This window comes from Aeromonas sp. FDAARGOS 1405 (genome assembly GCF_019048265.1).
In the GTDB taxonomy this organism is placed as follows: domain Bacteria; phylum Pseudomonadota; class Gammaproteobacteria; order Enterobacterales; family Aeromonadaceae; genus Aeromonas; species Aeromonas veronii_A.
Window position 1 is genome coordinate 115343 of sequence record NZ_CP077311.1, and the last position, 230686, is coordinate 346028.

207 protein-coding genes, 15 tRNA genes, 4 riboswitches and 1 other annotated feature (2 of these 227 cut by a window edge) are annotated in these 230686 nt (G+C 58.9%); of the genes, 95 read left to right on the forward strand and 127 right to left on the reverse strand.

What is annotated here, in order from left to right; genetic code table 11:
• From I6L35_RS00505 to I6L35_RS00545, 9 genes are all read right to left on the reverse strand, one after another.
• Window positions 1-209 carry the start of a flagellar hook-length control protein FliK gene (locus I6L35_RS00505; protein ID WP_216979263.1) on the reverse strand. 1729 nt of this gene lie to the left of the window's left edge, so only the first 209 of its 1938 coding nucleotides appear in the window; it begins with the start codon at window positions 207-209; its stop codon lies off the left edge, out of view.
• A gap of 66 nt (window positions 210-275) precedes the next feature.
• A complete protein-coding gene (gene fliJ / locus I6L35_RS00510) occupies window positions 276-716 on the reverse strand; it encodes a flagellar export protein FliJ (RefSeq protein ID WP_216979264.1) in 441 nt (146 codons plus the stop codon).
• 27 nt (window positions 717-743) lie between these two features.
• Window positions 744-2075: a flagellar protein export ATPase FliI gene (gene fliI, locus I6L35_RS00515; protein WP_005343955.1), complete on the reverse strand. Its 1332-nt coding sequence runs from the start codon at window positions 2073-2075 to the stop codon at window positions 744-746.
• A gap of 52 nt (window positions 2076-2127) precedes the next feature.
• Window positions 2128-2946 carry a flagellar assembly protein FliH gene (fliH, locus tag I6L35_RS00520; protein WP_005343954.1) on the reverse strand — a complete coding sequence of 273 codons (819 nt, stop codon included), beginning with the start codon at window positions 2944-2946 and terminating at the stop codon, window positions 2128-2130.
• Window positions 2947-3015: 69 nt separating this feature from the next.
• Window positions 3016-4077, reverse strand: coding sequence for a flagellar motor switch protein FliG (gene fliG / locus I6L35_RS00525; protein ID WP_005343953.1), 1062 nt, complete (start codon window positions 4075-4077; stop codon window positions 3016-3018).
• Entirely contained in the window at window positions 4070-5776 is a 1707-nt protein-coding gene (fliF, locus tag I6L35_RS00530; protein WP_216979265.1) for a flagellar basal-body MS-ring/collar protein FliF, read from the reverse strand. Before fliF ends, fliG begins: the two co-directional genes overlap by 8 nt.
• Before the next feature lie 45 nt (window positions 5777-5821).
• Window positions 5822-6139, reverse strand: coding sequence for a flagellar hook-basal body complex protein FliE (fliE, locus tag I6L35_RS00535; RefSeq protein ID WP_042011636.1), 318 nt, complete (start codon window positions 6137-6139; stop codon window positions 5822-5824).
• A gap of 237 nt (window positions 6140-6376) precedes the next feature.
• Window positions 6377-9481 carry an efflux RND transporter permease subunit gene (locus I6L35_RS00540; protein ID WP_216979266.1) on the reverse strand — a complete coding sequence of 1035 codons (3105 nt, stop codon included), beginning with the start codon at window positions 9479-9481 and terminating at the stop codon, window positions 6377-6379.
• Entirely contained in the window at window positions 9481-10530 is a 1050-nt protein-coding gene (locus I6L35_RS00545) for an efflux RND transporter periplasmic adaptor subunit (RefSeq protein ID WP_005343947.1), read from the reverse strand. The genes I6L35_RS00540 and I6L35_RS00545 overlap by 1 nt, the downstream gene beginning before the upstream one ends.
• A gap of 198 nt (window positions 10531-10728) precedes the next feature.
• Here I6L35_RS00545 and I6L35_RS00550 point away from each other — a divergent pair, with 198 nt between their 5' ends.
• On the forward strand, window positions 10729-12282 hold the full coding sequence (locus I6L35_RS00550) for a diguanylate cyclase (RefSeq protein ID WP_005343946.1): 1554 nt from the start codon (window positions 10729-10731) through the stop codon (window positions 12280-12282).
• A gap of 34 nt (window positions 12283-12316) precedes the next feature.
• On the forward strand, window positions 12317-13186 hold the full coding sequence (locus I6L35_RS00555) for a patatin-like phospholipase family protein (RefSeq protein WP_216979267.1): 870 nt from the start codon (window positions 12317-12319) through the stop codon (window positions 13184-13186).
• 69 nt (window positions 13187-13255) lie between these two features.
• Here I6L35_RS00555 and I6L35_RS00560 read toward each other — a convergent pair whose 3' ends face one another.
• The gene (locus I6L35_RS00560; RefSeq protein ID WP_216979268.1) at window positions 13256-14617 is read right to left on the reverse strand and encodes a sodium-dependent transporter; all 1362 of its coding nucleotides are present in this window, start codon (window positions 14615-14617) and stop codon (window positions 13256-13258) included.
• 200 nt (window positions 14618-14817) lie between these two features.
• A complete protein-coding gene (locus I6L35_RS00565; protein WP_005343938.1) occupies window positions 14818-15084 on the reverse strand; it encodes a DNA-binding transcriptional regulator in 267 nt (88 codons plus the stop codon).
• Between the two features lie 258 nt (window positions 15085-15342).
• Here I6L35_RS00565 and I6L35_RS00570 point away from each other — a divergent pair, with 258 nt between their 5' ends.
• From I6L35_RS00570 to I6L35_RS00585, 4 genes are all read left to right on the forward strand, one after another.
• Entirely contained in the window at window positions 15343-15939 is a 597-nt protein-coding gene (locus I6L35_RS00570) for a hypothetical protein (RefSeq protein ID WP_216979269.1), read from the forward strand.
• A 308-nt stretch (window positions 15940-16247) separates the two neighbouring features.
• Window positions 16248-17267, forward strand: coding sequence for a porin OmpA (ompA, locus tag I6L35_RS00575; protein ID WP_041234103.1), 1020 nt, complete (start codon window positions 16248-16250; stop codon window positions 17265-17267).
• A gap of 307 nt (window positions 17268-17574) precedes the next feature.
• The gene (gene ompA / locus I6L35_RS00580; RefSeq protein WP_216979270.1) at window positions 17575-18573 is read left to right on the forward strand and encodes a porin OmpA; all 999 of its coding nucleotides are present in this window, start codon (window positions 17575-17577) and stop codon (window positions 18571-18573) included.
• A gap of 228 nt (window positions 18574-18801) precedes the next feature.
• Window positions 18802-19839, forward strand: a complete 1038-nt coding sequence (locus I6L35_RS00585) for an OmpA family protein (RefSeq protein WP_216979271.1) — start codon at window positions 18802-18804, stop codon at window positions 19837-19839.
• A 92-nt stretch (window positions 19840-19931) separates the two neighbouring features.
• Here I6L35_RS00585 and I6L35_RS00590 read toward each other — a convergent pair whose 3' ends face one another.
• On the reverse strand, window positions 19932-21626 hold the full coding sequence (locus I6L35_RS00590; RefSeq protein ID WP_216951826.1) for an NAD-dependent malic enzyme: 1695 nt from the start codon (window positions 21624-21626) through the stop codon (window positions 19932-19934).
• Window positions 21627-21695: 69 nt separating this feature from the next.
• Window positions 21696-22553, reverse strand: coding sequence for an AraC family transcriptional regulator (locus I6L35_RS00595; RefSeq protein WP_216979272.1), 858 nt, complete (start codon window positions 22551-22553; stop codon window positions 21696-21698).
• Between the two features lie 120 nt (window positions 22554-22673).
• Here I6L35_RS00595 and I6L35_RS00600 point away from each other — a divergent pair, with 120 nt between their 5' ends.
• Both I6L35_RS00600 and I6L35_RS00605 read left to right on the forward strand, forming a co-directional pair.
• Entirely contained in the window at window positions 22674-24053 is a 1380-nt protein-coding gene (locus I6L35_RS00600; RefSeq protein ID WP_216979273.1) for an MATE family efflux transporter, read from the forward strand.
• Between the two features lie 123 nt (window positions 24054-24176).
• On the forward strand, window positions 24177-24425 hold the full coding sequence (locus I6L35_RS00605; protein ID WP_005338382.1) for a YciN family protein: 249 nt from the start codon (window positions 24177-24179) through the stop codon (window positions 24423-24425).
• 33 nt (window positions 24426-24458) lie between these two features.
• Here the strand turns inward: I6L35_RS00605 and I6L35_RS00610 are convergent, their stop codons facing one another.
• Window positions 24459-25580, reverse strand: a complete 1122-nt coding sequence (locus I6L35_RS00610) for a GGDEF domain-containing protein (RefSeq protein ID WP_204481219.1) — start codon at window positions 25578-25580, stop codon at window positions 24459-24461.
• A 246-nt stretch (window positions 25581-25826) separates the two neighbouring features.
• Between I6L35_RS00610 and I6L35_RS00615 the strand changes: the two genes are divergently transcribed.
• Window positions 25827-27224: a nucleobase:cation symporter-2 family protein gene (locus I6L35_RS00615; RefSeq protein ID WP_216979274.1), complete on the forward strand. Its 1398-nt coding sequence runs from the start codon at window positions 25827-25829 to the stop codon at window positions 27222-27224.
• Window positions 27225-27323: 99 nt separating this feature from the next.
• Complete coding sequence (locus I6L35_RS00620; protein WP_216979275.1) at window positions 27324-28040, forward strand: protein ligase; 717 nt, start codon at window positions 27324-27326, stop codon at window positions 28038-28040.
• A gap of 116 nt (window positions 28041-28156) precedes the next feature.
• On the opposite strand, the gene I6L35_RS00625 is transcribed toward I6L35_RS00620, so the two are convergent.
• Entirely contained in the window at window positions 28157-29533 is a 1377-nt protein-coding gene (locus I6L35_RS00625; protein ID WP_216979276.1) for a sodium:alanine symporter family protein, read from the reverse strand.
• Between the two features lie 107 nt (window positions 29534-29640).
• A riboswitch (glycine riboswitch) is annotated at window positions 29641-29756 on the reverse strand.
• Window positions 29757-30263: 507 nt separating this feature from the next.
• Here I6L35_RS00625 and I6L35_RS00630 point away from each other — a divergent pair.
• Window positions 30264-31430: a type III PLP-dependent enzyme gene (locus I6L35_RS00630; RefSeq protein WP_118854176.1), complete on the forward strand. Its 1167-nt coding sequence runs from the start codon at window positions 30264-30266 to the stop codon at window positions 31428-31430.
• An 88-nt stretch (window positions 31431-31518) separates the two neighbouring features.
• Here the strand turns inward: I6L35_RS00630 and I6L35_RS00635 are convergent, their stop codons facing one another.
• Window positions 31519-32487: a calcium/sodium antiporter gene (locus tag I6L35_RS00635; protein WP_005343920.1), complete on the reverse strand. Its 969-nt coding sequence runs from the start codon at window positions 32485-32487 to the stop codon at window positions 31519-31521.
• Between the two features lie 126 nt (window positions 32488-32613).
• Entirely contained in the window at window positions 32614-33087 is a 474-nt protein-coding gene (locus I6L35_RS00640) for a peroxiredoxin (protein ID WP_113738927.1), read from the reverse strand.
• Window positions 33088-33242: 155 nt separating this feature from the next.
• Between I6L35_RS00640 and I6L35_RS00645 the strand changes: the two genes are divergently transcribed.
• On the forward strand, window positions 33243-34169 hold the full coding sequence (locus I6L35_RS00645; RefSeq protein ID WP_216979277.1) for a phenylacetate--CoA ligase family protein: 927 nt from the start codon (window positions 33243-33245) through the stop codon (window positions 34167-34169).
• An 83-nt stretch (window positions 34170-34252) separates the two neighbouring features.
• On the opposite strand, the gene yfcD is transcribed toward I6L35_RS00645, so the two are convergent.
• Window positions 34253-34735: an NUDIX hydrolase YfcD gene (yfcD, locus tag I6L35_RS00650; RefSeq protein WP_216979278.1), complete on the reverse strand. Its 483-nt coding sequence runs from the start codon at window positions 34733-34735 to the stop codon at window positions 34253-34255.
• Window positions 34736-34938: 203 nt separating this feature from the next.
• Here yfcD and I6L35_RS00655 point away from each other — a divergent pair, with 203 nt between their 5' ends.
• On the forward strand, window positions 34939-35157 hold the full coding sequence (locus I6L35_RS00655) for a DUF1107 family protein (RefSeq protein WP_108542470.1): 219 nt from the start codon (window positions 34939-34941) through the stop codon (window positions 35155-35157).
• A 52-nt stretch (window positions 35158-35209) separates the two neighbouring features.
• Here the strand turns inward: I6L35_RS00655 and I6L35_RS00660 are convergent, their stop codons facing one another.
• The 11 genes from I6L35_RS00660 to I6L35_RS00710 form a co-directional block, all read right to left on the reverse strand.
• Window positions 35210-35524: a DUF2845 domain-containing protein gene (locus I6L35_RS00660; protein WP_069526295.1), complete on the reverse strand. Its 315-nt coding sequence runs from the start codon at window positions 35522-35524 to the stop codon at window positions 35210-35212.
• Window positions 35525-35712: 188 nt separating this feature from the next.
• Window positions 35713-36324 (reverse strand): FKBP-type peptidyl-prolyl cis-trans isomerase, encoded by a 612-nt coding sequence (locus tag I6L35_RS00665; protein WP_005338405.1) that lies wholly within the window; start codon window positions 36322-36324, stop codon window positions 35713-35715.
• 150 nt (window positions 36325-36474) lie between these two features.
• Window positions 36475-37200 carry a copper homeostasis protein CutC gene (locus I6L35_RS00670; protein ID WP_216979279.1) on the reverse strand — a complete coding sequence of 242 codons (726 nt, stop codon included), beginning with the start codon at window positions 37198-37200 and terminating at the stop codon, window positions 36475-36477.
• 41 nt (window positions 37201-37241) lie between these two features.
• Window positions 37242-38144 (reverse strand): ROK family protein, encoded by a 903-nt coding sequence (locus I6L35_RS00675; RefSeq protein ID WP_216979280.1) that lies wholly within the window; start codon window positions 38142-38144, stop codon window positions 37242-37244.
• Between the two features lie 108 nt (window positions 38145-38252).
• Window positions 38253-38759, reverse strand: a complete 507-nt coding sequence (locus I6L35_RS00680; protein WP_103251509.1) for a GNAT family N-acetyltransferase — start codon at window positions 38757-38759, stop codon at window positions 38253-38255.
• On the reverse strand, window positions 38747-39553 hold the full coding sequence (locus tag I6L35_RS00685) for a M48 family metallopeptidase (protein ID WP_005338409.1): 807 nt from the start codon (window positions 39551-39553) through the stop codon (window positions 38747-38749). The genes I6L35_RS00680 and I6L35_RS00685 overlap by 13 nt, the downstream gene beginning before the upstream one ends.
• A 181-nt stretch (window positions 39554-39734) precedes the next feature.
• The gene (locus I6L35_RS00690) at window positions 39735-40709 is read right to left on the reverse strand and encodes a PstS family phosphate ABC transporter substrate-binding protein (RefSeq protein WP_005338411.1); all 975 of its coding nucleotides are present in this window, start codon (window positions 40707-40709) and stop codon (window positions 39735-39737) included.
• A gap of 178 nt (window positions 40710-40887) precedes the next feature.
• Window positions 40888-42183: a phosphate regulon sensor histidine kinase PhoR gene (phoR, locus tag I6L35_RS00695; protein WP_216979281.1), complete on the reverse strand. Its 1296-nt coding sequence runs from the start codon at window positions 42181-42183 to the stop codon at window positions 40888-40890.
• A gap of 9 nt (window positions 42184-42192) precedes the next feature.
• Window positions 42193-42882 (reverse strand): phosphate regulon transcriptional regulator PhoB, encoded by a 690-nt coding sequence (phoB, locus tag I6L35_RS00700; protein ID WP_005338414.1) that lies wholly within the window; start codon window positions 42880-42882, stop codon window positions 42193-42195.
• Window positions 42883-42983: 101 nt separating this feature from the next.
• Entirely contained in the window at window positions 42984-43394 is a 411-nt protein-coding gene (locus tag I6L35_RS00705; RefSeq protein ID WP_058056713.1) for a VOC family protein, read from the reverse strand.
• Window positions 43395-43522: 128 nt separating this feature from the next.
• A complete protein-coding gene (locus tag I6L35_RS00710; RefSeq protein WP_216979282.1) occupies window positions 43523-45202 on the reverse strand; it encodes a sigma-54-dependent Fis family transcriptional regulator in 1680 nt (559 codons plus the stop codon).
• Between the two features lie 236 nt (window positions 45203-45438).
• Here I6L35_RS00710 and I6L35_RS00715 point away from each other — a divergent pair, with 236 nt between their 5' ends.
• Window positions 45439-46956, forward strand: a complete 1518-nt coding sequence (locus I6L35_RS00715) for an aldehyde dehydrogenase family protein (RefSeq protein WP_216979283.1) — start codon at window positions 45439-45441, stop codon at window positions 46954-46956.
• An 80-nt stretch (window positions 46957-47036) separates the two neighbouring features.
• Here I6L35_RS00715 and I6L35_RS00720 read toward each other — a convergent pair whose 3' ends face one another.
• Window positions 47037-47822, reverse strand: a complete 786-nt coding sequence (locus tag I6L35_RS00720; protein WP_216979284.1) for a helix-turn-helix domain-containing protein — start codon at window positions 47820-47822, stop codon at window positions 47037-47039.
• 233 nt (window positions 47823-48055) lie between these two features.
• Between I6L35_RS00720 and I6L35_RS00725 the strand changes: the two genes are divergently transcribed.
• Window positions 48056-48955: a DMT family transporter gene (locus tag I6L35_RS00725; protein WP_216979285.1), complete on the forward strand. Its 900-nt coding sequence runs from the start codon at window positions 48056-48058 to the stop codon at window positions 48953-48955.
• A gap of 76 nt (window positions 48956-49031) precedes the next feature.
• Here the strand turns inward: I6L35_RS00725 and I6L35_RS00730 are convergent, their stop codons facing one another.
• From I6L35_RS00730 to I6L35_RS00745, 4 genes are read right to left on the reverse strand one after another with little or no spacing between them, the layout of a single operon-like run.
• The gene (locus I6L35_RS00730; RefSeq protein WP_075115718.1) at window positions 49032-49727 is read right to left on the reverse strand and encodes a response regulator; all 696 of its coding nucleotides are present in this window, start codon (window positions 49725-49727) and stop codon (window positions 49032-49034) included.
• A 3-nt stretch (window positions 49728-49730) separates the two neighbouring features.
• On the reverse strand, window positions 49731-51299 hold the full coding sequence (locus tag I6L35_RS00735) for a sensor histidine kinase (protein ID WP_204481211.1): 1569 nt from the start codon (window positions 51297-51299) through the stop codon (window positions 49731-49733).
• Window positions 51300-51316: 17 nt separating this feature from the next.
• Window positions 51317-52867, reverse strand: coding sequence for an NAD-dependent malic enzyme (locus I6L35_RS00740; RefSeq protein ID WP_216979286.1), 1551 nt, complete (start codon window positions 52865-52867; stop codon window positions 51317-51319).
• 23 nt (window positions 52868-52890) lie between these two features.
• Entirely contained in the window at window positions 52891-54207 is a 1317-nt protein-coding gene (locus I6L35_RS00745) for a 2-hydroxycarboxylate transporter family protein (protein WP_194496511.1), read from the reverse strand.
• Window positions 54208-55194: 987 nt separating this feature from the next.
• Between I6L35_RS00745 and I6L35_RS00750 the strand changes: the two genes are divergently transcribed.
• From I6L35_RS00750 to I6L35_RS00770, 5 genes are all read left to right on the forward strand, one after another.
• Window positions 55195-55707: a MarR family transcriptional regulator gene (locus I6L35_RS00750; protein ID WP_216979287.1), complete on the forward strand. Its 513-nt coding sequence runs from the start codon at window positions 55195-55197 to the stop codon at window positions 55705-55707.
• 1 nt (window position 55708) lies between these two features.
• Window positions 55709-56764, forward strand: coding sequence for an HlyD family secretion protein (locus I6L35_RS00755; RefSeq protein WP_216979288.1), 1056 nt, complete (start codon window positions 55709-55711; stop codon window positions 56762-56764).
• Complete coding sequence (locus I6L35_RS00760; protein ID WP_216979289.1) at window positions 56754-57851, forward strand: DUF2955 domain-containing protein; 1098 nt, start codon at window positions 56754-56756, stop codon at window positions 57849-57851. Before I6L35_RS00755 ends, I6L35_RS00760 begins: the two co-directional genes overlap by 11 nt.
• Window positions 57852-58009: 158 nt before the next feature.
• Complete coding sequence (locus I6L35_RS00765; protein WP_216979290.1) at window positions 58010-58774, forward strand: ABC transporter substrate-binding protein; 765 nt, start codon at window positions 58010-58012, stop codon at window positions 58772-58774.
• A 146-nt stretch (window positions 58775-58920) separates the two neighbouring features.
• A complete protein-coding gene (locus tag I6L35_RS00770) occupies window positions 58921-59277 on the forward strand; it encodes an MliC family protein (protein WP_201972991.1) in 357 nt (118 codons plus the stop codon).
• Between the two features lie 56 nt (window positions 59278-59333).
• On the opposite strand, the gene I6L35_RS00775 is transcribed toward I6L35_RS00770, so the two are convergent.
• From I6L35_RS00775 to nrdD, 4 genes are all read right to left on the reverse strand, one after another.
• Window positions 59334-59726, reverse strand: a complete 393-nt coding sequence (locus I6L35_RS00775; RefSeq protein WP_005358848.1) for a TonB family protein — start codon at window positions 59724-59726, stop codon at window positions 59334-59336.
• 169 nt (window positions 59727-59895) lie between these two features.
• On the reverse strand, window positions 59896-60066 hold the full coding sequence (locus I6L35_RS00780) for a YqaE/Pmp3 family membrane protein (protein ID WP_005338440.1): 171 nt from the start codon (window positions 60064-60066) through the stop codon (window positions 59896-59898).
• A 64-nt stretch (window positions 60067-60130) separates the two neighbouring features.
• On the reverse strand, window positions 60131-60640 hold the full coding sequence (gene nrdG / locus I6L35_RS00785; RefSeq protein WP_216979291.1) for an anaerobic ribonucleoside-triphosphate reductase-activating protein: 510 nt from the start codon (window positions 60638-60640) through the stop codon (window positions 60131-60133).
• 100 nt (window positions 60641-60740) lie between these two features.
• Window positions 60741-62858 (reverse strand): anaerobic ribonucleoside-triphosphate reductase, encoded by a 2118-nt coding sequence (gene nrdD, locus I6L35_RS00790; RefSeq protein ID WP_005343867.1) that lies wholly within the window; start codon window positions 62856-62858, stop codon window positions 60741-60743.
• A 445-nt stretch (window positions 62859-63303) separates the two neighbouring features.
• Here nrdD and I6L35_RS00795 point away from each other — a divergent pair, with 445 nt between their 5' ends.
• A complete protein-coding gene (locus I6L35_RS00795) occupies window positions 63304-64278 on the forward strand; it encodes an ABC transporter substrate-binding protein (protein WP_216951845.1) in 975 nt (324 codons plus the stop codon).
• 73 nt (window positions 64279-64351) lie between these two features.
• Here I6L35_RS00795 and I6L35_RS00800 read toward each other — a convergent pair whose 3' ends face one another.
• From I6L35_RS00800 to I6L35_RS00810, 3 genes are all read right to left on the reverse strand, one after another.
• A complete protein-coding gene (locus I6L35_RS00800; protein ID WP_216951846.1) occupies window positions 64352-64903 on the reverse strand; it encodes a hemerythrin domain-containing protein in 552 nt (183 codons plus the stop codon).
• Between the two features lie 72 nt (window positions 64904-64975).
• Window positions 64976-65653: a uracil-DNA glycosylase gene (gene ung, locus I6L35_RS00805; protein WP_216979292.1), complete on the reverse strand. Its 678-nt coding sequence runs from the start codon at window positions 65651-65653 to the stop codon at window positions 64976-64978.
• Between the two features lie 69 nt (window positions 65654-65722).
• Window positions 65723-66400, reverse strand: a complete 678-nt coding sequence (locus I6L35_RS00810; protein WP_236344800.1) for an ABC transporter substrate-binding protein — start codon at window positions 66398-66400, stop codon at window positions 65723-65725.
• Window positions 66401-66829: 429 nt separating this feature from the next.
• Between I6L35_RS00810 and grcA the strand changes: the two genes are divergently transcribed.
• Window positions 66830-67210: an autonomous glycyl radical cofactor GrcA gene (gene grcA / locus I6L35_RS00815; protein ID WP_005343856.1), complete on the forward strand. Its 381-nt coding sequence runs from the start codon at window positions 66830-66832 to the stop codon at window positions 67208-67210.
• A gap of 147 nt (window positions 67211-67357) precedes the next feature.
• Here the strand turns inward: grcA and kdsA are convergent, their stop codons facing one another.
• The 6 genes from kdsA to hemA form a co-directional block, all read right to left on the reverse strand.
• Complete coding sequence (gene kdsA / locus I6L35_RS00820; RefSeq protein ID WP_005334937.1) at window positions 67358-68212, reverse strand: 3-deoxy-8-phosphooctulonate synthase; 855 nt, start codon at window positions 68210-68212, stop codon at window positions 67358-67360.
• A 354-nt stretch (window positions 68213-68566) separates the two neighbouring features.
• Window positions 68567-69367, reverse strand: coding sequence for a SirB1 family protein (locus I6L35_RS00825; protein WP_216979294.1), 801 nt, complete (start codon window positions 69365-69367; stop codon window positions 68567-68569).
• Between the two features lie 12 nt (window positions 69368-69379).
• Complete coding sequence (locus I6L35_RS00830) at window positions 69380-69709, reverse strand: SirB2 family protein (protein ID WP_254204562.1); 330 nt, start codon at window positions 69707-69709, stop codon at window positions 69380-69382.
• A 117-nt stretch (window positions 69710-69826) separates the two neighbouring features.
• Window positions 69827-70678 carry a peptide chain release factor N(5)-glutamine methyltransferase gene (gene prmC, locus I6L35_RS00835; protein WP_216979296.1) on the reverse strand — a complete coding sequence of 284 codons (852 nt, stop codon included), beginning with the start codon at window positions 70676-70678 and terminating at the stop codon, window positions 69827-69829.
• A gap of 61 nt (window positions 70679-70739) precedes the next feature.
• Window positions 70740-71828: a peptide chain release factor 1 gene (gene prfA / locus I6L35_RS00840; RefSeq protein WP_216979297.1), complete on the reverse strand. Its 1089-nt coding sequence runs from the start codon at window positions 71826-71828 to the stop codon at window positions 70740-70742.
• A gap of 55 nt (window positions 71829-71883) precedes the next feature.
• A complete protein-coding gene (gene hemA, locus I6L35_RS00845) occupies window positions 71884-73140 on the reverse strand; it encodes a glutamyl-tRNA reductase (protein WP_216979298.1) in 1257 nt (418 codons plus the stop codon).
• Between the two features lie 126 nt (window positions 73141-73266).
• On the opposite strand from hemA, the gene lolB reads away from it, so the two are divergent.
• From lolB to I6L35_RS00920, 15 genes are all read left to right on the forward strand, one after another.
• Window positions 73267-73845, forward strand: a complete 579-nt coding sequence (lolB, locus tag I6L35_RS00850) for a lipoprotein insertase outer membrane protein LolB (RefSeq protein ID WP_216979299.1) — start codon at window positions 73267-73269, stop codon at window positions 73843-73845.
• Window positions 73845-74693 (forward strand): 4-(cytidine 5'-diphospho)-2-C-methyl-D-erythritol kinase, encoded by an 849-nt coding sequence (gene ispE / locus I6L35_RS00855; protein WP_216979300.1) that lies wholly within the window; start codon window positions 73845-73847, stop codon window positions 74691-74693. The genes lolB and ispE overlap by 1 nt, the downstream gene beginning before the upstream one ends.
• A 1-nt stretch (window position 74694) precedes the next feature.
• Window positions 74695-74769, forward strand: a tRNA-Gln gene (locus tag I6L35_RS00860).
• Between the two features lie 195 nt (window positions 74770-74964).
• On the forward strand, window positions 74965-75912 hold the full coding sequence (locus I6L35_RS00865; protein ID WP_005343846.1) for a ribose-phosphate pyrophosphokinase: 948 nt from the start codon (window positions 74965-74967) through the stop codon (window positions 75910-75912).
• Between the two features lie 116 nt (window positions 75913-76028).
• Window positions 76029-78017, forward strand: a complete 1989-nt coding sequence (locus I6L35_RS00870; RefSeq protein WP_216979301.1) for a bifunctional UDP-sugar hydrolase/5'-nucleotidase — start codon at window positions 76029-76031, stop codon at window positions 78015-78017.
• Window positions 78018-78235: 218 nt separating this feature from the next.
• A complete protein-coding gene (gene pth / locus I6L35_RS00875; protein ID WP_058059203.1) occupies window positions 78236-78832 on the forward strand; it encodes an aminoacyl-tRNA hydrolase in 597 nt (198 codons plus the stop codon).
• A 116-nt stretch (window positions 78833-78948) separates the two neighbouring features.
• Window positions 78949-80040 carry a redox-regulated ATPase YchF gene (ychF, locus tag I6L35_RS00880; RefSeq protein ID WP_005343844.1) on the forward strand — a complete coding sequence of 364 codons (1092 nt, stop codon included), beginning with the start codon at window positions 78949-78951 and terminating at the stop codon, window positions 80038-80040.
• A gap of 234 nt (window positions 80041-80274) precedes the next feature.
• Window positions 80275-80351 (forward strand) — tRNA-Met (locus I6L35_RS00885).
• Between the two features lie 8 nt (window positions 80352-80359).
• Window positions 80360-80434, forward strand: a tRNA-Gln gene (locus I6L35_RS00890).
• A 46-nt stretch (window positions 80435-80480) separates the two neighbouring features.
• Window positions 80481-80555: transfer RNA gene (locus I6L35_RS00895), tRNA-Gln, on the forward strand.
• Between the two features lie 46 nt (window positions 80556-80601).
• Window positions 80602-80676, forward strand: a tRNA-Gln gene (locus tag I6L35_RS00900).
• A gap of 36 nt (window positions 80677-80712) precedes the next feature.
• A tRNA-Met gene (locus tag I6L35_RS00905) sits at window positions 80713-80789 on the forward strand.
• A gap of 10 nt (window positions 80790-80799) precedes the next feature.
• A tRNA-Gln gene (locus tag I6L35_RS00910) sits at window positions 80800-80874 on the forward strand.
• A 36-nt stretch (window positions 80875-80910) separates the two neighbouring features.
• A tRNA-Met gene (locus I6L35_RS00915) sits at window positions 80911-80987 on the forward strand.
• Window positions 80988-80994: 7 nt separating this feature from the next.
• Window positions 80995-81078 (forward strand) — tRNA-Leu (locus I6L35_RS00920).
• Between the two features lie 218 nt (window positions 81079-81296).
• On the opposite strand, the gene I6L35_RS00925 is transcribed toward I6L35_RS00920, so the two are convergent.
• The gene (locus I6L35_RS00925; protein WP_216979302.1) at window positions 81297-83129 is read right to left on the reverse strand and encodes an SLC13 family permease; all 1833 of its coding nucleotides are present in this window, start codon (window positions 83127-83129) and stop codon (window positions 81297-81299) included.
• Between the two features lie 263 nt (window positions 83130-83392).
• Between I6L35_RS00925 and pnuC the strand changes: the two genes are divergently transcribed.
• The 6 genes from pnuC to I6L35_RS00955 all read left to right on the forward strand — a co-directional run bounded on the left by pnuC (window position 83393) and on the right by I6L35_RS00955 (window position 88260).
• Window positions 83393-84109, forward strand: a complete 717-nt coding sequence (gene pnuC, locus I6L35_RS00930) for a nicotinamide riboside transporter PnuC (protein ID WP_111900740.1) — start codon at window positions 83393-83395, stop codon at window positions 84107-84109.
• A gap of 3 nt (window positions 84110-84112) precedes the next feature.
• A complete protein-coding gene (locus tag I6L35_RS00935) occupies window positions 84113-84838 on the forward strand; it encodes a nucleoside phosphorylase (protein ID WP_216979303.1) in 726 nt (241 codons plus the stop codon).
• Window positions 84839-84943: 105 nt separating this feature from the next.
• The gene (locus tag I6L35_RS00940; RefSeq protein WP_216979304.1) at window positions 84944-85615 is read left to right on the forward strand and encodes a Crp/Fnr family transcriptional regulator; all 672 of its coding nucleotides are present in this window, start codon (window positions 84944-84946) and stop codon (window positions 85613-85615) included.
• Window positions 85616-85657: 42 nt separating this feature from the next.
• Window positions 85658-85981 (forward strand): N(4)-acetylcytidine aminohydrolase, encoded by a 324-nt coding sequence (gene yqfB, locus I6L35_RS00945; RefSeq protein WP_216979305.1) that lies wholly within the window; start codon window positions 85658-85660, stop codon window positions 85979-85981.
• A gap of 67 nt (window positions 85982-86048) precedes the next feature.
• A complete protein-coding gene (locus I6L35_RS00950; protein ID WP_005353951.1) occupies window positions 86049-86429 on the forward strand; it encodes a DUF1622 domain-containing protein in 381 nt (126 codons plus the stop codon).
• Window positions 86430-86628: 199 nt separating this feature from the next.
• Window positions 86629-88260, forward strand: coding sequence for an alpha-glucosidase (locus I6L35_RS00955; protein ID WP_216979306.1), 1632 nt, complete (start codon window positions 86629-86631; stop codon window positions 88258-88260).
• Here the strand turns inward: I6L35_RS00955 and I6L35_RS00960 are convergent, their stop codons facing one another.
• On the reverse strand, window positions 88261-89637 hold the full coding sequence (locus I6L35_RS00960) for an MDR family MFS transporter (protein WP_216979307.1): 1377 nt from the start codon (window positions 89635-89637) through the stop codon (window positions 88261-88263).
• A 172-nt stretch (window positions 89638-89809) separates the two neighbouring features.
• Between I6L35_RS00960 and I6L35_RS00965 the strand changes: the two genes are divergently transcribed.
• Window positions 89810-90412 carry an HAD family phosphatase gene (locus I6L35_RS00965; protein ID WP_216979308.1) on the forward strand — a complete coding sequence of 201 codons (603 nt, stop codon included), beginning with the start codon at window positions 89810-89812 and terminating at the stop codon, window positions 90410-90412.
• A gap of 59 nt (window positions 90413-90471) precedes the next feature.
• Here I6L35_RS00965 and I6L35_RS00970 read toward each other — a convergent pair whose 3' ends face one another.
• The gene (locus tag I6L35_RS00970; protein ID WP_005343832.1) at window positions 90472-90747 is read right to left on the reverse strand and encodes a hypothetical protein; all 276 of its coding nucleotides are present in this window, start codon (window positions 90745-90747) and stop codon (window positions 90472-90474) included.
• Window positions 90748-91687: 940 nt separating this feature from the next.
• Between I6L35_RS00970 and I6L35_RS00975 the strand changes: the two genes are divergently transcribed.
• Window positions 91688-92953, forward strand: coding sequence for a RidA family protein (locus I6L35_RS00975; protein ID WP_216979309.1), 1266 nt, complete (start codon window positions 91688-91690; stop codon window positions 92951-92953).
• A 72-nt stretch (window positions 92954-93025) separates the two neighbouring features.
• Here the strand turns inward: I6L35_RS00975 and I6L35_RS00980 are convergent, their stop codons facing one another.
• The 3 genes from I6L35_RS00980 to I6L35_RS00990 all read right to left on the reverse strand — a co-directional run bounded on the left by I6L35_RS00980 (window position 93026) and on the right by I6L35_RS00990 (window position 95626).
• Entirely contained in the window at window positions 93026-93748 is a 723-nt protein-coding gene (locus I6L35_RS00980; RefSeq protein WP_216979310.1) for a PA1136 family autoinducer-binding transcriptional regulator, read from the reverse strand.
• The gene (gene hchA, locus I6L35_RS00985) at window positions 93745-94608 is read right to left on the reverse strand and encodes a glyoxalase III HchA (protein ID WP_041208110.1); all 864 of its coding nucleotides are present in this window, start codon (window positions 94606-94608) and stop codon (window positions 93745-93747) included. The genes I6L35_RS00980 and hchA overlap by 4 nt, the downstream gene beginning before the upstream one ends.
• Window positions 94609-94753: 145 nt before the next feature.
• Complete coding sequence (locus tag I6L35_RS00990) at window positions 94754-95626, reverse strand: LysR family transcriptional regulator (protein ID WP_216979311.1); 873 nt, start codon at window positions 95624-95626, stop codon at window positions 94754-94756.
• Window positions 95627-95760: 134 nt separating this feature from the next.
• Here I6L35_RS00990 and I6L35_RS00995 point away from each other — a divergent pair, with 134 nt between their 5' ends.
• Window positions 95761-96789 (forward strand): NAD(P)H-quinone oxidoreductase, encoded by a 1029-nt coding sequence (locus I6L35_RS00995; protein WP_216979312.1) that lies wholly within the window; start codon window positions 95761-95763, stop codon window positions 96787-96789.
• Between the two features lie 280 nt (window positions 96790-97069).
• Here the strand turns inward: I6L35_RS00995 and I6L35_RS01000 are convergent, their stop codons facing one another.
• Both I6L35_RS01000 and tkt read right to left on the reverse strand, forming a co-directional pair.
• The gene (locus I6L35_RS01000; protein WP_041201823.1) at window positions 97070-97741 is read right to left on the reverse strand and encodes a site-specific DNA-methyltransferase; all 672 of its coding nucleotides are present in this window, start codon (window positions 97739-97741) and stop codon (window positions 97070-97072) included.
• A 536-nt stretch (window positions 97742-98277) separates the two neighbouring features.
• The gene (gene tkt / locus I6L35_RS01005; protein WP_216979313.1) at window positions 98278-100269 is read right to left on the reverse strand and encodes a transketolase; all 1992 of its coding nucleotides are present in this window, start codon (window positions 100267-100269) and stop codon (window positions 98278-98280) included.
• 349 nt (window positions 100270-100618) lie between these two features.
• On the opposite strand from tkt, the gene metK reads away from it, so the two are divergent.
• From metK to ruvX, 7 genes are all read left to right on the forward strand, one after another.
• Entirely contained in the window at window positions 100619-101770 is a 1152-nt protein-coding gene (gene metK / locus I6L35_RS01010) for a methionine adenosyltransferase (protein ID WP_005338519.1), read from the forward strand.
• Between the two features lie 68 nt (window positions 101771-101838).
• The gene (locus I6L35_RS01015) at window positions 101839-102366 is read left to right on the forward strand and encodes a SprT family zinc-dependent metalloprotease (protein WP_164537513.1); all 528 of its coding nucleotides are present in this window, start codon (window positions 101839-101841) and stop codon (window positions 102364-102366) included.
• 74 nt (window positions 102367-102440) lie between these two features.
• The gene (locus I6L35_RS01020) at window positions 102441-103145 is read left to right on the forward strand and encodes an endonuclease (RefSeq protein WP_164537514.1); all 705 of its coding nucleotides are present in this window, start codon (window positions 102441-102443) and stop codon (window positions 103143-103145) included.
• Window positions 103146-103264: 119 nt separating this feature from the next.
• On the forward strand, window positions 103265-103996 hold the full coding sequence (gene rsmE, locus I6L35_RS01025) for a 16S rRNA (uracil(1498)-N(3))-methyltransferase (RefSeq protein WP_005343824.1): 732 nt from the start codon (window positions 103265-103267) through the stop codon (window positions 103994-103996).
• Window positions 103997-104110: 114 nt separating this feature from the next.
• Window positions 104111-105061, forward strand: coding sequence for a glutathione synthase (gshB, locus tag I6L35_RS01030; RefSeq protein WP_040066605.1), 951 nt, complete (start codon window positions 104111-104113; stop codon window positions 105059-105061).
• A gap of 202 nt (window positions 105062-105263) precedes the next feature.
• Window positions 105264-105818: a YqgE/AlgH family protein gene (locus tag I6L35_RS01035; protein ID WP_005349793.1), complete on the forward strand. Its 555-nt coding sequence runs from the start codon at window positions 105264-105266 to the stop codon at window positions 105816-105818.
• Window positions 105819-105861: 43 nt separating this feature from the next.
• Window positions 105862-106284 carry a Holliday junction resolvase RuvX gene (gene ruvX, locus I6L35_RS01040; RefSeq protein WP_005343821.1) on the forward strand — a complete coding sequence of 141 codons (423 nt, stop codon included), beginning with the start codon at window positions 105862-105864 and terminating at the stop codon, window positions 106282-106284.
• 60 nt (window positions 106285-106344) lie between these two features.
• Here the strand turns inward: ruvX and dtpB are convergent, their stop codons facing one another.
• From dtpB to I6L35_RS01055, 3 genes are all read right to left on the reverse strand, one after another.
• Window positions 106345-107850, reverse strand: a complete 1506-nt coding sequence (gene dtpB, locus I6L35_RS01045; RefSeq protein WP_216979314.1) for a dipeptide/tripeptide permease DtpB — start codon at window positions 107848-107850, stop codon at window positions 106345-106347.
• Window positions 107851-108559: 709 nt separating this feature from the next.
• Window positions 108560-109522 carry an HTH-type transcriptional regulator YidZ gene (gene yidZ, locus I6L35_RS01050; protein WP_216979315.1) on the reverse strand — a complete coding sequence of 321 codons (963 nt, stop codon included), beginning with the start codon at window positions 109520-109522 and terminating at the stop codon, window positions 108560-108562.
• 18 nt (window positions 109523-109540) lie between these two features.
• Window positions 109541-110713, reverse strand: a complete 1173-nt coding sequence (locus I6L35_RS01055) for an MFS transporter (RefSeq protein WP_216979316.1) — start codon at window positions 110711-110713, stop codon at window positions 109541-109543.
• Window positions 110714-111034: 321 nt separating this feature from the next.
• Between I6L35_RS01055 and I6L35_RS01060 the strand changes: the two genes are divergently transcribed.
• From I6L35_RS01060 to I6L35_RS01070, 3 genes are read left to right on the forward strand one after another with little or no spacing between them, the layout of a single operon-like run.
• Window positions 111035-111964, forward strand: a complete 930-nt coding sequence (locus tag I6L35_RS01060) for a MoxR family ATPase (protein WP_216979317.1) — start codon at window positions 111035-111037, stop codon at window positions 111962-111964.
• Window positions 111964-112959: a DUF58 domain-containing protein gene (locus I6L35_RS01065; protein WP_216979318.1), complete on the forward strand. Its 996-nt coding sequence runs from the start codon at window positions 111964-111966 to the stop codon at window positions 112957-112959. Before I6L35_RS01060 ends, I6L35_RS01065 begins: the two co-directional genes overlap by 1 nt.
• Window positions 112946-114961: a DUF3488 and transglutaminase-like domain-containing protein gene (locus tag I6L35_RS01070; RefSeq protein WP_216979319.1), complete on the forward strand. Its 2016-nt coding sequence runs from the start codon at window positions 112946-112948 to the stop codon at window positions 114959-114961. The genes I6L35_RS01065 and I6L35_RS01070 overlap by 14 nt, the downstream gene beginning before the upstream one ends.
• Before the next feature lie 60 nt (window positions 114962-115021).
• Here I6L35_RS01070 and I6L35_RS01075 read toward each other — a convergent pair whose 3' ends face one another.
• Window positions 115022-116452, reverse strand: coding sequence for a sodium:alanine symporter family protein (locus I6L35_RS01075; RefSeq protein WP_041234090.1), 1431 nt, complete (start codon window positions 116450-116452; stop codon window positions 115022-115024).
• Between the two features lie 701 nt (window positions 116453-117153).
• On the opposite strand from I6L35_RS01075, the gene tal reads away from it, so the two are divergent.
• Both tal and I6L35_RS01085 read left to right on the forward strand, forming a co-directional pair.
• Entirely contained in the window at window positions 117154-118104 is a 951-nt protein-coding gene (gene tal / locus I6L35_RS01080; protein WP_005343804.1) for a transaldolase, read from the forward strand.
• A gap of 159 nt (window positions 118105-118263) precedes the next feature.
• On the forward strand, window positions 118264-118446 hold the full coding sequence (locus I6L35_RS01085) for a DUF3545 family protein (RefSeq protein ID WP_005338547.1): 183 nt from the start codon (window positions 118264-118266) through the stop codon (window positions 118444-118446).
• A gap of 286 nt (window positions 118447-118732) precedes the next feature.
• Here I6L35_RS01085 and accA read toward each other — a convergent pair whose 3' ends face one another.
• The 17 genes from accA to rpsB form a co-directional block, all read right to left on the reverse strand.
• Window positions 118733-119683, reverse strand: a complete 951-nt coding sequence (accA, locus tag I6L35_RS01090; protein WP_005343800.1) for an acetyl-CoA carboxylase carboxyl transferase subunit alpha — start codon at window positions 119681-119683, stop codon at window positions 118733-118735.
• A gap of 15 nt (window positions 119684-119698) precedes the next feature.
• Window positions 119699-123178: a DNA polymerase III subunit alpha gene (gene dnaE, locus I6L35_RS01095; protein ID WP_216979320.1), complete on the reverse strand. Its 3480-nt coding sequence runs from the start codon at window positions 123176-123178 to the stop codon at window positions 119699-119701.
• Between the two features lie 38 nt (window positions 123179-123216).
• Window positions 123217-123807 carry a ribonuclease HII gene (rnhB, locus tag I6L35_RS01100; RefSeq protein ID WP_216979321.1) on the reverse strand — a complete coding sequence of 197 codons (591 nt, stop codon included), beginning with the start codon at window positions 123805-123807 and terminating at the stop codon, window positions 123217-123219.
• A 119-nt stretch (window positions 123808-123926) separates the two neighbouring features.
• On the reverse strand, window positions 123927-125066 hold the full coding sequence (gene lpxB, locus I6L35_RS01105) for a lipid-A-disaccharide synthase (protein WP_216979322.1): 1140 nt from the start codon (window positions 125064-125066) through the stop codon (window positions 123927-123929).
• The gene (gene lpxA / locus I6L35_RS01110; RefSeq protein WP_216979323.1) at window positions 125059-125850 is read right to left on the reverse strand and encodes an acyl-ACP--UDP-N-acetylglucosamine O-acyltransferase; all 792 of its coding nucleotides are present in this window, start codon (window positions 125848-125850) and stop codon (window positions 125059-125061) included. The genes lpxB and lpxA overlap by 8 nt, the downstream gene beginning before the upstream one ends.
• A 5-nt stretch (window positions 125851-125855) precedes the next feature.
• On the reverse strand, window positions 125856-126278 hold the full coding sequence (gene fabZ, locus I6L35_RS01115) for a 3-hydroxyacyl-ACP dehydratase FabZ (RefSeq protein ID WP_013724020.1): 423 nt from the start codon (window positions 126276-126278) through the stop codon (window positions 125856-125858).
• Between the two features lie 63 nt (window positions 126279-126341).
• Window positions 126342-127361 (reverse strand): UDP-3-O-(3-hydroxymyristoyl)glucosamine N-acyltransferase, encoded by a 1020-nt coding sequence (lpxD, locus tag I6L35_RS01120; RefSeq protein ID WP_005343790.1) that lies wholly within the window; start codon window positions 127359-127361, stop codon window positions 126342-126344.
• A gap of 3 nt (window positions 127362-127364) precedes the next feature.
• Entirely contained in the window at window positions 127365-127877 is a 513-nt protein-coding gene (locus I6L35_RS01125; protein ID WP_005338563.1) for an OmpH family outer membrane protein, read from the reverse strand.
• 148 nt (window positions 127878-128025) lie between these two features.
• Window positions 128026-130557 (reverse strand): outer membrane protein assembly factor BamA, encoded by a 2532-nt coding sequence (gene bamA, locus I6L35_RS01130; RefSeq protein ID WP_216979324.1) that lies wholly within the window; start codon window positions 130555-130557, stop codon window positions 128026-128028.
• Window positions 130558-130591: 34 nt separating this feature from the next.
• Window positions 130592-131944 (reverse strand): sigma E protease regulator RseP, encoded by a 1353-nt coding sequence (rseP, locus tag I6L35_RS01135; RefSeq protein ID WP_005343787.1) that lies wholly within the window; start codon window positions 131942-131944, stop codon window positions 130592-130594.
• Entirely contained in the window at window positions 131944-133137 is a 1194-nt protein-coding gene (gene ispC / locus I6L35_RS01140; RefSeq protein WP_005343786.1) for a 1-deoxy-D-xylulose-5-phosphate reductoisomerase, read from the reverse strand. The genes rseP and ispC overlap by 1 nt, the downstream gene beginning before the upstream one ends.
• Complete coding sequence (locus I6L35_RS01145) at window positions 133137-133964, reverse strand: phosphatidate cytidylyltransferase (RefSeq protein ID WP_005343785.1); 828 nt, start codon at window positions 133962-133964, stop codon at window positions 133137-133139. Before I6L35_RS01145 ends, ispC begins: the two co-directional genes overlap by 1 nt.
• A 57-nt stretch (window positions 133965-134021) precedes the next feature.
• Complete coding sequence (gene uppS, locus I6L35_RS01150; protein ID WP_005343784.1) at window positions 134022-134798, reverse strand: polyprenyl diphosphate synthase; 777 nt, start codon at window positions 134796-134798, stop codon at window positions 134022-134024.
• Between the two features lie 72 nt (window positions 134799-134870).
• Complete coding sequence (gene frr, locus I6L35_RS01155) at window positions 134871-135428, reverse strand: ribosome recycling factor (RefSeq protein ID WP_005343783.1); 558 nt, start codon at window positions 135426-135428, stop codon at window positions 134871-134873.
• 48 nt (window positions 135429-135476) lie between these two features.
• Window positions 135477-136211, reverse strand: coding sequence for a UMP kinase (gene pyrH, locus I6L35_RS01160; protein WP_005343782.1), 735 nt, complete (start codon window positions 136209-136211; stop codon window positions 135477-135479).
• Between the two features lie 71 nt (window positions 136212-136282).
• Window positions 136283-137164 (reverse strand): translation elongation factor Ts, encoded by an 882-nt coding sequence (gene tsf / locus I6L35_RS01165; protein ID WP_005343781.1) that lies wholly within the window; start codon window positions 137162-137164, stop codon window positions 136283-136285.
• Between the two features lie 104 nt (window positions 137165-137268).
• Entirely contained in the window at window positions 137269-137997 is a 729-nt protein-coding gene (gene rpsB, locus I6L35_RS01170) for a 30S ribosomal protein S2 (RefSeq protein ID WP_005343780.1), read from the reverse strand.
• A gap of 372 nt (window positions 137998-138369) precedes the next feature.
• Here rpsB and map point away from each other — a divergent pair, with 372 nt between their 5' ends.
• The 4 genes from map (at window position 138370) to I6L35_RS01190 (ending at window position 143393) form a co-directional block, all read left to right on the forward strand.
• Window positions 138370-139158: a type I methionyl aminopeptidase gene (map, locus tag I6L35_RS01175; RefSeq protein WP_005343779.1), complete on the forward strand. Its 789-nt coding sequence runs from the start codon at window positions 138370-138372 to the stop codon at window positions 139156-139158.
• Window positions 139159-139243: 85 nt separating this feature from the next.
• Window positions 139244-141880: a bifunctional uridylyltransferase/uridylyl-removing protein GlnD gene (glnD, locus tag I6L35_RS01180; protein ID WP_216979325.1), complete on the forward strand. Its 2637-nt coding sequence runs from the start codon at window positions 139244-139246 to the stop codon at window positions 141878-141880.
• A gap of 173 nt (window positions 141881-142053) precedes the next feature.
• A complete protein-coding gene (dapD, locus tag I6L35_RS01185) occupies window positions 142054-142881 on the forward strand; it encodes a 2,3,4,5-tetrahydropyridine-2,6-dicarboxylate N-succinyltransferase (protein ID WP_033116099.1) in 828 nt (275 codons plus the stop codon).
• A 128-nt stretch (window positions 142882-143009) separates the two neighbouring features.
• The gene (locus tag I6L35_RS01190; protein ID WP_005343775.1) at window positions 143010-143393 is read left to right on the forward strand and encodes a DUF3461 family protein; all 384 of its coding nucleotides are present in this window, start codon (window positions 143010-143012) and stop codon (window positions 143391-143393) included.
• Between the two features lie 168 nt (window positions 143394-143561).
• On the opposite strand, the gene ptsG is transcribed toward I6L35_RS01190, so the two are convergent.
• The 6 genes from ptsG to I6L35_RS01220 all read right to left on the reverse strand — a co-directional run bounded on the left by ptsG (window position 143562) and on the right by I6L35_RS01220 (window position 149977).
• On the reverse strand, window positions 143562-144992 hold the full coding sequence (gene ptsG, locus I6L35_RS01195) for a PTS glucose transporter subunit IIBC (protein ID WP_005338586.1): 1431 nt from the start codon (window positions 144990-144992) through the stop codon (window positions 143562-143564).
• Between the two features lie 423 nt (window positions 144993-145415).
• The gene (locus I6L35_RS01200) at window positions 145416-146387 is read right to left on the reverse strand and encodes a MalM family protein (protein ID WP_216979326.1); all 972 of its coding nucleotides are present in this window, start codon (window positions 146385-146387) and stop codon (window positions 145416-145418) included.
• A 91-nt stretch (window positions 146388-146478) separates the two neighbouring features.
• Entirely contained in the window at window positions 146479-147798 is a 1320-nt protein-coding gene (locus tag I6L35_RS01205) for a maltoporin (RefSeq protein WP_288728294.1), read from the reverse strand.
• A 542-nt stretch (window positions 147799-148340) separates the two neighbouring features.
• Entirely contained in the window at window positions 148341-148781 is a 441-nt protein-coding gene (locus tag I6L35_RS01210) for a flavodoxin (protein WP_216979328.1), read from the reverse strand.
• Between the two features lie 90 nt (window positions 148782-148871).
• The gene (gene truC / locus I6L35_RS01215; RefSeq protein ID WP_019445213.1) at window positions 148872-149645 is read right to left on the reverse strand and encodes a tRNA pseudouridine(65) synthase TruC; all 774 of its coding nucleotides are present in this window, start codon (window positions 149643-149645) and stop codon (window positions 148872-148874) included.
• Entirely contained in the window at window positions 149642-149977 is a 336-nt protein-coding gene (locus tag I6L35_RS01220; protein ID WP_005338596.1) for a YqcC family protein, read from the reverse strand. The genes truC and I6L35_RS01220 overlap by 4 nt, the downstream gene beginning before the upstream one ends.
• A 276-nt stretch (window positions 149978-150253) precedes the next feature.
• On the opposite strand from I6L35_RS01220, the gene I6L35_RS01225 reads away from it, so the two are divergent.
• From I6L35_RS01225 to I6L35_RS01245, 5 genes are all read left to right on the forward strand, one after another.
• A complete protein-coding gene (locus I6L35_RS01225) occupies window positions 150254-151294 on the forward strand; it encodes a DUF3549 family protein (RefSeq protein ID WP_216979329.1) in 1041 nt (346 codons plus the stop codon).
• Window positions 151295-151405: 111 nt separating this feature from the next.
• Window positions 151406-151705, forward strand: a complete 300-nt coding sequence (locus tag I6L35_RS01230) for a DUF3301 domain-containing protein (RefSeq protein ID WP_005349738.1) — start codon at window positions 151406-151408, stop codon at window positions 151703-151705.
• Between the two features lie 74 nt (window positions 151706-151779).
• Window positions 151780-152016: a DUF2789 family protein gene (locus I6L35_RS01235; RefSeq protein WP_005338602.1), complete on the forward strand. Its 237-nt coding sequence runs from the start codon at window positions 151780-151782 to the stop codon at window positions 152014-152016.
• 83 nt (window positions 152017-152099) lie between these two features.
• Complete coding sequence (locus tag I6L35_RS01240; RefSeq protein WP_216979330.1) at window positions 152100-152396, forward strand: DNA-binding protein; 297 nt, start codon at window positions 152100-152102, stop codon at window positions 152394-152396.
• Between the two features lie 3 nt (window positions 152397-152399).
• Window positions 152400-153185, forward strand: coding sequence for a Zn-ribbon-containing protein (locus I6L35_RS01245; RefSeq protein ID WP_216979331.1), 786 nt, complete (start codon window positions 152400-152402; stop codon window positions 153183-153185).
• A 92-nt stretch (window positions 153186-153277) separates the two neighbouring features.
• Here I6L35_RS01245 and syd read toward each other — a convergent pair whose 3' ends face one another.
• Window positions 153278-153826, reverse strand: coding sequence for a SecY-interacting protein (gene syd, locus I6L35_RS01250; protein WP_201909933.1), 549 nt, complete (start codon window positions 153824-153826; stop codon window positions 153278-153280).
• Window positions 153827-154030: 204 nt separating this feature from the next.
• On the opposite strand from syd, the gene queF reads away from it, so the two are divergent.
• The 7 genes from queF to I6L35_RS01285 all read left to right on the forward strand — a co-directional run bounded on the left by queF (window position 154031) and on the right by I6L35_RS01285 (window position 163212).
• Window positions 154031-154879: an NADPH-dependent 7-cyano-7-deazaguanine reductase QueF gene (gene queF, locus I6L35_RS01255; RefSeq protein WP_216979332.1), complete on the forward strand. Its 849-nt coding sequence runs from the start codon at window positions 154031-154033 to the stop codon at window positions 154877-154879.
• A gap of 177 nt (window positions 154880-155056) precedes the next feature.
• On the forward strand, window positions 155057-157339 hold the full coding sequence (locus I6L35_RS01260) for a hypothetical protein (RefSeq protein ID WP_216951893.1): 2283 nt from the start codon (window positions 155057-155059) through the stop codon (window positions 157337-157339).
• Window positions 157340-157418: 79 nt separating this feature from the next.
• A complete protein-coding gene (locus tag I6L35_RS01265; RefSeq protein ID WP_216979333.1) occupies window positions 157419-159029 on the forward strand; it encodes a diguanylate cyclase in 1611 nt (536 codons plus the stop codon).
• 148 nt (window positions 159030-159177) lie between these two features.
• The gene (ppnN, locus tag I6L35_RS01270; protein WP_019445906.1) at window positions 159178-160533 is read left to right on the forward strand and encodes a nucleotide 5'-monophosphate nucleosidase PpnN; all 1356 of its coding nucleotides are present in this window, start codon (window positions 159178-159180) and stop codon (window positions 160531-160533) included.
• Between the two features lie 135 nt (window positions 160534-160668).
• A complete protein-coding gene (xni, locus tag I6L35_RS01275) occupies window positions 160669-161469 on the forward strand; it encodes a flap endonuclease Xni (protein WP_110303307.1) in 801 nt (266 codons plus the stop codon).
• 159 nt (window positions 161470-161628) lie between these two features.
• Window positions 161629-162636, forward strand: a complete 1008-nt coding sequence (locus I6L35_RS01280; RefSeq protein WP_005349723.1) for an isocitrate dehydrogenase — start codon at window positions 161629-161631, stop codon at window positions 162634-162636.
• 117 nt (window positions 162637-162753) lie between these two features.
• A complete protein-coding gene (locus I6L35_RS01285) occupies window positions 162754-163212 on the forward strand; it encodes a hypothetical protein (RefSeq protein WP_216979334.1) in 459 nt (152 codons plus the stop codon).
• Window positions 163213-163294: 82 nt separating this feature from the next.
• Here the strand turns inward: I6L35_RS01285 and rlmM are convergent, their stop codons facing one another.
• The 6 genes from rlmM to dinB all read right to left on the reverse strand — a co-directional run bounded on the left by rlmM (window position 163295) and on the right by dinB (window position 169911).
• The gene (gene rlmM / locus I6L35_RS01290; RefSeq protein WP_005338617.1) at window positions 163295-164389 is read right to left on the reverse strand and encodes a 23S rRNA (cytidine(2498)-2'-O)-methyltransferase RlmM; all 1095 of its coding nucleotides are present in this window, start codon (window positions 164387-164389) and stop codon (window positions 163295-163297) included.
• Window positions 164382-164768, reverse strand: coding sequence for a DUF423 domain-containing protein (locus I6L35_RS01295; protein WP_005343703.1), 387 nt, complete (start codon window positions 164766-164768; stop codon window positions 164382-164384). Before I6L35_RS01295 ends, rlmM begins: the two co-directional genes overlap by 8 nt.
• A gap of 51 nt (window positions 164769-164819) precedes the next feature.
• Window positions 164820-165449 (reverse strand): alpha/beta family hydrolase, encoded by a 630-nt coding sequence (locus I6L35_RS01300; protein WP_216979335.1) that lies wholly within the window; start codon window positions 165447-165449, stop codon window positions 164820-164822.
• On the reverse strand, window positions 165442-166362 hold the full coding sequence (locus I6L35_RS01305; protein WP_216979336.1) for a transcriptional regulator GcvA: 921 nt from the start codon (window positions 166360-166362) through the stop codon (window positions 165442-165444). Before I6L35_RS01305 ends, I6L35_RS01300 begins: the two co-directional genes overlap by 8 nt.
• Before the next feature lie 285 nt (window positions 166363-166647).
• Window positions 166648-168789 (reverse strand): methyl-accepting chemotaxis protein, encoded by a 2142-nt coding sequence (locus I6L35_RS01310; RefSeq protein WP_216979337.1) that lies wholly within the window; start codon window positions 168787-168789, stop codon window positions 166648-166650.
• A 66-nt stretch (window positions 168790-168855) separates the two neighbouring features.
• Window positions 168856-169911: a DNA polymerase IV gene (gene dinB / locus I6L35_RS01315; protein ID WP_216980227.1), complete on the reverse strand. Its 1056-nt coding sequence runs from the start codon at window positions 169909-169911 to the stop codon at window positions 168856-168858.
• 131 nt (window positions 169912-170042) lie between these two features.
• Here dinB and I6L35_RS01320 point away from each other — a divergent pair, with 131 nt between their 5' ends.
• Complete coding sequence (locus I6L35_RS01320) at window positions 170043-170249, forward strand: hypothetical protein (protein WP_216979338.1); 207 nt, start codon at window positions 170043-170045, stop codon at window positions 170247-170249.
• Window positions 170250-170360: 111 nt separating this feature from the next.
• Here the strand turns inward: I6L35_RS01320 and I6L35_RS01325 are convergent, their stop codons facing one another.
• Window positions 170361-170921, reverse strand: a complete 561-nt coding sequence (locus tag I6L35_RS01325; RefSeq protein WP_216979339.1) for a DJ-1 family glyoxalase III — start codon at window positions 170919-170921, stop codon at window positions 170361-170363.
• Window positions 170922-170958: 37 nt separating this feature from the next.
• Window positions 170959-171912 (reverse strand): ketopantoate reductase family protein, encoded by a 954-nt coding sequence (locus I6L35_RS01330; protein ID WP_216979340.1) that lies wholly within the window; start codon window positions 171910-171912, stop codon window positions 170959-170961.
• 200 nt (window positions 171913-172112) lie between these two features.
• Between I6L35_RS01330 and I6L35_RS01335 the strand changes: the two genes are divergently transcribed.
• Window positions 172113-172595: a YajQ family cyclic di-GMP-binding protein gene (locus I6L35_RS01335; protein WP_005338634.1), complete on the forward strand. Its 483-nt coding sequence runs from the start codon at window positions 172113-172115 to the stop codon at window positions 172593-172595.
• Between the two features lie 107 nt (window positions 172596-172702).
• On the opposite strand, the gene I6L35_RS01340 is transcribed toward I6L35_RS01335, so the two are convergent.
• The 5 genes from I6L35_RS01340 to I6L35_RS01360 form a co-directional block, all read right to left on the reverse strand.
• A complete protein-coding gene (locus I6L35_RS01340; RefSeq protein WP_069554294.1) occupies window positions 172703-173545 on the reverse strand; it encodes an outer membrane protein OmpK in 843 nt (280 codons plus the stop codon).
• A gap of 156 nt (window positions 173546-173701) precedes the next feature.
• Window positions 173702-175081 (reverse strand): AmpG family muropeptide MFS transporter, encoded by a 1380-nt coding sequence (locus I6L35_RS01345; RefSeq protein WP_216979341.1) that lies wholly within the window; start codon window positions 175079-175081, stop codon window positions 173702-173704.
• Window positions 175082-175254: 173 nt separating this feature from the next.
• The gene (locus I6L35_RS01350) at window positions 175255-175842 is read right to left on the reverse strand and encodes a peptidylprolyl isomerase (protein ID WP_042053243.1); all 588 of its coding nucleotides are present in this window, start codon (window positions 175840-175842) and stop codon (window positions 175255-175257) included.
• A 2-nt stretch (window positions 175843-175844) separates the two neighbouring features.
• Window positions 175845-176429: a YajG family lipoprotein gene (locus I6L35_RS01355; protein WP_005349692.1), complete on the reverse strand. Its 585-nt coding sequence runs from the start codon at window positions 176427-176429 to the stop codon at window positions 175845-175847.
• Window positions 176430-176446: 17 nt separating this feature from the next.
• Window positions 176447-177580: a methyltransferase gene (locus tag I6L35_RS01360; protein ID WP_216979342.1), complete on the reverse strand. Its 1134-nt coding sequence runs from the start codon at window positions 177578-177580 to the stop codon at window positions 176447-176449.
• Window positions 177581-177783: 203 nt separating this feature from the next.
• On the opposite strand from I6L35_RS01360, the gene I6L35_RS01365 reads away from it, so the two are divergent.
• From I6L35_RS01365 to nqrM, 9 genes are all read left to right on the forward strand, one after another.
• Complete coding sequence (locus I6L35_RS01365; RefSeq protein ID WP_216979343.1) at window positions 177784-178098, forward strand: BolA family transcriptional regulator; 315 nt, start codon at window positions 177784-177786, stop codon at window positions 178096-178098.
• A gap of 451 nt (window positions 178099-178549) precedes the next feature.
• Window positions 178550-179893: a Na(+)-translocating NADH-quinone reductase subunit A gene (locus I6L35_RS01370; protein WP_005343681.1), complete on the forward strand. Its 1344-nt coding sequence runs from the start codon at window positions 178550-178552 to the stop codon at window positions 179891-179893.
• A gap of 3 nt (window positions 179894-179896) precedes the next feature.
• Window positions 179897-181126 (forward strand): NADH:ubiquinone reductase (Na(+)-transporting) subunit B, encoded by a 1230-nt coding sequence (locus tag I6L35_RS01375; protein WP_005343679.1) that lies wholly within the window; start codon window positions 179897-179899, stop codon window positions 181124-181126.
• The gene (locus I6L35_RS01380) at window positions 181116-181904 is read left to right on the forward strand and encodes a Na(+)-translocating NADH-quinone reductase subunit C (protein ID WP_005343676.1); all 789 of its coding nucleotides are present in this window, start codon (window positions 181116-181118) and stop codon (window positions 181902-181904) included. The genes I6L35_RS01375 and I6L35_RS01380 overlap by 11 nt, the downstream gene beginning before the upstream one ends.
• Complete coding sequence (locus tag I6L35_RS01385) at window positions 181897-182529, forward strand: NADH:ubiquinone reductase (Na(+)-transporting) subunit D (protein ID WP_005343673.1); 633 nt, start codon at window positions 181897-181899, stop codon at window positions 182527-182529. Before I6L35_RS01380 ends, I6L35_RS01385 begins: the two co-directional genes overlap by 8 nt.
• Window positions 182530-182532: 3 nt before the next feature.
• Window positions 182533-183129: an NADH:ubiquinone reductase (Na(+)-transporting) subunit E gene (gene nqrE, locus I6L35_RS01390; RefSeq protein WP_005343672.1), complete on the forward strand. Its 597-nt coding sequence runs from the start codon at window positions 182533-182535 to the stop codon at window positions 183127-183129.
• Between the two features lie 32 nt (window positions 183130-183161).
• Window positions 183162-184385 carry an NADH:ubiquinone reductase (Na(+)-transporting) subunit F gene (nqrF, locus tag I6L35_RS01395; RefSeq protein ID WP_005343670.1) on the forward strand — a complete coding sequence of 408 codons (1224 nt, stop codon included), beginning with the start codon at window positions 183162-183164 and terminating at the stop codon, window positions 184383-184385.
• A gap of 3 nt (window positions 184386-184388) precedes the next feature.
• Window positions 184389-185429 carry an FAD:protein FMN transferase ApbE gene (locus I6L35_RS01400; protein WP_005343668.1) on the forward strand — a complete coding sequence of 347 codons (1041 nt, stop codon included), beginning with the start codon at window positions 184389-184391 and terminating at the stop codon, window positions 185427-185429.
• Window positions 185430-185438: 9 nt separating this feature from the next.
• Window positions 185439-185663, forward strand: a complete 225-nt coding sequence (nqrM, locus tag I6L35_RS01405; RefSeq protein WP_216951909.1) for a (Na+)-NQR maturation NqrM — start codon at window positions 185439-185441, stop codon at window positions 185661-185663.
• 75 nt (window positions 185664-185738) lie between these two features.
• Here nqrM and I6L35_RS01410 read toward each other — a convergent pair whose 3' ends face one another.
• The 17 genes from I6L35_RS01410 to I6L35_RS01490 form a co-directional block, all read right to left on the reverse strand.
• Window positions 185739-186278: a DUF3833 domain-containing protein gene (locus I6L35_RS01410; protein ID WP_216979344.1), complete on the reverse strand. Its 540-nt coding sequence runs from the start codon at window positions 186276-186278 to the stop codon at window positions 185739-185741.
• 14 nt (window positions 186279-186292) lie between these two features.
• Entirely contained in the window at window positions 186293-186835 is a 543-nt protein-coding gene (locus I6L35_RS01415) for a chalcone isomerase family protein (protein WP_216979345.1), read from the reverse strand.
• Complete coding sequence (locus I6L35_RS01420) at window positions 186792-187013, reverse strand: TIGR02450 family Trp-rich protein (RefSeq protein WP_005338671.1); 222 nt, start codon at window positions 187011-187013, stop codon at window positions 186792-186794. The genes I6L35_RS01415 and I6L35_RS01420 overlap by 44 nt, the downstream gene beginning before the upstream one ends.
• Window positions 187010-187486: a DUF2878 domain-containing protein gene (locus tag I6L35_RS01425; protein WP_216979346.1), complete on the reverse strand. Its 477-nt coding sequence runs from the start codon at window positions 187484-187486 to the stop codon at window positions 187010-187012. Before I6L35_RS01425 ends, I6L35_RS01420 begins: the two co-directional genes overlap by 4 nt.
• Before the next feature lie 2 nt (window positions 187487-187488).
• Window positions 187489-188745 carry a cyclopropane-fatty-acyl-phospholipid synthase family protein gene (locus tag I6L35_RS01430; RefSeq protein ID WP_144714836.1) on the reverse strand — a complete coding sequence of 419 codons (1257 nt, stop codon included), beginning with the start codon at window positions 188743-188745 and terminating at the stop codon, window positions 187489-187491.
• Window positions 188745-189527 (reverse strand): DUF1365 domain-containing protein, encoded by a 783-nt coding sequence (locus I6L35_RS01435; RefSeq protein WP_216979347.1) that lies wholly within the window; start codon window positions 189525-189527, stop codon window positions 188745-188747. The genes I6L35_RS01430 and I6L35_RS01435 overlap by 1 nt, the downstream gene beginning before the upstream one ends.
• The gene (locus I6L35_RS01440) at window positions 189524-190783 is read right to left on the reverse strand and encodes an NAD(P)/FAD-dependent oxidoreductase (RefSeq protein WP_107682467.1); all 1260 of its coding nucleotides are present in this window, start codon (window positions 190781-190783) and stop codon (window positions 189524-189526) included. The genes I6L35_RS01435 and I6L35_RS01440 overlap by 4 nt, the downstream gene beginning before the upstream one ends.
• Window positions 190780-191514: an SDR family NAD(P)-dependent oxidoreductase gene (locus tag I6L35_RS01445; protein ID WP_216979348.1), complete on the reverse strand. Its 735-nt coding sequence runs from the start codon at window positions 191512-191514 to the stop codon at window positions 190780-190782. The genes I6L35_RS01440 and I6L35_RS01445 overlap by 4 nt, the downstream gene beginning before the upstream one ends.
• On the reverse strand, window positions 191511-191939 hold the full coding sequence (locus I6L35_RS01450) for a nuclear transport factor 2 family protein (RefSeq protein ID WP_139410959.1): 429 nt from the start codon (window positions 191937-191939) through the stop codon (window positions 191511-191513). Before I6L35_RS01450 ends, I6L35_RS01445 begins: the two co-directional genes overlap by 4 nt.
• A 1-nt stretch (window position 191940) precedes the next feature.
• Window positions 191941-193362, reverse strand: a complete 1422-nt coding sequence (phrB, locus tag I6L35_RS01455; protein WP_216979349.1) for a deoxyribodipyrimidine photo-lyase — start codon at window positions 193360-193362, stop codon at window positions 191941-191943.
• Window positions 193359-194246, reverse strand: coding sequence for a MerR family transcriptional regulator (locus I6L35_RS01460; protein WP_216979350.1), 888 nt, complete (start codon window positions 194244-194246; stop codon window positions 193359-193361). Before I6L35_RS01460 ends, phrB begins: the two co-directional genes overlap by 4 nt.
• A 69-nt stretch (window positions 194247-194315) precedes the next feature.
• Window positions 194316-195263: a DUF523 and DUF1722 domain-containing protein gene (locus tag I6L35_RS01465; RefSeq protein WP_005343644.1), complete on the reverse strand. Its 948-nt coding sequence runs from the start codon at window positions 195261-195263 to the stop codon at window positions 194316-194318.
• 180 nt (window positions 195264-195443) lie between these two features.
• Entirely contained in the window at window positions 195444-196094 is a 651-nt protein-coding gene (locus I6L35_RS01470; protein WP_216979351.1) for a porin family protein, read from the reverse strand.
• A gap of 188 nt (window positions 196095-196282) precedes the next feature.
• Complete coding sequence (locus tag I6L35_RS01475; protein ID WP_216979352.1) at window positions 196283-196855, reverse strand: DUF3157 family protein; 573 nt, start codon at window positions 196853-196855, stop codon at window positions 196283-196285.
• Between the two features lie 106 nt (window positions 196856-196961).
• Window positions 196962-197798: a hypothetical protein gene (locus I6L35_RS01480; protein WP_216979353.1), complete on the reverse strand. Its 837-nt coding sequence runs from the start codon at window positions 197796-197798 to the stop codon at window positions 196962-196964.
• Between the two features lie 79 nt (window positions 197799-197877).
• The gene (locus tag I6L35_RS01485; RefSeq protein ID WP_216979354.1) at window positions 197878-198156 is read right to left on the reverse strand and encodes a DUF6482 family protein; all 279 of its coding nucleotides are present in this window, start codon (window positions 198154-198156) and stop codon (window positions 197878-197880) included.
• An 18-nt stretch (window positions 198157-198174) separates the two neighbouring features.
• Complete coding sequence (locus I6L35_RS01490; RefSeq protein WP_216979355.1) at window positions 198175-198786, reverse strand: HAD family phosphatase; 612 nt, start codon at window positions 198784-198786, stop codon at window positions 198175-198177.
• Window positions 198787-198956: 170 nt separating this feature from the next.
• Window positions 198957-199078: a sequence feature (Phe leader region), on the forward strand.
• Between the two features lie 38 nt (window positions 199079-199116).
• Between I6L35_RS01490 and pheA the strand changes: the two genes are divergently transcribed.
• Window positions 199117-200289, forward strand: coding sequence for a prephenate dehydratase (gene pheA, locus I6L35_RS01495; protein WP_005343631.1), 1173 nt, complete (start codon window positions 199117-199119; stop codon window positions 200287-200289).
• A gap of 88 nt (window positions 200290-200377) precedes the next feature.
• Here pheA and I6L35_RS01500 read toward each other — a convergent pair whose 3' ends face one another.
• Both I6L35_RS01500 and I6L35_RS01505 read right to left on the reverse strand, forming a co-directional pair.
• Window positions 200378-200803, reverse strand: a complete 426-nt coding sequence (locus I6L35_RS01500; RefSeq protein WP_005338717.1) for an LPP20 family lipoprotein — start codon at window positions 200801-200803, stop codon at window positions 200378-200380.
• Window positions 200804-200813: 10 nt separating this feature from the next.
• A complete protein-coding gene (locus I6L35_RS01505) occupies window positions 200814-201434 on the reverse strand; it encodes a FlgO family outer membrane protein (RefSeq protein ID WP_216979356.1) in 621 nt (206 codons plus the stop codon).
• 218 nt (window positions 201435-201652) lie between these two features.
• On the opposite strand from I6L35_RS01505, the gene I6L35_RS01510 reads away from it, so the two are divergent.
• Window positions 201653-202807: a flagellar assembly protein FlgT gene (locus I6L35_RS01510; protein WP_042658371.1), complete on the forward strand. Its 1155-nt coding sequence runs from the start codon at window positions 201653-201655 to the stop codon at window positions 202805-202807.
• 76 nt (window positions 202808-202883) lie between these two features.
• On the opposite strand, the gene I6L35_RS01515 is transcribed toward I6L35_RS01510, so the two are convergent.
• Window positions 202884-203828 (reverse strand): chemotaxis protein CheV, encoded by a 945-nt coding sequence (locus I6L35_RS01515; protein WP_216979357.1) that lies wholly within the window; start codon window positions 203826-203828, stop codon window positions 202884-202886.
• Window positions 203829-203967: 139 nt separating this feature from the next.
• Window positions 203968-206994, reverse strand: a complete 3027-nt coding sequence (locus I6L35_RS01520; RefSeq protein WP_216979358.1) for a glycosyl hydrolase family 18 protein — start codon at window positions 206992-206994, stop codon at window positions 203968-203970.
• Between the two features lie 116 nt (window positions 206995-207110).
• Window positions 207111-207199, reverse strand: a riboswitch (cyclic di-GMP riboswitch).
• A gap of 294 nt (window positions 207200-207493) precedes the next feature.
• Here I6L35_RS01520 and I6L35_RS01525 point away from each other — a divergent pair.
• Window positions 207494-209677, forward strand: coding sequence for an ExeM/NucH family extracellular endonuclease (locus I6L35_RS01525; protein WP_216979359.1), 2184 nt, complete (start codon window positions 207494-207496; stop codon window positions 209675-209677).
• Between the two features lie 171 nt (window positions 209678-209848).
• Here I6L35_RS01525 and I6L35_RS01530 read toward each other — a convergent pair.
• From I6L35_RS01530 to I6L35_RS01570, 9 genes are all read right to left on the reverse strand, one after another.
• Window positions 209849-209924: transfer RNA gene (locus tag I6L35_RS01530), tRNA-Ala, on the reverse strand.
• 34 nt (window positions 209925-209958) lie between these two features.
• A tRNA-Ala gene (locus tag I6L35_RS01535) sits at window positions 209959-210034 on the reverse strand.
• Window positions 210035-210082: 48 nt separating this feature from the next.
• A tRNA-Ala gene (locus I6L35_RS01540) sits at window positions 210083-210158 on the reverse strand.
• Window positions 210159-210221: 63 nt separating this feature from the next.
• Window positions 210222-210297: transfer RNA gene (locus I6L35_RS01545), tRNA-Ala, on the reverse strand.
• A gap of 28 nt (window positions 210298-210325) precedes the next feature.
• Window positions 210326-210401, reverse strand: a tRNA-Ala gene (locus I6L35_RS01550).
• Between the two features lie 790 nt (window positions 210402-211191).
• On the reverse strand, window positions 211192-213108 hold the full coding sequence (locus I6L35_RS01555; protein ID WP_216979360.1) for a glycoside hydrolase family 19 protein: 1917 nt from the start codon (window positions 213106-213108) through the stop codon (window positions 211192-211194).
• 79 nt (window positions 213109-213187) lie between these two features.
• Entirely contained in the window at window positions 213188-216169 is a 2982-nt protein-coding gene (locus tag I6L35_RS01560) for a M66 family metalloprotease (RefSeq protein ID WP_254204515.1), read from the reverse strand.
• Window positions 216170-216242: 73 nt separating this feature from the next.
• Entirely contained in the window at window positions 216243-218855 is a 2613-nt protein-coding gene (locus I6L35_RS01565) for a glycosyl hydrolase family 18 protein (RefSeq protein WP_216979361.1), read from the reverse strand.
• Window positions 218856-218954: 99 nt separating this feature from the next.
• A riboswitch (cyclic di-GMP riboswitch) is annotated at window positions 218955-219042 on the reverse strand.
• Between the two features lie 620 nt (window positions 219043-219662).
• Window positions 219663-222260, reverse strand: coding sequence for a glycosyl hydrolase family 18 protein (locus tag I6L35_RS01570; protein WP_216979362.1), 2598 nt, complete (start codon window positions 222258-222260; stop codon window positions 219663-219665).
• Window positions 222261-222358: 98 nt separating this feature from the next.
• Window positions 222359-222446, reverse strand: a riboswitch (cyclic di-GMP riboswitch).
• Window positions 222447-222928: 482 nt separating this feature from the next.
• Here I6L35_RS01570 and I6L35_RS01575 point away from each other — a divergent pair.
• The 5 genes from I6L35_RS01575 (at window position 222929) to I6L35_RS01595 (ending at window position 229052) form a co-directional block, all read left to right on the forward strand.
• Window positions 222929-223005, forward strand: a tRNA-Arg gene (locus tag I6L35_RS01575).
• Window positions 223006-223210: 205 nt separating this feature from the next.
• A complete protein-coding gene (locus tag I6L35_RS01580; RefSeq protein ID WP_005343609.1) occupies window positions 223211-224095 on the forward strand; it encodes a DMT family transporter in 885 nt (294 codons plus the stop codon).
• A 105-nt stretch (window positions 224096-224200) separates the two neighbouring features.
• The gene (locus tag I6L35_RS01585; protein WP_216979363.1) at window positions 224201-226138 is read left to right on the forward strand and encodes a methyl-accepting chemotaxis protein; all 1938 of its coding nucleotides are present in this window, start codon (window positions 224201-224203) and stop codon (window positions 226136-226138) included.
• Window positions 226139-226635: 497 nt separating this feature from the next.
• Complete coding sequence (locus I6L35_RS01590) at window positions 226636-228084, forward strand: OprD family outer membrane porin (protein WP_204481162.1); 1449 nt, start codon at window positions 226636-226638, stop codon at window positions 228082-228084.
• Window positions 228085-228224: 140 nt separating this feature from the next.
• Window positions 228225-229052: an SDR family oxidoreductase gene (locus I6L35_RS01595; protein WP_005343603.1), complete on the forward strand. Its 828-nt coding sequence runs from the start codon at window positions 228225-228227 to the stop codon at window positions 229050-229052.
• A gap of 82 nt (window positions 229053-229134) precedes the next feature.
• Here the strand turns inward: I6L35_RS01595 and I6L35_RS01600 are convergent, their stop codons facing one another.
• Window positions 229135-229467, reverse strand: a complete 333-nt coding sequence (locus I6L35_RS01600; RefSeq protein ID WP_139739995.1) for a DUF1904 family protein — start codon at window positions 229465-229467, stop codon at window positions 229135-229137.
• Between the two features lie 88 nt (window positions 229468-229555).
• Here I6L35_RS01600 and I6L35_RS01605 point away from each other — a divergent pair, with 88 nt between their 5' ends.
• Window positions 229556-230458: a TraB/GumN family protein gene (locus I6L35_RS01605; RefSeq protein ID WP_040068559.1), complete on the forward strand. Its 903-nt coding sequence runs from the start codon at window positions 229556-229558 to the stop codon at window positions 230456-230458.
• Between the two features lie 121 nt (window positions 230459-230579).
• A protein-coding gene (locus I6L35_RS01610; RefSeq protein WP_005338733.1) for a DUF3149 domain-containing protein crosses the window boundary here: on the forward strand, window positions 230580-230686 show its 5' portion. 73 nt of this gene lie beyond the right edge of the window; 107 of the gene's 180 nt are visible here — the first part of the coding sequence; the start codon lies at window positions 230580-230582; the stop codon falls past the right edge of the window.

A 230686-nucleotide genomic window follows, 5' to 3' on the forward strand; every position in this document is an offset into this window, starting at 1 on the left:
TTGGCAGACTGAAGAGTCTTAACGCTCTGATTGCTATCAGCCACACCCTGTTCACTGCCCTGGACCTTTGCAATCAGCGAGGCGAAATCCCCCTTGCTCTCGCTCCCCACCATATCAATGCCATTGCTCTCGGAAGCGCCGTTCAGAGGCGCTTTATCCAATCCGTTAGTCGGAACCGAAGGCGTTTGTGTCAGCACTGTCTGCATCATGATGGCATCCCTGAATTCTGGCGGCCCCAACGAGATAGCCGCCGACAATGTCCAGATCAAAGCAAGTTACAGGCCAGCTTGATGAAAACGCCGCAACATGGCGTACTCATCCAGCATTTTCTGCTCCTGACGCTGGGCTTTCTGCTGCTCGCGGCTTGCCTGCTTCTCCAGCAACAGCTCTACCGCCTTGCGCCGCTGCTGAGCAGCCAGCCACTCTTCACGACGTTGCTCCAGAGCCTGACGTACCTGCTGCACCCCTTCGTATTGCTGGGTAGCAGCCTGCTCGAGCTTGTTGATAAAGGCGTGATACTGGCTGTTTTGCTGGGGCGAGATCCCCTGCAATCCTCGATCGGTCCACTGCTGGTGATAGATTTGGCGGTACTGGTTGAGAGCATTTTGCTGATCCATAAACAGCTTGAGGTCCTGCTGCGCTTTTACCAGAGCCAGAGCACACTGCTGCTCGGCCTCAGCCAGCCGCTCAGCCAACAATAGCAACCCTTTACTCATAGCCTCACCCTCTCTTCCCAACCGTCATCAACGCATCAAGGGCATCGCCACCATCTGCAAGGCTTGCAGGCCATCATCGTAATGAATGACCTCACGCATCCCCTGTTGCAAGAACTGATCCAGATAGGGTTTTTGAATGATGGCTCGGTCGATACGCGGATCAGAACCCTGGCTGTAGGCACCGATAGTGATGAGATCCCGGTTCTGCTGATAGAGGGAGTAAAACTGCTTGAGGGTCCGCGCCAACTCCATATGTTCCGGCGAAGTGACCATGGGCATGACCCTGCTGATGGACTTTTCGATATCAATAGCCGGATAGTGGCCTGCGTCGGCCAGTTCGCGCGACAACACAATGTGGCCATCGAGAATCGCCCGCGCCGCATCAGCAATGGGGTCCTGCAGATCATCCCCCTCGGTCAGTACGGTGAAGAAGGCGGTGATGGAGCCCTGGCCGTCACTGCCGTTTCCCGCTCGCTCCACCAGCGCAGGTAATTTGGCAAAGACCGAGGGTGGATATCCCTTGGTGGCCGGCGGCTCCCCCACCGCCAGGGCGATTTCACGCTGGGCTTGGGCATAACGGGTCAGTGAGTCCATCAGCAGCAACACATTGAGCCCCTGATCGCGAAAATATTCAGCGATGGCCAGCGCCGTTTCACATCCCTTTAGCCGCATCAGCGGCGAGGCATCGGCAGGGGCCGCCACCACCACGGAGCGGGCACGCCCCTCCTCCCCCAGAATATCTTCGATAAACTCTTTCACCTCCCGGCCCCGTTCACCGATGAGGCCGACCACTACCACATCCGCCACCGAGCCGCGGGTCATCATGCCAAGCAGCACCGATTTACCGACACCAGAACCGGCAAACAGCCCCATTCGCTGGCCCTGACCCACCGTCAGCACGGCATTGATGGCACGCACCCCTACATCCATCGGCTGATGGATCGGGCGGCGAGAGAGCGGGTTGATGCGATGCTGAGCAAACTGCACAGTCCGGGAGGAGAGAATGGGGCCGAGGCCATCGAGCGGCTGGCCGATACCGTCGATGACCCGGCCAAGCAGGTTCATGCCAACCGGTATGCCATGCTCTTCGGTGACGGGCACCACCCGGGCACCGGGGATCACCCCCTTGAGCTGTTCGCTCGGCATCAGATAGAGGCGATCGCCCGAGAACCCCACTACTTCAGCCTCCAGAGTTCCCTCGAGAGTGTCGATGCGACACAAGGCTCCGATGGCGGCACGGCAACCGATGGCTTCGAGGGTGAGCCCCACCACCCTGGTCAATTTGCCGGCAACCGGCGGTTTGGGGGCGCTGTCGCGTACCTTGTACCCTTGCAACCGGTTCAGTAGCGAGCCGCTCATCTGGCCTCCTGGGAACTAAAAAGTGCAACCGGACGACATCGTCAGGCATCGGTTATGGGCGTGGATCCTGCGAAGCCGGGTTCTGCGACGCGTTGTCCCGCAAGAAGTTGCGCAGCAACTGATCGATGCGCCCGGAGAGGGTCAAATCGATGCTGGAGAGTTCAGTAGCCAGTTGCAGATCGCCAGGGGAGAGGGTGGGATCACTCTGCAATCGCCAGTGGCGTCTGGCGCACTCGTCGGCGCCAAATGCCTGCTCGACTCGCGTGATGTCATCGGGATGCAGCATCAGAGTCACCCCCTGCTCGGCGGCGGGCAGCAATGCCAGCCCCTCCTTGAGTGCCTCCAGCAGGATGCGGGGAGAGGTCTCGGCTTCATGGCGAATGAGCGCGCGGGAAAGTTGCATCACCAGCGCGACCAGTTGCTGCTCTACCGCCTGATCCAGCTCAATCAGGGGATTGGCGAGGCGGGCGGCGAGCCCCTGCCAGTGAGCGATCTCCTGCTCAACCAGATCGCGCCCCATGGCCAGTCCCTCTTCCCGCCCCTGCTCGAGACCGGCCGAGTGCCCCTGTTGCAGTCCTTCCAGCTTGCCCTCTTCGAGCCCTTTGGCATAGCCAGCCTCGCGCCCCTCAGCCATCCCTTCTTCCCAAGCCGCCTGACGGATCGCTTCGAGCTCTTCGGCGGTGATGCTGGGAGTCGGCTCCTGTTCAGGCTCCGGTTCCACCACCTCCTCTTCCTGTTGATACCAGTCAGGGGCAAGACCGAGAGCATTGGTCTCGGTCTCGACCGCCACATCCATTTCGGGCCAGCCCCAGGTCTCTACCCGGGTCTCTTCCCCTTCAGGCCGTACATAGCCACGCAGCTTGTTGTTCATCTATTCGCGCCGCTCCTTGCCATGACCGCATACTGGGCTGGCAGACAGGTTCCATGAGTTGGTCATGGTCTAGAGGAACTCCTCGCCACCGCCGGAGCCCAGCATGATTTCGCCTGCATCGGCCAGACGGCGGGCGATGGAGAGGATCTCCTTCTGGGCAGCCTCCACCTCGGAGACCCGGATTGGCCCCATGGCCTCCAGATCGTCTGCCAGCATTTCGGCCGCTCGTTTCGACATGTTCTTGAAAATCTTCTCGCGCATCTGATCGTCGGAGCCCTTGAGGGCGCGCTGCAGCAGATCCCCCGGCACTTCCCGCAGCAAAGTCTGGATACCGCGGTCGTCCACATCGATGAGATTTTCGAACACGAACATCAAATCCTGGATTTGCTGGCTCATCTCTTCGTCCGACTCGCGGATCGAGTCCATCAGCTGGCCTTCGATGTTGGTATCCAGGTAGTTCATGATGTTGGCAGCCGCTTTCAGGCCACCCATCTTGGCCGCCTGGGCACCCGCCGCACCGGCGAACTGTTTCTCCATGATGTCGTTCAACTCTTGCAATGCTGCCGGTTGCACCTCTTCGAGGTTGGCGATCCGCATCACCAGATCCAGACGCACCTGCTCCGGGAACTGGCTCAGGATCTCGGCAGACTGCTCCGGCTCCAGATAGGAGAGCACTATGGTCTGGATCTGCGGGTGTTCGTTCTGGATGATGCTGGCCACTTGACGGGCATCCATCCACTTGAGCGAATCGAGGCCGCGGGCACCGGAACCAAGAATGATCTGGTCCACCAGGTTGCTCGCCTTGTCCTCGCCAAGCGCGGCTACCAGTGCCTTGCGCACGAAATCTTCGCTGCCGATACCTATGTTGGTGTACTTCTGGATATCGTCGATGAATTGACGGTGCACCGCCGCTACCCGATCGTGGCTGAAATCAGACATGGATGCCATCGACATACCGAGCCGCTGTACCTGCTTGGGTTCGAGATGGCGGAAGATCTGGGCGGCATCCTCTTCGTTAAGGCTCAACATCAATACCGCCGCCATCTCCATACCGGACATCTGATCCAGCAACTGACGCTGGCTATCGGTGATATCGTTGCCGGTTACCTGGTTTTTACTTTCTTCAGGCATCTTTGGTTACCCACTCTTTAATGACCTGAGCGGCCAGATCCGGTTCGTTCGCCACCAGGGCACGCACCGCCTTGAGCAAATCTTCGTCACGATGCAGATCCGGCAGTTTCAGCTGACCATCGCGCACCCCGAATACCTGCTCTCCCTCAACCTGGGCTGCCAGCAAGCTGAGCTCGTCGTCACCCCCCAATACGGTGTGGTTGTCAAAGTCCACTTCCCCTTCCGGCTTGGCATCCGGATAGAGCAGCCGCTTGAGCATGGGGCGAACCACGGTGACGATCAAGACAATAATCACCAGTACAGATGCCGCAATCCGTACCGCACGCCAGAACCAGGGCTGATCGTAGAGCGGCACCTCGGCGACGGTATCAAGCTCGGGGCGATTGAACGGAATGGCGACCACCTCGAGGGTATCACCACGGGTCACATCAAAGCCAAGGCCACCGCTCAGCAAACGGCGCAGGGTATCGAGTTCCGCCTGACTGCGCGCTTCGCGGGTCACAGCCCCGTCGGCACCGGGCACCGCCTTGTAATCCACCGCGACCGAGACGGTCATGCGGCGAATGCCCCCCATCTGGCGCCGGGTATGGCTGACGGTGGTATCCAGTTCGAAGTTGCGGGTCGCCTCTTTGCGAGAACGCCCCGAGGCAGCAACGCTGGCCCCATCACCGCCAGTGGCCTGTTCAGGGATATTGGACGCGGCAGGGGGCTGGTTGCTGAGAGCCCCCGGCACACCGCCATTGCTGCCGCCGGAGCTGTTCTCTTCCAACGTCATCTCGGAGCGCACTGCAGGCAGATCCGGGTTGTAGGTTTTGCGGGTCTGCTCCTGCTGGGAGAAGTCGAGGGAGAGATCCACTTCCGCCGTATAATTGTCGGCGCCAAGCACCGGGATCAGAATGGCGTCAATTTTTTGCTTGTACTCCAGCTCCTGCTTCTGCTGCATCGCAAATTCCTTGCGCGTCTGGGCAGAGACGGGATCCTGGGAGCCGGAATTAAGCAGGCGGCCATTCTGGTCGGTGACGGTGACACGAGTCGGCTCCAGGCCATGTACCGCAGAGGCCACCATATCGACGATGGAGTCCACCTCCCCCTGCCCCAGTGCCGCCCCTTTCAGGTTGAGTACCACGGTAGCACTGGGCTTGCGCTCGTTGCGGGCAAAGACGTTATCTTTGGGGATGGCCAGCAGCACCTGGGCCTTGGCCACATTCTGGAACTGTTCAATGGCGCTCGCCAACTGGCGCTCGCGACTCAACTTGAGGCGCTCGGCCTCCATCCTCTGGCTGACACCGAAACTGGAGTCCTTGAGCAGAATATCCTCTCCACCATTGGCTACATCGGCCGCATTGGTGAGGCCGGCCCGGGTCAGTGCCAACCGGATACTGGCAAAGTTCTCGGCACTGACCAGCACGCTCTTGCCATCGACCTCATAGGGGATCTTCTGCTGATCGAGAAAGTCGAGGGTCTTGACCAGCTCCTGAGTGGTATAGGTGCCAAGAGGGCGCATATCCGGCTCCTTGCCCCACAGCAGGATGAAGACGGCGATGGCCAGGCAGATGGCAAGCCCCAGGATCAGAGTGATCTGGCGCAGTACATCGGTATTGGACAAGAATCCCAGTGCCGAGCTCTTCTGCTCGTTGGCATCGAGGGCGGCGGTGCCCTCATCGTTTATCAGCAGATCGCCATTTTGGTCAGTAGCCACGATTTATGTCCTTATTGCTGACATGTCATGATGCACGGTCATCGCTCAGACCGGCATATTCATGATGGTTTTGTAGGCATCAACCATCTTGTTGCGCACTTGCACCGTCGCCTCAAAGGCGATGGAGGATTTTTGGCCCGCGATCATCACCTCGGCCAGATCCACCGACTTGTCGCCCATATCGAAACGGGTGCGCAGATCATTGGCTGCGCCCTGCAACTCGTTGACGTTACCGAGCGCCTGCTGCAACAGCAGGCCAAAATCGGAGGTCACCTGACGGCCAGGCTGTGACAGCGGGGTTGCACCGGCCTCTACCTTGAGAGCCTGCATCTCTTGCATCAGGCTGCTTGCACTTATTTCCATTTTCGTCCCCAGACAATTCATTGACGCTGACAGACCGAAAGCAATAAAAGTGCCAATCAGGTAAAAATGGCCTCAAGCCGCAGAAATAGAGGAGAAAAAGGTGGTGAGTAGGATAGTGCCGATTCAATCATGTCACTATCCCCTCGAAGGCTACAACAGCAGAGCCGGCTATCAAGCTCTGCGCGTTTGCGTGATGTATTCCGGTGCCCCGGTCAAAGCAGGCACCGGACACAGCCGTTATGGCACAGAAGTGTCCCCCCTGGCGGCCAGCGCCTCATCCACTTGCTGATCCCGCTGCCCGGTCATGCCGGCGTGACGGGCGATCAGGTGGTAGATAGCGGGCACCACCAGCAAGGTAACTAGGGTCGCCAGCGACAGACCGAAGAAAACCACGGTACCCACCGCCATCCGGCTCTCGTAGCCCGCCCCCATGGAGAGCATCAACGGCACCGCACCGATAATGGCGGTGAGCGAAGTCATCAGGATGGGCCGCAGGCGGCGCACCGAGCCTGCAATAATCGCCTCCTCGAACCCTTCCCCGCGCTGGCGCAGCTGGTTGATGAACTCGACGATGAGGATGCCGTTCTTGGTCACCATGCCGATCAGCATGATCATGCCGATCTGGCTGTAGATACTCATCTCCTGCTCCGTCAGCCAGAGGCCAAGCAAGCCGCCGAAGATGCCGAGCGGCACCGTCATCATCACCACGGTCGGGGTGAGGGTGCTCTCGAACTGGGCCACCAGCACCAGATAGACCACCAGCAGGGCGAGGCCGAAGACCATAGCCATCTCCCCCTGATTGTCGCGGTAATCCTTGGAGTCACCGGCATAATCGACCGTCATGCCGCTCGGCAGATGCTCGTTGGCCCAGCCGTCGAGGAAGTCGAGCGCCTCGCCAAGGGTATGATCCGGTGCCACGTCGGCGGTCAGGGTCACCGCCTTCTGGCGCTGGTAGTGGTTGAGGCGGTTGGCGGTCGCCACCTGCTTGACCGTCGCCAGCGTCGAGAGGCTCACCATCTCGCCATTGGCTGCCTTCAGGTAGATGCGACCGAGATCCGAGATGCCGTTGAACTCCTTCTGGTTAGCGCGCAGGTAGACGTCATACTCCTCGCCCCTGTCCACATAGGTGGTCTTGCTCACCCCGCCCAACATCGCCTGCAAGGTGCTGGCGACGGTGGAAACCGGAATGCCGAGCTGGCTGGCGCTGTCGCGCGAGACGGTCACCTGCAGCTCAGGAGTCTTCTCGGCGTAGTCGAGATCCGGGCTTATCATCAGGCCGCTCGCCTGCGCCGCTTTTTGCAGCTCCAGCCCCAGCTGGTAGAGCTCGGCATAGTCGTTGCCCTGCAGCACGAACTGCACCGCAGCGGTAGAGCCGCCACGAAAGCCTGGCTGGAAGGTGCGGATCATCACATCGGGAATAACCGACAGCTTGGCGCCGAGCGAGCGGGAAAACTCGGTGGCGGTCACATCACGCTCGGCCCAGTCGGTGAGCTGGATGATCACCATGCCGGTCTGATCGCCGCCGCGGCCAAAGGCGGGTGTACTGAAGCTCATCGCCTTGACTACCCCCTGGCCCAGCATCGGCATGATGGTCGATTCCACCTGCTGCATGTTGCGTTTCATCCGCTCGATGCTGGTCCCCTCAGCCCCCTTGACGAAGACGAAGACCACGCCGCGATCCTCGGTCGGGGTGAGGCTGCTCGGCAGCTGGGTGAACAGAGCACCGATACCGCCAAGACAGAGCAGCAGCGCCAGCGGTATCCAACGCGAGCGACGCAGCACCCACGACAGCAGGTGGCGATAGTGCCCTTCCACCCGGCCCAGAGTGCGATCGAGGGCCGCCGTCAGCCGATTCGGCTTGTCAAGCGGGCGCATCAGCCAGGAGCCCATGGCCGGAGTGAGAGTGAGTGCCACCAACGAGGAGCAGAGCACCGCCAGCGAAAGCAACATCGCAAACTCGGTAAAGAGCCTGCCCACCATGCCATCCATAAAAGCGATGGGGATAAAGACCATTACCAGCACCGCCGTGGTGGCGATGACCGCAAACCCCACCTCGCGGGTGCCGTGCCAAGCCGCCAGCAGGGGTGATTCACCCCGCTGCAGATGGTGGTGAATGTTCTCCACCACCACGATGGCATCATCCACCACCAGACCGATGGCGAGGATCAGCGCCAGCAAGGTGATGAGGTTGATGGAAAAACCGAGATACCAGGCGCCGATAAAGGCGGAGATAAGTGACACTGGTACCGTGATGGCAGGAATGAGGGTGGTGCGCCCCTGCCCGAGGAACAGATAGAGCACCGCCACCACCAGCACGGCGCAGATGGCCAATGTTTCATATACCTCGTCGATGGCCTGCTTGATAAAGATGGTGGAGTCGTAGTCAACCTCCAGCTTGGCCCCCTCCGGCAGGAAGCGCTGCATCTCCACCAACTTCTTCTCCACCCCCTGTGCCACCGCCAGCGGGTTGGCGGTGGACTGGGCGACGATGCCGATACCCAGACTCTCGCGGCCATTGCGCTGGTAGGCACTGTCTTCGTTCTTGGCTCCCACCTCCACATCGGCAATGTCGGCCAGATAGACACTCTGACCGTTGGCGGCGGTACGCACCTGCAACTGCTGGAAATCTTCAGCCGTGTGGTAGAGCCGGGCAATCTGCACCGACATGGTCATGGAGTTGTTGCGGATCTCGCCGCCCGGCAGCTCGATATTCTCACGCTTGAGGGCATCCTGCACATCCGCCACCGTGACGCCGCGCGCAGCCATGTCGGCCGGGCGCAGCCGCACATACATCACCTGGGTGAGATCGCCGGATAGCGCTACTTCGCTCACCCCATCCACCAGACTCAAGGGGTCGACCAGCACCCGGTTGGCGTAGTCGGTCATGGCGGTGCGGTCCATCTGGCTGCTGCTGAAGTTGAGCCAGACCGCCACATCACCGCTGCCGCTATCCTTGGTCACCAGCGGGTCGTCGGCATCCTCCGGCAGCTTGCTCTTGGCACGGGTCAGGGCGTCACGCACATCGGAGACCCCCTCCACCATGTTCCAGCCAAGCTTGAACTCCACCGTGATCATCGAGCGCCCCTTGCGGGTCACCGAGTTGATGTTCTTGATACCGCTGATGCCGGAGAGCTGATCCTCGATGGGCTTGGTGACCTGGCTCTCCATCACTGCCGGGGCGGCCCCCTCATAGGTGGTGGTGATGGAGACCGACGGGATCTGCACATCGGGCATCTCCCGCACCGTCAATTTGCTGAAGGCGACCAGACCGAACACGCTGAGCAGGGCGCTGAGCACCACCGCTACCAGCGGGCGGCGTACTGAGATATCGGAGAGCCACATCAGCCATTTACCTCCGCCAGATCGTGGACCTTGGCGCCATCACGCAGATTGACCAGCCCCTCGACCACGATGCGATCGCCTACTTTCAGCCCTTCGGTGACCCAGACGGTCTCCCCCTCGGTCTCGCCAAGCACCACCGGCACCCGCTTGACCCGGCCATCGGCCTCGAGGCGATAGACGAAGCGCTGCTCGCCGGCGTACTCCACCGACTGGGCGGGAATAATGGTGAGCTGGCGGGAGGGGAGCGAGAGCTCCACATTGAGCAGCATGCCCGGGCGCAGTTGACCGTTGTGGTTGGGCAGTTCAACCCGCGCCTTGATGTTCTGGGTCTCGTTGGAGATGCGGCTATCGAGAGTGGTGAGGGTGCCGTTAAAGCGTTGCTCCGGCCAGGCTGTGCTGGTCGCCGTCACCGCCATGCCGGGGCGCAGCAGGGCGAGGTAACGCTCCGGCACCGCCAGATCGAGGCGCAGGGTATCGATATCATCGAGGTGCAGCAGGGTATCGCCGCTATTGACCAGCGCCCCTTCGCTCAAATCAATCAGGCTTACCGTGCCGGCAAAGGGGGCGATGAGAGTACGAAGGGATAGTTCGTAACGGGCGGCATCGACCCGCGCCTGCACCTGATCGACGATGGCCTCCTGCCCCTCCAGCACCGACTGGGTGACGGCACCACGAGCGACCAGCTTGCGCATCTCGGCCAGCTTGCGATTCTCGTCGCGCAGACTGGCACTCTGTTCGGCCAATTCAGCCTGTTGCTTGCCCGCATCCAGAGCGACCAGCGTATCGCCCTTGTTGACCTGTTGACCCGACTGTACCGCAATCTTGATCAGGCGTCCGGTTACCTCGGGTGTGATCACCACCGAGTTGTTGGCCGCCAGCTTGCCTACCAGCTTGAGAGTTGGCTCGGCCAGACTCTGCTTGACGGTCTGGGTACGAATATTGATCTCGCGGGAAGGGGCTTTGGTTGCCGGTTGCAAGTGGCCAACCGCCCACCAGATGGCCGCTATCAGAGAGAGCAGGCCGAGGCCAATCCAGATACGCATTTTCATCAAACAATCCATGAAGTGTTAAGAGGGGTAAATCTGATTGGGGGCCATTTTAGCCCCAGACTATGCCGTGACTATGTATAAATGTGACAAAACGTAACCGGAGCGTGGCAAGATCAGCGCGCTGTGCAGGATTCTGGTCATTTTCACCGCGCTTCGCTTACACTAACGCCCTTTCTTCGCCAATTCAGATGACTCTCGATGCCCAATGTGTTCGATCTTCGCCGCCTTGCGCACCTGACCTGGCTACTGCTGACTCTGGCCATACTGCTGGTCGGAGTGACCCTGCAGCACAGTCTGAAACAGATAGAGAATCTTTATCAGAGCGATACCCTCAACAGTGCTATTTATCTACGAGAGCAGTTCCGACAGAGCGAAATTTTTCTGGAAGCGATGCGCGGGCAGGCCGAAGAGCGGCTGCGCAGCGACCCTCACTCCGTGCTGACCCGCCAGCTTTATCGCCATATTCAACAACTTCCGGGCAAGGGGCTCGCGCTCGACAACATTCCTGCCGACCTGCCCAAAGGTTTGGTGGGCAATCTCACTGGTACCGGTCCGCTACCACCACCGGGCAGCGAGCGGGAAGCTCGCATTCACTTGGCACTGAGTCTGTCACCGCTTCTCTCCACCGCCAGCCAACGCCTGGGGGAAGAGATCGCCTGGGTCTACTTTACCGGTGTGGATAACTTTATCTATCTCTACCCCTGGCAGCCCTCCAGCAGGTTTCATTTCTACCCGAGTATCTACCAAAAACGCTTTTGGCAAGACACTCTGACCAGCAGCAACCCGGACAAGAAAACCGTCCTCTCACGCCCTTATGATGACTTTATTGGCCGCGGCCCCATGGTCACCATGTCCCAGCCACTCTACAAAGAGGGGACGCTGGTAGGGATGATCAGTATGGATGTGCTGCTCGCACGTCTGCAGCAACAACTCGACAAGCTGACCCCGGAGCTGGGGCAGTATCTGCTGCTCAATCAGTACCATCAGGTGTTGGCCAGCAGTGCGCACGAGCTCGTACCGCCACCAGAACCGTTGTCAACCGGCCAATACCTTTGGCGACAGGGGGCATGGCAGCTAACGCTGGCTATCCCCGATACCCCTTTGCGGCTGGTACACCAGGTGAGGCTGCTGCCGCTGTTCCGGGCAATACTCTGCCAGTCTGCGCCAACTCTTCTGGCTATTGCGTTTCTGCTGCTGGCCGCACTTGCCAACCTGAAAGCTCGCCGTCTCAACCAACGACTCAACTACCTCTCCTGCCACGATGCCCTTACCGGTACCTTCAATCGCCACTATCTGGAGCAACTGAAACAAGGAGGCGAGCTGGCACAACTGCGGGCAGGGATACTGATGTTCGATGCCGACCACTTCAAGCGAGTCAACGATCATTTCGGCCATGCCGTGGGTGATATGGTGCTGATCAGGCTGGTGCAGCTTTGCCAACAGCAACTTGGCCAGCAAGACCGCTTGCTCCGCTGGGGTGGAGAAGAGTTTTTGCTGCTGGTTGCCAACAGCGATGAGGTGCGGATAGAGGAGCTGGCAGAACAGCTGCGAGAAGCCGTAGCCGAACACAACTGGGAGGCCATCGTGCCCGGATTAAAGGTTACGATCAGCCTAGGGTATCTCCCTTATCAGCCAGATATTCCTCTGCACGAAGCGGTGCGGCGCGCCGATGTGGCGCTCTATCAGGCCAAGGCCAATGGACGCAACCGCAGTGAGCGATGGTGGGGTGACGCATCCCGACTCTCGGAGTAAGCTGGTCGCTCAAACCCCTTTTTGGAGGAAAGTCGTGCCACGTAAACCCCGCGTAGGACTCGCTCTCGGGAGCGGCGCCGCCAGAGGATGGGCCCATATCGGCGTCATCCGCGCCCTTGAACGTCTCGGCATCAAACCGGATTTGATCGCTGGCTGCTCCATCGGCAGCTTTGTCGGTGCCGCCTATGCCGCTGGTGAACTGGATCGGCTGGAAACCTGGGTGCGCGGCTTTACCCGCCTGCAGGTGGTCAGCCTGCTCGACCCGGCCCTCTCCGGCGGTCTGTTTCGCGGCGAAAAGGTGTTTGGTCTTGCGGCCAGCCATCTAGGGGACCCCGATCTCGAGAACCTGCCCATCCCCTTCGCCTGCATCGCCACCGAGCTCGATACAGGCCGCGAGATCTGGCTGCAACAGGGCCCGCTGCGCCAGTCGGTGCGCGCCTCCTGCGGCATGCCGGGGATCCTCACCCCGACCCGGATCAACGACCGCTGGCTGGTCGATGGCGCTGTGGTCAATCCGGTGCCCATCTCGCTGGCCCGTGCCATGGGGGCCGAGGTGGTGATTGCGGTCAACCTCAACACCGACATGCATCAGCCCTGGACCGACGAGCCGGATCAACCCGGCAGCGGCGGACTGCTCAGCCAGTGGCTCAACCGCGGTGAATCCGCGCCAGCCACCCCGGGTCTGTGGAGCGTGATGAGTGGCTCCATCAACATAATGCAGGAGCGCATCACCCGCGCCCGGATGGCCGGTGATCCGCCGGAGATCCAGCTCTGCCCACGGCTTGGCAGCTTCTCCATCATGGATTTTCATCGCGCCAGCGATGCCATCAACGAGGGGGAAGCCTGTGTCGAGCGCAACCTCGATCAGCTCAAGGATGAACTGGGCCGCCTTGGATTACTGTGATCCCCACGCCCATCGCACCAACAAAAAGAGCGCCTTGTGGCGCTCTTTTGCTATGGCAAAACCTTCGATTTAGAACAGCCCAAGCCCCTTGAGCATCACGATCAGGATCAGCAGCGGTGATACGTAGCGGATGATAAAAAACAGTGGCTTGAGGATGGGCAGAACCAGCTCGCCGCCATTGGTCAGAGCATCGCGCATCTTCTCCTCGCCCCATACCCAGCCAACAAACAGGCAGAGGAAGATACCGCCAAGCGGCATCAGGATGTTGGAGGATAGGTAGTCGAACAGATCGAAGAAGGTCTTGCCCGCAATCTGCACATCCGCCATGGCACTGTTGGAGAGCGCACAGGTAGACCCCACCGCACCCAGCACCAGCAGGTTGATCAGGGTCGCCTTGGCGCGGCTCATCTTGAAGCGCTCGGAAAGCACCGAAACCGGCACTTCCAGAATAGAGAGCATGGCACCGGTGGCCGCGATGGCCGACAGCACGAAGAAGAGCACCATGAAAACATGGCCAAACGGAATGCTGGCAAAGACCGCCGGAATGGTGATGAACAGCAGAGCAGGACCGGCGGTCGGCTCGAACCCGAAGGCAAACACCGCCGGGAAGATGGCGATACCGGCCAGCATGGAGACAAACAGGTCGGCACACATAACCCGGAACGCGGTGACCGGAATGTTCTGGTCATCACGGAAGTAGCTGCCGTAAGTCATCATGCAGCCCATGCCGATGGAGAGCTTGAAGAAGGCAAGTCCCATGGCGGTCAGCACCACGGCGCCGGTGATCTTGGAAAAATCGGGTGAGAAGAGGAAAGAAAGACCTTCGCTCGCTCCCGGCAGCGTCAGACTGCGGATACCGATCACCAGCAGCAGGATAAAGAGTACCGGCATCAGCTTTTTGGTGACAGCTTCGATCCCCTTGGAGACCCCCATCAGCAGGATGCCGCCCATCAAGGCCAGTACCAGCCACTGCCACAGCAGGCTCTGCAGCGGGTTGCTGATCAGCGAGCCAAACGCAGCGCCGGTCACTTTGGGATCAGTGGAGAGAATTGAGCCATCGATCGCCTTGAAGATATAGGCAAACACCCAGGCCGCGACTTCCGAGTAGAAAGACATGATCAGGAAAGCCGCCAGCACCCCCATTACCGCAATCAGCCACCAGGGTTGCCCTTTCGGAGCGAGCTTGTTCAGGGTAGTGACCGCATCGGTTTTGCTTTTGCGGCCCAGCATGATCTCGGAGATCATCACCGGCAGACCGACCAGCAGGGTCGCAATCACATAGACCAGCAGAAAGCCGGCACCACCGTTTTCACCGGTCAGATAGGGGAATTTCCAGATATTGCCGAGGCCGACGGCTGAACCAAGAGTAGCGGCAAGGACACCGAATTTACTGGTAAAGCCATCGCGGACCTTGGGGGGGGGTTGACTCATGCTTGTCTCACTTATTTCGCATCATGCGAGATGAACCGGGTTTTTAGGGTCGGAATTTTCTGAAGTTTATGGCGGTTTGCCAAGATGTTTTGAGCAAAAGCCCTAGATAGAGCACAGATAAGAAAAAAGTGGGGCTCAGGGCTCTTATTGGCGAGCAAAAAAATACCGCCCGAAGGCGGCATTTCTATTCATATCGATGATCAGCCCTTGGCGAGGTCATCCGGTCCGATCTGGCCGATTTCTGCGACTTTTTTGTCCGCCAACAGCCAGAGGGTAAACTTGTGCAGATCCGGGTGGTGAGCAAGGGCAACCAGGAAGGCGCCACCCACTTCACGATAACCCAGCTCATAGTTTTTCAGGGTTGTGGGGGGAACACCGAGCAAATCTGCAAACTTCGGACGGCTCAGACCGACCGCTTCACGGATCTGACGGATCTTCTTGCCAACAGTGACGATATTTGAATTCATAATGTTCCATACTCCGTTTGACGGATTAAATCCGTCTTTATTTTTCGCGACGACTCGTAGTCAAGTGTATCAGTTTTGGTCGGACTCGTTATGGTCGAGCCTCTATCTTTATGAGCGCCTTTCGGCGACAACCCTTATCTTCAACGGGGGATGGTAATCGCTCAGCTGTCTCAGGTAAACAGTCTCGAAAAGAAACCTTTATTGTTGCCACCAGAATAACTCGTATAATCCGCCAGCTACCCATTAAGAGGAATAAGTATGGCGTTTCCCGGCATTATCTCTCGCCTGCACCCGGTTTCTGACCCAGCCCAATTGCAACAACAGCTCACTCAAGGCGCACAATATCGCGCCGAAGCATTCTGGCTTCCGGCCTTGATGCCAAGCCACGTCAGCGAGCTGCTGGCCGCCCTGCCGGAGAGTTGCAGCCTGTTTCTTGAACAGGAGTCGCAGAACCTGTCTTTGCGCAGCCACGATGGCACCCTGCATAACAATGAAGAACTCATCACGGTAAATGGCCAGTCTATTGCTCTGGCAACCACCCCGGGTGATGGTGGTCTGGTAGCCGAATCGGGCATGTGCGAGATGACCGACTGGCTGGAGGCGGGACACCGCCATTTCATCTGTTCAGCTGCGGTTCAGCCTGTGGCACGGGCCATACTCAACATCTGGCCCCTGGATCCCTATCTGGCCCGCCACTACCTGATGACGTTTACTCCCCTGCTTAAAAGTGCAACGGAAGCAGAGTACCTTGAGGTGTTTACTGCCAGAGCACATCCTGCCAACCCGCACTCCGACTGGGTTCAGGCCTATATGAAGCTGGAAAAGAAACTGCACAGGGCCTATCTGGATCACTAATTAATCTGGATAAACAGCCAGTTAAGGTCACGACACAATTTGCCATAAGGCTCATTTGTGAGCTTGATCATGTTTTAAAATCGGCATAGAGTGCGCCTCGTCATCGGAATGACATCAGTTGCCTGGCAGCGGTTTATCACGCTTTGCGTGCCATGCCAGTGCACTCGACACACCAGGAGAGTGTGCAACCCGGTTATACCGGGTCATCTGCCAGACTCGACGCCAGCCGTACGGCGGAGCCTGCAGCTTACATAAATTACAAAGTGTGAAGCACGTGAATAACGTGCGATCTCAACGAGGATTTTTTTATGATGAAAATGGCTCCTTCCATGATCGCCATCGCCATGGCTGCTCTGGGTGCTACCGCTGCTCACGCCGCTGACGACATCTACTTCGGTGCCGGTGTCGGTGCTACTCACTTCAACGGCCTGAACAAGCTGGAAAGCACCAATGTAGGCCAGGAAGACGCAGCTGCTGCCAACGCCTTCATGGGTTACAACTTCACCGAGAACTTCGGTACCGAACTGGGCTACCAGTACACTGGTCGTGGTAACACCGACGGCAACCGTTACGAGAGCCAGGGTGCCACCCTGTCCGGTATCGCCCGTCTGCCGGTTGGCAACGACTTCTCCCTGTTCGCTGAAGGCGGCGCCTACTGGGGTCACACCGATGGTCTGGGCACCAGCGACACTAAAGTTTCCCCGCTGGCCGGTGCTGGTGTGACTTACAAGGTAAATGACGCGCTGGATCTGCAAGCTCGCTACCGCTACATGTGGGACGTGGCTGACCTGCACGCCAACGGTGAGCGTTACAAAGCCAACCAGAGCATCGCTACTCTGGAAGCGGTATACCACCCGTTCCGTACTTCCTACGTAGCTCCGGTAGCTGCTCCGGTTGTTGAAGAAGCCCCTGCTCCTGCTCCGCAAGTGGTAGAGAAGAACTTCGCCCTGAACTCAGACGTGCTGTTTGCCTTCGGCAAAGATACCCTGAAGCCGGAAGGCGTTGCAGCCCTGAACGGTCTGTATCAGCAAATCGTTGAGTTCCAGCCGAAAGATGGCAACGCTGTTGTAGTTGGTTACACCGACCGTATCGGTTCTGACGCTTACAACCAGAAGCTGTCTGAAGCCCGTGCCCGCACCGTTGCCAACTTCCTGGTGAGCAAAGGTATGGCTGCCAGCAAAGTTGCCATCGAAGGTCGTGGCGAAGCTAACCCGGTTACCGGCACCAAGTGCAACGGCGTAACCGCTAAAGCTCAGCTGATCTCCTGCCTGGCTCCGGATCGTCGCGTAGAAGTTCGCGTATCCGGCGTACAAGAAGTTCAGCAATAATCTGACCTCGTTCAGATAGTGCGAAAAAAAGGGATGCTGCGGCATCCCTTTTTGTTTGTATAGTTCTCGCTTGCATCCCTCACTCCCACCTCCCTGCCCTTGCCTGCCCCGTCTCGAAAGCATAAAGTAGTTGCGCCTGTAAGGTATTGGATAAGCACTAAAAAGCGCTTCTTGTCCGGTCTGTTGTCCATGACGCCAATGCATCATGAGAGTCCAAAGCCTTCGCTATCCACTTTGCTGGCGATTTTTCGCAGCAATAAAAACAAGTGCATTGCCCGACATGGGCTAACACAACGAGGATAAACCGATGAAACTCAAAATGGCTCCTACCCTGATTGCACTGGCGCTGGCCGCCGCAGGCACCACAGCTCAGGCTGCCGATGACTGGTACACCGGTGTTGGTGCAGGTTGGGCTTATGCCCACGGTCTGGATGATTTTGGCAAAGACACTGACAAAGATGCCACTGCGCTGAGCCTGTTCGGCGGTTACAACTTCAACGACTACTACGCAGCTGAACTGGGCTACCTCTACGCCGGCAAAGCGGGCGTTGACGGTGCCGATTTCAAAACCCAGGGTGCCACCCTCTCCGGTATCGCCCGCCTGCCGCTGGGCGATATCTTCTCGGTGTTTGCTGAAGGTGGTGCCTACTTCAATCACGTCAACGGCAATGGCAACAGCGACAACGGCACTGCGCCGCTGGCGGGCCTGGGTCTGACTGCCAAGCTCTCCGACCTTATCGATGTGCAGGCTCGCTACCGCTATCTGTGGAATCTGGGTGACGAGCAGAAAACCTGGGAGAGCGACATGAGCGTCGCGACCCTGGAGCTGGTGATGCACCCGAACCGCACCTCTTATGTTGCCCCGGTTGCCGCCCCTGCGCCTGAGCCGGTTCCCGAGCCGGTACTGGTCGACAAGAACTTCGCCCTGAGCTCTGACGTGCTGTTTGCCTTTGGCAAATCCACCCTCAAGCCAGAAGGTGTCGCAGCGCTCAACACCCTGTATCAGCAGATCGTTGATGTTCAGCCGAAAGATGGCAGCGCCGTGGTCGTCGGTTACACCGACCGTATCGGCTCTGACGCCTACAACCTGAAACTCTCCGAAGCGCGTGCCCGTACCGTAGCCGACTTCCTGGTTGGCAAAGGTCTGCCGGCTGGCAAAGTTGCTATCGAAGGTCGCGGTGAAGCCAATCCGGTCACCGGCACCCAGTGCAACAGCGTCAAGGGCAAGGCTCAGCTGATCTCCTGCCTGGCGCCGGATCGCCGTGTAGAAGTACGCGTCACCGGCGTACAGGAAGTCAAACAGTAATCCTGCAGTCCGACATAACGAGGAGGCCACCTGGCCTCCTTTTTCTTGACGCTCATTTCGCCTACCTTTTAGCTCTCCTTTGCCCCCTTCCTCTTCCTGCCTCGCGCCATTGTTCACGGCGTGCCCCCATACCTCTTTGGTGGTTAAAAACAGCCCGTCACCTATACATAAGTGTGGGGTTTGACCAGCAGGCAACCCCACTACACCAAACATCGACGAGGATACGCGATGAACATAAGAGTAAAACCTGTGTGGATTGCACTGGCATTGGCGAGCACAGGCGCACAAGCAGAGCCGGTTCACGACTGGTATGCCGGGGTAGGCGGTGGCTGGGCTATTGCCCACAATCTGAATGATTTCAGCCAGGATGTCAGCAAGGATGCGACTGCGCTCTCCCTGTTTGGCGGCTACAACTTCACGGAGAACCTGGGCGCCGAAATTGGTTACCTCTCCACAGGTGACTGGGATATCAGCGGCCATGACTTCAACAGCAAGGGAGCTACCCTGTCTGTGATTGGTCGTTTGCCGCTCAGCGAGATGTTCTCGGTGTTTGCCGAGGGTGGTGGCTATATCTATCACGTTGAATCGATCAATGGCGGGGACGACAACCTGGCACCGCTGGCAGGCCTGGGAGTGACGGCCCGGCTCCATGACTGGGTCGATCTCCAGGCCAGGTATCGTTATCTGGTAAGGGTCGGCGATGATCCTGACAATGACAAGGCAAACAGCGGCACCCAGCGCTGGGTCAGCGACATCAGCACAGCAACCCTGGAAGTAGTGATCCATCCCAATCGCAGCCAGCCGACAGAGCCGGCTCCCACGCCCGCACCGGTCGTGGTCCCCCCGCCACCGGCCGAACCGGAGATGGTAGATCAGACCTTCAACCTCAGTTCCGATGTGTTGTTCGCCTTTGGCAAAGCGGACCTCAAACCGGAGGGGATGAGCGCGCTGGACGCTCTCTACCAGCAGATCGTCGATGTACAACCCAAGGATGGCAGTGCCGTCGTGATGGGATATACCGACCGTATCGGCTCGGATGCCAGCAATCAGAGGTTGTCAGAAGCTCGGGCCCAAACCGTTGCCGACTTTCTGATCAACAAAGGGCTGCCTGCCGACAAGGTAAGCATTCAGGGCAATGGCGAGAGCAATCCGGTCACCGGCAACCAGTGTGACGACATCAAAGCCAGAACCGCCCTCATAGACTGCCTTGGGCCGGATCGCCGGGTCGAGGTGCGCGTCACCGGCGTACAGGGCGCCAGCGAGTAGTTGATCTTGAGGCGATAACCATGTCAGACGTGCAGTAAAAAGGGATGCTTTCGCATCCCTTTTGCTTTGCCGTGGCATTCCCTTCTCCCCAATCAGAAGGAGGTGCGGCGGTAGCGGCGATACTCCGGATGCCAGAAGTTGGCTTCGATGGCCTGATCGATCACCTCGTCCGGGGTCTGCACCGCCTTGCCCTGCAGCATGGCGGTCTTGGCCACCATCTTGGCGATGTAGCGGGAGACCTGATGGATATCCGCCAGGTCCGGCAGCAGGGAGCCCTCCTCCCCTTTCACCAGCGGCGAGCACTCCGCCAGCGCGCGGCTGGCCGACATCAACATGGCGTCAGTCACCCGGGTGGCGCCGGAGGCGATGACGCCAAGGCCGATCCCCGGGAAGATGAAGGAGTTGTTACACTGGGCGATGACGTAGCGCTTGCCCTTGTACTCCACCGGTGCAAACGGACTGCCGGTGGCCACCAGCGCCTGACCGTCGGTCCAGCGGATGAGGTCTGCCGGCGTCGCCTCGACCCGGGAGGTGGGGTTGGAAAGCGGGAAGATGATGGGACGGGCACAGTGCTTGTGCATGGTCTTGACCACCTCTTCGGTAAACAGCCCCGGCTGGCCGGAGACCCCGATCAGGATGTCCGGGCGACCATGCTCCATCACCTCCAGCAGGGAGATATTGTCCCCCACCGGCCAGTCTTTGATCCGCTCCACCGGTTGGGAGAGACGGCGCTGGAAGTCGAGCTGGTTGGGGATCTTGTCGGTGATAAGACCAAAGCGGTCCACCATAAAGACACGGCTGCGGGCCTGGGCATCGGTCAGCCCCTCGGCCTTCATCTGTGCCACGATCTGCTCGGCGATACCGCAACCGGCGCTGCCCGCACCGAGGAAGGCAACCCGCTTCTCGGAGAGCTTGGCACCGGAGGCTTTGCAGGCGGCGATCAGGCTGCCCAGGGTCACGGCAGCCGTACCCTGAATGTCGTCGTTGAAGCAGCAGAGCTCGTTCTTGTAGCGGTTGAGCAGTGGCATGGCGTTGTTCTGGGCGAAATCCTCAAACTGCAGCAGGATATCGGGCCAGCGGCGCTTGACCGCCTGAATGAAGGCATCGACAAACTCGGCGTACTCATCTCCCGAGATACGCGGATTGCGCCACCCCATATAGAAGGGGTCATTGAGCAGTTGCTGGTTGTTGGTGCCGACATCCAGCACCACCGGCAGGCAGTAGGCGGGCGAGATACCGCCACAGGCGGTGTAGAGGGAGAGCTTGCCGATGGGAATGCCCATGCCGCCGATACCCTGGTCACCCAGACCCAGGATCCGCTCGCCATCGGTCACCACGATCACCTTGACGTTCTGCTTGGTGGCGTTTTGCAGCATGTCATCGATCCTGTCCTTGTCCGGATAGGAGATAAACAGGCCACGGGCGCGGCGATAGATGTTGGAAAACTCTTCGCACGCCTTGCCCACCGTCGGGGTGTAGATGATGGGCAGCATCTCGGTCAGGTGGTTGTGCAGCAGACGGTAGAAGAGCGTCTCGTTGGTATCCTGGATGTTGCGCAGATAGATGTGCTTGTCCATGTCGTTGCCAAACGCCATGAACTGGCGATAGGCGCGCTCGGCCTGCTCTTCGATGGTCTCGATATTCTGGGGCAACAGACCTTCGAGGTTGAAGTTGCTGCGCTCTTCGCTGGTGAAGGCGCTGCCCTTGTTGAGCAAAGGGGTCTCCAGCAGGGCGGGACCGGCGTAGGGAATGTAGAGAGGACGTTTCTGGTTATTATCTTCAAACATGGATCTTGGTACCTAAACGGTTAGCTAGACGCAGGGACCCGCCGATCCTAGGGGCTTGTCTCATTAATTTCAAAGAGTTTGCACATCCGCTGCAAAAGGTTTGCGACCCAGTCGACGAAAGGCGCCGGGGGTCTGACCAGTCAGACGACGAAATCGGTTGGCAAAGTTGGCCCCATCGCTGTAACCGACCCGGGCCGCCAGCTCGCCAAGTGGCCAGTTGGTATAGAGCAGCAGCTGGCGCGCCTTGTTCATTCTGAGCTCGGTCACCCTCGCCATCGGCCCCATACCGAACGCTTGCTGGCAGAGGCGATGCAGATGGGGCACCGAGCAGGCCATTTGCCGGGCCAGCAGGGCGACACTCCAGGGTTCGTCCAGGCGCGCCTCCACCCGGCGAAACAGTGCCTGCAACCTGAGTTCAGGGGTACCGCGCACCTCCCCTTGCAGGGTGCGCTCCAGCAGCGCCAGCAACAGGCTGAGCAGTTGAGGTTGCAGCGAAGAGCGAACCCCCTCCCCCTGCATCAGGCTGAGCAGATGATAGAGCTGATCGCCGCCATCCCCTTGCCAGATACGGTGACCCAGGCGATGCAGGTGCTGCCAGCGCGGCACGTCATCGAGCAAAATCCAGCTGATCTGCCAGTTTTCGCCAATCAGCTTGAGACCGCCGGGTACGGCGGCGGGCAGGAAAATCAGCGACCCGGACGGAATGGCTTGCTCCCCCTCGTCGGTGAGCAGCGCCCCCCCCTCATCGTGACTCACCATCAGGATGTGAAACTCGGGGCGATTGCGGCGGATCAGGTAGTGATCCCGCACCCGGGAGAGGCCGGTCAGGAAGATCCCTGCCTCGCCGAGCAGCGGCAGCCCTTCACGTCCCAACATCTGCTCTTCACAGGCTGGCGCTATCTCCAGACACTCTCTGGCAAATGGCATAACACCTCAAAAGGATAGTTTTACACAAGAAAATCGAGATCTACTCACAGTGGTAACTGCTCTACACCCCCTTATCATAACCATGACAACCCTTGCTTTTCTCATACCCGGTTAACAACTATGAATTATTGGCAAGCGATTTTAAAACAAACCACCGATCGCGAGTTCATGACCCGATTGTGGCGACTGGCCCTGCCCGTCTCGCTGCAATCCATGATGTTCTCCCTGCTCGGCCTCATCGATATCATGATGGTGAGCCAGCTTGGTACCACAGCTGTGGCGGCGGTCGGCTTGGGTAACCGGGTCTTCTTCTTCAATCTGCTGGTGATAGCGGGCCTCGCGGGCGGGGTCTCGGTATTGGCAGCACAATACTTCGGGCGCGGGGAGATGGCCGGGGTACGCCGCTCCCTGGCGCTGGCCATAGTGGGCGCCTTGCTGGTCACCCTGCCCTTTGCCTTCATCTATGTGTTATCACCGGGCAGCGTGCTCGGCTTTGCCAGTCAGGATCCGGCGCTGCGGGCACTGGCGGATCAATTCTTGATGATCACCGGCGCCACCATCCTCTGTACCGCCATCGTGGTGCCGCTGGAATCAGCCCTGCGCTCGGTGGGCAATGCCGCCGCGCCGACCCGGATCGGCATTATCGCCATCATCGCCAACGTCATCCTCAACTACGCCCTCATCTTCGGTCACTTCGGCTTCGAGGCAATGGGGGTGGCCGGTTCGGCCTGGGGCACCACCATTTCCCGGCTGCTGCAGACAGCCCTGCTGCTGCTCTACGTAAAGCGTTATGAAGCGCGCCTGATCCCGCGCGCACCAGACTGGCTGGCCGCCTTCAAGCGCAAGGAGGTGGTGCGCTTTACCCTGATCGCCCTACCGCTGCTGTTCCACGACGGCCTCTGGGCCTTCGGCATGCTGATTTACGGCTTTCTCTATGCCCATCTTGGCACCGATTCGCTGGCCATCATGACCACACTCGGCACCCTGGAGAGCATCCTTATCTCCCTCTTCTTCGGACTGGCGGTGGCCTGCTCAACTCTGCTCGGTCACCGGCTTGGCGCCGAAGAGTACGAGGTCGCCTGGCAGCACTCCCAGCTCTTCCTGCTGCTCGCCCCCATCGGCGCCCTGCTGGTGGGGATCTCCGTCTGGCTGCTGCAGACCAACCTGCTGCAGTGGGTCGGCAACCTGCCTCCCGAGCTGATGGCCGAGGCGGGTCAGGTGCTCGGCATCATGTGCTTTGGCATGCTGCTCAAGGTGTTCAACATGGTGGGGATCATCGGGGTGCTGCGCTCGGGCGGCGACGTTAACTACACCATCTTCATCGACATTGTCGGCATGTGGTGTATCGGCTTGCCGCTGGCGTGGGTGGCGGTCTCTCTGCTCGGCTGGCCCCTCTCCTGGGTAGTAGCGGTGGTGCTGCTGGAGGAGATCAGCAAGATGGTGCTGGTGCAGCGTCGCATTCGCCAGCGCCGCTGGCTGAAGAATCTGGTGATGGGCTAATACGCGACAAAGCGGGGTCATATCAATGACAGAAAATCCCCGTTTGCAGTATGCTAGCCTCCTCTTCAATCAGAGGCAGGGATCCACGATTTCCCTGTCCAGTAGTCGTTTAAGGAGACGAGCATGCAACCACAGAAAGAGCTGATCACCGAGACGGCCCTGCTTGAGATGGCCAACAAGATCATCAAAGAGCATGAAGACTTCATCCACGGTATGCGCGCCGATTCGGTGGAGCAGAAGGGGGATATTCTGGTGTTCAAGGGGGAGTATTTCCTGGCCGAAGACGGCACCCCGACCGGCAAGACCATGGCAGTCTTCAACATGTTCAAGCTGCTGGCCCAGCAGCTCTCCGGCAAGTACAAGCTGGCCTGATCTCGCCAGCTCATTGCCAACAGGATGCCGCCCTCAGGCGGCATCTGTTTTTGCGCGGTTCTGCCCCTCGACCACCACGCAGTTGCGTCCCGCCATCTTGGCCTGATAGAGGCACTCGTCGGCACGGTTGATCAGAATATCGATGGTGTCATTGGAACGAGCCATGGCAATCCCGATACTCACCGTCACCTCCAGCAATTCGTCCGAGGTGGGGCTCTTCACCAGCCGCGCCTCGACGGCAATGCGCAGCCGCTCGGCCATTTTGCTCGCCAGCGCCGGATCGGCGCAGTTGTGCATCAGGATGGCAAACTCTTCGCCGCCATAACGCCCCAGCACCATGTCAGGCTCCAGCTGCTCCCCCAGGGTGGTCGCCACCTCCTTGAGCACCGCATCCCCCGCCAGATGGCCGTAGATATCGTTGATCCGCTTGAAGCGATCGAGATCCAGCAGCATCACCGCAAAGGGCTTCTTCTTGAGTTGCAGCCGGATTCGGGCCTGCTCCAGCTGCTTCATCAGCAGGCGGCGGTTCATCATGCCGGTCAGCTCATCAGTGGTCGATTCCCGATATAGCCGCAGCAGCATGTTGAGTTGGCCGCACTGCACCCAGCAACTGGCCATGGTAAACATGCCGAGCACCCACACCTGATTCAGGGTGGCCTGACTCCAGATGCTCTGGCCCACCAGCAGCCAGTGACCCAGCAGCATGGTCACCAGCACCACGCCTGCCAGTTGCAAGCCGAGGGAGAGTGGGATGGGGAAGATGGCAAACAGGGTGATCAACAAATAGGGAAAAGCCGCATAGCCCGCCTGCAACTCCTGTCCGGCGCCAAAGCTGTTCAGGCAGAAGAGGGAGAAGAGCATCATCACGGCCATCAGATAGCCAAGGGCCAGCTTCATCCGTTCCCGCTTGAAGTGGATGAGGTACGAGAGCGGAATAAGTGGCGAGAGCGCCAGGGTGCAGAAGATCCTGGCCTGAAACAGCTGCTCGAAATGAACGGCGGGCAAGGTCAACCAATCCACCACTGCCCAGGCGGGCAATCCGAGCATCAGCAAGCAGGTCAGCAGGCGCAACCGCACCGTCATAAACCCCATGCGAGTACGAGTAAAATCTTCGGAGTGAACCCTCGCACTCCAGAACTCTGACAACTTGAGCATCCAGAGTCTCCACGATGAATACTGAGGGCTCATTCTACACCTACAAAGTGGTAAAATTGTCATTAGCGGGGAGAATAAAAAGGAGAGGTCGGTCACACAAACCGACAGATGATAATCGCAGCGCGCAAACGTTTCAACCCATCAAAAAATAAACCTTTTTTTGCATAATTAGCGCTGGTCAGCCTCATTTCAATCACTACAATAGCGCCCAATTTTCTCCCCCTCCCCACACAATTTGAGGTACTTATGGAACAGGCTGCTGTCACACGCGCCAATCGAGAGGCACATCCACCCAGGCGAGCCCATAGCGAACTGGTCTATGGCATAGAGGATGTCCCGCCTCTGCCCCAGACGCTGTTCGCCGCCCTGCAGCATATGCTCGCCATGTTTGTCGCCATCATTACCCCGCCCCTGATTATCGCCAATGCCCTCGGCCTCCCTGCCGCCGACACCCGTTATATCGTCTCCATGTCGCTGGTCATGTCCGGCATCGCCTCCTTCATTCAAACCCGCCGCTTCGGCCCCATCGGTTCCGGCCTGCTCTCGGTGCAAGGTACCAGCTTCAACTTCCTCGGCCCCATCATCGCTTCCGGTCTCGCCCTCAAACAGGCGGCCATGCCCACCGAGGATCTGTTGGGCACATTGTTCGGCACCATGATGGTTGCCGCACTCACTATCGTGGTGATGAGCCGCTTCCTCCATCTGGTGAAACGGATCATCACCCCGCTGGTCACCGGCATAGTGGTGCTGCTGATCGGCCTGACCCTGATCAAAGTGGGCCTGATCAGCATGGGCGGCGGCTATGCAGCCCTCTCTGATGGCAGCTTCGCCAGTCACACCAACCTCTTCCTCTCCCTGCTGGTGCTCGGCCTTATCGTGTTGCTGCAACGCAGTCGCAACCCCTGGTTGCGCCTCTCCGCCATCATGATCGCCATGCTGGCGGGCTATGCCGTGGCCCTGCTGTTGGGCAAAGTGAGCGCCCCCACCTTCGACGGCCCGCTGGTGATGGTGCCCATTCCGCTCCACTACGGTCTCGGCTTTGACTGGCAGTTGTTCGTGCCGCTCGCCATCATCTTCGTGGTGACGGCGCTCGAAGCGATCGGCGACATGACCGCCACCTCGGATATCTCCGGCGAGCCACTGGAAGGGCCTGTCTATATGGAGCGGATCAAAGGCGGTGTGCTGGCTGATGGTGCCAACTCCATGCTGGCGGCAGTTTTCTCCACCTTCCCCATGTCCACCTTCGCCCAGAATAACGGCGTCATTCAGCTGACCGGCGTCGCCAGCCGTCACGTCGGGCTCTTTATCGCCGCCATGCTGGCCCTGCTCGGCCTGTTCCCGGCTGTCGCCAGTCTGGTGCAACAGATCCCCGAGCCCGTGCTGGGGGGCGCCACTATCGTGATGTTCGGCACCATCGCCGCCGCTGGCGTGCGCATCATTGCTCGCGAGGAGCTGGATCGCCGCGCTCTGATGATCCTGGCGGTGTCGCTGGCCATGGGGCTGGGGGTCGCGCAGGTGCCGGAAGTGCTGCAACACCTGCCGGAGCTGACCAAGAGCGTGCTCTCCTACGGCGTCGCCACCGGTGGCATTACCGCCATCGTGCTCAACCTGCTGCTGCCCAAGCGCGAAGCGCGTCACTCCTGAGACGTCGCCTACCGATAGCAAACAGCCCCGCACTGCGGGGCTTTACCTTGCCAGTCGCCACGGGTAGTGTGCTGGGCAGCCTTTTTTGAGGATGCCGCCATGCCCTATCGCCTGCTCTCCCCCCTTCCCGATACCGCTTCACCCGCACAGATACTGGCACAAGAGCAGCACTGGCTGCGCGACTGCGCCCATGACGGTCAGCCCCGCGCTCACCTCTGGCAGGCCCCCCAATGCCTGATTGTCACTCGCAAGGATACTCGCCTCCCCCATTACGAAGCCGCCTGCCAGCAACTTGCAGCTGAAGGCTGGCCGGTACATGTGCGCGACAGCGGCGGCACCGCCGTGCCCCACGGGGCGGGGATCCTCAACCTATCCCTGCTGCTGCCCCGCACCACCACAGATCTCGCCCACTACTACCGGCTGCTGGGGGCGCCGCTGCTGACCCTGTTGGCGGAGTACGGCCTTGAGGGAAGCTATGACTTCGTGCCCGGATCCTTTTGCGATGGTCAGTACAATCTGGTGATCGGGGGACGCAAGATCACCGGCACTGCCCAGCGCTGGCTGGCGCCGGGGCAGGATCACCAGGGCGCCGTGCTGGCGCAAGCCATGCTGCTGGTGGCGGGTGATGTGGATGAGGGAACCAAGATGGCGAGCCGCTTCTACGAGCTGGCGGGCGGCGAGCTGCGTTTTATGGCGGGAACCTCCACCACGCTGGCAAGCTGCATCGATTGGCACGGTAGCGATCAGGCACTGGTAGAGAAAGTGCGAGCACGTCTGGATAGCCTGCTGAGCGAGGGGCTATCCCCCTCGTCCTGACCTTATCCCGAAGGGAGAGGGAGAAAGTCCCCATCCAGAGACACGGCGCACAAAAAAGCCACGACCGGAGTCGTGGCTTGTTCTTTTCAAGGGGAGCGTGAAACGGGCTGAGGCGTTCAGGCCGTCTGCGGCTCCGGCTCGGCTTCGCTATCCAGATCCCGGCTAAAGTAGGCGCGGGTCTCGGCGATCACCACATGGCGCAGGCCAATCAGGCCGATGAGGTTGGGCACCGCCATCAGGCCGTTAACGATATCGGCCAGCAGCCAAATCATGTCCAGATGGAGGAAGGCGCCGCTCGCCACCAGCGCCAGATAGACCAGACGATAGGGCTTGATTGCCTTCACCCCGAACAGGTACTCGGTGCAGCGCTCGCCGTAGTAGTTCCAGCCAAGGATGGTGGTAAAGGCGAAGAACAGCAGGCCAATGCTCACCAGATACTGGCCGACATGGGCATCAAGCCCCTGGGCAAAGGCCAGACTGGTCATGGCCGCGCCGCTTGCATCGCCGCTCCACACGCCTGTGACCACCAGGGTCAGGCCGGTCATGGAGCAGATAATGATGGTGTCGATGAAGGTACCTGTCATGGAGACCAGCCCCTGCTCCACGCACGAATCGGTCTTGGCCGCCGCCGCCGCGATGGGTGCAGAGCCCAACCCTGACTCGTTGGAGAAGACCCCGCGCGCTACCCCGGACTGAATGGCCAGCATGATGCTGGCGCCGACGAAGCCGCCGGTCGCCGCATGGCCGGTGAAGGCACTCTCGATAACCAGCATGACGGCATCGGGCAGGGCGCTGGCGTTGTTCACCAACACGCCCAGACAGGCGACGATGTAGAAGATGGCCATGAAGGGCACCACCTTGCTCGATACGCTGGAGATGGATTTGATCCCCCCCAGGGTCACCAGCGCCACGATCAGGGTCAGCACCACGGCGGTCGCTTCACGGGGCACCGAGAAGGAGAGGCTCATGGCGTCTGAGATGGCATTGACCTGCGGGAAGGTACCGATCCCGAAGAAGGCCACGCCGATGCCGAACAGGGCAAACAGCTTGGCCAGCGGCTTGGAGCCGAGCCCCTTCTCCAGATAGTACATGGGGCCACCCGCCATCTGGCCGTTGGCATCCTGCTCGCGATATTTCACCGCCAGCAGACACTCGGCGTACTTGGTGGCCATGCCGAAGAGGGCAGCCATCCACATCCAGAACAGGGCACCGGGGCCGCCGAGCTTGATGGCGGTGGCCACCCCGACGATGTTGCCGGTACCGATGGTGGCAGAGAGAGCGGTACAGAGGGCGCCGAAGCTGGAGACATCCCCCTGCTTGCCCTGCCCCTGATCGCGGCCAAAGACCAGCCGCAGAGCGAGCGGCAAGCGCACCACCTGAAGCAGACCCAGACGCAGGGTGAGATAGATACCGGTCCCGACCAGCAGGATCAGCAGGGGTGGACCCCAGATAAAGCTATCGATGGCGGTTAACGCCGATTGAATTGATGACATGCATCCTCCTTAAGAAACAGAAATTAAGGAGGAGAAGGATGATCTTCCCATAGGTGTCGCGATCGGCCAGAGGCGATCGGATGCGGGCCAAGCCCAGGTACAACCATCCCATCCCCTCTGTCCTTTTGCCTGAGAGTTTCCGGCGCCAGCCAGCCCTTGCGGGTAGTCATGGTGCCTTGCTCCTTCGGCGCCCGATTTAACGGGTCTCTCCAGAGTATCGTCCAGTAGCAGTCCACACCGGTTGCCCGGTACCTGAAAGATTCACTTCTTCGGTGGATGGTTGCCCATCGCTCTCCTGCTACCTTCATCCGAACTAGTTTGGATTAGGAAGTCGGCATGTTAATCCAAAAAATGTGAGCTGTCTCGCACTTGGCCGCCCCCATTTATATTTTTTTAGTGACCACCAGAACCGCGGCAAGAATGTTAAATGTTAGTTAACTATCAACAAGTTAGGCTCGCACGGATCAAATGTGGCCCAAACGGGAAAAATGGCGGATAGAGAACAGTGATCCCTCTCGTTTCGCCAAGAAAATCTTGCCGACATATCCAATCAAAATGCTTGCACACAGAATCAATAAGCCGATAATCCGCTGCATAACCAAGCACTTTGCCATCAATTTATGCACTGTGTTCGGTTGGTCCCACCGGACCGCTCGCCTGACCCGGCCGTCGCCGGTTCAATCGCATATGGCTTGGGCATATCACGCCCCCTAAGGATGACCAAAAGAGAATGAACGAGACCCTGGTTGCAAAAGATGTGGTCGCACAAGATTACCGTCAGCTGGTTGAACAATTCGGCTCCCCCCTGCTGCTGCTCGACAAGGCAGCCGTCCGCAAACAGTATCGGGCCCTGGCCGCAGCCCTGCCCGATGTACGATTGCACTATGCACTCAAACCCCTGCCCCATGAGGCGGTGGTCTCTGTCTTGAAGGAAGAGGGGGCCTGTTTCGATCTGGCCACCAATGGCGAAGTCGATCTGGTGCGCAGTCAGGGGGTTCGCCCGGGACGTTGCATTCATACCCATCCCATCAAGCGCGACAGCGATATCCGTTACGCGCTGGAGTTCGGCTGCACTGTGTTTGTCTATGACAACCCGCTGGAGCTGGAAAAGTTCATTCCCTACAAGGACGAAGTGAAACTGCTGCTGCGGGTCAGCTTCCCGAACCCCGAGACCAAGGTCGATCTCTCCAAAAAGTTCGGCTGCACTCCGGAGCAGGCGCTGCCGCTGCTGCAACTGGCCCACGCCAAGGGGATCAAGGTGATGGGGCTGTCGTTCCACGTCGGCTCCCAGGTACCCCACGCTCGTCGCCATGTGCAGGCCATCGACGCCTGCCGCGAGATCATGGAGCAGGCTTGGGCGCTCGGGCTCAAGCCCTGGGTGCTGGATATCGGTGGCGGTTTCCCGGTGGATTATGAAGGGGGCGAGTTCGATATCGACGGTTTCTGCGCGCCGATCCGCGAAGCACTGGCCAAGCTGCCCGCTACCGTGCAGAAGATTGCCGAACCGGGCCGCTTTATCAGCGCGCCGGCCATGACTTCGGTCGCCAGCGTGATGGGCAAGGCCCACCGCGGTGACAAGATCTGGTACTACCTGGATGACGGTCTCTACGGCAGCTACAACGGCCAGCTCTATGACCACGTCACCTATCCGGTGAGCACGCCTTATGCCAGTGGCGAGCAGCACAACTCGGTGCTCTCCGGCCCCACCTGCGACAGCGTGGATGTGATCCGCGATGGCATCATGCTGCCGGATCTGGCTATCGGCGAGTTGGTGGTTGGCAAGGTGATGGGCGCCTACACCTGGGCCTCGGCCTCCACCTTCAACTTCTTCCCCAAGGCCAGCATCCTCATTCTGGACAGCAGCCAGAAGGGGCAGAAGCTGGTGGCAGTAGCCTGAGCACACCGCTCGCTCGCCAACAGGTTCACTAGGCAAAAACAAGAGGGGGAAGCGTGCGCTTCCCCCTCTCTCATTTCACCAACACCTATCAGATAAACTGACTGGTCAGCAGCCAGCCGGTGTAGGCGACGAAGCAGGTGAGCAGCACGCCCCCCTCCAGCCGGTTGATGCGGCCCTGCCCCTTGCGGCCCAGACACATCACCAGCAGCAGCAGGGTCAGCCCCATCATGATGCTCCAGTCACGGGTGAGCACTTCCGGCGCCACATCGAGCGGGTGGATGCCCGCCGCGATCCCCACCACCGCCAGGGTGTTGAACAGGTTGGAGCCCAGCACGTTGCCAAGGGCCAGATCATGCTCGTTCTTGCGAATGGCGATAAGCGAAGAGGCCAGCTCCGGCAGGGAGGTTCCCACCGCGACTATGGTGAGACCAATCACCAGATCGCTGATGCCAAGCGCCTGAGCGATGGTCACCGCCCCCCAGACCAGCAGACGGGAAGCGCCGATCAGCAGCACCAGCCCGACCACCAGCCAGAAGATGGCGCTCTTGAGGGACATCCCCTCGCTCTCGATATCCTCGGCGGTCTCGGTATCCAGCGCATCTCCCTTGCCATTCATGCCAGCCCAGATGGACCAGCCCATCAGAGCAACGAAGACGGCCCCCAGAATGACCGCATCCATCCGGCCCAGATGACCATCGATCAGCAGGGCGCCGGAGAGCAGGGTAATACCAAGCAGAATGGGGATCTCCTTGCGCACTACCTGAGAAGCTACCGCGATAGGGCTGATCAGTGCCGTCAGACCCAGGATCAGTGCGATATTGGTGATGTTGGAGCCATAGGCATTACCGAGCGCCAACCCGGGATTGCCCTGGGACGCAGCCAGTGCCGAGACCACCATCTCCGGGGCCGAGGTACCAAAACCGATGATCACCATGCCGATCAGCAGCGGCGGCATCCCCGCATAACGGGCGGTGGCGGCAGCGCCATCGACAAACTTGTCTGCACTCCAGACCAGCAGCGCCAGTCCGGCAATCAGGGCAACAAAAGCCAGGGTCATAGGATCTTCATCTCTTGTGATCTGCAACGAAGCGCCAGCCCAAACGGGCAGGCACCATGGGAAAGTGGCGCCAGTGTAGCTGTGCCACCTCCCATTTCAAGGGGAAATCAAACCGTGATTAACATTTCACAGTGCAGCCAGCAGGCTCGCGGCATCGGAGACCTCAAACTTGCCTGGCGCCTCCACAAACAGCTGCTCGACCACACCATCGTTGGCGATCAACGCAAAGCGCTGGGCACGGATGCCGCCAAAGGCGCCGGTATCCTTGGCCAGATCCAGCGCCCGGGTCCAGCTGCCATCGCCATCCGCCAGCATGGTGATCGCCTCGGCATTCTGGGCCGTCTGCCAGGCCCGCATCACGAAAGCATCGTTGACCGAGAGGCAACAGATGGCATCCACCCCTTTGGCCATAAACTGATCGGCCAACACCACATAGCCGGGCAGATGGGCATTGGAGCAGGTAGGAGTAAAGGCGCCGGGTACCGCAAACAGCACCACTTTTTTACCGGCAAACAGCGTCTGGCCATCCCGCAGCTGCTTGCCCTCGGCGGTGATAAAGGTAAATTCGCCCGCAGGCAGGGGTTGTCCTACAGCAATCATGATTTCTCGTCCTGAGTCGTGATGGGAAGTCGCCAGTTTATCCCAGAGTGACGATGCCGCCTAACAGCGGCTCTGAGCCTGACCATGGATAGCGGCAGGCATTTTCCCCTTGGGCAGACTACTCTTGAGCTGGTTTCACGGCGCCAGGAGGCCCCATGCAGCACTATTACGATGGACTGGAAATTCGCCCCCCCGCCTTGCGCGAACAACAGCAGCTGGAGCAGCTCAATCATCAGCTTACCCATGTCAGTCAATATTGCGCCGGTTACTCCAGCGTCTATCGCCAGTGCCGCCTCGAGGATCTGGCAGAGCTGGCCACCCTGCCACTGCTCGACAGCAAAGAGCTGTTTGCCGCCCAGCAGGCTCACCCTCCGTTCGCCGGACTCACCGGCCGCCCCGCCAGTCAGGCGTTGCGGGTCTTCTCCTGTCCGGGCCAGCTGGCCATCCCCGAGTATGCGGGAGCAGACTGGTGGGGGGCCGCTCGAGCACTGTTTGCCGCCGGCTTCAAGCCAGGTGAGGTAATACTCAATGGCCACGACTATCATGCCGGCCCCACCGCCTTTATTTTCGATAACGGCGCCCGCCAGCTGGGCGCCCCCGTGGTGCCCTGCGGGCCCCACGATACCCAGCGCCAGCTGGAGGCGCTGCTGCGCTATCAACCCACCGGCTATGTCGGTCCGCTGGTGACCCTGCTCGATCTGCTGGAAGCGGCCGAAGCGGCCGACATCCCGACCGACTCGCTGCGCCGCGCACTGCTGTGTGAAGCCACTCACCCGGAAACCGCGCCGCTGCGCGCCATTCACGGCATTGCGGCCCTCAACTGTCTGGTGTGGCAGGATGTGGGGGTAGTGGCTTACGAGAGCCGACCAGGAGAGGGATTTATTGTGAGCGAGAGTTGCATCATCGAGATCATCGATCCCGCCAGCGGCGAGCCGGTGAGCGGCGACGAGACCGGCCAGCTGGTGCTGACCAGGCTTGACCTGGAGTATCCATTGCTGCGCCTCGTCACCGACTGGCAGGGGCACTGGCTCACGACGCCAAGCCCGTGCGGTCGCTCCAACCGGCGCCTAAAACTGGTGTAGCAGGCCAAGTAAATGCACAAAGGCAAACGGGCAGCCATCAGGCTGCCCGTCTTGTCTCTGAAGAAGAGGATATATGAAATTGTTCAGCGCCTCGCCTGCCAGGTGGCGATGGCGAGCAGGGAGTCGGGGGTAAATTCGCTGGCACGCTCGGCGATCTCGGCCAGGCTCATCCAGTGCACCGCGCTCACCTCTTCGGCCTGCAACTGCAGCGGCCCCTGATAACGGCAACTGAAGAGGCCACCCCAGACCCGGTAGCCCTCCCCTTCCGCATAAAAGCTGCCAAAGCCCTGCAGAGGAACATCTATAATCCCCAGCTCCTCGGCCAGCTCGCGGCGGGCGGAGCGCTCCATCTCCTCACCGGTGGTGACCACGCCACCAGCGCAGGCATCCAGCATGCCGGGGCAGAAATCCTTGCTGAGGGTGCGTCGCTGCACCAGGATCCGATCCGCGTCGTCGAGCACCAGAATATAGCTGGCGCGATGGCAGAGATTCTCCCGCCGCACCTTGGCTCGCTCGGCCACGCCAATCACCCGGTTATCCTCGTCCACCACATCAACCCATTCCACGCACAGGCCCTTTTATTTGTTCCATTCAAGCCCGCAGTATATCGGTGCGGTGGTTTGTCATGGCACAACTTTTTCGATGATGCCGTCAATTTGCCGAGCTCACTGGCAAAATAAGGATTCATGCAAATCTTTATAAACCGTCATATCAGTGTCATCGACCGACACCATAGTGTGCCCTGTCCAGGCAATCAGGGAACCGTGTGATGAAGGTATTCAAGCAGTTATCCCCACGGCAGATCGCTCGCTACATCAAGAGCTTTCATCGAGGCTATTTTGCCATCGAGTCGCTGGGGACATTTGAATTCAACGCGGGCAGGATCAGCCTCCATGGCCTGACCTGCCGCCAGCGGCTAAGACTGGCTCGCCAGATCAATCTGGCGGTCAGACAACTTGGTCACCGCAACCCCTTGCCGGACATGTGAGTCAAAGGGTCTTGCCCTACTGTCTGTTGTGCATCCATGCTTTGCCCGCCGGCTACTGGCCGCGCGGGCCGTTTTCGATATCGGTAATGATGCCGTTGCGCACCGTCACAAAGCGCATGAACTCGTTCTTGCCGAAGTTGTAGGTCCAGCGTTCACCATATTTGACCTGCACCATGTTGCCAAACTGGTTCTCCTCGTTGCGGTTGAGCTCTTCACGCAACATCGGCTCACCGCACTTGAGCAGCATCTCGGCGGTACTGTCACCCTCGGTGATCAGGGCGTTCTTGCAGCGCATGGCATCAGCACTGGCCGGAATACTCAGCAGCAACAGAGCAAGCCCCGCTACTTTCTTCATCTTCTTGCTCATCGGGTTCTCCTTATCCTCTCTAATGAGTCGCAGTATGCCTGTTCCCGTTTCTGAAAAAACCAGTAAAAAGCGCAAAAGTGCCGCCCTTTTCTGCTCTCCAGCCCGCTGGTCGCGACAAATGCTGTCTATCACATAGCCCAAAAACAAACGGCGACCCGAGGGTCGCCGTTTGCATCAAGCCAGCAGGATCACAGGATGTCCAGCAGCTCGACTTCAAATACCAGTGCAGAGTAAGGCGGGATGGAGCCCGCGCCACGGGCACCGTAAGCCAGATCGTGGGGGATGTAGAGCTTCCACTTGGAACCAACCGGCATCAGCTGCAGCGCTTCAACCCAGCCAGCGATCACGCCGGTCACCGGGAATTCAGCCGGCTGGCCGCGAGCGACGGAGCTGTCGAATACGCCACCGTGGGTGAAGGTACCGTGGTAGTGCACACGCACGGACTGACCGGCTACCGGAACGGCACCGTTGCCTTCTACCAGCACTTCGTACTGCAGACCGGAGTCGGTCACCTTCACTTCAGCGCGCTTGGCGTTGTCAGCCAGGAAGGCTTCGCCGTCAGCAGCGGCGGCCTTGGCGGCGGCTTCCTGCTCTTCTTGCATACGCGCAGTGATCACCTGGAAGGCATCATTGATATCGTCACGGCTGACCGCGAACTCCAGACCATTCAGGGCATCTGCCAGACCTTGTTGCAGGGCCGGGATATCCAGACCGGCGAAGGCTTGCTGCGCCAGCTGATCACCCATGTTGCGGCCGATGCCATAGCTGGCCTTCTGTTCGATAGAGTCGTATTGGGACATTGAGATGTTGCTCCAGATCCATGTAGTAAAGAGGCGGGATAATATCAGACTTTTGGCCGGGGTGCTGCCGGGGGCGCCCCTGATTTCCCCGTCAGTGGGAGGAACTTCACACAAGATGCGGATGAACGTCGCCCAACGGCGGCGATCTGCTTAACCGCGATCCAGCAAGACTCTGACCGCAGCCACCTTGGCGCCATCGGTGATATTGACCCGACCATCATCCGAAGTGCCCATATTCACTCCGTGCGGCACCATGCCACCGCGCCAGCCCATGCCGGACATATGCACTTCGCTCACTCCGGTGAACTCGATGATGGTACGCACATTGTCGGCATTGACCCCGGCCCCCGGCATCAGGCTGGCACGCCCCGCCAGCGCCTGCTGCATCTCTTGCAGGGTTTCCAACCCAGCCAACGCGGTCGGCGCATGGCCCGAGCTCAGAATGCGCTCGCAACCGGCCGCGACTATGGTCTCCAGATCGAGGCGCCAGTCGGAAGAGAGGTCGATGGCGCGATGGAAAGTGGCCCCCAACGGCCCTGCTGCATCCACCAGCTGTTTGAGTTTGGCGGCAGGCACCCGCCCCTCCTCATCCAGCAAACCGACCACTACCCCTTGCAGACCGGCAGAGCGGGCCGCCGCGATATCTTGCAGCATCATCTCGAACTCGCCGTCGTTGAAGCAAAAATCCCCGGCGCGCGGGCGGATCATGGCATAAACCGGCACTGTGGCATGGCGGGCCGCCTGCTGCATAAAACCGTAGGAGGGGGTCAGGCCGCCCAGACCCAGCGCAGAGCAGAGCTCGATGCGATCCGCCCCGGATTGCTGGGCGGTGAAGAGGGATTCCAGGTTGTCGATACAGATTTCAAGACGGGTCATGAGGACTCCTTTTTCGGGGAGATCAGACCCCACATCTGATCTCATAGATTGAGCAAGGCTGCGCCGCGCACACCACCGGCACCGCCGAAGCGGGCCTGGCGGATCTCGGGCAGGGCGACCCCGGGCAGCAAGTGACCGGGCAGACGAAGCGGCAGCTGTTCATAGAGGGCGGGCAGGCCGCTCAGGCCGCCCCCCAACACCACCACCTCGGGATCAATCACCGAAATGGCGGTGGCAAGCCCGGCGGCCATGATCTCCAACCAGCAGTCGACCGTCTCGACCGCATGGGGTTCATAGGCCTCGAAGCGTCCCACAATCTGGTGACCCGTGGCACGTTGGCCATGGAAATGGTGATAGAGACGCTCCAGACCGGTGCCGGAGGCATAGGTTTCAAAACAGACCAGACGGCCACAGCCGCAACGGGGACGGGGCAACTCGGGATACTTCATCAGCATGGTCGCGGGCAAGGGGTAGTGACCAATCTCGCCAGCCAGCCAGTTGCGCCCCTGAATAAGCTTGCCCGCCAGATAGACGGCGCCGCCGATACCGGTGCCTATGGTGACGCCGAGCGCACTGCCTGCGCCGTCGGCTGCCCCTTGATGCACTTCGGACCAGAGGAAGCAGTTGGCGTCGTTATCTACCTTGACCGGCCGCTCCAGCAGTTCGGCCAAATCTGCGCCCAGATGGCGACCATTGATGGAGGGCAGATTGGCCGCCACTATGCTGTGATCGTGGCTATTGATGACACCGGGAAAACCGATACCGACCGAGCCCCGTGCGCCGAAGCGGGCATCCGCCTGCTCGACCCGGGAGCGGATCAGCTGCTGCAACCCCTCGTAATCGTTGCCCGGGGTGCTCATGCGCTCCTCGTGGCAGAGGTTCAATGCACCGTCATAGACCGCAAAAGCGATCTTGGTGCCACCGATATCAAAGCCGTAATACATGCCAGCACTCCCTTGTCAGCCCGTGTTTATCCAACTCTGTTCCAAGGGGGACATTGTATTAATTCGCAAAAAAAATAAAGTGACCGAAGGCGAAAAACGGGAGAGTGATCAGAGCAAACGGCTCATTTGTCGCTGCAGGCAGGGCTGCCCGAGGCTTATCAGGGTGCGCTCCTCGCCATCAAAGACAAAGCCGCGGCGCAGGTAGAACCCCTCGCCGATGTGGTTGCCATCGAGCAGCCACAATTTGACGCTATGGCAACCGGCGCGGCGCATCTGCATCGCCACCGCCTGCCACAGCCGTTTGCCATAGCCTTGTCGCCAATGGTCGGGATGGAGGTAAAAGGCGCGGATAAGGGCGCTGCTCTGCCCCGCTTCCTGCTGTGGTTGCCAGTAGAGCAGGCCAATCACCACCTCATCGAGACAAAGCAGCATGGGCCTTGGGCCCGGCTCGGCCAGACGACTCTGCCAAATCTGCAGATGAGCGGTGACGTCCAGCTGCTCCAGCAGGTCGGCACCGAGCACCTGGCCATAGGCAGCGAGCCAGCTGGCTCGCTGCATCACCGTCATGGCGGCGGCATCATCGCTGCGCGCCATGCGCAGGCTTATGCCTTGCATTGGGGCACCAGACCGTTGGCGCGGGCCTGCTCATAGAGCGGCAGCACTTGCGCCTGTTGCGCCTGCAACTCGGCGATCCGGTTCTCGTTGCTCGGGTGGGTGGAGAGCAGTTGCGGCGGAGTGTTGCCACCGGCGGCGGCACTCATGTTTTGCCACAGGGGGATCGCCTCGGCCGGATTGAACCCGGCGCGCGCCATCAGCTCAAGTCCGAGCCGATCCGCTTCGCTCTCCTGAGTACGGCCATAGGGCAACATCACCCCCACCTCGACCCCGAGGCCAAGGGCAGCCATGGTGGCGCCGCGATACTCGCTGGTGCCCATGGCGATGTCCGCAGCCGCCAGACCAATCCCCGCCAGCTGGCTGCGCGAGAGTCGCTCGTTGGAGTGCTGGGCCAGCACGTGAGTCAGCTCGTGGCCGATGACGGTCGCCAGCTGATCCTGATTCTTGGCCACCTTGAGCAGGCCGCTGTAGACCCCGATCTTGCCGCCGGGCAGGGCGAAGGCGTTGACCTGTTTGGAGTCAAACACCACCACTTCCCAGTTGGTGATGCCATAGCTGGCCGGCACCTGGGCGGTCACCGCCTTGGCGACACAGGAGACATAGGCGTTGAGTTTGGCATCCTTGCTCACCTTCTCCTGCTTTTTCATCTGCTCGAAGGAGTCGGCGCCCAGCTGGTTCATCTGCTGGGGAGAGTAGAGCAGCATCTGGCTGCGGCCGGTCGGCGACTGGGCGCAGGCGACCAGCAGGGAACTACAGAGGGCTACCATGCCAAACTTGGTGAGGGACGCAATCATGAAGGGATCCTTTGCCATAACGTTGCCCTATTCTCGGAAATGCCGCCCTGCTGCGCAAGGGAGCCAGCCCCCGGCTGGCGGAAAAATATCCATCCTGCGCTATTAACAAAACTGACAGCCGCCAAAAACAAAACGAGCCCGCTTGGGGCTCGTTTTATCAGGGCATGCTGACTGCAGGCAGTTACATGATACCCAGCTTTTTCAGGTCAGCCTGTACCACCTTGGCCGGCACCGGCACGTAGCCATCTTTGGCAACGATGTTCTGGCCTGCTTTGGAGAGCATCATCTTGACGAACTCTTGCTCCATCGGGGAGAGCGGCTTGTTCGGATGCTTGTTCACGTAAACGTACAGGAAGCGTGACAGCGGATACTTGCCGGTGATGGCGTTATCGGAGGTCGCTTCGATGAAGGTCTTGCCATCTTTGGAGAGCGGTACCGCACGCACGCCGGAGGTGACATAACCGATACCGGAGTAGCCGATGCCGTTCAGGGAGGCAGAGACAGACTGCACCACGGAGGCAGAACCCGGCTGCTCGTTCACGCCGCTCTTGAAGTCGCCGTTACACAGGGCGTGCTCCTTGAAGTAACCGTAGGTACCGGATACGGAGTTGCGACCGAACAGTTGCAGATCCTTGCTGGACCAGTTGCCGTCCAGGCCCAGATCAGACCACTTGGTGGCAGCCTTGGCTTCGCCGCACTTGAGGGTGCTGGAGAAGATGGCGTCGATCTGCGGCATGGTCAGCCCCTTGATGGGGTTGTCCTTGTTGACGAACACAGCCAGGGCATCGACTGCAACGCGGATGGCAGTCGGCTTGTAGCCGTAACGCTTCTCGAATGCTTCCTCTTCACCGGCCTTCATGGCACGGCTCATCGGGCCGAACTGGGCAACACCTTCGGTCAGGGCAGTCGGGGCGGTAGAAGAACCGGCGGCCTGGATCTGCACGTTGACGTTGGGGTACAAGCGCTTAAATTCTTCGGCCCACAGGGTCATCATGTTGGCCAGGGTGTCAGAGCCTACAGAGGACAGGTTGCCCGAAATGCCGCTGGTCGGTGTGTAATCCGGCAGGTCTTTATCCACACCGGCAGCCAGGGCGCTGACAGAAAACAGGGTTGCTGCGGTGAATCCGATTACACCAGCCAGTTTGTTGAGTTTCATCCAATCTCTCCAAAGTTACAGAAGGTCCGTTCTTAAGACGGCGCCAGTATCTGACCTGGCAGTGACAAATTTATGGATTTAATGTGACACTTTAATGACATGGCGAGGCTTTTGACCAAATGAAAAGAGGGCCGCCACCGCCGCCCTCTTTTCATTGCTAACCCATTGCTTGAAAAGCTTATTTCAACACCACCATGCGAGCGGGGATGAGGAAGCTGAAACGGCTGCCAAGGCCGACCCGGCTCTCGATATCGAGCTGGCAGTCGTGATGACTGAGGGCATGCTTGACGATGGCAAGGCCCAAGCCTGAGCCGCCGGTATGGCGCGAGCGTGCCTTGTCGACCCGATAGAACCGCTCGGTCAGCCGCGCCAGATGCTCGGGGGCAATCCCCTCCCCTTCATCGCTCACGGCAAACAGCGCCATCGCCCCCTGCTTGCGCCACTCCACGGTAATTTTTCGCCCCGCCGGGGTGTAGTGAATGGCGTTATAGACCAGGTTGGAGACAGCACTGCGCAGCTGCTCCTGATCGCCACGCACCAGGAGGTTGGGCTGCACCATGAATTCGATCTGGTGAGCCCGATCCCCCGAGAGCGCCCGCGCCTCCTGCTCCAGCAGCCCCAACATGGCGGGCATGTCTACCAGATGGGAAAGATCCACGCTCGGAGCCGCCTCGATGCGCGACAGGGTGAGCAGCTGATTGACCAGATTGTCCATCCGGATGGTCTGCTCCATCATCACCCGATGCGCCTTGGCCCACATGGCGGGCGGCGGCGGCTCCTCGGTCATCTCCAGATAGCCCTTGAGCACAGTAAGCGGGGTGCGCAGCTCGTGGGAGACGTTGGAGACAAAGTGTTTGCGGGTCTTTTCCAGACTGCGCAAGCGGGTGACATCGCGCACCACCAGCATCGCCTGATCGGAGGCGTAGGGCATGATGCGAAACTCGAGAAACTTCTCCTCGTTGACCGGGGAGTGCATCTCGAGGGGCTCGTCATACGCCCCCTTGCCCAGATAGGCGTTAAAGGCCGGATTGCGAATGAGGTTGCCGATATGCTGGCCGGCATCCTCCGGCCAGCGAAAACCGAGCAGTTGCTCCGCCAGCCGGTTGCACCAGAGGATGCTGCCGTCGGTGCGAAATACCACGGCCGCATCGGGCAGTGCCTCGGCCCCTTCCCGAAAGCGGCGAATGAGACCCGCCAGCTCGCGGCGGCGGGCCCGGTGGCGCTGCTGCAGCTTGTAGATGCCGTTGAAGATGTACTCCCAGCTGCCGCTGCCGTTGGGAGGCACCAGGCTGCGATCGTGCCACAGCCAGTCCGACAGCCGCTTCTGGAAACGGTAGTGCCAGCCCAGGTGCATGACGGTAGCCAGCAACAGACACAGGGCCAGACTCTCCGTCAGCCAGCCGACCAAGACGAAGGGCGCATAGAAGAATGCCATTCGCCACAACTGGCGCCGCCAGGCGTATGGTTGCAACATAAGTGCCTCTTAGAGACGGGTTGAGAAGCGATAGCCCGCGCCGCGCACCGTCTGGATCAAGCGATCATGCCCTGTCTCTTCAATCGCCTTGCGCAGGCGACGAATATGCACATCCACGGTTCTGTCCTCGACGTACACATTGGTACCCCAGACATTATTGAGCAGCTGTTCACGGCTGTAGACCCGCTCGGGGTGAGTCATGAAGAAGTGAAGCAGCTTGAACTCGGTCGGCCCCATGTCGAGCGCCTTCTCTTCGGCACTGACCCGGTGGGAGACAGGATCGAGTTTCAGCCCCTGCACCTCGATCACCTCGTCTACCGAGGTGGGCGACACGCGGCGCATCACAGCATGGAGGCGAGCGGTCAGCTCCTTGGGCGAGAACGGCTTGGTGATATAGTCGTCGGCACCGGCCTCCAGACCACGCACCTTGTCCTCCTCTTCACCGCGGGCGGTGAGCATCACCACCGGGATCTGGCGCGTCACCTCATCCTGCTTGAGCTGCTTGATAAACTGGATGCCGCTGCCTCCCGGCATCATCCAGTCGAGCACGATGAGTTCGGGGTAGGGTTCGCGCACCTTCGCCAGTCCATCGGCGTAATCTTCCGCTTCAATCGTCTCATATCCCTTCTGCTCCAACACGAAGCAGAGCATTTCGCGGATCGGTGCTTCGTCCTCGACCACCAGAATTCGCTTAGCCATTCCCTTCTCTCTCCTCTGTGAAGATGGGTGCGCCAATTATTAGAATTTTCTGTGACACTTTTATGACTTTATGACAGGCGGGATGATAAACGTTTTCAGATTCAGTTGGCAGCAGTACGTTGCAACAAGTCCCACCGGTTGCCGCTGATATCCTCAAACACCACCACAGTGCCATAAGGCTCGTCACGGGGCTGTTCACAAAAATGAACACCGTACGCCTGCATGCGCTGGTAATCCCCCCAGAAATCAGTGGTCTCGAGGAACAGAAATACCCGGCCACCACCCTGCTGGCCGATGGCGGCCTGCTGCTGCGCATTGGCCGCTTTCGCCAGCAGCAGTGCAGAACCGGAGGCGCCTTTGGGGGCAACCCGCACCCAGCGCTTGCCCGGTTTGCCCGGTTCATCGAGCCGAGTGTCTTCCAGGAGCGCAAAGCCAAGTCCCTCGGTAAAAAAGCGAATGGCCTGATCGTAATCAGCAACCAGCAGGGTCAGCGCCCCTATGTGTTGTGACATGGCAGAAAATCCTCAACGGATGAGTCAACGGGCGCAATGCCCCGGCCAGGGCGCATCATAGCGGCTGGATGGGCAGGGCTCCAGCCGGCATGTGCGTCTTGAAACGACTGATGAGGGGGAGTGAGCACTCAAGGGGCTTCGCGCAACGTCCGGTAGAGGGTGGTGCGGCTGATCCCCAGCTGGCGCGCGGCCTCGCTGACGTTGCCGCCGCATGCCGCCAGCGTTTGCTGCACCTGCCGCCGGGTTTGTTCACGCAAGCAGGTCGCCTCCCCCATCGGCAAGGCGCCGGGCTCAGTGGCCACACTGGGCAGATGCAGGTGGGCGGGTTCTATCCAACCCAACCCCTCTGCCAGCACACAGGCCACTTCCAGTGCCTGCTTGAGCTGGCGCACGTTGCCGGGCAGCGGATGGGCCAGCAGCTGTTGCTCCGCATCGCGGGTCAGACGCAGGGTCGGGTCCATCTCCGCCAGCAGCCGCCGGATCAGCTCCAGACGCTCAGCGGCAGGCCAACGGCGCAGCGGCATCAGCTGCTGGCGCCAGCCGCAGATCCGGTAATAGAGGTCTTCGCGAAATGCGCCACTCTGCACCATGGCCGCCAGATCCCGGTGGCTGGCACTGACCAGCCAGAAATCCACTGCCTCCGGCTTGTGACTGCCAACCGGCGTCACACTGCGCTCCTGCAATACCCGCAACAGTCGGGTTTGAGCCTGCAGCGGCAGTTCGCCAATTTCATCGAGCATCAGCATGCCGCCATGGGCTGCGCGCAGATAACCCTGACTGCCCTGGCTGCGGGCACCGCTGAAGGCCCCGCCCACATAACCAAACAGCTCGGCTTCCACCAGATCTGCTGGTAACGCGCCGCAGTTGACGCACACCAGTGGCTGCTCTCGCCGACTCGACATTCGGTGCAGAGCCCGCACCAGATGCTCCTTGCCGCTGCCGGTCTCCCCCTCGATAAGCAGCGAAATGCCGCGCTCCAGCATCTTGAGCGGCACCTGCTGCGGATGTGGCACCGGGCTTGAGTGACCAGGCAGCACGGCGCGGGAAGAGGTCGCGTCCGCTTCTGGCACCAGCCGCAAGCCACGCCCCTCGCGCAGCAGTTGCCTGCCATCGAAAGGGTGCTGACCGAGCCAGAGTCGGCCTGCCCGGTTGGCGCCGAGCAGTTCCCCCTCCTCTCCCAGCAACAGGCGAGCGGACCAGAGGCTCTGGGGATCGAGATCCACCAGCCAGCCCGGCTGACGCGCCAGCAGTGCGTTTTCGAGGGTCATCGCCAGCAGCCGCACCGTGCCCAGCATATCGCCATCGTGATGGGCCGCATCGGTGGAGATATCGAGCACCCCGAGCAATTGCCCATCCGGCCCGAGCAACGGGCAAGCGCTGCAACTAAGGAAGCTGTGCTGGGCGAAGAAGTGCTGATTGCCGAGCACCTGCACTTCGCTCTGCTCGGCCAGCGCAGTACCGATGGCGTTGGTACCTTTGCTCGCCTCCCCCCAGCGGGCGCCACTGCGCAAAAAGATACGCTCGGCATGGCGGGCGAACCCCTCATCACCGCTGGCGGCCAGAATGGCCCCCTCACCGTCACACAACAACAGGCGACAGGGGCGACCCGCCAGCAGCTGGGCAAACAGCGGCAGCACGAAGCGCTGGAAGCAGGCGATCAGCGCCCTGTGCTGCTCCTGACGGGCCGATAGCTCCCCCTGGGGCAGCAAGTCCAAGTCGGCGCTCTGCTGGCGGCTCAGCCCCTGATGCAGGCAACGCTGCCAGGAACGCTGGATCGGACCGGGACCGGGTTGAAGTGACTCACTCATCACGCCTCCTGTTCACAAACAGCACGACTGTCTCGGCCACTGTCCAGAAACGGTACAGATTTATCGCAATAGCCGTGGTCATTGGTTAACCAAGATACGCTGCCACACCCCATTTGATAACGTTTTTGTAACCTTCTGTCTGCTGGTCAGACCCTTTGGCACGCCCCTTGCGATATCAGCGGGCAACCGGTCTGTCAGCCAGTCCGGTCAGGATCACACACATAAAGGATGATGAGATGATTTATACCGCTCCCGGTCAGGCAGGTGCCCTGGTCAGCTTCAAGTCCCGTTACGACAACTTCATTGGCGGTGAGTGGGTGGCACCTCGCGCCGGCCGCTACTTTGAAAATATCTCGCCGGTGGATGGCAAAGTATTCTGCGAGGTCGCCCGCTCCGACGCCGCCGATATCGAGCTGGCGCTGGATGCCGCCCACAAGGCGTTCTCCAGCTGGAGCAAGACCAGCGTCACCGAGCGCAGCAATCTGCTGCTGCGCATCGCCGATCGCATCGAGCAGAACATCGAGCGACTCGCCATCGCCGAAACCTGGGAGAACGGCAAGGCGGTGCGCGAAACCCTGGCGGCAGACCTGCCGCTGGTGGTGGATCACTTCCGCTACTTCGCTGGCTGCATTCGCGCTCAGGAGGGCTCGGCCGCCGAGCTGGATCAGAACACCGTCAGCTACCACTTCAAAGAGCCCATCGGCGTGGTCGGCCAGATCATCCCGTGGAACTTCCCGCTGCTGATGGCCGCCTGGAAGCTGGCCCCGGTGCTGGCGGCGGGTTGCTGCAGCGTGCTCAAGCCCGCCGAGCAGACCCCGGTCACCATCATGCTGATGATGGATCTCATCAAGGACATCCTGCCCCCCGGCGTAGTCAACGTGGTCAACGGCTTCGGCGCCGAGGCAGGTCAGGCGCTCGCCACCAGCAATCGGATCCAGAAACTGGCCTTTACCGGTTCGACCGAAGTGGGCGCCCATATCCTGCGCTGCGCAGCCGACAAGCTCATTCCCTCCACCGTGGAGCTGGGGGGCAAGTCCCCCAATATCTACTTCGCCGACGTGATGCAGCACGAGAGCAGCTACATCGACAAGGCGGTAGAAGGGATGCTGATGACCTTCTTCAACCAGGGGGAAGTGTGTACCTGCCCCTCCCGCGCGCTGGTGCAGGCCAGCATCTATGACGACTTCATGGACAGGGTGCTGGCCCGCGCCCGCACCATCGTTCAGGGCAACCCCCTCGATACCGCCACTCAGGTGGGGGCGCAGGCGTCCCGCGAGCAGTTCGACAAGATCCTGGGCTACATGGAGATCGGCCGCGGCGAAGGGGCCAAGATGCTGATCGGCGGCGGCCCGGCCAAGGTGAGCGGGCTGGAGGGGGGCTTCTACATCCAGCCCACCATCTTCTCCGGTCAGAACAAGATGCGGGTGTTCCAGGAGGAGATCTTCGGGCCGGCACTCGGGGTCACCACCTTCAAGGACGAGGCGGATGCTCTGGCCATTGCCAACGACACCCAGTACGGGTTGGGGGCAGGCCTGTGGACCCGCGACAGCAATCTGGCCTGGCGCATGGGGCGTGGCATTCAGGCTGGCCGGGTCTGGGTCAACTGCTACCACGCCTACCCGGCACACGCCGCCTTTGGCGGTTACAAAAAGTCGGGGATCGGCCGTGAGACCCACAAGATGATGCTGGACCACTACCAGAACACCAAGAACCTGCTGGTAAGTCACGACATCAACCCGCTCGGCTTCTTCTAGCGCAAGCAGATGTCATCAGAAAGGGCGCCTGCGGGCGCCCTTCTTGTTTTGCTTCACCATATGACATGTCCGGCAATTTGTTATCGGGCTGACTGTAGGCGATAACGCTGGGGGGAGCAGCCCACCTCCCGGTTGAACATGGCGATAAAGGCCGAGGTGGAGCCGTAACCGAGCCGCCAGCTGAGCTCCTGAATCGGCATGTCCCCCTTGAGCCAGGCCAGCGCCTTGAGCAGCCGCAACCGCGCCCGCCACTGACCGAAACTCATCCCCAGCTCCCGCAGGCAGCGCCGCGCCAGGGTGCGCTCTGTGGTATGCAGTTGTCCGGCCCACTGGGCCAGAGTTCGGGGATCGGCAGGATCGCTGTGTAACGCCGCCAGCATGGGAGCCAGCAGCTTGTCCTGACTCATCGGCAGGTAGCTCTCCTGACAGCGAGTGCGCGCCAGTCGCTCCACCAGTAACTCGGCCTGGCGCTGATCCCACTCATCCGCCATATCGCTCACCCGCCGCTCGCAAAAGTCGCTCAGCAGGGCGCGGATCAGCGGGGTGAGCAGCAGCAATCTGGGCTCAGGCGGCAGCTTGGCCGCCAGCTCGTGGCTGACGTAGATGGAGGTGTAGTCGAGGGTCTGCTCGTTGTAGGAGGTGTGGTCGAGACCCGCCGGTACCCAGATAAGGTAGTCGGCAGGGGCCACCAGTCGCTGATCCCCCAGCTCTATCTCCATGATCCCCAGACTGATCATGTTGAGCTGGCCCCAGGGGTGGGAGTGCAGCACGGTCGCGCTGTCGGCCAGCATCTGCTGGTAACTGAAATAGAGCGGATTGGGAGCGGGCAGAACGACATCTACCGGCTGAAAGTGGTGAGTGGCCATCAGCGCCCCTTGTCAGCGAGAGAGAGGAGCAGGCGTGATGCAACGCCCTGTTGGCTCGGTCTCCGGCACAGGTCAAAAGCAGCCATCAGTTGCGGGCAGACGCAGCCCGTGTGGGCCGGAATAAGGTGCATCAGAAAGAGTTGTCTTTTCTGCTGGGTCATCTGTCTGTTTTACGCTACTTGATAATATAAAGACAAGGGTAGACTTGGCCCCCTGTTAATAAGGAGCCTCTGATGCGAATCTTTTCCCCTCTTCTCTTTCCGCTGATGGCGGTGCTGATCTGGGCTACCAATACCGTGGTGTCCAAGGCGGCCGCCAGTGTGCTCGACCCCGCGGCTATCTCCTTCTATCGCTGGGTGATCGCCGCTCTGGCACTGACCCCCTTCTGTCTGCCCACCCTATGGCGGCGACGCAGTGAGGTTCGCCCCTGGCTCGGCAAGCTGCTGGTGCTGGCGGCGCTCGGTATGGTGCTCTACCAGTGTCTGGCCTATTACGCCGCCCACAGCACCTCGGCTACCAATATGGGGGTGATCGGCTCCCTCATTCCGCTGCTCACCCTGCTGCAAGGGGCGCTCTTCTTCGGCCAGCGTCCCGGCAAACAGGCACTGCTCGGCATGAGTATCTCCCTGTTCGGGGTGTTCTGGCTGCTTGGCAAGGGCGAACCACTGGCCCTGCTCCACAACGGCATCAACCCGGGGGATGGCATGATGTTGCTGGGCTCCGCCAGCTACGCCCTTTACGGCCTCTTGATCCGCCGCTGGCACCTGCCATTTGGCCCCTGGCTCAACCTCTATATGCAGATCCTGCTGGCGGTGCTACTGCTGGTGCCGCTAGCTCTCAGCGCCGACTCGATGGCGGTGCCAGCCGAAGGGTGGGGACTGGTGCTCTTCGCCGGGCTCGCCTCCTCCCTGCTGGCGGCTTACTGCTGGATGCGCGGCCTCGCCTGCATGGGGGCAGAGCGCACCTCGGTCTTTATGAACCTGATGCCGCTCTGTACGGCGCTGATCGCCGTCGTCGGTCTGGGCGAGCCGATCCATGGCTACCACCTGCTGGGTGGCGGGCTGATCCTGGGCGGGGTGATGACCTCCCAGCTGAAGGGGCGTGCGCCGATAGCCGAACGGGAAACCGCCTGAGAACCAACATCGTCCGGAAACAACAAGGGAGCCCATGGCTCCCTTGTTGTTTCTGCAATGCACGCCAGTGCGCATCTCAACCGGCCCGGCGCCAGCGGTAGCGCCGCTCCGGCCGCCCCCGCTGACCATAGTTGAGATCCACATCCACCCGGTCTTCCGACTCCAGATATTCCAGATAGCGGCGCGCCGTGGTGCGGCTGAGGGAGAGTCGCAGCGCCACCGTGTCGGTGGAGAAGACGCTCTCCGGCTCACCCGCCAGCAGATCCAGCACCTGACGCAGGGTGATGCTGTCGATCCCCTTGGGGGTGACGCGCATCTCTTTGATCTGGGAGCGCCCCCCCTTGCCCAGCAACTTATCGAGATCTTCCTGCTCCAGCCGACCCCGCTCGCAGAGGCGGCTGTGCAGTTGCAGGATCTCGTCCAGACTCTGCTGGATGCGAAACAGCCGCAATGGTTTGATGACGTAGTCATGAACCCCCAGATTGAGGGCCTGCTGTATGGTCTCCACATCCCGCGAGGCGGTCACCATGATGACATAGGCTTCGCGGTTGTGGCTGCGCAGGCGGCTCACCCACTCAAGGCCGGAGCCATCGGGCAGGGAGACATCCACCAGCAGCAGTTGGGGCACCACACCGGCCATCATGGCATCGGCCTGGGCCAGGGTGCCGGCCCGCCCCAGCAGGGAGAAACCGGGTGTCGCCGCCACCAGTTCTGACAAGATGGCACCGATCCGATCGTCATCTTCAATAACAAGCGTGATTATTGGGTCCATGGCTCACATTAATTGGTTTTTATTCAAATAGATACCAAACAGGGTGGTCTGCTCGGCGGTTCGCCGCCATTCTATCACACCCTCGTGCCGACCCACTGTCTCCTTGACCAGGAACAGACCCACCCCGTGATCGCCGCTCTGGCGACTCACCCCGTAATCGAACAGATGATCGGCCAGCTCCTCGTCGACCCCCTCACCGCTATCCTCCACTTCGATCACCAGTCGCCGCCCCACATCGCACAGGGAGAGCAGCACCCGCGGCGGCCGCTGCTGGCGGTTGCGCCAGGCCGCCTGCAGGCCGTTGTCCAGCAGGTTGCCAATGAGGGTAATGAGATCGGCCGAGACCGAGGCCGGATACTCCGCCAGCGCCGAATCGGGATCGAGTTCCAGGGTCACCCCCAGCTCGCGAGCCCGGCTGAACTTGCCGAGAATCAGCCCCGCCACCGGCTTGTTGTCGATCAGCCGCAGCAGCTCCTGCAGCATGGTCTGGCACGCTTCGTTCTCCTGCTGGATCAGCTCCACCGCCTGATCCACATGGCCCAGCTGCAACAGGCCGGAGAGGCTGCTCAGCTTGTTGGCAAACTCGTGGCTCTGCATCCGCAACATCTCGGCATACTGGCGCAGGTGGGTCACCTGCACCCCCAGACTGGCGGCCACCTCCGGACGGCTGAAGATCAGCAGCCGCCCCGGCGCCTTGCCCTGCACCGCCTGCCAGCGGCCAACGAAGGACTCCCCCTGAATGGTGAAGCTCACTTCCCCACCCTCCTGCTCCAGACAGGGGGCAAGGGGCGGCACCAGCTCCGCCAGCGACTGTCCCTGCAGGGCGTGGCGCCCGGTAACCGGCAGCCGCAGCTGATAGCTGGCGGTGCTGTTGATCATGTTGATGTTGCCGCGACCATCAAGGGCGATGACCCCTTCGGTGATGTGCTCAAGCACCAGATCCTGCAGGGTGAAACGGCGCACGATTGCCTCCGGCTCCAGATCGAGCAGAGTCTTGCGCAGCAGGTATTGCACCCAGAGTGCCAGCAGCAGGCCGCACCCCAGCACCGCAACGATGGCGCTGATGAGCAGGGCTACCCGCTCCATATAGATGCCCTCCACCTGCTGCATCAGATAGCCCACCACCACGGCCCCCATGACGCGCCCGTCACCGCCCACCACCGGGGAGAAGCAGCGGATCGCCGGCCCCATGGTGCCCCGATCCTTGGAGCAGTAGCTGCGCCGCTCCTGCAGCGCGGGCCAGATATCCTCGCCGCGAAACTTCTGCCCCACCAGCTCGGGGTTGGGGTGGCTGAGGCGGCGACCATGCTCGTCGGTTACCACCATATAGGTGGCGTCGGTGCGGTTGCAGACCGCCTCCACATAGTCGCGCAGGGTAGGGTCACGGCCCTGACGCAGGGCCTCGACCACCCGGGTGTCCGCCGCCATCACCCGTGCCAGATCGCTCCCCTTATCCTGCAGATTGCTCTCCAGCAGATGGCGGATAAAGAGGGCCAGCAGACTGCCCAGAATGAGGATCAGCAGCAGGGAGAGCCCGAGAGAAAGGGTGACCAACTGGTGGCGAAGTTTCATGCACATACCTTAAAACGTCAGGACGCAGCCCAATAGTGCGGATGCCACCAGGTCTGGTCAATCAAAGGAGCCGGATCGCCGACAAAATCGGCCAATCCTTCCTCGCGGGCGCAGAGCGCCACCGCTCTGGCGACGGCGCGGGCCACCTCTCCCACCTGTTCGATGGGGGGTAGCAGCCGACCCGCCACCAGCGGATAGGCGCCGACTGCCCGCACCGCAGCCAGCAACATGCCATCGCTGATGCGGCGCGCCTTGACCGCGCAGGCCCCGAGACCAATCCCCGGGAAGACATAGACGTTGTTGCACTGGGAGACTACCCGCCGCTCGCCGGCCACCGTTACCGGCGCAAAGGGGCTGCCGGTGGCCAGCAGGGCGCGGCCATCTGTGGCGGCCCACACCTGCTCGGGGGTCGCCTCGGCACTGCGGGTCGGGTTGGAGAGTGGCAGGATCACCGGCTGATCGCACACCTCCCCCATCGCCTGCAACACCTCGCGGGTAAAGAGGCCACCCTGCCCGCTCACGCCAATCAAGACCGCCGGACGCACCTGGCGGATGGTCTCCAGCAGCGAACTGTTCCCCTCCTCAACGGCGCGGGCAAACGGCTGTTGGGCGCGAGTCAGGTTGGGACGATCGGCGCAGACCACCCCGTCCTGATCAAACAGCCAGACGCCATCGTGGCTCCCCGCAAGCTGGGCCAACATGGCGGCGATGCCGCAACCGGCAGAACCGGCACCGACGATCAGCACAGGGGCATCATTAAGGGCGTTACCCGCCTGCTGCAGACCGGCCAGCACGCAGGCAGAAGCCACTGCCGCCGTGCCCTGAATATCGTCGTTGAACATGCAGAGCTCGTCCCGATAACGGGTCAGCAGATTGGCGGCGTGCTTGCCGGCAAAGTCTTCAAACTGCAGCACCACCTGCGGCCAGCGCTTGCGAATGGCGGCCACCACCTTGTCCATGAAGTGGTAGTAGCTCTCACCGTCGATGCGCGGGGATTGCCAGCCGAGGTAGGAGTCATCCTCCAGCAGCTCGGGGTTGTTGGTGCCCACATCGACACAGAGCGGCAGGGTGCGGGCCGGATTGATGCCGCCAGCAGCGGAGTAGAGCGCCAGCTTGCCGATACAGATCCCCATACCGCCGATACCGAGATCGCCGAGCCCCAGCACCCGCTCGCCATCGGAGATGACGATCACGTCCACCTCCTGCTCCACCGACTCGAGAATATCGTCGAGATCGTCCCTGTCATGCCAGGAGAGATAGAGACCGTGGCTGCGCAGATAGAGGTCACTGTGACGCTGACACGCCTCCCCCACCACCGGGGTGTAGATGATCGGCAGCAGCTCCGGCAGGTGGTGGCGCACCAGATCGTAAAACAGCACCGGGTTGTCCTCCTGCAGCTGACGCAGCAGCAGATGCTGGTCAAACGGACTCTGCATGGCGCTGACCAATCGGTAGATCCGGCGCCGCTGCTGGGAGAGGGACTCCTCCTTGTGGGGCATACGCCCCCGCACCCCCTGACGCTTGCGTTCTGCATAGGGCAGGCTGGTGCCCATCATGATGTCGTTCATTTTGTTTGTTCCTCAATCCGGTATCAGGCGAACAGGGAGATTAGAGCAGTAGCCAGGATCAGCATCACGGCGCCGCCAAGACGGGAGGAGATCTGGGCAAAGGGCATCAGCTTCATCCGCTGGGCCGCCGAGAGCACGGCTACGTCGCCGGTGCCGCCCATGTTGGCCATACATAGCCCGCCGGTGATGGCCGCCTCGATGGGATAGAAACCGATCATCCGGCCCACCAGCGCCGCGCCAAGGGCGCCACCGATCACGGTGACCATGACCAGCACGAAGTAGCTGATGGAGAAGGCGCTGATCAGCTCGGGAATACTGGTGTAGGCGACGCCGATCCCCACCAGCAGGGAGGGGGTGAGGTTGCTCACCACAAACTGATACCAGTCGGCTGCCGCCTGCTCATAACGACGCGGCAGCAGGCCGCTCACCTTGATAAAGGCGACCGCCAAAATCATCAGGGCGAAGGGGTGCATGGGGATAAAGTTGCCAAGCAGGGAGCCCAGCACAAACATGCTGGAGCTGATGAAAAGGCCCATGCCCAGACTCTGCAGGGTCGGCGCTTCGGCCTGCTCATCAGCAATGCTCTGGCTACTTTCCTTGACCATCAGCTTGCCGTTGCCAGTCAGAGAGGGGTAGCGGCGACCGAGCCGTGCCAGCAGGGAGCCCACCAGAATGGCCAGGGTATTGGCGATCACCACCGCCGGTACCATGCGCGACAAGAGGTCCGCACTGGACATCTGCATCGGGCCGGAGAGGATCTCCACCAACGGCACCGCACCGGCGCCCATGCCACCCCCCATGATGGGCAGGCCGATCAGCAGCACCGCATTCTTGAAGCCATACCCCATCAGGGAGCCGACCAGACCAACGCTCAGCAGTGCCAACGCCACGCCGCCAAGAATGACCGGCAGATAGCGCATGGCGGCATTTTTCAGCAAAGCGCCGCTCATGCCAAACACGGAGCCAGTCACCAGACTGGCGATAAAGAAGTTGAGAAAGCCCCCCTCCTTCATGAAGTTGGTGATGACCTGCCCTGCCTGCACCGGCAGCAGCTGATATTCGAACAGGGCGGCGCCGCCAAAGATGGCGAGGATGGTGCCACCCCCTAGGTATTCGCGGATCGGCATGATCCGCTCCCCCAGCTCGGTCAGCAGGGTGCCCAGTACAAACATCAGTGCCAGCGCACCGACCATGCCCAGCGGCAACGAGCCGTTCCAGCCGGAAAAGAGAACACAGGTCGCCAACCCGAGAAATATAAAGAGCGGCATACCGGCAATTTGTTGGCCGCCCATAAAGGCGGCCTTTTCTTGTGTGGTTTGTAGGGGTGAGAGGTTTTTCATTGTTATGTACTCTGCGTGTGATTGTGGCCGCTACTTTATTGTTCCCCCTCTCCCCTGTCGGTTAGCCAGACTGCAAAGCCATATAAAAACATTAAAAACTTAAACATCATGGTGCCGCCAACGTGCGCTGCACAATAGAACACCAGACATACAATACCCGACCAAGTCAGGAAATAGGGCGATCAAACGAGCGAGCCCAATGGCGGATATTTGGGTGATCAGCAGTAATAACGATGCGATGATCTCCCCCCCTTAGGGGAAATAACAGAGCCAGAGGACCAGCTCTGCAACCATTTATCGCCACAGCTCCTGTGAGTGATAATCAGCGGGCAATATCATCGCCATAACGCGAGTGCCACGGCGTGCCACATCAGGGTTTGAGTCGGCGTGCAGGAAGCACGCACGATGAAAAAGGGTGAGGAGAAAGATGCAAAAAGGGGAGATTGAAATAGTGATGAGCCAAGCCAGCGAATACCAGAGCACTGGCTTGAACTCACAAGGATCACACACGGTCAGGTCTATTCTGCCAACAGCAATGGAATATTGGCGGGGTCAAAATCATGACTGATATCGGTACTTCTGATTGCGCCTTCCCGATTCACGCCATGGTGTGACTCTGCACCATATTCCCCATCACTCAACAGCGCTTCAATTGCCAGATACACACATCCACTGTCATATCCATCCACAACCCGTTTCCCCCTTGTTTTATAACCCCATCAATATTAGCGGATAAAAAAAGAGCTGCTCACTGAAGCTGAAAATTTCATGAAAATAATCGCCGGATATCCTCCATTCACGGCGCAATATCCGAATCGGCAAGAGGGCCTCGAGTGGATCAGCCCCGAGAATAATATCAGGATCTCGAATGGTACCGTCTCGCACCAGCGAAAGATCCGACCAGAAACATGATACGCATCACACTATTTACTTAGCCTGCTAAACAAGTATGATACTTAGCAGGCTAAGTACATTGAGGATGAGAAGATGACGGATCTGGAAAGGTTGCGCGAGCTGTCGCTCGCCGAGCAGATAGCGCGGATGCACCGGCTATGGCGCACTGCCGCCGATCTGGAGCTGGCCCCCCTTGGCCTCACCCATCCCCGCTGGACCGCGCTGTGGAAGCTCTCCCGCATGGGGAGCCATGTCAGCCAGAAGACCCTGGCCGAAGCCCTCGAAATAGAACTGCCCTCCCTGATGCGCACCCTGGGCCAGCTGGAAGAGCAGGGACTGATTGAGCGCCACTGCTGCAGTCAGGACAAGCGGGCCCGCATCGTCTGCGTGACCCCAGCCGGCCAGACCCTGCTCGATCAGATCGCCGACCGCATCATGAATATTCGCCGGGAGCTGCTGGGGGGAATCGACGAGCAGACCCTACAGCTGTTTGAAGCCACGGTGCAGCGGATCTCGGCCAACGCCCTCAGCAAGATTGAACAGCACCACGACCGACAGGCAGGAGGCGATACAAGCCCTCCCGATGCCAGCACAGAGAGAGAATAAGATGACCCCGGATCAACAATTTACCCGCTGGATCAAATGGTCCATGGCTGGCTTTACCACCCTGTTTGCCTATTTTCTGATAGCTGACCTGCTGATGCCCCTCACCCCTCAGGCAATGGCGACCCGGGTGGTCACCAAGCTGGCCCCCCAGGTGAGCGGCAAGGTGATCGAGGTCGCCGTTCACAACAACCAGCAGGTCAAGAAAGGAGATCTGCTGTTCAGGCTGGATCCGGCCCCTTTTGAACTGGCAGTGGAGCAGGCCCGCCTTGCGCTGGCGCAGGCAGAGCAGCAGAACAGTGAACTGGATGCCGCCCTGACCGCCGCCGTTGCCGAGATCAACGCCAAGGAGACCCTGGCCAGCCAGAAGTGGCGCGAGGCTGAGCGGATCGATGCGCTTTACCAACGTCACATGGTTTCGCTGCAACAAAAAGATGAGGCTGACAGCGCCCTGCGCAGCGCCCAGGCCAACCTGCGCGCCAGTCAGGCCAAACTGGCCCAGATCAAGGCCAGTCGTGGCGTAACCGGTGAGGATAATCTGTTGCTGCGCCAGGCCCGCAACCAGCTGGCGCAAGCGCAGCTGGCCCTCTCTTACAGCCAGGTCCACGCGGATCAGGATGGCACCATCACCAACCTGCAGCTCAAGCCGGGCAGTATCGCCAGCGCGGGCAGCCCGCTGCTGGCGCTGGTGTCGGAACAGGTGGACGTCATTGCCGATTTTCGGGAGAAAAGCCTGCGCCATGTCGGCGCGCAAACCCGCGCACTGGTCGCCTTCGATGGCGAGCCGGGTCAGCTCTATCCTGCCCGGGTGAGCAGTCTGGATGCCGGGGTGAGTGCCGGTCAGTTTGATGCCAATGGTCGACTGGCCGCACCGGTGGAGTCAGATCGCTGGGTGCGGGATGCCCAGCGGATGCGGCTGCACCTCGAGCTGGACCAGCTCCCCGACCATCTGCCAGCCGGGGCGCGGGCCACGGTGCAACTGCTGCCGGACAATGCCCTGACCGCCATGCTGGCACGGGGCCAGATCCACCTGCTCAGCCTGCTCCATTATGTCTACTAACCACGCCACTCACCCGTCGGCCAATACTGCCCCAGCCCACCTCGTCGGTGGTGCTGCCACTCACCTCTGGTATCGGCCCCTCACTGGCAACGAGCTGCGCCAGTGCCTGCGCATCGCTTTTGGCTGCACCACGGGCTTTCTGCTCTGCAAACTGTTTGGCTGGAATTACGGGGTCTTCTATACGGTCACGCCGGTGCTGCTGCTGGGGATGGTGCCTGTAATGAATGGCCATGCCGCACGCCAGCTGATCGCGGCGGCGATGGTCTGTGGGGTGGAGGTCGGGCTGCTGGGGGGGCTGTTTGGCAGCCATCCGGCACTGATGACTCCCATCGCCTTTCTGCTGTTTCTCTACCGTTTCGCCGCCATGTCGCGGGGCAGCCTGTTTCTGTTCGGGGCCAACGGGGTGCTGAGCCTCAGCATCATGCTGCACTTTGCCAGCTATCCGCAGACCGACCTCAACGACCTGATCCTCAACAATATCTGGGCGAGCCTGCTGTCGGTGCTGATCGCCTACCTGATGACCATGCTGATCCCGGATGTGGAGGCCAGACCCAAGCCCGCCTCGGCCCCCAAGGCACCGCACCGGATGCGCCATGAAGCCCTGCTGGGTGCCACTGTGGCCACCCTGTCGTTTCTGGTATTTCAGGTGTTTGACCTGCGCGACTCCATGTCTGCCCAGGCCACAACCCTGCTGGTGCTGTTCCCCATGCACTGGAACGGTGCGCTGAGTTATGCCCGTAAACGGGCGATGGGTACCTTGCTGGGGGTCACCTTCGGCCTGCTCGGCCAACTGCTGCTCTATGACTGGTCAGGGCAACTGCTGCTGGTCGCTCCACTGCTGTGGCTCGGCGCCATGCTGTTCAGCCATGCCCACGTCAAGGAGGCAGGCGGCTCCGGGGTCGGCTTTGGCGCCCTCACCACCCTCGGCATCCTGTTTGGCCAGTACCTCACCCCGAGCAACGATCTGGTGTTCAGCGCCCTCTACCGGGTGAGCAGCATCCTGTTTGCCATCGTGGTCACCCTGCTGGCCTGCTACCTCGTCCACCGGTTGCTCAACCGCTTCGAGGCGACCCGCTTCGGTTATTGATCTCCTGTTGTAAACACTGTTGTCAGCCCATGGATGAGCTCTCTTTCGCCCCGTCGCCTGCCGGGGCGTTTTTTTGCACCCTTGTCATCCTCCCGTCACCACAAGTCAGCACAGAAGTATGGCTATGCTTGTAAGGCTGCTGTCGATGAGGTGCACCTATGGTTTCGTTGTTTAAAAAATGGCTGGTGTGTCTGGTGCTGCTGGCCACCAGCCCGCTCGGGGCGGCTCCGCTTGTCATTGGCGCCGAAGATGACTGGGCTCCCTACTGCGAGCGCGGCAAGGACAATGAGGATGGCCAGCCCCGCGGACTGGCGCCTGAGTTGGTCAAGGCGGTGTTCGCCGCCGAAGGGATCGAGATTGTCTTTCGCACCCTCCCCTTCGCCCGCTGCATGCACGATGCAAAAAGCGGCAAACTTGCGGGGTGCTTCAACGCTACCATCACCGAAGAGAACCGCTACCAGTACCATTGGCACGATACCCCCATGTTCGAGGAGGATCTCGCCATCTTCGCTCTTGCCAGCGACCCGCAACGGGATCTCAAGCTTACCTCGCTGGAGGGCAAGCGGGTGGGCATCACCCTCGGCTACACCTACCCCACCGATTTTATGGAGAACCCCAGGATCACCCGCTTTCAGGCCAAATCCGATGCCCAGATCCTCGAGATGCTGGTACGTGGCCGGGTCGACTACATCCTGATGAACGGTATGCCGGGCTACCTCAAGATCCAGCAGAAGCAGCTGACCGGCAAGGTGGTCAAGGTTGGCAAGATCTCCACCGATGGCTTCTGGCTCGCTTTCTCCCGCAACACACCGCAAGGGGAAGCGCTGGCCAAGCAGTTCGAGCAGGGATTGCAGAAGATCAAGAACAACGGCACCTATGAGACGCTGATCCGCCAGTTTGAAACCAGACTTGGCCTGCACTGATTGACACTACCTTGCTGATAGCGGCATCCCCCTCATACTCGCGCGGTATGCCGGACAGCCAGCGACGCACCGAATGGCCCCGCTGATTGCACAATAACGGCAACCTGTTAGGCTCACGCCCGTATGACACCAATGGAGCTGTAATCATGAATAAAGCACATATGATGGCCGCTGGTGCGCTGGCCCTCGGCCTGCTCGCTGGCTGCAATCAGGGCAATACCCTCTCAGTCACTGGTGGCGAACCGGTCAGTTACCAGTGCGAGCAGGGCAAGAAGGTGCAGGTGCGCTACTTCTCCCTCTCAGACGAGAGCCTCAACTTTATCAAGCTATCACTGCCGAACGGCAAGGATTACACCCTGCCCCAGGCCATTTCGGCCTCCGGCGCCCGCTATACGGACGAACATGAGGCCGTCTGGTGGAACAAGGGGGATGAGGGCTTTGTCGAGCTTCGGGATCAGGATGGCGAGTGGCAGACCGCCTACAACGACTGCAAACAGCAATAAACGTGACCCCGGCCTGGCCGGGGTCTCTCTTTCTCTGGCATCAGAGTGGTGGGGGATCAGTTGATCTCGATCTCGAAGCGGTTGGTCACCTCGACCGGAATGGCATCCGGGTTGCCCTCTGCCGGGCTGTAACGGATCCGCGAAAGGGTCGCCAGCGCGCTCTGCTCCAGCTCGCCGGGGGGCTCGGCCGCCACCACTTCCGGCTTGACCGGCGTGCCGCTGGCGTCGATTTGATAGCGTACTTCCACATACCCCTTGACCGGTTTGGCTGGCAGGGCTGGCTCGTCGTTGCCAAGCCATGACCACTGCTTCTCCTGAACCCAGTAGCTGGACAACTGCTCGAGAGGGATAGCGATCGGAGCGCGCTCGTGCGCCACCTCCTGACGGGATGAGCACCCCAGCAGCAGTGTCACTGCCAGACCTGACCATACTGCGACTTTCCACTTCATGTAACGCTCCTTGTTCTTTGCCGGTGCTTGTTGCCGGACTGCGGGACGCTCAATGCGCCCCTTGGTCAGTGACCCATCCTAACGAAAAAGTATTCGTATGAACATGAACAAAAGGGCCAACCCCGAGAGGTTGGCCCTTTTATCATCAATAAACTCATTAACCAGCCAATCAGCCGCGCTTGTCGCTCACCACCAGCCAGAGCGCATGCACCATGCCCGGCAGACCGCCCATCAGGGTCAGCACAATGTTGATTAAAAAGTGCAGGCTAAAGCCCACCTGGATAAACGCGCACACCGGGGGCAGGAAAATGGCCAACAGGATCTTGAGCAGATTGTTCATCTCGGCTCTCCTTTTCAAAAATGTAGTCAGGATTGGAATGGGCTAACCATAAACATCCCGGACTTCAACTGCAAACCAGACAGGGAATTCGCTCACCCGCATCACGCCAGGCGTTGAGGTCGTGGATCTGCTGATTGCTGCTGCCACGCCAGAGCAGGCCGGGGTCTGCCAACGCCTTTTCAAACTTGCCATCCACCAGCACATCCAGCAAGGCCACCAGCTCGCGCTGGGCCTCTGACAGCTCGCCGAGCCGGTAGCCGGTCCAGCACCAGATATCCTTGCCCGGACACTCGGCGCGCACCCGTTTCACCAGCGCCAGCACGTGGGGCACGTTGGCCGGGTGGAGCGGATCGCCGCCGGAGAGCGACAGACCACGCCGTTTGATGCGGCTGTCGTTGAGATCCGCAATGATGCGATCGCTCATCGCCTCATCGAACGGCTTGCCGCCATCGAGCCGCCAGGTGCTCTGGTTGTAGCAACCCGGGCACTGATGCTCGCAACCGGAGACAAACAGGGTGGCACGGGTGCCGGGGCCGTTAATCACATCAACCGGGTAGTATTGGTGGTAGTGCATCGTTTGTTTCCTGCCTCGTTCACGGGACAGCGGCATGGTTGCCGCCCTCCAATGAAAATGGCCCCTTGAGTCAGGGGCCAGCTCTTCATCGCCTGTGCGCTTACATATGTTTGACGCGGCGCTTCACCTCTTCCTGCTTGCCCGCATTGAAGGGGCGCGCATCCGGGCTGCCGAGGTAGCCGCAGACACGGCGGGTCACCGACACCTTGGCCGGGTCGTGGTTGCCGCAGCGCGGGCAGGTGAAGCCCTTGGAGGTGCACTCGAACTCGCCGGTGAAGCCGCAGTCGTAGCACTCGTCGATGGGGGTGTTGGTACCGTAGTAAGGCACCTTGTCATAGCTGTAATCCCAGACGTTTTCGAGCGCTTCCAGATTGTGCTGGATATTGGGGTACTCGCCGTAGCAGATGAAGCCGCCGCTGGCGATGGGCGGATAGGGCGCCTCGAAGTCCAGCTTGTCGTACGGGTTGACCTGCTTTTCCACATCGAGGTGGAAGCTGTTGGTGTAGTAACCCTTGTCGGTCACGCCGGATACCACGCCAAACTCCTTGGCGTCGATACGGCAGAAACGAGTGCAGAGGTTCTCGCTCGGGGTGGAGTAGAGGCTGAAGCCGTAGCCAGTCTCCTCTTTCCACTCATCGATGGCCGCCCTGAGACGGGCAATGATGGCGATGGCCTTCTGTTGCAGCTCGGCGCTGTCAAACAGGTGCACCTTGTCACCAAACAGGGCGTTGATGGTCTCGTGAACGCCGATATACCCGAGGGAAATGGAGGCGCGACCGTTCTTGAAGATCTCGCTGACGTTGTCGTCCGCCTTCAGCCGCACGCCGCAGGCACCTTCCATATAGAGGATCGGAGCAACCCGCGCCTTGACGCCATCCAGACGGGTGATGCGGTACATCAGCGCCTTCTTGGCGACCCGCAGGGAAGCATCCAGACGATCCCAGAACTCCGCTTCATCACGGGATTTCAGGGCAATGCGCGGCAGGTTGAGGCTCACCACCCCCAGGTTGTTGCGACCTTCGTGGACGAGCTCGCCATTCTCCTCGTAGGCACCGAGGAAGGAGCGGCAACCCATGGGAGTCTTGAAGGAGCCAGTCACCTTCACCACCTGGTCGTAGTTGAGAATATCCGGGTACATCCGCTTGGAGGCACACTCCAGCGCCAGCTGCTTGATGTCGTAGTTGGGATCGCCCTGCTTGTGGTTGAGGCCATCCTTGATGGCGAACACCAGTTTCGGGAACACCGCGGTCTTCTTGTTCTTGCCAAGGCCGGCGATACGATTGCTGAGGATGGCGCGCTGGATCATCCGCGACTCCCAGCTGTCCCCCAGGCCAAAGCCGAAGGTGACGAACGGCGTCTGACCGTTGGCAGTGTGCAGGGTGTTGACTTCGTACTCCAGCGACTGGAAGGCGTCGTAACACTCTTTCTCGGTGCGGGCCATGGCATAGGCTTCCACATCGGCAATGCCCCACTCTTCGGCCACTTCACGGTGTTTCTGCCAGCTGATGGTCACATAGGGGGCCAGCACTTCGTCGATGCGGTTGATGGTGGTGCCGCCATAGATGTGGCTCGCCACCTGAGCGATGATCTGGGCGGTCACGGCCGTGGCGGTGCTGATGGATTTCGGGGTATCGATCTCCGCATTGCCCATCTTGAAGCCGTGGGTCAGCATCCCTTTCAGATCGATCAACATGCAGTTGAACATCGGGAAGAAGGGCGAATAGTCGAGATCGTGGAAGTGCAGATCACCGCTCTCATGGGCCTGAACCACATCACGGGGCAGCATGTGGCTGGTGGCATAGTGCTTGGCGACGATACCTGCCAGCAGGTCGCGCTGGGTCGGGATCACCTTGGAGTCTTTATTGGCATTCTCGTTGAGCAGGGCAGCGTTGGTCTGCTCGACCAGACCACGGATCTCCTGTGCCAGACGGCCGCGGGCCTCGCGAGCCTGATCCCGATCGTGACGGTATTCGATGTAGGCACGGGCGATGGCCTTGTCATCGGAGGCCATCAAGTGGTTTTCAACCAGACGCTGGATCTCGTGAATATCAACTTCACCACGCCCATCCAGCTCCTGACTCACTGCGCTTGAGATACGCTGTGCCAGTGCCGGATTGGCCTGATTGACCGCCTCCGCCGCACGGCTGACCGCATCGCTAATCAGCTGGGCATTGAATGGTGCGCGACATCCGTCACGTTTGATCACAACCGGTTTCATGGATTTTCCCCGTTAAAAGGCCAGGCATTTGCCTCTGGCTCACCCTTGTTGGGCCCCCCTCCCGGCATCTCGTCCTGGACGCAAATAAATTCAGCCGAGGCTTGACAAGCCTGGGCTGAAGATAGGAGGGGAACAGCTTATACACAGCTTAATAACACAACATATAGGGATTAAAAACGAATGCGTCCCTATATGTGGTGTCTATTAGGCACCAAAGCGCAGCCTCATTTCTTGATCCAGAACAGGTTTTTCAGCGAGCGGGACAGTTCACGACCAACCAAAAAAAGACTCAATAAAACCCGATCCCAAGCAGAGTGCGGGCTGGCGTCCGATCCGCTCAACCGAAAAAAAATCGCGCCCTGCCATACCGGTTTCGAGATGACAGTAACGGCAAACACTGCCCATACTGAGCATGCATACACTATCACTCGACAGGGGCCTTCCCATGCGCACCTCCCTGCTGTTGCTACTGCTCTCCACCCTCTCCCTGCCGCTCTGGGCCGCAAACATTCTGGTGATCAGCAGCTACCATCCCGAATACCTTTGGGACCAGAGCTACAACGAAGGTTTGCGCAAAGGGTTGCAGGGGGAGCACAAGATCTCTCACTTCTATATGGACACCAAACGCCATCCACGGGAGGCGTTCGACGACATCGCTCAACGGGCTATCGCTTTTTATCTCAAGAGCAAACCGGATCTGGTGGTGCTGGGGGATGACAATGCCATCAACTATCTGGCCAACGAGATCGCCTCGCTGGGTACTCCCGTTGTTTTTCTCGGCATGAACGAAAACCCCCGCCTCAAGGGCTTTGTCGGCCACCCCAAGATCACCGGGGTGCTGGAACGCCCCCTGCTCAAGCGCAACATCAGCGAAATAAGCCAGATGATGGGAGGGCTTGACAAGGCGCTGGTACTGTTTGATTCCAGCAATGTGGCCCTCACCGCTATCGAGGATGAATTCAAGACCCAGACCGAATTGCGAGTCGGCCAGACCCGGGTCAACAGCCAGCTGATGGGGGATTACAGCCTCTGGCAGGAGGCGGTGCTCAACGCCAAGAAGAATGGCTATCAGGCAATCTTCCTCGGCCTCTACCACACGCTGGTCGACGATAATGGCAAGCATGTGAGCGAACAGACGGTGCTGGAGTGGACCAGCGCCAACACACCGGTTCCTCTCTTCTGTTTCTGGGAGTTTGCCGTCGGCAAGGGGATGGCCATCGGCGGGCTGGTACTGGACGGCCACGATCAGGGGTTGCAGGCAGCGTCCCTTATCAACACCATACTGGCGGGCACCCTGCCCCGTACTATCTCCCCGCGAGCGGCCCTGCGCGGCGAATATGTCTTCAGCAAGAGCGAGCTGGCCCGCTGGCAGCTCACTGTGCCCGACAAATGGCACAACAAGATCATGTGGCGTGAGTAACAATAAGTAACCCGGCACATTGGCCGGGTAACACCTGCACAGTCAGATGACTGATGACCGAAAGCCGCGTGAGTCAGCTGGCAGCAAAAGGCAGGGAGAGGCGCTTGGCAAGCGCCTGGAAGTGCTGGCTGATCTCGGCACCAAACAGAGGATCACCGATAGCTCGGTTCTGCCAGTTTTGCTCCAGATGACGCCAGTCATCCTCGGTCAGGGAGTCACGCAGATGGGGGAAGATCACCCCCTCTTCGTAGTTCATGTGTGCCTCTTGCAGCTCCACGAAGCGCTCCAGCTTGGCGGTGAACTGATCGAGCGGGATCACCGCATCCATCAGGATCATCTCCACCATCTCCTTGAGCTCGGTCCCTGCCTCCAGCAACTTGAGATGCTCTTCATGCAAGCGGTTCGCGACATCCCCCTCCACCACCCGGTATTTCAGGTAGTAGTCATAGACAAGATCTTCCTTGGGGTGGTGATACTTGTCAGAGACCTCCCGCAGATAATCGATGACATCGCGCACCAGAAAATAGCTGATGGGTTGCTCGGCACGAATGGCGGCCAGCTTCTGCTTCAGCAGATCCAGCAGTCGGGCGATATTGAGGTGATCCTTGTGCAGACTCGATAACATGGGCACTCCTTGGCGCTGAAATAAAATGTTACTTTCCTGAGTATACGGTCATTTGTCGCCCGAACTTTGCACTCAATCAAGTGGTTGGCAGACAGATTGCCATTCGATCGGGCTTTTACCCTGCAATTCCAGCAGGCGGTTGGTCTCGGAAAAGTGGCCGCAACCGATAAAACCACGGTGGGCAGAAAGGGGGCTGGGATGGGGTGCCGTCAACACGTGGTGGCGTTGCCGGTCGATAAAACGCCCTTTCTTCTGGGCATGGGAGCCCCACAACAGAAATACCACCCCCTGACAACTGGCATTGATCTGCTCAATGACCCGATCGGTGAAGGTTTCCCACCCAAGATGGGCATGAGAGTGTGCTTGACCGGCCTGCACCGTCAGCACTGTGTTGAGCAACAGAACCCCCTGCCTGGCCCAGGACTCCAGAAAACCGTGACTGGGTGTGACGAAACCTGGCAGGTCGCGCTGCATCTCTTTATAGATGTTGACCAGTGATGGGGGCGTACGCACCCCGGGCAGGACAGAGAAGCAGAGGCCATGTGCCTGATTGGGGCCGTGATAGGGATCCTGTCCCAGGATCACCACCTTGACCTGATCCAGTTCGGTCAATTTGAAGGCGTTGAATACATCGGCAGCAGGAGGATAAATCACCTTGCCTGCTTCCCGCTCGCTCCTGACGGTCGCCAGCGTACTCTTGAAATAGTCCTGCTCTTTCTCAGAGCCAATCACATCACTCCAGGTCAGCACCCCGGCCTCCTCACTTGATACGGCGAAGGGCTCAGGATAGGGGGGCAGCCCGCAAGACGCAACCGTAGCTCACACTTTCCAGAGCTTGGCGAGCCGGCCGGAGCGCTCCAGTTTGTGCAGGCCTGCGTTAAACAGCAACATCAAGCGGCGCGCATCGGGATCGGCCTTGCGCATCAGCAAGTATCCCGGTTGCGACCAGATGGGGTCGGCGGCGCCGGTCAGTGACAGCGATTGGGGATGACGAGAGAGTGCCTGCTGAAACAGAACCTGGGCCACCTGCTCATCCATAACCAGATAACGAATACGTCCGGTAAGTAGTTTCTCCATGCTCTCCTCATCGGAGTCGGACCACTCAAGCGCCAGCTCGGATTGCCTTGCAGCAAACCCTTCACCATAAAAATAGCCACGGGTAACCCCGACAGGCTCGTTTTTCAGCTCACCCATACTGACCAATGGCGAGCCGTTCAGCGCAAGCAGACGGGTCGTAAATTTGCCCAGCGATGCAGAGAGATAGAAGTACTGTTCGCGTTCGCGAGAGCGAAACCAGGGCATGGTAATCATATAACGCCCTTCAAGAGTCAGGCTGTATGCCTCAGCCCAGGGGTAGAAATGAAAGCTGACATCGACCCCCTGCTCGGCAAAAGCTTCGCGCACCACCTGACAGAGGAACCCCTGGTTGGGCAGCGACTCACTGATATAGGGCGGCCATTCGCCCACCGCAATGCGTACCGTTTCGGCCCGGACCACAGTCGTGATTGCCCAACAACAGAACAGGGCCAACCATCCCCACTTTCGCCACCTGATATTCACCCGACACTCTCCTTGCTTTCTGCTGAGTGTAGTCAACACCTCAATCCACCGCAGAAAAGCTGAAAAAGATGTAGTTAAATTACTAGATTAAAAAGATAAAAGATGCATAATCTGGATATCTTACAAAATCAGAAAAATGACCTATTTTTGATTCAACTCAATAATTTAATCCCATTTAAATGGCGGTTTATCGATTTTTATTGATCTGGATCAATTTTGGTATTATTACCAACATGGTATATATGACCCCATCAAAGCAAAGGTGTAAGGCAAGGGCCCTTTAAGTCACCGCAATTAACGGTAGCTTAAATACATCAGGGTAATTTCCTTACAGTTGGATTCGCGTTCCCATTGAGGAGTCATACCATGATCAAAGGCATTCAAATCACCCAGGCTGCCAACACCGCCCTGCTGAACTCTTTCTGGCTGCTGGACGAAGAGAAGCAACAGGCTCGCTGCATCTGTGTCAAAGGCGATGCCTTTGCTGCCGATCAGGAGGTAGCACTCTCTGACCTGGGCCAGTTCGAATACCGCGAGCTGCCTGTTCAGGCCGAACCGGCTGTTGAAGGTGGTCAGCACCTGAACGTCAACGTGCTGCGTCGCGAAACTCTGGAAGATGCTATCGAGAATCCGGAGAAGTACCCGCAGCTGACCATCCGCGTATCTGGCTACGCAGTGCGTTTCAACGCCCTGACCCCGGAACAGCAGCGTGACGTGGTTACCCGTACTTTCACCCAGAGCCTGTAATCAGCGTCCTGCAGTGAACCGCTGATATAGCGAGTATCAGCACAAAAAAAACGGCCGGTAGGCCGTTTTTTTATACGAGCTTTTCACTGGGTAAGCACAAAAAACAAGGCCTCGCATTGCGAGGCCTTGTAATAAGTGCTTGCCCCATCAGGCAGAGGTATCGAGGGGCTCAAAACCCTTGATCAGGTCATCAATGGCCTTCATCTGTTTGAGGAAGCCTTCCAGCTTCTCCAGCGGCAGAGCACTCGGACCATCACAACGGGCAATTTTCGGATCCGGGTGTGATTCGATAAAGAGACCGGCTAGACCGACTGCCATACCGGCGCGGGCCAGCTCGGTCACCTGCTCGCGACGGCCACCGGAGGCGGCACCCAGCGGGTCGCGGCACTGCAGGGAATGGGTCACGTCGAAGATCACCGGATAGCCGCCGGTACTCTTCTTCATCACGCCCAGACCCAACATGTCCACCACCAGGTTGTCGTAGCCAAAGTTGGCGCCACGCTCGCAGAGGATCAGCTGATCATTGCCGCACTCCTCGAACTTGTCGGTGATGTTCTTCATCTGGCTTGGGCTCAGGAACTGCGGCTTCTTGATGTTGATGACGTTGCCGGTGCGGGCCATCGCCTCCACCAGATCGGTCTGGCGTGCCAGGAAAGCGGGCAGCTGGATAACGTCCACCACCTCGGCAACCGGTTTGGCCTGATGGGGTTCGTGCAGATCGGAAATAACCGGCATGCCGAAGGTCGCTTTCAGCTCCTGAAAAATCTTCATCCCCTCTTCCAGACCCGGACCACGGTAGGAGTGGATGGAGGAGCGGTTGGCCTTATCCCAGCTCGCCTTGAAGACAAACGGGATGCCCAGCTTGCTGGTCACTTCCACATACTTCTCGCATACCGCCATCGCCATATCGCGGGATTCCAGCACGTTCATGCCGCCAAACAGCACGAACGGTTTGTCATTGGCAACATCGATCTGGTTGATCTTGATATTCTTCTGTTCCATCTAAGACTTCCTTAGTGAAGGGGCCTGAAGCCAAGTTAATCCGTTGCGACCGGACGCAGCGGCCTTGATATTCTTCTGTTTCGACTCCAAGACATCCTTAATGAAAGGGCCTGAAGCCAAGTTAGTCCGTTGCAGCCGGGCGCAGCGGCCTTGATATTCTTCTGTTTCGACTCCAAGACATCCTTAATGAAAGGGCCTGAAGCCAAGTTAGTCCGTTGCAGCCGGGCGCAGCGGCCTTGATATTCTTCTGTTTCAACTCCAAGAGCCCCTTAATGAAAGGGCCTGAAGCCAAGTTAGTCCATTGCGACCGGACACAGCAGCCTTGGTATTCTTCTGTGTCAGTTTCAAGCGTCCTTAATGAAGAGGCTTGGGGCTAAGATCCAGCGCAGCCAGTTGCACTTTCAGCACATCGGCTACCGGATCGTCCGGGCATTGCTCAATAAAGTATTCGAAATCGTCGGCAGCCTGGCGCGGGCAATCGAGCTGCTCGTAGATAAAGCCGCGATCCCGCGTCTCCAGGGGATCGCCGGGCTTCATCCGTAGAAGTAACTCGCTGCAGCGCAGAGCCTCGGGCATGCGATCTTCCCGCAGCAAGGCCCCCTTGCTGACGTTGAGCAGCCGTTCGATGATCTCCCACTGGCCAGAGGGCTGCAGGTAGTCCGGGGTCAGGGTGGCCAGATCGCCGAGCGCACCGCGCAGCAGCAGTTCAATACGGGCTAGGCTCAACTCGTCGCCGGTAAAGGGGTCGACATAGACCTCCCCTTCGCCACCAGCAAAGCTCACCAGGAAGTGACCCGGGAAACAGATCCCCTCCACATCGAGACCAATCTTGCGTCCCAACTGGATGATCAGGATACCGAGGCTGACGGGTATTCCCTTACGCTGCAGCAGCACCTGATTGATGTCGCAGTTGTCAGCCGAGAAATAATCCTGCCAGTCGCCGTAAAACCCGAGGCTCTGATAGAAACCGCGCAGCAGTTGCTGGCGCACCTCGTCGCAGGTCCCCTCTTCGATCTGCTCATCCAGCCACTCATCCAGCAGCTGCAGCTCGCGGATCCCCTGCTCGGCCGAGCCATAGATTTCATCGCTGACCGCCAGGGCCAGCTCGGTCAGCTCATGGGCTTCAAAATCGGTCCATTCGTCTATACGTAACATGCTTTTCATGCCTTAACCGAACAAACTCGCCTGTTTGAGCACTGCCAACTTGGCAATAAAGTAGATCCAGCCGAGCGCCCCCAGAAAGGAACACCAGCGCACCAGATTGCTTTTGGCCAACCGCAGCGCCATCGCCGCCAGAAAGACCAATACCAGGATCCCCGTCAACTTCTCGCTGAGCCAGAGAATGCCGTTATTGAGCGGGTTGAGACCCAGCACCACGCAGAGCAGTATGCCGGAGAGCACCACCAGTCCGTTGAGCAGACCGCTGGTTTTCAGCACGGGTGCGCTGAATGCCCGAGCGGAGCCGGCCTGAACCCAGTAAAAACGCAGCATAAACATCAGCACTGCCCCGCCAATCAGGGTGAGATGCAGATGTTTGAGCAAAAGATAGCTGTTCAATGTCAATCCTCGATGCAGAAGCCTCACCCCTGCCCGTCAAACTGGTAGTAAAGGGAGTCAGCAGGTCGGGCACATGCCCAGAGTGACCCGCTCGTTCTCCCCGTAATCACGCACCGTGGTTACGCTGCGATAGCCCAGATCCAGCAACAGCTGGCGCACCACCATCCCCTGATCCCAGCCATGTTCCAGCAGCAGCCACCCTTCGCAGTGCAGATGGGCCGGGGCATGGGTCGCAATATGGCGGATATCCGCCAGCCCCGATTCGTCCGCAACCAGCGCCGAGCGAGGTTCAAAGCGCACGTCACCCTGCTCGAGATGGGGATCGGCGCCGTCGATATAGGGGGGATTGGAGACAATCACCGCAAAACGTGGCGTCTTGTCGCGATCCGGCTCACCAAAGGGTTCGAACCAGCTGCCATCGCGCACCTCGATGGGTAACCCCAGCGCGGTGCTGTTCTCGCGGGCCAGCGCCGCGGCATCTGCCATCCGATCCACCGCCCACACATCAACTTCGGGCCGCTCGGACTTGAGCGCCAGCGCGATGGCACCTGTGCCGGTACCCAGATCCAGCACGGCGCAGGGCCCTTGCGGGATCTTCGCCAGCGCCTGTTCCACCAGCACCTCGGTATCGGGGCGCGGGATCAGGGTCGCTGGGCTCACTTTCAACGGCAACGACCAGAACTCCCGCTCGCCAACGAGATGAGCGATAGGCTCGCCGTTGAGACGACGGGCCAGCCACCCCTGCAGGATGGCCTGCTGGTCGGCATCCAGCTCACGCTCGGGCCAGGTCATCAGATAGCTGCGACGACAATCGAGCAGATGGCAGAGCAGTGCATCGGCATCGGCGCGGGGGGATTCCCCGCCCGCCAACACAGTCATGATATGGGCGCGGGCCTGCTGGATCTGCATCAACGCGGCCCTACCTTAATCGCGCTCTTCTGAATGCGAGCTTGCCGGTACTGCACTTGCATCAATTGCTCTCGGCCAAGGAGGCAAGCTGGTCGGCCTGATACTCCTGCACCAGCGGCGTGATGACGCAGTCCAAGTCCCCTTCCAAAATTTCGGAGAGACGGTACAGGGTGAGATTGATGCGGTGCTCGGAGAGACGGCCCTGCGGATAGTTGTAGGTCCGGATGCGCTCGGAGCGATCGCCGGAGCCCACCAGATTGCGGCGAGTGCTCTGCTCGGCGGCGCGGTGGCGCTCATCCTCGGCCGCTTGCAAGCGGGCGGAGAGAACTGACATCGCCTTGGCGCGGTTCTTGTGCTGGGAGCGCTCGTCCTGACATTCCACCACCAACCCGGTCGGCAGGTGGGTGATGCGGATGGCCGAGTCGGTCTTGTTGACATGCTGACCACCGGCACCGGAGGCGCGGAAGGTATCGATCTTCAAGTCGGCCGGATTGATCTCGATCTGCTCGGCTTCCGGTACTTCCGGCAACACGGCGACGGTACAGGCGGAGGTGTGCACTCGCCCCTGGGATTCGGTCTCCGGCACCCGCTGCACCCGGTGGCCACCGGATTCAAACTTGAGACGGCCGTAGACGCGCTCGCCATCGATCTTGGCGATCACCTCCTTATAACCACCATACTCCCCGTCATTGCAGCTGACGATGGAGACGCGCCAGCCCTGACGCTCGGCAAACCGTGAATACATGCGGAACAGGTCGCCTGCAAAGATGGCCGCTTCGTCACCGCCGGCACCGGCCCGGATTTCCAGATAGCAGTTGTTGTCATCCTTGGGATCCTTGGGCAGCAGCATCACCTGCAGCTCCTGCTCCAACACCTCCAGATTGGCCTTGGCGAGCGGCAGCTCCTCCTGCGCCATCTCCCGCAGGTCGGCATCATCCTCTTCCAGCATCATCTGGGTCGTTTCCAGATCATCCTGCGCCTGACGAAAACGCTGGAAGGCGTGAACGATATCTTCCAGCTGGGCATATTCGCGGGTCAGGGCGCGATAGCGCTCCTGATCCGAGACCACGTCCGGCTCGCCGAGCATGGCCTGAACTTCTTCGTGGCGCTCGATGAGGCCTTCCAGCTTTCTGATCAGTGACGGATTCATAACTCTTGCTATCTCGAATGGAGGAGAGGGCCACCAGCATGGCAGCCCCGAACAATTACTCTTGTGACAATCCCAGTACCTGTCGCAACCGGGACAGCGTACTCTCGTCGCCCCGGGAGGCCGCCTGGCGCAGGGCCTGGGTCGGTGCATGGATCAACTTGTTGGTGAGGCGGTGGGCCATCGCCTTGAGCGCCTGCTCGGCACTCTCACCCTGAGCCAGCGCCTGCAAGGCGCGCTGTAGCTCTTCATCCGCCACCTGTTGGGAGTGATGGCGATAATCGCGAATAAGGTCAACCGACCGCTGGCCGCGATACCACCCCATAAACTCGTCTCGTTCCTCCTGCACGATCAGCTCGGCCTGTGCCGCAGCTCGTTTGCGGGTCTCCAGATTCTGCTCGATGATCCCCTGCAAATCGTCCACCGTGTAGAGATAGGCGTCGGAGAGCTCGTCCACTTCAGCCTCTATGTCACGCGGTACGGCGATATCCACCAGAAACATCGGCTTGAAACGACGAGCCTTGAGCGCCCGCTCCACCATCCCCTTGCCGATGATGGGCAAAGGACTGGCCGTCGAGCTGATGACGATATCTGCCTCGTGCAGATAGTCGGGGATCTCTTCGAGCGTCATCACCTGGGCGCCAAATTCGGCCGCCAGGGTCTGGGCGCGCTGCAGGGTGCGGTTGGCCACCATCATCCGGGTGACATTCTGCTCGCGCAAATGGCGAGCCACCAGTTCGATGGTCTCTCCAGCCCCGACCAGTAACACCCTGGTCTGGGAGAGATCGGCAAAAATACGGCGACCAAGGCTGACAGCGGCAAACGCCACCGACACGGCACTCGCGCCAATCTCGGTATCGGTACGCACCCGTTTGGCCACCGAAAAAGATTTCTGGAACAGCCGCTCCAGCGCCCCCTTCACCGATTCCGCCTGCTGGGCATGTGCGTAGGATTGCTTGATCTGCCCCAGGATCTGCGGCTCCCCCAGCACCAGCGAATCGAGCCCGCATGCCACCCGCATCAGGTGGCGTACCGCCTCTTCGTCATGGTGTTGATAGATGGCACTAACCAGCTCGGCAGCATCCAGCCCGTGGAATTGCTGCAGCCAGCGCAACACCTCGCCCTGCTGCTCGCCATCCAGATTGCAGTAAAGCTCGGTACGGTTGCAGGTGGAGACGATCACCGCCTCGTTGATGCCGGGCTGGTTCACCAGCTCACGCAAGGCGCGATCGATGCAGTCCGGGCCAAAAGCGACCCGCTCCCGCAAGGCGACACTGGCGGTGTTGTGGTTGATTCCGAGGGCAAGCAAACTCATGAGTGGGCGACGATCATTTCTTACGCTGGGTGCAAAGGCTGCCAATTGTACGAGAAAGGGTAAGTCTTTAAAAGCAATACGGCCGCCCCTTATACTGTGGCAAATTTCTCTCTCTGGAGCCTTGCCGTGCTGCTGCGTATTTTTACCCTCGCCTGTCTGTTAATCCTTGGCGGTTGTGCCACTACCCAACCCCAGCGTGACCAGGTGAACTGGAACCAGGAGCGGACCCGTCTCGAGCAGCTGACCCACTGGCAGCTATCCGGCAAGATGGCAATCATCACGCCCCAGCAAAAGGGCAGCGCCCGTCTCAACTGGCAGCAAGATGGGGAGGATTATCGCCTCAACCTCACCAGCCTGATCGGCACCAGCATTCTCGAGCTATCCCGCAGCAAGGGGGAGATCACCCTGCTCGACAGCGACGGCAATCGCCACCAGAGCCAGGATGCCGAAGCACTCATCTATCAACTGACCGGCTGGAATATTCCGGTTGCTGGATTGCCAGAGTGGATCAAGGGGCTGCCGGGTCAGGCGGAGTTTGAACTCAACCCCGACAGCAGTCTGGCCAGCGTGCGCGACGGCCAGTGGCAGATCGTCTATGGCGATTATCGGGATCAGGATGGCTACCGCCTGCCGCACCAGCTGACCATGACCGGCCAGAACAGCCGCCTCAAGCTTCAGATCAACCAATGGACTCTTGCACGTTAATGGCTTCCACACGCTGGCCGGCACCGGCCAAACTCAACCTGTTTCTACACGTCAATGGCCGTCGTCCCGATGGCTATCACGAGCTGCAGACCCTGTTTATCTTCCTCAACCACAGCGACTGGCTCGAGTTTGAAGTGATACCGAATAGCGACACTCTCACCCTGACGCCGGCCATTCCCGGGGTGCCGGATGAGCAGAATCTGATTATCCGGGCGGCTCGGCTGCTGCAGGCAACCCTGCCGAGCCCGCAAGGGGCGAATATCAGGCTGGAGAAAGTGCTACCCATGGGCGGCGGCATTGGCGGCGGTTCGTCCGATGCAGCGACCACGCTGGTAGCGCTTAACCACCTCTGGCAAGCGGGTTTGAGTGAAGATGAACTGGCTGCGCTCGGCGTCCAGTTGGGGGCTGATGTACCGGTGTTTGTTCGTGGCAAGGCGGCCTTTGCCGAAGGGGTGGGCGAGCGACTGCAACCGGTCGAACTGCCCGATGCCTGGTATCTGGTACTCAAACCCGATTGCCATGTAGCTACTGCGGCCGTATTCCAGGATCCGGACCTGCCCAGAGCCACGCCGAAAATGGCGCTGGACAACCTGCTGGAAGGCGAGTGGAAAAACGATTGCGAATCACTGGTGAAAAAGCGCCACCCCGAGGTTGCCAATGCGCTCGGCTGGTTGCTAGAATACGCGCCGTCAAGAATGACGGGCACAGGAGCCTGCGTCTTTGCTCAATTTGAAGACGAAGTGACTGCTCGGGAAGTGTTGGCCTGCGTGCCGAAGGGACTTGATGGGTTTGTCGCCAAGGGCGAGAACATATCACCTCTCTTCTCCACATTGCAACAGTTCAAATGATTGGGGTATCGCCAAGCGGTAAGGCAGCGGGTTTTGATCTCGCCATTCCTAGGTTCGAATCCTAGTACCCCAGCCAATTTTACCGAACGGTATTGATGATGATTAACGTGGCCGGTTTTGCACTCGGCCACGGATTCGGGTTACCGGTATCATCACATTCATTGGGCAGCAGACACCTTGTACGTTATCTTGATAAATCGTTTGCCCCAAAACGATAGGGTCTGATTTCAGACTCCCCCACATACTGGATGCAACCCCGAGGTTTCAAACCGTGCCTGACATGAAGCTGTTTGCTGGTAACGCAACGCCGGAACTAGCCCAGAAGATCGCAGATCGCCTGTTTATCAAACTCGGCAATGCTGCCGTAGGTCGCTTTAGCGACGGCGAGATCAGCGTACAGATCAATGAGAATGTACGTGGTGGCGATATCTTCATCATTCAATCCACCTGTGCCCCGACCAACGACAATTTGATGGAATTGATCGTCATGGTGGATGCTCTGCGTCGTGCTTCAGCTGGCCGTATCACTGCCGTTATCCCCTACTTTGGTTATGCCCGTCAGGACCGCCGCGTCCGCTCCGCCCGTGTACCCATCACCGCCAAGGTTGTCGCTGACTTCCTCTCCAGCGTCGGTGTGGATCGCGTGCTGACCGTTGACCTGCATGCCGAGCAAATTCAAGGTTTCTTCGACGTTCCGGTAGACAACGTGTTCGGTAGCCCGGTGCTGCTGGAAGACATGAAGTCCAAGAACCTCGAGTCTCCTGTCGTCGTCTCTCCGGACATCGGTGGCGTCGTGCGTGCCCGCGCCATCGCCAAGCTGCTGGATGACACCGACATCGCCATCATCGACAAGCGCCGTCCCCGCCCGAACGTCTCCCAGGTCATGCACCTGATCGGTGACGTTGCCGGCCGCGACTGCATCATCGTTGATGACATGATCGACACCGGCGGCACCCTGTGCAAAGCCGCAGAGGCCCTGAAAGAGCGCGGTGCCAAGCGCGTATTCGCTTACGCCACTCACCCGGTCTTCTCCGGCTCTGCCGTCGAGAACATCAAGAACTCCGTGATCGATGAACTGATCATCACCGACTCCATCCCGCTCACTGCGGAGATGAAAGCGGTCGGCAAGGTCAAGCAGCTGACGCTGTCAACTGTACTGGCCGAAGCCATTCGTCGCATCAGCAACGAAGAGTCCATCTCTGCCATGTTTGAGCATTGATAGATTCAGCAATAACGAAAACCGCCATCAGGCGGTTTTCGTCTTTCTGGACCTTCTCTTTCCAACTTTCTGCTATCTGGTACGACCCTGCCCCCGGCAGGCTTAAGGATTTACCCATGAATTGCTTGCGTCCCCTCCTGCTCGCGACCCTCACCTCCGCCCTGTTCGCCTGTCAGCCCGTCAAAGAGAACCCGCCCTTTGTGCTGACCCTGGCTCACATGAACGACACCCACTCCCAGTTTGATCCGGTCAATGCCGAGATCAAAGGGCAGATCTTTGCCCAGCAGGGGGAGACGGACACCCTCTATACCCGCTTCGGCGGTTATCCACGCCTGCTGACCATGGCGAAAGCCTATCAGGCCGATGCGCTGGCCAAGAACCAGCCCTTGCTGCTGCTGCACGGCGGCGATGCCTGGCAGGGCAGTGGCTACTTCAAGCTCAACGAGGGGATGGCCAACGCCGAGTTGCTGAGCCAGTTCGGCCTCGATGCCATGGCGCTGGGCAACCACGAGTTCGATCTGGATAACCAGAAGCTGGCCCGCTTCATCGAGGGGGTCAACTTCCCGGTGCTGGCCGCCAACCTCGACACCAAGGCCGATCCGGCCCTCAGCAAGGCTGACAACCTCAAGCCCTTCGTGGTCTACGCCTTTGACGGCAACCAGAAGAGCCCGGTCACCGATCTCGACAACCTGCCGCAAGGCAAACAGCTGGTCGCCGTCATCGGTCTGGTGCTGGAAGACATGGGCAATATCGCCCCCAACGTCGGCAAGCTGCGCTTTGGCAAGGAGGTCGCCTCGGCTCAGGCCACGGTCGACATGCTGCAAGCCAAGGGGATCCACCAGATCGTGGCGCTGACCCACATCGGCAACGAGCGGGATCTGGCGCTGGCGGCCAAGGTAAACGGCCTCGATGCCATCGTCGGCGGCCACTCCCACAGCCTGCTCGGCGATTTTCGCAATATCGGCTGGGGCAAGACCGGCGATTACGCCAAGCTGGTGACCAATCCGGATGGCATCGGCAAAACCTGCGTGGTGCAGGCGGGCTCCTACGCCCAGGCCATCGGTCTGGCACAGATAACCTTTGACAGCCAGGGTCAGGTGACCGACTGCCAGGGCCACAATAGCCTGCTGGCCAGCCGCGACTTCTTCGCCGATGCGGCGCGCAAGCAAGCGCTCGACGATGCCCGCAGCAAAGAGGCAAGCCAGTTTGTCGACAACCAGCCCAATCTGGTGACCGTGGATGAAGATCCGCGCCTGCGCGGCATCATCGACAGCCACTACAAACCGGCGCTAGAGAAAGCCTACGGCCCGGTGATCGGCACCATCCCCGAGCAGCTGCAAAATGCCCGTCGTCCCGGTGACAACGGCAGCGACAGCCACGGCTCAGATGTAGCGCCGCTGGTTGCCGAAGGGGAGTTCTACTGGGCCAATACCCCAGCAGTGCAAGCCCTGACCGGCGGCCCGGTCGATTTTTCTCTGGTTGCGGTGGGCGGCGTGCGCGCCGACCTGCCTGCTGGCGAATGGCGTGAGGGGGATAGCGCCCTCACTCTGCTGCCGTTCAAGAACCAGCTCTCGGTGCTGACCCTGACCGGCGCCGAGGTACGCGCCCTCCTGACCGAAACCATCACCGCCACCCTGCCCGCCAGCGCCCATGCCGGCAAGTTCCCCTATGGCGGCCACCTGCGTTACACCTTCCAGGAGACCGACGCAGGCAAAGCGGGCACCCTGACCCAATTGCAGCGCAAGACCGCAAGCGGCGAGTGGCAGGATCTGGTGGATAGCCAGCACTATCGGGTGGTGATGAACGCCTACAGCGCCAACGGCAACGATGGCTGGCAAGCACTGGCCAATGCCCAGCGTCAGAAGAGCGAGCGGGTCGATATCGCCAGCATCAACGGCAAGCTGACCGCCTTCCCGGTGCTGAAGGTGGCACAAAACGGCGAACTGCTGAGCGCCGTCTATGCCCCAGGCCAGCCCCTCGATTGCAAAGCCAGCGGCGTGGATTGCGGCACCGATGCAGCCTCTTTCGTGGAGTATGTGCGCGATGCCCGTCCCACCCTGACCGCACTGGATGAAGAGACCGTCACCCTGCTGCGTGCCAAATAACGACGGTAGTCAACCGGGCACAACCCATCGGCAAGCTGAAACGGGCCTCATGCAAGAGGCCCGTTTGCCCACCGTTAGCCACCCATTGGCCGCAATAATGCTGCAAATCCCGCCATAACATGCGCATTGGTTGAGTGATCGCCACTCGGCGGCTAGAATATTGCGTCCTATTGCCCTGGGTAGTGTGCCCACGGCAGCTGCGAGTGAAGACATCAAGCGTGACAAGCGAAATCAAACTGATCGTCGGACTGGGCAACCCCGGCCCGGAATATGCCAAGACCCGCCACAACGCGGGCGCCTGGTATGTGGAGCAACTGGCCCGCTGGCACAATGTCAGCCTGCGTGAAGAACCCAAGTTCTTCGGCCATACTGCCCGCATCCTGGTCGAGGGGCAGGATGTGCGGCTGCTCATCCCGAACACCTATATGAACCTCTCTGGCAAGGCGGTGGCCGCACTGGCGCGTTTTTATCAGATTGAGCCGGAAGCGATTCTGGTGGCCCATGACGAACTGGATCTGCCGCCGGGCATCGCCAAGTTCAAGCAGGGTGGTGGTCACGGTGGCCATAATGGCCTCAAGGACATCATCGCCAAGATGGGCAACAACAATAACTTCTTCCGACTGCGTCTCGGGATCGGCCATCCCGGCAGCAAAGAGCAGGTGGCTGGCTTCGTCCTGACCAAGGCCCCCAGCAGTGAACAGAACCTGATCGACGCCGCGCTGGACGAGTCTCTGCGCGCCACCGACATCCTGTTCAAACAAGATATGACCAAGGCCATGAATCGCTTGCACAGCTTCAAGGCTGAAAAAGGTTAGGTCGGTTTGACCCTGTACGGGCATTGTGCCGGTCCATGAGCAACGACCAGAACAAGCATGACATGGGCCGCCTGCGGGCGACCCCCAACAGCATCCATCAAGTAAGGTAACAATCCATGGGTTTTAAATGCGGTATCGTGGGCCTGCCCAATGTAGGCAAATCCACCCTGTTCAACGCACTGACCAAGGCCGGTATCGAAGCCGCCAACTTCCCGTTCTGCACCATCGAGCCGAACACAGGTGTGGTGCCGATGCCGGATCCCCGCCTCGATCAGCTGGCTGCCATCATCAATCCGCAGCGCGTTGTACCGACCACCATGGAATTTGTGGACATCGCCGGTCTGGTTGCCGGTGCCTCCAAGGGTGAAGGTCTGGGTAACCAGTTCCTGGCCAACATCCGTGAAACCGAAGCGATCGGCCACGTAGTGCGCTGCTTCGACGACGAGAACATCATTCACGTTGCCGGCAAGGTCTCCCCTGCTGACGATATCGAAGTGATCAACACCGAGCTGGCCCTGTCGGATCTGGACGCCTGCGAGCGCGCCATTCACCGCCAGTCCAAGCGCGCCAAAGGCGGCGACAAGGATGCCAAGCTTGAAGTAGAAGTGCTTGAGAAGATCAAGGTCGCACTGGAAAACGGCCAGATGATCCGCGGCATGAAGCTGGATAAAGAAGAGCTGGCCGCCGTGAGCCACCTCAACTTCCTGACCCTGAAACCAACCATGTATATCGCCAACGTGGCGGAAGATGGCTTCGAGAACAACCCCTATCTGGACAAGGTGCGTGAAATCGCCGCCGCCGAGAACGCGGTAGTGGTCGTGGTCTGCTGTGCCATCGAAGCCGACATCGCCGAACTGGACGACGAAGATCGCGCCGAGTTCATGGCTGACCTTGGTATCGAAGAGCCGGGCCTGAACCGCGTGATCCGCTCCGGCTACCAGCTGCTCAACCTGCAGACCTACTTCACCGCCGGTGTGAAAGAGGTGCGCGCCTGGACTATTCCGGTCGGAGCTACTGCCCCGCAAGCGGCTGGCAAGATCCACACTGACTTTGAAAAAGGCTTTATTCGCGCCCAAACCATCGCTTTTGAAGACTTTATTACCTACAAGGGTGAGCAAGGCGCCAAGGAAGCGGGCAAGATGCGCGCTGAAGGGAAAGATTACATCGTCAAAGATGGCGATATCATGAACTTCCTGTTCAACGTCTAATCCCATGACAGGCCAGCATTTGCTGGCCTGTTTTTTATCGAGCAGAGTCAGCTATCTGCCAGTCATGCTTTAAAAAAAACCAGATTGTCGGGCTTTTGCGCAACAGAGGCCAATATCTGGTCAAACGCACTCAAATTGCGTTTTTCTGGCAAAAAAAGGGTTGACGCCCCAGAGCCAGATACGCATAATTCGGCCCGCACGGTGACGAGGCAACGACTCACCGGAAGCAAGGTTGGCTATGTAGCTCAGCTGGTTAGAGCATCGCACTCATAATGCGGGGGTCACAGGTTCGAATCCCGTCATAGCCACCATATCTAGTTGGGGTATCGCCAAGCGGTAAGGCAGCGGGTTTTGATCTCGCCATCCCTAGGTTCGAATCCTAGTACCCCAGCCATTTTTAAAAGTTCTTTGCCAGTCTCACGACTGTTGAGGAGCGCTGTTGGGGTATCGCCAAGCGGTAAGGCAGCGGGTTTTGATCTCGCCATCCCTAGGTTCGAATCCTAGTACCCCAGCCATTTTTAAAAGTTCTTTGCCAGTCTCACGACTGTTGAGGAGCGCTGTTGGGGTATCGCCAAGCGGTAAGGCAGCGGGTTTTGATCTCGCCATCCCTAGGTTCGAATCCTAGTACCCCAGCCATTTTTACTTGTATTTGACTCACGTTGAACACAAGACGGCTATGTAGCTCAGTTGGTTAGAGCATCGCACTCATAATGCGGGGGTCACAGGTTCGAATCCCGTCATAGCCACCATTATTTCTGTTGGGGTATCGCCAAGCGGTAAGGCAGCGGGTTTTGATCTCGCCATCCCTAGGTTCGAATCCTAGTACCCCAGCCATTTTTACTTGTATTTGACTCACGTTGAACACAAGACGGCTATGTAGCTCAGTTGGTTAGAGCATCGCACTCATAATGCGGGGGTCACAGGTTCGAATCCCGTCATAGCCACCATCAATTTGCGGAAGTGGCGAAATTGGTAGACGCACCAGATTTAGGTTCTGGCGCCCTAGGCGTGAGAGTTCGAGTCTCTCCTTCCGCACCATTGATAGCAGTGCCAAACAGACCAGCTCACGCTGGTTTTTTTGTATCTGACATTTGCCTCTCCCCAGTTTTTCTCTCGCGCCTCTATTAACCCAGCTCCACGTTAATTCCCGTCCACATCACTCTTCACTGATTCCGAGCACGCCTTGCCACTCTTGTCTCCTGGCCATAAAAAAGCGGCCCGCAGGCCGCTGGTGCACACATTCATCATCCCGGTTATCAGAACGGGAAGAACCAGGGGATCGCTACCACGCTGACCGCCATCACCAGCAGGGTGAAGGGCACCCCGATACGGATAAAATCGGCAAACTTGTAGTTGCCCGGCCCCAGCACCAGGGTATTCACTGGTGAGGAGACGGGCGTCATAAAGGCGGCCGAGGCGGCGATGGCAATGGTCATGGCGAACGGATAGGGCGATACCCCCATCTGCTGCGCCGTGCCCAGCGCAATGGGCGCCATCAGTACCGCGGTGGCGGTATTGGAGATAAATAGCCCGATCACTGCGCAGAGCGCAAACAGGCTGGCCAGCATCACCCGCGGCCCCATCTCCCCCACCGCATTGATCAGGCCACCGACGATCAGATCCACCCCGCCGGTTTTTTGCAGCGCCAGTGCGAAGGGGAGCATACCGACAATCAGGATCAGGGTCGGCCAGTGGATCGACTTGTAGGCACTCTCCATATCGATGCAGCGAAACTTGCCCATCAGCAGACAGGCGATCAGCGCGGCAATGACGTTGGGCACCGGATCGGTCACCATCAGCAGGATCATCACTCCAAGACAAAAGAGGGCATGGATCGACTGACTGCGGGCGGGGGCCATCTCGTCCACCTCGGCCGGCAGTCCCATCAACAAAAAGTCGCGGCTGTGAGTCTGCAGTTGCCGGATATGGCTCCAGTTACCCACCACCAGCAGGGTGTCCCCCATTTGCAGCGGCTCGTCCACCAGTTTGCCAGCCAGAGCCTCACCATCGCGGCGCAGCCCCACCACACTCAGGCCATAGCTGGAGCGGAAGGTCACCTCCCGCACACTCTTGCCCAGCAGCTTGGATTCGGGTATCAGCGACACCTCGGCCATCCCCACCTCCCGCGCCTGATCGGAGAAGTACTCTCCACGCAGGATCATGGGCTCGAGCCGCGCTTCGCTGCAAAAATCCCGCACGTCCACCTCGGGATCGGACATATCGATCAGCAGCACATCCCTGGCCTGAAATTCACTGATCCCCGACACCGGCACCATCACCCTGCGAAACTTGCGCCAGCGCTCCACCCCGATAATGTGGGCGCCATAACGGGCGCGCAGTTGCAGCTCGTCCAGGGTATGGCCAATCAGGGGAGAGTCGGGGTGCAGCGCCAGGCGGCGGGCCCGACCGGTCAGCCGATAATCACGGATAAGATCGCGAAAAGTACGGCGCCCGGTCTGCTTGCCCTTGCCCTCCTCCCCCTCGCCCACCAAAGAGCCGCGCACCAGCAGCATGTAGAGGATGCCCAGCCCCAGGATCAGCACCCCCATGGGAGTGAAATCGAAGAAACCGAAGCCGTGTATGCCGTGGCGCATCAGCTCGCTGTTGACCACCATGTTGGGGGGCGTGGCCACCAGCGTCATCATACCGCTGATAAGCCCGGCAAAGCCGAGGGGCATCATCAGGCGACCGGCCGGGATCCCCATCCGGTTCGCCACACTCAGCACCACCGGGATAAAGATGGCCACCACCCCGGTGCTGCTCATCACAGCCCCCAGCGTCGCCACCGCCACCATCAGCAGCACCAGCAGCTTGGTCTCGCTGCTGCCCGCCACCTTCACCAATGCATCCCCCACCTGATAGGCGATGCCGGTGCGCACCAACCCCTCCCCGACTACAAACAGGGCGGCAATCAGAATAACGTTGGGATCGCTAAAGCCCGCCAGCGCCTCCGGCAGGGTGAGGGTGCCGCTCAGCACAAAGAGGATAATGATCAACAGGGCGACCACGTCCATGCGCACCTTGTTGGTCATAAAGAGATAGATGGCGCCAGCCAGCAGACAGAGCACCCAGACAAGCTCGGAATTCAATGCAACCTCCTTTTATCACGTGATTCTCCTCCCGGAGAGTGGACTCTATCAGACCACAGCCATGGCGCTATCATCTTGCTACATATCAATAAAGTCCGGCCCGCCGGGGCCCCATAACCCATCACTGCTGGAATAACCGGGCAGCAGCGGCGATTTCTTTGATATGGGCCAAGCCCGGGGCGGACAAAAGTCCTGCCCCTCCTCCCCCTCACCCCTTAGAATGGCGCCCTCGCATACTAACCCTCATGCCCAAGGATCAGAAAATGAGCATATTCGAGCTGTTCAGCATCAATAACACGCTAGTGACCATACCGCTGGGTGGCGGCTATGCCATGTCATGGATTGAAGCCATCGGCACCCTGTTCGGGCTGGCCTGCATCTGGTTCGCCAGTCAGGAGAAGACCATCAACTACCTTTTTGGCCTTATCAACGTCAGCCTGTTTGCCATCATCTTCTTCCAGATCCAGCTCTACGGACTGTTGATGCTGCAGCTGTTCTTCTTCTGCGCCAACGTCTACGGCTGGTACGCTTGGACCCGCCCGGCCAACGATCAGGGGGATACCCTGCAGATCCGCTGGCTCAGCAAATCCAAGCTGATAATGACCGCCGCCGTGAGCGTGCTGGCCATCGCCCTGCTGACCCGCTATATCGACCCGGTCTTCGCCACCCTGGCACGCACCTCGGTCTCCCTGCTCAACCTGTTTGGTGCCAACCTTGCCATCCCCGAGCCCTCCCCTGATGCCTTCCCCTTCTGGGATGCCAGCATGACGGTGCTCTCGGTGGTCGCCCAGATCCTGATGACCCGCAAATACGTGGAGAACTGGATCCTCTGGGTCGTAATCAACATCATCAGCATCGGTGTCTATGCCGCGCAGGGCGTCTACGCCATGTCGCTCGAATATCTGATCCTGCTGTTTATCGCCGCCAACGGCACTCGCCTCTGGGTGATTGCCGCCAAGCGCCAGCCACAAGGTCTGTAAGCCATGAGTCTGTTACCCCATCTTCAGTGCCGCCCCGACCAGATTGCCGAGCGAGTGGTACTGTGCGGCGACCCGGCCCGGGTCGATCGCATCGCCAGCCAGCTCGAACAGTGTGAAGTGCTGGGGCAAAACCGGGAGTTTCGCCTCATCAACGGCCGCTATCAGGGGCAGCCCATCACGGTCTGCAGCACCGGCATCGGCGGCGCCTCGGCCATCATAGCGCTGGAGGAGCTGGTGCAAGCCGGTGCCCACTCGCTCATACGGGTCGGCTCCGCCGGTGCCCTGCAGCACGACATCGGCCTTGGCGACCTTATCGTGGTGGAAGGGGCGGTACGCAATGAGGGGGCCTCACAGGCCTATCTGCCCGCCGAGTACCCCGCCTGCGCCGATATCTGGCTGCAGGCCGCCTTGCTCAACCATGTAGCGACCGGCAGCCAGCCTCATTGGCACGGGCTGGTACGCTCCCACGACAGCTTCTATCGAGATGATGAGCAGGAGGTGTGCCGCTACTGGCATGCCCGTGGCGTGCTCGGCGCTGACATGGAGACCGCAGCCCTGCTGACCGTGGGTCGCCTGCGCAAGGTGCGGGTCGCCGCCGTGCTCTGCAACGTGGTGCTGTTCGAGCAGGATGTGCAACAAGGGGTAGCGGATTACGCCAGCGCCGAACAGGCGATGATGGCCGGTGAGCAGCAAGCCATCGCCGCCGCCCTCCACGCGTTGGTGCAATAACCCGCAAACCGTTAACTGCGGCACATCCGCTACCGTGCGGGCTGGTATCCGGCCCGCACTCTTGCTAGCCTCATGGCCCTCGTGATCCGGTGCGACAGGCAAGTCATGCAGCAACAGCCCTACCCCCTAGGCCGTTTTCACGCCGAACTCCAGCAGCTTGAACCCCGCTTTGCCGCGGCGCTCGACGTCTGCACCCTGTTTCTGCGCCGTTACCTGCCGGGCGAATTGATCATGCGGCAGGGGGAGCAGAGCGAGCAGCTCTATCTGGTCGAACATGGCCGGGTCTCCCTCAACAGTACGGTGCACTCGGGCCGCATCTTCCAGCTCGGCGAAATTGAGTGCCACAGCCAGATCTTCGGTGAGATGGAGTTCTTCAGCGCCACCCCGGTGCAGTGGAACGTGGTGGCCGAGACCGAACTGGACGCACGGGTCATCTGCGCCCACAAGCTGGCCCAGCGCCTGCTGACCGAGCCCGAGCTGACCCTCTTCTTCGCCGCGGCGCTTGCCAGCGACTATCTCGATACCCTGGAGATCACCACCAGCCGGCTGCTCCACCCCATCGCCTACAACATCGCCTATGAGCTGTGGCGAGAGCGCCAGCGCACTCCGATGCTGGGATCGCGCAAGCGGGCCCACGAGGCGGCGCGCTTCGGCACCACCGAGCGGGTTTACCGCCGCGCCCTCAAGGAGCTGATCGAGCAGGGCATAGTCGCCGACGGCAGCAATGGCCCCGTTATCGCCAATCTGGCCAAGCTGCGCGCCTATCTCGATCTTTGATTTCCATTCACCTCATTTCGATTCACCCAGTCAGGAGTCACCATGTCTGCCCATTCCTATCCCGAATTCACCTTCTTCAGCCGCTTCGTCGCCGATATTCAGGCGGGCCGCAAAACCATCACCATTCGCGACGAGAGCGAAGCCAACTGGCAGCCTGGCCAGCGGTTGGCGCTGTTTACCAACCCGGAGCACCAGCCCTTTGGCACCATCGAGGTGCTCTCGGTCAAGGCGGTAGCCTTCGATGAACTGAACGACGAGCACGCCCGTCAGGAGAACATGACCCTCCCCGAGCTCAAACAGGTGATCCGCGATATCTACCCCGATATGCCGCCGCTCTATGTGATTGAATTCAAACTGATTGCCTGAGCCGGATTTGGCCATTGCCGAGCGATGTGTTAATAGTGTCCTCTTTTGAATCATGGAGGTGACCCGAGTGTTTGAGATAGCGAGCCTGAAAGAGGGGATGATGCACGGGGTCGAGCTGTTCCAGCTGCTGCTGGAGATCATCTCCATCGCCTGTGTGGTCATTGGCCTTGGCAAGACCCTCTGGCTGGCGGCAAGAGTGCGGGATCACCAACCCGGCTTTCCGCGCATTCGCCTCTGTTTTGGCAGCTGGCTTATTCTGGCGCTGGAGTTCCAGCTGGCCGCCGACATCCTGGCCACCACAGTCGCGCCGAGCAAGGAGGAGCTGATCCGTCTTGCCATCATCGCGGTCATCCGTACCTTCCTGAACTACTTCCTCGGCAAGGAGCTGGAGGCACAAGCGGAACACCAGCAGGAGCAGCGCAGCGAGCAGACCAAGGCTGCTCAATAACCAGTATTCCTGCATAGCATCATCGCTGAGTGCCGTGCCATCCCGACCACAGCCGTGGCCTGGGATGGCACCTTTGTGACCCTTCCCGCACTTTTGGCAATCAGCCAACAATGGAACCCTTTTCAAGGTTTCCCCTGCCCTGTCGAGTAGCAGCTCATCTGCGTAAGATAGAAAATCTCCTCCCCAACCGGCCACGCTGATGAACCCGCAACCCCTCCACACGCCCGATATAGACCTCGATAGCTGCGTCATCTACCAGATCTACCCCATGAGCTTTCAGGACAGCGATGGCGACGGACTGGGCGACATCAACGGCATCCGTCAGCGCCTCAACTATCTGGCCACCCTCGGGGTCGATATGCTCTGGCTCACCCCCATCTATCGCTCCCCCAAACGGGACAACGGCTACGATGTGGCGGACTACCGTGCCATCGACCCCGCCTTCGGCACCCTGACCGAGATGGAGCTGCTGATAGCCGAAGCGGCCGCTCACGGCATCGGCATCATGATGGATATCGTCGCCAACCACACCTCCACCGAGCACGAGTGGTTTATGAAGGCACTGGCCGGGGATCCCCGTTATCAGAGTTATTACGTGTTTCGCGACCAGGCCTTCGTTGACGCTCACCCCATTACCTCGATTTTTGGCGGCAGCGGCTGGCAGTACGTGCCGGAGCTTGATCGCTACTACCTGCACAACTTCGATCCCAGTCAAGCCGATCTGGACTGGGACAACCCGGCGGTGCGCGCCGAAATGGCGGCGGTGATCAACTTCTGGCTGGGCAAAGGGATCAAGGGATTTCGCTTCGATGTGATCGATATGGTGAGCAAGGAGTGGGACCAGCTTGCCATGAGCAATGGCCCGCGCCTGCACGACTATATCCGCGAGCTCAATGCCGCCAGCTTCGGCGGCAAGGGGATCATCACGGTGGGGGAGACCTGGGGAGCCGATCTCGCCCATATGCAGAACTATTCGAACCACGATGGCAGCGAGTTCAGCATGGTGTTCAACTTCGAGCATCTGGGGCTGGGCAGTGACAAGTGGTCATCCCGCTTTGATCCCCTCGCCTTCAAGCGAGCCATGACCCGCCACCAGCAAGGGCTACACGGGCGTGGCTGGAACAGCCTGTTTCTCGGCAACCACGACCTGCCTCGCGCCGTCTCCCGCTTTGGCGATGACAGGCCAGAGTGGCGGGAAACCAGCGCCAGGCTGTGGGCCATGGTGCTGCACATGATGCAGGGCACTCCCTTCATCTATCAGGGGGAGGAGCTGGCCATGACCAACCGTCACTGGCAGCCGGACGAGCTACGCGATGTGGAGGCAATCAACTACCGCGCCAGCCAGTCAGGGCTGGATCCTGCCGAGCTGAGTCGGCGGCTCGATGCCATCGGCCGCGACAACGCCCGCACCCCGATGCAGTGGGACGCTGGCCTCCACGCCGGTTTCAGCACGGCCACCCCCTGGATCGCCCTCAATGCAAACCACGTCGAGATAAATGCTGACGAGCAGCTGGCCCGCCCCGACTCACCGTTTCACTGCTATCGCCAGCTTATCGCCCTGCGCAAGGCTCACCCGGTCATTCGCCACGGCAATTTCGAGCTGCTGGATGGGGATGATCCCGAGCGTATCAGCTATCTCCGCCACTGGCAGGATCCGGCCAGCGGAGAGCAGCACACCCTGCTGCTGCTCGCCAATCTCACGGCCAATCCCTTGCCGATGCCCCACTTCGACAAGGTGACAGACAAGATGCGGTTGCTGCTGGCCAATTACCCTGGCGAACCACTGCCACTCTTCGCCCCTTATCAGTGTGCGGTATGGCTAGCCGATTGATCAGGCATTGATAGAGGCCAGCTCATGGCGCTTCAATGCCAGCAGAGTGATCAGCAGCGCCAGCGTGGCAATCAGCCCCATGCCGATATAAGTGGTGCTGAAACCTGCGGCCAGCAGATCGGGCCCAAGCCGACTCAGATCACTGCCACTACCGGCAGGCAGGCTGGAATGGAACAGCATGGCGCAGATGGCCACCCCGATGGCCCCCCCCAGCTCACGGCCAAAGTTGAACAGCGACATGCCGATGCCGCGATCTTCCCGTGGCAAGGCATTCTGTACCACCACCGAGAGGGCGGGCAACACCAGACCCAGGCCAATACCGGCAAAGCCGAGGGCCAGCTTGACCCAGGCATCAAAGTGGATCTGCCAAAGCGCCACTGCAGCCAGCCCGAAGCCTACCGCCACAAAACTCTTGTAGTGACCGGTACGCCCGATGAGTTTGCCGCCGACAAAAGCGCCGGCGGTAATGCAGATCATGAAGATCACCATACTCATCCCGCTCTCACTGGCGCTCAGCCCCTTTTGCCACTGCATCTGCAGGGGTAGATAAACCAACACCGCAAACATCAGCAACTGGGAGAACATCACCAGCAGCACACTCACCAGATAACCGGGCAGCCGCACCAGATGGGCTGGCAGTATGGGGTCATGAGCGCGCCGCTCAATCAGCACCAGCAACATCAGAGAGACCGCCAGAGCCCCCGCCAGCCAGATGGCAGGGAGGGCTGCCTCGGGTGAGAGCAACAACAGAGTCAAGGTGGTGACGGTAATGAGCAGTGCCGCCCCCTTCCAGTCGAAGCGACTGTGGCGACGCACATTGAGCTGTTTAAGATTGCGGTTGATCAGGTAGATCGCCAGTGCACCAAGCGGCAGGTTGATCCAGAAGATCCAGCGCCAGCTGAGTTGTTCGGTAAAGTAGCCACCCAGCAGGGGCCCGGCAATGCTGGAGACCGCATAGACCGCCGAAATGTACCCCTGATACTTGCCCACTTCCCGCGGCGGAATCGTGTCGGCAATCACGGTAAAGGCAAGAGCAATCAGGCCGCCCCCTCCCAATCCTTGCAGCACTCGGGCCGCCAGCAGGGTCGGCAGATCCTGAGAGAGGGCGCAGGCGATAGAGCCCGCCAGAAAGAGACCAATGGCGATATTGAGCATCCGTACCCGGCCAAAGAGATCACTCAGTTTGCCATAGAGAGGCAGTACGGCGGTGGCCGCCAGCAGGTAGGCGGTGACCACCCAGGTGAGGGCGGCACCGGCGTGCAGCTCGGCACCGATCATCGGCAGCGGGGTGGTGACGATGCTCTTCTCCAGCGAACCGAGCGCGATCACCAGCGCCACACTGGAGAAGATGGTTTTAGGGGATATTTTCGAGGTCATAAGGGGACTCGCTGATCTGATATGCCAAAGGATCGGCAATTGAGCGAGTTATTGTCTCACAAATCAGCAAGAGATAGAAAAAACGGCGGTCACATCTGCCCGATCATGAGACAGATCCCATAATCGATGTCCCCAATCTGCTAGCCTGCCCTATTTGATTCGAGGAGTCCCCATGAGCGCGCCAGAACAGTACGGATTTGATCACTACGATGCCCTGATTTTCGATATGGATGGCACCCTGGTGGACTCCATGCCCCTTCATCTGGATGCCTGGGAGCTCACCTGCGCCGAATTCGGCATCCCCTTCGAGCGGGATCAGCTCTATCAATACGGCGGCATTCCCACCCGCAAGATCATCGCCATGCTGGCCGAGCAGCAGGGGCTGACGGTAGATGTCGAGGCCTTTACCCTTCGCAAGATTGCCCTCTACATGACCCATATCGACAAGGTCAGCGTCTTTCCCAAGATGTGGGCGCTGGTCAGGCACTATCACGGCAAAGTGAAGATGGGAATTGGCACCGGCTCACCACGCAATCAGGCGGACGCCATCCTGAAGATCACCGGTCTCGATGCCTATATTTCTGTGGTAGTGAGCGCAGATGATGTCACCAACCACAAACCCCATCCGGATACGTTTCTGAAAGTGGCCGAACAGCTGGGGGCCAATCCAGCTAACTGTCTGGTCTTTGAAGATACCCGGATCGGGCTTGAGGCAGGCAAGGCGGCAGGAATGGATACCCTACTGGTAATGGAAGGCGAGCTGCAACAGAGGTAGGAGGCGAGCTGGCAGCGCAGCAACATGGCGCATCCTCCCGGATGACGCACTGTTGCTGTTCAACTCCCGGATAAAGGCTGCTCCTGCAGACAGGAGATGAGCGTCGGCCCGGGGGAAACCGTCAAAGAGAGTGCATCGGCCATGGCTTTCTCCTGCCATGTCTGATGATGACGCAGCAACGCCAGCGCCTCAGCCGGCGTATCTGCAAAGACGGGGGCTGCCATGGCGGAAAATCCCTGCTCAACCAGCTGACGACGCTCATCGCTATAACGGGGGGCATTGGCATCGAGATAGGTAAGCGCCTGGCCCAGCGTGAAGAAGTGATAGTTGGGCATCGAATGACCCTCAAAAATAAAGTGCCATTCTACTCCTTTTTGGTCAATTTCCAGCCTCAAACCCTTATCCGTCCGGTGATCTTGTTCACATTTTTGTTAACAATCTCGCAAATCATCATGTCACCGCACATGGCCTGTCCAGAGGACCCATCATCCCCGGCGTGCAATAGACAACCAACCACTGTAGAGACCCCTATCCATGGCTCCACGCCAGGTCGGCGTCATTCGGTTGCCTGATGCCTTGACCATACTGCCCCCTGTCAGCCGATATATTGCCAACTGCGGTCGCTCCGGTAAGGGGCCACAACACTGGTTACGCATATTTCACCAGATATATAAAAAGATAAAAACGCTCCGGTTCTGGGCCAGCCGTCAGCCTATCGATAATGAACAGGCGTCGCCCATGCAAATATTTGAATTATATTCCAGCCACATCTTTAACCACTGTTACATTCATGTCTGCTAGCATATTTTTGCGCGGCAAGATAGATGACTAAAAAAACATAAAATACATATCTATGCACAATAAAATCGTTTGATGGCAGCTTGATGCATCGCATTAACCCTTTCTTTACACTCCTTCACTGCCAAGGCCTGTGCCCCAACACCCGTCCGGACTGGACTACTGCTCGATGCTGGGCCATTGGCGAGCAAACAGGTGACTATTCAGCGTGAATTGAATAGCAATATGCTTAAATTTGCGCCCATTGAGCCATCTCATAGAAATGCAATCAGCGGTTTGCAACCCCTGATAGCCACTCATAGAATCGCAGCGTCTGAAATATCTACCCTGTTCTCTTCTCCCTTATTCCTCTCAGTAATTGAGTGGATCACAAATAATAACCGGGGATGCCGCCGCTGGCGCAGTGGCCGTGGCGCACAACAAGATGGGGTAAACCTGTACCTGAATGAACAACAAATATTAAAAAGAGGCATATCTATGAGTGGCACCATCATCAAGTCGGCAAGAAATACCCCCCATGCACCCCAGGATCTGGGCCCCTGCACCCAAACGGTGGCGTTTTCTCATTACAACAATATCTCCGCCCAGCTGCCGGTCGATCCCGCCACCGGCAAGATGGTGAGTGGCGATGTCACCGCGCAGGCCAGACAGTGTCTGAGCAACCTCAAGGCGATCATCGAGAGCATCGGCCATGTGATGGACGATATGGTCAAAGCGACCATCTTCCTGAAAGAGATGGCGGATCTGGAGGCGGTCAACGCCGTCTATCGCGAATTCTTCCCGGGCTATCTGCCGACCCGCACCACCCTCGCCGTCGCCGCCCTGCCGCTGGGCGCGCTGGTGCAGATCGATGCCATCATCTCCAACGGCGAAGGTACCTTCCCGCAAGATCCTTGCCCGCTAGTGAAGCTCGCCCGCAATAGCGACAAGGCGCCGCACAATCCGCTCTCCACCCATACCGTGGCCTTCTCCCACTACAACAATATCGGCGCCCAGCTGCCGGTCGAGGCCGCCTCGGGCCAGCTGGTTGCCAGTGGCATCAAGGAGCAGGCGGGCCAGTGCCTGCGCAATATCAAGGCGGTGCTGGAGAGCATCGACGTGCCGTTTGACGATATCGTCAAGGTTACCGTCTATCTGACCGATCTGGCCGATCTGGAGGCCGTCAACGAGGTCTACACCACCTTCTTCCCCGACTCCGCCATCGCCCGCGCCGTTGCCTATCTGCCCGCCCGCTCTGTGGTCAGTGCCGCCGCCCTGCCCATGGGGGCACGGGTGCAGATGGATGCGGTCATCTCCCACGGTGACGGCACCCCGCCGCAACTGGTGGAAGACAGACACAATCTGGTGATCCGTGCCCGCAATACCGACAAGGCACCGCAGAGCCCGCTCCATTGCCAGACCGTCGCCTTCTCCCACTACAACCATCTCTCTGCCCAACTGCCGATTGACCCCGCCACCGGCAAGATCCTGGCTGGCTGCATCAAGGAACAGACCGCCCAGTGCCTCAGCAATATCAAGGCGATTGTGGAGAGCATCGGCCATGTGATGGACGATATCGTCAAGGTCAATATCCAGCTCGCCAATATCGCGGATCTGGCCGAGGTGGATGCCATCTATACCAAATACTTCCCGGCCTACCTGCCGGCCCGCACCGTGATCGCGGTGCGCGAACTGCCCGCCGGTGCTCTGGTACAAATCGATGCAGTGATGTCCAACGCCGAAAGCACCCCGCCGCAGGCGTAAGGGTTGCAATAAATAAAAAGAGACCGGCTATATGCCGGTCTCTTTTTACATGTCAGACAAAGAGGTAGCCCCTCAGCCCTCGATATCGCGGTTCCTGATCGCCACTCTGACCGCCTCTGCCGTGGTGGCCACCCCCAGCCGACGGCGGGCACTGCGCAGATGGTTCTCGACCGTGCGCACCGAGAGCTTCAGGGTGGTGGCGATGTCGGCATGGCGCCAACCCCGGGAGACCCACTCCAGCACTTCGCGCTCACGACCAGTGAGGCCGCGCTCGTGGCCCGCTACCGGCATCTCCATCAGCCGACGAGCTGCATGAAAAGCTGCCACCGCGATCAGCGCAAGGCCAACCCGAGCGGGAGCGCTGGCATCGATCTGATCACCGCCAAAACTCATCGCCCCCTCCAGTCCCAACGGCCCATAGACGGGTACCTGCAAGCCATGTCGGCCCGGCACTTCGGGCTGGCGAACGATACGGTACTGCTCACCAGAGGCGCCAACCGTTTTGCTCCAGAAGAAGGGCTGGTCTCGCTCCCTGATATGCATCGCCATCGGGCACTCGCGCATATAGGCATGCAGGTCGACCACCTCACCGCTCTCCAGCCACGCCCCCTCCAGCCAGTAAAGATGCTCGACCACCCCCTCCTCGCTGGCGCTGATGGAGAAAAGCGCAAAGCGGTGATACCCCAGCGGGGTGGCAAAGGCGCGCACCAGTTGCTGGATCTCCTCCAGCCGCTGGCACCCTTCCAGCGCCACCGCGACCTGCAATGCATTCGCTGGCGATGACGACAACCTCATCGCTTGGCAACCGCCTCCAGCAAGGTGGTGGCGGCCAGCTTGCCGAGGTTATTACCAGCCAGCGGGCTGTCACCGGTCAGCAGATTGCGATCCCGGCACACCTCTCCCGAGATGCCGTTGTTGACGATCTCAAAGCCAATCTCTTTGAGCTTCTCGCCAAACTTCCAGGTAAGGTGGCCAGGCATATAGCCAATTGCCGGGGTCTGGGCATCCAGCTCGTCGGGGAAGGCGCAGATCTTGTAGCCCGCGAAGGTCTCTGGATTGGCCACCGCCAGCAGCGCAGCAGGCCCGTGACAGAGGGAGATGATGAAGCGATCGTTGGCCATCGCCCACTCCAGCAGCGCTTTCACCTCGGCACTCTCCGGCAGCCCCATCAGGGCGCCGTGCCCGCCGGGAATAAAGACGCCGATATAGTCCGAGTCGGCGGCCAGCGCCTCTTTCAGCAGATCGGCCAGCTTGGCCGGTTGGCGGAACTGCGCCTGATATTTGCCATAGAGCCCCAGCACCTCTTCATCTTCGCCGGGCATGGCCCACCACTCGAACTTGACCGGATTGCCGGAGAGGGTGGCCACATCAAAGGCAAAGCCCGCCTTGTCGAGGTGATACATGGGCAGCAGGGTTTCGACCGGATGGTTGCCGGTGGAAAACAGGGTGCCGTTGTCGGTAGGCAGATAGCGCTCATCGGCCCCGATCAGCAGGATCTTCCAGCGCCCCTCCCGATAGGGAGCGGGATAGTCGGCCCCGGCAAGGTCAGATTTGCGCGAGGTGAACTGGCTCAGGGAGTAGGGCGACGGGAAGAAGGCATTCTGCTCTGCCGGATCCGGGGTTGGTTGTTTATCGTCAACAAGCATGTCGGTCATGGGTCAGGCTCCAGTAGTGGTGGACTCGGTCTCACAGTATTGACTGTCAGAGACCAAGTAAATGAGGGTTTTCCCTCAACCGCCATGACTATGGCAAGGGATGTGACAGCGCTGCGACAAAACCTGAACAGAGCGCCCGCCAGGGTTAGTCCATTGCGGCAAATGCCTTGACGATGGCATCCATGACCGCTCTGACCCGCGCAGCATGCTGCACATCCTGATGGGTCACCAGCCACACATCGTAGGATTGCTCTAATTGCCGCTCGGGCCAGACCCGCATCAACCCGGCTTGCTCGGCCAGCGGAACCGCCACCTCGCCAAGCCCCAACCCCATCAACAGGGCCTGACGCAGCATCAGGCTGGTATTGACCCCCGCGGCGACCGTGGCTCCCTCGGCCGCCTCTTCGAGCATCATGGGGGATCGCGCGCTCTGCCAGTGGGGCTCATACACCACCAGCGAATGGCCCGCAAAACCGGTGCCCGCTTCGGGAATGCCATGGCAAGCCAGATAGTCGGCGGAGGCATACAACCCGACCGGCCAGGAGACCAGCTTGCGAATAATCAGGTCGGGATTGTCCGGCTTCACCGTCCGGATCGCGATATCCGCTTCCCGCAAGGACAGATTGACCACCTGGGTAGAGGTATTGAGGATGACCCTGATATCGGGATAACGCTGATGCAGCTCGGTCAGGGCCGGTATCAGAAAATCCATCCCCAGGGTGTCTGTAGTCGCCACGCTGACCTCCCCGACCAGACGGTTGTCGACCCCTTGCGCCGCCCGCACGAAATCAATGGCCGCCAGCTCCATCTGCTGAGCGCTGGCCAGCACTATCTCCCCGACATTGGTCAGCACATACCCTTTGGATGTGCGGAGAAACAGCGTGGCCGCCAGACGATGCTCCAGTGCGGCAATCCGTCTGCCAATGGTGGCCTGATCGACCCCGACCACACGGGCGGCGCCCCTCAGGCTACCTTCCCGATGCAACGCCAGAAAAATTTTCGCATCATCCCAGTTCATCACGACTCCCGGTTGAAATGCATTTTTGCATTACAGGTGAGGGATAATACTGCGTTTATTCATCAGCAATCTCCACTATCTTGGTGCTCATCCCACTAGGGGAACCTCATATCACCTCGTTACAGGAGCAGCTGATGTCTCATTCTCATTTCATTCCCGCCACCATGAACGCGGTAGAGATTACCCAGCCCGGTGGCCCCGATGTCTTGCAACTGACCACCCGCGCCACACCAGCGCCCAAGCCCGATGAGGTCTTGATCCGGCACTATGCGACCGGCATCAATGGGCCGGATGTGATGCAGCGCAAGGGGCTCTACCCGCCTCCGGCAGGGGCATCGGATATTCCCGGGCTGGAGGTCGCCGGGATCGTGGTCGCCAAGGGGGAGCAGGTGACCCATCTCAAGATTGGCGACAAGGTCGCCGCGCTGATTTCGGGTGGCGGCTATGCCGAGTACAGCGTCGCCCACCAGAGCAATGTCCTGCCCCTGCCGCCCGGATTGAGCTTTGTCGAAGCCGCGGCACTGCCGGAAACCTTTATGACGGTCTGGTCAAATATGTTTGAACGGGGTCAGTTTAAAAAAGGGGACATTATCTTGATCCATGGCGGTGCCTCCGGTATCGGCACGACCGCCACCATGCTGGCCAAGGCATTTGGCGCCGCCAAAATCATCACCACGGTCGGCTCACCCGAGCAGCAGGCCGCCAGCATCAAGCTGGGCGCGGATGTGGCCGTGCTCTACAAGGAGGAAGATTTTGTCGAGGCCGTGCATGCCGCCACCGATGGCCATGGTGCCGACATCATTCTCGATATCATTGGCGGGGAGTATGTCGCACGCAACTATGCGGCGGCCGCCATCAATGGCCGCATAGTCCAGATCGGCATTATTGCGGGCGCCGCCCCCAATCTGGATCTGTTTCCCATGCTGCAAAAGCGACTGACCCATATCGGCTCCACCCTGCGCTCGCGTACCCCGCAGGAAAAAGCCGAGCTGATTGCCCAACTGCAAACTCATGTCTGGCCATTTATCGAACGCGGTGAGGTCAAACCGCAGGTTTACCAGACCTTCCCGCTGCATGAGGCCGCTGCCGCTCACCATTTGCTGGATTCAGGCCGTCATATCGGCAAGCTGGTATTAACCATGGCGCGGTTGTCGTCAGATTGATAAAGCCCATAGTGGAGCAGGCCGAGGTGGATGCGGTGATATCCAACGCCGAAAACATCCCACCGCAGGTGTAAGGTTTGTTGAAATAAAAAAGAGACCGGCTATATGCCGGTCTCTTTTTTGGTAAAAGGGAGGAACATTATTTTTATTGATTCGCCTTAAAAACGCGAACGTCCGATTACGCTTCGCTAATCGAACCTACTAGCTACGTTCAATAATTAAAAACGCACCAGCTTAGGCCGGTGCTTTTTCTGAAACGAAAAGAGAACAACAATATATTTTAATTGTCATTTGAATGATTTTTCATTCGTTCATAGACATGTTCATGGGCTGCACTTGAAATATCACACCCCATAGTCCTCCTTCCAAGGTTTTTGGCTGCAACCAAGGTTGAACCTGAACCAAAGAATGGATCTACAACCAAATCATCATGACTGGAGCTCTGAGATATAAGAGTCTCTAATAATGCAACAGGTTTTTCAGTAGGATAGCCACGATGCACTCGTTTACACTCCAGAACATCAGGTATACCCAAGTCGTTTAGTTTTCTTTTCCCTTTCTCAAAGAAAAGAATAAATTCATACTTGGCCCGATAATGATACCCCATACCAATTGCCATTTTATTCCAAACGATTGGTTTCCAAAATTTAAAACCAACTTTCTCCGCAATTGGTTTTACATAAAACATCGTTTCTTGATCGCAGAAAAGATAGAAATGTGAGTTTTTCTTTAACACTCGATAAAGCTCTAAAAATAAGCTTTCGAAACGTTCATTAGGGAAAATATCAAACCATTGATTACTTGATCCTTCACTTACTTTAAGACGAGTTGTCGTTCCTATTTTCCGATGCTTCTCAAGAGATTCATAAGGAGGGTCAGTAATAACAAGATCAACGCTTGCATCCGCAAGCGTCGACAACCATTTCACAGCATCATCACAAAATAGATTCATTTTATCTGCTTAATAAAGAACTACAGGGTCTACCATTCGAGTATACCGTTGATGGTGCCCCAGGGTCTAATGTCCGGCAATCGACACAATAGCTCTGATCACCCTGAGGATTAGCAGGTGTCCTACGTGCAGGTGTTTGTCCAAAAGCCTCCGGATGACGATGAAATACATGCTCCTGCCCATTGGTAGCAGAGCAACGAGGACATGACTTGTACTCATTACCCAATTCATCATACTTATGTAAAACACCAACATTTAAACGCTGGCCACAACATTGGCAAGGCATATCGAAGCTCCTTATTCTAGCTTTCAAGTCTAAGAGTAAATAAACACTCTAATTTAACAGTATTGACACATAACATATCAGCACTAAGACTCAAACTAACACCAGCTAAGGGCTATATGAAGCCTCTCACTCTTATTTTGAGATCCTCATCATTGGCGGGGCAATATATATACAGCCGTGTGTTCCGATACACCTAAAAAAGCGCCTCCCAAGGGAGGCGCTTTTCAGTTCAATACAAAGCAATCAGGGATTACAGGGATTCAGCGGTCGCAACCACGTTTTCTACGGTAAAGCCGAATTCCTTGAACAGCAGCTCGGCCGGAGCAGACTCACCGAAGGTGGTCATACCGATGATCTTGCCGCCGAAACCGACGTACTTGTACCAGTAGTCGGCGATGCCGGCTTCGATGGCCACACGCTTGGTGACGGAAGACGGCAGGACGGACTCTTTGTACTCGGCAGACTGAGCGTCGAACACGTCGGTAGACGGCAGAGAGACCACGCGCACGGCACGGCCCTTGGCAGTCAGCTGCTCATAGGCGGCAACGGCCAGTTCCACTTCGGAACCGGTGGCGATCAGGATCAGCTCGGGAGTACCGGCGCAATCCTTCAGCACGTAACCACCCTTGGCGGTGTCGGCCAGCTGCTGGGCAGTACGGTCCATCTGGGCCAGGTTCTGACGAGAGAAGATCAGAGAGGTCGGGCCGTCGGTACGCTCGATGGCGTGTTTCCAGGCGATGGCGGATTCAACCTGGTCACACGGACGCCAGGTGCTCATGTTCGGAGTCAGACGCAGGGAGGCGATCTGCTCAACCGGCTGGTGAGTCGGGCCATCTTCACCCAGACCGATGGAGTCGTGGGTGTAAACGAAGATGGCGCGCTGCTTCATCAGGGCGGCCATGCGCAGGGCGTTGCGGGCATACTCCATAAACATCAGGAAGGTCGCGCCGTAGGGGATGAAACCACCGTGCAGGGCGATACCGTTCATGATGGCGGACATGCCGAACTCGCGGACACCGTAGTGGATGTAGTTGCCGGAGGCATCGTCGTTGGTCAGGGACTTGGAGCCGGACCACATGGTCAGGTTGGACGGCGCCAGGTCAGCGGAGCCACCCATGAATTCCGGCAGCAGCTTGCCGAACGCTTCCAGTGCGTTTTGGGACGCTTTACGGGTTGCGATCTTGGCCGGGTTGGCTTGCAGGGTTTCGATGATCTTGGCGGATTCAGCAGCCCAGTTGGCCGGCAAGTCGCCTGCGGTGCGGCGCTTGAATTCGGCAGCCAGAGTCGGGTGAGCGGCTTCATAGGCGGCGAACTTGGCAGCCCAGTCTGCTTCCAGTTTGGCGCCCTTCTCCTGACCGTTCCACTCGGCAGCGATGTCGGCCGGGATAACGAACGGAGCGTGGTCCCACTTCAGGAACGCGCGAGCAGCGGCGATCTCGTCGTTGCCCAGCGGTGAGCCGTGGCAGTCATGAGAACCGGATTTGTTCGGAGAACCGTAACCGATGATGGTGCGGCAGCAGATCAGGGTCGGCTTGCCTGTCTCGGCCTTGGCGGCTTCGATGGCAGCGTTGATCGCTTCCGGGTTGTGGCCGTCAACAGCCGGGATAACGTGCCAGCCGTAGGCTTCGAAGCGCTTGACGGTGTCGTCGGTGAACCAGCCTTCCACGTGACCGTCGATGGAGATGCCGTTGTCATCCCAGAACGCGATCAGTTTGCCCAGTTGCAGGGTACCGGCCAGAGAGCAAGCCTCGTGGGAGATACCTTCCATCAGGCAGCCGTCGCCCATAAAGGCGTAGGTGTAGTGGTCAACGATGTCGTGGCCCGGCTGGTTGAACTGCTCAGCCATGGCTTTCTCGGCGATCGCCATACCAACGGCATTGGTGATGCCCTGACCCAGCGGGCCAGTGGTGGTTTCAACGCCCGGTGCATAGCCGTACTCCGGGTGACCCGGGGTGCGAGAGTGCAGTTGGCGGAAGTTTTTCAGATCGTCGATGGAGAGGTCATAACCGGAGAGGTGCAGCAGGGAGTACAGCAGCATGGAGCCGTGGCCGTTGGAGAGAATGAAACGGTCGCGGTCGGCCCACTTGGGGTTGTTCGGGTTATGTCTGAGGTGGCTACGCCACAGCACTTCGGCGATATCCGCCATTCCCATGGGGGCGCCCGGGTGACCGGAGTTGGCTTTTTGAACGGCATCCATACTCAATGCACGAATGGCATTGGCAAGCTCTTTACGAGAAGGCATCTGAATCTCCTGCGATTGCTTCATTTGATGGCCAAGATTAAGGCGCGTTATTGTCCCAGCAGGGCGCGCGGCGTGCAAATATTATCTGGATGAATAAAGTGGCTTTGGGAGGACAATCGCTTTTCTTGCCCTCTATTGGCCAAAGCAACCAGAGAAAAACGTTTGATTTCCATCCCTTTCGGGATAGGAGAGCACCGTTTGTGACCCATTGGACACTGCGCGACAAAATAGTGCTGGCAATCGGGGGGGGCGCTAATTAATATAGACGTCCAGATGTAGATACCTCTACACCATCCCATTCACCCGGTTATTGCTGTGGCGATAACCCAGACAAGCTGAGATTCATATCATGGCAAAGCTGTTTACTTCCGAGTCGGTCTCCGAAGGCCATCCAGACAAGATTGCGGACCAGATCTCCGATGCGGTACTGGACGCCATCCTCAAGCAAGATACCAAGGCCCGTGTCGCCTGCGAGACCCTGGTCAAGACCGGTATGGTCATGGTGGCCGGCGAAGTAACCACCTCTGCCTGGGTTGATATCGAAGAGATCGTGCGTGATACCGTGCGTGAAATCGGCTACACCCACTCCGACATGGGCTTCGACGCTGACTCCTGCGCCGTGCTGAACGCCATCGGCAAGCAGTCCCCGGACATCAACCAGGGCGTTGACCGCAGCGATCCGCTGGAGCAGGGCGCTGGCGACCAGGGCCTGATGTTCGGCTACGCCACCAACGAAACCGACGTGCTGATGCCGGCCCCCATCACCTACTCTCACCTGCTGGTGAAGCGTCAGGCTGAAGTGCGCAAGAACGGCACCCTGCCGTGGCTGCGTCCGGATGCCAAGAGCCAGCTGACCTTTGCCTACGACGACGCAGGCAAGATCATCGGTGTCGATGCCGTGGTGCTGTCTACCCAGCACGCCGAATCCATCAGCCACAAGGATCTGGTTGAGGCGGTACGCGAAGAGATCATCAAGCCTGTGCTGCCGGCCGAGTGGGTCAACAAGGACACCAAATACTTCATCAACCCGACCGGCCGTTTCGTTATCGGCGGCCCAATGGGTGACTGCGGTCTGACCGGTCGCAAGATCATCGTCGACACCTACGGCGGCATGGCCCGTCACGGTGGTGGCGCCTTCTCCGGTAAGGATCCGTCCAAGGTTGACCGCTCCGCTGCCTACGCCGCCCGCTACGTTGCCAAAAACATCGTTGCCGCCGGTCTGGCCGATCGCTGTGAAATCCAGATCTCCTACGCCATCGGCGTGGCCGAGCCGACCTCCATCAGCGTTGAAACCTTCGGCACTGCCAAGGTCGCCGAGGAGCTGCTGGTCAAGCTGGTGCGCGAACACTTCGAACTGCGCCCGTATGGTCTGATCGAAATGCTGGATCTGAAGCGCCCGATCTACCAGGCTACCGCTGCCTACGGTCACTTCGGTCGCGACGAGTTCCCGTGGGAGCAGACCGACAAGGCCGAACTGCTGCGTTCTGCCGCTGGCCTGTAAGGCTCGCTGTTGTGATAAAAGGGGAGCCTGGCTCCCCTTTTGCTTATCCGCCATTTGACGAGATGTTGATGTCTGCCACTCCTGCCCAGCTTGTCGCCCTGCTGCAACAACGCGTAGAAGCCTGCTTTGTGCAGGCCGAGGCGCGCCTTGGCCGCACCTTCCCCCGCCCGCGGATCTACTGCAATATACGGGGCCGGGCGGCGGGATCGGCGCGGCTGCAAACCTGGGAGCTGCGCTTCAACCCTGCCCTCTATCAGGCCAACCAGCAGGCGTTTCTGGATGAGGTGGTGCCCCACGAGGTGGCCCATCTGCTGGTCTATGCCCTGTGGGGTGACGGGCGCGGCAAAAGCCGGGTATTGCCCCACGGCCGCCAGTGGCAATCGGTGATGCGGGAGGTGTTCGGCCTTGAGCCCAGAACCACCCACAGCTTCGATCTGGCAGTATTGGCCCAGCGCACCGTGCCCTATCGCTGTCACTGCCAGCAGCATCAACTCTCTATTCGCCGTCACAACAAGGTGGTGCGTGGCGAGGCCCGCTATCACTGCCGCCGCTGCAAGCAACCGCTGGAGCGGGAACGGCCGGAGCCAGAGCAGTAAGCCAGCTTGTGTCGCGCCCCTGTGGTAGGGTGCCCGCCATCGTTCGTCAATCACCCCGTTTTGCAAGGAATCCCATGCGTTTCATCTCCTCAATCGCTCTGACCCTGCTGGCCGGTTTACCGCTGCTCAGCGCCCCCCTGCACGCCCAGACCTTTCGCGAAGCCAAGCAGGATCTGGTGAAGCTCTATCGCAGCCAGCCTGCGGTCACCACCTTCTACTGCGGCTGCGACATCGACTATCAGGACAAGAAAATGAGCCCGGATCTGGCCAGCTGCGGCTATGAGCCGCGCAAGCAGGCCAAGCGCGCCGCCCGCATCGAGTGGGAACACGTGGTCCCCGCCTGGGAGTTCGGCCACCAGCTGCAATGCTGGCAGGATGGCGGTCGCAAGAACTGTGAAAAAGCGAGCCCCGAGTTCAACAAGATGGAGGGGGATATGCACAACCTCTTCCCCGCCATTGGCGAGGTGAACGGCGATCGGGCCAACTACCGCTTCTCCGACTGGAACGGCAAGCCGGATCAGTACGGCCAGTGCCAGATGCTGGTGGATTTCAAGGATCGTCGGGTGCAGCCGCCCAAGGGGCCGGTACGGGGCCAGATTGCCCGCGCCTACCTCTACATGAGCCAGCAGTATGGGCTGCGTCTGGCAGCGCAACAGCGTAAACTGTTTGAAGCCTGGGATCGCCAGTACCCGGCAGAGGGCTGGGAGTGCGAGCGCAACCGCCGCATCGGCAAGCTGCAGGGCAATACCAATCCCTTTATTGAAAAGCAGTGCCAATAACCCCATTTGACCAGGGAGGGGGATCGCCCCTCCTATCATGAAGCCCTTCCCTACTGCCGCGTGAGCCTTGCTCGCCGCAGGATATGAAGGGTTTCCAAGCAAGAGACTGACAAGCAGCCATGCGCATTCCACGTATCTATGAACCGGCCACCCTGCAAGTTGGCCAGACCATCGCCCTGTCGGAAGACGGCGCCAACCATATCGGCCGGGTACTGCGCATGCAGCCGGGCCAGCAGCTCGAGCTGTTCAACGGCGATGGCAATCAATATCCCGCCACCATCGCCAGCGTCGGCAAGAAGTCGGTGGAAGTGACCATCGACAGCTGCGACGTCCAATCGGTGGAGTCACCGCTGGCCATCCACCTCGGTCAGGTGATCAGCCGTGGCGACAAGATGGACTTCACCATCCAGAAATCGGTGGAGCTGGGCGTCACCTGCATCACCCCGCTCTTCTCCGAACGCTGCGGCGTCAAGCTGCCGGCCGATCGGCTGGAGAAGAAGCGCGAGCAGTGGCAGAAGGTGGTGATCAGCGCCTGCGAACAGTGCGGCCGCAACGTGGTGCCAGAGGTGCGCATGCCGATGGAGCTGGACGCCTGGCTGGCAGAAGAGACCAAGGAGCTCAAGCTCAACCTGCACCCGCGTGCCGAGTACAGCATCAACACCCTGCCCGTTCCCGAGCATGGGGTGCGCCTGCTGATTGGCCCGGAAGGGGGCTTGTCGAGCGACGAGATCGCCCGTACCGTGCAGGAAGATTTCAAAGAGATGCTGCTGGGGCCGCGGGTGCTGCGCACCGAAACCGCCGCCCTGACTGCGATTACTGCGCTGCAGTGCCGCTTTGGCGATCTAGCTTGATACTATCGGCCGCATCAATCAGCCCCATGGCTGCATCGACGCAGCCTCAAGCGGACGATTACGCTGCGCTAATCGACCCTACAACCCTATCGAGCCATTAAAAAGGAACAGCGGATGACCATTAAACTCGGCATCGTGATGGACCCCATCTCGGCCATCAACATCAAGAAAGATTCCAGCTTTGCCATGCTCGAAGAGGCGCAAAAGCGCGGCTATGAGCTCTTCTATCTGGAGATGAAGGATCTCTACATGGAAGCCGGTCGCGCCTTTGGCACCATGCGCCCGCTCACCGTCAAATATGACTATGCCGACTGGTACACCCTGGGCGAGGTGGTGGATCAGCCCCTCTCCAACCTCGATGTGATCCTGATGCGAAAGGATCCGCCGTTCGATACCGAATTTATCTACGCCACCTACATGCTGGAGCGGGCCGAGGATGAGGGTTGCCTTATCGTCAACAAGCCGCAGAGCCTGCGCGACGCCAACGAGAAGCTCTACACCGCCTGGTTTGCCGAGCACACCCCGACCACGCTGGTAACCCGCCGCGCCGACAAGCTGCGCGCCTTCCACGCGAAACACAAGGACGTCATCCTCAAGCCGCTGGACGGCATGGGCGGCGCCTCCATCTTCCGCATGAAGGAAGATGACGCCAACGTCGGCGTGATTATCGAAACCCTGACCGCCCACGGCAGCCAGTACTGCATGGCGCAGACCTATCTGCCCGCTATCAAGGATGGCGACAAGCGGGTGCTGGTGGTGGACGGTGAACCGGTTCCCTACTGTCTGGCCCGTATTCCGGCGCAAGGCGAAACCCGTGGCAATCTGGCGGCCGGTGGCCGTGGTGAAGCCCGTCCCCTGAGCGAAGCTGACTGGGCTATTGCCCGCGCGGTGGGCCCGACGTTGAAAGAGAAAGGGCTTATCTTCGTCGGCCTCGACATCATCGGCGATCGGCTGACCGAGATTAACGTCACCAGCCCGACCTGCATTCGCGAGATTGAAGCCGCCTTCGACGTGCACATTACCGGCATGCTGATGGATGCCATCGAGCGTCGGCTGGGCAAATAATCGCCAGGCAGGCTAAACCGGCCTGTTCAGGGGTAACCCGTCCCCGACAAGCCCGGAAACAGAGAGGGTGGCCCGGCGCCACCCTCTCTGTTTCAAGACAATCCGGAAAGGGGCGGGATCTCGCCCAGCCCAAAAAGCGGTTTTTCCCATGGGGATCAACTGCCATAATTGACCTCAAATACCTTTGCACTATTTGGCCTCTATGCAAACACTGCAAAATCACTTCCTGCTTGCCATGCCAAGCCTGACGGATCCCTACTTCGAGCGCTCGCTGGTCTATCTGTGCGAGCACAACGAAGAGGGCGCCATGGGACTGGTCGTCAACATTCCGGTCGAGATGTCGCTGGAAACCATGCTGACCCAGCTCCAGCTCAATCCGCCCAACAACCCGGAGCTCAAGCAGCCGGTGCTGCAAGGGGGACCGGTTCACGCCGATCGCGGCTTCGTGCTGCACAGCTTCCGCCCCGGTTTCAACTCCACCCTGCAGGTGGGGGATGAGATGATGGTGACCACCTCCAAGGATATTCTGGAAACCCTAGGTACGAGCGAGGCTCCTGCCCATTGGCTGGTGGCCCTTGGTTATGCCGGCTGGAGCGCCGGGCAGCTGGAGCAGGAGCTGGTGGACGGCGCCTGGCTGGTGATCCCCCCCAATCCGGCTCTGGTGTTCAAGACCCCCATTCACAAACGTTGGCAGCAAGCCGCCGCCAGCATAGGGGTGAACCCGGTTCACCTCTCCAGCGACATCGGCCACAGCTGATCGGCTGGCCCGCTCCGCTCTCTATTTCGAGGATTTATCAGTTATGTCATCACGCAGCATCATGGGCTTTGACTATGGCACCAAGAGCATTGGCGTCGCCATCGGTCAGGAGCTGACTGGCACAGCCCAGCCTCTGCGCGCCCTCAAGGCCAACGACGGCATCCCCAACTGGGACGAGATTGAGAAGCTGCTCAAGGAGTGGCAACCGGATCTGCTGGTGGTCGGTCTGCCGCTGAACATGGATGGCACCGATCAGGAGATCACGGTACGGGCCCGCAAATTCGGCAACCGGCTGCATGGCCGTTTCGGCAAGCCGGTGGAGTTCAAGGATGAACGACTCACCACCACAGATGCCCGCGCCCGCCTGTTTGAGCGAGGCGGCTATCGCGCGCTGGAGAAAGGCAGTGTGGACGGGGTATCGGCGCAGCTGATCGTCGAAGCCTGGATGGAAGAGCAGTACAACTAAGCCATCAACAGCAAGGCAAGGGTCGCCGCCCTTGCCTTGTCTCGCACTATCCTCCCCTCATTACGCCTGTGATGGACCCGCGACCAGACCTTCGGCCTCTGTCGGCGTCGCATTCATCATCCGGTTGAGCCAGGGCACCATCAGCCCCATCACTACCGCAATCAGCAGGGTCGCCATCCCGATCTTGCCAAATACGCCGGTGTAAATGGGCAAAGTTTGCAGCGGATCCGTCATCCCTTGCGGCACGGCGGTAAAGGTCGCCACATAGCCACCCAGCAGGGATGCCATCGCCTGAGTCAGGAACCACATTCCGAGAATGAAGCCCATCAACCGTTGTGGCACCAGCGCGGCGACCATCGCCAGCCCCAGCGCACTGATCATCAGCTCGCCCAGACTCTGGAACAGGTAGATAAGCACCATAAACCAGGGGGAGGTCAGCCCCTGCTCATCGGCAAACCACCAGCCGGATGCCGCCGCCGTCAGAAAGCCCAGCGAGCAGAAGAACATCCCGAGGGTGAACTTGAGCGGCATGGTGAGATCCCGCCCCTTGCTGCCCATCCGGGTATAGATCATCGCGAGTACCGGGCTACCCACCACCACCCAGAATGGGTTGAGCGCCTGGAAGCTGATTGGGTTGACGCTCATGCCCAGCATCTCGTGGTGCATGTTGTTGATGGCAAAGAAGTTCAGAGACGTCGGCATCTGGGCATACAGCACGTAGAAGAGCACCGCCTCCAGCATCAGCACGAAGGCCACATACATCTTGTTGCGGCCCACGGTGTCAAGCTTGAACGCCTCACGAAAGAAGAAGATCACCACGGCGATGGTCACCGTCATCAGCACCATGTTGGCGATCACCACGTGGTGCATCAGCCAGGCGCAGAAGAAGACCATGGCTACCGAGCCCAATATAACCAGCAGCAGCTTGCTGTAATCGAGCGGCAGGTGATCCGGCGCGGAGCCAATATCCTTGACCATATTGCGGCAGGCAAAGAAGGTAAGCAGCGCAATAATCAGCCCCACCCCGCACAGGTTATAGGTCACGGTATAGCCGTAGTGTTCGGCAATTACCGGCGCGAGCGAGAGGGAAATAAGGGAGCCGATATTGATCGACATATAAAACAGGGTAAACGCCCCATCCAGCCGCGGATCTTTTGGCTGGTAGCATTTTGACAGCAGGCTGGCCGGATTGGCCTTGAACAGGCAGTTACCGACCGCAATGGTGCCCAGCGCATAGAAAATCAGGTCGGGATTGTAGATCGACAGACCGGTCATAAAGTAGCCTACCACCAGCACTACGGCCCCCAGCACCATGGTGCGCTTGGTGCCGAAAACATGGTCACCGACATAGCCACCGACCGAAATCAGGCCATATACCAGCGCCGAGAAGGCACCGAAGGTAATAAAGGATTGCTCTTGGGAAAATCCCAGTTGTTGCACAAAGAAGACCGCCAATATCCCCTGCACGCCGTAATAACCGAAGCGCTCCCAGAGTTCGACGAAAAATATCATAAAGAAGGGTTTGGGTTGTTGTAACAACCCGGTCGGTGCTGTTGCTGGACGCATATCAACCTGCCTTTGCTGAGATTTATTTTTATTAATCTGATGGTGGCTGCCGCACTATTTTTTGCCCGCCATTGCTATAACGGAGATCACAGTCAGCCTGCCAATCTGGCTATTTTCGGGTGCAAGCGCCCCGTTCGATGAAAGGTGTTTTTCATCTAGCCGGTTTCAATTACGGGTTATCGGGGGATGGTGAGTGGCGTCTCCCAGTACAGTTACCGGCTCCGGGTTCTACCTTTGCTGCATCCCTTCACTCAAGCCGGTTTATCAACCTTGATGCTTATTCCTCTCTGCTCCGTCACTTATGGCTGGTGGCCAGATAGCCGGGGCATGACACGGCCACAGACGACCTGTGGGGCTGGCTCACGCCGCGCTCTACTGACAGTCACCTACGCAGGCGCTATCTAACCCCGCCATTCCAAGGGGTGTCATGCTATATCACTGCAAATACAGGAACTTAATGGTCGATCACACTTTAAAAGTGACCATTAGTGAAGTTTTCTAATGAAACCACATGAATTTTTTTCGTGAAAAGAGCTTCACTCGAGACGTGCAACCAAGGCTAATCTGTGCATAAAGAGAGTTGAATTGCACACAGTTGAACCCGAACTCGGCACTTAAGTCGTGCAAAAGCCCACTCATCCGGGCGATACGACAACAAAAAGCCGGAGCAGATGGCTCCGGCTGCTCGATGGGCACCGTCACGGCCACATTAGCGTGGCGATTCGTCGTTGTAGAGCCGCCGGATCTCGTTGCGCAGCCACATCACCTTGGCATCCTGATTGTGCCGTTTGTGCCACAGCAGGATGAAGGCGATCTCCAGCTGGGCGTAGAGCTTCTCGGGGAGCGGCAGCGGCATGGCGATCAGATTGTCGTGATGCCGACTGGCATAACCACCACAGTAAGAGGGCGCCACCGCAATCAGCTCGTGGCTCGACTGGGAGGCAATATGCAGCGCCTGCTCGAAGCTGGAGACCATGATGGGCACCTCCCGCTTCAGCCCCTCGTCCTCCAGCAGACTGTCGAGGGCCCAGGTATCGTTCGCTTCCCACACCATGCTGATCTGGGGGCAGGCCAAAAAATTCTCCAGCGACCACTTCTGCTGGAGCAAGGGGTGATCCTTGCGCAGGAACACCACCGGGCGATCGGTGAACAGCACCTCGTGATCGATGTAATAAGGCAAGCGGTTGACCTTGGCCAGGGAGCGGCCATGGGTCTCGCGGGCGCAGAAGCCGAGATCCGCATCGCCATTGACGATGTCGTTGAGGGAGTGGTGATCCCACCCCAGCATCCTGACCACCGAGTTGGGGTACTTCTGGTAGATGGTCATGGGCAGATCGCTCAGGAAGCTGATGTAGAAGGGGGACTCCATCACTAGGGTGAAGCGGGCACCATCGGGGATCGCCTCGCTATTGAGCGAGGTGATGTTGTCAGTGAGCTGGAACCAGACCTTCAGCTCCTCCTCCAGGGTCAGGGAGAGGTTGGTGGGCTGCAACCCCTGCCGTACCCGTACAAACAGGGGATCGTCAAACCACTCCCGCAATTTGGCCAAAGACTTGCTCACCGCCGACGGAGTGACACAGAGCTTTTTCGCCGCCCCTGCCACACTGCGCTCCTGCATCAGGTACTTGAAGACCACCAGCAGGTTCAAATCGAGTTCACCCAGATTGCGCATATCCCCTCTCATCTTCCATCAGCCCTGCGACTGCGCTTCACGAAGCGCGAGCCATGGTAACAGCCCTTTGACAGCCAGGTAACTGAGCAGTGCCAGCAGCAAGGCGCAGATCAGCATCTCGGTCGGGGCAAAGCCAAGTTGACCCAGCAGCCAGATGTAGAGGCCGGAGAGGCTGATCTGCATGATGCAGAGCACGGCACTGGCAAAGGCCACGTTATGCTGGCAACCATCGAGCGCCTCCCCCATCGCCACCCCGAAGCCACAGGAGAAGCCGACACAGACCAGCGCAAACCCCGGCAGCAACAGATGGATATCGCCCCCCGCCTGCCAGCTGCCGAACAGTGAGCACGCCGCCAGCAGATAGGAGAGATGAGACACAGCCAGCACTTTCTGTTTGCCCAACCAGCGCAACAGCAGGGGCGTCAGGAAGGAGGTGGACATACTCACGCCGGCCATCACCATCATCACGATGGAGTACTGCTCGGTAGTGAAGCCAAACTCCTTCATCAGGATCAGCGGCGAGACGCTGACATAGACCAGAATGGCGGTCACACTGGCACTGGTCAGCAGGGAGAGCAGCATAAAGCGCGGCGAGCGCAGCAGGGCAAAGGGCAGCGCAGCGCCACTGTCCGGTTGCCGCGCCGGGCGGGTCTCTTTGAGCAGAAGCAAGTTCACCAGACCGCTGACGGCAGCCACCAGCGCCATCGCCACGAAGATCCCGCGCCAGTCAAAATGGGACAGGATGAGGTAACCGAGCACCGGCGCCAACACCGGGATCACGCAGATGACCCCGTTAATCATTGAAAGTGCCATCGCCAGCCGCTCCTGACACAGCACGTCCCGCAGCACGGTAAAGGTCATGATATAGAGCGCACCGGCCCCGACTCCCTGCCAGAAACGGCCGAAATAGAACTGACTTATCCCCTCTGCACTGCCTGCCACCAGCGAGGCGAGGACAAAAATCAGCGCCCCCCCGAGCACCACCCAGCGCCGCCCGTAGCGATCGGCAATCATCCCCCCCAGCAGCACGGTGGCCGCCATGCCAAACAGATAGATGGAGAAGGCGGTGTGGATCTGCACCTCGCTCGCCTGCAGGGTATCGGCAATCCGGGGCACGGCGACCAGATAGAGATCGATCCCGACCGGATAGAGGATGATCATCAGGAAGGCGCACAGCAAAAAAGTTCTCATGGAGGCTCCGTAACAGAAATCTGACCCCTGTTCTGCCAAAAGCGCGGCAAACAGCAGGCACACGGGTGACTATGCGGAGCACTATAGGGGGGGGCTACCTCCACAGCTAGTGAAGAGATGGCGATCGGTACATTCCAATCAGGAAATATTCTATTGAGTTACGTGCCTGGGCGGCCATATTGAATCGAGCAGACTCACTAATAAACCGCGTCACCTCCCGCTCATTGCCATCCCTGCGCTGCACTTTACCGCCCGTCAGTTATCCGCCTTCACCCTTGCGGGCGTATAAGCTGTAGGTGCGACGCAATACAGGGAATGTGTATGAAGGGAATGAAGAGAGAAGAGCAGATTGCCGGGCTGCTGGCGACACTGGAGCAAGTCATTCTGGGCAAGCCGCTGCAACTAAAAATCGCGCTGGTGACCCTGCTGGCGCGCGGTCATCTGCTGATCGAGGATCTGCCCGGTATGGGCAAGACCACCCTAGCCCACGCGCTGGCACAGGTACTGGGGCTGGCATGCAGGCGGATGCAGTTCACCGCCGATCTGCTCCCCGCCGACCTGCTGGGGTTGCAGATCTTTGACTCCCAGCAGCAAACATTTCGCTTTCACCCCGGCCCCATCTTCACCCAGGTACTGCTGGCGGACGAGATCAACCGTGCCAGCCCCAAGGTGCAGAGCGCCCTGCTGGAGGCGATGGCCGAGGGCAAGGTGAGCATCGAGGGCCACACGCACCCACTCCCCATTCCATTTTTCGTCATCGCCACCCAGAATCCGGCGGATCAGGCGGGCACCTATCCGCTGCCGGAATCCCAGCTCGACCGCTTCGCCGTGCGACTCTCGCTGGGTTTTCCGCCACGAGAGGCGGAGCGCCAGTTGCTGCGCGGCAACCAGCCGACTGACCCGTTGCCCTCCATGCTGAATGCCGCCGAGCTGGCTGCCCTGCAAGCGGAAGGTGATGCTATCCATGTTTCCGATGCCACCCTCGACTACCTGCTGGCGCTGGTGCACCAGAGCCGCTTTGATGGGGAGCTGCCACAGCCCCTCTCCCCCCGGGCAGCCCAGACCTTGCTGGCGGTGAGCCGGGCCTGGGCGCTGGTGGCGGGGCGGCGCTTTGTCACGGTGGAGGATGTGCAGGCAGTCTTCCCCTATATGGCCGAGCATCGGCTGCGGGGCAGCTTTGGCGTACAGCACGGCGAAGCCTGTCCCCTTAGCCAGCGATTGCTGGCCCGGGTCGATCCGGACAATCCCTGATGAGCAAATTGTTTGACCGTTGGCAGCTGTGGCGAGCTCGCTGGCAACGACGCTGGCTCGACCGTCGCATTCCCCCGGCCCGCCAGATCACGCTGGGTACCCGCAGCCTCTTTATCCTCCCCACCCGCATGGGGCTGCTCTATCTGCTGGTGCTGCTCGCCATCTATCTGCTCGGCACCAACTATCAGAACAATCTGGTACTGCTGGTGGCCTACTGCCTTGGCAGCCTGTTTATGGCCGCCATGTGGCTCACCCACCGCAACCTGCTGGGGCTGGAGCTGCTGGGTGGCCCGCTGGTGCTGGGGGAAGCGGGTAGCCAGCTGCCTATCCGTATCTTGGTGCAGAGCCCGCGCCCGGTGCAGGCGCTCCGGTTTAGCCTCAACGAAGGCACCCTCTGGCTGGCACAGGCCGACGCTGTGCCCAGCACAGTTATCCTACCCGTATCGGGCTCGCGCCGCGGGCCATTGCACCTTGGTCGATTGCGGGTTGAAAGCCGCTACCCTCTCGGCCTGTTTCGCTGCTGGTCCCTGCTGGACTTGCAACTGGAAGGCTGGCTCTCTCCCAAACCAACATTCGGCGCGCTAAGAGGGGAACATGCGACCCAAAACGAGGGGCATCAGGGCCAACCCGCTCCGGCCACTCTCGGTGACTTTGACTCTCTGCGGACACATCAGGCCGGTGAACCACTGAGCCGGGTCGCCTGGAAGCAACTTGCCCAGGGGCGCGGCCTGCTGACCAAACAGTTCCATGAGCCACAGCAGGATGACACTCACCTCACCTTGCAGCGGATCGCGGGTGGGGATCTGGAGCAGCGGCTGGCAGTGCTGGCCTGGTGGTGCGCAGATTACGGCAAGCGGGGCATCCCCTTTACCCTAACACTGGCAAACCAGACGCTGGGACCCGATAGCGGCGCCGCCTTTGTGCAGCGCTGCCTGCTGGCACTGGCCCGATTCGATGCAACACCACCGAAGAGCACGCCCGATGCTGCTCGATAACCGCCGCCTGTTACCACTCATCGCCCTGCAACAGCTGCTGCTGGTCGCGGCGCTCTGGCCACAGTTGCAGCTCTGGGTGATGGCAGTAGGCGCCATGACCCTCGGCGTCCGGGCCATGATGCTGTGGCGCGGCTGGCCGCCCCTGCCTGCCCGCTGGTTGGCGCTGCTGGCCATCACAACCGTGGTGTTGCTGGGGTTGCAGTGGCGCACATTGGGCACCCTGCCCGCCCTGATCAATCTGCTCTGGATCGGCTATAGCCTGAAGATGATCGAAGTGCGGCGCGAGCGGGATATCGAGCAGGTGCTACAGCTCGCCTTCTTCCTCATCGCGCTGGCGCTGGTACAACGCCAAAGCATCGGCTGGACGGCCGGAATGACAGTAGCACTCTGGCTGGCAGTAACCGCGCTGGTGGCCGCCGTCGCCCCCGAACAGAAACGGCCTTGGCGCAGTGCGGGTGGTACCCTGCTGCTGGCGCTTCCCCTGCTCATCACTCTGTTTCTGCTGCTGCCAAGGCTCCCGCCCCTCTGGCAGATGCCCACCACCAGCCGCGCCCTGTCGGGGCTCTCGGAAGAGCTGGCCCCCGGCGATATCAGCGAACTGGTCAACTCCTCGGAACTGGCCTTTCGGGTCACCTTTGCCGATGGCCCGCCCCCGGCCCGCGAGCGCTACTTTCCGGTGATGCGCCAAGAAATTTTCGATGGCCAGCGCTGGTTGCTGAGCCCCGAGGTCAGGGCATGGCAGCAGACAGTGCCGGTGCAAACCGGGCTCCCCCTTCTGGCATCCTCTTCTCAGACCAACTCTCAACTGGCAGATAGTCCGTTACCCGCCGGGAGCTACGAGGTGATCGCCGAGCCCCAGCGCCACCGCTGGGCCTTTGCTCTGAGCGAACCGCACCTGCTGGCGGGACCGGTAATGCTCACGCCTCTCAACACCCTCTATCGGCAGGGGAGCAGCGAGATGGCGATACGCTATCGCATTGGCCGCGGCGAAGCACAGATCGAGGATGATAGCCAAGCCGCCCAGCGCAACCTGCAACTGCCAGCCGGGGGCAACCCGAGAGCGCGAGCTCACGGCCAAGGGCTGGCTGTGCGCTATCCAGAACGCGCCAAGCTGGTCGCCGCCCTGCTCGCACAGTTTCGCAGCCAATCCTATTACTACACCCTGACCCCGCCACGACTTGGCAGTGACGGGGTGGATGCATTCCTGTTCGATACAAAGCAGGGCTTTTGCGGCCACTACGCCATGGCGACCGCTTTCGTGCTGCGCGCTGCCGGTATTCCTGCACGACTGGTCACCGGTTATCTCGGCGGCGAATGGAATCCCAGGGGCAACTATCTGGCGGTACACCAGTTCGATGCCCATGCCTGGGTGGAGTATCTCGATGAAGGGGGCTCATGGCGGCGAATCGACCCCACGGCGGCAGTGGCACCTGAGCGCATTGAAGACGGCGTGAGGGAGGCCCTGAGCGACGAGTTTACCGCCGCCGACCCCCTCGCTTTGCAACGTTATCGCAACTGGGCCCTGCTCAATCAGCTGCGCTGGTGGGGCAACAATATCGAATACCAGTGGAGTCGCTGGGTGATTGGTTACGATGCGGGCCAGCTCTGGCAGCAAATCGGTCTGCGCTGGCCTGCACTGGCAGCGCACACTCCCTGGTTGATCCTCGCGAGCCTGATGCTGGTCGCCCTGCTGGTGAGCCTGCCCCTGCTGTTGCCCGCGCGCCTGCCGCCAGCGCGGCGCATCTGGCAGCCCCTGCTCAAACGGGGCAAACGCAGCGGCTACTCACCCCAGCCCACCGAGAGCATGGGGGCATGGTGCGAGCGACTGGCGCGGCTGCGTCCTGACCTTGCCCATCCTCTGCTAAAGAGTGCGTGGCTCTATCGCCGCTGGCGTTATGCCCCTTTCAGCGACCGACAACAAAGGCGCTGCTGGCGCCAGTTGCAACTGCGTATAAAACAACTCACCCTGCTCTGGGATCAACCGCAGAAGAGCAAGCCATAAAAAGGGGGAGCCACTGGCTCCCCCCTCAGGTTTTAATCAAGAGGTTTGACTCACCGCTTGTTATTTTTTGGTCGGATTGTCCCAAATTCCCTCTTCCAGCTGGGAGCGGATCTCCGGGTACTTGTTGGCATCAAAGGTGGGCACCTTGCCCAGCTTGAGCTGGTCGTTGTAATCCTTCGCCAGCTTGATGGCGACGCCGGAGAGCAGCAGGATCGCCACCAGGTTGACGATGGCCATCAGTCCCATGGAAACATCCGCCATGGCCCAGACAGTGGGTAACTCGCCCACAGAGCCGAACATCACCATACCCAGCACAAACATCCGGAACAGCATCAGGCCGCCCTTGTGGTTGTGCTCGAGGAACACCAGATTGGTTTCGGCATAGGAGTAGTTGGCCACGATAGAGGTGAAGGCGAAGAAGAAGATGGCTGCCGCGATAAAGATGTTGCCACCGCTGCCAATCTGGGAAGAGAGCGCACGCTGGGTCAGCTCGACACCGGTCACACCGGAGCCCGGCTCAAACTGACCTGACATCAGGATGATGGCGGCGGTACAGCTACAGATTACGATGGTGTCCATAAAGACCCCCAGCATCTGCACATAACCCTGGGAGGCCGGGTGCGGCGGATAGGGAGTGGCTGTCGCCGCGGCGTTGGGCGCAGAGCCCATGCCCGCCTCGTTGGAGAAGAGACCGCGCTTGATACCGTTGATCATCGCCTGGGAGATGGCATAACCCAGCGCACCCGAGCCTGCCTGCTCAATCCCGAAGGCAGACTTGATGATCAGCATGAAGACATGGGGCAACTCGGTGATGTTCATCGCCACGATCACCAGCGCCAGCAGGATGTAGGCCAGCGCCATAAAGGGCACCACCAGCTCGGCAAAACGGGCAATGCCACGAATGCCGCCGAAGATAATCAGGCCGGAGAGTGCCACCAGCGCCAGACCGCTGACCCAGTCAGGAATGCCAAACGCCACCTTCATCGCCAGACTGATGGAGTTGGCCTGCACCGCGTTGAACACCAGACCAAATGCTAGGATCAGGCAGAGCGAGAACACCACCCCCATCCAGCGCATGCCAAGGCCTTTCTCCATGTAGTAGGCTGGGCCACCACGGTAGTTGCCATCCTCATCCTTGACCTTGTAGAGCTGGGCCAGGGTGCTTTCGACGAAGGCGGTCGCCATGCCGATAAAGGCAATAAGCCACATCCAGAAGATGGCACCGGGGCCACCCAGATAGATAGCGACAGCAACACCGGCCAGGTTGCCGGTGCCGACTCGGGCGGCAAGGCTGGTACAGAGGGCCTGGAAGGAGGAGATGCCTGCGTTGTCCGATTTACGGCTGTTTTTCAGCACGGAAAACATGTGGCCAAAGTGACGGATCTGGATAAAACCCAGGCGGAAGGTGAAAAAGATCCCGACCCCGATGAGCAGGTAGATGAGCACGGCTCCCCACATCAGGTCGTTTAGCATCGCAATCAAGGTGTCCATAATTCTCTCGTTGTTATTCACATCCATGGCCAGTCTGCGCTGACCGTTTTCTGTCTGTCGTTTAATTAGCGTTTCGCTAAAGGGGCGGAATCTAGCACAGCGGGAGAGCCCGGAATAGTGATCCCGGTCACGCGAGACACAAAAAACGAACGGTAAAAGCCCATAAAGCTCCATTTAAATCGCAAACTTTCAACAAACTCAATAATTCAATCAGACAGGCCACCATTAAGCCCCATAAGAGAACCATTTTGATATATCCCTGATGAGCTATCCGGAAACGCAAACGCTTGCATGAAATAGCTTTCAAACGGCGATATTTCGCCAAACGTTTTCGCTGTAATTAAATTTCAAGTGCGTAGCGAGATAATTTATGTGATCGACGACACAAATATCGATATTGGCTAAAAAAGTTCAGCTGAAAGCAAACCGGAGCGAGGTCGGAAGGAAATGTAAAAAACCTTACTAATCATATAGTTTCACGCCATAAAACGGGATGACTCAACAGCCTGAATGTTTAACAACCAAGCGCCCCTATTGCAGGATGCAGCACATCAGTATTAATTAGGCAGGCAATGACGATGGGCCGCCCCCATCGCGCTTTTCTGAGCCTGAGGCACCAAGATCCTGTAATTTTATTTCAGAACCACCGTCTCAAGCCCGCAACCCAGGGATTACTCCCTCATTAAGAGATGATATTCGCTATGGCCGATAAATTAACCCAGCTGAAAGCCCTGACCACTGTTGTTGCCGACACCGGTGATATCGAAGCCATCAAACGCTATCAGCCCATCGATGCCACCACCAACCCCTCTCTGGTTCTGAAGGCCTCCGAGATCCCCGAGTACGCTCCGCTGATCGAAGACGCCATCAAGTGGGCCAAAGCCCAGAGCCAGGACAAGGCACAGCAAATCATCGACGCGGGCGACAAGCTGGCCGTCAACATCGGTCTGGAAGTGCTGAAGATCGTTCCGGGCCGTATCTCTACCGAAGTGGATGCCCGTCTCTCCTTCGATACCGAGGCCAGCATCGCCAAGGCCCGCAAGCTGATCCGTCTTTACAACGAAGCGGGTATCAGTAACGACCGCATTCTGATCAAGCTGGCCTCCACCTGGGAAGGGATCCGTGCCGCCGAGGTTCTGGAGAAAGAGGGTATCCAGTGCAACCTGACCCTGCTGTTCTCCTTCGCCCAGGCCCGTGCCTGTGCCGAAGCCGGTGCCTTCCTGATCTCCCCGTTTGTGGGCCGCATCCTCGACTGGTACAAAGCCAAAAATGGCCGTGACTACACCGCCAGCGAAGATCCGGGCGTGGTCTCCGTTACCTCCATCTACAACTACTACAAGCAGCACGACTACCCGACCGTGGTGATGGGCGCCAGCTTCCGCAACACCGGCGAGATCCTGGAACTGGCCGGTTGCGACCGCCTGACCATTGGTCCGGCCCTGCTGGAAGAGCTGAGCAAGAGCGAAGGCGCCGTGGTACGCAAACTGGACTACACCGGTGAGCGCAAGGCCAAACCGACCCCTATGACCGAAGCCGAATTCCGCTGGGAACTGAACCAGGACGCCATGGCTCACGAGAAGCTGGGCGAAGGTATCCGCATGTTTGCCATCGACCAGGGCAAGCTGGAAACCATGCTGGCAAGCCGCCTGTAATCGATTAATTTTTATGAAAAAAACCGGGCCCCTACCAAGGGGCCCGGTTTTTTTCATGGGCTTTTTTAGCGCTGTCATAGAGTCGTCACGAAAACGTTTTAATTTCAGATTCGTTATGTTATACGGGTGGTGAAAACGATAAAAGCCAAGGAGGGAGCCATGGAAATGTTCAACTTCGATTATGACGAGGTAGTTGAGCTCGGTTCACGTAGCCGCGGGACAACGGGAAAAAAACGTAAATGGCGCGAGATCGAAGCGCTGAAAGACAAGCACCGTTTGCAGAAGGAGCTGCAATCCATCGATATCGCCTATGAAGGTCTTACAGACGAGATTGAACTGTAATACCGCCAGACACCTGTAAAAGCGCTCCGCACAGCCGGGGCGCTTTTTTATGCCGCAATAGGATGATCAAGCGGCTTGTCATGCCATCGCCAGCGATGCCAAAGGATGCTGTAGGCTACTGACAGCCATCACCAACAGCCTGGCATACCAACCCTGCCCCTCACCCTAGAAGACTGACCTGCGCTGTTTCAGGGCGCATTGGGGCAATCACCGCAAGACAAGTAATCAACAATAAAAAACCCCCGTCGATGACGGGGGCCTGAATACTCGGGGGTGACGGCTGCGCTTAGCAGTAACCGTAGCCCAGCAGACGCTGGTAGCGTTGCTCCAGCAGTTGCTCGGTATCGAGCGGACGCAGAGCGTCCAAATCCTGCTTGATGCGAGCCTTGAGGTTTTTGGCCATCTTCTCCACATCGCGGTGGGCGCCGCCGAGCGGCTCTTCGACGATGTTGTCGATGAGTTTCAGCTCTTTCAGACGCTGGGCAGTGATACCCATCGCTTCAGCAGCCACAGAAGCCTTCTCGGCGCTCTTCCACAGGATGGAGGCACACCCTTCCGGCGAGATGACAGAGTAGGTGGAATACTGCAGCATGTTGACGCGGTCACCCACGCCGATAGCCAGCGCACCACCTGAGCCGCCTTCACCGATTACGGTGCAGACCACCGGCACGGTCAGGCCGGCCATGACTTTCAGGTTGCGGGCAATCGCTTCGGACTGGCCACGCTCTTCGGCACCGACGCCGGGGTAGGCGCCCGGGGTGTCGATAAAGGTGATGATCGGCATCTTGAAACGCTCGGCCATCTCCATCAGACGCAGGGCCTTGCGGTACCCTTCCGGACGCGGCATGCCGAAGTTACGCTTGATCTTCTCTTTGGTCTCGCGACCCTTCTGGTGACCAATCACCATCACCGGCTCGCCGTCGAGACGGGCAATACCGCCGACGATAGCCTTGTCATCGGCATAGGCACGATCACCGGCCAGCTCGTCGAAATCGGTGAAGATCTGCTCGATATAATCGAGGGTGTAAGGGCGCTGGGGATGACGCGCCATCTGGGATACCTGCCAGGCCCCCAGATCACCGAAGATCTTCTTGGTCAGCTCTTCGTTTTTCTTCTCCAGCCGGCGGATCTCGTCTTTCAGATCCACGGCGTGATTGCCTTCACTCACATGTTTGAGCTCATCAATCTGCGCCTGCAACTCGGCAATCGGCTGTTCAAAATCCAGAAAAAGACTCATAGGGCCTTAGAACCTCTAATCAAAAACCAACTCGACCCGCTCTCGTCCAAGCAGGACGCGCAAGTCATCTAACAGTTGATCGGTGGGCGTCACCCGCCACTCGGTACCGAGCGTCAATCGCACCCGGGAACCGGGGCGACGATAGTTTACCTGAACCGGACAGACTCCGGCACGGGCGGGCTCCAAAATCTCGCACAAACGCGGAAAAAAGCGATCATCGATACGCTGTTCATCGAGGGAGATGCGGATTGCTCTGGCAAAACGCTCCCTCGCATCATTGATATCCAGTAATTCCCGGGCCGACATTTTAAGGCCACCGGAGAAGTCATCAAAGCTGACCTGTCCAGAAACCACCAAAATGCGGTCTTTTTGCATCAATTCTTCATATTTTTCCAGCGCTTCACTGAACAGGGTCACATCGAGGCGACCGGAACGGTCGTCCAGGGTGAAGATCCCCATCTTGTTGCCACGCTTGGTCACCATGCTGCGGGCCGCAATCACCAGCCCTGCCGCCGTGGTCACGGTATCGCGGGAGGTGGGGTGCAGATCGCACAACCGGCCCGACGTATAACGACGCAGTTCGCCGCTGTACTGGTTGATGGGGTGACCGGTGAGATAGAGCCCGAGGGTCTCGCGCTCCCCTTCCAGCCACACCTTGTCAGGCCAGTGTGGCACGTTGGCAAACGCCTTCTTGACGTCGTCAATCTCTTCGGTCAGCACGCCAAACATGTCGACCTGCCCCACCGCCTGCGCCTTGGCGTGCTGCTCGGCGGCACGCATCGCCTCCTCCAGCGTCGCCATCAAGGCGGCACGGTGTGGGCCGAGCCGGTCCATGGCGCCGGAGAGAATAAGCTTCTCCATCACCCGCTTGTTAAGCTTCTTGATGTCGACCCGGTTGCAGAAGTCGAACAGGTCGCGGAACGGGCCGTCCTGATCCCGGGCGATCAAGATCGCATCGATGGGGCCTTCACCGACCCCCTTCACCGCCCCGATGCCGTAGACGATATGACCATCTTCGTTGACCGAGAAGCGATAGCGACCGGTGTTCACATCCGGCGGGATCACCGTCAGCCCCATCCGCTGGCACTCGTCCACCAGGGTTACGATCTTGTCGGTGTTGTCCATATCGGCGGTCATCACCGCTGCCATGAACTCGGCCGGGAAGTGGGCCTTGAGCCAGAGGGTCTGGTAGGAGACCAGCGCATAGGCGGCGGAGTGGGATTTGTTGAAGCCGTAGCCGGCAAACTTCTCCACCAGATCGAAGATCTTCATCGCCAGCTCGCCGTCGACGCCATTCTTGATGGCGCCCTCCTCGAAACCGGCCCGCTGCTTGGCCATCTCCTCGGGCTTTTTCTTACCCATCGCCCGGCGCAACATGTCCGCGCCACCCAGCGTATAGCCTGCCAGGGTCTGGGCAATCTGCATCACCTGCTCCTGATAGAGGATGATGCCGTAGGTCGGTTCAAGAATCGGTTTCAGGCTCTCGTGCTGCCACTTCTCGTCCGGATAGGAGATCGCTTCATTACCGTGTTTGCGGTCGATGAAGTTATCCACCATGCCTGACTGGAGCGGGCCCGGTCGGAACAGGGCCACCAGTGCGATCATATCTTCGAAGCAGTCGGGGCGCAGCCGCTTGATGAGATCCTTCATGCCGCGGGATTCCAGCTGGAATACCGCTGTGGTCTCGTAGCGCTGCAGCAGGTCAAACGACTTCTTGTCATCGATGGGGATGGCGGCGATGTCCACCGGCGGCTTGCCCTCTTTGGCAAGACGCGGGTTTATCATGCCGAGCGCCCAGTCGATGATGGTGAGCGTTCGCAGACCGAGGAAGTCGAACTTCACCAGACCGGCGTATTCCACATCGTTCTTGTCGAACTGGGTGACCGGGTGATGGCCTTCGTCATCGCAGTAGAGCGGCGCAAAGTCGGTGATCTTGGTAGGCGCGATCACCACGCCACCGGCGTGTTTACCAGCGTTGCGCACCACCCCTTCAAGGCGGCGGGCCATGTCGATGAGGTCTTTGACCTCCTCATCCTGCTCGTAAAGCTCGGGTAGCTTGGGCTCGGCCTCGAACGCCTTGGCCAGCGTCATCCCCGGATCCGGCGGGATCAGCTTGGAGATGCGATCGACAAAGCCGTAAGCGTGGCCCAGCACCCGGCCAACGTCTCGCACCACCGCCTTGGCCGCCATGCTGCCGAAGGTGATGATCTGGGACACCGCATCCCGGCCATACATCTCGGAGACGTGCTCGATCACTTCATCCCGTCGATCCATACAGAAGTCGACGTCGAAGTCGGGCATGGATACCCGCTCCGGGTTCAGGAAACGTTCGAACAGCAGGTCAAATTCCAGCGGATCGAGGTCGGTGATCTTGAGGGCGTACGCCACCAGAGAACCCGCACCCGAGCCCCGGCCCGGACCAACGGGAATGCCGTTGTCCTTGGACCACTGGATAAACTCCATCACGATGAGGAAGTAACCCGGGAAGCCCATCTGGTTGATCACTTTCAGCTCGATGTCGAGACGCTCGTCATACTCGGGACGACGCTCGGCCCGCACTGCCGGATCCGGGAACAGGAACTCGAGACGCTCCTCCAGACCCTCTTTCGACTTGGCCACCAGAAAATCTTCGGTAGTCATGTCGCCGGTCGGGAAGTTGGGCAGGAAGTATTCGCCGAGACGCACCGTCACGTTGCAGCGCTTGGCGATCTCCACCGTGTTTTCCAGCGCTTCGGGGATATCGGCAAACAGCTCCGCCATCTCCTCCTGACTGCGCAGGTACTGCTGGGGGCTGTAGCGACGGGGACGGCGTTTGTCCATCAGGGTATAGCCATCGTGGATGGCCACCCGGATCTCGTGGGCGTCGAAGTCATCGGCGTTAAGGAACACCACCTCGTTGGTGGCGACCACTGGCAGCTCGAACTCGGTAGCAATGGCCACTGCCATGTGCAGATAGACCTCTTCGTCGGGTCGACCGGTACGCAGCAGCTCGAGGTAGTAGGCATCGGGGAAATGGGTCTGGTAGAAGGCGAGGCACTGCTCGGTCATCTGCCGGTTACCCTTGAGCAGGAACTTGCCCACATCCCCTTCACGACCGCCGGAGAGGACGATCACCCCCTTGGCATGCTCGGCGAGCCAGCTTTTGTCGATAACCGGGCGCCCCTGCACGTGGCCGCGCTGGTAGCCGCGAGAGATAAGCAGGGTGATGTTCTGGTAGCCGTCGTTGTCCATAGCGAGCAGAGTGAGGCGGAACTGCTCGTCGCCAAGCTCGTCGCTCTGCACCCAGAAGTCGGCACCGACGATGGGTTTGATCCCCTTGCCGTGGGCAGCACCATAGAAGCGCACCAGACCGCACATGTTCATCTGATCGGTCAGCGCCAACGCCGGCATGTTGTTGGCCGCTGCAGCCCCGACGATGGGGTTGATCTTCTGCAGGCCATCGACCATGGAGAAGTCGGAGTGGACTCGCAGGTGGATAAAACGGGGTTCAGCCATCGTCATCTCCTCTCGCTGCTCAAACTAAATGGCATGGTCTACTCGATCCCCAGTGCGCGGCGCACCGGTTTGAAGCTCTTGCGATATTCGGGCAGCGGGCCACGCTCGGCCAGAATGGCGAGGTGCTCCGCAGTCGGATAACCCTTGTGGCGGGCAAAACCATACTCGGGATGACGGCTGTCCAACTCGGTCATCTCGCCGTCGCGGGTCACCTTGGCGAGGATCGAGGCGGCGCTGATGGCGGCCACCAGACTATCGCCCTTGACCACGGCGCGCGCTTCCATCGGCAGCGCCGGGCAGCGGTTGCCATCGATAAAGACCAGCTCGGGGGTGACCTTCAACCCCGCCACGGCGCGCTGCATCGCCAGCATGGTGGCATGCAGGATGTTGAGCTCGTCGATCTCTTCCGGAGTGGCGCGACCGATAGCCCAAGCGAGCGCTTTCTCTTTGATCTCGTCAAATAGCGCCAGCCGTTTCTTCTCGGAGAGCTTCTTGGAGTCAGCCAGTCCGACAATCGAGTTGGCGGGATCGAGAATGACCGCGGCGGTGACCACGTCACCCACCAGCGGGCCGCGACCCACTTCATCCACACCGGCAACCAGCTTGTCGTCAGGAATATCGATCATCATCTTGTAGCCTTGAATCAAAACAGGCCCCGTGGGGCCTGACAGGGGTCGACTGGCGCGACATCACCACTCGGAAAACGGATTAACGGGTAGCACGGCGCAATCGACGGTCCGAAATAGTGTTATCTGCCGAGCAGATCCACCACCGCGTCGGCGGCCTGCGAGTCGGCATTACAGCGGATCAGCTGGTGCAGCTCGGTGAAGGTGTTGACCAGCACACTGTTGTCGTGCTCGAAGTACTTGCTCACCTCTTCCACCAGATTCTCCGGGGTGCACTCGTGCTGGATCAGTTCCGGCACCAGCATGCGACCCGCGAGCAGGTTGGGCAGAGAGACAAATTCAGTCTTCACCAGTCGCTGTGCCAGCCAGTAGCTGAAGGGCTTGAGCTTGTAGCCCACCACCATCGGCTTTTTCACCAGCATGGCTTCGAGCGCCGCGGTGCCAGAGGCCAGCATCACCACGTCGGCAGCGATCATCGCCTCGCGCCCCTGCCCTTCCAGCAGCACCATCTCGAGATCCGGCGCCAGCTCGGCCTTGATGGCCATGAATTGCTCGCGCCGTTTCTGGTTGACCAGCGGCACGATGAAACCGAGATCCGGATAGCGCACCGTCAGGTGCTTGCAGGCCTCGAGAAACAGGGGGGACATAAAGCCCACTTCTGCGGTGCGGCTGCCCGGCAGCACCGCCAGCCAGCGGCGATTGGCATCGATACCGAGATTGCGACGCACGGCGGCCTGATCCGGCACCAATGGAATATCGTCCGCCATGGTATGACCGACAAAACGGCAAGGGGCGTCGAAGCGGTCGTAGAAAGCTTTCTCGAAGGGCAGGAAGGCGAGCACCATGTCGGTAGCGGCCTTGATCTTGTGAATGCGGTTCTGGCGCCAGGCCCACACCGAGGGGCTGACATAGTGAACCGTCTTGATACCGGCGCGGCGCAGTTTCAGCTCCACTCCGATATTGAAATCCGGTGCATCCACGCCGATGAAGATATCGGGCGGATTGGCAATAAAGTGACGCAGCAGTTCGCGACGGACCTTGAGAATACGCGGCAGACGGCCAAGCACCTCGGTGATCCCCATGACGGAGAGCTCTTCCATCTCGAACAGCGCCTTGACGCCCAGCGCCTGCATGCGCGGCCCGGCGATCCCTTCAAACTGCGCGTCCGGGTAGCGGGCTTGCAGCTCCCGCACCAGGCCGGCAGCCAGAATGTCGCCGGATACTTCTCCGGCGACGATACCGATGCGAACCGGATCAGGCACGGATGATCCCGCGCTCGTTGTCTTTGAGGAAGTCCACATAGAGCTGGACGGCCGGTTCGGCTTGCGCCATATCGATCAGCACCGGCAGCACCTCTTCGATGGTCTTGCCAGAGCGGAAGATCTCTTTGTAGGCGCGCTTGACAGCAGAGATAGCCTCGGCGCTGAAACCACGGCGACGCAGCCCTTCGGAGTTGACCCCGAACGGCTTGGCGTAGTTGCCTGCGGCCATCACATAGGGCGGCACGTCCTTGTTGAGGGCGGCGCAGCCACCGACGAAGGCGTGGGAGCCGACGCGACCAAACTGGTGAATGGCGGAGAGCCCCCCAAAGATCACGAAGTCACCTATCACCACGTGACCCGCCAGGGTGGCGTTGTTGGCGAAGATGCAGTTGTCACCGATGATGCAGTCGTGGGCAACGTGGACGTTGACCATGAACAGGTTGCCGCTGCCCACCTTGGTCAGGGATTGATCCTGAATGGTGCCACGGTGGAAGGTGCAGTTCTCGCGAATGACGTTGTTGTCGCCAATTTCGAGGAAGGTGCGCTCACCGGCGTACTTCTTGTCCTGACAATCCTCACCGATGGAGGTGTGCTGGAAGATCTTGTTGCCACGACCAATCTTGGTCGGGCCCTTGATCACCACATGGGAACCTACCCAGGTGTTGTCACCGATTTCCACCTCGGCGCCGATGACAGAAAAGGGGCCGATTTCAACCCCTTTACCGATCACGGCAGACTCATGGACGATGGCAGTATCGTGAATGATGGCAGTCTGGTCGATCACGTGTGTTAAACCTCGCGTTTGGCGCACATCAGCTCGGCGGTACAGACCACTTCACCGTCGACGGTAGCGACTCCGGTGAACTTGGCAATACCGCGACGCTCTTTCAGGAACTCCACGTCGAGCACCAGCTGGTCACCGGGGCCGACTGGACGCTTGAAGCGAGCATTGTCGATTGAGGCAAAATAGTAGAGTTCGTTGGGAGACGGCTTGCCCACCATGGTAAAGGCCAGGATACCGGTGGCCTGTGCCATCGCTTCCAGGATCAGTACGCCCGGGAACACCGGCTTGGCCGGGAAGTGCCCCTGGAAGATCGGCTCGTTGAACGAGACGTTCTTGATGGCACGCAGGGTTTTGCGCTCATCGCTGATCTCGTAGTCGTCGACACGATCCACCATCAGAAACGGATAACGGTGGGGCAGCAGATCCATGATTTCCTGGATACCCAGGCTCTTCTTTTCAGTAGTCAAAACAGTACCCTATACCAATCGTGATTATTCTTGATCCAGCTTCTTCTCAAGCTTGCTTAACCGCTTGTGCATCTCTTCGATACGCATCACCCGGGCGGCGGTCTTGCGCCACTCTTTATTGGTTTGCAGAGGGATGCCGGAAGAGTAGACACCGGGCTCGGTAATGGGTCGCATCACCATGGCCATACCGGTGACGGTGGCCTGGTCGCAGATCTCCATATGCCCGTTAAAGACGGAAGCGCCGCCAATGATACAGTATTTGCCGACCTTGAGACTACCAGCCATCACGGTGGAGCCCGCCACGGCGGTGCCGTAGCCGATCTCAACGTTGTGGGCGATCTGGCACTGATTGTCGATGATGACGTTGTCAGCGATGCGGGTATCCTCCAGCGCACCGCGGTCAATGGTGGTACAGGCACCGATCTCGACCCGGTTGCCAATGGTCACGCCGCCGAGCTGGGGGATCTTGATCCACTCGCCACGTTCATTGGCATAACCGAAACCATCGGCGCCGATCACTGTGCCGGATTGAACCAGACAGTCGGTGCCCATGGTAACATTGTGATAGAGGGTGACGTTGGCCCACAGCCGGGAGCGCGCTCCCAGCCGGGTATTTTTGCCAACAAAACAGCCCGGGCCAATGCGTACATCATCACCCAGCACGACACCGGATTCGATCACCGCATTGGCGCCGATGGCCACTCTCTCGCCCAGTTGCACGTCAGCCGCGATGACGGCACTCGGATGGATATCCATGGCCGGCTGCGGGGTGGTGTCCAGCAGTTGGGCTACCCGGGCAAAACCCACGTAGGGATCCTTGAGCACCAGCGCATTGGTGGGACAGAAAGGGAGATCCGCCTCTGTGATGAGCACGGCAGTCGCCTTGCTCTGCTCCAGATAAGAGCGGTACTTCTTGTTGGACAGGAAGGTAATCTCACCCTCCCCGGCCTTTTCCAGTGTCGCTACCTTGCGGATTTCCAGGGTTCCGTCGCCATGGACCTGGGCCCCCAGTTGCTGGGCCAGCTGTGCGAGAGTGAATGCCATCAATTAGTTGCTCTTGCTTACCTGAGAAATAACCTGGCCGGAGATGTCCAGCTTGCTGGCGGCATACGGGGCGGCATTGCGCTCCAGCACCAGATCGTAACCATTGCTCTTGGCGATGGAATCGATGGCAGCCTGCACTTTGGTCAGGATCTTGTTGCGTTCTTCGGACTGACGGCGGCCGTTGTCCTGCTCAAAGGCTTGACGCTTCTGATTGAACTCCATCTGCAGCTTGGCCAGTTTCTCCTGGTTCTGCTTCTTCTGCTCGGCGCTCATGAAGGCTTCATCCTTACGGAACTTCTCGACCAGCTTCTGGCCTTCCTGTTCCAGCTTCTGCAGCTCACGCATGCGCGGCTCGAATTCGCCTTTCAGCTTGGCTGCAACGGCTTCACGCTGGGGCAGCTTTTGGAAGACTTCGCCCATATCAACCACGGCGATCTTGGTCTCAGCGAAGGCAGAACCCATGCCGGCAGCCATCAGTGCAAAGCTCAAACCAGCTACTTTCAACGCTTTATTCACACTTACTCCTTGTTCCCTCATGGCGAGGGCTACCTGATTTACCCGATTATGCAAGCGGCATTGACACCGTCTTGTTACCTGGTGAGGCACGCATACCGCGCGTCCCATCATTGAAGACCCCCACCGCATGGGTGGGGCGATATTCTGCTTAGAAAGTACGACCGATGTTGAAGGAGAAGACTTCGGTACGATCCCCTTCGTATTTCTTGATTGGCTTGGCCAGGGCGAACACCAGCGGTCCCATCGGTGAGAGCCACTGCAAGGAGACACCTGCAGAGACACGGATATTACCCGGATTGGAGTAGTCCTGACTCAAATAGTTGCAATCCGAACCGGCAGCACAGGGGTAGGCACCATTGGCAAAATCGGTGCTCCAGACGGTACCCGCATCAACAAATGCCGTGGTCCGGATCTGCGGACGATAGGTCTCGGAGACGAACGGGGTCGGGAAGACCAGTTCGAACGAGGCCACCGCCAGTGCGTTACCACCCACCGAGGTGTCGGAACCTTCGTAATAACCGGTCTCGCATGGCTGATTGCCGGTACAGCTGCCAGAGCCCGGCTTGTTGTAAGTTTTGTAGATGGCCTTGGGACCAATGGTATTGCTCTTGAAGCCACGTACCGTATCGAAACCACCGGCATAGTAGTTCTCGAAAAACGGCAGCATGCTGTCATCACCATAACCATTGCCGTAGGAGACCCGCCCCTTGCCGATCACTACCCAGCTGTGATCTGCATCAAGCGGGAAGTAGTGGGCATCTTCGGCGGAGAGCTTGTAGTACTGCAACTCCATGCCCGGCACGGTCACCTTGGCGTTGATACGCTGACGATCACCAGAGGTCGGGAACATCCCCTTGTTCAGGGTGGAACGGGTCCAGCCTGCGGTCATATCGACGGTGACGAAGTCGAGGTTGGAGCCGTCCTGGGAGTAGATATTCCAGAACTGATCCATCTGCACCGACTGGCGATTATCGTTCCACTGATCCCAGCAGTAGGTGTTGCCATTGGTATCCGGGTTGTCTTTCAGACACTCCTGATAGTTCTGGGCATTGAACGACGGGCGGCTCAGTTTGGTACTCTCGATACCGGTACTGAAGTCAAGTCGATTGAACTCGTTGACCGGGAAGCCACTGGAGAGACGGAAACCGATGGTTTCGTTCTCGTAATCGACGATATCGGCGTCATCGGCACGGAACTGGTTGTAGTAGAGTCGCCCACCCAGGCTAACGCCGTCCACAGTGAAGTAGGGATCGTTGTAGCTCAGATCAACGTTCTTGGAGTAGTCGTTGGTACTGGCGTTGATGGAGACCGTCTTCCCGGTCCCCATAAAGTTATTCTGAGAGATCCCGGCCTGCAGGCTTAGACCCGATTCGGTACCGTAACCGATACCGGCGTTGATGGAACCTGCAGGCTGCTCCTTGACCTTGAAGTCGAGATCAACCAGGTCATCGTTGCCCGGCACCCGCTTGGTGTCCACTTCGACGCTCTCGAAGTAGCCAAGGCGATTGAGGCGGCTCTTGGACTGTTCGATGTTGTCGGAGGAGAGCCAGGTGCCCTCCATCTGGCGCATCTCGCGACGCAGCACCTGATCCTCAGTGGTGGCGTTACCGCTGAAGTTGATGTTGCGCACATAGACACGGGGGCCAGGCTCTACGTTGACGATCAGCTCAACTTCCTTGGTCTTGTCATTGACCTGCGGGAAGGTGACCACTTTCGGATAGGCGTAGCCGTAACGGCCGAGGAACTTGGAGAGCACTTCTTCGGTGTGAGTCACCTGGCTGGCGGAGTAGGTGCTGCCAGCAGCGATCGGGATCAACCCCTTCATCTCGCCACCGCGATCAATCAGGTCGCCCTTGAGCTGGACACCGGAGACCTTGTACTGATCCCCTTCCTTGATGTTGAGGGTGACATAGACTCCCTTCTTGTCCGGGGTCATGGAGACCTGGGTGGACTCCTGCTGGAAGCGGATGTAGCCGCGATCCATGTAGTAGGAGCGCAGCGTTTCGATATCACCGGCCAGCTTCTGCTTCTGGTAACGCTGATCGGCGGTGAAGTTCCACCAGGGTACTTCGTCACGGAGGGAGAGTTGGGCCAGCAGCTTCTCTTCCGGGAAGACGCTATTACCGACGATGTTGATCTGCTGGATTTTTGCAGCCTGACCTTCGACAAAGGTAAACTTCAGATCAACCCGGTTGCGCGGCAACGGGGTGACAATGGCCTTGACCTTGGCAGAGTATTTACCCACGCCATAGTAGAAATCTTCCAACCCCTTTTCGAGGGAGGTCAGTACGGTGCGATCCAGCGGGTCGCCGACACGGATACCGGAAGACTCCAGACTCTGGGTCAGTTGTTCTTCCTTGATATCCTTGTTGCCAGAAAATTCGATGCTGGAGATGGTCGGACGCTCCTTGACCATCACCTGCAGCACCTGGCCGTCACGGTAAACCTTCACATCCTCAAAGTTGCCCGAGGCGTAAAGCTTCTTGATGGCACTGGCCAGAGCCACGGAATCGACGGTATCACCGACCCGGATCGGCAGGTTCAACAGTGCGGCACCCAGGGTCACCCGTTGCAGACCTTCGACCTGGATATCTTGCACCACAAAAGAGGCAGGGGCCGCCTGGGCCAGGAAACTGGCACCCAGCAGGCAACTCAACACCAATGCTTTTTTAACAGCCATTTTGTTCTTATGTGTCCTTGTTGATGCTCTGGCCTCAGAGGCGAGCGAAATCGTTAAACAGCGCAATGCCCATCAATAACATCAGAATGGCGGCACCGATCCTGAAACCCACTTCCTGTATTTTCTCTGAGACCGGCTTGCCGGTGACTGCTTCGATAAGGAAATAGACCAGATGGCCACCGTCCAGCACCGGTAGGGGAAACAAATTGATGATCCCCAGGTTGACGCTGATCAGCGCCAGAAAACTCAAGAAATAGACCAGACCATAGTCGGCACTGCTACCAGCACCCTTGGCTATCGAGATAGGGCCGCTCAGGTTGTCTAGCGACACTATGCCAGCTACCAGCTTGCCGATCATGTCAAAGGTGAGCGTGATCAGGCTCCAGGTCTTGTCGGCCCCCTGCCACAGCGCTTGCAAAGGCCCATACTGTAACAGAATTCGATATTCATCCGGTAATGGAACCAGTTGCGGCGAGAGACCGACGAATCCAACCAGCTTACCCTGCACCTTGCGACTATCCGGGGTCAGAGTCACGTTGAGATCACTGTTGTTGCGCTCAACCACCACTTGCAGAGGTTCGCCCGGTGCCTGCTGCACCAGCTCGACAAACTGGGTCCAGGCGGTGATTGGCTGATCGCCGACCTGTTTGATACGGTCACCAACCTGCAGCCCCGCCTTTTCACTGGCACTCTTGGCCACCACGGCAGCCACGACTGGCAGCACTTTACCACTCAGGGGAACGATCCCCAGACTCCCGATGGGCGACTCTTTATCCGGATCGAAGGTCCAGCCGGTCAGCGACAAGGTTTTGTCAGTGGCATAGCTGGTATTGGGCGCTTGCACCTTGAGGGTGACTGCATCGTCACCCAAATGGCTGATAAGGGCGTAGGTGACGCTCTCCCAGTCACCAGTCTGTTCATCGCCGACCCCGACAATCTCCATCCCGGGCAGCACACCCGCCTCGGCCACGATGGATGCCGGACGCACTTCACCTATCACCGGCTTGACGCTTGGCACCCCGATGATAAACATCAACCAGAGGGCAACCAGAGCAAACACGAAGTTGGCCATGGGACCGGCAGCCACGATTGCCATCCGCGCCCAGACACTCTTGTGATTGAAAGCGTACTGCTCGTCACCGGGCTTGAGCTCGTCCACCCGGCCGTCCAGCATCTTGACGTAACCGCCGAGGGGGATCAGGGCCAGCACGTACTCGGTGCCATCCTTGCCCATCCGGCGCCAGATGGCCTTGCCAAAACCGATGGAGAAACGCTCAACCTTGACGCCACAACGACGGGCCACCCAGAAGTGGCCAAACTCGTGCACTGCGACCAGCAGGCCCAGCGCAACGACAAAGGCGCCGATATTCCACAACACACCACCCATCAGCCAAGCTCCTCAATCAAAGTGTGAGCACGGGCTCTTGCCGCACCGTCCAGGGCAAACAGATCATCGAGCGAGCCGACGGCGCTGCTCTCCAGCGCCAGCATCACAGCCTCGTTGATCCGGGCAATATCCATAAAGCCGATGCGCCCGGCCAGGAAGGCGGCAACCGCCTCCTCGTTGGCTGCATTGAGCGCAGTGGTCGCCGCTTGTCCCTTCTGGCAGGCATTGATGGCCAGCGCCAGACAGGGGTAGCGTTCGTAATCAGGCCGGATAAAGCTGAACTCTCCGACACTGAAGAAATCCAAAGGTTCCACACTGGAGGGGATGCGATTGGGATAAGCCAGCGCATGAGCGATGGGGGTACACATATCCGGATTGCCAAGCTGGGCCAGCACGGAGCCATCCTTATACTGCACCATGGAGTGGATCACAGACTGCGGGTGGATCACCACCTGGATCTGCTCGGGGGCCGCATTGAACAACCAGCGCGCCTCGATGTACTCCAGACCCTTATTGATCATGGTGGCGGAGTCGACCGAAATCTTGGCCCCCATCGACCAGTTGGGATGCGCGATGGCTTGCGCCGGCGTCACCTTGGCCAGCTCGCTGATCTCGGTGTAACGGAACGGGCCGCCGGAACCGGTAAGCAAAATCTTGCTGATCCCTGCCGCCGCCAGATCGCAAAAGCCGGGCTGACGCTGCACAGCGGTCGGCAAACACTGGAAGATGGCATTGTGCTCGCTGTCGATGGGCAGTAGCTCGGCGCCATGCTCGCGCACGGCCTCCATGAAGAAAGCACCGGACATTACCAGCGCCTCCTTGTTGGCCAACAGAATGCGCTTGCCGGCGCGCACCGCAGCCATGGTCGGGGCCAGGCCTGCCGCACCAACGATGGCTGCCATCACGCTATGGGCATCGGGATGAGCGGCTACTTCGCACAGTGCTTGAGCACCACAAAGCACTCGGGTGGCACTGCCGTGCGCTTTCAGGCGGACAGTCAGTTCGCGGGCGGCATCCTCATCGACCATCACGGCAAAACGGGGAGAGAATTCGAGGCTATCCCGCAACATGGCATTCACGTTGCGGGCAGCGGTCAACGCCAGCACTTGCCAACTGCCCGGATTGTGGCGCAGCACCTTCAGGGTACTCTGACCGATGGAGCCGGAAGCCCCCAGAATAACCAGGTTGCGCATCAAAACTCCTGACTGAGTAGCAGATAACTGAGGAGAAACACTGGCAGAGCAGCAGTCAGACTATCAATCCGATCTAGCACCCCACCATGACCTGGCAGCAGGGTGCCGGAGTCCTTGATGCCCGCTTCACGCTTGAACATACTCTCGGTCAGATCGCCGAGTACCGAAGCAAGCACCGCCAGCAAGGAGCAGAACAGCACGATAACCATCTTGGCAGGAACAAACCCCATCCACCAGGTGACGCCGATGGCCAGCAGGCTGGCGGTAAAGAGCCCACCGCACATCCCTTCAATGGTTTTGCCCGGACTGACGGCCGGTGCCAGCTTGTGTTTACCAAACGCCCTGCCAAAAAAATACGCGCCAGAATCTGCCGCCCAGACCAGCCCCATGACGAAGAGCAGGATCCAGGCTCCCATCATGGGGTCATGGTAAAAGTTGTAACCACGAATGGCGACCAGCGACCAGAAGAAGGGAACCAGGGTCACCAGACCAAACAGGGACTTGAGCCAGATTGACTCCTTCCACAGCTTGGCGCTCTGGGGATAGCGCAGCACCAGCAGCAGACCCAGCAGCCACCAGCTTACCGCGGTCCAGAGCACGCCCATCACCAGCGGATGCAGATGGGGAGTCCAGAGCTGCTCCACCGGCAACCAGAACAAGCTTGCCCCGAGCAGCAGGCAGAATACGATGGGTAACCATTGTTGCGGGGCGGCAGAGACAAAGCCGCTCCATTCACGGCTGGCCAGCAAAAAGACCAGCGCAGCCAACAGGGCAAAAAACTTCAATGGCAGAAAGAAAAGCGCCCCCAATACCAGGGGGATCAACATCAAAGCAGTAATAATTCGTTGTTTTAGCAAAAGAAACCTCTCTCTTGGGAGCGGGGTTTAGCCGGTCTGCTGCTCGGCGATCAATTCCCGGATCTGTTCACCCGTGCAGCCGAAGCGGCGTTCGCGGGCAACAAAGGAGGCAACGGCCTCACTGAACTCGGCCTCGTTGAAATCGGGCCACAACACCGGGGTAAAGTAGAGCTCGGCATAGGCGAGCTGCCATAATACAAAGTTGCTGATGCGATGGTCACCACCGGTGCGGATCAACAGGTCCACGGGTGGCAGATCGGCCATGCAAACCTCGCGGGTCAACATGGATTCATCAATGTCGTCAGCGGCCAGTTCACCGGCCGCCACTGCTTTAGCCAGCTTGCGGGCAGCCTGAGCGATATCCCACTGGCCACCATAGTTGGCCGCAATATTCAGGGTCAATCCCTTGTTATTGGCGGTCAAGGCTTCTGCCTTGGCAATTTTGGCCTGCAACCGCTCACTGAAGCGAGCAGTATCGCCAATTACCTTGAGCCGGATCCCGTGACTGTGAAGTTTGTTCACCTCACGGCCCAGCACGGTAACGAACAGTTCCATCAAAGCGCTGACCTCCCCTTCCGGGCGGCGCCAGTTCTCGCTGGAGAATGCAAACAGGGTCAATGCCTCGATTTTGGCGCGCGCAGCAAAGGTAACGGCCTCGCGCACTGACTTGACGCCAGCCTTATGACCATAAACCCGCATCTTGCCACGGTTCTGTGCCCAGCGACCATTGCCATCCATGATGATGGCGACGTGACGGGGTAAAGACGAGTTGGCACAATCACCCAACGCAGCCAAAAGCGACATGGTTTTCTCCCACAAAGACAAAAGCGCCGTGCAGGGGCACTACACGGCGCTCGTAATATACCTTTCAGGCGCTTAGATTTCCATTAGCTCCTTCTCCTTTGCAGCAAGGGCCTCATCGACCAGCTTGATGTAGGAGTCAGTCAGTTTCTGGATCTCTTCCTGGGCGCGACGGTCATCGTCTTCTGAGATCTCTTTCTCTTTCAGCAGCGCTTTCAGATCAGCGTTGGCATCGCGGCGAATGTTGCGCACGGCAACACGGGCATTTTCTGCTTCACCACGCACAACCTTGGTCAGGTCACGGCGACGCTCTTCAGTCAGCGGCGGCAGCGGCACCCGCAGGGACTGGCCATTGCTGGAGGGGTTCAGGCCCAGATCGGAGGTCAGGATCGCCTTCTCGACCGCCTGGATCATGGAACGGTCAAAGACGGAGATGGAGAGGGTGCGAGAATCTTCAGCCACGACGTTGGCCAACTGTTTCAGCGGAGTGGCCGCACCGTAGTACTCAACCTGGATGCCGTCGAGCAGGCTCGGGTGAGCACGGCCAGTACGGATCTTGGACATCTGGGTCTTGAGTGACTCGACACTCTTGCCCATGCGCTCCTTGGCGTCGTTTTTAATCTCGTTGATCACAGCGGTTTTCCTTTTGGCGAACGAGCCGCCATGCGGCTCGCATCTATTTTATTTGCTGACGTAATGGATCAGGGTACCTTCCGGCTCACCCATGATAACCCGGCGCAGGGCGCCCGGCTTGTTCATGTTGAACACGCGGATCGGCAGATCGTGGTCACGTGCCAGAGTAAAGGCAGCAAGATCCATCACCTTGAGCTCTTTTTCAAGAACTTCATCATAACTCAATTCGTGGTACAGGACGGCATCCGGATTTTTGACCGGATCCTCGTTGTATACACCATCTACCTTGGTGGCTTTCAGCACCACGTCGGCTTCGATCTCGATCCCGCGCAGGCAGGCTGCCGAGTCGGTAGTAAAGAAGGGATTGCCAGTACCGGCAGAGAAGATCACTACCTTGCCAGCACGCAGCTGGCTGATTGCCTCGGCCCAACTGTAGGAGTCACAGACCCCCTGGAGGGAGATAGCAGACATCAGACGGGCATTCACATAAGCACGATGCAGGGCATCACGCATGGCCAGACCGTTCATCACGGTTGCCAGCATACCCATGTGGTCGCCCACCACGCGGTTCATGCCCGCCTTGGCAAGACCGGCACCACGGAACAGGTTGCCGCCACCGATGACCAGACCGACCTGAACACCCAGCTCAACCAGCTCTTTGATCTCTTGGGCCATCCGCTCCAGCACTGCCGGATCAATGCCGAAACCCTCGGATCCTTGCAGGGCTTCACCACTCAACTTCAGAAGAACACGTCTGTATGCAGGTTTGGGATTGGTACTCATGTCACTGATTCCTGGTCATATAAAGACCGCGACATAAGTCGCGGTCTGGGGAAACGGAAAAACCGGTTCGATTAGGCCTTTTGAGCGGCCGCGATTTGAGCTGCCACTTCAGCAGCGAAATCGGTCTCTTGCTTCTCGATGCCCTCGCCCACTTCGAAACGGGTGAAGGAGACAACGTCAGCGCCTTCTTTCTTCAGCAGCTCGGCAACAGTCATGGAAGGATCTTTCACGAACGGCTGGCCAGTCAGGGAAACCTCACCGGTAAACTTCTTCATGCGACCTTCAACCATCTTCTCGGCGATCTCTTTCGGCTTGCCGGAGTTGATGGCGATGTCGATCTGGATTTCGCGCTCTTTGGCAACGACTTCAGCAGATACGTCTTCAGGCTTGACGAATTGCGGGCTGTTGGCAGCAACGTGCATGGCCAGATCTTTGGCCAGTTCGTCGGAACCACCGGTCAGCTTGGTGATAACACCGATGCGGGAACCGTGAACGTAGGTGCCCAGGTTGTCACCTTCAACCAGCATCACGCGACGCAGGTTCATGTTCTCACCGATCTTGGCGATCAGGTTGGTGATGGTCAGCTCGACGGATTCGCCGTTGCCGAAATCAGCGGCTTTCAGCGCGTCAACATCAGCGATCTTCTGGGTAGCAGCGATCTCGACGATCTTCTGACCCATGGCCAGGAAACCGGCATCCTTGGAAACGAAGTCAGTCTCGCAGTTCAGCTCGATCATGACAGCAACGTTGCCTTCGGTACGGGCGAAGATCACACCTTCAGCAGCGATACGGCCAGCTTTCTTGGCAGCTTTGGCCTGACCGGATTTACGCATGTTCTCGATGGCCAGCTCGATATCGCCGTTGGCCTCTTCCAGTGCTTTTTTGCAATCCATCATGCCAGCGGCGGTGCGCTCGCGCAGTTCTTTTACCAGGGCGGCAGAAATGTTTGCCATGTCCAGTATCCTCGGTCTTGAATTGACAAGAAACAGGGGCCACAAGGGCCCCTGCTAACCAATTACATCAGCTTGGTTAATAAGGGCTTTGCAGACCTTATCAATTACTCAGCTTCAACGAAGCCATCTTGTTCGGCTTGAACAACGATGTCCTGCTCGCGAGCTTCCAGTACGGTGTCAGCAGCAGCATTCAGGTACAGCTGTACGGCACGGATAGCGTCGTCGTTACCCGGGATGACATAGTCAACGCCGTCCGGGTTGGAGTTGGTATCAACGATGGAAACTACCGGGATACCCAGGTTGTTGGCTTCTTTGATAGCGATGTGCTCGTGGTCTGCATCGACAACGAACAGAACGTCAGGCAGGCCGCCCATGTTCTTGATACCACCCAGGCTCTTCTCCAGCTTTTCCATTTCGCGAGTACGCATCAGCGCCTCTTTCTTGGTCAGCTTGTCGAAGGTACCGTCCTGGCTCTGGGTTTCCAGATCTTTCAGGCGCTTGATGGACTGACGAACGGTTTTCCAGTTGGTCAGCATGCCGCCCAGCCAGCGGTGGTTAACATAGAACTGGTCGCAACGCTCAGCGGCTTCTTTTACGGCTTCAGACGCGGCACGCTTGGTACCTACGAACAGTACCTTGCCTTTCTTGGCAGCTACGGAGCTGATGAAGTTCATGGCATCGTCAAACATCGGAACGGTTTTTTCCAGGTTGATGATGTGAACTTTGCTGCGGGCACCGAAGATGTAGGATTTCATTTTCGGGTTCCAGTAACGAGTCTGGTGACCGAAGTGAACGCCGGCTTGCAGCATGTCGCGCATAGAAACTTTAGCCATTTTATACCTCTGTATTGGGGTTAGGCCTCCACACATCCCATATAACCGACCCGTTAAGGCACCCCGGCATATGTGTCGATGTGTGTGTGTTGTTTAAGTAAGGGTGATGAAATGGTGGACGCAAGTTCCCCATTCCGGCGCGCTTTATACCATAACTTTGTTCCGGACACCACCGGCCGACACTCTAAACAGGTGTAAATCTGGATCCCTCCAAAGGAGGTTGCGACTGCCATTTGACGCTGTGATGACAATCACACTGGAAGTACGCGGGGGTTGCGGATAAAATTTTGGCCTGATTGCAAACGCATCTATTTTTCATTACCTGTCCTGTCCGCCCTCGCAGGCCCAGCGGCAGGCCGCAAGAGAGATCCCATGTCCATTAAAATCAAGACACCGGAAGAGATTGAAAAGATGCGCGTTGCCGGCCAATTGGCCGCCGATGTGCTGGTCATGATTGCGCCCCACGTCAAAGCTGGCGTCACCACTGACGAACTGAACACCCTTTGCCACAACTACATCGTCGATGTGCAGCAAGCAATCCCGGCTCCACTCAACTACCACGGTTTCCCGAAATCCATCTGCACCTCGGTGAACGATGTGATCTGCCACGGCATCCCGAACCACAAGAAGTTGCGTGATGGCGACATCATCAACCTCGACATCACCGTCATCAAGGATGGCTACCACGGCGACACCTCCGCCATGTTCATCGTGGGCGAGACCACCCCGCTGCGCCGTCAGCTCTGCAAGGTTGCGCAAGAGAGCCTCTACGCCGCCATCAAGAAGGTGCGTCCGGGCGCCTGTATTACCGAGATTGGCGCCGTAATCCAGCCCATCGTCGAGAAGGCAGGTTTCTCCGTGGTGCGTGACTACTGCGGTCACGGCATCGGAGCCGAGTTCCACGAAGAGCCGCAGATCCTCCACTACCGCAACAGCGGCAAGCAGGAGCTGAAAGCGGGCATGTGCTTCACTATCGAGCCGATGGTCAACAGCAAAAAGTACCACTGCAAGGTCAATCCGAAAGATGGCTGGACCGTGACTACCAAGGATGGCGGCGACTCCGCCCAGTGGGAACACACCCTGCTGGTGACCGAGGATGGTTGCGAGGTGCTCACCCTGCGCCCGGACGACACTATCGACCGCTTCATCAAACACAGCTAACATCGAACCCCGGCCCTTGTGAAAAGCGCCGGGGTTTTTACTGCCTGTTTCAGCCAGATGCCTGCCACTTTGTGTGTGAGATGCCATGGACGCCAGCCTGCTTTCCCCTCATCTGTTACCCGACGACCAACTCACCCGCGATAACTGCAAAGAGTACCTGAGTCGCTTTCTCGGCTGGCTGCATGCCCGTTTTGATGCCGGTGACAACATCATCGAGCTGGTCGCTACCCGCTCCGAATATATGGATCAGCTGCTCTGCCGGTTGTGGCAGAAGTTTGGCTTCGACAAGAGTGACCTCACCCTCATCGCGGTGGGCGGTTATGGCCGCGGCGAGCTGCACCCCCACTCCGATATCGACCTGCTGATCCTCTATGACGGCGACGAACTGGACGAAGTGTTGGGACTACGCATTGGCGAGTTCATCACCCTGTTGTGGGATCTCAAGCTGGAGGTGGGTCAGGCGGTGCGCAACGTGGCGGAGTGCATCGAGCAGGGCAAGGCCGACATCACGGTCGCCACTAACCTCATTGAGGCGCGCTACATCACCGGCCGCAAGGAGGGATTCCTGCAGCTCAAGGAGGCGACCGGCCCCCAGCACTTTTGGCCGAGCGAAGCCTTCTTTCGCGCCAAGCGCCAGGAGCAGGCGGAGCGGCACCAGCAGTTTCTCGGTACCGCCTACAAGCTGGAGCCGGATCTCAAGTGCAATCCGGGCGGCCTGCGCGATATCCAGACCCTCGCCTGGGTCACCCGTCGCCACTTTGGCGCTACCACCTTGTTCGAGATGACCAGCCACGGCTTTCTCAACCGCGCCGAGTACCGCGAGTTGCTCGACTGCCAGAATTTCCTCTGGAAGGTGCGCTTTGCCCTGCATATGGCCATCAACAAAGGGGACAACCGCCTGCTGTTCGATCGCCAGCGCACCGTAGCCCAGATGTTGGGCTTCGAGGGGGAAGGCAACACCTCGGTCGAGCAGATGATGAAGCGCTTCTACCAGACGGTGCGGCGGGTCTCCGAGCTCAACGAGATGCTGCTGCAGCTGTTTGACGAAGCGATCCTCGGCAACACCGCCATGGATGTACGCCGCCTCTCCAATGAGTTCCAGCTCCGTGGCCGCCTCATCGATGCGGTGGATGCGGAGCTGTTTACCCGTGAACCGGCCGCCATCCTGCGCCTTTTTTATCAGATGGCCCAGCATCCCGAGATTGCGGGCATCCACTCGGCCACCCTGCGCCAACTGCGCGAGGCGCGCCGCAAACTGAACTGCTGGTTGCAGGAGTTGCCCGACTGCCGTCGCCTGTTTATGGCGCTGCTGCGCCACCCAAACGGCATCGGGCTGCCGCTGACCCTGATGCACAAGTACGGCATTCTGGCGGCCTATCTGCCGCAATGGAACCTCATCGTCGGCCAGATGCAGTTCGACATGTTCCACGCCTACACGGTGGATGAGCACACCCACCGGCTGCTCAAGAACATTCACGGCTTTCCCAACCCGGCCAACCGCCAGAGCCACCCGCTCTGCCACGAGGTGTTCACACGACTGCGCAAACCGGAGCTGCTCAGCATCGCTGCCCTGTTCCACGATATCGCCAAGGGGCGGCGTGGCGATCACTCCGAACTTGGCGCCGTCGATGCACTGGAGTTCTGCCAGCTGCACGGCCTCGATCGCTACGAGAGCCGGCTGGTCGCCTGGCTGGTGCGCCACCATCTGCTGATGTCGGTCACCGCCCAGCGCCGCGATATCTATGACCCTGACGTTGTCACCGACTTTGCCCAGAAGGTGCGCGACGAGCAGCATCTCGACCTGCTCTACTGCCTCACCGTGGCCGATATCTGCGCCACCAACGACACCCTGTGGAACGACTGGAAGGGCACCCTGCTGCGCGAGCTCTACTTCGCTACCCAGAAGGCGCTGCGCCAGGGGTTGGAGAACCCGCCCGACATGCGGCTGCGCATTCGCGAAAACCAGCGTCAGGCCAAGCAACTGCTGGCGCAACGGGATGTATCGGAAGAGGCGATCAATCGGCTCTGGGCCGATTTCAAAGCCGACTACTTCCTGCGTCACAGCCCGGAACAGATCGCCTGGCACTGCCGCCACATCATCGAGCATGGCGACAACCCGGCGCCGTTGGTGCTGATCGGCAAACACCCGACCCGCGGTGGCAGTGAGGTGTTCATCTACTGCCGCGACACGCCGAACCTGTTTGCCACCGTCGCCTCGGCGCTGGATCAGAAGAACCTCAACATCCACGACGCCCAGATCATGAACTCGCGCAGCAACTTCGTGCTCGATACCTTTGTAGTGCTTGAGCCCAATGGCGAACCCATCAGTCCCAACCGCACCGCCACCATCAAGAAGGCGCTGGAGAAGGCGCTGCAGGAGCCGGGCAAGCTGGTGCTGCGCAACAAGCCACTGTCACGGCGCCACCGCCAGTTCAGCGTGCCGACCCGGGTCGTTTTTCTGCCGCACAAGGGGGAGAGCCGCCACACCCTGATGGAGCTGACCGCCCTCGATACTCCCGGCCTGCTGGCGCGGATCGGCGCGGTATTCCAGCAGTGTGGCCTGTCGCTGCACGCCGCCAAGATCGCCACCTTTGGCGAACGGGTCGAGGACTTTTTCAGTCTGACCAGCCTCGATGGCGAGCCATTGACACCGGAGCAACAACTGCAGCTGGAAGAGCGGCTGGTGCATCAGCTCAATCCGCAGCAATTTGCTATGGAGTGAGTGCGATCTGATTCAAAAGAGGCTGTTTTCACCTCCGTTTTCCCATACCAAACAAATGGTTGGCTGAGAAATATGAAAGAAATGGTCGCTGGCCGGAAGAATTCCGGTCAGCCACTTAAAAACAGTCGGAAAAGTGTGATACAACAAACAGAATTTTTTAAAGGAAACCTGTCATGACCGAGTTGCAACAGATCATTGAAGCGGCCTTCGAGCGCCGCGACACCATTACCCCGAGCACTGTGGACAGCGCTACCAAATCCGCCATCCTGCAAGTCATCGAGCTGCTGGACTCCGGCAAGGCCCGGGTTGCCGAGAAGATCGCCGGTGAGTGGGTTGTTCATCAGTGGCTGAAGAAGGCGGTACTGCTCTCGTTCCGTATCAACGACAACGGCATCATCAAGGGCGACGACGCCCAATATTACGACAAGGTTCCCCTCAAGTTCTCCAACTACACCGAAGAGCAGTTCAAGGCTGCCGGTGTACGCGTGGTACCGCCGGCGACCGCTCGCAAAGGCTCCTTCATCGCGCCCAACACTGTGCTGATGCCCTCCTACGTCAATATCGGCGCCTACGTTGACGAAGGCACCATGGTCGACACCTGGGCCACCGTGGGCTCCTGCGCCCAGATCGGTAAAAACGTGCACCTTTCCGGCGGCGTCGGCATTGGTGGCGTATTGGAGCCGCTGCAGGCAAACCCCACCATCATCGAAGACAACTGCTTTATCGGTGCTCGCTCCGAAGTGGTTGAAGGGGTGATCGTCGAGGAAGGTTCCGTCATCTCCATGGGCGTCTTCATCGGCCAGTCCACCCGAATCTATGACCGCGAAACCGGCGAGATCCACTACGGCCGCGTACCGGCTGGCTCCGTAGTCGTCTCCGGCTCCCTGCCATCCAAATGCGGCAAATACAGCCTCTACGCGGCGGTGATCGTCAAGAAGGTCGATGCCAAGACTCGCGCCAAAGTCGGCATCAACGCCCTGCTGCGCTCCATCGACGAGTAATCAGCATTGCTGTGATGAAAAAGGGCGCCTTATGGCGCCCTTTTGATTTTGGCGCCCCTGTCACATGCAAGCCATGAGGCATCGGTTAAGATGGATGGGACAGGATCGTTTCAAACCGAGGAAGCCTGATGTACGAGAATCTGAAGAGCCTGGGGATCCAGGATCCCACCTCCGTCGACAGCTATACCCTGCGCCAGGAGGCCAACCACGACATCCTCAAGATCTACTTCAAGAAGCAGAAGGGCGAGTTCTTCGCCAAGAGTGTCAAATTCAAGTATCCCCGCCAGCGCAAGACCATGCTGGTCGACTCCGGTACCCATGAGTACAAGGATGTCACCGAGATCAACGCCAACCTCAAATACGTGGTAGATGAACTCGACAGCCTGACCCAGGGTATCCATCTGCAGGCCGATCCGGACATCAAACAGAAGATCCTGCGCGACCTGCGCCATCTGGAAAAAGTGGTGCAGAACAAGATCAGCGAAATCGAGCGGGATCTCGAGAAACTCTAGCCACACCGATTCGACAAAAGAGCGCCCTGGTGGCGCTCTTTTTATTACTGCAGCCTGCACTAACCAGCCGCCAAGTTACCGCCTCCGACGCAAGTCATTTACCAGCGGACAAAAAGAAGAGGGAGGCATGCGCCTCCCTCTTCCAGAACCTGATGTCAGGCAACTGAATTAGTTGCTCTTCATCCAGATATCCATATCGGTTTTCAGGTTGTCGGACTTGGTGCCAAAGATGGCTTGTACGCCAGAACCTGCTACAACCACACCGGCAGCACCCAGTTTCTTCAGACCAGCCTGGTCAACCTTGGCAACATCTTTCACACCAACACGCAGACGGGTGATGCAGGCATCCAGAGAAGCGATGTTCTCTTTACCACCGAAGGCGGCAACCAGAGCAGCAGACATCTCGTCTTTGCCTTGGCCAACAGCCTCTTCAGCAGTCTCGTCTTCACGACCCGGGGTTTTCAGGTTCATGGCACGGATAACGAAGCTGAATACGACGTAGTAGATAGCCGCGTAAACCAGACCCAGACCAACCAGCAGCAGCATGTTGTCGGCACGCGGTGATTGCACCACGAAGTCGATGAAGCCGTTGGAGAAGGTGTGACCGTGTACGATACCCAGAGAGTTGGTCAGCACATAAGCCAGACCAGCCAGTACAGCGTGGATTGCGTACAGAACCGGAGCGATGAACAGGAAGGAGAACTCGATCGGCTCGGTGATACCGGTCAGGAAAGAGGTCAGGGCTGCAGAGGCCATGATACCAACGATCTTGGCGCGGTTTTCCGGCTTGGCAGCGTGAGCAATGGCGAACGCAGCAGCAGGCAGACCGAACATTTTGAACAGGTAGCCACCAGCCAGCTGACCAAAACCGTTACCGGCAGCGCGGGACGCGTCATCAGCAGTCAGGAAGCAGGTCATGATACCGTGAACAGTTTCACCGGCACCGTTGACGCAGGTACCAGCCTGATAGAAGAACGGTACGTTCCAGATGTGGTGCAGACCGAACGGGATCAGGGAGCGCTCAACCACGCCGTAGATACCGAAGGCCAGTACCGGGTTCTGGTTGGCAGCCCAGTCAGAGAAGGCACCGATGGCGCCACCCACTGGCGGCCAAATCACGGACAGGATCACACCCAGACCGATGGAGAGGAAACCGGTGATGATGGGTACGGCACGTTTGCCCGCGAAGAAGCCCAGGTACTCTGGCAGCTGGATCTTGTAGAAACGGTTGAACGCCCAGGCAGCGATACCACCGGCCAGGATACCACCCAGCACGCCGGTTTCGATGGTTTCAACACCCATCACAGGTGCCATGACCTTCAGGGTTGCGACCATGATGCCATAGCCAACGATGGCTGACAGACCGGATACACCGTCGTTATTGGTAAAGCCAAGAGCAACACCCACTGCGAACAGCAGGGCCATCTGGCCAAATACAGAACCACCGGCTTGCTCCATCAATTGGGAGACAATTTCCGGCATCCAGCTGAAGTGGGCAGCACCCACCCCCAGCAGAATACCTGCGACTGGCAAGACTGATACTGGCAGCATCAGCGCCTTACCAACCTTTTGCAGATTAGAGAAAGCATTTTTGAACATTGTGTGCGCTCCTGAATGGATTGTCGTCCCTGAACGATCTATCTGGATGAAATAAGCACTGATTCATTCAGATATCTTCGAGTCGGGCTTGTTTATTTTGACCATCAGAATATAACCCAGCGGGTCATAAATTGCTGCTTTCGAAGACGGGGGAATATTGAATTTGGAGGGAAGATCACAACTTGTTTAGCGGCTAAAAAGCTCATCTAATGTGAGTTAATAATCTGCATTATCACTCTATTATAAAAACATATAAATAGCAGTTTCACTTTGTATTTTAATAATGCCATTTATATCAGATGGAAACCCATTGTAACTCAATGTAACGGCGTGATTTTTATTTATTACAGTCTACCGATTAAAAAGGCCTCCAACAAGGGAGGCCTCAATAAATATATCTGACCAGCAAAGGGGCGTATTATTCTATTTTTGCGAGCGCTTGACCGCATCAATAAACACGCTTTTTGCCTTAGTTGAACCAGCCCGCTCGGCCTCGTTCACCAGCTTCATCGCCTTGTCGATATCCCCCGCCTTGACCGCTTTTTCGATCTGGCTCTGGTAGAAGGCTTCTGTTTCACTCAGCATGGCAGGAGCAGGTTTGGCTGCGACCGCAGCTGTTGCAGTTGTGGTAACGGCTGCAGTCGTCGCTATCGCGGCAACCTGCTGACCCTGGCTCATGGCCACCTTGTCGGCATATTCGGGTTTGAATACCGCTTCAAGGCCACTCCCACGGGCCATATCTTTGACTTTGATCTGCACCAAACCCCAAGGAGAGTGCGGGATCACAGGATCCTTGATATCAGGCTCAACGGTACCATTAGCACGGGCAAACGCTTTTGATGGATGCAGGATTGTTGTGCTGCCAGAGAGTTGGTCCGCAGGCGCATAGACGATCATGTATGTTTCGCTGGCCGGGTTGCCAGGCATGCTGCGGTCAACAAAGAGACGCCCTTCGATACGGTCGTTATCGAGCAGGTGAGCAGGCTGATAACTGAATACTGACTCACCCAGTACACGGGTCACCTTGAACTCGGCATCCAGCATAATGACCTTGGGCACCATCACGGTTTTGCTCACCTGTGATGCCAGGCTGATCGCCAGATTGCCGGTGTTGGTCGGCAGGCGATAAGCCGCAAAGTAACTCATTCCCTCATCAAACTGAAAAGTGGGTTGCTTGCCATCGATGGCAAGCAAGGTCTCACCTTCAGGCAAGGGGGCATAACTGAAATCTTTAAACGCCACACAGCAGCTTGAGGCTTTGGCCAACGCTTGCTTGGCTTGATCTGCATCGCTCAAGATCGAGCCATGTTCTTGCAGGGGAACAACCATGTTTCCGGCACAACCGGTTAATAGCGCAGTGATTACGGCTGCAATAGACATCTTTACCCGTTTCATTTTTCTGATCTCCATAATCCGGTGGCCGTGATCCGGCGAAACAAAACTGCCCCCATAAGGGGGCAGTCACTAACTTAACTTAAACTTTTGCTTACCACCAAGCTTCCGCTTGAACACCGAACTGGTAGGTGTCTTTGGAGGTATTGCCTTCGAAGACTTTCTTGTCTTCGTCGTTAGCCAGGTAGGAGGCGAACACACGAATTTCCGGACGGGCCCAGAAGCTGGAGCCAGCAGACCAGGCTTGAGCCAGAGTCAGCTTGTAGCCAGCATCTTTGTCTTCGCTGCCATTGGTAGACTTGTTGTTGTCCTTGAAGTAACCGCCTTCAAAGATGGTCTTGTTGAAGTCATCCCACTTGTACATCGGACGGATAACAGCAGACATAGTTTCATACTTGTCGTTGCCATCCCACATTTCGTTGCCTACACCGTAGACCAGCTGGTGACCCATCTCCCAAGAGTTGCCCATCGGCACCACACCCCAGTTGATGATACGGAAACCATCGGCACCGTCTTTCGCTTCAGCACCGTACCAGGAACCATCACCGTAGAAAGCCATGGTCTTGGAGTAACCTTCAGTACCGTATTGCAGCACGGTTTTGTTGAAACCGCCGAGGATACCTGCGGTCAGTTCAGCAGTGAGCATCACGCCGTCTTGCGGATTCTTTTTCAGTGCTTTCTGATCGTTGGTCTCATTGACCAGAGCGTAATCCACGCCCAGCTCCAGGGACGCGTCGGTCCACAGCGGAATGCCGGCATAACGCAGATCCAGAGTATTGACGTTCAGATCTTCATTCTTCTGATAGGTCGGGTTACCGTTGGCATCCACACCGGTTTGGGTGTACTGGCCAAACACATCAGCAGCGCTGCGATCGTTACGTACCCATGCGAAAGAAACTTTACCCGGACCAGCCTGGATGCCTTCGATACCAGCACCAGCACCAGAGATGTTCCAGTAGTAGAAGTCGGAGATGTGGATGTCATGGCGTTGATAGTAACGCTTACCAGCCCACAAGGTTGCTTCAGGAGCAAAGTTCAGCAAACCTTTGGCTTGTACGTTGAACTGACGCAGAGCGAAGTCGGAATCACCATTGCACTGCTTGGCATCGAAGTTACAAACAGTACCGGTACCTTCCCAGTCATTTGAACCGTTGGAAGCCATGGCAAACATGGAATCAACATAGAAAGTCTTGCCATCTTTGTTGAACACTTCCTGACCCAGTTGCACTTCACCGTAGGTATCATTTTCGTTACCCAGACGGCCAACTTTATTGACGTTGTATTTAACCATGTCGCCGTCGCCGGAAACACCGACACCGGAACGGAAGTAACCGTGGAAATCTACGGCAAAGGCGGCTTGGGAAGCCAGGGCGGCAGTAACAGCTGCTGCAATCGGGAGCCACTTCATTTTCATTGTCATATTCCTTATTTCCCGCAGTGAGGAGTGTGATCCTGAATATTCAACGTTTTATCACCACGTAATCCTGTTGGTGATAATCGAGGTTGATTATAGGGAGCGTATTTCGCGACAAATATGAAGCGACTCACAAAATGGCGACAAATCGCTCGGCGAGCTATCGCGGCGACAATGACAAGTAAAGAAACGCCAAAACAGGAAATAAAAAACCAATAAATGAAGACAACCAGCAATGTGAACCAACATGAAAGCGTTATCATTGATTAATTTGCGATAGAACCAAAGTCATTATTTTACGATCGGATGACAAAAACATGACTGAGATCGCTTTCAAGATTGAACTTTTATTTGGAGAACGGGTCTGCGGTGCGCTTGAAACCATTACGCCGATGGAATGCCAAAAGGGGAAAATATCCCTCCGCCACTATCGACAATAAGAGTGGGAAATATGCTTGCTGAGTGAGATGACATTTGTGCAAATAACAATCCCCTGCCGGTTAAGGATCAGGGGATTGATATGGCTCTTATTCAGAGAATATTCAGGGCTGAATATCCCACTTTTTCAGCCAGATGAGTGCCACCTGTTCGGGTTCATCGTCCACGGTGGCATCCAGCTCCAGCGGGGGCATCACTCGCGTGGCGCCCAGCTCTTGCAGCAACCCGTCCAGCCGACGGCCCGCGCCACAAAAATGGTCATAGCTGCTGTCCCCCATGGCAATCAGGGCATACCGCAATCCCTTGAGCCAGGGCGCCTTGTCAGCCAGCTCGCTGGCAAAGGGCTGCAGATTGGGTGGAATGTCCCCCTGCCCGGTGGTGGCACTGACCAGCAATAAAAAACGGCCGGGGTCGATGTCCGCCAGCCGTGCTTCTTCGTGCAGAGAACAGTGATGCCCCTTGCGTTCCAGCTCATCTGCCAAGGTCTCGGCCACCAGCATAGCTGCGCCATAGACAGTGCCTACCACGATATCGATCTGCGCCATTCTCCTCTCCCTGCTTGAGTCACTCTTTTGAGCAACTCTATCAGCAAGCTGGCGTCAGATGCCACCGGTTCAGGGCTGAGGATCAGGCGCTTAGTAGTCGCTCTCGCTGGCGGGCCAACCCAGCTCGGCAAACAGGCGCAACACATCCTGACCGAGCGGAGCCTGGATCCGCATCGGCACCTTGAGCACCGGATGGGTAAAGCTCAGGGTGCGGGCCACCAGCAGCAGCCGCTCGCAACCGAAGTGCTCGCGAAAGAAACGGTTGTGGCGGCCATCCCCGTGGGTGGTATCCCCGACGATGGGGTGGAACAGGTGATCCATATGGCGGCGCAGCTGATGCTTGCGGCCGGTCTTCGGGAACAATCTGACCAAACTGTAGCGACTGGTGGGGTGCTTCTTGGAGACCGCGTGGGGCAGCTCGACCTGATGCAGGCGCCGGAAGGTGGTGACGGCATCCTGCGCCGGACGATCCGGGTTGCTCATGGCATCGGCAATCTTGTCCAGCTGCTCCTTGAGGGGATAGTCGATCACCCCCTGCTCGGGTGCCCAACCGCGCACCAATGCCAGATACTCCTTGTGCACCTGACGCTGGGTAAAGGCTTCGGTCAACGCGCGGGCAATCACCGGATCGAGCGCAAACAGCAGCACGCCGGAGGTGGGACGGTCGAGGCGATGCACCGGATAGACATGGCGACCACCGATGAGATCCCGGGTCATCTGCATGGCAAAACGGGTCTCGCCCTTGTCGAGCCAGCTGCGGTGCACCAGCAGACCGGACGGCTTGTTGACCGCCACCAGCCACTCATCCTGATAGAGCAGGGTCAGCTTCAGGTCGCTCTCTTCTCGAGTTTGCGCTGGCATCATTGTTCGATCACTTTGCCGGAAAGCAGCAGATCGAAGCGGGCGATCAGGCGCAGCAACGCTTCTGCCTCGGCCAGATCTTCTTTGTAGACTTCGCTGGCCATGGGATAGAGGGAGACGCTGGTGGGCAGCGGCGCCTGCAACATCACCAACTGCTCCATGCGCGGGATCAGCACGAACTGCAGCCACTGATCAAAGCTCAGGGTATCGACACAAAAAGGCAGGGTGCTTGCCAGGGCTTCGTCACCGGGATGGTCAGCTTGCCAGCGCTCAAGGCGCTGCAACTCGGCGGTGAGTTCCCCCAACAGGCCAGCTACCAGCAAATATTGATTCATCTCGCTCTCTTCCTCATAACCACAGATTGATCCGCTGACCCGACAGGGTCAGCCAGGATGCCTATACATTCGGTCGCGCAGCACCGGCGATTAAGCCTGCTCGTCGACATACACGGCAGCCAGCGCGGCCTGCCGACTTTAAAAAAGGGCGATACTATACACCTCCCCCCGCATGGCTGCCATGTTGATATCTGCCGCAACGCGCGTCTGCTGCCACTGGCTATCCTCGGCAAGGGCCTTATAATCGGCCCGCATCACCATTAGCCGGATCTCACCATGTCTATGACGCCTACTGCCATCAATACCTTGACCGAATTTCTGACTCAGGCTGGCACCCAGTTCCAGCTGTTTGACATGGGCCGCCAGGTGCGGCCACTGGCAAGCGACACCTTTGTCCGCATCGAACAGCAGCAAGAGCCCTATCCCTGGCCGCTGCAACAGCACGCCTGGCTCGGTGTGCACTTCTTCCAGCCGAGCGAGTCTCGCCACTACCTCTGGTTCCTCAAATTCGCCCTCGATGAGCGCGGCCTGCTGATGTCAAATGGCCCCAAGCTGTTCATGGATCAGGTGGTGGAGACCCTGGGCTACAAGCTCACCGGCGATCTGGATGAAGAGAAAGCCCAGCGCTTGGCCGACAATCCCTACACCTTCCGCCCGGCGGAGGCAAAAATGGCCAGTCTGCACGCCAAGCTGGCGCGCCAGCTGGAGCAGGCCCCTTCTGCCTATTACGATGCCCTCTGCCACTATCTGGCCGCCCCCAACGACACCGGTTGGCAGACGCTGGGGCTGCAGGGCTTTGCCGACCTTGCGGAGCGGCTGCATGATGAGCGCAATCTGGCGCTGATCTGCAAGGCGCTGCCCAAACTGCCGCAAGAGCCGCTCTATGCACTCTGCCAGAGCCTTGAAAACGCCCCGCTGCCGCCAGCAGTACAAGGCGCCCTGCTTGAGCGGATCGGCAAGGAGCAGGAGTGCGCCGCCCCCAACCCGGAGACCCTGGCCTACCTCTGCCGCGCCATGGCCTCCTGCCCCGGCAGCACGCTGCGCACCAACAAGCTGCTGACCCTGCTGCAAACCCAGCCGAGCCCTGCGCTGCTGCTCGCCATCGCTGGTCGACTCTGGCCCGATCTGAAAGATGCCAATCTGCTCAGCCACTATCTGGAACAACTGGCACTGCAACCGACCCAGTTCTTCAATCAGGTTTTTGCCGAGTTGGTCACTTTACCGGCCCTGCGCAATGATATGCTGGCCAGACTGCGAGACCCCGAGCGCAGCGATGCGCTGGGCAAGGCCATCGGCCGTCTGTTTGCCTCGGCCTGATCCCTCGCCTCCCCCTCACGCCACGAGGCAACACGGCGGAAAATAGAAAAGGAGATCGGGAGTGCCGAGCAGGACTCCCGGTTATCGACATCACGATAAGGAAGCCCGCCTATGGGAGAGATGCTCGGAATTTTGTTGCTGATTGCGATTGCCGGCCTGTTCTGGCTGCAACGCCAACAGGCAGAAGTGGCCTGGCAATACATGCGCCGCTACTGCCAGCACCATGATCTGCAACTGCTGTCGCTGGCCCGCCATCGGCGGGAGCTGGCGCATAATCCCCTGCGGCTACTGACCCACTATCAGTTTGAATTCTCCAGCGATGGCGAGAGCCACTATCAGGGCACCCTCAAGATGCAGGGGCTGCACGTCGTGGGCGTTGATCTGCCACCCCATCGCATACCCTCTGCCTGATCCCCAATCTCGTCTCTGCGCCCGATGGCTGTGCCTGTCTATAATCTCAGGGATTAAACAAAGGGAGAGACGAGATGGAACCCCTTGTCCACGATCTGCCAGCCCTGTTTGCCCAGCTCGGGATGGCCAACGACGAGCTGAGCCTGCACCGCTTTGTGCACGACCATCACCTCGACAATGAAACCCTGTTGCCGGAGGCCGGTTTCTGGAACGCCGCCCAAGCCAGCTTTCTGCGCGATGCCCTGTGGAACGACTCCGACTGGTGCGAAGCGATCGACCAGCTCGATGTGATGCTGCGCCAGCCCCGCTAGCCGCCCTCCCCTTTCCTCCCCTGTCGGCTTTGGTTAAGATCCCGCCCCGATATCGATCCCTCCTTCTCACCCAGAGCATGCTTATGTCCGCCCACGAGATCATCCGAATTGCCAACGAGCTGGCCGCCAAGGGCCTGACGCCCACTACCGCCATGATCAAGGCCCGCCTCACCCAGCCTGTGCCGATGGCCGAGCTGCTGAAAGTGCTGAGCCAGTGGAAGCAGCAGCCCGTCGCTACCTCCGAGAGCGAGAGCCTGCCCGAAGCGGCACCCCAGCCAGCACCGCCGCTCACCCTGCAGCAACTCGCCGAGCAGCTCGCGCGCATCGAACAGAAGGTGGATCGCCTGACCGATCTGCTCATCCAGCAGGGGCAAAGCTGAACCATGTATATCGTCGAACTCTGCTTTGAGTGTTACCGCGATACCTCCCTTGGCGAAGCCGAGCGGGCCATCGTCAACTACCTCGACATGTTGCGTTATCAGGGTCAGATCCTCGGGCGGGAGTTCCCCACCAGCATGCACGACGGCTATTTCGTCAGTCGGGTGGTCTGCCCAGAGCAGGATAGTTTGCATCCGGACAACCAGAGCGAGCAGGTCAAGCTGGCCGAGCATCAGCTCAACCAGGCCGGGCTGCTGGCGCCTAAACTCCAGCTGCAGGGGGCGGACCTGCTCTCCGACAGCACCGACCCTTGCGGCCAGCAGGGCGAGCGGCCGAGCTGGATGCTGCTCTATACCAGCTTCCTGCACACCTGCTCGCCGCTGCGCTGTGGCGACCACTTCGCCCCCATTCCGCTCTACCAACTACCCGCGGTCGCCAACGGCGATCAGAAACAGATCATCAAGTGGCAAGAGGATTGGGAGGCGTGCGATCAGTTGCAGATGAACGGCTCTATCGCCGAACATGCGGCACTGCACGAAATCGGCGAAGTGGGCAGCCGCCTCTACCGGCGCGGCAGCGATCTGGCCAAACGGCTGGAAGTGCTGAGCGGCATCCCCACCTACTACTACCTCTACCGGGTAGGCGGGCTGAGTGCCGCCGACGAGAAAGCGCGCCCCTGCCCAAGCTGTGGCGGTGAGTGGGCGCTGGCAGCGCCGCTGCACGAGATCTTCGACTTCAAGTGCGACAGCTGCCGTCTGGTCTCCAACCTCTCCTGGGATTTCAAGGATTAAGCGCGTTCCCTGTACGCAACCCCATAAAAAAGAGCCTTGCCGCATGGCAAGGCTCTTTTCATTCCGATGGGTAACCTTGGCTCGAGCAGGTGCTATTGCGGCAACGTCTCCAGCCGCTCCAGAAACGCAGGTAAGGAGGGAGCCAACGGCAGCCGACGGCCGGAATCGAGCCACTCCAGCCACACCTGACCACTCTCGTTATCCAGCGAGATGAGCGTCATCTCGTTGCGGGTGGTGGCAATAAAGATGGAGGGGGTTCGTTTTAGCTTGCGCAGCATCAGCAGGTGACCGATGAGGTTCTCCTTGAGCAGGTCGAGATCCGCCTCGTTCCACGGCAGGATCAGTTCAAGGCGCAGCCCCTTGAAAAGGCAGGGGATGGGGCGGCTGAACCAGTGTCCGAACAGGGCGATAGCGCTGGGATGAATTGTCAGCTCGAGGGCATCGGCCATGGCTGTAAAATCGGCGGGTTCGGGGCGATGGTGAGGACGCCAGGCAACCCGACCATCGGCAGGCTCGCCAAGCTGGCAGGGGGAACGCCAGTCCGCCTCCCACTCGCACAGGGGCAGGCCTCGTCTGGCCTCGCCATCCCGTTGCCAGCGGGCAAAAAAGTGCTCCAGGGCAGACAAAACTTGATCCGACATCGAAAATCCCCACAATTGCTGGCAAAGTCCGCTATTGCACCACCAAACCCGGTAACAGACAAGGTTGCCAGCCGACCTTGCGACCCGGGAAACAGAACCCGGGATACAGAGAGGCCGACGCCCAAGCCAAGCGGCTGCAACCATCCGGCCCTGCAATGGCCCGTTTCATTCCACTCATCATGAGCACATTACGTGAGCAACCCTGTGAGCAAACAAGATAGATACGCCGGGGCCAGCGCCCTGACCGGCCTGAGCCTGGGCCAGCAATCCGATTACATCAGCCAGTACACCCCCTCCCTGCTGCAGCCGGTTCCACGTAGCCTGAACCGGGATGATCTCCAGCTGGGCGATGACCTGCCCTTTAGCGGTTGCGATGTCTGGACCCTCTATGAGCTCTCCTGGCTCAATGCCAAGGGCAAGCCGATGGTGGCGGTGGGTGAAGTGGCCATTCCGGCCACCAGTGCGAACCTGATCGAATCCAAATCCTTCAAGCTCTACCTCAACTCCTTCAACCAGACCCGTTGCGACTCTATCGAGGCAGTCGCCGCCATGCTGACCAAGGATCTGAGTGCCTGTGCCGGTGAGACCGTCAAGGTGACCCTGTTCCCCCTCGACAAGGCGCCGCACCAGATTGCCCTGCTGCCCGGCGAGTGCATTGATGAGCAGGATATCGAGGTAGACCATTACGAGTTTGATGCGTCCCTGCTGCAAGGGGCGGTCGGCAGCGAGCAGGTTGAAGAGACTCTGCACAGCCACCTGCTCAAATCCAACTGCCTGGTCACCAGCCAGCCCGACTGGGGCTCCGTGGTAATCCGCTACAAGGGGCCGAAACTCGATCGGGAGAAGCTGCTGCGCTACCTCATCTCGTTCCGCCAACACAACGAGTTCCACGAGCAGTGCATCGAGCGGATCTTTATCGACCTCAAGCACTATTGCCAGCCTGAGCAGTTGACCGTCTATGCACGCTATACCCGCCGCGGCGGCCTCGACATCAACCCGTTCCGCTCCGATTTCGAAGCCGTGCCAACCAACCTGCGTCTGATCCGTCAATAAGAGCAGACGTTGATAAAGGGCTTCCCGGTATCACACCACAGCGCCCTGCTATCTCAACCCTGCTGGCGCCTTGATGCATCCGGCTACAAAGGAGCCTGAGCACACCATCAGTAAACGCTGGACTCGCAGGGGTGGGCTTGGATAACATGCCAACACCTCTGCGCCGTCCTTAATCCAATGAATCAACTGTTTTTTCTGGCTATGATGATGTCTTCTCTGTCCGCTCCAAATCTGGATCTGGACAAGGAGCAACTATCCCTGGATCTGCAACAGGCCCAATCACTGGTGCTGACCGACCCTGCCAGATGTGTTCAGATCACCTCCGCCTTTCTGACGCGTGCGGCCAATAATCCCCAGCAAATCATCAGTAATCGTCAGGAGTTCGGCTATCGCGAGCCTCTGCTCAGCTACAGCACCGTTTCGCAAACCATCGGAGCACACCTGCTTGAAGGGGAGTGCCGAATCCAGCTTGGCCAATATCAAGCTACCCAGCAAACCCTCGACAAGGCGATGGAGCTGGCGGAGAGAGAGCGCCAACCCGAACTCAAGGCCCACGCCCTCTATCTCAAAATCCGTAGCCAGGGGCTAAGGCAAGATGGCCAGAACAACAGCCGTATCCTGCTGGAACAATTGGACGAACAGCTGGCCCGTCCCGACCTCAAACAGAGCCAGTTACAGATCTATAGCCGCCTGCAACGCACCAGCTACGAGATTGAAAATCAGCATCTTGAAGACGCCAAGACCCATCTGGCGGATGCAAGGATCTGGGCTGCCAAAGCCGCCAATCCTCTTGCCAGCGCCTGGGTCAGCGCCATCAGCGGCGACCTTTATCGTGTGCTGCAACAACCCCAGCTGGCATTGGGTGAATATATCGATGCCCAGCAGCAGGCCAAGAATCTCAACGACCCGCTCTTTCTCGGCTTGCTCTCCAACCAGATAGTCAAACTCTATCAGCAAGAGCAGGAGCCCCAGAAAGCGCTGCAATATGCCAATGAAGCGGCCAACTATTTTCACTCCATCGGCAATCCGTCACTGCTATGCGACTCACTTATCGTGCTGGCCCGACTCAACCGTGATCAGGGCGATCTCAACATGGCGCTGGTCTACTTCTTCAATGCGCTGGACTTGCTCGATGAGGGAAGCAGTCGGCCGCAGGCCTCTCTGCTCAAGTACGAGATTGGCAAAACCTATCTGCAAAGCGGTAACCTCTCGCTGGCCGGCAACTACCTCAATGCAGCCCGGCAGTCCCACGAGTTGGGCGATGCCAAAGAGCCGCTGATCGATACCCTGCTGTTGCTCGGCGAGCTCTATCTGAAGAAGCAGGAGGCGGCCATCGCCATCCTGCAGCTGGAAAATGCCCGGGCACTGGCCAATCAGGTAGGCGACACTCGCCGCCAGTACGAAGTATTCCGCCTGTTGTCACTTGCGTATGAGCAGAAGGGATACCTGCACCAGGCCCTCGACAGCTACAAGCGCTTCCATCGTTTGGGAGAAGAGGTTCGCCAGCAGGAAATTGATCAGGAGCAGGCTGCGATCCGCGACAACTATGTCCAGGTTGAACGGGTACAACACATCAAGGAGCTGGAGCAGCAGCTTAACAACAGCCAGCACCAGCAGGAGCGCTATCTCTGGTCGAGCATTACCACCAGCCTGCTGCTGGCGCTCTTCATCTACCTCTTCTTCACCCTCTGGCTCAAATTGCGTACCGCCCGTCTGCAACTGAAACGCACTGGCGAGGCCCTGCTGATCGAACCCCGTTCCGGACTTGCCAACTGGCAGCGGCTGATGAATCGCTGGCCACGAGAGATGGCAAAACGCCAGCTGAAATCGGAGCGCTGGTATCTGAGCGAAGAGCACAGCGAATTCGATGACAAGCTGCACTACCTGTTGTTCAGGGTGCCCTTTATGGTCAATACCCTCGAGCGCCACGGCTATCAGGTCAGCCGTGAAATCGAGCAGGCGTTCGGCATCTATATGGATACCCTGACCCCGCAAGATGGCCGTATCTATGACTTGCGGGAAGGGCACATGCTCTACGTTGTGCCGCAGCGCCACGTGACCAACCTGCATCAACTTGCGGGAGACCTGCTAACCGCAATCGCCGCCTTCCCTTGCCAATACGAGCTTGATCGCCAGATAAGCCTGGGGATTGTCAGCCACCCCTTCCTGCCCAAGGCGGCGACCGCGCTCGATCACAATGGCCTGTTCGACCTCTGCTATCTCGCCCTTTCGGGAGCCATTCAGCTCAGTGAAAAATACCGGCAAAACGCCTGGTTGGAGCTCGCCGCCATCGATTGCCAGCAGGCTGCATTTTTTAATGGGGATGTGTGGCAATGCGGCTTGATGGCAATTGACAAGGGGCTGGTAAAAGTCAATTCTTCTCATGAAAAGCAATGGGTTAACTGGCCCAGCCTCGCAAGGATGCAAGCTGCTGAAGGCCAGCCGGCAAATAATAGATAACAGACGACACTCAACCTCGGGTTCGGCCACTGTTGCTATCCAACACCAAAAACAATAATGACAACAGGGCGACCTGATAATGAATGACATCGCTGCCGTAGCAGGACAATTGGCCAGGCTCAGGGAATCCCTCCAGCAAAAACAGCTGGAGCTCGACGGCGTTCTCTCCTTTTCCGACGCAGAACGAGCTCGTGGCATCCAGTTTATCAACAAGCTGATGCTCTCTTGCCGCGGCTTCGATCGCGAGCTGGATAATCGCTTCGCCAAACTCAAGCAGAGACTGGATAGCAATCCCGCATTCACCTCTCTGGATACAGAGCTACTTGCCATCGAGAAGTTGCTGCAGCAACACAGCAATGCACTGGAAGAGTCGCTCACCCTGACCCAGGCAGCCATTGATCTCGGCTCAAAACAGCTAAAAACCATCAAGGGCTTCCCGGAAGAGACCCGAAAATCCCTCAAGGAATTTCTGAAAAGCCCCGCCGGCTATGGTATTGCAGATCATCAAAAGAAGGTGATTCGCCTGCTTGAATTCTATCAGCAGGCAATCAAGATCCAGCTGCTGCCAAGCCAGCCACTGTCAGGATCTTCAGCTCCCCAACAAGAGAGCGAGCCCGGTTGTGACCCTCAACCTGATGCTGAAACGTTTGATCTCAAAGATCATGCGCGTATCGCAGACGAACTGCAGCGGCTCATCACCGAACTTGATTTCGCCGGCTCAATTGGCGAGAGCCTCGGGGATATCCGCCGTCAACTGCTAATCGGCATCAATCCTGCCATGCTGGCAGAGACCTGTATGCAGGTCATCGAACTGATCATCGAGGGCACCCGCGAGGAGCGCAAAGCCTCACGCGCCTTTCTCAGCTCCCTCAACGAGAGCCTGTCAGCAGTGCATGTCGGCTTTACCGAATCCCTCGACGAAGGGCGTGCACTACAAAATGAAACCCGTGAAACCCGCGAAGCTCTGGTCTGCGAACTGCAGGCCATCGACCACTCGCTGGCCAGCCATAACTCCATCGATGCGCTCAAGCGTGCCATCTCCAGCCATATGGGTGCCATCAATCTGCTGCTGCAAGAACGGGAAAGTACCGCTGCACGGGAACGCCACCTGCTCACCCGTCTCTCCACCATGGAGTCCAAACTGAGGTTGATGAAGGATGAGACCGCCGAATACAAGAAGCGGCTGACCATTCAGAAGCACAAGCTGTTCCTCGACAGCCTGACTCAGGTACACAACCGGGCCGCCCTCGACGAGCGGCTGGAGCAGGAGTTCAAGCGCTGGCTTCGCTACCGCACTCCGCTCTGCATGGCGATCATCGACATCGATCACTTCAAGAACATCAATGACAATTATGGCCACATGGCCGGCGACAAGGCGTTGAAGGTTGTTGCCAAAGCGCTGCAGAGCGCCCTGCGTGACACCGACTTCATCGCCCGTTTCGGCGGCGAAGAGTTCGTGGTGCTGCTGCCCAATATCAACCCGGACAAGTTCCAGAAGCCGCTGGAAACCCTGCGCCAGACCATCAAGAGCATCCCGTTCCGTTTTCGCGATGCCAAGGTGGAGATCACCATCTCCATCGGCGCAACCCTGTTCAAGGATGGTGACAACCCCTCCGATGTGTTCGAACGGGCGGACAGAGCGCTCTACCACTCCAAGAACGCAGGTCGGGATCAAGTGACACTGGCCTGAGTGGTGACTAAAAAAACAGCGAACAGTCGTCGCCCTATTTCCCTCCCCCCTCCGTTGCCACTACTATCAAACTCAGGGGATGCAACATGGCATCCCTTTTCTCCCCAGGGAAAAAACACAACGATAACAAGTGAGTAAAGGGGAACCTATGATTACGCACATCAATCCCGTTGGCAGCATGGATTTGCTGTCACAGCTCGAGGTGGATCGCCTCAAGCAGACTGCCTCCAGCGATATCTATCAACTGTTTCGCAACTGCTCGCTGGCGGTGCTCAATTCCGGCAGCCATACCGACAGCTCCAAGGAGATCCTGGAGCGCTTCAAATCATTCGACATTCATGTGATCCGGCGCGAGCGCGGGGTCAAGCTGGAACTGTTCAACGCCCCCGAGCACGCGTTCGTCGATGGCGAGATCATTCGTGGTATTCAGGAGCACCTCTTCTCGGTGCTGCGCGACATTCTCTATGTCTCCAACCAGCTTGAATCGAACCGGCTGGTCAACCTCACCAATTCGACTCATATCTCCAACGTGGTGTTCGCCATCCTGCGCAACGCCAAGGTGATCCTGCCTGGCGCCGATCCCAACCTGATCGTCTGCTGGGGTGGCCACTCCATCAACGAGATCGAGTACCAGTACACCCGCGCCGTGGGCAGCGAGCTGGGCTTGCGTGAGCTGAACATCTGTACCGGTTGCGGCCCGGGAGCCATGGAGGGCCCGATGAAGGGGGCCGCCGTCGGCCATGCCAAACAGCGGGTGCGCAACGGGCGCTACATCGGCCTCACAGAGCCCTCCATCATTGCGGCCGAGCCGCCCAACCCCATCGTCAACGAGCTGGTGATCCTGCCGGATATCGAGAAACGGCTGGAAGCATTCGTGCGTCTGGGCCATGGCATCATCATCTTCCCGGGCGGGGTCGGCACCGCCGAAGAGCTGCTCTATCTGCTCGGCATCATGATGCATCCGGCCAACGAACGACAACCCATGCCCATCATCCTGACCGGCCCGAAAGAGAGTGCCGACTACTTCCGAGCCATCGATGACTTCATCAAGGCGACCCTCGGTGAACCGGCGACCAAGCTCTACCGGATCATTGTTGGCGATGCACCGGAAGTGGCCCGAGTGATGAAGGAGGCGATGCCGAAAATCCGCGAATACCGCAAATCGGTCGGTGATGCCTACTCCTTCAACTGGTCCCTCAAGATTGAGCCGGAGTTCCAGCTCCCCTTCGAACCGGATCACGCCAGCATGGCCAGTCTGGATCTGCACCGCAACCAGCCGCCCCAGTTGCTGGCCGCCAACCTGCGTCGTGCCTTCTCCGGCATCGTCGCCGGCAACGTCAAGGAAGGGGGCATTCGCGCCATCGAGAAGAAGGGCCCCTTCAAGCTGCACGGCGACAAGGAGCTGATGCACCTGATGGACAAGCTGCTGGAGAGCTTCGTCAAGCAGCAGCGGATGAAGCTGCCGGGCAGTCAGTATGTGCCTTGCTACGAAATCGTCCGCTAGGGTACAGATACATCATCGACAGAGGGGCGCATCGGCGCCCCTCTTTATTGGCGCTATGCCTTCCCGACCGCCATCAATCCCCCATAAGGCGAGTGGTTTGTTACAATGGGGCGTCCCGACCGCCAAGAGTGCCCCATGTCAACTATCCGGCCACACCTGCTCATCATCGATGCCCTCAACCTCATTCGCCGTCTGCACGCGGTACAGGCCCAGCAGGCACTGACCCCTGCCCAGGCGCTGGTTGCAACCCGCGCCAACCTTATCAATACCTGCCGCAAGCTGCTGGCCAATAGCGAGCCGACCCATGTCATTGCCGTGTTTGATGGCGAGGTGCATAGCTGGCGCAAGGAGGTCTATCCGGCCTACAAGGAGGGGCGAACTCCCATGCCCCCCGAACTGCGTGAGGGGTTGGCGACCCTGCAGGATGCCTTCTGGGAGTGCGGTGTCGATGCCCTGCTCTCCGAGACCGATGAAGCGGATGACCTTATCGCCACCCTCGCCAGCGGCATCGCCAGCCATGGCCATCAGGCGACCATCATCTCCACCGACAAGGGCTTCTGCCAACTGATCTGCCCGCAGATCCGGGTGCGCGACTACTTCAACAAGCGCTGGCTGGATGCGGCCTTCGTCCAGCAGCAATATGGGGTAGCCCCTGCTCAGCTGGTCGACTTCTGGGCCCTGACCGGTATCAGCGGTTCCAATATCAAGGGGGTTCCGGGGATCGGCCCCAAGACCGCCACCCAGCTGTTGCAACAATATGGCAATCTGGCAGCCATGCTCGAAGCCTGCCAGCAAGAGGACGCTGCCAAGCCACTGATCAAACTGCGCCAACATCAGGATGAGGCCCTGCTGGCCCAGCGACTGGTGCGCTTGCAGCGGGATATTCCGCTGGGATTCAACCTGCGGGACATCCGCTACCCGCCCCAGCCAGACTAAAGTGCCGAACAAAAATGCAGGCAAGGGCGTGAACCATGACGAGACTCACCCTCGCTGTTGATAAAAGTGAGTAGAATGTAAAGGAATGTGGTTGGTTTGCTGAGTAAATGCTATAAAGCAGCCCCATCCTCCCCTATACCCTGGAAGTGGAACCCTCTCATGTCCAAAAGAAAAATTACCGTGATCCCCGGCGACGGCATCGGCCCCAGCATTATTGAATCAGCCATCCAGATCCTGACCCATGCGGGCTGTGATTTTGAGTACGAATACGCTGATGCAGGTCTGGTTGCCCTCGAGAAGCATGGCGAGCTGCTGCCCCAGGCTACCCTGGATCTGATTGAGAAGAACAAGGTGAGCCTGAAAGGGCCATTGACCACACCGGTCGGCGGCGGTTTTACCTCCATCAACGTCTCCCTGCGCAAGAAGTTCAACCTCTACGCCAACGTGCGCCCGGTCATCTCCTTCAAGGGCACCAGAAGCCGTTACGACAACATCGACATCATCACGGTGCGTGAAAACACCGAAGGGATGTACTCGGGTGCAGGTCAGAAGCGCAGTGATGACAACAAGAGTGCCGAGGCGATGAGCATCATCACCCGCGAAGGGGCCGAGCGCATCGTCAAGTTTGCCTTCGAGCTGGCTCGTCAGGAAGGGCGCAAGAAGGTCACCATCATCCACAAGGCGAACATCCTCAAGTCGACCTCCGGCCTGTTCCTCGAAGTGGCACGTGAAATCGCCAGCCACTACCCGGATATCCAGAGCGAAGAGATGATCGTCGATGCCGCCTGCATGAACCTGGTGATGTACCCGGAGCGTTTCGATGTCATGGTCACTACCAACCTGTTTGGCGACATCCTCTCGGATCTCTGCGCCGGTCTGGTCGGCGGCCTTGGTATGGCGCCCGGCGCCAACATCGGCGATGGCGCCGCCATTTTCGAGGCGGTCCATGGCTCTGCGCCCGACATCGCAGGCAAGAACATTGCCAACCCGACCTCGGTGATCCTCGCCTCCATCCAGATGCTGGAGTACCTCGGCATGCAGGATAAAGCAGAGCGGATCCGCGAGGCAGTACGAGCCACCATCGAATCCGGTGATCGGGTCACCCGCGATCTGGGCGGCACGGCTTCCACCAGCGAATTCACCCAGGCGATCATCGATCGCCTGTAAGCTAACCAATTGATTTTAAAAGGGGGCTTCGGCTCCCTTTTTTATGTTTACGATTACTTTGCCACTCCCGAAACAGCAACTATGTTCAATAGAGAAGAAGAACAGGGAGTGTTTTTCATGAAGGGATACGGGTGCTATCTGGTTTCGGGTCTGATGCTGGTTTGTGGTACTGCAAGTGCCTTCGAACAGACTCAACCAACCCTAACTGCCAAACTACCGCAGCAGGAAAAACGGACTGCCACCGAGGTATGGCGTTCAAGCCTGGATACCAACGACCTGCTCAAGGCGCCCAAACCCCTGTCGTTTGGTATTGAAGTCTCCACCGACAACTTTGGTAATCAAAAGATCACCTCCTACCCGCAACTCAATCTGACCCCGGAAAAGAGCGTCAGCCTGTCGGTTGAACGCTTCAGACCCAAGGTCAAGTTCAAGGCTGGCGGCATGAACACCGCCCTCAGGCTGAGGGCAGACGGGATAAAAATGCAGTTCAATCCGGTCGACAAAACCATCCCGCTGCAGATCGAGATCAAGGTGACTGACGACGAATCTTCCCTGCGCCTCGATTACCGTTTCTGATATTTTCCGGCAGCCGGATATCAAAAGGCCGACAGGTTTCCCTGTCGGCCTTGGTATTTATCGTACGGGCTGAAAGCTTACATCACGCCTTGGGCTCGAGCTTGGAGACCCAGTACTTGTTATAAACATGCACGGTGATCTCTTCCCGATCGTGATAGAGCTGCTTGGCCTGGATCACGAACGCGTTGTCGATCTCCTTGAGCATCTCGCGCAATACCTCGATATTGTGCACCGATTCGGCATACCGCTTCTTCATCGGCAGCTTGAGGTTGAACATCGCCTCCTGACAGTCGCCCTCACGGAACCAGTCCGCAATCATGTGAACGACCCGCGCCGGTTTATCAACCATGTCGCACACCAGCCAGTAGGTGTTCTTCTTGCTCGGACGCCAGACGAACCCGTCATCCCGGATATGCTTGACCTGGCCAGTATCCATCAGGGATTGGGCCATCATGCCGTTGTCGACCGCCGTCACCATCATGCCACGGCGCACCAACTGATAGGTCCAGCCACCCGGGCAGGCGCCCAGATCCACCGCCTTCATGCCTGAACAGAGACGCACATCCCACTCTTCCCGCGGCACGAAGACATAAAACGCCTCCTCCAGCTTGAGGCTGGAGCGGCTCGGTGCATCGGCCGGGAAGCGCAGGCGCGGGATCCCCATGTGGAATCCGGAGTTGTTGAACGAGTAGGAGTAACCCAGCAACACGTGATCATTGGCCATGAAGAAGGCGTGGAACACCGGACGGTTCGGCGTCTCCTTCTTGGTCAGGATCTCGTTGCTGCGCAGCGCCTGACGCAGCGGCACGGTGAACTTGCGGCAGAAGGCCGACAGCTCTTTCGCTTCGTTGGTATCCGCGGTTTCGACCCGCAGATCACCGCAAATGGTGTAGTCACTCACCGCCTCAAGGATGGGGGAGATCCTGTCCGCGACATCCAGATCCTTCAGCTCATGGGTGACCACCAACATCTGGCGGATGAAGATGAGCTCCCGGAACGGCAGCTTGCGAGCCAGCAGGTCCGCCTGCTCCTCGTCATACAGTTCGAAGATCACATAACCGCTGTCGTCCTTGACCCGGGCGAAACCGTAGCACTGCATGTTACCGGCACGCTCGGTGATCTCTGCAGCCGCCTCTTTCTCAAAACCGGGGCGGCAATAAAGCAGCAGATTATTCATTTTTTCCTCCAAGACGACAGCCAGCCCAGATCAGGGCCGTCCATCCCAACATAAAACAGAGGCCACCGGCCGGGGTAATCAACCCCAGCCCCTTGCTGCCAAGCAGCACCATGGCGTAAATACTGCCGGAGAATCCGATGATCCCCAGCACAAAAGCGGTGCCAGCCAGGTGGATCACCCTGCTGCGCACACCACACCAGCCCAGAACCAGCAGGGCCAATGCGTGAAAAAACTGATATTGCACGGCGGTATTGAACGCCGCCAGACGATCGGGCGTAATGCCGGTCGCCGCCAATCCATGGGCGCCATAAGCCCCCAGCATGGTGGCGGTCAACCCGAAGAGACCGGCCAGTACCAGCCAATGTCGATGGATCTGCATCCTCACACTCCCTCTCTCATCACGGCTGGCAATAAAGCCAACCCTCTCGTGCTATCCATGCCGGGCCACAAAATGGCTGATGGCCGCCGCTGCATGCAGCATATTCTCCTGCTCACTCACGCCACTGGCTTTACGCGGTTTGAAACCATGATCACCATCGGTCAACCAATGGACCGATACGGCGGGTGAGAAGGGGAAATCGGCCAGTTCGGCGCGACTACCGAAGGTATCGCGCTCCCCCTGCAACAGCAGAGTTGGCACTGCAATATGCTTGAGTACCTCGCCTCGCCAACTGTCGGGCTTGGCCGGAGGGTGGAAAGGATACCCGAGAATGAGCAATCCTGCAGCATTCATCTCACCCTCGCCTTCACGATAGAGTTCCGCCGCCATCCTCCCACCCATCGACTTGCCCGCCAGAAACAGTCGTGGATGGGCAAACTCGCGGATCATGTCGTGCCAATGAGCGAGCAGCACAGGCGCCCTGTCCGGCGGGCGGCGCTTGCCATCCTGTGCACGCCTGGTCATATAGGGAAAGTTGAAGCGCACCACTTCGATGTCAGGGCCAGCCAGCAGGTGTGACAACCCGGCAAGAAAGGGGTGAGCCATCCCTGCACCTGCCCCGTGGGCCAGCAAAATGCGAACGGGGGCATCAACTGCCCCCTCGCGGATCATATCAGGCATCGGCGAGCCTTGCCCTGCGACGAGCCTCTTCCTGCTCTACCAGCTCCAGCATCCAGTCGCGGAAGGCAACGATCTTGCCCTGATCCGACTGCTGCTCCTGGCACACCAGATAGAAGGCATTTTTGCTCACCAGCACCTGCTCGAACGGGCAGATAAGGCGGCCGGCCTCAATCTCGGGTTGTGCCAGCACGCTGTGGCCGAGCGCCACACCCTGGCCGTGGATCGCCGCCTGGATCACCATGGTGGAGTGGCTGAAGATGGGCCCCTGATTGACGTTGGGGGCATCGATATCGAGCTGACGGAACCAGGCCTTCCAGTCACGGCGGGAGGTATCGTGCAGCAAGGTATGGTGCGTCAGATCCTGCGGAGTGCGCAGTGGCTTGGATCCCGTCAGCAGCAAGGGAGAACAGACGGGGATCAGGTATTCGGTATGCAGCTTGTCACTACGCAGACCCGGCCAGTTGCCGCGCCCGTAATAGATAGCCACATCCACATCGTCAGTCAACGACCCTTCGTCGAGATCGACCGCCTTGATCCGCACATCGATATCGGGATGACGCTCGCTGAACTTGACCAACCGCGGCACCAGCCACTGGATGGCAAAACTCGGTTGCAGACTGACAGTCAACGCCCCTTTGGCACTGCGAGCAAGCAGCTTGTCGGTCGCCTCCGAGATGGAGGCAAAGATATCCTTGATATCGAGGAAGTAACCCTGCCCCTCTTCAGTCAGCAGCAGGGAACGGTTTTTGCGGCGGAACAACTTGATGCCAAGATACTCCTCCAGCGCCTTGATCTGGTGACTGATGGCAGCCTGAGTAACAAACAGCTCTTCTGCTGCACGGGTAAAGCTTAAGTGGCGAGCCGCTGCTTCGAATGCCTTGAGAGCATTGAGCGGTGGTAAACGACGAGACATGACACCAGCCGACGATGAGTTTTTCTAATGGAGCGCATTATAATTTGTCGGTTGCGGGCCGACCAGTGAATAAACATAATTCGCCCAGCAATCAGTCGTCATATGGCTCACATTTTCTACTACATGCTGGTTTTCATGTGTTTTTCGTGAGTCTTTCGACTGTGATTGTGGTGTTGTGTTTCTTCCTCTGCGGGAAGAGGGGCTCAAATCTCACCGGTTTGACCCAGTCTGTCATCTGAATGTGTTTGGCGCCTCCAGCTGGATGGCGCCTTTTTTTTGCACTTTTTATACTTTGAACTGTCCCACCAATTGCTGCTGTTTGTCAGCCAGTACGGATAGCTCACGACCATTTTCGGCGGAGGTCGCCGCTTCGGCCCGTATGGTATGACTCACATCGCGAATGTTGCTGACGTTGCGGTTGATCTCGTCTGCTACCCGGCTCTGCTCCTGTGCCGCCCGTGCAATCTGCTCATTCATCTGATGGATGGTGGAGACAGACTGGATGATCTGCTCCAGAACCTGTACCGAGAGATCTACCTTGGCAAGCGTCTCGTCAGCCTGGTCATGGCCATCGCGGATCGCCTTGACCACTGCCCCGGTACCGGATTGCAGCTGGCTGATCAGGTTCTGGATCTCGACAATGGCATTCTGGGTTCGACCGGCCAGATTGCGCACCTCATCGGCCACCACAGCAAAACCTCTCCCCTGTTCACCGGCTCTCGCCGCTTCAATAGCCGCATTCAGCGCCAGCAAGTTGGTCTGCTCGGCAATTCCCTGGATCACGGTGAGAATATCGTTGATGTTGTCGCTGTTGGCGGAGAGTCGCTCCACCACCGGCTGGGCATCGTTGATGATGGTCATCAGCTTGCGCATCGCCTCCTGGGTGTCAGCAACGACATATTTGCCCTCTTGCGCTGCGGCGTCAGTGGTGTTGGCGGCCGCCACCGCCGAGCCGGCATTACCGGAGACCTGCAACGCCGTGGCGCTCAGCTCCTCAAATGCCGTCGCCACCAGATCGATCTCCTGATACTGGGCCTGCATGCCGCTGCTGGTGCGCTCGGCCACCTGCGCGGCTCGCTCGGCACTGTTACGCGTACCGGAGACAGTATCAATCACCTGACTGATGGTGGATTGCAACTTGTTGAGGAAGCTGTTGAACCACTTGGCCAGCTCGCCGATCTCGTCTTGCCGCTGGATCTCGATACGCTGGGTCAAATCCCCCTCGCCGCTGGCGATATCCTTGAGACGGGCAACTACGGCGCGGATGGGTGCCACAATCTGGCGCGCCATCAACCAGATAAAACTCAGGGCCACCAGCGAGATCAGCACCCCGATTGACAGCTGCGAGACCACGCTGCGATTGGCTTCACTGGCCAGCTCATCTTGCAGTTGCTGGGCCGAGGCCAGCACTACGGCCCGTGGCAATTCAATGTAGATGCCCCATTTACGGTCGGTGCCACGCATGGATACCGGGACAAAGGTCTGCAACAAGGTGCCATCGCTGCTCCAGCGAGTCAGCTCCTGACCCTGACTGAGCCAGCCTTTCAGCTCGCTGGCCAGCCCCTGATACTTCTGATCCAGCCCACGCCCCATGGTCACATCGAACTCATCGGCTCCCGCCACGCGCCCCTCGTGACTGACCAGCAAGATTCTGCCCTTGCCGTCATAGAGCTCCTTGTCCATGGTACTGACCAGACTCTGCAAAGTGGCCAGCGAGATATCGACCCCGACCATCCCCAGCAAGGTCTCCTGCTCCAGCAGCGGGACCGTCACCGAGGTCATCAATATCTGTTTATCGCCCACATCGTCCAGATAGGGCTCCAGCAGGCAGAGGGCACGGGTGCGAATGCTGCAGCGATACCACTCGTTTTCAATTCCACCAGCCTCGGTCGGGCTCTCATCGGCCAGCACATCCTCATTCTGCACTTCCGGCTCTATCTTGCCGTTGTCATAGGCCCAGTAACTGGAAAAACGCCCCTTGTCGTTGGAACCCAGCGCCGTTGAGCCCTGATAGTTGCTGTCTTCCCCATCCAGCTGGTCAGGCTCGAACACCGCATAGACGCCGAGCAGGTTGGTCGATGAGGCTGCCGCATCGTGCAATTGCTGATTGATAGCCCCGCGCAGCGCCTCCGAATGAACGAAGTTGTCGGCCGCATTCTTGCGCTGGAACAGCACGCTCTCGGCCAGCAGACTGGCACGAAAATAGGCTTCATCAAGATAGCTGGTCACCTTGGCGGCCTGCTCTGACCCCATCGCTTTCATCCTGTTTTCGGCTGACAGCTGTGCCTCATGCATGGTGGCTTGCCGCACCTGGGACTGCATCTTGCTCGCGTTATAAATAGAGGAGGTGACCAGCGCAGCGGCCGTGACCAGCAGACAGCAACCGGCGATCAGGGTAATCCGTCCCTGGACAGAAAGAGCATTCATGCCAATATTCCTACTTCATGCAGATACAGGTAGATTATCGACTTTATAAACAAAAACTTAACCATCTCATAGCAAATCCAGCGAGAGTTGGTTTACTTCTCCCTCCTTCGGTAGCCCGACTACCAGTCCCAGCAGACGTATCGAACGCCCTTGTGCCCGCAGCAGCCCTTCCTTGAGCAGTGGTGTGAACAATGCGGCCTGATAGCCCCCTTGGCTGCGATAGACGGTAGTCTGATGGAAGTCGGCAAACTTGAGTTTAATCCCCTGCCCCATCACCTGCTCGGCAGGACACGCCAGCTGAAATCGCCGTTCCAGCTCAGGCAGCAGTTGCTGCAATACCTTCAGACAGGCCTCTTCGTCACAGAGATCGCTTGCCAGGGTGGTCTCCACCCCGATGGTTTTGCGGATCCGGTGCGCCTGCACCGGCTGTTCATCCAGCCCCCAGATCCGGGTCGTCAGCATCTCCCCCAGCTTGCCAAAACGGCTGCACAGCTCTTGTGCCGACAAGGCCCGCGCATCCTCACAGGTGTAGAGCCCCTGTGCCTCCAGCCGCTCGGCAGTCTTGCGCCCCACCCCGGGCAGTTTGCCGAGGGGCAACTGGCAGACAAATTCGGCCACTTCGTCGGGACGAATGACAAACAGACCATCGGGTTTGCGCTGCTCCGAGGCGAGCTTGGCGAGAAACTTGTTGGGGGCCACTCCGGCCGAAGCGGTCAACCCCAGTTCGGTGACAATAGCTTGCCGGATCTCTTGCGCCATCAGGGTGGCGCTGCCGCCACAACAGCGACTGTGGGTCACGTCGAGGTAAGCCTCATCCAGCGACAGCGGTTCAACCTGACCGGTATAGCGCAGGAAAATGGCCCTGAGCTGGCGAGAGATATCCTTGTACACCGCCATTCGCCCAGGGATCAGTACCAGCGGCGGGCAGAGTTTTTTCGCCAGGGCGCTCGGCATGGCGGAGCGCACCCCGAACCGGCGCGCCACATAGTTGCAGGTCGAGATGACGCCGCGCCGCTCGGAGGCCCCACCGATGGCGAGCGGCACCTCCCGCAACGCCGGATTGTCCCGCATCTCCACCGCGGCAAAAAAGCAGTCCATGTCGATATGGATGATCTTGCGCATACCACTGTATAAATAAACAGACATGGCACCATCTTACCCCAAGGATAACCGCAGCTCTATCTCTCTCGTTGCGGCTAAAATAGTAGACTCCAAGGAGACCTTTACTACCACAATGACAAGGAGCGTTCGGGATGAAATATCTTTGGTTGGGACTCTGTTTGCTACCGTTGACCGGCATCGGCAAGAACAACCCGACGTCAGAGTGCCGCTGGCTGTACGACCGGATTGAGATACTGGAACAGGCTATCAAGAAAGGGGACACACTCGGCACAGAGCAAGAGTTGTCACGCTGGCGTGAAGAGTTTCGCAAGAAGAAGTGCAAACAGTACGACTACTGAGCCGGACAAGATGGCGTGACCGACAACGGCAGATAACAAACGGGCCCCGATCAAGATGACCGGGGCCCATTTTTCAAAGCATTACCAGCTTGATTCTGCAGCAGAGTGCGCTCAAGGCAGCACCATAGGGCCAGCGACAGTGGCCGCCACTTCATCCCCGCGCAGCACCCGGACCAGTTCAAGCGCAAACTCGATGGCGCTGCCCGGCCCCTGACTGGTGATAAGGCGATGAGCCTCATCCCTGACGACCCGCTCATGTGACAGTTGCGATGTTGACAGTCGGGGCTGAAAGCCGGGATGACAGGTGACGATGGCATCACCCAGCAGCGCGTGATGTTGCAACACCACCACAGGGGCGGCGCAGATGGCAGCGCGCCAGCAACCAAGAGCGGTCTGCTCTTTGAGCAGATCGATGGCCAGCGGGGTATCGCGGATCACTTCGCTGCCGGGCAAACCGCCGGGCACCACGATGGCTTCAAAGTCCCGACGGGTCAGCTCGTCGATATGACAATCAGCCACCAGCTGTACCCCACGCGATGCCTTCACCTGCCGCGATCCGGCAGGGCAGCAAGAGGCCAGCACCACCTCGATGCTGGCGCGCACCAGGGTATCGACAATCGCAACCGTCTCTATCTCTTCCGACCCGGGGGCCACCAGCACCAGTACACTCACGTTCGCCTCCTTGCAGCTTGCTCTGCCATGTAAAAGATCAGACGGCCTGACTCTTCTCTTTAATCGCCTGATAGAGACCCTGATTGACCGGTACGGCAATGCCATGCCGGGCAGCCTTGGCCAACAGGAAGCCGGTGATGGCCTCAATCTCGGTCTCTCGTCCCAGCTCCATATCCTGATGCATGGAGGAGTAATTGTCAGCGGTCAGTTCCACCACTGTCATCACCCGGCGTTGCAACTCCTCTGCCGTGGTTGCAATCCCTTCGGCACACATCACATCCGCCACTTCCACGCAAATCTGCTGCAGGGCATCGGCAAAACGGGGGCCAGCCAGCTCGCCATTTTTCAGCTTGTAGAGGGCCGTCAGGGGATTGATAGCACAGTTGATGGCAAGCTTTTGCCACTGGCGCACCAATACCTGCTCATCCCAGCCAGCCTGGCCCAGTGCCAGCGCCAGCTCATCCGCAAGCGCGGCATGGGCCTTGGCAGCGTCGTTGATCGGGCCAAGCCAGGTTTCACCCTTGCCAGTATGACGGAAGACAAAATGGCCGCACTGCATAGCCCCATGGCTGGTGACACCGGCTATCACCGGATTGTACGGGAACATCTCGACCACCTGCTCGGCAATGCCCATCCCGTTGTGCAGCAACACGATCGGCACGCCGGCATCCAGCTTACCCACCAGCGGCGTCAGTGCGGCAATCACCTGACTGGCCTTGGTCATCACCAGCAGACGCTGGATCTTGCCGGGTTTGCTGACAAATCCGCGCTCGATATTGAGCAGCTGGACATGCCCCTCCAGCGAGGTGAAATCGATCCCCGGATGGAGCGTGGACTTATGATGTTCGCGCAACAAGACACGGGTTGATTGACCACTCTGGGTCAGCAGGGAGGCAAAAACGCCGCCGAGGGCGCCACAACCCAACAGTGACCACTTCGGAGTAACGGGTGGAATAACGGGCTGTCGGGAATTTTTTAATCCGCTTGGCATGGTGTGACTCTGTCAGGGTAAGGGTTGCAATCCTCTCAACCTGTTACCGGGGATAAGTGAAGATGTCGCTGGTGGACACTAACGGGTCCACCCGTCCTGTGCGCAGGGGATTCTAGCAGAGCAACCCCATCAAAATCAGCAAATTTGCCCGTTTTCTGGTAGATTTGCCCCCCGATAACGCAACATGAGGAGCTCCGGCTATGCCGTCATTCGATATTGTCTCTGAAGTCAAAATGAACGAGGTGTTGAACGCTGTCGACAACGCCAATCGTGAACTGGCCACCCGTTTCGATTTTCGTGGGGTAGAAGCCAGCTTCGAGTTGAACAAGGAAGAGGTAAAACTGGAAGCCGATGCCGATTTCCAGCTCAAGCAGATGGTCGAAATCCTGCGCGGCGCCCTGCTCAAGCGCAACATCGAAAACAGCTCCATGGAAGTGGGTGACTCGGTTCACTCCGGCAAGCGTTTCCACCTGACCGTCAAATTCAAGCAGGGGATCGAGAAAGAGATCGCCAAGAAGCTGGTCAAGCTGATCAAGGACTCCAAAATCAAGGTACAGGTCGCCATCCAGGGTGATGAAGTACGTGTCACCGGCAAGAAGCGTGACGATCTGCAAGAGACCATGGCACTGGTCCGTGGCGCCGAACTGGGTCAACCGATGCAGTTCCAGAACTTCCGCGACTGATTTATCCACTCAGCCGTGGTGCACTTGATGACTCGCGCCACGCTATCTAAATCGCGGCCATAAAAAAACCGGAGCAAATGCTCCGGTTTTTTGTTCCCCAAGTTTTATTAGAACTTGTAGGTAACAGAGAAGTAGTGGCTGAAGCCGGTGCTCTTCCAAGGAGTACCATCGTATGCAGTGGAACCATCTTTGGTACCATAAGCATCCATAAAGTACTTCAGACCGTAACCAACGGCATAACGATCGGAATGCCAGTAGATACCGTGGAAAGTAGCCAGGTTGTCGCTGGTACGGTCAGCACGGTCATGGGTATCCAGACCGAACTGATAATCCAGATAGCCTTGGTAGGAGACAAAGCTGCCATTGCCGAAGGTGTAGAAGGGCTTGAACCAGTTCATGGAGAACTGATAACCGTTCCAGTCGCCTTCTTCTTCAGTAAAGAACTGGTTCTCAGTGGAATGACGGGCATACAGGTTCATACCGACCTTGCCAAACCAAGGAACCATCACATCGGCGCCCAGACCAATTTGATTTTCCATCTGCTTGTCGCCGACGTTGTTCAGGTTGGCAATGTAGAGCTCTTGCACAGGACCAAAGGAGAGATCTTTACCGGTCAGAGCATCCAGAGACATGCGTGGGGCAAACTTCATGAACAGGTTCTGACCATGGTGTTTGTTGCTGTGGCGGGAGTCGAAAATATCGAATACGTCGACATAGCCGTACAGATCAAACAGGCCGGAGCGACCACCGAATTCCATTTCAAAATAGGTATCGTTGTAGTCCTCTTCACCGGTGGTGAAAGGGCGCTGGTCGATGGTGTGCATTACGTTGAACTGCATCCACTTGTAGTCATTCTTGTGGATATCACCGCTGTAGTCAGCAGCGAAGGCCGGGGTAGCGGCAGCAGCCAGCAGACCGGCAGCGATCAGAGTCTTGGTAAATTTGGCCATTTTATTGGTCTCTTGTGCGTTAGTTGAGGTTTTCCGTAGCCTGCCCACAAGGAGCGAGAGGAATTCTAATCAAATAAAATTGGGGGTGAAACAACTTCTCGGGAACTTTATCCGGAAGTGTGAATCTAATCACCCCCGATTCTACGCAAACGCTTGCTATTTGTCAGCCGTTGAGAGCAACTCACTCCCTTTTCTGGCGACAAGCACAATCAACAACAACACGGGCAAGCCCAATAAACTGGTTCCGACAAAGAAGGCACTGTAGCCAATCTGCTCCACAACCTGTCCGGAAAAACCGGCCAGCAACTTGGGTAGCAACAACATTACCGAGCTGAACAGGGCGTACTGAGTGGCCGAAAATGCCACATTGGTCAGGCTGGAGAGATAGGTCACGAAGGCCGCGGTCGCGATACCGGCACTGAGGTTGTCGAGGGAAATGATCAGGGTCAGCAGCTCCAGGTTGTGACCAACCTGATTGAGCAGGGCAAACAGCAGGTTGGTGCTGGCAGTGAGCAGCGCCCCCAAGAACAGGATGCGCAGCGTGCCGAAGCGCATCACCAGCACGCCCCCCAGCGCAGCCCCCACCAGCGTCATGATGACGCCAAACACCTTGGTAATGGTGGCAACCTCAGTTTTGCTGAACTGCATATCCACATAGAAGCTGTTGGACATCACCCCCATCACCACATCGGCAACCCGATAACAGGCGATAAGCGCCAGGATCAGCATTGCCGAGTGACCATAACGACGGAAGAAGTCGGCAAAGGGGCTCCAGACCGCCTCATAACCCCAGGCTCCGGCACTGGCCAGCGGTGCAGGCCAGCCACGGGCCAACAACAGCGCCTTGCGCTCCCCCTGCTGCTGGCTCTGTCCCGCCAGATCGATCTCCGGTTCGTGACACAAGAGGGTTGTAATCACCCCGAGTGACATCAGCGCAGCCATCAGCAGATAGGTCACCTGCCAGCCGTGATAGTCATACCCGCTGTTGCTGCCAAACCAGGCCGCCAGCGCCAATGCGCCGGCACCGGCAATGATCATCGCCAGTCGGTAGCCGGTCATGTAAGAAGCAGCCATCGCCGCCTGCAGCCGCTCGGGGGCAGATTCGATGCGATAGGCGTCGATGACGATATCCTGAGTCGCCGAGGCAAAGGCCACCAACAGGGCAAACATCGCTAGCTGGGCCAGCTCGGTCTTGGGATCGCAGAACGCCATGCCGACCAGCGCGGCGGCAATCAGCAGCTGGGAGAAGAACATCCAGCTGCGGCGACGCCCCAGCAGCGTGGAGAGCAACGGCAGCGGCATGCGATCCACCAGCGGTGACCACAGCCATTTAAAGCCATAGGCGAGCGCCACCCAGCTCATATAGCCGATATCGGTCAGGCTGACATCGGCCTCGCGCAACCAGAATGAGAGGGTACCGAACACCAGCAGCAGCGGCAGACCCGATGAAAAACCCATGGCAAAGAGAATAAACACCCGAAATTCGAGATAAACGGCGAGGGACTCTCTCCAGCTTGGTTTGCGGATCATGTTCAACTACCTGACGACTTTGGAAAAGTGCGTCATTTTGGCAGGTTGATGGCAGATAGCCAAGGTGAGCAAAAAGATAGGCAAAAGAAGCCCGGATAGAGAAAAGGCTCATCCCGAACAGGATGAGCCTTGTATCGTGGCCTGACGAGGGCGAGGTGACGAACCTCGTCCGGCGAGGATTACTTGCCCGCTTTCTTGTCGACTTTCTTGTCTGCTGGAGTTTCTGCCAACAAGACCACCTTCTTCAGAATGATGGGACTGGTCGGCACATCGTTGGCGCGCAGAATGGGGCTGTAACCGGTCTGTACCTGAGCCAGCTTGTCCAGCACCTCCATCCCCTGCACCACCTGACCGAACACGGTATAACCCGCAGAGCCACCGGCGTTGAGGTTATTGTTGTCGACCAGATTGAAGTAGAACTGGCGAGTAGCGCTGTCGACCGCCTGGGTGCGAGCCATAGCGATGGAGCCACGCTTGTTGGGCAGACCGCCGCGCGACTCGTTGACCACAGGCTCATAAGTCGGCAGTTGCTGGAACTGCTGGTTGTAGCCCCCACCCTGCACCACGAAATCCTGGATCACCCGGTGGAAGATGCTGCCGTCATAGCTGCCATCAGCCACGTAACGCAGGAAGTTTTTCACCGTCTGGGGCGCCTGCTTGGACGCCAGCTCCACCACGATATTGCCGTGGTTGGTCTCCATTCTGACTTTCGGGCCCGCGAACGCCAGCGGGGCGATCAGCATGGCCAGCAACCAGAGTTTTTTCATCATCAGACCCCTGCACCGTTCGGTTGACCTTTCAGGTAACCGCGCAGCGCATCATCCGCCATGATCTGCTGCAGCACGCTACCCAGTTGCAGGTTCAGTGTAGACTCCAGGTCGGCCATGCTTGGCTCGCTCGGGCTCTCCTTGCTGGAGGACATGTTGAACTGCTTGGTCAGACGGTTGCCCTGGAAATCGGCGATCACCTGCAGGCTGACGCGGGATTTGGTGACATAGGTAAAGGTCTTCTCTTCCACATTGACTGCGGCGTTGGAGATCACCAGCGTCAGGTTGGTGGTGCCACTGTTACCCACTTCCAGACCCTGGCTGCGCAGCCCTTCGGCCAGCCGTTCGGCCATCAGCAGATTGAGCGGGCGCTCGCTGTTGACCAGCACCGGCGCTTTCTCCTTGTGTTTGATGGAGAAGACATAGGCAGCCTCACGCTTGTCTACCCCTTCCATGGTGATGCGATTGCCAGAGTAATATTGCTGGTTGGCGGGGATCACCTGCGGATTGAGCAGCGCCGTCTCCGGCCAATGAGTGGCACACCCGCCCAGCATCAGGGCGGCCAGCAGCAAGAGTGACTTTTTCATCATGGTTTCCTTTGGCTTTAGCGTTTGATGGCTTTCAAAATAACGAATTTGCTGTTCGACGCAACGACTTGTGCGTTGGCAAACAAGCGCTTGAGTTTGTTGTGATAGTCCAGATGACGGTTGCCTACTATCCAGAGTTCCCCTCCGCGAGGCAACACCCGGTGCGCATCACTGAACATCTGCCAGGCGATATGATCGGTGATCGCCTGCAACTGATGGAAGGGGGGATTGCAGAGGATCCGATCCGCCGAACCGACCGCCACCCCGTCGAGACAGTTGTTGACCATAAAGCGGGCTCGCGGCAGAGCATCAGGCAGATTGTGCTCGACGTTGAGCTGTGCCGAGGCAACCGCCATATAGGATTCATCGATAAAGGTCACCTCCACCTCGCTGTCTTTGGCGAGCAGCGACAGACCCAGCACCCCATTGCCACAGCCCAGATCGATCACCTTGCGGGCACTGTGGATGGGCAGATTGTCCAGCATAAAGCGGGCACCAATATCGAGACTGGTGCGCGAGAAGACATTGGCATGGTTGTGGATGAGCATGCCACTCCCCTCCAGCGGCCACACGGTCGGGAAGGGGTTGGCCAGCTCGGGTTGCCCGGCCTGCGGCTCGCAGTGAATGAGGCGCGCCTTCTTCCAGGCCAGCGAGGTACGGGTAGGCCCCAGATACTTCTCGAACAACTTGAGGGTGGAGGTATGAATATCCTTCGCCTTGCCGGCAGCGATAACGCGGGTTGCCGGTGTCACCACCTCCCGCAGCGCCAGCAGTTGCTGCTCCAGCAGTGCCTGATATTTGGAGACCTTGATCACCACCAGCGCAGGAGCATCGGGCAGCGGCGCCAGCGCATCCTGCAAGCGGATACCACCCGCATCCAGTCCGTTTTCGGCCAGATTGGCCAGGGTCGCCCGCTCACTGATGTAGGAGTCGGTGACGCAGCAGGGGGAGTGCGGATGCAGATAGGCGGCCAGCGCGCCAAAACCGTCATTCATGATGATGACGGGGCCCGCCTGCTCGAGGGGGGACTCCGCCAGAGTGTTGATCAGATATTCGTCAGCTGCATCCCAGGCTTGCAGGGTCTCCTGACTCTGGCGTGGGTAGCGGTAGAGCGTGAGTCGGCAATGGGGAGTGTCGAGAAGGGTTTGCATAAGAAGAGTCCAACCTCGGCTTCATTCATGGATACAGGCGCCAGGTGCGACGCAAAGTGGCGCTATTCTAGCGAGGAGCAGGAATTTCACCAGTTCGGAGCGTGCCAATGAACGGATAGCAGGTGATTTTCCTTTTGCGGGGGCTTATTCCACACCCAGACAGCCGATAGAATGGTCCGACATTCACTCTGGAAGCTGATCCTATGACTATCCAACAACTGATTGAAGCCAAGCTGACGGCAGCCCTCTCCCCCACTCTGCTGGAAGTGATCAATGAGAGCCATATGCATCGCGTGGAACCGGGCTCAGAGAGCCACTTCAAGGTGGTGATCGTCAGCGAACAGTTTGCGAGTCAGCGCCTTCTCTCTCGCCATCGTCAGGTCAACGCCATCCTGGCCGATGAGCTGGCCGGCGCTGTCCATGCACTTGCACTGCATACCTACACGGCAAGCGAGTGGCAGGAGAAGGGTAAGGCACCACGCACACCAGCTTGTGTAGGCAACCCCTCGCACTCCTGATCGGCTGGCTGTCACCCATTGCGCTGCCCCACCGCCCTATGGGTGACAAACACACAAAAATTAAACAAAAAGCCGCCAGCCTGCTGATCCTGACAACCATAAATAGGTATTTAATTCAGTTTTCCCTAGAAGCTGAGTCACAGCCTTACACAAACATACCCACATTGGGGTATTAAAATAAAAAAACCTTTAAAACCACAGCTTACAAGGAATTCAGGGGTTATTCATTGCAGGTTAATTTTGTGATGACGCAGGGATTTTGCCTATTTGGCATGGCAGAAAATGGGCCTTAAGTGGTAGACTCAAGCGCTTTTGAGTGACCTCGCATGTTGAATAATTGTTGAGCCTGACCACCCGGCGCAGCCACAACAGCGACTCATTCAACCACCCGTCGTGATGTATTTCTCGGCGCTAACCAACCTCTCTTCCCGTAACGGTAGTGCAATTAAGTATGATTACAATCAAAAGAGGACTGGACATCCCCGTGCTGGGTGCGCCAGAGCAAGTAATCTACGATGGCCCCGCCATCACCCGTGTTGCTACACTGGGCGAGGAGTTCGTGGGGATGCGACCTACTATGTTCGTCAAAGTAGGTGATCGCGTCATCAAAGGTCAGGAGCTCTTCGAAGACAAGAAGAATCCCGGCGTTAAATTCACGGCCCCCGCCACCGGCGTAGTTTCAGAGATCAACCGTGGAGCCAAACGTGTGCTCCAGTCTGTGGTCATCGACCTCGACGGCTCCGATGAGCAGGTGACCTTCGAGCATTTTGCCTCTTCCGAGCTGGCCAAGCTCGAGCGCAGCAAGGTGCAAGAGATCCTGGTTGCATCAGGCCAGTGGATCGCACTGCGCACTCGCCCGTTCAGCAAAGTCCCTGCGGTAGGCTCAGCCCCGCGCGCCATCTTCGTGACCGCGATGGACACCAACCCGCTGGCCGCCAACGCAGAGTTGATCATCAAAGAGCAGTCTCAGGCGTTTCTAGACGGTCTGGCCGTGCTGACTCGTCTGACCGACGGCACCGTCTATGTCTGTAAAGGCGAAGGCAGCCTGCCCCACTCTCCTCTGGCTCAGGTCAAAGAAGAGATCTTCGTCGGTCCGCATCCTGCCGGTCTGCCTGGTACCCATATCCACTTCCTGGATCCGGTCAGCAGCACCAAGGTGCAGTGGCACATCAACTATCAGGATGTGATCGCGTTCGGCAAGCTGTTCACCACCGGCCAGATCTATACCGACAAGGTGATCGCCCTGGCTGGCCCGAACGTGCTCAAACCGCGTCTGCTGCGTACCCGTCTGGGTGCCTGCATCAGCCAGCTCACCAACAATGAGCTGCGTGCCGATGAAAACCGCGTCATCTCCGGTTCCCTGCTGAGCGGCGCCAAGGCTGATGGTGTTCACGACTATCTGGGTCGTTACCACAATCAGGTCTGTGCACTGGGCGAGGGTCGTGAGAAAGAGTTCCTGGGCTGGATCAACCCCAGCGCCAACAAGTTCTCCATCACCCGCACCACCCTCTCTCACCTGATGAAGGGTCGCCTTATCAACTTCACCACCACTACCAACGGTAGTGACCGTTCCATGGTGCCTATCGGCAACTATGAACGGGTGATGCCACTCGACATCCTGCCTACCCTGCTGCTGCGGGATATGGTCTCCGGCGATACCGACGGTGCGCAAGCACTGGGTTGCCTGGAGCTGGATGAGGAAGATTTGGCCCTCTGTACTTTCGTTTGCCCCGGCAAGACCGAGTACGGCCCTATCTTGCGTGAGTGCCTGACCAAGATTGAACTGGAAGGTTAAGCGATGAGTTTCAAGCAACTTCTTGAAAATATGGAACATCACTTCGAACCGGGTGGAAAGTACGCCAAGTACTACGCCCTGTTCGAAGCGGCGTATACCCTGTTCTATACCCCGGGTACCGTTACCCGCAATGCCGCCCACGTCCGTGATGCGCTCGATCTGAAGCGCATGATGATCATGGTGTGGCTGGCCGTGTTCCCGGCCATGTTCTGGGGCATGTACAACGTTGGCAACCAGGCCATCGCCGCCATTGCCCACATGGGCTCGGCAGCCGGTGCCAGCAGCTGGCAATATGCCCTGGCCACCATGCTGGGTGCCTCCCTCGATCCGGCTGTTGCCGGTATCGGCAGCAAGATGCTGATTGGCGCCACCCACTTCTTCCCGATCTACATCACCGTCTTCTTTGTCGGTGGTTTCTGGGAAGTGCTGTTCGCCATGGTGCGCAAGCACGAGATCAACGAAGGCTTCTTCGTGACCTCCATCCTGTTTGCCCTGATCGTGCCGCCCGAGCTGCCCTTGTGGCAAGCTGCTCTGGGCATCACCTTCGGTGTGGTAATGGCCAAGGAAGTGTTCGGTGGTACCGGCAAAAACTTCCTGAACCCTGCGCTGGCTGGTCGTGCGTTCCTGTTCTTCGCCTACCCGGGCCAAATCTCCGGTGACGCAGTCTGGGTTGCCGTTGATGGCTACTCCGGCGCAACCGCGCTGAGCCAGTGGGCTCAGGGCGGCCAGATGGCGCTGATCAACGGTGCCACCGGTCAGGCTATCAGCTGGATGGACGCTTTCCTTGGCAACCTGCCGGGTTCCATTGGTGAAGTCTCTACCCTGATGATCCTGCTGGGCGCAGCCATGATCGTCTACATGCGCATCGCCTCCTGGCGCATCATCGCCGGCGTGATGGTCGGTATGATCGCCACTTCCCTGCTGTTCAACGTCATCGGTTCCGATACCAACCCCATGTTCAACATGCCGTGGCACTGGCATCTGGTACTGGGTGGCTTCGCCTTCGGTATGGCCTTCATGGCGACCGACCCCGTCTCCGCCGCCTTTACCAACAAGGGCAAGTGGTGGTATGGCGCCCTGATCGGCGTGATGGTCGTGCTGGTTCGCGTGGTCAACCCTGCGTTCCCGGAAGGCATGATGCTGGCCATTCTGTTTGCAAACCTGTTTGCTCCCCTGTTTGACCATTTCGTCGCTCAGGCAAACATCAAGCGGAGGATTGCTCGTGGCGTTTAATAAAGACTCAACCTTCGGCACCATCAGCGTGGTCACCGGCCTCTGTCTGGCCTGTTCCATCGTGGTATCCGTTGCTGCCGTTGGCCTGCGTTCTACCCAAGAGGAGAACAAGGCGCTGGATAAACAGAGCAATATTCTCTCCGTAGCCGGCGTGGACATCAGCGATGTAGCCAAGCGCGATCTGGCCAAGCTGTATGGCGACAAGATCGAAGCCCGTCTGGTGGATCTCGCCACCGGTAACTTTGTTGACGGCGATGCCGACAACTTCGATACCAAACAGGCGGCCAAAGATCCGGCGCAAAACATCCGTCTGGCTGCTGCCGAGGACAAGGCTGGCCTGCGCCAGATCTCCAAGCTGGTTCCGGTGTTCTTCGCCAAGGATGCCGATGGCAAGATCGACAACATCATCCTGCCCATCTACGGTCAGGGTCTGTGGTCTACCATGTATGCTTTCGTCGCCGTTGCCGCTGATGGCCAGACTATCAAGGGCATCACCTACTATGACCACGGTGAAACCCCGGGTCTGGGCGGTGAAATCGAGAATCCGGCCTGGCGCGAGCTGTTTGTTGGCAAGAAGCTGTTCGATCAGGATGGCATGCCGGCGCTGCGCGTCATCAAGGGTCACGCTCCGGCGGGCTCCGAGCACGAGATCGACGGTCTCTCCGGCGCCACCCTGACCGGTAACGGTGTACAGCATACCTTTGACTTCTGGATGGGTCCAAAGGGCTTCGGTCCTTTCCTGGCCAAGGTTCGTGCAGGAGAAATCAACAATGGCTGACAAGAGCGAAATGAAAAAGTTGCTGTTGACTCCAGTGCTGGGCAACAACCCCATCGCCTTGCAGGTGCTGGGTGTCTGTTCCGCACTGGCGGTTACCAGCCAGATGAAGACAGCGTTTGTAATGACCCTTGCGGTCATGGCGGTCACCGCCTTCTCAAACCTGTTCATCTCCCTGATCCGCAACCAGATCCCGAACAGCGTGCGGATCATTGCCCAGATGGCGATCATCGCCTCGCTGGTTATCGTGGTTGACCAGGTGCTCAAGGCGTATGCCTATGACATCTCCAAGCAGCTGTCGGTCTTCGTCGGCCTCATCATCACCAACTGTATCGTGATGGGCCGCGCCGAAGCCTATGCCATGAAGAGCGCGCCGCTCCCCTCCTTCCTGGACGGTATCGGTAACGGTTTGGGCTATGGCGCCATTCTGCTGAGTGTCGCGACCGTGCGTGAAGTGCTGGGCTCCGGCACCTGGTTCGGCATCGAGCTGCTGCCGCTGGTGAACAACGGTGGCTGGTATGTACCCAACGGCCTGCTGCTGCTGCCGCCGAGTGCATTCTTCATCATTGGTCTGATCATCTGGGGCGTGCGCACCAAGGATCCCAAGCAGGTGGAGGCGAAGGATTAAGGTATGGAACATTATCTGAGTCTGTTGATTCGTTCGATTTTTATCGAAAACCTGGCACTCTCCTTCTTCCTGGGGATGTGTACTTTCCTGGCAGTGTCCAAGAAGGTAAAGACCTCCATGGGTCTGGGTATTGCCGTTATCGTGGTGCAAACCATCGCCGTACCGGTCAACAACCTGATCTACAACTACGTGCTGAAGGCCGGAGCCCTCTCCCCTGACCTGGATCTGAGTTTCCTGAGCTTCATCACCTTTATCGGGGTGATCGCGGCGCTGGTGCAGATCCTGGAGATGGCGCTGGACAAGTACTTCCCGGCTCTCTACAACGCCCTGGGTATCTTCCTGCCGCTCATCACCGTGAACTGCGCCATCTTCGGTGGCGTCTCTTTCATGGTGCAGCGTGACTACACCTTCGTGGAGTCTGTGGTCTACGGTGTAGGCTCAGGTGCAGGCTGGATGCTGGCGATCGTTGCGCTGGCGGGTATCCGCGAGAAGATGAAGTACTCCGATGTTCCGGAAGGCCTGCGTGGTCTGGGCATCACCTTCATCACCGCCGGTCTGATGGCGCTGGGCTTCATGTCCTTCTCTGGTATCTCCCTGTAATCGGCTTTCCTGCAATCAGAAAGGAACGATAGATGGAAATTATTTTGGGTGTGGTCATGTTTACCGTGATCCTGCTGGCACTGGTGGCAGTCATTCTGTTCGCCAAGTCCAAGCTGGTGACCGCGGGCGACGTGACAATCAGCATCAATGGTGACCCGGCCAAGGCTGTGACCAGCCCGGCCGGTGGCAAGCTGCTCGGCGTACTCGCCGGCAACGGTATCTTCGTCTCTTCCGCCTGTGGCGGCGGTGGCTCCTGCGGCCAGTGCAAGGTACGGGTGAAATCCGGTGGCGGCGACATCCTGCCGACCGAACTGGATCACATCAGCAAGGGCGAAGCCCGTCACGGCGAACGTCTTGCCTGTCAGGTCACCGTTCGTGGCGACATGGACATCGAACTGCCGGAAGAGATATTCGGGGTGAAGAAGTGGGAATGTACTGTTATCTCCAACGATAACAAGGCCACCTTCATCAAGGAGCTCAAGCTGCAGATCCCCGATGGCGAGAGCGTGCCGTTCCGCGCCGGTGGTTATATCCAGATCGAAGCGCCGGCTCACCACGTTTACTACAAGAACTTCGATATTCCCGAGGAGTATCGTGGTGACTGGGATCGCTTCAAGATTTTTGATCTGGAGTCCAAGGTCGATGAGCCGATCATCCGTGCCTACTCCATGGCCAACTATCCGGAAGAGTTCGGCATCATCATGCTGAACGTGCGTATCGCCACACCGCCCCCGAGCAACTGGACTGCCCCTCCGGGACAGATGTCCTCCTACATCTTCAGCCTGAAGCCGGGTGACAAGGTGACCATCTCCGGTCCGTTCGGTGAATTCTTCGCCAAGGATACCGATGCAGAAATGGTCTTTATCGGTGGTGGTGCGGGTATGGCGCCTATGCGCTCCCACATCTTCGACCAGCTGCGTCGCCTGAAGTCCAAGCGCAAGATGAGCTTCTGGTACGGTGCCCGTTCCAAGCGCGAGATGTTCTATGTCGAAGACTTCGACATGCTGGCGGCCGAGAACGAGAACTTCACCTGGAACGTCGCCCTGTCCGATCCGCAACCGGAAGACAACTGGGATGGCTACACCGGCTTCATCCACAATGTGCTCTACGAGAACTATCTCAAGAACCACGAAGCGCCGGAAGATTGCGAGTTCTACATGTGTGGACCTCCCGTGATGAACGCAGCCGTCATCAACATGCTCAAAGATCTGGGCGTTGAAGACGAGAACATCCTGCTGGATGATTTTGGTGGTTAATCCATGAACAGCGTTGTAAAAACCTGGCTAGCCTTCGGGCTAGCCTTTTTCTTGACAGGGTGCGGTCAGGAAAGCACGGTCCAGTCGAAGCCGGAGATCCATATCACCGGCAGCACCATGGGCACTTACTACTCCATCAAGGTGGCGGACAACGTCATCAGCGATGCGGCCAAGTTTCAGGCCGAGGTCGACGTACTGCTGGAGCGAGTCAACGATCAGATGTCCACCTATCGTCCCGATTCCGAACTGTCGCGCTTCAACCAGCACCACAGTTCGACACCGGTAGTGGTATCTCGGGACACGGCTCGGGTCATAACAGAAGCCATTCATATTGGCCGTGAGAGCCAGGGGGCGCTTGACGTCACCGTCGGCCCCTTGGTCAATCTGTGGGGCTTCGGTCCGGACAAGCGACCGACCAAAATACCATCGGAGGAGCTGATCACCCAGACCCGTCAGAAGACCGGCCTGGGCAACCTGCACGTCATCACTTCGGTCGATGCCGATACCCTGCAAAAGGATATTCCCGACCTCTACGTTGATCTATCCGCCATTGCCAAGGGCTTTGGTGTCGACAAGGTAGCCGAGTATCTGGAGTCTCTGGGTGCGCGCAACTATCTGGTAGAGATCGGCGGCGAGCTGCGGATCAATGGCGTCAACGGCAAGGGACACCCCTGGCGCGTTGCCATCGAGAAGCCAACCGCCAATGCCGGTTCGGTGCAGGAGGTGATCGTTCCGGGTGACAACGGGGTGGCCACCTCGGGTGAATATCGTAACTACTATGAGATGGATGGCCAGCGCTTCTCCCACACCATAGATCCACGCACCGGCAAGCCGATCCAGCACCGCATGGTGTCGGTCACCGTGATCCATCCCTCCTGCATGACCGCAGACGGGCTGGCGACCGTATTCATGGTCATGGGACCGGAAAAGAGCCTGGCCTATGCCAAAGAGCGTGGTCTGGCGATCTTCGTGATCACCAAGACGGACAACGGCTTTGAAGAGGCCTACTCCGATGCGTTCAAACAGTATCTGGTCAGGAAATAGGGAGGATAGATGCAGGTTTTTCTGATCACCTTCGGGGTATTCATGCTGGTGATAGCCGCCATGGCTATCGGCTATATCTTCCAGAAAAAATCCATCTCCGGCTCCTGTGGCGGTCTGGGGAGCGTTGGCATCGAGAAAGAGTGCGATTGCCCGGAACCCTGCGACAATCGCAAGAAGAAGATGGCCAAGGAAGAGGCCCGTCGCAAGATGCTGGAAGAGAACCGCATCATCTGATGACCCTGATTTCTCGATAAACAAAAGCGCGCTGGTGGCGCGCTTTTTTATTGGCTTTCATGCAGTGTAGGCCGGTCATAATTTTCGCTCGATATAGAGGATCACCTCCCCCAAATGGATGCCGAACTTGCTGATAGCGGCGCGATTGATCAGTCGCTCCTCATCCAGCAGATACATCCAGTCATCGAAGCTCACCCGCACCACCTCGCCATCCGGCAGCGCCAGATCGAGCTGATAACGCCAGTTGAGGGCAAACCCTTGGCTTTTACCTACCGCCTCTCCCACCACATCGGAAGCGGTACCGCGCCAGTGACCATCAGCCCCCTTGTTCAGATACCAGGTTCGGGTCTGCTGGCGGCCATCGTCAAAGTAGAACTGCTCGAACAGCTCTCCCTTACCGTTCTGCCAGCGCCCCACCATCTCAACCCGAAAGCGACTGGTCACTTCGCCGCTGCGGTCGGTCACCAGGCCGTGAGCCACCAGCTTGCCGTTGAAGAAACGGGCGAGATCCCAGTTTGGCCCCTGCCCCCGATAGTCATCGAGACTGGCACCACAGCCGCTCAGCAACAAAAAAGGGATCAACAGTAACCAGCGATATGCACGATAGAAAGACATCAGGAGCTCCATGTTCAGGGTTGGCCACGCAGGCGGCGGGTCAGGGCAGGATCGCGGCTATTGTCAGCCAGCCAGATGGCGAGAAAAGCGGCCGAAAAATGTGGATCGGCCAGAGTGCCGAGGGGTTTTTCCTGCCACCAGAAGTGGCCTGCACCGCCCTTGTCGACATAAAAGGTGAGCTTGTCGCCCGCCTGCACATCAGGCCAGAGTGCAGCGAGCTGGCCGAGCCAGCGCTGACGCTCGGCGTCAGTGCCAAGACCTAGCCGCTGCCACTCGGCGGCGGTGGCGCTCAGCAGATCTTCCCGCTCGATGGGTCTGGCATAGGTGAGAGTCAGAGCCTGTGGATAGTGACCGGGCTGATAGCGCCCGCTCACGCTGTAGAGGGTGGCATCGTAGAGCTTGAACCATAGCCAGTTCATCTCCCCCTGCCCGACCGGGCGCAACTGCTGCCAGGGGGCGGCAGAAGCCTGCACCGCGGTTGCAGCAAAGAGCGCAAACGCCAGCAGTCGCGGGTTAATTCCACCCCATATGCCAGTGGTTGGGGTCTTCCAGTTCATGCCAGTCCATCTCCTGTTCCTGCAGGGTGTTGATATCCTGCATCACCACCTGCACCAGCTGCCCCTGCGCATCCCGCTGGCAGGCAACCACCAGATAGAAGCGATCAGTCAGCTCATGCTGGCTCTCTTTGGTCCATTTGGAAAAAAGCAACGAGTCGGTCGAAAAGGTGTTTGTCATGACTCACCCTCCAGCTTGACCATTACCCACAGGAGTACGGGTAACCACCACATCCAGATCACTGCCAGCAGCGCCGTACTGATCCAGATGCCCCAGGGTAAGTTTACTGCCCCCATGGCAGCCCCCGCCACATAGGAGGAAGCACCGCCAACCATGCCAAACAGCGCCTGCTGCCAGCGAGGCAAGCGCAGCAGCCAGCGCATACCGTGGGCCAGCGTCAGGGCAAAACCGAGCCAGAGCAGCACCAGCCAGAGGGGAAAACCGGACGGGAAACGGAACAGGCCGAGCTGCCAGAGCAGAGCATCCAGCAGACAGCCGGCAACCGCGATGGGAAGCAGCCGCCAGTCACGCTGGCGGCTGGGTGAGAAGAGAAAGTGCAGCAGCAACATTGCCAGCAGCGGGCTCGGCTGCTGCCACTTCACCGCCAGCAACCAGTAGAGGTTGAACCCCAGCAGGTGAGCCCACTGCCACATGGTCAGTGACCGCTTACTGGCACATCACCCGACCAGCCAGCGGGCCCCGGCTTGGCGGCCTCCAGTTGCACCAGACTGATACTGCGCTCCCAGAATCCCCCCTCGCAATAGGCAAAGTAGAAGTGCCACAGCCGGATGAAATCCTGGCTGTAACCGAGCTTGGGCAGCTCGGGCGCCAGCGCCAGAAAGCGATCGCACCAGTGAGCCAGGGTGCGGGCATAGTGATGGCCGTGATCGTGCAACCGTACCAGTTGCATGTCGGTCTCCCGCGCCAGCAACCCCGCCATCTGGGAGACGCTGGGCAGGCAGCCACCGGGGAAGATGTAACGCTGGATAAAATCGACCCCGCGCAGATACTGGGCGTGGCGCTGATCGGCGATGGTGATGGCCTGAATGAGCAGACGGCCACCGGGTTTGAGCAGCCGCGACAGCTGGCGGAAATAGTCGGGCAGGAAGGCGTGGCCCACCGCCTCTATCATCTCGATGGAGACCAGCTTGTCATACGTCCCCTCCAGCTTGCGGTAATCCTCCAGCAGCAAGGTGATGCGATCCCCCAGCCCCTCCCGCGCAATCCACTCCTTGGCATAGTCATGCTGGGCCCGGGAGATAGTCGTGGTGGTCACCCGGCAGCCATAGTGGCGGGCGGCATAGACAGCGAGGCCACCCCAGCCGGTACCGATCTCCAGCAGATGATCGTCAGGCCCCAGCTCCAGCCGCTCGCAGATGGTGCGCAACTTAGCTTGCTGACCCTCTTCCAAAGTGGCCTCGGCGCTCGGGTAGATGGCGCTCGAGTACTGCATATGGCTGTCGAGAAAGCCCTGATAGAGGGTATTGCCGAGATCGTAGTGGGCGGCGATGTTGGAGCGCGAACCGGTCAGGGTATTGCGGTTGAGCCAGTGGCGCACCTTGTTGAAGGGGAAGCTGAGCCAGCCGAGGCGCCGTTCGAGGGAGTCGAGCAGGGTCAGATTGCGGGCCAGCAGCCGCACCAGCGCCACCGGATCCGGGCTGGTCCAGAGTCCCTCCACCCAGGTTTCTCCGGCGGCAATGCTGCCCCCCAGCAACAGGCGACGATAGAAGGTCGGATCCTGCACCACCAGTTCGGCATGCAGATCGGTACCCGCGACGCCAAAGCTGTGGCGCTCACCGCCATCCCGCAGCAGCAGCTGGCCATGTTCGAGGCGACCCAGCAGATTGAGCAGCAGTTGTCTTGCCCCCTTGTCGATGAAAGAGGCAGAGAGGGTTGATTGAGCAAGTTCCATTAGCGGCTCTCCGGATGGGTAAAAATCGGGGTTCGTTTGATAAATAGACGCAGGGCCTGCCAGTAGATCCCGAGCAGCACCTTCATGGTCATCCATGGCCAGCGGGCCAGCAGGGCCACCAGCCCCTTGCGCGACAAGGGTTCGCGAGTGAGCGCCAGGGTTGCGTCAAACAGCTTGGCTTCACCGGATACGGGATGACTCTCGATATGGATCAGGGTCTCCTGCACGGGCGGCCTAATCCGCCAGTGATAACGCATCGCCAGCCCCATAAAGGGGGAGACGTGAAAATCCTTGTCATGGGGTGCCAGCGCCGCCAGATCCAGCAGGTAGTAGTGACGCTCGTTCCAGGGGGTGTTCGACACCTCTGCCAGCAGATAGCGCGCCTCGCCCTGCCGGTAGCAGAAGTAGAAGTTGACCGGGCTGAAGTAGAATCCCAGACAGCGCACGTTGCCGAGCAGCAGTACCCGCCCCTCGGGGTCGGCATCGCCACCCAGCTCGCTCACCTTATGCCACACCGCCTGCTTGAGGCACCCCTCGCTGCCTTTGAGATAGTCGTCGCGGTGAAACGAGAGCAGCCCAGCTCGCTCAACCCCGAACCAGCGCCCCTGATCGAGCTGCGGCAGCTCGTCGAGATCCAGTCCCAGCATAAAGAGGCTGTAGGAGAAGGCGTGAGCCCGCGGTGCAAAACGGCGGTGGCGCACCGAGCCCTGCCAGATGGCGCTGGTGACGCCAGCCAGTTCGTCGGCACGCTCATGTTCGGTGGCCACTGTGGCGCCGTTCATAGCTCGGCCCCGAAGCGCCTGGCGACGTCCAGCGCGCTGCGTACCCCATCCTCGTGGAAGCCGTTGTACCAGTAGGCGCCACAGAAGTGGGTGTGCTGCTGGCCGCAGATCTCCGCGCGGCGCTGCTGGGCGGCGATGGAGGCCTGATTGAACACCGGATGGTGATAGACAAAGCGGCGCAGCACCTTGCTCTCATCCACCTTGCCCTTGGGATTGAGGCTGACGCAGAAGGGCTCCGGCGAGTTCACCCCCTGCAGGATGTTCATGTTGTAGCTCACCAGCGGCCGCGCCTCGTCGTTGCCATCGAGCTGATAGTTCCAGCTGGCCCATGCCTTGCGGCGGGTGGGCAGGCAGCGGGCATCGGTATGGAGCCAGACATCGTTGGCCTGATAGGGCATGTCGCCGAGAATAGCCTGCTCCCGCTCGCCGGGATCTGCCAGCAGCGCCAGCGCCTGATCGCTGTGGCAGGCGAAGATCACCTCGTCAAACCGCTCCTCGCCGTAACTGCTCTGGATCACCACGCCATCCGCGTCCCGCCGTACGCTCTGCACCGGACAGGCGAGGCGGATCTGCGACTGCCAACCCGCGGTAAGGGGGCCGATATATTCCCGCGAGCCGCCCGGGATCACATACCACTGGGGACGATTGGCCACATCGAGCAGGCCATGGTTGGCAAAAAAGCGCAGGAAGAAGCCAAGGGGGAAGGCGCGCATATCGGCCAGGGTCGATGACCAGATCGCCGCGCCCATCGGCAAGATGTAGTGGCGGGCGAAGTAGTCGCTAAACTCCCCCGCCAGCAAAAAATCCCCCAGAGTCAGCTCGGGGCCAGCCCCCTGATGCTGACCATCCGCCAGCCAGGCCCGCGCCTCCCGGTTGAAACGCAGGATCTCGGCAACGAAGCCGTAGAAGCGCGGGCTCAACAGATTGCTGCGCTGGGCAAACAGGGTGTCGAGGTTGTGGCCGTTATACTCCAGCCCCTCCGGGCTCTTCACCGAGAAGCTCATCTCGGCCGGTTGGCGCGCCATGCCGATCCGCGCCAGCAACTTCAAGAAGTTGGGGTAGGTGCGATCGTTGAAGACGATAAAGCCGGTGTCGATGGCATAGCTGCGGCCAGCCTGATTCACATCGACGGTCGCTGTGTGGCCGCCCAGGGTCGGCGCCGCCTCGAACAGGGTTATGTCATGGAGTTTGTGGAGCAGAAAACCGGCGGTGAGCCCCGAGATCCCTGAACCGACGATGGCGATCTTTTTCTTCATGAATGGCTTCCTTTCGATACGAGTGCGCGGCCAAGGCGCAGCCAGAGCCCCACCGGCAGCGCACCAAGCAGGCGCAGCAACCAGATGAAACGGCGGGGAAAGTGGATCTGGTGACGACCAGCGGTCAGCCCGTCCATGATGGCGCGAGAGGCATGCTCCACCGTCACCAGACAGGGCATGGGAAAATCATTTTTGGCGGTGAGCGGCGTCTGGACAAAGCCGGGGCGGATCAGGGTCACCCCGATCCCTTTGCTGGCCAGATCGAGGCGCAAGGTATTCGCCAGATAGTCGAGGGCAGCCTTGGAGGCGCCATAGGCCTCGGCCCGAGGCAGCGGCAGCCAGCTCACCGACGAGCTAACGATGGCCAGCCGTGACCCAGCCCCGAGCAACGGCAAGAAGGCGGCCAGCGCATGGCTGGTGGCGGTCAGATTGGTCTCAATCACTCGGGCAAACAGCGCGCTGTCAAACCCCTCCGCCACATCCATGTACTCGCAGTTGCCTGCGTTGAGGATCAGCAGATCGAGGGATGGCAGCGTAGCAGCCACCCCGCTCATTGCGGCCAGATCCCGGGCATCGAACTGCAGCGGCGTCACGCCATCCAGCCCCAGCGCCTGCAGCCGTTCGCCATCGCGGCCACAACCCCACACCTGCCAGCCGGCGCGCCGGTAATCCAGCGCCAACTGGCGACCTATGCCGGAGGTCGCGCCTGTGATAAGCACTCGGCCGCTCATGCGCCAAGCCTCATCTTGATGGTGCGAACCACTGGCCCGAGCAACGGCAACTGCTCGTAGAGCATGGCGCCCAGGTCAAAATAGTCCCTGTGCTGGCACACCTTGCCCGCCTCGTCGAATTCGAGGCGGGTGGCCCCCTCCACCGTCACCGGCTCACCACCACGCAATCTGGGGTGAGAGAAGGTCATGGTCCAGCCGAGCCAGGCCTGTGGCCCCTGCTGCTGCTGACTGGTGATGACGAAACGGCAGTAGGCGAGACGCTGATAGAGGGCGGCAAAATAGTCGCCAAGGGCCGCCAGCCCCTCGATACGGTGAGCCGGATCGATAAAGACCACCTGTTCGGCATAGACCTCGGGCAAGCGGTGCAACTGCTGTTTGTCCAGTTGTTGATAGAGGCCAATAAAGCGGGCCAGCGGCTCGTTCATCCTATTTCTCCAGAGAGCGAAACATCTCGATGGCTCTCACCCGGGCAATGGCGTGATCCACCATGGGGGCCGGATAATCCTGCCGCCTCTTGAGCCGTAGCCAGTCGTGGGGCTGATGCACGTAAGCGGCGGGAATATCGGCCAGTTCAGTTACCCAAGTACGGATAAACTCCCCTTGTGGATCAAATCGTTGCCCCTGAGTGGTGGGGTTGAAAACCCGAAAGTAGGGTGCCGCATCGGCACCGGTGCCCGCCGCCCACTGCCAGCCACCGTTGTTGGCTGCCAGATCCCCGTCGATCAGTCTACTCATGAAGTAATCCTCCCCGAGCCGCCAGTGGATATGGAGATCCTTGGTAAGAAAACTCGCCACTATCATCCGCAACCGGTTGTGCATCCAGCCGGTGGTGTTGAGACAGCGCATCGCAGCATCGACGATGGGGTAGCCAGTGCGCCCCTCGCACCAGGCGGCGAAGGCATCCGGATCCCAGCTCCACGGCAAGGCTGCCGTCTCTGGTTTGAAGGGGCGATTCATGGAGAGAGTCGGGATCAGCAGCAGCAGGTGGCGATAGAACTCGCGCCAGATGAGCTCATTGAGCCAGACAAAGCCGGGCTGGGCCTTGGACTGGGGCCGGTAGCCAAGGCGCTGCTGGAGCGCCGCCACACACTGGCGCGGGCTGATGATGCCCGCAGCCAGATAGGGGGAGAGCACGGACGTGCCCGCGATGGCTGGAAAATCACGCTGTTCGCCATAGTCAACCACGGCACGCTCCAGAAAAATGTTCAAACGGCGCAGAGCTTCTGCCTCCCCCACTGGCCAGCGGGGATCCGCCGTCAGCTCGCCGAGAGCCTCATCAACCCACGCACGTTCGGCCAGCGGCTGCCACGGCAACGGCTCGCCACGCGGTGTCGGCGCCCGATGAATGACAAAACCATCCTCGTCGAGAGCCTTGAGCCAGGCACGGCTGAAGGGGGTGAAGACTTTGAACATCTCCCCCGACCCGGTCAGCACACGCCCCGGCGGCAACACGCAGCAGCCGTTGAACCAGTGACAGCTCACCGCCTGCTCTGCCAGTGCGGCAGTGACGGTGTGGTCACGACGCAGCTCATCGATCTCGATGGCTTGATTGGCGTAGAGCTGGGTTACGCCCAGCTCGCGGCAAAGATCTGCCAGCGCTGCTGGCACCTCGGCAAAGGTCTCCACTCGCAGCAGATGAAGCGGGATGCCGAGCGCCGCCAGCTCGCGGCCCAATTCATTCACCTGCGCCAACATAAAGCGCTGACGGATGGGGGCCATTTTGTGCTGCTGCCACTGGGTGGGGGAGATGATAAAGAGGGCGGCGACCGGCTCATCACCAGCGCAGGCATGCCGCAGCGCGGGGTTGTCGGCAAGGCGAAGATCATTGCGAAACCAGACCAGTTTCATGATTCTTTCCTCCCGCGTCCGCTGGTGCCAGCAGCATCTGGGGCATCCGCCATCAGCTCGGCAAGGCTCGCCTGCCAGCCATGGGCTTTAAGCCACTCATCGTCGTAGAGGCGCCCCAGCTCACCAAACAGGCGCGTGCCGGCGGGCCAGCCGGTAGCCAGCTCCTGCTTACCGAGCCCTGCCCCCAGCAGCACCAACCAAGGGGTGGCAGCACGTCCCTCAAGCAGGCTGGCATGGCGGGGCTCCACCGCCCCCAGCAGTTGCACCTCATAACCCTGACCGATCAGCTCGTAAGCAGCCCACACCAGATCGAGGGGGCCAACCTGTCCCCAGCTCGCCAGCGTAATCGGCACGCCCTTCTCCTGCTCGATCAGGTGGCGGGCGAAGCGGGTATGGAGCCAGCCCAGCCACACCTGTTGCAGCAACTCGCCATCCGGCCGCTCGCGCCACAACCCCAGCAGCCGCTCCACAAGCGGTTGCAGTATCCGGCTGCGCACCAGTTCGAACGGATAGCTAGCCAACAGATCGCTGAGCTCGGCCTCCGCCTTGCGCTGATTGAAGGCAAGCAGTGCCTGACTGAACTGCTCCAGGGTCTGCTGCCAGTGATCGCTCACTGGCTCGGAATGGGGTTCACTCAAGAGCCCCTTCACCTGCCCGATACTCACACCCCGCTCCAGCCAGCTCAGGATCTCGCCGATTTGGCGGATATCCTGCTCGCTGTAGAGGCGGTGGCCCTTTTCGGTGCGGGCCGGTTGCACCAGACCATAGCGGCGCTGCCAGGCACGCAGGGTCACGGCGTTGACGCCGGTGAGACGGGAGACCTCGCGAATGGGGTAGATCCCCTCATCAGCCAGAGGAGCAACTTCTTGCGATAAATCAGACATGACAACGTCCATCAAACAGAGGTGTAAAGCGCCCCGATGCAAACCATGCGCCGGGGCAACAGAACGGATTCAGAGCCCGTAACGCAATTTGAGCGTATCGGGGTGCGGATTGAGATAAACCTGCTCGGCGAGATAGGGATTGGGGTACTCGCGCAGGTAGTGGCGGATCAAGGTGAGCGGCACCAGCAAGGGGAAGATGCCGGTGCGGTACTTGTCGATGGTATCGGCCAGCTCCTGCTTCTGGGCCGGGGTCAGCACCCGCTTGAAGTAGCCCTGCAGGTGCATCAGCACATTGGTGTGGCTGCGACGGTTGGCCCGCAGGGTCAGCGCGGTCATCAATCCCTTGATGTAGTTGTCGGCCACCTCCTGCAAATTGGTGGACTTGCCCAGATTGCCGAGCAGCTTGCCGAGCGCCCTGTAGTGGGTGGTGGCGTGGGAGAGCACCAGATACTTGTAGCGGGAGTGGAAGCGGATCAGCGCAGAGGCGGTGATACCACGCGCACAGAGCTGCTGCCAGTCGTGGTAAGCGAAGACCCGCAGCACGAAATTCTCCCGCAGGATGGGATCACAGAGCCGGCCATCCTCTTCCACCGGCAACAGGGGGTTGGCCTCCATCAACGCCTTGGCAAAGAGGCCGATCCCCTCCTTGGCGCTCCCCTCATTGTTGGCGCCATAGACCTTGACCCGCTCCATACCGCAGCTGGGTGATTTGGCACAGAGGATATAGCCGGAGATGAAGTCGAGCTGGCGTGCCTTCTGCTCGCTGAACGCAATCAGCTTTTCAGTGACATCGAAGCTACCATTGCTCGCTTCGGCACGGATCTCGCCGTTGCGCTTGACCAGCCGGATGGCGGCGCGAGGCGCCCCCAGACCGATAGCCATCTCGGGACAGACGGGGTGATAGTCAAAGTGAGCGCCAAGATCCCGTTCGCAGAAGCTGGAGCGCTTGTGGCCCCCGTCGAAACGCACCTCTTGTCCCAGCAGGCAAGCACTGATACCGACTTTAATCTTGTACATGATGGCACTCCTTGTATAAACCTTGATTCAGTTATAGCAGTTATACAAAAAAATGGAAGTTGTATAACTATCGCCGACTGATACGACACAAGGAGAAAAAAGAGATCACTGGAAAACGAAAAAACCCATGGCGAACGCCATGGGTAAAAATCAAGACACTACGGACTACTGGAAGGGGGATTAGAAACTGTATTTCACACCCAGGCTGGAGATGGAGCCTTTCTGCAGATCCCAGCTGCGATAGGTGTAGTCGGCAGTCAGCGCCCAGTTCTGGTTGAGCTTGTAAGCACCGCCTACCTTGAAGTCATGCATATCATCGGTCATGTTGGCGTAACGGTAAGCCGTGGAAAGCTCGATGTCGCCGATGTCGTAGCGCAGACCCACTTCACCGTACATGCTGCCACTATCCTTGCGAGCCACTTCGTCCCATCCCTTGTTGTTCTTGGCCAGCTCACGCTCAAGTTGATAGCCCATCAAACCGGTTTCGCCATAGAGATTGAGTCCTGTGCTCAGCGGGGTAAAGACACCGATACCCAGGCTGGAGATGGACATGCTGTCATTGCCGTCGTTGCGGGAGGTGAATTCGGTTCCGGCACGACCGTAGAAGTTGGAGCCAAAGCTCTTTGAGAGGTCCAGGCTCAGACCACCAAAATCACGGGTACCTTTGCTGGCAGCATCACGGGGAAATGCAGCGCTGTCTTGGCTAAGGTAATCAGACTTGGTGTGCGCCCAGGTCAAACCGCCCTTTGCGTAGCTGAACGCATCCTGTGCCAGAGCGGAAGTAGAGGCGAAACCGGCCAGAACCAGAAGAGATACAGTTGCTTTTTTCATGATGATAACTCCATGTGATTGGGCCCGTTGCTAGCGAGCTGGTATGGAGTCATTGTGCGGTCAGCATCCCGGCTTGCCGAGCGGCAAGCTGTTGCAAAACCATGTCAGATGTAAGCAGATATTTCCCGAGATGTCAGGGGTAACAAATTGCCGGCCCAATCGGTTTGCATGGGCCGGACAACACCAAATCAGCGGAAGACCACCTCATCAATTTCGACCCTGACCAAGGGCTGCCCGGTCAATCCGGCAGGACGGGGGATCTCGAGGGCCAACGACGGACGGACTTGCCCCTTGCGCAGATAGGTCTCCGGCAGGCGGTTCTCGGCAACCCAGAAACGGGCCTCCTGACGGCTCAGCTGCACTCCATCAGCACTGAACAGGGTCACCATGCCACGCACCCCGACCACATTGCGGGTGCCGGTATTGCTCACCATAAAGGTCAGCACCAGCGGGTCAGATCCCTCGATCTTGTCCAGCTTGACCACCACACCGTCGCGTGCCATCTGGGCAAGCAGCTCCGGATTGGCCTTGGCCTGATCGGTCAGCACCGGAGCAGCAACGGCCACCACGGCCCCAGCCTTCCCATCAGCAGCCACGCCCTGTACGGACTCGGCCGGTTTGACCACCAGATACTCCCAGGTAAAGTCATCGTTGAGCTGAACCTGCCGACCATCGGGCAGCGTCACCTGAGAAAGAGGGGCTGCCTGCGCCAACACGGGGGAGAGGCACAGGGCAATCAGCAGACGGGAGAAGGGTTTCATAGGGCGAAGCTCGGCAACAGGTGAAAGGGCGACAGTATAAACAGTCCCGCCACCCCTTGCCTATGACAGCACTCACGTTCTGGCTCCGGCGTCGCTTGCCCACGGGCTAGATGGCAAGATCGTGCCGCTCTTTGTGCGCCATATCCAGAGTCACCAGATCGAACTCGGTCCTCTTGAGGGCAGAGAGAATATCCGATTGCATATCAAAGGCCTGAGCACGCTGATGCTCGGGCAGACGCACCCGGGCCAGGGTGGTGGAGCAGTCGCACAGGGTATGGAAAAAGACCTGCGCCTCATCCAGCCCCATGTCGGCCAGCATCTGTTCGGCCTGATCCACCATTCGTAGATAACGTTGCTTCAACTGCCGTGGATTGGTGAAGCGATTGCTGAGGCAACCGTTGCTCCCTTTGCCCCAACGACCGAGCTGACGCTTGTTGAAGCCATAGCGAAAATCACGGCTCATCACCCCGTTATCGGCAAAAAACCAGATGGTGTTGGCAGGCAGTGAGCCGAACTGGGCAAGATAGTCATCACGCTCCTCCACCGCGGCCGGAACCAGCAACGGCAGATGAGCCCATTCCGGACGAGCCTGCACATACTCACCAATGCGGCGAACCGGATCGATCAACCCCTCCATATTCGGCAGGCGATCGCAAAAGATGATTTCGTCACTCTTGATGACCCAGTGATCGATGCCATAACGCTGGCAATAACGGCGGGCTCGGGCCACTTCGCTGCGGCTGCGGGTCGGATTATCGAGGGTAATTGCGTGGATTTTCACACCGGCAGCACGGCACAAATCGATGCTGTAACAGGATTCCAACCGTCCCGAAAAAGAGACTATCAGCTCGTCAAAATTTGCCAGTCGCTCAATCAGCTGCAGCTCCCTAGCTTGAAAAGAGTGATCATATCCCTGATTCAAGACAACAACATTGGCATCCATTAAACAGCTCCGGATGATAAACAGGTGGCTTATTGTGCGGGAAATAAGCTGAATAGGCCCTTACAGTGTCAGGTTAAAATTAAAACTTGATGATTATTTCCCGTGATTCATCCATAAAATCAATACCTTGAGCGTCATACACTCGCAATCTGGCCTGATGTACCCGATGGGCTCGCAAAAAGCCCTGCGCCTGATCCAGCGAGGTGAAGGTCAGGTGCTCCCCCTCGCTGTCGGTCAGACAGAGGTACTCCCCTTCCGCCTCGATACAGAGCTGATAACCACTGCCATCCTTGCAGGCGATGATCAGGGTCGCCTCGGGATAATGACTGAGCCAATTGCGAAACCGGCCATGCTCCATAGTGCTCCTGAAGGGGCATCACCCCTTGCCGGTGGCGGGCAAACAGCCCAGCTCACCCAGTTGCTGACGACAACTCGCCGCGTCGGTAAAAACGATCCCCCTGATACCGAGGGCCTCGGCGGCCGCGATGTTGGCAGGACTGTCATCGATGAAGATGCACTCTGCCGGTTTCAGATCGAACGACACCAGCAGATAGCGGTAGATATTCGGCTCCGGCTTCATCATCCGCACCCGCGCCGAGACCACCTTGCCGCTGAAGAAGCGCCAGAAATCCTGATGCTGCTCCAACCAGTCGATGCTGGCATGACCCATGTTGGAGAGGGCATACAGAGTGTGCCCCGCCCCGTGCAGCTCGGCTATCAGGGTTAGCATAGCGGGATCTGGCAGCAGGGAAGCGGGAACTGCCTGTAAAATGGCCAGATTCTGTGCCGCCGAGAGGCCTGTGCGCGCTTGCGCTTCCCGGGCCATGGTGTGGAGCGACATGGTGCCTCTGTCTACCTCCAGCCAGTCCGGGTGGTTAAAGAGCCGCTCGGCCAACTGTTCGGCCCCTTGCGGGCCACGCACGGAACGCACTATGTCTACCGGATCCCAGCTCACCACCACCCGTCCCAGATCGAAAATAATCGCCATCGTCTTTACCTCCCCCACTGGGTGTCAGTCATCAAAACAGAGTCAATAGAACATCGCTCATACGCCATTTTCTTAACCGGATACCCTGCCCCCATCCCCGCCCGCGGGCAAGTTTTACTTGCATCAGACCGGCAAATCCCTTAATGGTTATGACGTTACTTCAAGGACACACCTATGCACGCACCATTCTTCTTTGCTTTCTCGTTTATCCGGCCCGCTTGAGGGAAGGCCTGTCGTCGTGTGAACAGAAAGCAAAGACGAATCGAGCCTCCCCTAGCGGAGGCTTTTTTTTGCATTAATATCAATCGATTACTTGGATAGGGAACAATCATGGCAACGCTCGACGAGATCAGACAAGACATCACCCGGTTGGATCAGGAGCTGCTTGCCCTGCTGGCGAAACGCAAGACCCTCAGCATCGAGGTCGCCCGTGCCAAGCAAGCCAACCCGCGTCCCATCCGTGACCACCAGAGGGAGCAGGAGCTGCTGGTCGCCCTGATCCAGAAAGGGCGCGTGCTGGGGCTGGATGCCCAGTACATCACCCGTATCTATCACACCATCATCGAAGACTCAGTGCTCTCCCAGCAGGCCTATCTGCAGAGCCTGCTCAACCCGGAGCAGCAGGAGCCGATGACCAGCGTCGCCTATCTTGGGCCGCGCGGTTCCTACTCCAGCCTGGCCGCCCGCAAATATCTGGCGCGCTACAAGGATCAGGTGATCGAAGTAAACTGCCAGAACTTCCGTGAAGTACTGGATGCGGTGGAGTCGGGTCGCGCCGCCTTCGGCGTGCTGCCCATCGAAAACACCAGCTCTGGCTCTATCAACGAAGTCTATGACGTGATGCAACACACCAGCCTCTCCATCGTCGGCGAGCTCACCTACCCCATCGAGCACTGCATCCTCACCGCCGTGCCGACCGAGCTGAGTCGCATCAAAACCTTCTATGCCCACCCGCAGGTGTTCCAGCAGTGCTCCCACTATCTGAGCAAATTGGAAGGGGCACGCCACGAGATCTGCGACTCCTCCTCCAGTGCCATGATGAAGGTGAAAGAACTGGCCAGCCCGGAGGCCGCCGCCATCGGCAGCGCCGCCGGTGGCGAACTGTATGGTCTGGATGTGCTGGCCGAGCAGCTTGCCAACCAGAAAGAGAACTACAGCCGCTTCATCGTGGTGGCGCGCAAGCCCATCGATGTGGCACCGCAGATCCCGGCCAAGACCACCCTCATCATGTCCACCTCCCAGAAGCCGGGTTCGCTGGTCGAGGCGTTGCTGGTACTGCGCAGCCACGAGATCAACATGACCAAACTGGAGTCCCGTCCGGTGCAGGGCAACCCGTGGGAAGAGATGTTCTATCTCGATGTCTCCGCCAACCTGCAAACCCCGGCGATGCAGGCCGCACTGGTGGAGCTGACCAAGATCACCCGCTATATCAAGGTGCTTGGCTGCTACCCGAGCGAGGATGTGAAACCCACCGCAGTGCCGCCGGTGCTGATGGGGAGCTAACCAGCCCACAACGACAAAAGGCGAGCACACTGCTCGCCTTTTGTTTTGATGCCTGTGTTGATGCCTGTTTTCAGGTCAGGCAATCAACTCAGAACTGACCCGCCATCAACTGATTGATGTTGTAGAGGGCGCGGGTATCGAGCTCCATCTCGGTGGCATAGGTATTGCCGCGCGGATAGGAGGCCACCACCCGGGCACCACGCACCACACCGGCGACCGACACATCCAGCGAGTTGGAGGTCTGGGTCAGGTCACGATAGCTGCTCTGGCCGCGCACCTGCTGACCATTGAGCTGCTCGGCCAGCTCGCGATAGGCATCCATCTTGGAAGCGCGAATGGCTTGCAGCATCTTCTCCGACTGGGAGGGACCGGGCTGGATGTCGATCACCGCATAGCCCACCGCCTTGAGCACCGGAAAATCATCGGGTTTGCCACCCTGGGTGTAATCCACCACCCGGTTGCCGCTGCAACCGGTGAGCAAGAGTGCCAACAGGCAACCAAACAGGATCTTCATGACTCGCTCCTCACGGGGTCAGGTTGACCAGATGACCGCCCGGCCGGGCCTGACTGTCACGCATCAGATAACCGCGATTGATCGATGCCCGACCAAACGAGTTGTTAGCACCGAACAGATATTTTTGCGGGATCAGGCTCTGGGCCGTGGTCTCAACCATCTTGGTGCGCATGTCGATAACGCGGGCATTGACCAGGATCCCCTTGCTGTTGCGGCTGAAGGTGCCGACCAGAATGCGGGAGATCGGCAAACGGGAAGAGAGCTCCTTATAGTTGCGGCTCAGCACGAAGTCCCCCTGCGGCGTCACCTTGATGCTACCGGTCAGCTTGAAGTCCACCACCACCTCGCCGCGGCGGTTGAGCTCGTAGATAAAGCTCTCCTCAATCTGCTGCCCCATCCAGTTGGTATCCTGCAGGGTATCGAGATCGACGAAAGAGGCCACCGCGATGGGCTCGGTCAGGGTGGTCAGTGATTTGCGCTCCATCAACTGATCGGTCATGCGCGCCACCAGCCAGTTGAGCTCCATCCCCTGCGCCGCCTGGCGGGGGTCACCCAGATCCCGATTGATAGGGTCGGAGCCGCATCCGGTCAATGCCAGGGCGAGCGCCAACGCCGTGATGAGTTTGTTCATGGATACCTTTCCTGTATCTGCACCTGATTTGTTATCGGACGCGCCGGACAAAGCTTGAGCCGGGAATGAGGCATGATTCTTGCTGAAACACTCGTTGTTAAGCCAATCTCTGGCGGATGGTCAGAAAAACGCCATCGAACAACTGTTGTGATCCATGTCGGCCCGCCATGATCTCTTCAAGAGAAGAGGCTGCGAGTCGCCTAATCAAGGTATCTGCTATGAAATTACCGCTGCTGTTGACCCTGCTGCTGGCCAGCCTGAGCGCCCGAGCCGAGCTTATCGAAGCGCAGGGCAGCGCCGCCATTCTGGGGGGCGATGAGGTCTATGCCCGCGAGCAGGCGACCCGCGACGCCCTGCGTCAGGCGCTGCTGGCCAGCGGCGCGGCCGTTTCCAGCGTCCAGCGTCTGGAAAATGGCAGCCTGCGATCCGAGCAGATCCAGATCCGCTCCGGCGGCGACATTCGCCAATACCGGCTCAAGCGGGAAGAGGTGCGCAACGGCCGCATGTACATCACGCTAGTGGCCGACATTCAGGCCGAACGCCAGATCTGCCAGACCCAGCACTTCGCCAAGGATTTGACACTGGTCAGGCTGCGAATGCGCTATCCGGACCAAGCCAGCTACGGCGCCATGGACGACATGCCGGAAAACCTCTCGCGACGACTGTTCGAGACCCTCGCCAATGCGCCGCAAGGGGTCGCGGTGCGCCAGTGGCTGGATGAAAACCTGCGCATCGATCCGCTCCATCTGCAACAGGGAGATCGCAGCGCCCTCGAAGAGATCAAGGCGCTTAGCCTGCGCACCGACAGCCAGTATCTGGTACTCGGCAGCATCGATGATCTCTCCATCGAGCCACAGGGCAACCAGCTGACCAGCTGGTATGAGGATCCCGTGCGCAACTTTCGCATGCAGCTCTACCTGTTCGACGGCATCAACGGCAGCCTGATCAACCGCAAGGTCTACGAAGGGCGCGCCACCTGGACCTTTGGCAAGCGGGATCAGGTGGGCAGCAGCAGCGGCCAGTTCTGGCAATCGAGCTACGGCCAAGAGGTCAACTACCAGTTGCAGCAAGCCGCTCAGGATCTGGTGGCCCAGCTTACCTGCGCCCCGGTCACCGCCCGGGTGGTCGGCCAGAACGAACGCGGCCCCTACATCAATCTGGGACGGCGCAACGGCGTCAAGCTCGGCGACCAGTTTCGCATCCAGCACAATGCCGACTTCATCGACCCTTACGGCAAGTCGCGCATGATGCGCAACCCGGCCGACGGTCTGTTCGAGGTGGTGCAGGTATTCGACGATGGCGCCATCATCAGCAGCCAGAACAAATATTCACCGTTCAACATCCAGAATGGGGATTTGGCAGTATTGGAATAACGGAGCAAGGGAGTTACCAGCGAATGGCATCTCCCGAGCTTCTCATTGGTATGGCTGACTAGCGGGTTGGTATCGGTCAGGTTCCCAGCACCTGACGCAGCCGCTCCTGCGCAACGCCTACCAGCAGGTCAGGCTGGAACTTGGAGATAAAGCGGTCACAGCCCACCTTCTTGACCATGGCTTCGTTGAAGTTGCCGCTCAGGGAGGTATTGAGGGTGATAAAGAGATCGGACATGCGCGGATCACTGCGCACCTCGTGGGTCAGCCGGTAGCCGTCCATCTCGGGCATCTCGGCATCGGTGATCATCAACAGGATCTCGTTGGTCACCTTCTTGCCTGCATCGCACCATCCCTTGAGCAGGGTCAGCGCCTGCAAGCCATCCTGGCACTCGATCACTTCCAGCCCCAGCTGACCAAGGGTCTCACGCACCTGGGTACGGGCTGTACTGGAGTCATCGACAATCAGCACCTTGCGACCATGCATTTCCGGCAGGATCTCCCGATCCAGCACCTCTTCGGAGATGCGGATGTCATAGGTGATGATCTCCGCCAGCACCTTCTCCACGTCGATGATCTCGACGATCTGATCGACCCCGTCTTCCGGGATGCGGGTGATGGCGGTGAGGTAGTTGGCACGCCCCGCAGAGCGCGGCGGTGGCAGGATATCCTTCCAGGTCATGTTGACGATATTGGCCACCTGCCCCACCAGAAAGCCCTGAATGGTACGGTTGTATTCGGTGATGATGAGGTTGGACTCGCTGTCGATGGGCATGGGGCGCATGCCGATAGCGCTGCGCAAGTTGATCACCGGAATAGAAGTACCACGGATATTGGCCACCCCGCTGATGTTGTGATGGGAGCCGGGCATCTTGCTGAGATGAGGTAATTTGACCACTTCCCGCACCTTGAAGACGTTGATGGCGAACATCTGGCGGGTGCCGAGACGAAACATCAACAACTCAAGGCGGTTTTCCCCTACCAGTTGAGTTCGTTGATCAACGGAATCCAATATACTCGCCATACGCTGATATCCATCTGATTATTAATCGACTCTAGTATAGAGGCAGCCAGCCAGGAAAGGCAGGCGCATTTTCAACCAGAGCAACCACCCAGATAAAAAAAGTGAGGCCGAAGCCTCACTTATCTCATTGATTTCAAAATCAATAACTACATACAGACTTCCAGCTGCCATCGGTGGCCTTGGGTTCACTGCTGGTCCACCAGTTGGCCTGCCACACCACCTTGTTGTGAGTGATGCGATCGCCAGCGTTGGCATGATCCCCTTGCGGCCAGGTCGGGTAAGCCTTGTAGGCCGCCGGATTGATGTTCTGGCTGCTGCAGGTCGCACCGCCCTCACCACCGCCCGAACCCAGTACGGCCTCCGGCAGGGTCGGGAACTCGGCCTTGAGACCCGCAGTCTGGCTGCCGCTGATGATGCGGATGCCACTCGGCACACCGGCTGCCGGCAGATAGTAGGTCATCGCCACTTCCACATCGCTGCCCGGCGTCCAGGCTTTCCAGGTCGGCAGCGTCAGAGCCACCTTGTGGAAATCCTTCTCGTTGGCAATCCCGTCAGAGTTCTGGTTGCCACCGCTCTCCACCACTTTCAGCCCCACCCCGCTCTGGTCAGTGATGGTGTCGGAGGTAGAGGTGGGTACCAGAAACTCGATGCGAGTGCCGCCCGGAATGGTCTGGGTCGAGTTGTTGGTGAGCTTCAGGGTCGGGTTGATCGGATAGTTGGAATCCCCTTCCTTGAAGCCGGAGAGGCTCACAGCGATGTCGAGCTGGGCAGTTGGCGCAGCCAGATCGTTCTGCTTGGTGTTGTACTTGGTCGCCTTGGCGAACTTGTCGTAGGCGAGCGTGGTCAGGGTATCCCCCATACCGTACTCTTTTTTCACCGGATCGTAGGCATAGTCACCCGCCATCTCCCAGAACATCACACCACCCAGACCACGATTGACGATGTAGTCCAGCTTGTGACCCATGGACTCCTCATCCTCGGTGGAGAGGAACACCTTCTTCTCCTCGTTCCACAACCAGGGGGCATGGGCCTTGTCGTCGTAGTAGCGGACATACTTGCCCTGCATCACGTGCGCCGGGTTGTTGGGATCCAGACCCCAGGCCTGACCGTAGCTCGGCATGGTGGTGATCCCCAAGTCGGCTGCGTGTTCCAGGTTCTTGGCATGCCACATGGGGATGGCGCCACCGCCGATCTCCTTGCCGTTCTTGTCCAGATCGTGCCAGATGTTGTCGATGCCGACCGCCCCGTTGCCGCACGGAATGGTGCTGCCACCGGTACCCGGCTGACAATCACTCTGACTCGGCAGGGCTGCCTTGCCGGCCAGGCCGTGAGTGCCACCGCTGACCCCTTGCCAGCCACGGGTGTAATAAGGCACACCCACGTTGATCTTGCCGGCCGCCAGTGCACCACGGAAGTAGTGAGCAGACCAGGCTGCGTTGAGGTAACCGATGCCACCAAACTCTTTCTGGGTGTAAACGCCCCACTGCGCCAGCTCGGCGTCAGCCTTGTTGTCAAACAGGGCGGCGTTGTGGCCGACAAAGTGGTTCCAGGCACCGTGAAAGTCGTAGGTCATCAGGTTGACATAGTCGAGATACTGGGTGACCTGGAAGTTCTCCATGCCGCGCAGCAGATAGGCGGAAGCTGGCGAGGCGATGGTCAGCATGTACTTGCGGCCATCCTCGCTGCCCGCCCTATCCAGCTTGCTGCGCAGGGTCTGCATCATCACCTTGTAGTTGGCAAACAGCTTGCTGCGGCACTGGTTGGAGAGCGGGAAGTCGTTGGGGTTGCCCGCATCCTTCATGGAGGTGGGGTATTCGTAGTCGATATCGACCCCGTCAAAACCGTACTGACGGATAAAACTCACCGCAGACGTGGCAAGCGCATTGATGCCATCTGTGTTGACCGAGCAGTCGCCCTTGGTGGTGGCGGTGTAGAAGCCGCGCGTATCGGCCCAGCCCCCGACCGAGATCAGGGTTTTCACGTCCGGATACTGCTTCTTGAACTTCGACAGCAGGTTGAAGTGCCCCTTGTAGGCGAACTCCGGATCCATCTCGGCTCCCGGCACGCCATCCCAGGTCATCTTGGTCGCCGAGTCATCCACCTTGATGGTGTGGCTCTGCTCGTCCACCGCCGCGAAGGCGTAGTTGATGTGGGTGATCTTGCTCCACGGAATGTCGCTCACCAGATAGGCGGGCAGGCCATTCTTGCCGGTGCGCCAGGAGGTGAAGTAGCCGATGACCCGGCGAGCATGGTCATCCCCCATGCACTCGTAGCCATCAGGACGATAGATCTGGCGGATATCGCAGGAGAGGTTGCCGCCGGAAGGTGGCAGCGCAGCCTCCTCGACAGTGACGTTCACTGCCGCCGACTCGCCAACCAGATTGGTCTTGTCGGTGGCGACTAGCTTGAGGGCGGCACTGCCTTTGGTATCGGGCGTCCAGTTCACCTGCCAGGGGGCGGCATTGTCTTCTCCTACCCTCTTGCCATCGACAAACAGCTCGACTTTGGCCACATCGTTGTTGGCATCGGTGACGTTGCCGCTCACCGCCACGCTGCGACCCAGGGTCACCTTGGCACCGCTGGCCGGGCTGCTGATGCTCACCTTGGGCGCCTCTGGCTCTACCACGGCTGCAACGTTGAAGCTCGAATCAGCTTCGCTCAGAACCTTGCCATCCTTATCCAGCGCCCGCGCTTTCAGGGCGTGCGCCCCAACGCCCGCAGCACTCCAGCTGGCCCCCCAGGGCGAGGCGCTGGCCGTGGCGACCAGCTTGCCGTCGACAAGGTATTCGACCTTGACCAGCGCAGTGACCGGGCCGCTCAGGCTCACCGCCAGCGCCACGCTGGCCCCTTCGTTGAAACTGGCACCGGTAGCCGGTGAGCTGACGGCCACACCGAGCGCAGGTGGCGGCACTTCGCCGCCGTAGAGCTTCCAGGCATCCGCCCAGACCACCCCGACACCGGGTTCATAGTGATAGGGTGATGCCCCGCACCAGCCCGAGTAGGGGAACTCTTTGCATTCATAGAGGGCGCCGGCATTGCTGACGATATCACCGGCTTTGTAGGCAGTACCGGCCTTGTAGGCGGGATAAGCTGCCTCCGCCCAGGCGGGCATGGCAGCGATGGCCACCAGCACGGCAAGCCGGCTGGGCCTCAGGAACTGTTGCATATTGTTATCTTCCTTGTTTTGTCTTGGCATTGGTGACCAAGGCAAAGCACAAACGCAACCTGCGTGAAAGACGGGAGACTACCGGCCATGGACTCGCCGCACACTGCCTCTTCACCCGGGGAAACCCCGCTATCTGGATCATCGTCTGATCGGCAGACCGGAGGTTTTGCGTCCCGGCATTTCGACCGGTTTGCCCTTTACCTGGGTTCCGTGAGGAACAAGTCGAGTATAGGAATCAACCCGCAGTGTCTCAATCTTCATTCTCGAAGAAAAATATGTGGTTGCCAGCGGGATCACATTTCCCACCACGCCCATTGGTAAGTTTTTCATCAGTAATTTCAGAGTGTTAGCCAAGTCAAAAAACGCCGAATTGCGCTCATTTGTATCCCGGTAATGTGCGTTGGCTCACTGGTACGATATGCCGAAAATGTGACAATGCGCGCCCTTGGTCAGCGACCAAGGCTATGGAAACACTGGCAAAAATAAAAAAGGAACACCTATGAAAGGTACTCGCACCCTACTGTCTCTGGCTGTGGGGCTGGCCCTCGCTGCACCCGGCGCCCATGCCGCCTTCGTCTGTCCCACCGATCCGGCGCAACTCACCCCGATCCCGACCATTCAGGGAACTGGCTCAGGTAGCCAGTTCGCGACCGACACGGTGACCGACAAAAACGGTAATGTAACCGGCAAAATAAGCCCCGGGACCTTCAATGTTCGCGGTATCGTGACGGCGCTGGGCCAAAGTCTGACCAAGGGTTTCTATCTGACCGACCCGGTGGGTGATGGTAATCCGGAGACCTCCGATGGCATCTTTGTCTATCTGAACGACAAGGAGTTTGCGACTAACTATGCCGACATCAAACCGGGGGCAGAACTCTGCCTCGAAGCCAAAGTCGAGGAGTATTACGGCGGCACCCAGCTCAAGCCTACCTTCGAATCCAACAAAGCCCGCCTGCAGGTCACAGCACAAGGGCTGAATGTGCCGACCAGCATATTGCAGGTCAATGAAGGAGAGACGCTGGCACAGGCGCTCAATCGCCACGAAGGGATGCGGGTACGGCTCAACAGCAGCAGCGATCTCCATCTGACCCGCAACTACGGTTTCGACTACAAGGTTTATCGCAACAACGTCGAACTCTCACACAAGGCGCCGCTGCTCAAGCCGACCCAGATCCATGTTGCCAGCAGTCCGGAAGCGGTCGCTCTGGCTGCCAAAAATGGCAGCAACCGTCTGGTGGTCGAGTCTGATTACAAAGCGCCGGATGGCGTACTGCCCTGGTTCTCGGGCTGGGATGCCGATCAGGGCTATCTGCGTATCGGTGATCAACTGACCGGGCTGGAAGGGGTGATCGTCTACAACAAGGATGCCTTCCGTCTGGTGGTACCGAGCGATGTCACCCTGACTGCCGGTGCCCTGCTGCGCAGCCCTGAAGAGGATCGTCAAGACGCACCGGCTCGCCTCTCTGGCAGCGATCTGCGGATCGGCAGCTTCAACGTGCTCAACTACTTCACCAGTCACTCCAGCATCGGCGGTGCACTTAATATCCTGTGCAAGGATCAGGCGGATGCCGACAGCACCAAAGGTTGCAACCGGGGTGCCAAGAGCCAGCCCGAGTTCGAGAAACAGCGCACCAAGATCGTCAATGCCATTACAGCAATGGATGCCGATCTGCTCGGCCTGATGGAGATGGAGAACAACGGCTTCGAGGATAACTCGGCCCTCCACAATCTGGTGACCCGCCTCAACGAACAGCAGAAGGATGCGAGCAAACACTACGCCTATGTACGTCTGCCGGTCACTGCCCTTACCGATGGCAAGTTCTTCGGCGGTGACGCCATCATGGTGGCGATGATCTACCGTCCTGCCCTGCTCACCCCCAGCGGAGATGCCAGCGTCATCAAGCTGCCGGAGCAGCGCTACACCACTGGTGGTGTGGCCAAGACAGCCGGTCAGCGCGACTCGCTGGTTCAGACCTTCACCCTCGCCAAGAGCAAGGAGCCGCTGACGCTGGTGGTCAACCACCTCAAATCCAAGGGGTCAGGCTGCTACGAAAATGGCGATGGCAAGACAGAACCGGCCGATCTGCAGGGCAAGTGCACCGAGTTCCGAGTCTCTGCCGCCAAGGTGCTGGGTGAAGCGGTCAGCAAACTGCCGGGCCAGGTGCTGCTGGTGGGCGACTTCAACTCCTACGCCAAGGAAGATCCGATCCGGGTACTGACCGACTACAACCCGGCCACCAGCGAGCGGAAGATCGTATCAGCCTCCCACACCTTTATCGGTGAGCAGTCCTATGAACAGCTCGGTCGCGAAGTGACTCGCAGCTACGGCCTGATCGATCTCAACGTCAAATTCAACAAGGAGAAAGCCATCTCCTACAGCTACGACGGGGAGCTGGGCACCCTGGACTACGCCCTCGCCAACCCGGCGCTGGCCAGCAAGGTGGCAGGTGTCGCCGACTGGCACATCAACTCCTTCGAGAGCTCCCTGTTCGAATACGGCAGCCAGTACACCGGCTCCCTGCTCAAGTCTGACAACCCCTTCAGTGCCTCCGACCATGATCCCATCATCGTCGACCTGAGACTGGAGAGCGATGCCACCAAACCGGACACCTCCTCAGGCGGTGGTGCACTGGGACTCGGCCTGCTGGCCCTGTTGCCACTGGCCTGGCGACGTCGCCGTTAACCACTGGCGTATCTGAATAGTGCAAGCAAAGCTCGCGAGTCTCGCGGGCTTTTTCATTCAGGTCATTGGATTTACAAATGAAAGACGCGGACGTATGGAGAAAATAAATGATGGAGAAAACAAAAAAGCCACCGCGATGCGGTGGCCTTTTTGCTTCTTGTAACAAGAATTTGGTGGAGCTACGCGGGATCGAACCGCGGACCTCTTGCATGCCATGCAAGCGCTCTCCCAGCTGAGCTATAACCCCGATTTGTGTGAATGACCGGTAGTCACTCTGAATTTGGTGGAGCTACGCGGGATCGAACCGCGGACCTCTTGCATGCCATGCAAGCGCTCTCCCAGCTGAGCTATAACCCCAAATTCTGTACTGAATGAATGGTTCTGGCGGCCATTCATCCTAAATAATGGTGGAGCTACGCGGGATCGAACCGCGGACCTCTTGCATGCCATGCAAGCGCTCTCCCAGCTGAGCTATAACCCCACAAAGGTCGGCTTGGGTGATACACACCGCACTGCCCTGGGCACTTCATGTCAATCAGGAACCTGGTGGAGCTACGCGGGATCGAACCGCGGACCTCTTGCATGCCATGCAAGCGCTCTCCCAGCTGAGCTATAACCCCTTTGATTCCAGATTGTTCGAGGAGAATTTGGTGGAGCTACGCGGGATCGAACCGCGGACCTCTTGCATGCCATGCAAGCGCTCTCCCAGCTGAGCTATAACCCCAACTCACCTCGGCGCTGACGAAGTTATCTCCGGCAACGGAGGCGCATGATAGGCATCACCCGCTTTGCTGTCAACCCTAAAATAACCGCGACTGATTCGTTTAGTCAAAATTGCAGCAGTTCGCTGTTTTTACCAGCAAGGCGCGTGCTATCTCTCTGTTTTATGTCATAAATCGGCTCAAGCACCTATAAAGGAGAGGCCATGCAGCAAGCCTCTTTCCCCGTGCAACGCCCCCGCTCTCAGGCATCTTTTGCAGGCTGATCGTCAGCGTCTCCCCCGTCACCTAGGGAAAGCCTTTCCATAAAGGGCATTGCATTTGAAAACCCTTTCCATGATTTTTGTAAATTTACAACACAGAAAGTTGATCTGGCTCACAAATGACCATAGGATCAAACCGTGACCCAAGTCACACACCATAACCATAAATGACAGAGCGATGAGGTAAACCATGTTTGAGAATCTGGCAGTCCTGTTCCACCTGCGCGGTGCAACCACCAAGAACGGCGTTGTAGAGAAAGATGCCTACGCCCCCTCCACCCGTGAATACTACTTCCGCTACGGCAAATAATTGCTGAAAGCCTTTCACGGAAAACGTAATAAAACTACAACACACACATCATCACACAGCCCTCTCGAGGCGCTGTCCTGTCCGGGCCAGATGTTCCACGGCCAAACCTGAACTCCACCAAACAAGAATGGGGCCCGCAGGCCCCATCTTTTATTGCTCCGGATTGTCATGGCACCAGATCGTGCGCTGGCTAATCGGCAAGCCTTGTAACCCTGAAACTGCTCAGAGCTTGATCCAAGCATCGGCCCAGGCCGTGCCCTTGCCCGGCTCATAGGCCCAGGCGGCACCAGCACACCAGCCGGTGTAGGGGTGCGGTTTGCACTCGTAGCTGGCACCGCCGTTGCTGACCCGCTCGCCTGCCTTGTAGGGAGTCCCCTCTTTATAGGCCGGATAGTCAGGCGGCGTTACGCCCCCCTCCTCCCCTTTCACCTGCAGGCTATGGGTAGTGCTGCGGCTCAGATTACCTTCATCTGTGACCGTCAGTTTGATCTCCAGCTTGGTATCGCTGGCCGGCTTGGGCAGGGTCAACTCCAGAGTGACCTGATCCAGTGCTGGGGCAGAGGCTCCAGCCGGGACAGTCCAGGCATAAGAGAGTGGCTTGCCTTCCGGATCGCTGGAATGCTGGCCGGAAAGGGTCACCTTGCTGCCACCTTCGGCCTGCGCCGGGCCGGTGATATTGGCCACCGGTGGCAGGTTGGTGCCACCGCCGTTATCCTCGATCACCACCTCCGGATAGAAGTGCTGAACGCAGCGGCTGTAATCCCCTGCCTTGAAGGCGCTGAAACGGGTCTGGTAGCCCACCAGTTTGCACGCATAACTCTTGCCGCCGTTGGGGTTCTCTGCCACATAGCTCCAGTCCTGCTCCCAATAAATGGGCAAGGCACCGGCGCCATTGTCGTCAAACACCTTCATATTCTTGCAGCCCAGCACTTCGTCGGATGGCACCGCCACCCCGAGGTAGTTGGCAAACTCGCGGTAGTAGTTGATGCGATTCTGGGACTGGGCGTGCTCGACCGGGCCGCCGCACTCCACCCCACCGTTGATGATCTGGGTGGTGACCCCGAAGCCTGGCACCAGACCGTTCTGCTTGTCATGGTCATTCGGCTGCCAGGTGCCATCGATGACATGGAGCATGGAAGGCTTGGGCGGCTGCGGATAGGTATAGAAGAACACCGCACTGGCGAGGTTCAGCCAGGTGTCGGCCACCAGATCGGGGCGGTCGAGCAGGGTGCGCACCGTGCCGAACATCGCCTCGGAGAAGGGGCCGTAATTGTAGTTGTAGGAGAGTTGCTTGGCGCCGCGGCCAAAGTAGCTCTTGAACTCGCCATTGTCGAACGTACCGCACGGCCACTGCTGACCCTGCCACACATCGGGACGGCACTCGGCGTTGTAACCGCCGCGCATGGTCTCATTCCATCCCATCTCGCGCACGTAGACCAGCGCCTGACGCCACTCGGCCTCCGGGCGCCAGTTTTCATGGCCACCGGTCTCCTGGGCGAAGTGAGCGAACATGGTTGCCAGCGTCTTGCGGCAGATGGCGTCAGCATCGCGGCCGTCGCTGTAGTCGCTGCACAGGGCCGGGAACTTGGCCGCCGCCTGCAACAGGCCACGATAGGTGTACTCGGGGGCGCGTAGCGGGAACAGGTAGTTGAACTGGCTCTCGCTCAGCAGGCTTTCGACCCGCTTGACGTTGCCCGGGTTGTCGGCACGGCCCGGCTGCACCGCCTCGACCACCAGATTGTCCCGGGTAGCGATGGAGGCCTTGACCGCTTCCATCGCCGGGAAGTCGGTCAGCGCCTTCTCTTTGGCATCCAGCTCGGCCTGGCTCATATAGACGGGGGTGGTGCTGCCATCCGGCGGGGTAGGCGTCGGCGGATTGGGCTTGTCATCGCCACCGGTGTCCGGCGGGGTCACTTCCCCTTCGCCGACAAGCTTCCACGGGGTATCCCACTCATTGGCGGCCGCCATGCCGGGAGTCTGCCCCGGGTTGACCCACCACTTGGCCTCGAAAACCTGGCCGTTGTAGTTGACCTGACTGCCGCCCGGGTAGGATTTGTTGATGTCGTATGCCTCGGCCGCCCACAGGTGGCCGCTCAGCATCATGCCGGCAAGCAGAAGGGTGATGCGGTTTTTTTTCATTATTGTTGCTCTCTATGGTTTTGTGGCAAAAGGCAGAACCCGCCTGAACAGGCGCCGCCATCTTCATCATGGGCTCAACCTAGGGGCAGCTTGCCGCCCCGACATCCAGCCAGACATCGTGCTTGCCCGGCTCGTTACCCTGAGTCCACCACTTGGCCTTCCACTGACGGCCGTTGTGGTTGGTCAGCTCACCGCCGTTGTAGGCAACGGTAGCGCTCCAGCCCAGATCAACCTGACTCGCCAGCGCCCACTGATCGGCGGCGCGGCTCGGCTCATTACCCTGAGTCCAGTACTTGGCCAGCCATACCAGCTGGTTGTGGCTCACCTTGTCACCGCCGTTGTAGACCTTGCTGGCCTGCCATGCGGGAACATTCGCCGCTTCCGGATCTGTGGTGTTGCAAGAACCATCGACCACGGGCGCCAGCGTCAGCACGACGCGCCCTTCGCTTTGATGTACCCCGTCCGAGACGCTCACACTCAGCTCATGCTGCTCACTAGTGGTGACAGCCGGCGGTAGCAGACGCAGGCTGGCACTGGTCTCGCCTTCTACCTGCCAGCCCGTCGGGAAGTGCCAGCGGTAGCTCAGCGCGTCGCCCTCGGGATCGCTCGCCTCGGCGGTGATGGTCAGCCACTCACCGCCGATGCCGCCGAGCTGCGCCGGTACGGTCACCACCGGAGGCTGGTTCTCCACCACGCCCTGCTCCAGCGGCCGCCCGTTGACGGTAAAGGAGAGCGCCTGCTGCGGTGGCAGCAAGCTCTGCTGTACCAGTGTCTGGCCACGGCACTGGATGGTGGCGCGGCCGGGCTCGCTGGCGGTGGGCAGGTTGATGTGGAACTTGTTCATGACGCTACTGGCCGCTCTGTGATTGGCCAGCCTGAAGCGCTGCAGACCATCGCGGGTCTCCACCTGCAACTGGCAGTCACTGCCGGACAGGGTGTTGCTGTCATCCGGATAGGTGAAGCCATAGGCGCCGTGCAGTGCCGGATAGATGTAGCTGCGCAGGGCTCCTTGCGGATCGTAATAGCCCACCAGAGTGGTCACCGGCACGCCGAACTGCTCGGGCTTGCGCGCAACCTTGGTATCGATGGGGGAGACCTCCACCCAGCTCAGGCCATCCGAGGTGAAGCTCTTCTTGAAGCCCCGGTTCACCACAATTTCCTTGCCGTTGATAAAGAGGCGACTGCTGTAACCGGCCCCGTGATCGATGGTCAGACTGCGCCCACGGTTGTCCGCAGAGGCAACCGGCACCCGGATATCACGAGTCCAGCGACCGTCCCACATGGCGACCCTGACCAAGCCGTAATCCGCCAGCAGGGCACTCAGTCCGGCCTCGCTCAGGGCATCCATGGGGGCATCGACCTTCTCGATCCCCTCGATTGTGTGCTGATAGGGCTCCATCCTGGCCGTCGCACTGTTCCACTTGCTAAAGCCGGTGGCCGAGTTGGCATCAAACACCGCCTTGCTCTCCAGGAAGCGCTGGATGATGGCGGCCGAATTGGGGGTATAGAGGGTGAAACGGTTGGCGCCAGAGAGGGGGCTGCCGCCCGCCATCGCATCGTAGCCAAACTTGCGGCCATCGAACGGTGGCTGGCACTGGCCATCCAGACAGGCATCCTCATTGGTGCGGGTCGGCGAGAAGTTGGGGATGAAACGGTGTTTGTCACTGTCCCAGCCCCAGCTGGAGTTGAGCTGATCGGCACTGCGATGAACCGAGCCACGGAAGCCATCCACATAGTGGCCAAGGCCGAAGTTATGGCCCACTTCGTGGCTGAACTCGTTGCCCAGCGAATCATCCAGTGTGACGATGCCACCGCCACCTGACCCACCGTGCACCTGAACCCCATTGGCATATTTGCCGCGGCTGTTGTGCGCCGTCAGCTGGGCCACCACAAAGGGATGGCTCCCCTCCCCTTCACCAGCACTGCTGTTGATGCCGTAGTTGGCATTGTCGATACCGTGGGAGATAAGCTCCTTGCCGATGCGCTGGCGCATGGTGCCGCCATGCCAACCCCCCTCGCTCGGGTCAAAGTCGGTCAGCAATGTGCCGTTGGGCAGCATCACCTCAGGCAGGGAGAGCGGTGCATACTGACTGACAATCATCCGGCTGGCCGGAATGGTCTGGAAGTATTCGCGATGGGCCTCCTTGTCATTGGCAAAGGCAAAGCGCTCCCGTGGTGTGGTGAGCATGCCGATGTCAATGGTGTGCAACAGCAGCTCGCCGGGGGCGCCGACCTTGATGTCACGCAGTTCACCACTGAGATTGCCCTGACGAACGGAGAGGTTCAGTCCGGGCAGGATCCACTCTGCGGGCAGCTCGCCACTCCAGGTATCCGGGGCATAGGTGATGCGGTTGTTCTCCAGCTCCCCCTCACGGAACCACTGCCCCTTGGCAAACTTGAACTGCAGGGTCTGGCCACGGGAGACGGTCACCTGTCGCTCGCCATAGAAAGCAGTCGAGTTATAACCAGCGCTGGAGCGGATCCGCACCATCTTGCCCTCCAGCTCCGGGCTCACGGGCAGGTAGATATCCCGAACCCAGCGGCCGTCGGCGGTCTGGATCTCCACCAGCGCACGCCCAGTCAGCCGCTCCTTGAGGAAGGCGCCGCTCTTGTCGCTCAGTTTGGCCAAATCAGCACTGCTGCTGATGATGGCAGTGCTGCCGCTCTCCGGGACGAAGCTCACTCCGCCTTCGGGAACCCCCGCGAGATGGTAGACCGTCTCGGGCAGCGCCGATGGCGGTGACAAGGTCAGGGTGCCAAGCAGCTTGCCGCTGCCGTCACGGACCTCCACCGTCATGGGGGTCACCCCGTTGGCCTGGAGCGGTTGCACCAGCAGCAGGCTCTTGCGCAGGCTGGTCAGGATGGGTTGGCGATCCCCCTCCTTGGGATGGGAAGGCAGGATCTGGCTCTGGGCAAACTGCACGCTGGCACCCAGGCTACCCGCCAGATCGCTTTGCGGGGTCGTGTCATTGAATATCAGGGGCGAGGTGGTGGCAGACAGGGGGCCAGCCGCCAGGGTTGCCATGATGAGGGCAGCGATTCGGGTCACATTTGTGGTCATTGTCGGGTTCTCGTTCATATTGCTACCGGGAATGAGGGGCATGTCGCCATGCCCCGTCATCGGTGAGGAGGCCTCAGTTACAGCTTGCTGCCCCGATATCCAGCCAGACATCGTGCTTGCCCGGCTCATTGCCCTGAGTCCACCACTTGGCCTTCCACTGACGGCCGTTGTGGTTGGTGAGATCCCCGCCGTTGTAGGCAACGGCAGCGTTCCAACCCAGATCAACCTGACTCACCAGCGCCCACTGATCGGCGGCGCGGCTCGGCTCATTACCCTGAGTCCAGTACTTGGCCTGCCATACCAGCTGGTTGTGGCTCACCTTGTCACCGCCGTTGTAGACCTTGCTGGCCTGCCATGCGGGAACGTTGGCCGCTTCCGGGTCGGTGGTGTTGCAAGAGCCCCCCTCACCGCCTTCGTTGACTGGCGTGACGGTGAGACGGGTGGCCGCGTTGGCATCGAGTGCGCCATCGGAGACGGTCACAGAGAGGTCATAACCGGTTTCAACATCCACCGCCGGGCCGGTGACCACCAGGGTGGCGCTGTTCTGGCCGGTCGCCGTGATACCGGCAGGCACTTGCCATTGATAGATCAGCTCGTCGTCGTTGGGGTCGGATGCCTTGGCAGTGATGGTCACCTGCTTGCCCTCTTCCACCTTGACGCTGGCAGGCAAAGTCACCACCGGAGGCAGGTTGGGCTGCGGCGCCTTGTTGGTCACCACCACCTGATCCCTGGCGGTCAGTTGATGGTCATCGGTCACCGTCAGCTCGAACACCAGATTGATGTCGGCGGACACTGCATCGAGTACAACCCGGGCCTTGGCCTGAGTGGCATCAAGTAGAGCGGCCTGCGGGCCGGAGACCTGCTTCCAGCTATAGGTGAGGGTGCCATTTTCCGGGTCGTGAGACGCGGAGCCGTTCAACGTCACCTCGGTCGGGCCGGTGACACTCAGATCGCTGCCCGCATTGGCAACCGGCGGCTTGTTGGCTGGCGGAGTGACCCCTTCGCCGTGACCGAGACCTTCATGCATGGCGTTGAGGATGTCGCCATTGTCGGCATCGATCTCCCAGGAGAAGAGCCCGCCCAGCTTGTTGGCCAGCACGTATTGGCCTTTCGCCTTGACCGAGCGCTCGTCGTCATAGGTGATCAGCTCGCCGGTGGAGGGCTTGAACAGGGTCGCCGCTTCGGCAGTCTCGTCGTAGTTGTACTCCCAGCCTGCGCCCATATGGCTGTTAACGATGTGGCGATAATCCAGCACGCCATCTTCCCAGGTGCCCTTGATCTTTCCGGTGGCGGTGCCGGTGAAAGGATCGTTGCCCTGATAGCCGCTCACCCCTTTCCAGCCGCGACCGTAGGCGGCGGCACCGATCACCAGCTTCCCGGAGTCGACCCCCTGCGCTAGCAGTTGCTGCACCGCTGCATCAGTGTTGTAGCGCTTGTTGGCCGAGCCGTTGGTAGCCTGATAGAGGTTGGCCTGATGACCCAGGGAGGTATTGCTCCAGGCACCGTTGTAGTCGTAACTCATCACGAAGAGGTGGTCCATGTACTGCTGGGCAGCCTTGTAATCCACATCCTCAATCTTGTCGTAACCGGCACCGATGGCGGAGGTGAGCTGATAGGTGCGACCGGTCTCGGCCTCCAGCTCGTCGAGCATGGCGCGCAGATCCTTCATGATCAGCACATAGGTTTCACCATCTTTGGTCTTGTCCCCCAGATTGGGGTTGGCACCGTCGCCGCCCGGGAACTCATAGTCGATATCGACACCGTCGAAGAACTTCCAGGTCTGCAGGAACTCCTTGACCGAGGCGACGAACACGTCACGCTTGGCCTTGTCATGCATGAAGAAGAAGGGGTCGGAAAGGGTCCAGCCACCGACGGAGGGGAGGATCTTCAGGTCCGGATAAGCCTGCTTGAGAGCCATCAGATTGCCGAAGTTGCCCTTGTAGGGCTCATCCCAGGCGACCAGTGACCCCTGCCCTTTTTGCAGCGCAGCCCAGGGATCGTGAATGGCGACCTGGAAATCCTTGCGCCCGGCACAGGCACGTTGCAGCGCCTGGAAGCTGCCGGCAATCTCTTTGAGGCTGTCGTTGAGGCCATCACCGCCACAGATCGGGGTGAAGCCATAGAGGATATGGGTCAGGTTCTGGGCTGGCAGCTTGTCCACGGTGAAGTTGCGATCATAGACCCCCCACTCCACATAGTAGGTGCCGACCACCTTGCCGGATTTGTTGACGTAAGGCTTGTTGTGCTCCTGCAGGGCTGGCTTGAGCGGTGCGAGGTGGCTGCCATCAGTATCGGCGACCACGATCTCCTTGGCATCAGACAGGGTGCAGCCATCGCCGTTGCACAGCGCGACCTGCATCTGATAGCGGCCCCCCTTGTGCACCTTGAAGGTGGCGGTACCCGCGGCGGAAGAGGGACCGGACCAGACTTCCTTGCCATCCAGAAGCACCTTGGCACTCTGGCCGATATCGCCGTTCCAGAGATTCCAGGTGACGGTCACATCGGCGCCATCCTTCACCTTGACCAGCTCGTTATAAGCGGTCGCGGACTGGTTGACTTCGACGATGGCAAACTTGGTGGGGCCCCAACCGATGGCGGGTTTGCCGGGAGCTGCCGCATAAGCGGCGGAGGAGGCGAGCAGGGTGCCGACCATCATAGCCAGCAGTGCAGGTTTTGGACTTAGCATATTGCTTTCCTTTTCGTTATTGGAAAAACGAAAGGGCAACGCAACACGACAGGTGACACAAAAACGGCCACCCCTTGGCAAAGGCAGCCTGCATACTACTGTGGTGGCCCCGCTATCCTAGGTCGTCTTGACCCTTAGACCGGAAGCTTTGCGTCCCGACTTTTCAATCGGTTTGCCCTTGTCACAACGTTATTTCTGGCGATAAATAATCGCCGATTGACTGTAGGGTAATTCTGATAAGTAAGCAAATCGGACCATTGCCAGCCCACCAGTTACCAACCCCGACAATTACCCACTTTCAAGAAATTAATGTTTAAAAAACAGCCGGATATGCAGACCTAATCTCATCACCTCCAACCAGATACCTCACACCATTTTTTTGATCTGCATCACACCAAATTGAGAAAAATCAATGAGTAAGAACAATATGCGACAAAAGACCCATCTGTATCGCAACTAATGAATTTATAATCGCCGCTTTGCATGGCCAGCAGGTGTCTTCATGCCCAGCGAATTGCCCTCACGCACCCGGTTATCCAGATACGACAAATTTGTTCGTTTGACGATTTATGCCTTGCCACTGGCCGGAATGGTCTGGCTTATTAACAGCCTCAATGGCTGGCAAAGGGCAACGTGCGGCACAGATGCCAGCTATCGGAGAGAGCATTAATCACTAGCCCGGAAGGGCTGCTTTGCAGGCACAAAAGAGAATCTGGGTGGGGAAACCGGTTGGCAGACCCGCCAGAATGTGGCGAAGCGGGGAGAAAAAACGGGGCATGACTGGCATGCCCCGCCACCATTCAATGCTTATTTACAACTGGCGGCTCCCACATCCTGCCAGACGTCGTGTTTGCCGGGCTCATTGCCCTTGGTCCAGTACTGCGCCTTCCACTGACGACCGTTATGGGTGGTGAGCTCGCCACCGTTGTAGGCCACATTGGTATCCCAACCCAGTTGCACCTTGCTCACCAGCAACCACTGATCCGCGGTGCGGCTAGGCTCGTTGCCCTGGGTCCAGTACTTGGCCTGCCACACCAGTTGGTTATGGCTCACCTTGTCGCCGCTGTTATAGGTGCTTGCCGCTTTCCAGACTGGCCAATTGACCGCATCCGGATCGGTCGCCGTGCAACCACCGCTGCTGCTGGCCGGCTTGACCGTCAGACGGGTTGCCGCACTGGCATCCAGTCCGCCGTCGGAGACGGTGACGCTCAGGTCATAGCCGGTGTCGCTGGTGACGCTCGGGCCAGTCACCACCAGGGTGGCGCTGCTCTGACCCGTTGCGGTGATGCCTGCCGGCACACTCCACTGATAAGTGAGTGGATCACCGTTCGGATCGGAGGCGGTCGCCTTGATGGTCACCTGCTTGCCCGCCTCCACAGAGGCCGTGGCAGGTAGACTCACCACAGGCGCCAGATTGGCCTGCGGCGCCTTGTTGGTCACCACCACCTGATCCTTGGCACTCAACTGCTGATCATCGGTCACCGTCAGCTCGAACACCAGATTGATGTCGGCGGACACGGCATCGAGTACAACACGGGCCTTGGCCTGAGTGGCATCGAGCAGGGCAGCCTGCGGCCCGGAGATCTGCTTCCAGCTATAGGTGAGGGCGCTGTTTTCCGGATCGTGGGAGGCTGAACCATCCAGCGTCACCTCGGTCGGGCCGGTCACCTTGAGGTCACTGCCCGCGTTGGCCAGCGGCGGCTTGTTGGTAGGTGGAGTCGTCCCCTCGCCATGGCCCAGCCCTTCATGCATGGCGTTGAGGATGTCGCCGTTGTCGGCATCGATCTCCCAGGAGAAGAGGCCACCGAGCTTGTTGGCCAGCACATACTGCCCCTTGGCCTTGACCGAGCGCTCGTTGTCATAGGTGATGAGATCGCCGGTCGCCGCCTTGAACAGATAGGGCGCCTCGGCCACCTCGTCGTAGCCCTTCTCCCAGCCAGCCCCCATCCGGTTGTTGACGATGTCGCGGTAATCCACCACCCCGTCCTCCCAGGTGCCTTTCACCTTTCCGGTCGCCTTGCCGGTGAAGGGGTTGTTGCCCTGATAGCCGCTCACGCCAGTCCAGCCACGGCCATACATGGCGGCACCGACCACCAGCTTGCCGGGGTCAACCCCCTGCGCCAGCAGCTGATTGACCGCCTTGTCGGTGGTGTACTTGGTATCGGGGTCCCAGCTCGCTGCATAGAGGTTGGTCTGGTGACCCAGCTCGGTGTTGCTCCATGCGCCGTTGTAGTCGTAGGTCATCATGAAAATGTGGTCCATGTAGGGCTGGGCCGCCTTGTAGTCCACATCCTGGATCTTGTCGCCCCCCGCTCCAATGGCGGAAGTTAGCTCATACTGGCGACCAGTCTCGGCCTCCAGCTCGTCGAGCATGGCCCGCAGCTCCTTCATCAGGGCCACGTAGGTGGCACCATCACTCGGGCTGCCCAGTTTCGGGTTGGCACCCTGTCCGCCCGGGTACTCCCAGTCGATATCCACACCGTCGAAGAACTTCCAGGTCTGCAGGAACTCTTTCACCGAGCCGACAAACACATCGCGCTTGGTTTTGTCACCGAGGAAGTAGAAGGGATCGGAGAGGGTCCAGCCACCGACCGAGGGGAGGATCTTGAGATTCGGATAGGCCTGCTTGAGCGCCATCAGGGCGCCAAAGTTGCCCTTGTAGGGCTCATCATGGGCGGTGAGGTTGCCTTGCGGCATCTGGATGGCGGCCCAAGGATCGTGCATCGCCACCTTGAAGTCGGCCCGGCCGGCACACGCCCGTTGCAGTGCCTGGAAGCTCCCTTCGATCTCCTTGAGGCTGTCGTTGAGGCCATCCCCGCCGCAGATGGGGGTGAAACCATAGAGGATATGGGTCAGGTTCTGGGCCGGGATCTTGTCCACCGTAAACTTGCGGCCATAGACTCCCCACTCCACATAGTAAGTCCCTACAACCTTGCCGGACTTGTTGGCGTAGGGCTTGTTGTTCTCCTGCAGCGGAGCCTTGAGTGGCGCCAGATGGCTGCCATCGGTATCGGCGACCACGATCTCCTTGGCATCAGAGAGGGTACAGCCATCGGCGTTGCACAGCGCCACCTGCATCTGGTAGCGCCCCCCTTTCTTCACCTTGAATTTGGCGCTGCCCGCTGCGGTGGAGGGGCCGGACCACACCTCCTGACCATTGAGCAATACCTTGGCACTCTGGCCCAGATCGCCGCTCCAGAGGTTCCAGTTCACCTCCACATCGGCGGCATCCTTCACCTTGACCAGATTGTTGTAAGAGGTTGCCGCCTGATCGACTTCCACAATGGCAAATTTGGTGGGACCCCAGCCGATGGTGGGTTTGCTCGGAGCGGCCGCATAAACGCCGGATGAGGCAAGCAGGGAGCCGACCATCATGGCCAGCAATGTGGGTTTTGGACTTAGCATATTGTTTTCCTTTACGTTATGGACAAACGAAAGGGCGACACAACACGACAGACAGCACAAACACGACTACCCCTTGGCAAAGGCAGTCAACATAACACTGTGGTGGCCCCGCTATCCCAGATCAACAGCGCCTTTAGACCGGAGGCTTTGCGTCCCGACTTTTCAATCGGTTTGCCCTTGTCACAACTTTATTTTCGGCGATAACTAATCGCAAATTAACTCTATGGCAATTTATATAACTACGCAAACAAGACTATTATCCTCCCCTGCTAGCCATACCTGCCGCTTGGTCGCTGCATCATGCGTCACCTTTAAAATAGAAGGGAAAACTCAGTCGAAACAAGCAAATAAATAATTGATAAATAAACCCTTTTAAATCGAGCACAGATAAATAAGAAAAAGATCAACATCTGATAGCAGAGCACAACAAGAGATAGTCCCGCCCGAACTGCTGCAGCAAAATTTAAAGTTAATTAATTGCATAAAAAATCAAACCCCGCCCACACCATCACCTCCCTCCTGCCATCCTTGGTGATCCAGACTCAACGAATTTGTTTATCTGACCTGCCGAGATAACAAACACACAATCCGGTCATAATGTAAGCAACTGGATAGACAGACATACGCAGTTGTTTATTTTTATTGGCATTTTTATATAATGCGCGCACGTCCCAGTGGCACAGCTGGATAGCGCGCGCCCCTCCTAAGGGCGAGGTCGCAGGTTCGAATCCTGCCTGGGACGCCACCAATCCCCCTTTCGCATTCACTCATCTCGTTGACGATGGGGACAGCGTCTAGCAGCACTCTGCTTGCGCCATCAAAATTTTCACCGAGTCACAAGCAACTGTATTCGTACGGCATTCGGCATATGCCCTCTCTCTGATAGACTGCTTCTCTTTGGCTGAGCCTTCGAGCAAAGCCAGCTGCTTCATCTTGCAAAGGAGTGTTGGATGTCCGGTTGTTCCTGGTGGGATAGATCCACCGGTTTTGCCTTGCTGACCATTGTGCTGTGGGCCTCGCTGGCGGCGCTGACGTCACGAGTCACCAGCGTGTCACCGCTGGTACTGGTCGGGCTGGTGCTGTTTTTCTGCGGGGTCGGGGCCTTGCCGTTCTGGCGCCAATGGCGTGCTCGTCCGATTACCTGGCTGGTGACGGTTGCGGCATTGCTGCTCTACCATCTGCTGCTCTTTATGAGCTTTCGTCATGCCCCGGTGCTGGAAGCAAACCTCATCAACTACCTCTGGCCGCTCTGCATCATTCTGTTCACCCCGCTGTTGTTGCCAGGCCATCCACTCCATGCCCGTCACCTGCTGGCTGGCGCCTTTGGTCTCGCGGGCTCCATGCTGGTGATGGTCAATGGCGAGCTGCAACTGCAGCAGGCCTATCTGCCGGGATACCTGCTGGCACTGGGCGCGGCAGTCGTCTGGGGAGCCTACTCGGTATTATCACGCCGTCTGCCGCCAGCCCCCGCCGTGGTCACTGCGGCAGCCTGCCTGCCCGCAGGTTTGCTGGCGCTGCTGCTTGCCCGTCTGCTCGAAGGGCCTCTGCCGCTCGCGCAGATCCCCACCAGTGACTGGCGCCTCATCATCGGGCTGGCGCTGGGGCCCATGGGGGCGGCCTTCGTTACTTGGTATCTGGCACTGCGAGACGGCGATCCTCGCCGGATCGGGGCGCTTGCCTACCTGACACCGCTGCTGAGCACCTTGCTGCTGGTGTTGCTCAATGGTGAAGCGCTCACCCCGCGCCATCTTCTGGCCGGAGCACTTATTATGGGCGGCGCCCTGCTCGGTATGCTGGGCCAACGTAATAGCGCGCAGGCTTCCTCATCCAGTTAAATCGGCAACATGGGGCCACTTGACCCGCCTTGTCATAAAAGCGCCATCATCCCTGTTTAGGCTCGGGCCATGCTCCCCATGGTCTGCGCTGACAGGAATAACCCCGTGAAAATCGCCCACTACGCCTCCCTCTCCTCCCTGGTTCTGCTACTGGTCGCGGGAGGACAGGCGCTGGCTCTCTACCACGGCTGGCAACAGCTTGCCCGTACCAGTCAAGCCCAGCGCCAGCACGAAACGCTGCAACAACTGGTGACCATTACCCTGCAAAACAGTCTGCGTGACTACCTCAACAGCGGCGATCCGCAGCAACTGACCGCGGCAGAGAAGATCCGCCAGCAAGCGCTCTCCTCGCTGGCCGCTCAGGATGATGCCGTGGCGGCCCCGCTCAAACAGCAACTCGAACAGATGGCGCAGCGCATCGCGCACGACTATCAGGCCGCAGGCAAGCTCTCGGGCAACAGCCAGCTGTTGCTGCAACATGCGGAGAGTGAACTGGGCAGCCAGGCCATGACACTGATCCGCTATGGGGAGCAAGGCGCCAGCACGGAACAATCTGCTGCGGCACAACAATATCGCCGCGGTGCAGCCGAGATCCTGGCGGGCCTGCCGCGCCTCGCCCATTTGCGCCAAAGCTATATGGAGCAAGGCAATGAGAAGCTGCTCGAAGGGATCCGCTTCGAGCTGGAGGCACTGCAAAAACAGGCGCAAGCGCTGCAAGCCTTGCCGCGGCTCGGTCTGTATGAAGAGGCGCCCGCCGATGAGTTCACTCTGGGGGAGCCGGTGCGAAAGGAGCTGGGGGATCAACCGCGCAGTGAATTACGCTCGTTGCTGGGCCGCTATCCGCAGGAGCTGGCCAACAGCCGCACGGCGCTACAACAGCAACAGGCTGGCCGCCAGACCGTGCAGCAAGACATCATGGCGATGTTGCAAGCGACCAGACAGATGGGGGAACAACTTGCCCGCGAGCGGCAAGCCGTCAATCAGGAGCTGGCCACCATCATCGGCACGCTGGCGCTCTGCCTGGTGGTGGTTGCCCTGCTGTTTGCGCTGGTGCAACGACGCTGGCTACTCGCCCCCTTGTTGCGACTGCGCGGAGCCTTTCTGCAGCTCGATCAGACGGGGCAGGCCGAGCCGTTGCCTGCCGGGCACGATCGCAACGAGCTGGCCGATATTGTTGCCAGCTACAACCGGCTAATCGGTCGCCTGCACCAGGACCAGCAACAAAAAGAGGGACAGCTGTCAGCGGTATCCCTCAGTCTGCAAGGGATGGTCAGTCAGGTTGACGAGATCCACCACAGCACCCGCACTACCGAACAGGTGGTCGACGAGAGCGGCCAGATGATGGATGAGCTGAACCAGCTGGCCGGAGAGGTCCATCAGGTCGCCGCCGACATCGCCCGGCATGCCCACCATAACGAACAGGCGATGAGCCAGAGCGAAGATCTGGTGGGTAGCATGCTGCACGCCACTCATCAGACAGGACTGGCGATTGACGAGAGCGATGAGGCGCTGCAAGCACTCACCCGCTCGGTTGCCGATGTAACGGCCATTGTCGATGTGATCGGTCATATCGCTCAGCAGACCAACTTGCTGGCCCTCAACGCCGCCATCGAGGCGGCCCGCGCAGGGGAACAGGGACGGGGCTTTGCGGTGGTCGCCGATGAAGTCCGCCACCTCTCGGCCAATACCCAGCAATCCCTCAACCAGATCACCGATATTCTGGGGCGCCTGACCCAATCCGGTGAACAGCTTGGCACCGTACTGAACCGGATCACCAGCGAGTCAAGCCGCCAACGGGCACAGGCGGAGCAACTGCGCCAGACCACCCAGGCGGTGCGGGAGATCGCTCGCAACACCGCAGTGATCGCCCTGCAGGGCGCCGACAACGCCAAAAGTCAGGAACACAAGCTGGCCAGTTTTGCCGATCTGATCGCCCGTATCCACCAGCATGCCCGTCAGGTGAGTCAGCTCTCGGTGCAGGTCTCGTCCCATATCCACCATCAGGCGCAACAGATCCCCCGTATCCTCGGCCAGCAAGGCTGACCCTATTCGCCCCACATCCCCACCAATTCACTTTCCCTCGACCAGAGGGAAAGTTTTTTTGTAGCACAAAATTATATGTTGCCTGCAGGTTAACAGCTTCCCTTCCCCCGTATCTGATGAAAACCCGCACCGGCGCTGGCCACACCTCCAAGAAAACGCTCTCATTACCGTGATACCGGCCATGAGGCTGTTTACGACCTTGCCCATGATTATTTGCACTCGGTCATACTTTTGAAACGTTGAGGGAACTTTTCATTGATATTTCGCACCGCGAACGTACTCTTGGAGTTGTCCGATAGCCAAGAATCGGAACAAAAAAAACAACATGTGATGATCAGGACTGCCAACTACAGATGTGCCAAGACATCCGGGTTTGCAGATAACCAAGAGAAGATTTTTTGCCCTTCGGGGTTTTGATTGCAATGCCAATACCGAGCGGTAGGCCCGATGCCAGCTGCCGGAAAAAAGCTAAGTCCATAAAATCAGGAGCAATAAAAATGGAAAAAGTGATCTTCAAGCGCGCCGCTTTGAGTGCCGCTGTGGTAGCCGCTCTGGTCGCCCCCGGCATGGCGTTGGCAGCCCAGGATATGATGAGCCCGGAATATGGCCAGTCCTATGAAACCTTCGTAAAAGACTCCAAACTGACCGGTGGCCTGTTCTACTTCCAGCGTGATCGTCAGCGCATCGATGGTGACCCGACTGCCGCCAAGAAAGAAGGCAAGTACCAGTCCAACCTGAGCCATTCCACCGTCCAGGCAGCTCTCAACTTCAACTCCGGTTATGCCTGGGACACTGTTGGTCTGGATCTGGGCGGCTTCGGTGCCTATGACCTGGCCGTTACCGAAAACCATCCGGTCAACCAGGAGAACGAATTCTCCTTCGCAGGCAACTCCTGGGGCAACAACTACAAAGATGGCTCTCCCGAGGGTGGCTTCAGCCTCTCCAACGCAGCTCTGAAGCTGAAATTCCTGGACGGCGGTGTGACTGCCAAGGGTGGTTACACCCAGCTGTATGTCCCTGGCCAAATCGGTGTTAACTGGTCCTATCAGCCGGGCACCTATCGTGGTGGTCAAGTCGAAGGCAACTTTGGCGGTCTCTACCTGACCTACGCCATCGCTGACGAGTACAAGGCCCCCTGGTACAAAGAGACTCAGGTCTTCTCTCGCGCCAAAGCGTGGATGGATCCGTTCGCTGATGAAAACGTCATCGACTATATCCACGGTATCGCGGCTCGTTACACCTTTGAAAATGGCACTGCCGTGACCGGTTCTTTCGGTCAGTCCGAAGGCTACATGGACAGCTACCACTTCAAACTGGCTCACAAGTTTGACGTACTGGGCGGCCTCGCCACCAGCTACCAGTTCTACGGTTCCGAGACCGAGACCTACACCAAGGGCGGCTCCCAGATTGAAACTTACGACGGCCTGGCATGGCAACAAGCACTGACCGCTGCCTGGAACTACGCCCAATACGGCTTCCGTCTGGAAGGTCTGTGGACCAAGGCTGAAGGTGCGGAAGGCAACTACCTGCCCCGTCTGACCCGTGGCTACGCCAACTCCCAGGGCGCCAACGAAATTTGGTGGGATTCCCGCTCTGACTGGAACGCCAACAACGAAAAAGCACTGTTCTTCGGCGTGACCCGTTCTCTGGATGATCTGGTTGGTGCGCCGGGCTGGGCTGTCGGTGTATCCGGCGCCTACGGTTGGGATATCGAAAATGGCCAAGGCAAGAAAGCAGCCAACGGCGAGGATACCGAGTGGGCCGTCAACTTCGATGTCAGCTATACCGTGCAGGATGGCAAGCTGAAAGGCACCCTGTTCAAACTGCACTACACCGACTACAACAACGACATCAGCCAGGGCGGCGGTTGGACCGATTACCCCAACATCTTCGCCTCCGAGCACGACGTCAAGTTCCACATCATCATGCCGCTTACCTTCATGTAATCAGGCAATACGATGTCAGCAAACCGGGCCACTTGGCCCGGTTTTCTTTTTGCCGGTTGGCAGGCTAACATGCGAGCCGGATAAGGGTTTTATCCACTCACCTGCCAGTACGCTTTGTCAACAGTCACAAGGACGCCATCATGCCCCGTTTTGTTCTGATCACCGGTTGTTCCAGCGGTATTGGCCTCGCTGCCGCGCAAGCGCTCGGGCAGCACGGTTTTACCGTGATCGCCTCGGCGCGCAAGGCGGAAGATGTGGCCCGTCTGCAACAACAGGGATTGCTGGCGGTACAACTGGATCTGGCGGACCCTGCTTCCATCGAGCTGGGTGCCAGTGCGGCGCTCCATCTGGCAGGCGGGCGCCTCTATGGCCTGTTCAACAACGGCGCTTATGGCCAACCCGGGGCGCTGGAAGATCTGCCCACCGAGGCGCTCAGGGAACAGTTCAATACCAACCTGTTTGGCTGGCACCATCTGATCCGTCAGGTGCTGCCGCCGATGCTGGAGGCCAAAGAGGGTCGGATAGTACAGAACAGCTCGGTACTGGGGCTGGTTGCCATGAAGTATCGCGGCGCCTACAACGCCAGCAAATTTGCGCTGGAAGGCTATAGTGACACCCTGCGCCTCGAACTGGCGGGCAGCGGGGTACATATCAGCCTGATTGAACCGGGTCCTATCGATACCCGTTTTCGTGCCAATGCCCGCAGCGCCTTCTTGCGCCACATCGATCCGGCCCAGAGCCGTCATCAGTCGGCCTACCGTCAGACCCTGACGCGGCTGGAAAAAGAGGGGGCCACCAGCGGCTTTACCCTCTCCAGCGAAGCCTGCATCCCGCCGCTGCTCCATGCGCTGACCCACGCCCATCCCAAGGCGCGCTATCCGGTGACCACTCCAACCCGGCTGTTTGCCTTCTTGCGAAGGGTATTGCCCACTCGCTGGCTCGACAAACTGCTGGCCAAATCGGCCTGATCCCGTGATGGGCGGCAAACATTCTGCCGCCCGGATTGGGCTAGCTGTATAGCGGCATCACCAACCTGGTTTTACCCTCTCTTCAATAGTGCTCGCCATTGCTGTAGTAGGCGCTCTTGACCAAGGGAATCACCTGCACCACCACATAAGTCTGCTCCCCCAACACCTGCTTCAAATGGCGCGTGATAAGGCGCGCGGCGGCGTCCTGCATCTCTTGTGGCCGCTCGAACCAGTGCAGCTCGACAAACGGAAAACCCGCCTCTGGCTCGCCGTTGCGTATCCAGCAGCTATCAATCCGCTCCATGGTGACAAACTCCGGCTTGCCGCCGGTCAGCTCGCAAAGGTCGGCCAGCAGCGGGCCGCTCACCTGTTGCAGGGTATCGAGCGTCACGGCGCGAAAACGAAGATGGGGCATGGCAAACCTCTTGGTTATCTGAAATGAGGACTTATCATAGGAGTTATTGTCAGCAAGAGAAGTCACCCGGCGCATATTAAGGATCCCCATGAGATTTCATCGCACCCTCTTTGCCTTCCTGCTCTGCCTGCTGCTACCGCTGCACGCCTTTGCCGATCCCGCCTTCTATCGGGTGAGCAAGGGCAACCAGCAACACTGGCTGCTGGGCTCCATCCATGCGGGCAAGCCTTCACTCTATCCTCTGCCCGAGCCGGTGGAGCGTGCCTGGCTGCAGAGTCGCGCTCTGGTGATGGAGGTGGACATGAACAGCATCACGCCGGATCAGTGGCAACAGACCGGCTCCCTCACCCGACTGGTGGATGGCAAGCCGCTCAAGGATCATCTGCCTGCCGAACTCTATCAACGCACCCTGATGGCGGGCGCCCGCTATGGCATCGACGAGGCTACCCTCGCCACCCTGCGCCCCTGGTTTGCCGCCATTACCCTGACCCAGGCCGCCATGGCCCGCTCCGACTTCAAGAGTGAGCTCGGGATAGACCAGCACTTTGCCACCCGGGCTGCCAAAGAGGGCAAACCGGTAGTGGGTTTTGAAACCCTGCTGGAGCAGCTCGGTTATCTGGCCAGCGTGGGTGACAACCAGACCCTGATGCTTGCCAGTACCCTGGATGAGCTGCCAATGCTGGAGACAGGTTTCGCCGCCGTGATGAAGGCGTGGCAGCAAGGGGATGAGGCGACGCTGATCAATCTGCTCAAGGAGGAGATGGCTCCCCCCGCGCTACAGAGCTGGATGGAGCAGACCCTGCTGGCCGAGCGCAACCACAACTGGCTGAAGAAATGGTCCACCCTGCCCAACGAGAGCTTTATCGTGGTAGGCGCCCTGCACCTTTACGGCGAACAGGGTTTGCTGGCGCTGCTGGAGCAGCAGGGTTGGCACATTACTCCACTCACCACCCCTAGCCCGGCACAAGCTCAAGAACAAAGAGTCCAGTGAGAACGATCACAGAACGAACTGGTTATTAAACAACCTGAAAGGGAGTTGATCGGGATCATCCCGGACGGGGCAAAGAGGTATTTATCATGCCTGTCATCAACCGGGTGACAGGAGCAATAAAATGGACTTTTGGCTGGACCTGATGTTTGGCAACAGCGTGGGATTGATGTCGATGCTGGTGATAATCGGCACCTTCTTGCTCATCAGCTCTTACGCGGCCTACTTCAT

Coding starts and splice junctions, on each gene's coding strand:
- fliJ (WP_216979264.1), bottom strand. CDS start 716: ATGAGTAAAGGGTTGCTATTGTTGGCTGAGCGGCTGGCTGAGGCCGAG.
- fliI (WP_005343955.1), bottom strand. CDS start 2,075: ATGAGCGGCTCGCTACTGAACCGGTTGCAAGGGTACAAGGTACGCGAC.
- fliH (WP_005343954.1), bottom strand. CDS start 2,946: ATGAACAACAAGCTGCGTGGCTATGTACGGCCTGAAGGGGAAGAGACC.
- fliG (WP_005343953.1), bottom strand. CDS start 4,077: ATGCCTGAAGAAAGTAAAAACCAGGTAACCGGCAACGATATCACCGAT.
- fliE (WP_042011636.1), bottom strand. CDS start 6,139: ATGGAAATAAGTGCAAGCAGCCTGATGCAAGAGATGCAGGCTCTCAAG.
- I6L35_RS00540 (WP_216979266.1), bottom strand. CDS start 9,481: ATGTGGCTCTCCGATATCTCAGTACGCCGCCCGCTGGTAGCGGTGGTG.
- I6L35_RS00545 (WP_005343947.1), bottom strand. CDS start 10,530: ATGAAAATGCGTATCTGGATTGGCCTCGGCCTGCTCTCTCTGATAGCG.
- I6L35_RS00550 (WP_005343946.1), top strand. CDS start 10,729: ATGCCCAATGTGTTCGATCTTCGCCGCCTTGCGCACCTGACCTGGCTA.
- I6L35_RS00560 (WP_216979268.1), bottom strand. CDS start 14,617: ATGAGTCAACCCCCCCCCAAGGTCCGCGATGGCTTTACCAGTAAATTC.
- I6L35_RS00565 (WP_005343938.1), bottom strand. CDS start 15,084: ATGAATTCAAATATCGTCACTGTTGGCAAGAAGATCCGTCAGATCCGT.
- I6L35_RS00570 (WP_216979269.1), top strand. CDS start 15,343: ATGGCGTTTCCCGGCATTATCTCTCGCCTGCACCCGGTTTCTGACCCA.
- ompA (WP_041234103.1), top strand. CDS start 16,248: ATGATGAAAATGGCTCCTTCCATGATCGCCATCGCCATGGCTGCTCTG.
- ompA (WP_216979270.1), top strand. CDS start 17,575: ATGAAACTCAAAATGGCTCCTACCCTGATTGCACTGGCGCTGGCCGCC.
- I6L35_RS00585 (WP_216979271.1), top strand. CDS start 18,802: ATGAACATAAGAGTAAAACCTGTGTGGATTGCACTGGCATTGGCGAGC.
- I6L35_RS00590 (WP_216951826.1), bottom strand. CDS start 21,626: ATGTTTGAAGATAATAACCAGAAACGTCCTCTCTACATTCCCTACGCC.
- I6L35_RS00595 (WP_216979272.1), bottom strand. CDS start 22,553: ATGCCATTTGCCAGAGAGTGTCTGGAGATAGCGCCAGCCTGTGAAGAG.
- I6L35_RS00600 (WP_216979273.1), top strand. CDS start 22,674: ATGAATTATTGGCAAGCGATTTTAAAACAAACCACCGATCGCGAGTTC.
- I6L35_RS00605 (WP_005338382.1), top strand. CDS start 24,177: ATGCAACCACAGAAAGAGCTGATCACCGAGACGGCCCTGCTTGAGATG.
- I6L35_RS00610 (WP_204481219.1), bottom strand. CDS start 25,580: ATGCTCAAGTTGTCAGAGTTCTGGAGTGCGAGGGTTCACTCCGAAGAT.
- I6L35_RS00615 (WP_216979274.1), top strand. CDS start 25,827: ATGGAACAGGCTGCTGTCACACGCGCCAATCGAGAGGCACATCCACCC.
- I6L35_RS00620 (WP_216979275.1), top strand. CDS start 27,324: ATGCCCTATCGCCTGCTCTCCCCCCTTCCCGATACCGCTTCACCCGCA.
- I6L35_RS00625 (WP_216979276.1), bottom strand. CDS start 29,533: ATGTCATCAATTCAATCGGCGTTAACCGCCATCGATAGCTTTATCTGG.
- I6L35_RS00630 (WP_118854176.1), top strand. CDS start 30,264: ATGAACGAGACCCTGGTTGCAAAAGATGTGGTCGCACAAGATTACCGT.
- I6L35_RS00635 (WP_005343920.1), bottom strand. CDS start 32,487: ATGACCCTGGCTTTTGTTGCCCTGATTGCCGGACTGGCGCTGCTGGTC.
- I6L35_RS00640 (WP_113738927.1), bottom strand. CDS start 33,087: ATGATTGCTGTAGGACAACCCCTGCCTGCGGGCGAATTTACCTTTATC.
- I6L35_RS00645 (WP_216979277.1), top strand. CDS start 33,243: ATGCAGCACTATTACGATGGACTGGAAATTCGCCCCCCCGCCTTGCGC.
- I6L35_RS00655 (WP_108542470.1), top strand. CDS start 34,939: ATGAAGGTATTCAAGCAGTTATCCCCACGGCAGATCGCTCGCTACATC.
- I6L35_RS00660 (WP_069526295.1), bottom strand. CDS start 35,524: ATGAGCAAGAAGATGAAGAAAGTAGCGGGGCTTGCTCTGTTGCTGCTG.
- I6L35_RS00665 (WP_005338405.1), bottom strand. CDS start 36,324: ATGTCCCAATACGACTCTATCGAACAGAAGGCCAGCTATGGCATCGGC.
- I6L35_RS00670 (WP_216979279.1), bottom strand. CDS start 37,200: ATGACCCGTCTTGAAATCTGTATCGACAACCTGGAATCCCTCTTCACC.
- I6L35_RS00675 (WP_216979280.1), bottom strand. CDS start 38,144: ATGTATTACGGCTTTGATATCGGTGGCACCAAGATCGCTTTTGCGGTC.
- I6L35_RS00680 (WP_103251509.1), bottom strand. CDS start 38,759: ATGCAAGGCATAAGCCTGCGCATGGCGCGCAGCGATGATGCCGCCGCC.
- I6L35_RS00685 (WP_005338409.1), bottom strand. CDS start 39,553: ATGATTGCGTCCCTCACCAAGTTTGGCATGGTAGCCCTCTGTAGTTCC.
- I6L35_RS00690 (WP_005338411.1), bottom strand. CDS start 40,709: ATGAAACTCAACAAACTGGCTGGTGTAATCGGATTCACCGCAGCAACC.
- phoR (WP_216979281.1), bottom strand. CDS start 42,183: ATGTTGCAACCATACGCCTGGCGGCGCCAGTTGTGGCGAATGGCATTC.
- phoB (WP_005338414.1), bottom strand. CDS start 42,882: ATGGCTAAGCGAATTCTGGTGGTCGAGGACGAAGCACCGATCCGCGAA.
- I6L35_RS00705 (WP_058056713.1), bottom strand. CDS start 43,394: ATGTCACAACACATAGGGGCGCTGACCCTGCTGGTTGCTGATTACGAT.
- I6L35_RS00710 (WP_216979282.1), bottom strand. CDS start 45,202: ATGAGTGAGTCACTTCAACCCGGTCCCGGTCCGATCCAGCGTTCCTGG.
- I6L35_RS00715 (WP_216979283.1), top strand. CDS start 45,439: ATGATTTATACCGCTCCCGGTCAGGCAGGTGCCCTGGTCAGCTTCAAG.
- I6L35_RS00720 (WP_216979284.1), bottom strand. CDS start 47,822: ATGGCCACTCACCACTTTCAGCCGGTAGATGTCGTTCTGCCCGCTCCC.
- I6L35_RS00725 (WP_216979285.1), top strand. CDS start 48,056: ATGCGAATCTTTTCCCCTCTTCTCTTTCCGCTGATGGCGGTGCTGATC.
- I6L35_RS00730 (WP_075115718.1), bottom strand. CDS start 49,727: ATGGACCCAATAATCACGCTTGTTATTGAAGATGACGATCGGATCGGT.
- I6L35_RS00735 (WP_204481211.1), bottom strand. CDS start 51,299: ATGAAACTTCGCCACCAGTTGGTCACCCTTTCTCTCGGGCTCTCCCTG.
- I6L35_RS00740 (WP_216979286.1), bottom strand. CDS start 52,867: ATGAACGACATCATGATGGGCACCAGCCTGCCCTATGCAGAACGCAAG.
- I6L35_RS00745 (WP_194496511.1), bottom strand. CDS start 54,207: ATGAAAAACCTCTCACCCCTACAAACCACACAAGAAAAGGCCGCCTTT.
- I6L35_RS00750 (WP_216979287.1), top strand. CDS start 55,195: ATGACGGATCTGGAAAGGTTGCGCGAGCTGTCGCTCGCCGAGCAGATA.
- I6L35_RS00755 (WP_216979288.1), top strand. CDS start 55,709: ATGACCCCGGATCAACAATTTACCCGCTGGATCAAATGGTCCATGGCT.
- I6L35_RS00760 (WP_216979289.1), top strand. CDS start 56,754: ATGTCTACTAACCACGCCACTCACCCGTCGGCCAATACTGCCCCAGCC.
- I6L35_RS00765 (WP_216979290.1), top strand. CDS start 58,010: ATGGTTTCGTTGTTTAAAAAATGGCTGGTGTGTCTGGTGCTGCTGGCC.
- I6L35_RS00770 (WP_201972991.1), top strand. CDS start 58,921: ATGAATAAAGCACATATGATGGCCGCTGGTGCGCTGGCCCTCGGCCTG.
- I6L35_RS00775 (WP_005358848.1), bottom strand. CDS start 59,726: ATGAAGTGGAAAGTCGCAGTATGGTCAGGTCTGGCAGTGACACTGCTG.
- I6L35_RS00780 (WP_005338440.1), bottom strand. CDS start 60,066: ATGAACAATCTGCTCAAGATCCTGTTGGCCATTTTCCTGCCCCCGGTG.
- nrdG (WP_216979291.1), bottom strand. CDS start 60,640: ATGCACTACCACCAATACTACCCGGTTGATGTGATTAACGGCCCCGGC.
- nrdD (WP_005343867.1), bottom strand. CDS start 62,858: ATGAAACCGGTTGTGATCAAACGTGACGGATGTCGCGCACCATTCAAT.
- I6L35_RS00795 (WP_216951845.1), top strand. CDS start 63,304: ATGCGCACCTCCCTGCTGTTGCTACTGCTCTCCACCCTCTCCCTGCCG.
- I6L35_RS00800 (WP_216951846.1), bottom strand. CDS start 64,903: ATGTTATCGAGTCTGCACAAGGATCACCTCAATATCGCCCGACTGCTG.
- grcA (WP_005343856.1), top strand. CDS start 66,830: ATGATCAAAGGCATTCAAATCACCCAGGCTGCCAACACCGCCCTGCTG.
- kdsA (WP_005334937.1), bottom strand. CDS start 68,212: ATGGAACAGAAGAATATCAAGATCAACCAGATCGATGTTGCCAATGAC.
- I6L35_RS00825 (WP_216979294.1), bottom strand. CDS start 69,367: ATGTTACGTATAGACGAATGGACCGATTTTGAAGCCCATGAGCTGACC.
- I6L35_RS00830 (WP_254204562.1), bottom strand. CDS start 69,709: ATGTTTATGCTGCGTTTTTACTGGGTTCAGGCCGGCTCCGCTCGGGCA.
- prmC (WP_216979296.1), bottom strand. CDS start 70,678: ATGCAGATCCAGCAGGCCCGCGCCCATATCATGACTGTGTTGGCGGGC.
- prfA (WP_216979297.1), bottom strand. CDS start 71,828: ATGAATCCGTCACTGATCAGAAAGCTGGAAGGCCTCATCGAGCGCCAC.
- hemA (WP_216979298.1), bottom strand. CDS start 73,140: ATGAGTTTGCTTGCCCTCGGAATCAACCACAACACCGCCAGTGTCGCC.
- ispE (WP_216979300.1), top strand. CDS start 73,845: ATGGCTTCCACACGCTGGCCGGCACCGGCCAAACTCAACCTGTTTCTA.
- I6L35_RS00870 (WP_216979301.1), top strand. CDS start 76,029: ATGAATTGCTTGCGTCCCCTCCTGCTCGCGACCCTCACCTCCGCCCTG.
- ychF (WP_005343844.1), top strand. CDS start 78,949: ATGGGTTTTAAATGCGGTATCGTGGGCCTGCCCAATGTAGGCAAATCC.
- pnuC (WP_111900740.1), top strand. CDS start 83,393: ATGAGCATATTCGAGCTGTTCAGCATCAATAACACGCTAGTGACCATA.
- I6L35_RS00935 (WP_216979303.1), top strand. CDS start 84,113: ATGAGTCTGTTACCCCATCTTCAGTGCCGCCCCGACCAGATTGCCGAG.
- I6L35_RS00940 (WP_216979304.1), top strand. CDS start 84,944: ATGCAGCAACAGCCCTACCCCCTAGGCCGTTTTCACGCCGAACTCCAG.
- yqfB (WP_216979305.1), top strand. CDS start 85,658: ATGTCTGCCCATTCCTATCCCGAATTCACCTTCTTCAGCCGCTTCGTC.
- I6L35_RS00955 (WP_216979306.1), top strand. CDS start 86,629: ATGAACCCGCAACCCCTCCACACGCCCGATATAGACCTCGATAGCTGC.
- I6L35_RS00960 (WP_216979307.1), bottom strand. CDS start 89,637: ATGACCTCGAAAATATCCCCTAAAACCATCTTCTCCAGTGTGGCGCTG.
- I6L35_RS00965 (WP_216979308.1), top strand. CDS start 89,810: ATGAGCGCGCCAGAACAGTACGGATTTGATCACTACGATGCCCTGATT.
- I6L35_RS00970 (WP_005343832.1), bottom strand. CDS start 90,747: ATGCCCAACTATCACTTCTTCACGCTGGGCCAGGCGCTTACCTATCTC.
- I6L35_RS00975 (WP_216979309.1), top strand. CDS start 91,688: ATGAGTGGCACCATCATCAAGTCGGCAAGAAATACCCCCCATGCACCC.
- I6L35_RS00980 (WP_216979310.1), bottom strand. CDS start 93,748: ATGAGGTTGTCGTCATCGCCAGCGAATGCATTGCAGGTCGCGGTGGCG.
- hchA (WP_041208110.1), bottom strand. CDS start 94,608: ATGACCGACATGCTTGTTGACGATAAACAACCAACCCCGGATCCGGCA.
- I6L35_RS00990 (WP_216979311.1), bottom strand. CDS start 95,626: ATGAACTGGGATGATGCGAAAATTTTTCTGGCGTTGCATCGGGAAGGT.
- I6L35_RS00995 (WP_216979312.1), top strand. CDS start 95,761: ATGTCTCATTCTCATTTCATTCCCGCCACCATGAACGCGGTAGAGATT.
- I6L35_RS01000 (WP_041201823.1), bottom strand. CDS start 97,741: ATGAATCTATTTTGTGATGATGCTGTGAAATGGTTGTCGACGCTTGCG.
- tkt (WP_216979313.1), bottom strand. CDS start 100,269: ATGCCTTCTCGTAAAGAGCTTGCCAATGCCATTCGTGCATTGAGTATG.
- metK (WP_005338519.1), top strand. CDS start 100,619: ATGGCAAAGCTGTTTACTTCCGAGTCGGTCTCCGAAGGCCATCCAGAC.
- I6L35_RS01015 (WP_164537513.1), top strand. CDS start 101,839: ATGTCTGCCACTCCTGCCCAGCTTGTCGCCCTGCTGCAACAACGCGTA.
- I6L35_RS01020 (WP_164537514.1), top strand. CDS start 102,441: ATGCGTTTCATCTCCTCAATCGCTCTGACCCTGCTGGCCGGTTTACCG.
- rsmE (WP_005343824.1), top strand. CDS start 103,265: ATGCGCATTCCACGTATCTATGAACCGGCCACCCTGCAAGTTGGCCAG.
- gshB (WP_040066605.1), top strand. CDS start 104,111: ATGACCATTAAACTCGGCATCGTGATGGACCCCATCTCGGCCATCAAC.
- I6L35_RS01035 (WP_005349793.1), top strand. CDS start 105,264: ATGCAAACACTGCAAAATCACTTCCTGCTTGCCATGCCAAGCCTGACG.
- ruvX (WP_005343821.1), top strand. CDS start 105,862: ATGTCATCACGCAGCATCATGGGCTTTGACTATGGCACCAAGAGCATT.
- dtpB (WP_216979314.1), bottom strand. CDS start 107,850: ATGCGTCCAGCAACAGCACCGACCGGGTTGTTACAACAACCCAAACCC.
- yidZ (WP_216979315.1), bottom strand. CDS start 109,522: ATGCGCAATCTGGGTGAACTCGATTTGAACCTGCTGGTGGTCTTCAAG.
- I6L35_RS01055 (WP_216979316.1), bottom strand. CDS start 110,713: ATGAGAACTTTTTTGCTGTGCGCCTTCCTGATGATCATCCTCTATCCG.
- I6L35_RS01060 (WP_216979317.1), top strand. CDS start 111,035: ATGAAGGGAATGAAGAGAGAAGAGCAGATTGCCGGGCTGCTGGCGACA.
- I6L35_RS01065 (WP_216979318.1), top strand. CDS start 111,964: ATGAGCAAATTGTTTGACCGTTGGCAGCTGTGGCGAGCTCGCTGGCAA.
- I6L35_RS01070 (WP_216979319.1), top strand. CDS start 112,946: ATGCTGCTCGATAACCGCCGCCTGTTACCACTCATCGCCCTGCAACAG.
- I6L35_RS01075 (WP_041234090.1), bottom strand. CDS start 116,452: ATGGACACCTTGATTGCGATGCTAAACGACCTGATGTGGGGAGCCGTG.
- tal (WP_005343804.1), top strand. CDS start 117,154: ATGGCCGATAAATTAACCCAGCTGAAAGCCCTGACCACTGTTGTTGCC.
- I6L35_RS01085 (WP_005338547.1), top strand. CDS start 118,264: ATGGAAATGTTCAACTTCGATTATGACGAGGTAGTTGAGCTCGGTTCA.
- accA (WP_005343800.1), bottom strand. CDS start 119,683: ATGAGTCTTTTTCTGGATTTTGAACAGCCGATTGCCGAGTTGCAGGCG.
- dnaE (WP_216979320.1), bottom strand. CDS start 123,178: ATGGCTGAACCCCGTTTTATCCACCTGCGAGTCCACTCCGACTTCTCC.
- rnhB (WP_216979321.1), bottom strand. CDS start 123,807: ATGATGATCGATATTCCTGACGACAAGCTGGTTGCCGGTGTGGATGAA.
- fabZ (WP_013724020.1), bottom strand. CDS start 126,278: ATGGATCTGCTGCCCCACCGTTATCCGTTTCTGATGGTGGATCGTGTC.
- lpxD (WP_005343790.1), bottom strand. CDS start 127,361: ATGGCATTCACTCTCGCACAGCTGGCCCAGCAACTGGGGGCCCAGGTC.
- bamA (WP_216979324.1), bottom strand. CDS start 130,557: ATGGCTGTTAAAAAAGCATTGGTGTTGAGTTGCCTGCTGGGTGCCAGT.
- rseP (WP_005343787.1), bottom strand. CDS start 131,944: ATGGGTGGTGTGTTGTGGAATATCGGCGCCTTTGTCGTTGCGCTGGGC.
- ispC (WP_005343786.1), bottom strand. CDS start 133,137: ATGCGCAACCTGGTTATTCTGGGGGCTTCCGGCTCCATCGGTCAGAGT.
- I6L35_RS01145 (WP_005343785.1), bottom strand. CDS start 133,964: ATGTTGATCCCCCTGGTATTGGGGGCGCTTTTCTTTCTGCCATTGAAG.
- uppS (WP_005343784.1), bottom strand. CDS start 134,798: ATGTCGCTTTTGGCTGCGTTGGGTGATTGTGCCAACTCGTCTTTACCC.
- pyrH (WP_005343782.1), bottom strand. CDS start 136,211: ATGAGTACCAATCCCAAACCTGCATACAGACGTGTTCTTCTGAAGTTG.
- tsf (WP_005343781.1), bottom strand. CDS start 137,164: ATGGCAAACATTTCTGCCGCCCTGGTAAAAGAACTGCGCGAGCGCACC.
- rpsB (WP_005343780.1), bottom strand. CDS start 137,997: ATGGCTAAAGTTTCTATGCGCGACATGCTGCAAGCCGGCGTTCACTTC.
- map (WP_005343779.1), top strand. CDS start 138,370: ATGTCCATTAAAATCAAGACACCGGAAGAGATTGAAAAGATGCGCGTT.
- glnD (WP_216979325.1), top strand. CDS start 139,244: ATGGACGCCAGCCTGCTTTCCCCTCATCTGTTACCCGACGACCAACTC.
- dapD (WP_033116099.1), top strand. CDS start 142,054: ATGACCGAGTTGCAACAGATCATTGAAGCGGCCTTCGAGCGCCGCGAC.
- I6L35_RS01190 (WP_005343775.1), top strand. CDS start 143,010: ATGTACGAGAATCTGAAGAGCCTGGGGATCCAGGATCCCACCTCCGTC.
- ptsG (WP_005338586.1), bottom strand. CDS start 144,992: ATGTTCAAAAATGCTTTCTCTAATCTGCAAAAGGTTGGTAAGGCGCTG.
- I6L35_RS01200 (WP_216979326.1), bottom strand. CDS start 146,387: ATGAAACGGGTAAAGATGTCTATTGCAGCCGTAATCACTGCGCTATTA.
- I6L35_RS01205 (WP_288728294.1), bottom strand. CDS start 147,798: ATGAAAATGAAGTGGCTCCCGATTGCAGCAGCTGTTACTGCCGCCCTG.
- I6L35_RS01210 (WP_216979328.1), bottom strand. CDS start 148,781: ATGGCGCAGATCGATATCGTGGTAGGCACTGTCTATGGCGCAGCTATG.
- truC (WP_019445213.1), bottom strand. CDS start 149,645: ATGATGCCAGCGCAAACTCGAGAAGAGAGCGACCTGAAGCTGACCCTG.
- I6L35_RS01220 (WP_005338596.1), bottom strand. CDS start 149,977: ATGAATCAATATTTGCTGGTAGCTGGCCTGTTGGGGGAACTCACCGCC.
- I6L35_RS01225 (WP_216979329.1), top strand. CDS start 150,254: ATGTCTATGACGCCTACTGCCATCAATACCTTGACCGAATTTCTGACT.
- I6L35_RS01230 (WP_005349738.1), top strand. CDS start 151,406: ATGGGAGAGATGCTCGGAATTTTGTTGCTGATTGCGATTGCCGGCCTG.
- I6L35_RS01235 (WP_005338602.1), top strand. CDS start 151,780: ATGGAACCCCTTGTCCACGATCTGCCAGCCCTGTTTGCCCAGCTCGGG.
- I6L35_RS01240 (WP_216979330.1), top strand. CDS start 152,100: ATGTCCGCCCACGAGATCATCCGAATTGCCAACGAGCTGGCCGCCAAG.
- I6L35_RS01245 (WP_216979331.1), top strand. CDS start 152,400: ATGTATATCGTCGAACTCTGCTTTGAGTGTTACCGCGATACCTCCCTT.
- syd (WP_201909933.1), bottom strand. CDS start 153,826: ATGTCGGATCAAGTTTTGTCTGCCCTGGAGCACTTTTTTGCCCGCTGG.
- I6L35_RS01260 (WP_216951893.1), top strand. CDS start 155,057: ATGAATCAACTGTTTTTTCTGGCTATGATGATGTCTTCTCTGTCCGCT.
- I6L35_RS01265 (WP_216979333.1), top strand. CDS start 157,419: ATGAATGACATCGCTGCCGTAGCAGGACAATTGGCCAGGCTCAGGGAA.
- ppnN (WP_019445906.1), top strand. CDS start 159,178: ATGATTACGCACATCAATCCCGTTGGCAGCATGGATTTGCTGTCACAG.
- xni (WP_110303307.1), top strand. CDS start 160,669: ATGTCAACTATCCGGCCACACCTGCTCATCATCGATGCCCTCAACCTC.
- I6L35_RS01280 (WP_005349723.1), top strand. CDS start 161,629: ATGTCCAAAAGAAAAATTACCGTGATCCCCGGCGACGGCATCGGCCCC.
- I6L35_RS01285 (WP_216979334.1), top strand. CDS start 162,754: ATGAAGGGATACGGGTGCTATCTGGTTTCGGGTCTGATGCTGGTTTGT.
- rlmM (WP_005338617.1), bottom strand. CDS start 164,389: ATGAATAATCTGCTGCTTTATTGCCGCCCCGGTTTTGAGAAAGAGGCG.
- I6L35_RS01295 (WP_005343703.1), bottom strand. CDS start 164,768: ATGCAGATCCATCGACATTGGCTGGTACTGGCCGGTCTCTTCGGGTTG.
- I6L35_RS01300 (WP_216979335.1), bottom strand. CDS start 165,449: ATGCCTGATATGATCCGCGAGGGGGCAGTTGATGCCCCCGTTCGCATT.
- I6L35_RS01305 (WP_216979336.1), bottom strand. CDS start 166,362: ATGTCTCGTCGTTTACCACCGCTCAATGCTCTCAAGGCATTCGAAGCA.
- I6L35_RS01310 (WP_216979337.1), bottom strand. CDS start 168,789: ATGAATGCTCTTTCTGTCCAGGGACGGATTACCCTGATCGCCGGTTGC.
- dinB (WP_216980227.1), bottom strand. CDS start 169,911: ATGCGCAAGATCATCCATATCGACATGGACTGCTTTTTTGCCGCGGTG.
- I6L35_RS01320 (WP_216979338.1), top strand. CDS start 170,043: ATGAAATATCTTTGGTTGGGACTCTGTTTGCTACCGTTGACCGGCATC.
- I6L35_RS01330 (WP_216979340.1), bottom strand. CDS start 171,912: ATGCCAAGCGGATTAAAAAATTCCCGACAGCCCGTTATTCCACCCGTT.
- I6L35_RS01335 (WP_005338634.1), top strand. CDS start 172,113: ATGCCGTCATTCGATATTGTCTCTGAAGTCAAAATGAACGAGGTGTTG.
- I6L35_RS01340 (WP_069554294.1), bottom strand. CDS start 173,545: ATGGCCAAATTTACCAAGACTCTGATCGCTGCCGGTCTGCTGGCTGCT.
- I6L35_RS01350 (WP_042053243.1), bottom strand. CDS start 175,842: ATGAAAAAACTCTGGTTGCTGGCCATGCTGATCGCCCCGCTGGCGTTC.
- I6L35_RS01355 (WP_005349692.1), bottom strand. CDS start 176,429: ATGAAAAAGTCACTCTTGCTGCTGGCCGCCCTGATGCTGGGCGGGTGT.
- I6L35_RS01360 (WP_216979342.1), bottom strand. CDS start 177,580: ATGCAAACCCTTCTCGACACTCCCCATTGCCGACTCACGCTCTACCGC.
- I6L35_RS01365 (WP_216979343.1), top strand. CDS start 177,784: ATGACTATCCAACAACTGATTGAAGCCAAGCTGACGGCAGCCCTCTCC.
- I6L35_RS01370 (WP_005343681.1), top strand. CDS start 178,550: ATGATTACAATCAAAAGAGGACTGGACATCCCCGTGCTGGGTGCGCCA.
- I6L35_RS01375 (WP_005343679.1), top strand. CDS start 179,897: ATGAGTTTCAAGCAACTTCTTGAAAATATGGAACATCACTTCGAACCG.
- I6L35_RS01385 (WP_005343673.1), top strand. CDS start 181,897: ATGGCTGACAAGAGCGAAATGAAAAAGTTGCTGTTGACTCCAGTGCTG.
- nqrE (WP_005343672.1), top strand. CDS start 182,533: ATGGAACATTATCTGAGTCTGTTGATTCGTTCGATTTTTATCGAAAAC.
- nqrF (WP_005343670.1), top strand. CDS start 183,162: ATGGAAATTATTTTGGGTGTGGTCATGTTTACCGTGATCCTGCTGGCA.
- I6L35_RS01400 (WP_005343668.1), top strand. CDS start 184,389: ATGAACAGCGTTGTAAAAACCTGGCTAGCCTTCGGGCTAGCCTTTTTC.
- nqrM (WP_216951909.1), top strand. CDS start 185,439: ATGCAGGTTTTTCTGATCACCTTCGGGGTATTCATGCTGGTGATAGCC.
- I6L35_RS01410 (WP_216979344.1), bottom strand. CDS start 186,278: ATGTCTTTCTATCGTGCATATCGCTGGTTACTGTTGATCCCTTTTTTG.
- I6L35_RS01415 (WP_216979345.1), bottom strand. CDS start 186,835: ATGAACTGGAAGACCCCAACCACTGGCATATGGGGTGGAATTAACCCG.
- I6L35_RS01420 (WP_005338671.1), bottom strand. CDS start 187,013: ATGACAAACACCTTTTCGACCGACTCGTTGCTTTTTTCCAAATGGACC.
- I6L35_RS01425 (WP_216979346.1), bottom strand. CDS start 187,486: ATGTGGCAGTGGGCTCACCTGCTGGGGTTCAACCTCTACTGGTTGCTG.
- I6L35_RS01430 (WP_144714836.1), bottom strand. CDS start 188,745: ATGGAACTTGCTCAATCAACCCTCTCTGCCTCTTTCATCGACAAGGGG.
- I6L35_RS01435 (WP_216979347.1), bottom strand. CDS start 189,527: ATGAACGGCGCCACAGTGGCCACCGAACATGAGCGTGCCGACGAACTG.
- I6L35_RS01440 (WP_107682467.1), bottom strand. CDS start 190,783: ATGAAGAAAAAGATCGCCATCGTCGGTTCAGGGATCTCGGGGCTCACC.
- I6L35_RS01445 (WP_216979348.1), bottom strand. CDS start 191,514: ATGAGCGGCCGAGTGCTTATCACAGGCGCGACCTCCGGCATAGGTCGC.
- I6L35_RS01450 (WP_139410959.1), bottom strand. CDS start 191,939: ATGAACGAGCCGCTGGCCCGCTTTATTGGCCTCTATCAACAACTGGAC.
- phrB (WP_216979349.1), bottom strand. CDS start 193,362: ATGAAACTGGTCTGGTTTCGCAATGATCTTCGCCTTGCCGACAACCCC.
- I6L35_RS01460 (WP_216979350.1), bottom strand. CDS start 194,246: ATGTCTGATTTATCGCAAGAAGTTGCTCCTCTGGCTGATGAGGGGATC.
- I6L35_RS01465 (WP_005343644.1), bottom strand. CDS start 195,263: ATGTACAAGATTAAAGTCGGTATCAGTGCTTGCCTGCTGGGACAAGAG.
- I6L35_RS01470 (WP_216979351.1), bottom strand. CDS start 196,094: ATGAAAAAAGCAACTGTATCTCTTCTGGTTCTGGCCGGTTTCGCCTCT.
- I6L35_RS01475 (WP_216979352.1), bottom strand. CDS start 196,855: ATGAAACCCTTCTCCCGTCTGCTGATTGCCCTGTGCCTCTCCCCCGTG.
- I6L35_RS01480 (WP_216979353.1), bottom strand. CDS start 197,798: ATGGATGCCAATGTTGTTGTCTTGAATCAGGGATATGATCACTCTTTT.
- I6L35_RS01485 (WP_216979354.1), bottom strand. CDS start 198,156: ATGGAGCATGGCCGGTTTCGCAATTGGCTCAGTCATTATCCCGAGGCG.
- I6L35_RS01490 (WP_216979355.1), bottom strand. CDS start 198,786: ATGGCGATTATTTTCGATCTGGGACGGGTGGTGGTGAGCTGGGATCCG.
- pheA (WP_005343631.1), top strand. CDS start 199,117: ATGGCAACGCTCGACGAGATCAGACAAGACATCACCCGGTTGGATCAG.
- I6L35_RS01500 (WP_005338717.1), bottom strand. CDS start 200,803: ATGAAGATCCTGTTTGGTTGCCTGTTGGCACTCTTGCTCACCGGTTGC.
- I6L35_RS01505 (WP_216979356.1), bottom strand. CDS start 201,434: ATGAACAAACTCATCACGGCGTTGGCGCTCGCCCTGGCATTGACCGGA.
- I6L35_RS01510 (WP_042658371.1), top strand. CDS start 201,653: ATGAAATTACCGCTGCTGTTGACCCTGCTGCTGGCCAGCCTGAGCGCC.
- I6L35_RS01515 (WP_216979357.1), bottom strand. CDS start 203,828: ATGGCGAGTATATTGGATTCCGTTGATCAACGAACTCAACTGGTAGGG.
- I6L35_RS01520 (WP_216979358.1), bottom strand. CDS start 206,994: ATGCAACAGTTCCTGAGGCCCAGCCGGCTTGCCGTGCTGGTGGCCATC.
- I6L35_RS01525 (WP_216979359.1), top strand. CDS start 207,494: ATGAAAGGTACTCGCACCCTACTGTCTCTGGCTGTGGGGCTGGCCCTC.
- I6L35_RS01555 (WP_216979360.1), bottom strand. CDS start 213,108: ATGAAAAAAAACCGCATCACCCTTCTGCTTGCCGGCATGATGCTGAGC.
- I6L35_RS01560 (WP_254204515.1), bottom strand. CDS start 216,169: ATGACCACAAATGTGACCCGAATCGCTGCCCTCATCATGGCAACCCTG.
- I6L35_RS01565 (WP_216979361.1), bottom strand. CDS start 218,855: ATGCTAAGTCCAAAACCTGCACTGCTGGCTATGATGGTCGGCACCCTG.
- I6L35_RS01570 (WP_216979362.1), bottom strand. CDS start 222,260: ATGCTAAGTCCAAAACCCACATTGCTGGCCATGATGGTCGGCTCCCTG.
- I6L35_RS01580 (WP_005343609.1), top strand. CDS start 223,211: ATGTCCGGTTGTTCCTGGTGGGATAGATCCACCGGTTTTGCCTTGCTG.
- I6L35_RS01590 (WP_204481162.1), top strand. CDS start 226,636: ATGGAAAAAGTGATCTTCAAGCGCGCCGCTTTGAGTGCCGCTGTGGTA.
- I6L35_RS01595 (WP_005343603.1), top strand. CDS start 228,225: ATGCCCCGTTTTGTTCTGATCACCGGTTGTTCCAGCGGTATTGGCCTC.
- I6L35_RS01600 (WP_139739995.1), bottom strand. CDS start 229,467: ATGCCCCATCTTCGTTTTCGCGCCGTGACGCTCGATACCCTGCAACAG.
- I6L35_RS01605 (WP_040068559.1), top strand. CDS start 229,556: ATGAGATTTCATCGCACCCTCTTTGCCTTCCTGCTCTGCCTGCTGCTA.